The sequence below is a fragment of the Allobosea thiooxidans genome, assembly GCF_900168195.1.
Classification (GTDB): Bacteria; Pseudomonadota; Alphaproteobacteria; order Rhizobiales; family Beijerinckiaceae; genus Allobosea; species Allobosea thiooxidans.
The window spans coordinates 112,604-335,494 of record NZ_FUYX01000005.1 but is presented as its reverse complement, the minus strand read 5'-3'; the positions used below and the strand labels follow the sequence as shown (position 1 = coordinate 335,494).

At 67.4% G+C, this 222,891-nt stretch carries 215 protein-coding genes, 2 tRNA genes and 4 pseudogenes (1 of these 221 running past the window's edge); 110 read left to right on the top strand and 111 right to left on the bottom strand.

The window, feature by feature from the left end; translation table 11 throughout:
• Positions 1-417 precede the first annotated feature (417 nt).
• On the top strand, positions 418-1,143 hold the full coding sequence (locus B5Y19_RS12110; protein ID WP_055727189.1) for a spermidine synthase: 726 nt from the start codon (positions 418-420) through the stop codon (positions 1,141-1,143).
• Positions 1,144-1,418: 275 nt separating this feature from the next.
• Here B5Y19_RS12110 and B5Y19_RS12105 read toward each other — a convergent pair whose 3' ends face one another.
• A complete protein-coding gene (locus tag B5Y19_RS12105; RefSeq protein WP_055727190.1) occupies positions 1,419-2,327 on the bottom strand; it encodes a LysR family transcriptional regulator in 909 nt (302 codons plus the stop codon).
• Positions 2,328-2,547: 220 nt separating this feature from the next.
• Between B5Y19_RS12105 and B5Y19_RS12100 the strand changes: the two genes are divergently transcribed.
• The 13 genes from B5Y19_RS12100 (at position 2,548) to B5Y19_RS12040 (ending at position 17,581) form a co-directional block, all read left to right on the top strand.
• A complete protein-coding gene (locus B5Y19_RS12100; RefSeq protein WP_055727191.1) occupies positions 2,548-3,528 on the top strand; it encodes a dihydrodipicolinate synthase family protein in 981 nt (326 codons plus the stop codon).
• A gap of 33 nt (positions 3,529-3,561) precedes the next feature.
• The gene (locus B5Y19_RS12095; protein WP_055727192.1) at positions 3,562-4,113 is read left to right on the top strand and encodes a 3-hydroxyanthranilate 3,4-dioxygenase; all 552 of its coding nucleotides are present in this window, start codon (positions 3,562-3,564) and stop codon (positions 4,111-4,113) included.
• A 206-nt stretch (positions 4,114-4,319) separates the two neighbouring features.
• Positions 4,320-5,483, top strand: a complete 1,164-nt coding sequence (locus B5Y19_RS12090; RefSeq protein ID WP_055727340.1) for an ABC transporter substrate-binding protein — start codon at positions 4,320-4,322, stop codon at positions 5,481-5,483.
• A gap of 163 nt (positions 5,484-5,646) precedes the next feature.
• The gene (locus B5Y19_RS12085) at positions 5,647-6,561 is read left to right on the top strand and encodes a branched-chain amino acid ABC transporter permease (protein WP_055727193.1); all 915 of its coding nucleotides are present in this window, start codon (positions 5,647-5,649) and stop codon (positions 6,559-6,561) included.
• Entirely contained in the window at positions 6,554-7,576 is a 1,023-nt protein-coding gene (locus B5Y19_RS12080) for a branched-chain amino acid ABC transporter permease (RefSeq protein WP_079591513.1), read from the top strand. Before B5Y19_RS12085 ends, B5Y19_RS12080 begins: the two co-directional genes overlap by 8 nt.
• The gene (locus B5Y19_RS12075) at positions 7,573-8,328 is read left to right on the top strand and encodes an ABC transporter ATP-binding protein (protein ID WP_079591512.1); all 756 of its coding nucleotides are present in this window, start codon (positions 7,573-7,575) and stop codon (positions 8,326-8,328) included. The genes B5Y19_RS12080 and B5Y19_RS12075 overlap by 4 nt, the downstream gene beginning before the upstream one ends.
• On the top strand, positions 8,328-9,029 hold the full coding sequence (locus B5Y19_RS12070; RefSeq protein ID WP_055727196.1) for an ABC transporter ATP-binding protein: 702 nt from the start codon (positions 8,328-8,330) through the stop codon (positions 9,027-9,029). The genes B5Y19_RS12075 and B5Y19_RS12070 overlap by 1 nt, the downstream gene beginning before the upstream one ends.
• Before the next feature lie 153 nt (positions 9,030-9,182).
• The gene (locus B5Y19_RS12065; protein WP_055727197.1) at positions 9,183-10,307 is read left to right on the top strand and encodes an alpha/beta hydrolase; all 1,125 of its coding nucleotides are present in this window, start codon (positions 9,183-9,185) and stop codon (positions 10,305-10,307) included.
• The gene (locus B5Y19_RS12060; RefSeq protein ID WP_079591511.1) at positions 10,304-11,119 is read left to right on the top strand and encodes an aspartate dehydrogenase; all 816 of its coding nucleotides are present in this window, start codon (positions 10,304-10,306) and stop codon (positions 11,117-11,119) included. The genes B5Y19_RS12065 and B5Y19_RS12060 overlap by 4 nt, the downstream gene beginning before the upstream one ends.
• Positions 11,120-11,419: 300 nt before the next feature.
• Positions 11,420-12,853, top strand: coding sequence for an NAD-dependent succinate-semialdehyde dehydrogenase (locus B5Y19_RS12055; RefSeq protein ID WP_055727199.1), 1,434 nt, complete (start codon positions 11,420-11,422; stop codon positions 12,851-12,853).
• A gap of 134 nt (positions 12,854-12,987) precedes the next feature.
• Entirely contained in the window at positions 12,988-14,424 is a 1,437-nt protein-coding gene (locus B5Y19_RS12050; RefSeq protein ID WP_342060153.1) for an efflux transporter outer membrane subunit, read from the top strand.
• The gene (locus tag B5Y19_RS12045; RefSeq protein ID WP_055727200.1) at positions 14,421-15,626 is read left to right on the top strand and encodes an efflux RND transporter periplasmic adaptor subunit; all 1,206 of its coding nucleotides are present in this window, start codon (positions 14,421-14,423) and stop codon (positions 15,624-15,626) included. Before B5Y19_RS12050 ends, B5Y19_RS12045 begins: the two co-directional genes overlap by 4 nt.
• 2 nt (positions 15,627-15,628) lie before the next feature.
• Entirely contained in the window at positions 15,629-17,581 is a 1,953-nt protein-coding gene (locus B5Y19_RS12040; protein WP_079591510.1) for a MacB family efflux pump subunit, read from the top strand.
• Here the strand turns inward: B5Y19_RS12040 and B5Y19_RS12035 are convergent.
• On the bottom strand, positions 17,578-18,477 hold the full coding sequence (locus B5Y19_RS12035) for a LysR family transcriptional regulator (RefSeq protein ID WP_055727202.1): 900 nt from the start codon (positions 18,475-18,477) through the stop codon (positions 17,578-17,580). The genes B5Y19_RS12040 and B5Y19_RS12035 overlap by 4 nt on opposite strands.
• A 97-nt stretch (positions 18,478-18,574) precedes the next feature.
• On the opposite strand from B5Y19_RS12035, the gene B5Y19_RS12030 reads away from it, so the two are divergent.
• Together B5Y19_RS12030 and B5Y19_RS12025 are read left to right on the top strand one after the other, a co-directional pair.
• Entirely contained in the window at positions 18,575-19,606 is a 1,032-nt protein-coding gene (locus tag B5Y19_RS12030) for a bile acid:sodium symporter family protein (RefSeq protein WP_055727203.1), read from the top strand.
• 117 nt (positions 19,607-19,723) lie between these two features.
• A complete protein-coding gene (locus B5Y19_RS12025) occupies positions 19,724-19,966 on the top strand; it encodes a DUF2934 domain-containing protein (RefSeq protein ID WP_055727204.1) in 243 nt (80 codons plus the stop codon).
• Positions 19,967-19,979: 13 nt separating this feature from the next.
• Here B5Y19_RS12025 and B5Y19_RS12020 read toward each other — a convergent pair whose 3' ends face one another.
• The 8 genes from B5Y19_RS12020 to B5Y19_RS11990 all read right to left on the bottom strand — a co-directional run bounded on the left by B5Y19_RS12020 (position 19,980) and on the right by B5Y19_RS11990 (position 25,683).
• Positions 19,980-20,258: a hypothetical protein gene (locus B5Y19_RS12020; RefSeq protein ID WP_055727205.1), complete on the bottom strand. Its 279-nt coding sequence runs from the start codon at positions 20,256-20,258 to the stop codon at positions 19,980-19,982.
• A gap of 107 nt (positions 20,259-20,365) precedes the next feature.
• Positions 20,366-20,641 (bottom strand): hypothetical protein, encoded by a 276-nt coding sequence (locus tag B5Y19_RS25675; protein ID WP_139384362.1) that lies wholly within the window; start codon positions 20,639-20,641, stop codon positions 20,366-20,368.
• Between the two features lie 86 nt (positions 20,642-20,727).
• On the bottom strand, positions 20,728-21,069 hold the full coding sequence (locus B5Y19_RS12015; RefSeq protein WP_055727342.1) for a cupin domain-containing protein: 342 nt from the start codon (positions 21,067-21,069) through the stop codon (positions 20,728-20,730).
• A 10-nt stretch (positions 21,070-21,079) separates the two neighbouring features.
• A complete protein-coding gene (gene kduD / locus B5Y19_RS12010) occupies positions 21,080-21,850 on the bottom strand; it encodes a 2-dehydro-3-deoxy-D-gluconate 5-dehydrogenase KduD (RefSeq protein ID WP_055727206.1) in 771 nt (256 codons plus the stop codon).
• Positions 21,850-22,686, bottom strand: coding sequence for a 5-dehydro-4-deoxy-D-glucuronate isomerase (gene kduI / locus B5Y19_RS12005; protein ID WP_055727207.1), 837 nt, complete (start codon positions 22,684-22,686; stop codon positions 21,850-21,852). Before kduI ends, kduD begins: the two co-directional genes overlap by 1 nt.
• A gap of 10 nt (positions 22,687-22,696) precedes the next feature.
• Entirely contained in the window at positions 22,697-23,977 is a 1,281-nt protein-coding gene (locus B5Y19_RS12000; protein ID WP_055727208.1) for a TRAP transporter large permease, read from the bottom strand.
• 3 nt (positions 23,978-23,980) lie between these two features.
• Entirely contained in the window at positions 23,981-24,541 is a 561-nt protein-coding gene (locus tag B5Y19_RS11995) for a TRAP transporter small permease (RefSeq protein WP_244555570.1), read from the bottom strand.
• 155 nt (positions 24,542-24,696) lie between these two features.
• Positions 24,697-25,683, bottom strand: a complete 987-nt coding sequence (locus B5Y19_RS11990; protein WP_055727210.1) for a TRAP transporter substrate-binding protein — start codon at positions 25,681-25,683, stop codon at positions 24,697-24,699.
• A 162-nt stretch (positions 25,684-25,845) separates the two neighbouring features.
• Between B5Y19_RS11990 and B5Y19_RS11985 the strand changes: the two genes are divergently transcribed.
• Positions 25,846-26,535 carry a GntR family transcriptional regulator gene (locus B5Y19_RS11985; RefSeq protein ID WP_244555569.1) on the top strand — a complete coding sequence of 230 codons (690 nt, stop codon included), beginning with the start codon at positions 25,846-25,848 and terminating at the stop codon, positions 26,533-26,535.
• 113 nt (positions 26,536-26,648) lie between these two features.
• On the top strand, positions 26,649-29,201 hold the full coding sequence (locus B5Y19_RS11980; protein WP_055727212.1) for a bifunctional acetate--CoA ligase family protein/GNAT family N-acetyltransferase: 2,553 nt from the start codon (positions 26,649-26,651) through the stop codon (positions 29,199-29,201).
• 24 nt (positions 29,202-29,225) lie between these two features.
• Here B5Y19_RS11980 and B5Y19_RS11975 read toward each other — a convergent pair whose 3' ends face one another.
• Positions 29,226-29,741, bottom strand: coding sequence for an invasion associated locus B family protein (locus B5Y19_RS11975; protein WP_055727213.1), 516 nt, complete (start codon positions 29,739-29,741; stop codon positions 29,226-29,228).
• A gap of 191 nt (positions 29,742-29,932) precedes the next feature.
• Between B5Y19_RS11975 and B5Y19_RS11970 the strand changes: the two genes are divergently transcribed.
• Complete coding sequence (locus tag B5Y19_RS11970) at positions 29,933-30,490, top strand: L,D-transpeptidase (protein WP_055727214.1); 558 nt, start codon at positions 29,933-29,935, stop codon at positions 30,488-30,490.
• Positions 30,491-30,705: 215 nt separating this feature from the next.
• On the opposite strand, the gene B5Y19_RS11965 is transcribed toward B5Y19_RS11970, so the two are convergent.
• Entirely contained in the window at positions 30,706-32,325 is a 1,620-nt protein-coding gene (locus B5Y19_RS11965) for a DUF1254 domain-containing protein (protein WP_055727215.1), read from the bottom strand.
• Positions 32,326-32,913: 588 nt separating this feature from the next.
• Here B5Y19_RS11965 and B5Y19_RS11960 point away from each other — a divergent pair.
• Positions 32,914-33,434: pseudogene (locus B5Y19_RS11960) on the top strand (tyrosine-type recombinase/integrase).
• Between the two features lie 285 nt (positions 33,435-33,719).
• Here B5Y19_RS11960 and B5Y19_RS11955 read toward each other — a convergent pair.
• Positions 33,720-33,947: pseudogene (locus B5Y19_RS11955) on the bottom strand (IS110 family transposase); the annotation flags it as partial.
• Between the two features lie 87 nt (positions 33,948-34,034).
• Positions 34,035-35,027: a LysR substrate-binding domain-containing protein gene (locus tag B5Y19_RS11950; RefSeq protein WP_079591509.1), complete on the bottom strand. Its 993-nt coding sequence runs from the start codon at positions 35,025-35,027 to the stop codon at positions 34,035-34,037.
• Between the two features lie 99 nt (positions 35,028-35,126).
• Here B5Y19_RS11950 and B5Y19_RS11945 point away from each other — a divergent pair, with 99 nt between their 5' ends.
• From B5Y19_RS11945 to B5Y19_RS11920, 6 genes and pseudogenes are all read left to right on the top strand, one after another.
• Positions 35,127-36,176: an ABC transporter substrate-binding protein gene (locus B5Y19_RS11945; RefSeq protein ID WP_055727219.1), complete on the top strand. Its 1,050-nt coding sequence runs from the start codon at positions 35,127-35,129 to the stop codon at positions 36,174-36,176.
• Positions 36,177-36,236: 60 nt separating this feature from the next.
• Positions 36,237-37,310, top strand: a complete 1,074-nt coding sequence (locus tag B5Y19_RS11940; protein ID WP_055727220.1) for an ABC transporter ATP-binding protein — start codon at positions 36,237-36,239, stop codon at positions 37,308-37,310.
• Complete coding sequence (locus tag B5Y19_RS11935; RefSeq protein WP_055727221.1) at positions 37,303-38,163, top strand: ABC transporter permease; 861 nt, start codon at positions 37,303-37,305, stop codon at positions 38,161-38,163. Before B5Y19_RS11940 ends, B5Y19_RS11935 begins: the two co-directional genes overlap by 8 nt.
• Positions 38,160-38,952, top strand: a pseudogene (locus B5Y19_RS11930) (ABC transporter permease). Before B5Y19_RS11935 ends, B5Y19_RS11930 begins: the two are co-directional and overlap by 4 nt.
• 40 nt (positions 38,953-38,992) lie before the next feature.
• Positions 38,993-40,114 (top strand): NAD(P)/FAD-dependent oxidoreductase, encoded by a 1,122-nt coding sequence (locus tag B5Y19_RS11925; protein WP_055727223.1) that lies wholly within the window; start codon positions 38,993-38,995, stop codon positions 40,112-40,114.
• A gap of 10 nt (positions 40,115-40,124) precedes the next feature.
• Entirely contained in the window at positions 40,125-41,177 is a 1,053-nt protein-coding gene (locus B5Y19_RS11920) for an NAD/NADP-dependent octopine/nopaline dehydrogenase family protein (protein WP_055727224.1), read from the top strand.
• Between the two features lie 132 nt (positions 41,178-41,309).
• Here the strand turns inward: B5Y19_RS11920 and B5Y19_RS11915 are convergent, their stop codons facing one another.
• The 8 genes from B5Y19_RS11915 to msuE are packed head-to-tail and all read right to left on the bottom strand — an operon-like array spanning position 41,310 to position 49,159.
• Positions 41,310-42,893 (bottom strand): copper resistance CopC/CopD family protein, encoded by a 1,584-nt coding sequence (locus B5Y19_RS11915; protein ID WP_055727225.1) that lies wholly within the window; start codon positions 42,891-42,893, stop codon positions 41,310-41,312.
• A gap of 11 nt (positions 42,894-42,904) precedes the next feature.
• Positions 42,905-43,426 (bottom strand): YcnI family protein, encoded by a 522-nt coding sequence (locus B5Y19_RS11910; RefSeq protein ID WP_055727226.1) that lies wholly within the window; start codon positions 43,424-43,426, stop codon positions 42,905-42,907.
• Between the two features lie 27 nt (positions 43,427-43,453).
• Positions 43,454-44,254 carry an ABC transporter ATP-binding protein gene (locus tag B5Y19_RS11905; protein ID WP_055727227.1) on the bottom strand — a complete coding sequence of 267 codons (801 nt, stop codon included), beginning with the start codon at positions 44,252-44,254 and terminating at the stop codon, positions 43,454-43,456.
• Entirely contained in the window at positions 44,248-45,252 is a 1,005-nt protein-coding gene (locus B5Y19_RS11900) for an ABC transporter permease (protein ID WP_055727228.1), read from the bottom strand. Before B5Y19_RS11900 ends, B5Y19_RS11905 begins: the two co-directional genes overlap by 7 nt.
• An 11-nt stretch (positions 45,253-45,263) precedes the next feature.
• Positions 45,264-46,304: an ABC transporter substrate-binding protein gene (locus B5Y19_RS11895; protein ID WP_055727229.1), complete on the bottom strand. Its 1,041-nt coding sequence runs from the start codon at positions 46,302-46,304 to the stop codon at positions 45,264-45,266.
• A gap of 38 nt (positions 46,305-46,342) precedes the next feature.
• Entirely contained in the window at positions 46,343-47,425 is a 1,083-nt protein-coding gene (locus B5Y19_RS11890; protein WP_079591507.1) for an LLM class flavin-dependent oxidoreductase, read from the bottom strand.
• Positions 47,422-48,582: an acyl-CoA dehydrogenase family protein gene (locus tag B5Y19_RS11885; protein ID WP_055727231.1), complete on the bottom strand. Its 1,161-nt coding sequence runs from the start codon at positions 48,580-48,582 to the stop codon at positions 47,422-47,424. Before B5Y19_RS11885 ends, B5Y19_RS11890 begins: the two co-directional genes overlap by 4 nt.
• 10 nt (positions 48,583-48,592) lie before the next feature.
• Entirely contained in the window at positions 48,593-49,159 is a 567-nt protein-coding gene (gene msuE, locus B5Y19_RS11880; RefSeq protein ID WP_055727232.1) for an FMN reductase, read from the bottom strand.
• Between the two features lie 428 nt (positions 49,160-49,587).
• On the opposite strand from msuE, the gene B5Y19_RS11875 reads away from it, so the two are divergent.
• The 8 genes from B5Y19_RS11875 (at position 49,588) to B5Y19_RS11840 (ending at position 56,234) form a co-directional block, all read left to right on the top strand.
• Entirely contained in the window at positions 49,588-50,112 is a 525-nt protein-coding gene (locus B5Y19_RS11875; RefSeq protein ID WP_055727233.1) for a cupin domain-containing protein, read from the top strand.
• A gap of 35 nt (positions 50,113-50,147) precedes the next feature.
• The gene (locus B5Y19_RS11870; RefSeq protein WP_055727234.1) at positions 50,148-50,729 is read left to right on the top strand and encodes a HupE/UreJ family protein; all 582 of its coding nucleotides are present in this window, start codon (positions 50,148-50,150) and stop codon (positions 50,727-50,729) included.
• 210 nt (positions 50,730-50,939) lie between these two features.
• Positions 50,940-51,614: a peroxiredoxin-like family protein gene (locus B5Y19_RS11865; RefSeq protein WP_055727235.1), complete on the top strand. Its 675-nt coding sequence runs from the start codon at positions 50,940-50,942 to the stop codon at positions 51,612-51,614.
• 43 nt (positions 51,615-51,657) lie between these two features.
• Positions 51,658-52,629, top strand: coding sequence for an ABC transporter substrate-binding protein (locus B5Y19_RS11860; RefSeq protein ID WP_079591506.1), 972 nt, complete (start codon positions 51,658-51,660; stop codon positions 52,627-52,629).
• Positions 52,630-52,631: 2 nt separating this feature from the next.
• Complete coding sequence (locus B5Y19_RS11855; RefSeq protein ID WP_079591505.1) at positions 52,632-53,546, top strand: ABC transporter permease subunit; 915 nt, start codon at positions 52,632-52,634, stop codon at positions 53,544-53,546.
• A 2-nt stretch (positions 53,547-53,548) separates the two neighbouring features.
• Positions 53,549-54,286: an ABC transporter ATP-binding protein gene (locus B5Y19_RS11850; RefSeq protein WP_055727238.1), complete on the top strand. Its 738-nt coding sequence runs from the start codon at positions 53,549-53,551 to the stop codon at positions 54,284-54,286.
• A complete protein-coding gene (locus B5Y19_RS11845) occupies positions 54,283-55,893 on the top strand; it encodes an FAD-dependent oxidoreductase (RefSeq protein ID WP_055727239.1) in 1,611 nt (536 codons plus the stop codon). Before B5Y19_RS11850 ends, B5Y19_RS11845 begins: the two co-directional genes overlap by 4 nt.
• Positions 55,890-56,234, top strand: a complete 345-nt coding sequence (locus tag B5Y19_RS11840) for a 4Fe-4S dicluster domain-containing protein (RefSeq protein ID WP_055727240.1) — start codon at positions 55,890-55,892, stop codon at positions 56,232-56,234. Before B5Y19_RS11845 ends, B5Y19_RS11840 begins: the two co-directional genes overlap by 4 nt.
• An 86-nt stretch (positions 56,235-56,320) precedes the next feature.
• Here B5Y19_RS11840 and B5Y19_RS11835 read toward each other — a convergent pair whose 3' ends face one another.
• Genes B5Y19_RS11835 through B5Y19_RS11810 form a run of 6 tightly spaced genes read right to left on the bottom strand, consistent with a single transcriptional unit; the run spans position 56,321 to position 63,024 of the window.
• Positions 56,321-57,187: an ABC transporter permease gene (locus tag B5Y19_RS11835; RefSeq protein WP_055727241.1), complete on the bottom strand. Its 867-nt coding sequence runs from the start codon at positions 57,185-57,187 to the stop codon at positions 56,321-56,323.
• Entirely contained in the window at positions 57,184-58,125 is a 942-nt protein-coding gene (locus tag B5Y19_RS11830; protein WP_079591504.1) for an ABC transporter permease, read from the bottom strand. Before B5Y19_RS11830 ends, B5Y19_RS11835 begins: the two co-directional genes overlap by 4 nt.
• Before the next feature lie 27 nt (positions 58,126-58,152).
• On the bottom strand, positions 58,153-58,821 hold the full coding sequence (locus tag B5Y19_RS11825; RefSeq protein WP_176168616.1) for a DUF1028 domain-containing protein: 669 nt from the start codon (positions 58,819-58,821) through the stop codon (positions 58,153-58,155).
• 41 nt (positions 58,822-58,862) lie between these two features.
• On the bottom strand, positions 58,863-60,170 hold the full coding sequence (locus B5Y19_RS11820) for an NAD(P)/FAD-dependent oxidoreductase (RefSeq protein WP_079591502.1): 1,308 nt from the start codon (positions 60,168-60,170) through the stop codon (positions 58,863-58,865).
• Positions 60,167-61,756: an ABC transporter substrate-binding protein gene (locus B5Y19_RS11815; RefSeq protein ID WP_176168615.1), complete on the bottom strand. Its 1,590-nt coding sequence runs from the start codon at positions 61,754-61,756 to the stop codon at positions 60,167-60,169. The genes B5Y19_RS11820 and B5Y19_RS11815 overlap by 4 nt, the downstream gene beginning before the upstream one ends.
• Positions 61,756-63,024 carry a M20/M25/M40 family metallo-hydrolase gene (locus tag B5Y19_RS11810; protein WP_055727246.1) on the bottom strand — a complete coding sequence of 423 codons (1,269 nt, stop codon included), beginning with the start codon at positions 63,022-63,024 and terminating at the stop codon, positions 61,756-61,758. The genes B5Y19_RS11815 and B5Y19_RS11810 overlap by 1 nt, the downstream gene beginning before the upstream one ends.
• A 141-nt stretch (positions 63,025-63,165) precedes the next feature.
• Between B5Y19_RS11810 and B5Y19_RS11805 the strand changes: the two genes are divergently transcribed.
• On the top strand, positions 63,166-64,206 hold the full coding sequence (locus tag B5Y19_RS11805) for a LacI family DNA-binding transcriptional regulator (protein ID WP_055727247.1): 1,041 nt from the start codon (positions 63,166-63,168) through the stop codon (positions 64,204-64,206).
• A gap of 307 nt (positions 64,207-64,513) precedes the next feature.
• Here the strand turns inward: B5Y19_RS11805 and B5Y19_RS11800 are convergent.
• Positions 64,514-64,603, bottom strand: a tRNA-Ser gene (locus B5Y19_RS11800).
• A gap of 294 nt (positions 64,604-64,897) precedes the next feature.
• On the opposite strand from B5Y19_RS11800, the gene rplU reads away from it, so the two are divergent.
• The 3 genes from rplU (at position 64,898) to B5Y19_RS11785 (ending at position 66,674) form a co-directional block, all read left to right on the top strand.
• Complete coding sequence (gene rplU / locus B5Y19_RS11795) at positions 64,898-65,389, top strand: 50S ribosomal protein L21 (RefSeq protein ID WP_055727343.1); 492 nt, start codon at positions 64,898-64,900, stop codon at positions 65,387-65,389.
• Positions 65,390-65,558: 169 nt separating this feature from the next.
• Positions 65,559-65,825, top strand: a complete 267-nt coding sequence (gene rpmA, locus B5Y19_RS11790) for a 50S ribosomal protein L27 (RefSeq protein ID WP_055727248.1) — start codon at positions 65,559-65,561, stop codon at positions 65,823-65,825.
• Positions 65,826-65,978: 153 nt separating this feature from the next.
• Complete coding sequence (locus B5Y19_RS11785) at positions 65,979-66,674, top strand: GNAT family N-acetyltransferase (protein WP_079591500.1); 696 nt, start codon at positions 65,979-65,981, stop codon at positions 66,672-66,674.
• A gap of 116 nt (positions 66,675-66,790) precedes the next feature.
• On the opposite strand, the gene denD (B5Y19_RS11780) is transcribed toward B5Y19_RS11785, so the two are convergent.
• From denD (B5Y19_RS11780) to B5Y19_RS11750, 8 genes and pseudogenes are all read right to left on the bottom strand, one after another.
• Complete coding sequence (denD, locus tag B5Y19_RS11780; protein WP_055727249.1) at positions 66,791-67,774, bottom strand: D-erythronate dehydrogenase; 984 nt, start codon at positions 67,772-67,774, stop codon at positions 66,791-66,793.
• Positions 67,775-67,810: 36 nt separating this feature from the next.
• Positions 67,811-68,797, bottom strand: coding sequence for a D-erythronate dehydrogenase (gene denD / locus B5Y19_RS11775; RefSeq protein WP_055727250.1), 987 nt, complete (start codon positions 68,795-68,797; stop codon positions 67,811-67,813).
• A 93-nt stretch (positions 68,798-68,890) separates the two neighbouring features.
• Positions 68,891-69,637 (bottom strand): SDR family oxidoreductase, encoded by a 747-nt coding sequence (locus B5Y19_RS11770; RefSeq protein ID WP_055727251.1) that lies wholly within the window; start codon positions 69,635-69,637, stop codon positions 68,891-68,893.
• A 13-nt stretch (positions 69,638-69,650) separates the two neighbouring features.
• Entirely contained in the window at positions 69,651-69,977 is a 327-nt protein-coding gene (locus B5Y19_RS26670) for a GNAT family N-acetyltransferase (protein ID WP_342060154.1), read from the bottom strand.
• Between the two features lie 147 nt (positions 69,978-70,124).
• Positions 70,125-70,781 (bottom strand): annotated as a pseudogene (locus B5Y19_RS26665) (GNAT family N-acetyltransferase); the annotation flags it as partial.
• Positions 70,778-71,104 (bottom strand): immunity protein CdiI family protein, encoded by a 327-nt coding sequence (locus B5Y19_RS11760; RefSeq protein ID WP_055727252.1) that lies wholly within the window; start codon positions 71,102-71,104, stop codon positions 70,778-70,780. The pseudogene B5Y19_RS26665 and the gene B5Y19_RS11760, both read right to left, overlap by 4 nt.
• Positions 71,101-71,940, bottom strand: a complete 840-nt coding sequence (locus B5Y19_RS11755; protein WP_055727253.1) for an isocitrate lyase/PEP mutase family protein — start codon at positions 71,938-71,940, stop codon at positions 71,101-71,103. The genes B5Y19_RS11760 and B5Y19_RS11755 overlap by 4 nt, the downstream gene beginning before the upstream one ends.
• A gap of 226 nt (positions 71,941-72,166) precedes the next feature.
• Positions 72,167-73,999 carry an IlvD/Edd family dehydratase gene (locus B5Y19_RS11750; RefSeq protein ID WP_055727254.1) on the bottom strand — a complete coding sequence of 611 codons (1,833 nt, stop codon included), beginning with the start codon at positions 73,997-73,999 and terminating at the stop codon, positions 72,167-72,169.
• 276 nt (positions 74,000-74,275) lie between these two features.
• Here B5Y19_RS11750 and B5Y19_RS11745 point away from each other — a divergent pair, with 276 nt between their 5' ends.
• Both B5Y19_RS11745 and B5Y19_RS11740 read left to right on the top strand, forming a co-directional pair.
• Positions 74,276-75,460 (top strand): pyridoxal phosphate-dependent aminotransferase, encoded by a 1,185-nt coding sequence (locus B5Y19_RS11745; protein ID WP_055727255.1) that lies wholly within the window; start codon positions 74,276-74,278, stop codon positions 75,458-75,460.
• A gap of 2 nt (positions 75,461-75,462) precedes the next feature.
• Positions 75,463-75,795 carry an NIPSNAP family protein gene (locus B5Y19_RS11740; protein ID WP_055727256.1) on the top strand — a complete coding sequence of 111 codons (333 nt, stop codon included), beginning with the start codon at positions 75,463-75,465 and terminating at the stop codon, positions 75,793-75,795.
• Between the two features lie 31 nt (positions 75,796-75,826).
• Here the strand turns inward: B5Y19_RS11740 and B5Y19_RS11735 are convergent, their stop codons facing one another.
• Complete coding sequence (locus B5Y19_RS11735; protein ID WP_055727257.1) at positions 75,827-76,636, bottom strand: DUF3108 domain-containing protein; 810 nt, start codon at positions 76,634-76,636, stop codon at positions 75,827-75,829.
• A 286-nt stretch (positions 76,637-76,922) separates the two neighbouring features.
• Between B5Y19_RS11735 and rpmB the strand changes: the two genes are divergently transcribed.
• Positions 76,923-77,210: a 50S ribosomal protein L28 gene (rpmB, locus tag B5Y19_RS11730; protein WP_055727258.1), complete on the top strand. Its 288-nt coding sequence runs from the start codon at positions 76,923-76,925 to the stop codon at positions 77,208-77,210.
• A gap of 72 nt (positions 77,211-77,282) precedes the next feature.
• Here rpmB and B5Y19_RS11725 read toward each other — a convergent pair whose 3' ends face one another.
• From B5Y19_RS11725 to B5Y19_RS11675, 11 genes are all read right to left on the bottom strand, one after another.
• Positions 77,283-77,510 (bottom strand): hypothetical protein, encoded by a 228-nt coding sequence (locus B5Y19_RS11725; RefSeq protein WP_055727259.1) that lies wholly within the window; start codon positions 77,508-77,510, stop codon positions 77,283-77,285.
• A 91-nt stretch (positions 77,511-77,601) separates the two neighbouring features.
• Positions 77,602-78,597, bottom strand: a complete 996-nt coding sequence (locus tag B5Y19_RS11720) for an esterase-like activity of phytase family protein (RefSeq protein ID WP_055727260.1) — start codon at positions 78,595-78,597, stop codon at positions 77,602-77,604.
• Positions 78,597-80,489 (bottom strand): cobaltochelatase subunit CobT, encoded by a 1,893-nt coding sequence (cobT, locus tag B5Y19_RS11715; protein WP_055727261.1) that lies wholly within the window; start codon positions 80,487-80,489, stop codon positions 78,597-78,599. The genes B5Y19_RS11720 and cobT overlap by 1 nt, the downstream gene beginning before the upstream one ends.
• A 29-nt stretch (positions 80,490-80,518) precedes the next feature.
• The gene (locus B5Y19_RS11710; RefSeq protein ID WP_055727262.1) at positions 80,519-80,869 is read right to left on the bottom strand and encodes a GFA family protein; all 351 of its coding nucleotides are present in this window, start codon (positions 80,867-80,869) and stop codon (positions 80,519-80,521) included.
• Positions 80,870-80,884: 15 nt separating this feature from the next.
• Positions 80,885-81,871: a cobaltochelatase subunit CobS gene (cobS, locus tag B5Y19_RS11705; RefSeq protein ID WP_055727263.1), complete on the bottom strand. Its 987-nt coding sequence runs from the start codon at positions 81,869-81,871 to the stop codon at positions 80,885-80,887.
• Between the two features lie 167 nt (positions 81,872-82,038).
• Positions 82,039-83,301: a glycosyltransferase family protein gene (locus B5Y19_RS11700; protein WP_055727264.1), complete on the bottom strand. Its 1,263-nt coding sequence runs from the start codon at positions 83,299-83,301 to the stop codon at positions 82,039-82,041.
• Positions 83,298-84,548: a glycosyltransferase family 4 protein gene (locus B5Y19_RS11695; protein WP_055727265.1), complete on the bottom strand. Its 1,251-nt coding sequence runs from the start codon at positions 84,546-84,548 to the stop codon at positions 83,298-83,300. Before B5Y19_RS11695 ends, B5Y19_RS11700 begins: the two co-directional genes overlap by 4 nt.
• Positions 84,545-85,207: a hypothetical protein gene (locus B5Y19_RS11690; RefSeq protein ID WP_055727266.1), complete on the bottom strand. Its 663-nt coding sequence runs from the start codon at positions 85,205-85,207 to the stop codon at positions 84,545-84,547. The genes B5Y19_RS11695 and B5Y19_RS11690 overlap by 4 nt, the downstream gene beginning before the upstream one ends.
• A 77-nt stretch (positions 85,208-85,284) precedes the next feature.
• Positions 85,285-87,102, bottom strand: coding sequence for an adenylate/guanylate cyclase domain-containing protein (locus B5Y19_RS11685; protein WP_079591498.1), 1,818 nt, complete (start codon positions 87,100-87,102; stop codon positions 85,285-85,287).
• Between the two features lie 13 nt (positions 87,103-87,115).
• The gene (locus tag B5Y19_RS11680; protein ID WP_055727268.1) at positions 87,116-87,568 is read right to left on the bottom strand and encodes a cyclic nucleotide-binding domain-containing protein; all 453 of its coding nucleotides are present in this window, start codon (positions 87,566-87,568) and stop codon (positions 87,116-87,118) included.
• Positions 87,565-90,300, bottom strand: a complete 2,736-nt coding sequence (locus tag B5Y19_RS11675) for an ABC transporter ATP-binding protein/permease (RefSeq protein WP_055727269.1) — start codon at positions 90,298-90,300, stop codon at positions 87,565-87,567. Before B5Y19_RS11675 ends, B5Y19_RS11680 begins: the two co-directional genes overlap by 4 nt.
• A gap of 612 nt (positions 90,301-90,912) precedes the next feature.
• Here B5Y19_RS11675 and B5Y19_RS11670 point away from each other — a divergent pair.
• The 14 genes from B5Y19_RS11670 to B5Y19_RS11605 all read left to right on the top strand — a co-directional run bounded on the left by B5Y19_RS11670 (position 90,913) and on the right by B5Y19_RS11605 (position 105,603).
• Positions 90,913-92,796: an ABC transporter ATP-binding protein gene (locus B5Y19_RS11670; RefSeq protein ID WP_055727270.1), complete on the top strand. Its 1,884-nt coding sequence runs from the start codon at positions 90,913-90,915 to the stop codon at positions 92,794-92,796.
• Entirely contained in the window at positions 92,793-94,748 is a 1,956-nt protein-coding gene (locus tag B5Y19_RS11665; RefSeq protein WP_055727271.1) for an ABC transporter substrate-binding protein, read from the top strand. Before B5Y19_RS11670 ends, B5Y19_RS11665 begins: the two co-directional genes overlap by 4 nt.
• Before the next feature lie 6 nt (positions 94,749-94,754).
• A complete protein-coding gene (locus B5Y19_RS11660) occupies positions 94,755-95,753 on the top strand; it encodes an ABC transporter permease (protein ID WP_055727344.1) in 999 nt (332 codons plus the stop codon).
• Positions 95,754-95,809: 56 nt separating this feature from the next.
• Positions 95,810-96,937 carry an ABC transporter permease gene (locus B5Y19_RS11655; RefSeq protein WP_244555567.1) on the top strand — a complete coding sequence of 376 codons (1,128 nt, stop codon included), beginning with the start codon at positions 95,810-95,812 and terminating at the stop codon, positions 96,935-96,937.
• A 32-nt stretch (positions 96,938-96,969) separates the two neighbouring features.
• A complete protein-coding gene (locus B5Y19_RS11650; RefSeq protein ID WP_055727273.1) occupies positions 96,970-98,109 on the top strand; it encodes a glycosyltransferase family 4 protein in 1,140 nt (379 codons plus the stop codon).
• Complete coding sequence (locus B5Y19_RS11645) at positions 98,106-98,867, top strand: polysaccharide deacetylase family protein (protein WP_055727274.1); 762 nt, start codon at positions 98,106-98,108, stop codon at positions 98,865-98,867. Before B5Y19_RS11650 ends, B5Y19_RS11645 begins: the two co-directional genes overlap by 4 nt.
• A gap of 163 nt (positions 98,868-99,030) precedes the next feature.
• Positions 99,031-100,311, top strand: coding sequence for a glycosyltransferase family protein (locus B5Y19_RS11640; protein ID WP_055727275.1), 1,281 nt, complete (start codon positions 99,031-99,033; stop codon positions 100,309-100,311).
• 182 nt (positions 100,312-100,493) lie between these two features.
• On the top strand, positions 100,494-100,682 hold the full coding sequence (locus tag B5Y19_RS11635) for a twin transmembrane helix small protein (protein WP_055727276.1): 189 nt from the start codon (positions 100,494-100,496) through the stop codon (positions 100,680-100,682).
• A gap of 156 nt (positions 100,683-100,838) precedes the next feature.
• Entirely contained in the window at positions 100,839-101,435 is a 597-nt protein-coding gene (locus tag B5Y19_RS11630) for an acyloxyacyl hydrolase (protein WP_055727277.1), read from the top strand.
• Between the two features lie 54 nt (positions 101,436-101,489).
• The gene (locus B5Y19_RS11625; protein WP_055727278.1) at positions 101,490-102,071 is read left to right on the top strand and encodes a cob(I)yrinic acid a,c-diamide adenosyltransferase; all 582 of its coding nucleotides are present in this window, start codon (positions 101,490-101,492) and stop codon (positions 102,069-102,071) included.
• A gap of 9 nt (positions 102,072-102,080) precedes the next feature.
• On the top strand, positions 102,081-102,779 hold the full coding sequence (locus B5Y19_RS11620) for a rhomboid family intramembrane serine protease (RefSeq protein WP_055727279.1): 699 nt from the start codon (positions 102,081-102,083) through the stop codon (positions 102,777-102,779).
• Positions 102,780-102,943: 164 nt separating this feature from the next.
• A complete protein-coding gene (locus tag B5Y19_RS11615; RefSeq protein ID WP_055727280.1) occupies positions 102,944-103,690 on the top strand; it encodes an electron transfer flavoprotein subunit beta/FixA family protein in 747 nt (248 codons plus the stop codon).
• The gene (locus B5Y19_RS11610; RefSeq protein WP_055727281.1) at positions 103,690-104,634 is read left to right on the top strand and encodes an electron transfer flavoprotein subunit alpha/FixB family protein; all 945 of its coding nucleotides are present in this window, start codon (positions 103,690-103,692) and stop codon (positions 104,632-104,634) included. Before B5Y19_RS11615 ends, B5Y19_RS11610 begins: the two co-directional genes overlap by 1 nt.
• 84 nt (positions 104,635-104,718) lie before the next feature.
• Positions 104,719-105,603 carry a 3-hydroxybutyryl-CoA dehydrogenase gene (locus tag B5Y19_RS11605; protein WP_055727282.1) on the top strand — a complete coding sequence of 295 codons (885 nt, stop codon included), beginning with the start codon at positions 104,719-104,721 and terminating at the stop codon, positions 105,601-105,603.
• A 21-nt stretch (positions 105,604-105,624) separates the two neighbouring features.
• On the opposite strand, the gene B5Y19_RS11600 is transcribed toward B5Y19_RS11605, so the two are convergent.
• Complete coding sequence (locus B5Y19_RS11600) at positions 105,625-106,044, bottom strand: DUF3060 domain-containing protein (protein ID WP_055727283.1); 420 nt, start codon at positions 106,042-106,044, stop codon at positions 105,625-105,627.
• A 303-nt stretch (positions 106,045-106,347) separates the two neighbouring features.
• Between B5Y19_RS11600 and B5Y19_RS11595 the strand changes: the two genes are divergently transcribed.
• A complete protein-coding gene (locus B5Y19_RS11595) occupies positions 106,348-106,905 on the top strand; it encodes an HNH endonuclease (RefSeq protein WP_055727345.1) in 558 nt (185 codons plus the stop codon).
• Between the two features lie 3 nt (positions 106,906-106,908).
• Here the strand turns inward: B5Y19_RS11595 and B5Y19_RS11590 are convergent, their stop codons facing one another.
• Both B5Y19_RS11590 and B5Y19_RS11585 read right to left on the bottom strand, forming a co-directional pair.
• Positions 106,909-107,442, bottom strand: coding sequence for a disulfide bond formation protein B (locus B5Y19_RS11590; RefSeq protein WP_055727284.1), 534 nt, complete (start codon positions 107,440-107,442; stop codon positions 106,909-106,911).
• 8 nt (positions 107,443-107,450) lie between these two features.
• Positions 107,451-108,062: a YqaA family protein gene (locus B5Y19_RS11585; protein ID WP_055727285.1), complete on the bottom strand. Its 612-nt coding sequence runs from the start codon at positions 108,060-108,062 to the stop codon at positions 107,451-107,453.
• A gap of 210 nt (positions 108,063-108,272) precedes the next feature.
• On the opposite strand from B5Y19_RS11585, the gene B5Y19_RS11580 reads away from it, so the two are divergent.
• A tRNA-Leu gene (locus B5Y19_RS11580) sits at positions 108,273-108,357 on the top strand.
• A 247-nt stretch (positions 108,358-108,604) separates the two neighbouring features.
• Here the strand turns inward: B5Y19_RS11580 and B5Y19_RS11575 are convergent.
• Positions 108,605-109,687: an NAD/NADP octopine/nopaline dehydrogenase family protein gene (locus B5Y19_RS11575; RefSeq protein WP_079591496.1), complete on the bottom strand. Its 1,083-nt coding sequence runs from the start codon at positions 109,685-109,687 to the stop codon at positions 108,605-108,607.
• A gap of 103 nt (positions 109,688-109,790) precedes the next feature.
• On the opposite strand from B5Y19_RS11575, the gene B5Y19_RS11570 reads away from it, so the two are divergent.
• Genes B5Y19_RS11570 through hydA form a run of 6 tightly spaced genes read left to right on the top strand, consistent with a single transcriptional unit; the run spans position 109,791 to position 114,976 of the window.
• On the top strand, positions 109,791-110,657 hold the full coding sequence (locus B5Y19_RS11570; protein WP_055727287.1) for a substrate-binding periplasmic protein: 867 nt from the start codon (positions 109,791-109,793) through the stop codon (positions 110,655-110,657).
• A complete protein-coding gene (locus B5Y19_RS11565) occupies positions 110,657-111,418 on the top strand; it encodes an amino acid ABC transporter ATP-binding protein (protein ID WP_055727288.1) in 762 nt (253 codons plus the stop codon). The genes B5Y19_RS11570 and B5Y19_RS11565 overlap by 1 nt, the downstream gene beginning before the upstream one ends.
• A 2-nt stretch (positions 111,419-111,420) precedes the next feature.
• Positions 111,421-112,092 (top strand): amino acid ABC transporter permease, encoded by a 672-nt coding sequence (locus tag B5Y19_RS11560; protein WP_055727289.1) that lies wholly within the window; start codon positions 111,421-111,423, stop codon positions 112,090-112,092.
• Between the two features lie 5 nt (positions 112,093-112,097).
• Positions 112,098-112,751 (top strand): amino acid ABC transporter permease, encoded by a 654-nt coding sequence (locus B5Y19_RS11555; RefSeq protein WP_055727290.1) that lies wholly within the window; start codon positions 112,098-112,100, stop codon positions 112,749-112,751.
• A 29-nt stretch (positions 112,752-112,780) separates the two neighbouring features.
• Complete coding sequence (locus B5Y19_RS11550) at positions 112,781-113,527, top strand: GntR family transcriptional regulator (RefSeq protein WP_055727291.1); 747 nt, start codon at positions 112,781-112,783, stop codon at positions 113,525-113,527.
• Positions 113,528-113,533: 6 nt separating this feature from the next.
• A complete protein-coding gene (gene hydA / locus B5Y19_RS11545; RefSeq protein ID WP_055727292.1) occupies positions 113,534-114,976 on the top strand; it encodes a dihydropyrimidinase in 1,443 nt (480 codons plus the stop codon).
• A gap of 197 nt (positions 114,977-115,173) precedes the next feature.
• Here hydA and B5Y19_RS11540 read toward each other — a convergent pair whose 3' ends face one another.
• Entirely contained in the window at positions 115,174-115,815 is a 642-nt protein-coding gene (locus B5Y19_RS11540; RefSeq protein ID WP_055727293.1) for a TetR/AcrR family transcriptional regulator, read from the bottom strand.
• A 133-nt stretch (positions 115,816-115,948) separates the two neighbouring features.
• Between B5Y19_RS11540 and B5Y19_RS11535 the strand changes: the two genes are divergently transcribed.
• The 5 genes from B5Y19_RS11535 to B5Y19_RS11515 all read left to right on the top strand — a co-directional run bounded on the left by B5Y19_RS11535 (position 115,949) and on the right by B5Y19_RS11515 (position 122,630).
• On the top strand, positions 115,949-116,731 hold the full coding sequence (locus tag B5Y19_RS11535) for a cyclase family protein (protein WP_055727294.1): 783 nt from the start codon (positions 115,949-115,951) through the stop codon (positions 116,729-116,731).
• A gap of 23 nt (positions 116,732-116,754) precedes the next feature.
• Positions 116,755-117,681, top strand: a complete 927-nt coding sequence (locus B5Y19_RS11530) for a 3,5-dioxohexanoate:acetyl-CoA acetone transferase (protein ID WP_055727295.1) — start codon at positions 116,755-116,757, stop codon at positions 117,679-117,681.
• Between the two features lie 10 nt (positions 117,682-117,691).
• On the top strand, positions 117,692-118,711 hold the full coding sequence (locus B5Y19_RS11525; RefSeq protein WP_055727296.1) for an SMP-30/gluconolactonase/LRE family protein: 1,020 nt from the start codon (positions 117,692-117,694) through the stop codon (positions 118,709-118,711).
• Between the two features lie 61 nt (positions 118,712-118,772).
• Positions 118,773-119,981, top strand: a complete 1,209-nt coding sequence (locus B5Y19_RS11520; protein WP_055727297.1) for an ABC transporter substrate-binding protein — start codon at positions 118,773-118,775, stop codon at positions 119,979-119,981.
• Positions 119,982-120,326: 345 nt separating this feature from the next.
• Positions 120,327-122,630 carry a xanthine dehydrogenase family protein molybdopterin-binding subunit gene (locus B5Y19_RS11515; RefSeq protein ID WP_176168613.1) on the top strand — a complete coding sequence of 768 codons (2,304 nt, stop codon included), beginning with the start codon at positions 120,327-120,329 and terminating at the stop codon, positions 122,628-122,630.
• Positions 122,631-122,669: 39 nt separating this feature from the next.
• Here the strand turns inward: B5Y19_RS11515 and B5Y19_RS11510 are convergent, their stop codons facing one another.
• On the bottom strand, positions 122,670-122,978 hold the full coding sequence (locus tag B5Y19_RS11510) for a hypothetical protein (RefSeq protein WP_055727299.1): 309 nt from the start codon (positions 122,976-122,978) through the stop codon (positions 122,670-122,672).
• A gap of 190 nt (positions 122,979-123,168) precedes the next feature.
• On the opposite strand from B5Y19_RS11510, the gene B5Y19_RS11505 reads away from it, so the two are divergent.
• Positions 123,169-123,912, top strand: a complete 744-nt coding sequence (locus tag B5Y19_RS11505) for an aspartate/glutamate racemase family protein (protein WP_055727300.1) — start codon at positions 123,169-123,171, stop codon at positions 123,910-123,912.
• A gap of 45 nt (positions 123,913-123,957) precedes the next feature.
• Here B5Y19_RS11505 and B5Y19_RS11500 read toward each other — a convergent pair whose 3' ends face one another.
• A complete protein-coding gene (locus B5Y19_RS11500; protein ID WP_176168612.1) occupies positions 123,958-124,875 on the bottom strand; it encodes an NAD(P)-dependent oxidoreductase in 918 nt (305 codons plus the stop codon).
• Between the two features lie 95 nt (positions 124,876-124,970).
• Here B5Y19_RS11500 and B5Y19_RS11495 point away from each other — a divergent pair, with 95 nt between their 5' ends.
• Complete coding sequence (locus B5Y19_RS11495) at positions 124,971-126,047, top strand: LacI family DNA-binding transcriptional regulator (protein ID WP_244555566.1); 1,077 nt, start codon at positions 124,971-124,973, stop codon at positions 126,045-126,047.
• Between the two features lie 7 nt (positions 126,048-126,054).
• Here B5Y19_RS11495 and B5Y19_RS11490 read toward each other — a convergent pair whose 3' ends face one another.
• The 5 genes from B5Y19_RS11490 to B5Y19_RS11470 form a co-directional block, all read right to left on the bottom strand.
• Entirely contained in the window at positions 126,055-126,960 is a 906-nt protein-coding gene (locus B5Y19_RS11490; protein WP_055727302.1) for an NAD(P)-dependent oxidoreductase, read from the bottom strand.
• 93 nt (positions 126,961-127,053) lie between these two features.
• Entirely contained in the window at positions 127,054-127,956 is a 903-nt protein-coding gene (locus B5Y19_RS11485; protein ID WP_055727303.1) for a carbohydrate ABC transporter permease, read from the bottom strand.
• Positions 127,949-128,905, bottom strand: a complete 957-nt coding sequence (locus B5Y19_RS11480; RefSeq protein WP_055727304.1) for a carbohydrate ABC transporter permease — start codon at positions 128,903-128,905, stop codon at positions 127,949-127,951. Before B5Y19_RS11480 ends, B5Y19_RS11485 begins: the two co-directional genes overlap by 8 nt.
• A gap of 66 nt (positions 128,906-128,971) precedes the next feature.
• Complete coding sequence (locus B5Y19_RS11475; RefSeq protein ID WP_055727305.1) at positions 128,972-130,276, bottom strand: ABC transporter substrate-binding protein; 1,305 nt, start codon at positions 130,274-130,276, stop codon at positions 128,972-128,974.
• Positions 130,277-130,388: 112 nt separating this feature from the next.
• Entirely contained in the window at positions 130,389-131,456 is a 1,068-nt protein-coding gene (locus B5Y19_RS11470; protein ID WP_055727306.1) for an ABC transporter ATP-binding protein, read from the bottom strand.
• A 240-nt stretch (positions 131,457-131,696) separates the two neighbouring features.
• Here B5Y19_RS11470 and B5Y19_RS11465 point away from each other — a divergent pair, with 240 nt between their 5' ends.
• From B5Y19_RS11465 to B5Y19_RS11455, 3 genes are all read left to right on the top strand, one after another.
• Positions 131,697-132,473, top strand: a complete 777-nt coding sequence (locus B5Y19_RS11465; RefSeq protein ID WP_055727307.1) for a FadR/GntR family transcriptional regulator — start codon at positions 131,697-131,699, stop codon at positions 132,471-132,473.
• A gap of 140 nt (positions 132,474-132,613) precedes the next feature.
• A complete protein-coding gene (locus tag B5Y19_RS11460; RefSeq protein WP_055727308.1) occupies positions 132,614-133,588 on the top strand; it encodes a 2-hydroxyacid dehydrogenase in 975 nt (324 codons plus the stop codon).
• Positions 133,573-134,376: an AprI/Inh family metalloprotease inhibitor gene (locus B5Y19_RS11455; protein WP_176168611.1), complete on the top strand. Its 804-nt coding sequence runs from the start codon at positions 133,573-133,575 to the stop codon at positions 134,374-134,376. Before B5Y19_RS11460 ends, B5Y19_RS11455 begins: the two co-directional genes overlap by 16 nt.
• Before the next feature lie 149 nt (positions 134,377-134,525).
• On the opposite strand, the gene hppD is transcribed toward B5Y19_RS11455, so the two are convergent.
• Entirely contained in the window at positions 134,526-135,659 is a 1,134-nt protein-coding gene (hppD, locus tag B5Y19_RS11450; protein ID WP_055727310.1) for a 4-hydroxyphenylpyruvate dioxygenase, read from the bottom strand.
• Between the two features lie 125 nt (positions 135,660-135,784).
• Between hppD and B5Y19_RS11445 the strand changes: the two genes are divergently transcribed.
• From B5Y19_RS11445 to B5Y19_RS11420, 6 genes are all read left to right on the top strand, one after another.
• Positions 135,785-136,255 carry an Lrp/AsnC family transcriptional regulator gene (locus B5Y19_RS11445; RefSeq protein WP_055727311.1) on the top strand — a complete coding sequence of 157 codons (471 nt, stop codon included), beginning with the start codon at positions 135,785-135,787 and terminating at the stop codon, positions 136,253-136,255.
• 102 nt (positions 136,256-136,357) lie between these two features.
• On the top strand, positions 136,358-137,242 hold the full coding sequence (locus B5Y19_RS11440) for a tellurite resistance TerB family protein (protein ID WP_055727312.1): 885 nt from the start codon (positions 136,358-136,360) through the stop codon (positions 137,240-137,242).
• Between the two features lie 219 nt (positions 137,243-137,461).
• Positions 137,462-138,352, top strand: a complete 891-nt coding sequence (locus B5Y19_RS11435) for a UbiA family prenyltransferase (RefSeq protein WP_055727313.1) — start codon at positions 137,462-137,464, stop codon at positions 138,350-138,352.
• Positions 138,349-139,653, top strand: a complete 1,305-nt coding sequence (locus tag B5Y19_RS11430; RefSeq protein ID WP_055727314.1) for an FAD-binding oxidoreductase — start codon at positions 138,349-138,351, stop codon at positions 139,651-139,653. The genes B5Y19_RS11435 and B5Y19_RS11430 overlap by 4 nt, the downstream gene beginning before the upstream one ends.
• An 86-nt stretch (positions 139,654-139,739) precedes the next feature.
• Complete coding sequence (locus B5Y19_RS11425) at positions 139,740-140,363, top strand: TlpA family protein disulfide reductase (protein WP_055727315.1); 624 nt, start codon at positions 139,740-139,742, stop codon at positions 140,361-140,363.
• A gap of 109 nt (positions 140,364-140,472) precedes the next feature.
• Positions 140,473-140,769: a hypothetical protein gene (locus B5Y19_RS11420; protein ID WP_055727316.1), complete on the top strand. Its 297-nt coding sequence runs from the start codon at positions 140,473-140,475 to the stop codon at positions 140,767-140,769.
• Positions 140,770-140,893: 124 nt separating this feature from the next.
• On the opposite strand, the gene B5Y19_RS11415 is transcribed toward B5Y19_RS11420, so the two are convergent.
• The 4 genes from B5Y19_RS11415 to B5Y19_RS11405 are packed head-to-tail and all read right to left on the bottom strand — an operon-like array spanning position 140,894 to position 143,861.
• Positions 140,894-142,342, bottom strand: coding sequence for an aspartate aminotransferase family protein (locus tag B5Y19_RS11415; protein ID WP_079591492.1), 1,449 nt, complete (start codon positions 142,340-142,342; stop codon positions 140,894-140,896).
• Positions 142,339-143,343, bottom strand: a complete 1,005-nt coding sequence (locus B5Y19_RS11410) for an NAD-dependent epimerase/dehydratase family protein (RefSeq protein WP_055727318.1) — start codon at positions 143,341-143,343, stop codon at positions 142,339-142,341. Before B5Y19_RS11410 ends, B5Y19_RS11415 begins: the two co-directional genes overlap by 4 nt.
• Positions 143,344-143,347: 4 nt before the next feature.
• Complete coding sequence (locus tag B5Y19_RS26095) at positions 143,348-143,485, bottom strand: hypothetical protein (protein WP_156367023.1); 138 nt, start codon at positions 143,483-143,485, stop codon at positions 143,348-143,350.
• Between the two features lie 7 nt (positions 143,486-143,492).
• Positions 143,493-143,861 (bottom strand): EamA family transporter, encoded by a 369-nt coding sequence (locus B5Y19_RS11405; RefSeq protein ID WP_055727319.1) that lies wholly within the window; start codon positions 143,859-143,861, stop codon positions 143,493-143,495.
• A 198-nt stretch (positions 143,862-144,059) separates the two neighbouring features.
• On the opposite strand from B5Y19_RS11405, the gene B5Y19_RS11400 reads away from it, so the two are divergent.
• From B5Y19_RS11400 to B5Y19_RS11380, 5 genes are all read left to right on the top strand, one after another.
• Positions 144,060-144,707: a hypothetical protein gene (locus tag B5Y19_RS11400; protein WP_055727320.1), complete on the top strand. Its 648-nt coding sequence runs from the start codon at positions 144,060-144,062 to the stop codon at positions 144,705-144,707.
• 282 nt (positions 144,708-144,989) lie between these two features.
• Positions 144,990-145,931 (top strand): ABC transporter ATP-binding protein, encoded by a 942-nt coding sequence (locus tag B5Y19_RS11395; protein WP_055727347.1) that lies wholly within the window; start codon positions 144,990-144,992, stop codon positions 145,929-145,931.
• A complete protein-coding gene (locus B5Y19_RS11390; protein WP_055727321.1) occupies positions 145,928-146,704 on the top strand; it encodes an ABC transporter permease in 777 nt (258 codons plus the stop codon). The genes B5Y19_RS11395 and B5Y19_RS11390 overlap by 4 nt, the downstream gene beginning before the upstream one ends.
• Before the next feature lie 114 nt (positions 146,705-146,818).
• Positions 146,819-148,441, top strand: coding sequence for a peptide chain release factor 3 (locus B5Y19_RS11385; RefSeq protein ID WP_055727322.1), 1,623 nt, complete (start codon positions 146,819-146,821; stop codon positions 148,439-148,441).
• Between the two features lie 167 nt (positions 148,442-148,608).
• Positions 148,609-149,298 carry an OmpW/AlkL family protein gene (locus B5Y19_RS11380; RefSeq protein ID WP_055727323.1) on the top strand — a complete coding sequence of 230 codons (690 nt, stop codon included), beginning with the start codon at positions 148,609-148,611 and terminating at the stop codon, positions 149,296-149,298.
• A gap of 160 nt (positions 149,299-149,458) precedes the next feature.
• Here the strand turns inward: B5Y19_RS11380 and B5Y19_RS11375 are convergent, their stop codons facing one another.
• Positions 149,459-149,932: an Lrp/AsnC family transcriptional regulator gene (locus tag B5Y19_RS11375; protein ID WP_055727324.1), complete on the bottom strand. Its 474-nt coding sequence runs from the start codon at positions 149,930-149,932 to the stop codon at positions 149,459-149,461.
• Between the two features lie 177 nt (positions 149,933-150,109).
• Between B5Y19_RS11375 and B5Y19_RS11370 the strand changes: the two genes are divergently transcribed.
• Complete coding sequence (locus B5Y19_RS11370; RefSeq protein ID WP_055727325.1) at positions 150,110-150,631, top strand: cysteine dioxygenase; 522 nt, start codon at positions 150,110-150,112, stop codon at positions 150,629-150,631.
• A 104-nt stretch (positions 150,632-150,735) separates the two neighbouring features.
• Positions 150,736-151,326, top strand: coding sequence for a glycoside hydrolase family 19 protein (locus B5Y19_RS11365; protein ID WP_055727326.1), 591 nt, complete (start codon positions 150,736-150,738; stop codon positions 151,324-151,326).
• 25 nt (positions 151,327-151,351) lie between these two features.
• Here the strand turns inward: B5Y19_RS11365 and B5Y19_RS11360 are convergent, their stop codons facing one another.
• Positions 151,352-152,245 carry a DMT family transporter gene (locus tag B5Y19_RS11360; protein WP_079591490.1) on the bottom strand — a complete coding sequence of 298 codons (894 nt, stop codon included), beginning with the start codon at positions 152,243-152,245 and terminating at the stop codon, positions 151,352-151,354.
• 15 nt (positions 152,246-152,260) lie between these two features.
• Complete coding sequence (locus B5Y19_RS11355) at positions 152,261-153,415, bottom strand: trans-sulfuration enzyme family protein (RefSeq protein ID WP_055727328.1); 1,155 nt, start codon at positions 153,413-153,415, stop codon at positions 152,261-152,263.
• An 84-nt stretch (positions 153,416-153,499) separates the two neighbouring features.
• On the opposite strand from B5Y19_RS11355, the gene B5Y19_RS11350 reads away from it, so the two are divergent.
• Positions 153,500-154,045 (top strand): Lrp/AsnC family transcriptional regulator, encoded by a 546-nt coding sequence (locus B5Y19_RS11350; RefSeq protein ID WP_244555565.1) that lies wholly within the window; start codon positions 153,500-153,502, stop codon positions 154,043-154,045.
• On the opposite strand, the gene B5Y19_RS11345 is transcribed toward B5Y19_RS11350, so the two are convergent.
• The 3 genes from B5Y19_RS11345 to B5Y19_RS11335 all read right to left on the bottom strand — a co-directional run bounded on the left by B5Y19_RS11345 (position 154,042) and on the right by B5Y19_RS11335 (position 155,914).
• Positions 154,042-154,416: a response regulator gene (locus B5Y19_RS11345; RefSeq protein WP_055727330.1), complete on the bottom strand. Its 375-nt coding sequence runs from the start codon at positions 154,414-154,416 to the stop codon at positions 154,042-154,044. The genes B5Y19_RS11350 and B5Y19_RS11345 overlap by 4 nt on opposite strands.
• A gap of 9 nt (positions 154,417-154,425) precedes the next feature.
• Entirely contained in the window at positions 154,426-154,983 is a 558-nt protein-coding gene (hpt, locus tag B5Y19_RS11340) for a hypoxanthine phosphoribosyltransferase (protein WP_055727331.1), read from the bottom strand.
• A 133-nt stretch (positions 154,984-155,116) separates the two neighbouring features.
• Positions 155,117-155,914, bottom strand: coding sequence for a zinc-ribbon domain-containing protein (locus tag B5Y19_RS11335; RefSeq protein ID WP_079591540.1), 798 nt, complete (start codon positions 155,912-155,914; stop codon positions 155,117-155,119).
• A 267-nt stretch (positions 155,915-156,181) separates the two neighbouring features.
• On the opposite strand from B5Y19_RS11335, the gene ftsE reads away from it, so the two are divergent.
• From ftsE to B5Y19_RS11310, 5 genes are all read left to right on the top strand, one after another.
• Positions 156,182-156,841, top strand: a complete 660-nt coding sequence (gene ftsE / locus B5Y19_RS11330) for a cell division ATP-binding protein FtsE (protein WP_411914151.1) — start codon at positions 156,182-156,184, stop codon at positions 156,839-156,841.
• A complete protein-coding gene (locus tag B5Y19_RS11325; protein WP_139384360.1) occupies positions 156,828-157,790 on the top strand; it encodes a cell division protein FtsX in 963 nt (320 codons plus the stop codon). The genes ftsE and B5Y19_RS11325 overlap by 14 nt, the downstream gene beginning before the upstream one ends.
• Positions 157,791-157,905: 115 nt before the next feature.
• The gene (locus B5Y19_RS11320; RefSeq protein WP_244555564.1) at positions 157,906-158,706 is read left to right on the top strand and encodes a YdcF family protein; all 801 of its coding nucleotides are present in this window, start codon (positions 157,906-157,908) and stop codon (positions 158,704-158,706) included.
• A gap of 59 nt (positions 158,707-158,765) precedes the next feature.
• Complete coding sequence (locus B5Y19_RS11315; RefSeq protein ID WP_055729143.1) at positions 158,766-159,527, top strand: lysophospholipid acyltransferase family protein; 762 nt, start codon at positions 158,766-158,768, stop codon at positions 159,525-159,527.
• A gap of 106 nt (positions 159,528-159,633) precedes the next feature.
• Positions 159,634-160,029 (top strand): hypothetical protein, encoded by a 396-nt coding sequence (locus B5Y19_RS11310; RefSeq protein ID WP_055729142.1) that lies wholly within the window; start codon positions 159,634-159,636, stop codon positions 160,027-160,029.
• Here B5Y19_RS11310 and B5Y19_RS11305 read toward each other — a convergent pair whose 3' ends face one another.
• Positions 160,030-160,605 carry a gamma-glutamylcyclotransferase gene (locus B5Y19_RS11305; RefSeq protein WP_079591488.1) on the bottom strand — a complete coding sequence of 192 codons (576 nt, stop codon included), beginning with the start codon at positions 160,603-160,605 and terminating at the stop codon, positions 160,030-160,032.
• 222 nt (positions 160,606-160,827) lie between these two features.
• On the opposite strand from B5Y19_RS11305, the gene B5Y19_RS11300 reads away from it, so the two are divergent.
• The gene (locus B5Y19_RS11300; protein ID WP_055729141.1) at positions 160,828-161,868 is read left to right on the top strand and encodes a DUF2125 domain-containing protein; all 1,041 of its coding nucleotides are present in this window, start codon (positions 160,828-160,830) and stop codon (positions 161,866-161,868) included.
• Positions 161,869-161,927: 59 nt separating this feature from the next.
• Here the strand turns inward: B5Y19_RS11300 and rpoH are convergent, their stop codons facing one another.
• The 4 genes from rpoH to B5Y19_RS11280 all read right to left on the bottom strand — a co-directional run bounded on the left by rpoH (position 161,928) and on the right by B5Y19_RS11280 (position 167,707).
• Entirely contained in the window at positions 161,928-162,824 is an 897-nt protein-coding gene (gene rpoH, locus B5Y19_RS11295) for an RNA polymerase sigma factor RpoH (RefSeq protein ID WP_055729140.1), read from the bottom strand.
• 218 nt (positions 162,825-163,042) lie between these two features.
• Positions 163,043-164,071 (bottom strand): RluA family pseudouridine synthase, encoded by a 1,029-nt coding sequence (locus B5Y19_RS11290; protein ID WP_055729144.1) that lies wholly within the window; start codon positions 164,069-164,071, stop codon positions 163,043-163,045.
• 114 nt (positions 164,072-164,185) lie between these two features.
• Positions 164,186-165,826 carry a heme biosynthesis protein HemY gene (locus B5Y19_RS11285; protein ID WP_055729139.1) on the bottom strand — a complete coding sequence of 547 codons (1,641 nt, stop codon included), beginning with the start codon at positions 165,824-165,826 and terminating at the stop codon, positions 164,186-164,188.
• An 18-nt stretch (positions 165,827-165,844) separates the two neighbouring features.
• Complete coding sequence (locus B5Y19_RS11280; RefSeq protein WP_079591487.1) at positions 165,845-167,707, bottom strand: uroporphyrinogen-III synthase; 1,863 nt, start codon at positions 167,705-167,707, stop codon at positions 165,845-165,847.
• A gap of 255 nt (positions 167,708-167,962) precedes the next feature.
• On the opposite strand from B5Y19_RS11280, the gene tsaD reads away from it, so the two are divergent.
• From tsaD to B5Y19_RS11260, 4 genes are read left to right on the top strand one after another with little or no spacing between them, the layout of a single operon-like run.
• Positions 167,963-169,018: a tRNA (adenosine(37)-N6)-threonylcarbamoyltransferase complex transferase subunit TsaD gene (tsaD, locus tag B5Y19_RS11275; protein WP_055729559.1), complete on the top strand. Its 1,056-nt coding sequence runs from the start codon at positions 167,963-167,965 to the stop codon at positions 169,016-169,018.
• The gene (locus tag B5Y19_RS11270; RefSeq protein WP_055729560.1) at positions 169,015-170,013 is read left to right on the top strand and encodes an NAD(P)H-dependent glycerol-3-phosphate dehydrogenase; all 999 of its coding nucleotides are present in this window, start codon (positions 169,015-169,017) and stop codon (positions 170,011-170,013) included. Before tsaD ends, B5Y19_RS11270 begins: the two co-directional genes overlap by 4 nt.
• A gap of 9 nt (positions 170,014-170,022) precedes the next feature.
• Positions 170,023-170,349 (top strand): hypothetical protein, encoded by a 327-nt coding sequence (locus B5Y19_RS11265; RefSeq protein WP_055729561.1) that lies wholly within the window; start codon positions 170,023-170,025, stop codon positions 170,347-170,349.
• Complete coding sequence (locus B5Y19_RS11260) at positions 170,349-170,759, top strand: EVE domain-containing protein (RefSeq protein ID WP_055729562.1); 411 nt, start codon at positions 170,349-170,351, stop codon at positions 170,757-170,759. The genes B5Y19_RS11265 and B5Y19_RS11260 overlap by 1 nt, the downstream gene beginning before the upstream one ends.
• A gap of 4 nt (positions 170,760-170,763) precedes the next feature.
• Here the strand turns inward: B5Y19_RS11260 and B5Y19_RS11255 are convergent, their stop codons facing one another.
• A complete protein-coding gene (locus B5Y19_RS11255; RefSeq protein WP_055729563.1) occupies positions 170,764-171,897 on the bottom strand; it encodes a T6SS phospholipase effector Tle1-like catalytic domain-containing protein in 1,134 nt (377 codons plus the stop codon).
• Between the two features lie 227 nt (positions 171,898-172,124).
• Between B5Y19_RS11255 and acs the strand changes: the two genes are divergently transcribed.
• The gene (gene acs, locus B5Y19_RS11250) at positions 172,125-174,077 is read left to right on the top strand and encodes an acetate--CoA ligase (protein WP_055729564.1); all 1,953 of its coding nucleotides are present in this window, start codon (positions 172,125-172,127) and stop codon (positions 174,075-174,077) included.
• A gap of 144 nt (positions 174,078-174,221) precedes the next feature.
• Here the strand turns inward: acs and B5Y19_RS11245 are convergent, their stop codons facing one another.
• Positions 174,222-174,605 carry a RidA family protein gene (locus B5Y19_RS11245; RefSeq protein WP_055729565.1) on the bottom strand — a complete coding sequence of 128 codons (384 nt, stop codon included), beginning with the start codon at positions 174,603-174,605 and terminating at the stop codon, positions 174,222-174,224.
• A 177-nt stretch (positions 174,606-174,782) separates the two neighbouring features.
• Here B5Y19_RS11245 and B5Y19_RS11240 point away from each other — a divergent pair, with 177 nt between their 5' ends.
• On the top strand, positions 174,783-175,466 hold the full coding sequence (locus tag B5Y19_RS11240; RefSeq protein ID WP_055729566.1) for an AprI/Inh family metalloprotease inhibitor: 684 nt from the start codon (positions 174,783-174,785) through the stop codon (positions 175,464-175,466).
• A gap of 56 nt (positions 175,467-175,522) precedes the next feature.
• On the opposite strand, the gene B5Y19_RS11235 is transcribed toward B5Y19_RS11240, so the two are convergent.
• Positions 175,523-176,137 carry a GNAT family N-acetyltransferase gene (locus B5Y19_RS11235; protein ID WP_079591485.1) on the bottom strand — a complete coding sequence of 205 codons (615 nt, stop codon included), beginning with the start codon at positions 176,135-176,137 and terminating at the stop codon, positions 175,523-175,525.
• A gap of 325 nt (positions 176,138-176,462) precedes the next feature.
• Here B5Y19_RS11235 and B5Y19_RS26600 point away from each other — a divergent pair, with 325 nt between their 5' ends.
• Entirely contained in the window at positions 176,463-177,089 is a 627-nt protein-coding gene (locus B5Y19_RS26600; protein WP_055729568.1) for a cold-shock protein, read from the top strand.
• A gap of 256 nt (positions 177,090-177,345) precedes the next feature.
• Here the strand turns inward: B5Y19_RS26600 and bfr are convergent, their stop codons facing one another.
• From bfr to B5Y19_RS11205, 5 genes are all read right to left on the bottom strand, one after another.
• Positions 177,346-177,840, bottom strand: coding sequence for a bacterioferritin (gene bfr / locus B5Y19_RS11225; RefSeq protein ID WP_055729569.1), 495 nt, complete (start codon positions 177,838-177,840; stop codon positions 177,346-177,348).
• 106 nt (positions 177,841-177,946) lie between these two features.
• Entirely contained in the window at positions 177,947-178,234 is a 288-nt protein-coding gene (locus tag B5Y19_RS11220; RefSeq protein WP_244555562.1) for a (2Fe-2S)-binding protein, read from the bottom strand.
• Positions 178,231-178,764: an iron response transcriptional regulator IrrA gene (gene irrA, locus B5Y19_RS11215; RefSeq protein WP_055729570.1), complete on the bottom strand. Its 534-nt coding sequence runs from the start codon at positions 178,762-178,764 to the stop codon at positions 178,231-178,233. The genes B5Y19_RS11220 and irrA overlap by 4 nt, the downstream gene beginning before the upstream one ends.
• A gap of 207 nt (positions 178,765-178,971) precedes the next feature.
• The gene (locus B5Y19_RS11210) at positions 178,972-180,558 is read right to left on the bottom strand and encodes a DHA2 family efflux MFS transporter permease subunit (RefSeq protein ID WP_055729571.1); all 1,587 of its coding nucleotides are present in this window, start codon (positions 180,556-180,558) and stop codon (positions 178,972-178,974) included.
• 21 nt (positions 180,559-180,579) lie between these two features.
• Positions 180,580-181,779 carry an HlyD family secretion protein gene (locus B5Y19_RS11205; RefSeq protein WP_079591484.1) on the bottom strand — a complete coding sequence of 400 codons (1,200 nt, stop codon included), beginning with the start codon at positions 181,777-181,779 and terminating at the stop codon, positions 180,580-180,582.
• A gap of 144 nt (positions 181,780-181,923) precedes the next feature.
• Between B5Y19_RS11205 and B5Y19_RS11200 the strand changes: the two genes are divergently transcribed.
• On the top strand, positions 181,924-182,592 hold the full coding sequence (locus tag B5Y19_RS11200) for a TetR/AcrR family transcriptional regulator (RefSeq protein WP_055729573.1): 669 nt from the start codon (positions 181,924-181,926) through the stop codon (positions 182,590-182,592).
• 12 nt (positions 182,593-182,604) lie between these two features.
• Here the strand turns inward: B5Y19_RS11200 and B5Y19_RS11195 are convergent, their stop codons facing one another.
• A complete protein-coding gene (locus tag B5Y19_RS11195) occupies positions 182,605-183,462 on the bottom strand; it encodes a DMT family transporter (RefSeq protein WP_280174382.1) in 858 nt (285 codons plus the stop codon).
• A gap of 252 nt (positions 183,463-183,714) precedes the next feature.
• Complete coding sequence (locus B5Y19_RS11190) at positions 183,715-184,749, bottom strand: aspartate-semialdehyde dehydrogenase (protein ID WP_055729575.1); 1,035 nt, start codon at positions 184,747-184,749, stop codon at positions 183,715-183,717.
• 432 nt (positions 184,750-185,181) lie between these two features.
• Between B5Y19_RS11190 and B5Y19_RS11185 the strand changes: the two genes are divergently transcribed.
• Positions 185,182-186,273, top strand: a complete 1,092-nt coding sequence (locus tag B5Y19_RS11185) for a hypothetical protein (protein ID WP_139384359.1) — start codon at positions 185,182-185,184, stop codon at positions 186,271-186,273.
• Positions 186,274-186,437: 164 nt separating this feature from the next.
• Positions 186,438-186,743: a hypothetical protein gene (locus tag B5Y19_RS11180; RefSeq protein WP_055729577.1), complete on the top strand. Its 306-nt coding sequence runs from the start codon at positions 186,438-186,440 to the stop codon at positions 186,741-186,743.
• A 104-nt stretch (positions 186,744-186,847) separates the two neighbouring features.
• Here B5Y19_RS11180 and B5Y19_RS11175 read toward each other — a convergent pair whose 3' ends face one another.
• From B5Y19_RS11175 to kdpF, 9 genes are all read right to left on the bottom strand, one after another.
• Complete coding sequence (locus B5Y19_RS11175) at positions 186,848-189,244, bottom strand: thiamine pyrophosphate-binding protein (RefSeq protein WP_055729578.1); 2,397 nt, start codon at positions 189,242-189,244, stop codon at positions 186,848-186,850.
• 167 nt (positions 189,245-189,411) lie between these two features.
• Positions 189,412-190,083: an invasion associated locus B family protein gene (locus B5Y19_RS11170; protein WP_055729579.1), complete on the bottom strand. Its 672-nt coding sequence runs from the start codon at positions 190,081-190,083 to the stop codon at positions 189,412-189,414.
• Between the two features lie 190 nt (positions 190,084-190,273).
• Positions 190,274-190,720, bottom strand: a complete 447-nt coding sequence (locus B5Y19_RS11165; protein ID WP_055729580.1) for a PTS sugar transporter subunit IIA — start codon at positions 190,718-190,720, stop codon at positions 190,274-190,276.
• 5 nt (positions 190,721-190,725) lie between these two features.
• Entirely contained in the window at positions 190,726-191,418 is a 693-nt protein-coding gene (locus B5Y19_RS11160; protein ID WP_055729581.1) for a response regulator transcription factor, read from the bottom strand.
• Positions 191,415-194,111: a DUF4118 domain-containing protein gene (locus B5Y19_RS11155; protein WP_079591483.1), complete on the bottom strand. Its 2,697-nt coding sequence runs from the start codon at positions 194,109-194,111 to the stop codon at positions 191,415-191,417. Before B5Y19_RS11155 ends, B5Y19_RS11160 begins: the two co-directional genes overlap by 4 nt.
• 65 nt (positions 194,112-194,176) lie before the next feature.
• A complete protein-coding gene (kdpC, locus tag B5Y19_RS11150; protein WP_055729583.1) occupies positions 194,177-194,746 on the bottom strand; it encodes a potassium-transporting ATPase subunit KdpC in 570 nt (189 codons plus the stop codon).
• 13 nt (positions 194,747-194,759) lie between these two features.
• Positions 194,760-196,811 (bottom strand): potassium-transporting ATPase subunit KdpB, encoded by a 2,052-nt coding sequence (gene kdpB, locus B5Y19_RS11145; RefSeq protein WP_079591482.1) that lies wholly within the window; start codon positions 196,809-196,811, stop codon positions 194,760-194,762.
• A gap of 165 nt (positions 196,812-196,976) precedes the next feature.
• Positions 196,977-198,680 carry a potassium-transporting ATPase subunit KdpA gene (kdpA, locus tag B5Y19_RS11140; protein ID WP_055729585.1) on the bottom strand — a complete coding sequence of 568 codons (1,704 nt, stop codon included), beginning with the start codon at positions 198,678-198,680 and terminating at the stop codon, positions 196,977-196,979.
• A 33-nt stretch (positions 198,681-198,713) separates the two neighbouring features.
• Entirely contained in the window at positions 198,714-198,803 is a 90-nt protein-coding gene (gene kdpF / locus B5Y19_RS11135) for a K(+)-transporting ATPase subunit F (protein WP_055729586.1), read from the bottom strand.
• Positions 198,804-199,212: 409 nt separating this feature from the next.
• Here kdpF and B5Y19_RS11130 point away from each other — a divergent pair, with 409 nt between their 5' ends.
• Positions 199,213-200,634 (top strand): amidohydrolase, encoded by a 1,422-nt coding sequence (locus B5Y19_RS11130; protein WP_055729587.1) that lies wholly within the window; start codon positions 199,213-199,215, stop codon positions 200,632-200,634.
• Between the two features lie 77 nt (positions 200,635-200,711).
• Here B5Y19_RS11130 and B5Y19_RS11125 read toward each other — a convergent pair whose 3' ends face one another.
• Positions 200,712-201,095 (bottom strand): hypothetical protein, encoded by a 384-nt coding sequence (locus tag B5Y19_RS11125; RefSeq protein WP_139384357.1) that lies wholly within the window; start codon positions 201,093-201,095, stop codon positions 200,712-200,714.
• A gap of 71 nt (positions 201,096-201,166) precedes the next feature.
• On the opposite strand from B5Y19_RS11125, the gene B5Y19_RS11120 reads away from it, so the two are divergent.
• Both B5Y19_RS11120 and B5Y19_RS11115 read left to right on the top strand, forming a co-directional pair.
• A complete protein-coding gene (locus B5Y19_RS11120; protein WP_055729589.1) occupies positions 201,167-202,411 on the top strand; it encodes a Zn-dependent hydrolase in 1,245 nt (414 codons plus the stop codon).
• Positions 202,412-202,560: 149 nt separating this feature from the next.
• On the top strand, positions 202,561-203,670 hold the full coding sequence (locus B5Y19_RS11115) for an aminotransferase class I/II-fold pyridoxal phosphate-dependent enzyme (RefSeq protein ID WP_055729590.1): 1,110 nt from the start codon (positions 202,561-202,563) through the stop codon (positions 203,668-203,670).
• Positions 203,671-203,899: 229 nt separating this feature from the next.
• Here the strand turns inward: B5Y19_RS11115 and B5Y19_RS11110 are convergent, their stop codons facing one another.
• The 3 genes from B5Y19_RS11110 to B5Y19_RS11100 are packed head-to-tail and all read right to left on the bottom strand — an operon-like array spanning position 203,900 to position 206,592.
• The gene (locus B5Y19_RS11110; RefSeq protein WP_055729591.1) at positions 203,900-204,856 is read right to left on the bottom strand and encodes a Rossmann-fold NAD(P)-binding domain-containing protein; all 957 of its coding nucleotides are present in this window, start codon (positions 204,854-204,856) and stop codon (positions 203,900-203,902) included.
• Entirely contained in the window at positions 204,849-205,466 is a 618-nt protein-coding gene (locus B5Y19_RS11105) for a helix-turn-helix transcriptional regulator (RefSeq protein ID WP_055729592.1), read from the bottom strand. Before B5Y19_RS11105 ends, B5Y19_RS11110 begins: the two co-directional genes overlap by 8 nt.
• A gap of 10 nt (positions 205,467-205,476) precedes the next feature.
• Positions 205,477-206,592, bottom strand: a complete 1,116-nt coding sequence (locus B5Y19_RS11100; protein WP_055729706.1) for an aminotransferase class I/II-fold pyridoxal phosphate-dependent enzyme — start codon at positions 206,590-206,592, stop codon at positions 205,477-205,479.
• Positions 206,593-206,741: 149 nt separating this feature from the next.
• Here B5Y19_RS11100 and argH point away from each other — a divergent pair, with 149 nt between their 5' ends.
• Positions 206,742-208,160, top strand: coding sequence for an argininosuccinate lyase (gene argH / locus B5Y19_RS11095; RefSeq protein WP_055729593.1), 1,419 nt, complete (start codon positions 206,742-206,744; stop codon positions 208,158-208,160).
• 157 nt (positions 208,161-208,317) lie between these two features.
• Entirely contained in the window at positions 208,318-211,326 is a 3,009-nt protein-coding gene (locus B5Y19_RS11090) for an aminotransferase class III-fold pyridoxal phosphate-dependent enzyme (protein WP_079591536.1), read from the top strand.
• Between the two features lie 6 nt (positions 211,327-211,332).
• Here B5Y19_RS11090 and B5Y19_RS11085 read toward each other — a convergent pair whose 3' ends face one another.
• From B5Y19_RS11085 to B5Y19_RS11035, 11 genes are all read right to left on the bottom strand, one after another.
• Entirely contained in the window at positions 211,333-211,860 is a 528-nt protein-coding gene (locus B5Y19_RS11085; RefSeq protein ID WP_055729594.1) for an L-2-amino-thiazoline-4-carboxylic acid hydrolase, read from the bottom strand.
• A 71-nt stretch (positions 211,861-211,931) separates the two neighbouring features.
• Positions 211,932-212,243 (bottom strand): DUF6522 family protein, encoded by a 312-nt coding sequence (locus tag B5Y19_RS11080; protein WP_139384356.1) that lies wholly within the window; start codon positions 212,241-212,243, stop codon positions 211,932-211,934.
• Entirely contained in the window at positions 212,224-213,405 is a 1,182-nt protein-coding gene (locus tag B5Y19_RS11075; RefSeq protein WP_055729596.1) for an AGE family epimerase/isomerase, read from the bottom strand. Before B5Y19_RS11075 ends, B5Y19_RS11080 begins: the two co-directional genes overlap by 20 nt.
• A gap of 7 nt (positions 213,406-213,412) precedes the next feature.
• On the bottom strand, positions 213,413-214,204 hold the full coding sequence (locus B5Y19_RS11070) for an amino acid ABC transporter ATP-binding protein (protein WP_079591479.1): 792 nt from the start codon (positions 214,202-214,204) through the stop codon (positions 213,413-213,415).
• Positions 214,205-214,272: 68 nt separating this feature from the next.
• The gene (locus B5Y19_RS11065) at positions 214,273-215,094 is read right to left on the bottom strand and encodes a transporter substrate-binding domain-containing protein (RefSeq protein ID WP_055729597.1); all 822 of its coding nucleotides are present in this window, start codon (positions 215,092-215,094) and stop codon (positions 214,273-214,275) included.
• A gap of 96 nt (positions 215,095-215,190) precedes the next feature.
• The gene (locus tag B5Y19_RS11060; protein WP_055729598.1) at positions 215,191-215,841 is read right to left on the bottom strand and encodes an amino acid ABC transporter permease; all 651 of its coding nucleotides are present in this window, start codon (positions 215,839-215,841) and stop codon (positions 215,191-215,193) included.
• 9 nt (positions 215,842-215,850) lie between these two features.
• Entirely contained in the window at positions 215,851-216,519 is a 669-nt protein-coding gene (locus tag B5Y19_RS11055; RefSeq protein WP_055729599.1) for an amino acid ABC transporter permease, read from the bottom strand.
• Positions 216,520-216,631: 112 nt separating this feature from the next.
• Positions 216,632-217,393 carry a 3-ketoacyl-ACP reductase gene (locus B5Y19_RS11050; RefSeq protein ID WP_055729600.1) on the bottom strand — a complete coding sequence of 254 codons (762 nt, stop codon included), beginning with the start codon at positions 217,391-217,393 and terminating at the stop codon, positions 216,632-216,634.
• 1 nt (position 217,394) lies between these two features.
• Positions 217,395-218,168 carry an enoyl-CoA hydratase/isomerase family protein gene (locus tag B5Y19_RS11045; protein ID WP_055729601.1) on the bottom strand — a complete coding sequence of 258 codons (774 nt, stop codon included), beginning with the start codon at positions 218,166-218,168 and terminating at the stop codon, positions 217,395-217,397.
• Positions 218,165-219,757 (bottom strand): acyl CoA:acetate/3-ketoacid CoA transferase, encoded by a 1,593-nt coding sequence (locus B5Y19_RS11040; RefSeq protein WP_055729602.1) that lies wholly within the window; start codon positions 219,755-219,757, stop codon positions 218,165-218,167. The genes B5Y19_RS11045 and B5Y19_RS11040 overlap by 4 nt, the downstream gene beginning before the upstream one ends.
• Before the next feature lie 23 nt (positions 219,758-219,780).
• Positions 219,781-220,833, bottom strand: a complete 1,053-nt coding sequence (locus B5Y19_RS11035; RefSeq protein WP_055729603.1) for a LacI family DNA-binding transcriptional regulator — start codon at positions 220,831-220,833, stop codon at positions 219,781-219,783.
• A gap of 166 nt (positions 220,834-220,999) precedes the next feature.
• On the opposite strand from B5Y19_RS11035, the gene B5Y19_RS11030 reads away from it, so the two are divergent.
• Together B5Y19_RS11030 and B5Y19_RS11025 are read left to right on the top strand one after the other, a co-directional pair.
• Entirely contained in the window at positions 221,000-222,163 is a 1,164-nt protein-coding gene (locus B5Y19_RS11030) for a dihydrodipicolinate synthase family protein (RefSeq protein ID WP_055729604.1), read from the top strand.
• Positions 222,164-222,454: 291 nt separating this feature from the next.
• On the top strand, positions 222,455-222,891 hold the 5' end (the start) of the coding sequence (locus B5Y19_RS11025; protein WP_055729605.1) for an acyl-CoA dehydrogenase family protein. 712 nt of this gene lie beyond the right edge of the window; the window shows 437 of its 1,149 coding nt (coding positions 1-437); the start codon lies at positions 222,455-222,457; its stop codon lies beyond the right edge, outside the window.

Genomic DNA, 222,891 nt, shown 5'->3' with positions numbered 1-222,891 from the left:
CCCTGCGCGCGCTCCAGGTCAAGAACGGCATCGAGCCGAGAGGCCGACGCCTCGGCTACAGTGCAGTCTTTCGGCCGCACCGATGAATGACGGCGCCAGTAGCAAGGCGGCCTCGAAGCAACGTCCAGATCAGGCCGGGCCGGCGATGCTTCGCTCGACACGACCATCGCCATCCTGACCTGGGAATGGCTGCAAAACCGCCGCATTGCTCTTGGTGTGCGAACCTGCCAGACTGACGCACATGGTCATGTGCAATGACATTTCCAAGGCAGAGGAACTTTTCCCCCTGCTTATCGGGACCAGGGCAAACAATGCCCCGGGGTTGTCCGGGCGTTGATCGCCGGACAACCCGCAGCTGGTTTTCACCAACATCCCGAACAGAATCGGCCGCCTTGCGCGCGCCGAGCGGAAATCGTCATGACACTCTGGACCGAACTGGCCCGCGCCACCACCGTGGCCGGTGATGAAATCCTGCTGCGACGACGCAGCGACATCTTCGAGATCCGCTTCAACGGACTGGAACTGATGTCCAATCTCAACCACCAGTCGGAAGGCAGCCTCGCGACCCGGGCGCTCTGGCTTTATGGCAACAAGCCCGCGACCGTCTTGATCGGCGGGCTGGGCATGGGCTTCACGCTGCGTGCGGCGCTCGACCTGCTCGATTCGACATCGCGCATCGTCGTCAGCGAACTGATCCCCGAGATCGTCGAATGGAGCCGCGGCCCGCTCGGCCTGCTGGCCGGCCAGCCCTTGCAGGATTCTCGCGTCGAACTGTGTGTTGCCGACGTGATGGAGATCCTCGAAGAAAATCCCGACACCTTCGACGTGATCCTCATGGACACCGACAACGGCCCGGACTTCACCGTCCGGGAGGTGAACGACCGCCTCTATGAGCGGCGCGGTCTCGCGGCGGTCCGCAACGCTCTTCGTCCCGGCGGCATCGCCGCGTTCTGGTCGGCCACGATCTCCGAGCCGTTTCAGCGCAACCTCGCCGCGGAGTCCTGGCGCTGCCACCGCGAGGATATCCAGCTGATCGGAGGCCGGTCCGACGCGTTTCACCACATCTACTTTGCCCGCGCCGACACGGACGCGCAGCATCCGCGATCGGAACAGAGTGCCTCGCTGGAGCTCGTCGCCGGATAGGCCGCCGCCTTCTGACAAGCGCAACGTCGACGGGCTGGGTGCATGGGAAGCCGTTCCGCGGCTGCCGGCCCATCTGCCTGGCCTGCCGACGGCGGAAAGGCGGCCGCCAGCAGCCCATGAATGGCCCGCGGGAATCCGATCGATCACGGACGCGTATTTCGGCGTCTCGCAATCGACGACCTGCCCGCCCATGTCCTCGGCGATCCGCCGGCTCGCATGGCTGGCCTCGGTGACGGGATAGCAGAATACGGCCTGGCCGAAGGCTGCCGTCGCCCTCAGCTCTCCTCGCTCGGCGCGAGCTGGCGCACGAAGCGGCGCAGCAGCGTCTCGAAGGCCGACAGCCCCGGCGAGACCGAGCGCCCGCTCGGCCGGATCATGACGATGTCGCGCGCAATCGAGGGCTCGGCCAGGGGCCGGGCCACCACGCTCGCCGGCGCGACCGCCCGCGCATAGGTCGGCAGCACGGCGATGCCGAGCCCGGCCTCGACCAGGGCCAGCGCCGTCGTGATCTGCGTCACCTCATAGGCCGGCTTCAGCGTGATCTCGGCGCTCTCATAGCCGACTTCGACCAGCAGGCGGATGCCGCTGTCGCGCGTCAGCGTGATCAGCGGCTCCTCCGCGAGATCGCGCCAGAGCACCGCCTCGCGCGCCGCGAAACGGCTGGCGGGCCCGCAGAACAGCATCAGGCTGTCGCGGGTCAGCGGGCTGCGCTCGATATTGTCCTCCAGCGCCGAGAAGGTGCCGACGCCGCAATCCGCCCGGCCGAAGCGCACCGCCTCGACGACGAGATCGCTGCGCGCATCGACGATCGCAACCTGCAGGCCGGGGTATTTCTCCTGCAGAGCCACGATCGTCGGCGGCATGATCACCGCCGCGAGCAGGGGCGGGACGGCGACCACGATGCGCCCGCGCCGGCGCTCCGCCAGCCCGTTGGCGTTCTGCACCGCCGTGTCGAGATCCTGCACGACCTTCAGGGCGGCGCCGTGGAACTCGCGCCCCCCCTCGGTCAGCTCGACACGGCGCGTCGTGCGGTCGAGCACGCGGATGCCGAGCTCGCGCTCGAGCTCGCGCACCAGCTGCGAGAGCGCCGGCTGCGCCATGTGCAGCCGTTCGGCCGCCTTGGTGAAGGTGCCCTGCTCGGCGACGGCGAGAAAGGCCTGGATCTGGCGCAGCGTGACCGCCATCGGGGGGACTCGATTTATAAGGACAGCTTCCGAATTCATACGAATGTTGCGAGTTGCCGTATAGCCCGCCCATGCCATCATTCCGCATCGCCCCCATTCGGAGGGGTGGTGCCGGGCGAGAAGCGGCAAGGCGGCATCGCGGAGGAGCGGCGGGAAGGCCGATCCGATCCGTCGCCGGCCACGCGGCCCGGAGCGTGCCGGAATGCGAGGGTATGGGTTCATGAAATACGCCAGGAAGGACGCCAAGGCCTATGCCCGCGCCCATATGAAGGGCATCTGGGCGGCCGCGCTCACCCCCTTCACCAATTCCCTCGCCGTCGACGAGGACGGCTTCCGGCAGAATATCCGCCACTGGCTCGAGGATCTGAAGATCGACGGCCTGTTCATCGCCGGCAAGCAGGGCGAGTTCTTCTCGATGTCGATCGAGGAGCGCAAGAAGAGCTTCGAGCTCGCGGTCGAGGCCTCGGCAAGCCGCGGCCAGACCATCATGTCCTGCTCCGACCAGAACATGGACGTGGTGATCGATCTCGCCCGCCACGCCCAGAAGGTCGGCGCCGACTATATCGTCGTGCACGCACCGATCCTGCATTTCTTCAAGGCACAGGACGAGACGCTCTACGAATACTACCGGACCATCGCCGAGAAGGTCGATATCGGCATTGCGCTCTGGAGCCACCCGGATTCGGGCTATCTGATGAGCCCGCAGCTCTGCAACCGGCTCGCCGACATCGAGAATGTCGTGGCGATCAAGTACAGCGTGCCGCGGCCGATGTATGCCGAGCTCACCCGCCTTGCCAGCGATCGCATCCTGGTCAGCACCGCCTCCGAGGAGGAATGGCTCGACAACATCCTCGAGCTCGGCTGGCAGCTCTATCTCTGCTCCTCGCCGCCCTATCTGATCCAGACCGCCAACGACCTGCGCATGCGCGAATACACCGACCTCGCCTTCCGCGGCGAGGCCGAGAAGGCCCGCGCAGTGCGCGACAGCCTGAACCCGGTGCGCGAGGCGCTGCGCGGCACGCGGCCCGCCGAGAAGCCGCATGCCCATCAGAAATACTGGCAGGAGCTGCTCGGCCAGGTCGGCGGCCGCGTCCGGCCGCCGATGCTGGAGCTGACCGAGGCCGAAAAGGCCGCGACGCGCGCCGCCTTCGAAAGCTGCGGGCTGAAGCCCGGCAAGGCGCCGCTCGCCAAGGTCGGCTGAACGACATCACAAGCGACGAAGGGAGAGGGAAAGATGGCGACCGAAGGACGGCTCAAGGCCTTCAACTTCAAGAAGTGGATCGAGGAGCACGAACACCTGCTCAAGCCGCCGGTCGGCAACAAGAAGGTGTTCGACGACGGCCAGATGACGGTGATGGTGGTGGGAGGCCCGAACCAGCGCGCCGACTATCACGACGACCCGGTGGAGGAGTTCTTCTACCAGCTCAAGGGCGACATGATGCTGAAGCTGGTCGACGACGGGAAGCATTACGACGTCACGATCCGCGAGGGCGAGGTCTTCCTGCTGCCGCCGCATGTGCGCCATTCCCCGCAGCGCCCGCAGGAAGGCTCGATCGGGCTCGTGGTCGAGCCCGCACGTAGCCCGGAGCAGCGCGACGGCTTCGAATGGTACTGCTTCGAGTGCCAGGGCCTCGTCCATCGCATCGAGCTGCAAGTGAAGGACCTCGTGAAGGACCTGCCGCCGCTCTACGAGGCTTTCTTCTCCGACGAGAAAGCCCGCACCTGCAAGCATTGCGGCGCGCTGCATCCCGGCCGGAAGCCGCCGGCGGGCTGGGTCGCGCTCTGATGGCGCCGCGCCGAAAGGCTGACTCCCCTTTTCAGCGGGCGCGGTGCTGAAATAGTAAGCGGGTCACCTTGCGTCCGCGGCGAGGCGCGGCAATCCTGCTGCCTCGCCGCAACGGCGCCCGGAACGAGAACACGCCTAAAGCGCGGCGGCGCAGAAACGCCGCGTCGAACCATTTCAGAGGCAGAACGGAACGACTGGAGTCCATGATGAAACTGCGCGGATTGCTTTTCGGCATCGCGGCCACGCTGGCGGCCTCCACCGCCCTCGCCCAGCAGCCGGTCAAGATCGGCATGATCACCACCCTGTCCGGCCCCGGCGGCTATCTCGGCCAGGACATCCGCGACGCCTTCAAGCTCGCCATCGACATGGAAGGCGGCAAGCTCGGCGGCGTGCCGGTCGAGCTCGTCGTCGAGGATGACGGCCTCAAGCCCGGCCAGGGCAAGCAGATCGCCGAGAAGATGCTGAAGACCGACGGCATCAAGATCATGACCGGCATCGTCTTCTCGAACGTCGCCGGCGCCACCGTGCCCGACATCGTCGATTCCGGCGCGCTCTATGTCAGCCCCAACGCCGCGCCGTCGAACTTCGCCGGCAAGGAGTGCAACGAGAACTATTTCGTCGTCGCCTGGCAGAACGACAGCCTGCATGAGAGCGCCGGCCAGTACGCCACCAATCTCGGCTACAAGAAGGCCTTCATCCTCGCCCCGAACTACCAGGCCGGCAAGGACGCTCTGACCGGCTTCAAGCGCCTGTTCAAGGGCGAGATCGCCGGCGAGGTCTATACCCGCCTCGACCAGACCGACTTCGCCCCCGAGATGGCGCAGATCCGCTCGGCCAATCCCGACGTGGTCTTCCAGTTCCACCCGGGCGGCCTCGGCATCGCCTTCCTGCGCCAGTACCAGCAGGCCGGCCTGCTCGGGAAGATCCCGATGGTGCTGGCCGAGCCCTCGCTCGACGCCACCACGCTGAAGGCTGTCGGCGACGCCGCCGTCGGCCTCAGCGTCACCGCCCACTGGAACACCGACTTCGACAACGCGGCCAACAAGAAGTTCATGGAGGCCTGGACCAAGGCCTACAACCGCGTGCCGACCTATTATGCCAGCCAGGGCTACGACACCGCGCTCGCCATCGCCTCGGCGCTGAAGGCGACCGGCGGCAAGACCGACGTGCCGGCGCTGCGGACCGCGCTCGCCAAGGCCGATTTCCAGTCGGTGCGCGGCGCCTTCAAGTTCGGCAAGAACCAGCACCCGGTCCAGGACTGGTATGCGCTGAAGTCCGAGAAGGGCGCGGATGGCACGCCGGTCCTGAAGACCGTCGGCAAGGTGCTGAGCAACCACACCGACGTCTACGCCAAGGACTGCAAGCTCTGAGGCGAGCGGTTACGCTTCCAGCCAGCCGGCAACGCCTCCGTCATGGTCGGGCCTGTCCCGACCATCCACGCCTTCGCGGGGCGAAGATCGTGTTCGAGACGTGGATGCTCGCCACAAGGGCGAGCATGACGGTGGTGTTTCCGTCCCAACCCGGCATGCAACGATGACGCTCGTTTTCGAACAATTGCTCAATGGCCTGCAGTTCGGCGTGATGCTGTTCCTGCTCGCCGCCGGGCTGACGCTGATCTTCGGCATCATGGGCGTGATCAACCTCGCCCATGGCTCGCTCTACATGGTCGGCGCCTATGCCGCCGCCTTCGCCGCCGCGCAGACCGGCTCCTTCCTGCTCGCGGTCCTCGCCGGGCTGACGGCCGCGGCGCTGATCGGCATGGCGATGGAGCTCCTCGTGCTGCGCCGGCTCTATGCGCGGGACCATCTCGACCAAGTGCTGGCGACCTTCGCGCTGATCCTGATCTTCAACCAGAGCGTGACCATCCTGTTCGGGCGCCAGCCGCTCTTCGTCTCGGTGCCGCCGGCGCTGAACGGCTCGGTCCAGCTCCTGCCCGGCCTCTCCTACCCGGTCTACCGGCTCGCCATCATCGCCGTCGGCCTCCTCGTCGCGCTCGGACTCTACCTGCTGATCAACCGCACCCGCATCGGCATGCTGGTGCGCGCCGGCGCGACGCATCGCGAGATGGTGCGCGCGCTCGGCGTCGACATCCGCCTGCTCTACACCGCCGTCTTCGGGCTCGGCGCCCTGCTCGCCGGCCTCGCCGGGCTGATGGCCGGGCCGATCCTCGCCGTCCAGGTCGGCATGGGCGAGCAGATCCTGATCATGACCTTCGTCGTGGTGGTGATCGGCGGCGTCGGCTCGATCCGCGGCGCCTTCTTCGGCGCCCTGATCGTCGGCCTGGTCGACACCTGTCTGCGCGCCTTCATGCCCGGCCTGCTGCGCCATGTCATGACCGGCTCGGAAGCCGATGCGCTCGGCGCCGGCATCGCCTCGATGGGCATCTACCTGCTCATGGCGATCGTGCTGCTGGTGCGGCCCAAGGGACTGTTCCCCGCCCATGTCTGACGACGCCATCACCCGGACGCATCCCGCCGGCCCGGCGCTGGGCCGCATGATCGCGCTGCTCGCCCTCGCCGTGGCGCTGATCGCCCTGCCCTTCGTCGTCCAGGCGCTGGGCCAGCCCGCGCTGGTGCCGCTGGCGACGCGCGTGCTGATCTACGCCATCGCCGCCGCCAGCCTCAATCTCGCGCTCGGCTTCGGCGGCATGGTCAGCTTCGGCCACGCCGCCTTCTTCGGCATCGGCGGCTATGTCGTCGGCATCCTCTACCGGACCTATGTCGACGACGCCCTCTTCCTCGGCTTCATCCTCGGCACGGACCAGCTGCTGATCACCCTGCCGGCCGCAATCCTCGTCGGTGGCCTCGCCGCCTACATCATCGGCGCGTTGTCGCTGCGGACCAGCGGCGTGCAGTTCATCATGATCACGCTCGCCTTCGCGCAGATGCTGTTCTTCCTCTTCGTTTCGCTGAAGGCCTATGGCGGCGATGACGGCCTGACGATCCGCCGCCGCAACGCTCTCTTCGAGCTCAACACCCGCGACGACACCACCTTCTACTTCATCTGCCTCGTCATCGCGGCGCTGGTCTTCCTGGTGCTCTGGCGCATCGTCGGCTCGCGCTTCGGCATGGTGCTGGCCGGCATCCGCCAGAACGAGCGGCGCATGGCGGCGATCGGCATCGCGCCCTATCGCTACAAGCTCGCCGCCTTCGTCATCTCAGGCATGGGTGCCGGCCTCGCCGGCGCGCTGATGGCGAACTATCTGCGCTTCGTCAGCCCGGACATGCTGCACTGGACCAAGTCCGGCGAGCTGATGATCATGGTCATCCTCGGCGGCGTCGGCACGCTGCTCGGCCCGCTCCTGGGCGCGGCCGCCCTCGTCATCCTCGAGACCGTGCTGACCGGCTGGACCGAGCACTGGCAGCTCGTGCTCGGGCCGGTCCTGCTCATCGTCGTGCTCTTCACCCATGGCGGGCTCAACGGGCTGATCAGCCGCCTCGGCCCCGGCAGGAGCGCGTCATGACCGGGCAACCGCTGCTTTCCGTGCGCGGTCTGCGCAAGCGCTTCGGCGGGCTCATCGCCACCGACGGCGTCGATCTCGACGTCCGCACCGGCGAGATCCATGCGCTGATCGGCCCGAACGGCGCCGGCAAGACCACGCTGATCACCCAGCTCTTCGGCGAGCTCAGCCATGACGAGGGTGCGATCCTGCTGGAGGGCGAGGAGATCGGCGCCCTGCCGACGCCGCAACGCGTCGCACGCGGCCTCGCCCGCACCTTCCAGATCAACCAGTTGCTGCCCGATTTCACTATGCTCGACAATGTCGCGCTCGCCGTGCAGGCGCATCAGGGCCACAGCTTCCGCTTCTTCGCGGCCGCGCGCCGGGACGAGGCTCTGCGCGGCCGCGCCCGCCAGCATCTCGCGACCGCGGGCCTGAGCCACCGCGCCGAGGTCAGGGTCGCCGACCTCTCCCATGGCGAGCAGAAGCAGCTCGAATTCGCCATCGCGCTCGCCTGCGAGCCGCGCCTGCTGCTGCTCGACGAACCGATGGCCGGCCTCGGCCATGCCGAGAGCGAGCAGATGGTCGCGATGCTCTCCGCGCTGAAGGGCCGCGTCACCATGCTCCTGGTCGAGCACGACATGGACGCCGTCTTCGCGCTGGCCGACCGCATCTCCGTGCTGGTCTATGGCCGCGTCATCGCCACCGGCACGGCCGATGAGATCCGCGACAACCCGGAGGTTCGCACCGCCTATCTCGGCGAGGGAGACGCCTGATGCTGAGCGTGCGCAACCTGCAATCGGCCTATGGCGCGAGCCAGGTGCTGTTCGACATCGGCCTCGACATCGCCGAGGGCGAGGTCGTGACCCTGCTCGGCCGCAACGGCATGGGCAAGACCACCACCGTCCGCTCGATCATGGGCCTGCTCGCGCCCAAGGGCGGCGACATCAGCTTCGACGGCCGCCCCGTGCGCGGCATCGCGCCGGAGAAGATCGCCCGCTGCGGCATCGGCCTCGTGCCGGAAGGCCGCCAGGTCTTCCCGACGCTCTCCGTGCGCGAAAACCTCGTCGCCACCGCCGCAAACCGGCTGAAGCGTTCCTCGCCCTGGACGCTGGAGCGGGTCTACGCCCTGTTTCCGCGCCTGCAGGAACGTGCCGGCCAGTCCGCCCGCACGCTCTCGGGCGGCGAGCAGCAGATGCTCGCGGTCGGCCGGGCGCTGATGACCAACCCCAAGCTGCTGATCCTCGACGAGGCGACCGAGGGGCTGGCGCCGGTGATCCGCGCCGAGATCTGGGGCTGCATCGAGGCGCTGAAGGCTCAAGGGCAATCGATCCTGCTGATCGACAAGAACATCAATGTGCTCAAGCGCATCGCCGACCGGCACTACATCATCGAGAAGGGCCGCACGGTCTGGTCGGGCTCGAGCGCCGACCTCGCGGCCAATGCGGAGCTGGTGCATCGCTATGTCGGCGTCTGACGGCTCAATCAGAGAATGCAGCCCTCATCCTGAGGAGCCGCGAAGCGGCGTCTCGAAGGATGCTCCAATGGGCTTCCGAATCTCCTGGAACATCCTTCGAGACGCCATTCCCGAGGGAATGGCTCCTCAGGATGAGGGCTCGGGGATTGTTGAATGAACCCCGAAAACGATGTGACAGAGATCGTCGCGCACAGCGCCGAGGCCGACCCGGTCGAGGCCCTGCGCGACGCGCTGGGCGATATCCTCGCCGGGCTGATCGCCGCCGGCTGCGGCCCGCACCATCTGCGGGAAATGGTCTGGGAGAGCGATCGCTCCGAAGCCTTCCACCTCTCCCGCCATACAGTCGAATTGGCCTATCGCGAGGTCTTCGCCGGCTTCCGCCCGCCGATCCGCCTTTTGCCGGGTGCCAAGCCCGGATTGACCATCCGTGCCCGGCACGTCGCCGCGCAGCCGCTGCCCGACATGCTGGTCGAAGGCTACACGCTGCGCGAGTTCGGCCGGCAATACAGCCCGCGCCTGCAGGCCGACATGAAGGCGCTGTTCCGGCAATGGAGTCGTGACGGCGCGGCCTTCCGCGCCCGCCACGGCGGCGTCGATCTCGCCTATGGTCCGGGCCGCTTCGAGACGCTCGATCTCTATCGCCCGGCCGGCGCGGAGCGCACGCCGGTCTTCGTCTTCATCCATGGCGGCTACTGGCAGGCTTCGGACAAGGTCCAGCATGCCCAGTTCGCGCAGAGCCTGCTCGACGCCGGCTATGCCGTGGCCATGCCCAATTATGGGCTCGCCCCGGATGCGCCACTCGAAACCAGCATCGCCCAGAGCGTCGCGGCGCTGAACTTCCTCGTCGATGAAGCCGATGCGCTCGGCCTCGATGCGGCGCGCCTGCACGTTTCCGGTCATTCCGCCGGCGCCCATCTCGCCGCCATGGCGCTCTGTGCCTCCGACGCTCCGCCCATCGCCTCGGCCCTGCTGCTCTCCGGCCTCTACGACCTCAAGCCGCTCGGCCATCTGCCGCTCGGCCGCCTGCTCGGCCTCGACGATGCCGCGCGCGCGGCCCGCCTGAGCCCTCTCTCCCAGCCACAACCGCAATCTACGCGGATCGTTTTCGCAGTCGGCGAAGGCGAGAGCGATGCCTTCAAGGCGCAGTCCGCCGCCCTCGCGACGGCCTGGCGGGCACCGGCGCCCCTGATCTGCTCCGGCCACCATTTCGGCATGCTGGAAGGGCTGAACGGCGGCGCCCTGCTCGATCTCGCCTTGCGAACGGCAGAAGGCCCATGACGCAATCTCGCAAGAAGCTGCGCCTTGCCCTGATCGGTTGGGGCGCGATCAACCGCCGCATCGCGGAGCTGCTGGCGGAGCGAAGCAAGGGCGACATCGCCATCGCCGCTGTCGCCGTCCGCAACGCCGCCGCAGCGATCAATATCCCAGCCGGCGCCGAGTTGATCACGGGTCCCGGCGAATTGGCCGGCCTGAACCTCGATCTCGTCGTCGAAGCCGCGGGGCGCGAAGCCGTCGGCATCTGGGGCGAAGCGGCGCTCGCACATGCGTCGGCCTTTGCCGTCGCCTCGACCAGCGCCTTCTGCGACGACGCCCTGCTCGATCGCTTGATCGCTGCCGCCGAAAGCCGGGGCAGCCAGATCCTGATCCCGCCCGGCGCACTCGCCGGCATCGACGGCATCGCCGCCGCCTCCCTGCTCCCTCTCGACGAGGTCGTCCACCGCATCGTCAAGCCGCCCGCGGCCTGGCGCGGTACGCCGGCCGAGAGCCTGATCGCACTCGACACGCTCACCGAGGCGACGGCCTTCTTCTCCGGCAGCGCCCGCGAGGCCGCCTCGCGCTTTCCCCAGAACGCCAATGTCGCGGTGATCTCGGCGCTCGCCGGCATCGGCCTCGACCGTACCCGGGTCGAGCTCGTCGCCGATCCGGCCGCCGCCGGCAACGGCCATCAGCTCAGCGCGCGGGGCGCCTTCGGCAAGCTCGACCTCGCCATCGAGAACCGCCCGCTGGCCACGAATCCGAAATCCTCGGAGATGACGGCGCTCGGGCTGGTCAGGCTGATCGAGAACCGCATGCGCACGCTGGTGCGCTGAAGCCGTTCTCGCCCGACCTAGTCGTCATTGCGAGCGTAGCGAAGCAATCCAGGGGGCTGGGCTGAACGTCTCACCCAGTCCCCCCTGGATTGCTTCGTCGCTTCGCTCCTCGCAATGACGGGGGGAGACTCGGCCCGGGAATGACGTACGCAACAAGCGCTCGTCATTCATAATCAAATCGATCTGAATTTATCTGATTTAGGCGACTGGATCGCACAATGAACCGCCACCTATGGTCCGTTTGAGAAGGGCGCAACCGGCCCGACCAGACCGCTGAACGCACCGCCAGCCGAGGCTTTCATGACGACCTATCCCGATCTGAAACTCTATATCGGCGGCGCCTGGCGCAAGACGTCCGAAGAGCAGCCCGTACTGAACCCCGCCGACGAGAGCGTCATCGGCTCAGTCCCCCTTGCCTCCCATGCCGATCTCGACGACGCGCTCACCGCCGCCGCCGAAGGTTTCAAGCTCTGGAGCCGCACGGCGCCGCGGACCCGCGCCGAGATCATGCTGAAGGCCGCGGCGCTGATGCGCGAGCGCGTCGAGGAGATCGCCCATGCGATCACGCTGGAGCACGGCAAGCCGCTGGCGCAGGCCCGGCTCGAGGTGGTGCGCGGCTGCGAGTTCTTCGAATGGGATGCGGCCGAGGGACAGCGCGCCTATGGCCGCGTCGTGCCGAGCGAGCCCGGCATCCGTTATGTCGTGTTCCACCAGCCGGTCGGTACGGTCGCAGCCTTCTCGCCCTGGAACTTCCCGATGAGCCAGCCCTGCCGCAAGATCGCGGGTGCGCTCGCGGCCGGCTGCTCGATCATCATCAAGGCGGCGGAGGAAACGCCGGCCGGCGCCCTCCATATCGCGCGGGCCCTGCACGATGCCGGCGTGCCGCCCGGCGTGTTCAACCTCGTCTTCGGCGTGCCCGCCAGGATATCGAGCTATCTCATCCCGCAGGCGCAGACGCGCCTCGTCGCCTTCACCGGCTCGACCGCCGTCGGCAAGCATCTCTCGGAGCTGGCGGCGCGGCACATGACGCCGGTGCTGATGGAGCTCGGCGGCCACGCCCCGGTCATCGTCTGCGACGATGTCGACCCCGTCGCCGCCGCGCATCTTTCCGCCATCCGCAAGGTCCGCAATGCCGGGCAGGTCTGCACCTCGCCGACCCGCTTCTTCGTGCAGGAGGACATCTACGAACGCTTCACCAAGGCCTTCGTCGAGAAGGCGCAGGCCGTGACGGTCGGCAACGGGCTCGACGCGAAGACCGAGATGGGCCCCGTCGCCAACCATCGCCGCATCGAGGCGATGGAAGCGCTCGTCGCCGATGCCCGCGCCCGCGGCGCGCGCGTGCTGACCGGCGGCGAACGCCTCGGCAATCGCGGCTACTTCTTCCCACCGACGGTCATCGCCGAGCTGCCCGACGATGCGCGGGCCATGCGCGAGGAGCCCTTCGGGCCGATGGCGCTGATCAACCCGGTGCGCTCTGTCGAGGAGGCGATCGAGAAGGCGAATTCCCTGCCCTTCGGCCTTGCCGCCTATGGCTTCACCCATTCGGCGGCGCGGGCCGACCAGCTCGCGGACGGCATCGAGGCCGGCAATGTCTCGATCAACACGCTCGAGGCCTCGGTCGCCGAAGTGCCCTTCGGCGGCGTCAAGGACAGCGGCTACGGACGCGAGGGCGGCGCGGAGGGCCTGGCGCACTACATGACCGTGAAGACCCTGTCTCACAGGATGGTCATCTAGCCGCAGTGCAGCGGATATCCGGGCCGGCTATCCTTCTGGCAGGATTGCCATAAGGACGAAATATTGCGCATGGGCGGGGTGAAAGGGTGGCGGCCTCGGGTTTTCCCGGCATTCTGGCCGCGATGATTCGCCCCGTGACCCTGTTGATCTCGGCGCTGAGCCTCGGCGCCTGTGCCGTGGGGCCGGACTATGCGCCGCCTGCGCTCGACTTGCCGCAGCGCTGGAGCGCGGCGACGAGCGGGCCGAGGGCGCCCAGGCCAAGCGAGTGGTGGCGCAGCCTGCGCGACCCGACGCTGAATGCACTGATCGAGCAAGCCATTGCCGGGAACCTCGACGTCGCGCAGGCGAAGGCCCGCATCCGCGAGGCGCGCGCCACGCGCGAGCAGGCGGTCGGCGCGCTCTTCCCGCAGGTCGACGCCGGCGCCGTGGCGACGCGCTCGCGCTCCGCGCTGGTGACCCGCAACAGCTTCCGCGCCGGCTTCGACGCCTCCTGGGAGATCGACCTGTTCGGCGCACGCGACCGCGCCGTCGAGGCCGCGACCTATGGCACCGACGCCGCTTTCGACGATCTCGACACGGTGATGCTGACGCTGATCGGCGACGTCGCCTCGACCTATGTCGAGACGCGCGGCCTGCAGGCGCGCATCGCGCTCGCCCGCAGCACGGCCAGGACGCAGCGCGAGACCGAGGCGTTGACGCGCACGCGCTTCAGGGCCGGCGACATCTCGGCCATCGATACCGCCCGCGCCACCGCCCAGGCCGCGGGCACGGAATCGCAGATCCCCCTGCTGGAAGCCTCGCTCGCCCAGAACCAGCATCGCCTGGCCGTGCTGACCGGCCGCCCGCCGGCGGCGATGGCGCCCTATTTCGCCCGCCCCGCCGCCGTGCCGGCGACCCCGGCTCCGCCGCGCGCCGGCATCCCCGCCGATGTGCTGCGCCGCCGCCCGGATGTCCGCTCGGCCGAGCGCCTGCTCGCCCAGGCGACGGCGCGGATCGGCCAGGCGGAAGCGAACCGCTACCCTTCGGTCTCCCTGACCGGCAGCATCTCGACCTCGGCGCTCAAGCTCGGCGACCTCGCCAAGAACAGCGCCATCGGCTGGTCGATCGGCCCGAGCCTCAGCGTGCCGATCTTCAATGGCGGCGAACTGGCAGCGGCGGTCGATGCCGCCCGCGCGCAACGCGACCGGCAGGATGCGGCGCTCCGGCTCGCCGTGCTGACCGCGCTGCAGGATGTCGAGGACAGCCTGGTCGGCCTGCGGCAGGAAAGGCGCAGGCTCGGCAGCCTCTCGGAGGCGGCCACCGCCTCGACCGAGGCGGCCCGGCTCTCGCGCGCGCTCTACACATCCGGAACCGCGAGCTTCCTCGACGTGCTCGAGGCGCAGCGCTCGCAATATGCCGCCGAGGAATCGCTGATCCAGAGCCGCGTCGCCCTCGCAACCCAGTTCATCGCGCTCAACAAGGCGCTGGGCGGCGGCTGGCTCAGGCCGGTCGATGTCTCGACGCCGGCCGTCATCGACGAGCGGACCGGGCCGCGCCTGCGCATCCTGCCGATCGAGGAGCCGCAACCATGAGGCTGCGCCGCCTTCTTCTGCCCGCCCTGATCCTCGGCCTCGCCGGCGGCTATTACCTCTGGCAGTCGCGGCTGCCGGCCCAGACGGAAGCCGTCAGCCTGCCCAGCGTCGCGGCGGTGACCGGCAATGTCGAGGAGGCCGTGCTCGCCTCCGGTGCGCTCGAACCGGTCCGCCAGGTCAGCGTCGGCGCGCAGGTCTCCGGCCGCGTCGTCTCGCTCAAGGTCAAGCTCGGCGACAGCGTCAAGGCGGGCGACCTGATCGCCGAGATCGACAGCGTCACCCAGCAGAACGCGCTGCGCTCGGCCGAGGCCGATCTCGCGGCGCTCAAGGCCCAGCGCGCCGAGCGCATCGCCAGCCTCGCCTATGCCGAGGCCGTGCTCGCGCGCCAGAAGCAGATGGTCGGGCAGAACGCCGTCTCGCGCGACGCCTATGAGAACGCGCAGATGACCGTCTCGACGACGCAGGCCCAGATCGAAGCGCTCGATGCGCAGATCATGTCGAGCCAGGTCAAGGTCGAGACCGCCCGCGCCAATCTCGGCTACACCCGCATCACCGCGCCCAGCGCGGGGACCGTGCTGGCCGTCGTCGCGCAGGAAGGCCAGACGGTGAACGCCGTCCAGTCGGCGCCGACCATCGTCGTGCTCGGCGATGTCTCGACCATGACGGTCAAGGCCAGGATTTCGGAAGCCGACGTCCTCCGGGTCAAGACCGGCCAGGAGGTCTATTTCAGCGTGCTCGGCGCGCCGGAGCAGCGCTTCCCCGGCAAGATCTCCTTCGTCGAGCCCGCCCCTGACACGCTGAAGACGCAGAACATGACGAGCTCCAGCACGACGAGCAGCAGTTCCTCGTCCTCCAGCACGAGCGCGGTCTACTACAATGCCTGGTTCGAGGTGCCGAACCCCGAGGGCCGCCTGCTGACCTCGATGACCGCGCAGGTCACCGTCATCGTCGGGCGGGCCCAGAACGTCGTCACCGTGCCCTCGACCGCGATCCGCCGCCGCGGCCCCAACGCCTTCGTCGATGTCGTCAGCGAGGACGGCAAGCCGGAGCAACGCAAGATCGCGGTCGGGCTCGACAACAAGATCGTCGCCGAGGTCACCTCCGGCCTGAAGGCGGGCGAGCGCGTCGTCACCGCCCGCAGCGGCGGCGGCCCGGACGCGACACGGCCGACGCGCCGCTCCCGCTCGCCCTTCGGATTCTGAGGATGGGCGTGCCGCTCATCCGTCTCGCGGGCGTCCGGCGCGACTTCGGCACGGGCGAGGCGACCGTCGCCGCGCTCGACGGCGCCGACCTCGTGATCGAGGCCGGCGAGATGGTCGCGATCGTCGGCCAGTCCGGCTCCGGCAAGTCGACGCTGATGAACATCATCGGCTGCCTCGACCGGCCGACCGGCGGCAGCTACGAGATCGACGGCCGCCCGACGCGGGAACTCGATCCCGACGAGCTCGCCCGGCTCCGGCGCGAATATTTCGGCTTCGTCTTCCAGCGCTATCATCTGCTCTCCGAACTGACGGCGCTCGCCAATGTCGAGGTGCCGGCGATCTATGCCGGCATCCCGCCCGGCCCGCGCCAGAGCCGCGCCGCCATGCTGCTCGACCGGCTTGGCCTCGGCAGCCGCATGACGCACCGGCCTTCCGAGCTCTCCGGCGGCCAGCAGCAGCGCGTCTCGGTGGCGCGCGCGCTGATGAACGGTGCCCGCGTCCTCCTCGCCGACGAGCCGACCGGCGCGCTCGACCGCAAGAGCGGCGAGGAGATGCTCGCCCTGATCGAGGAGCTCAACCGCGAGGGCCACACGGTCATCCTCGTCACCCACGACATGAACGTCGCCAACCGGGCCCACCGGATCATCGAGCTGAGCGACGGCCGGATCGTCGCCGACCGGCGCACCGCGCCGGGCTCGGAGAAGATGCCGCCGCCCTCCCCGGTGCCGCCGCCGGCCGGGCGCCTGCGCGCCGGGCTCGGCCGGCTCCGGGAGGCGTTCGGCATGGCGGTGCGGGCCATGACCGCCCACAAGCTGCGCACGACGCTGACCATGCTCGGCATCGTCATCGGCATCGCCGCCGTGGTCAGCGTCGTCGCGCTCGGCGAAGGCGCGCGGCAGCGCGTGCTCCAGAACATCTCCGGCCTCGGCACCAACACCCTCGAGATCTTCCCCGGCGCCGGCTTCGGCGATCTGCGCTCCGGCCGGGTGAAGACGCTGACCGTGCTCGACGCCCAGGTGCTCGCCGGCCAGCCCTACGCGGCGAGCGTGACACCGACGGTGACGACCAGCGCCACGGTCCGCTTCGGCAATGTCGAGGCGACGGCGCAGGTCAACGGCGTCAGCGAGCGCTATTTCGACGTGCGCGGCAGCGTGCTGACGCATGGTTCCTTCTTCGACACGGCCGATGTCCGCACCCTCGCGCAGGACGTCGTGATCGACGAGAACGCGCGCAGCGTGCTGTTCCCGCAGGGCCCCGCCGACCCCGTCGGCACCGTGATCCTGATCGGCTCCGTGCCGAGCCGGATCGTCGGCGTCATCCGCCAGCAGCAGGGCGGCTTCGGCGGCAGCCAGAACCCGCAGGTCTTCCTGCCCTACACCACCGTGCAGGGCCGCTTCCTCGGCGATCTCTCGCTGCGCAGCATCACCCTGCGCGTCGACGACGAGACGCCGATGGCCGCTGCGCAGGAGGCCGTGACGGAACTCCTGACCCACCGCCACCGCGCCAAGGACTTCTTCATCCTGAACCAGGACGAGATCCGCAACACCATCACCAGCACCACACAGACGATGACGCTGATGATCTCCTCGATCGCGGTGATCTCGCTGCTCGTCGGCGGCATCGGGGTGATGAACATCATGCTGGTCTCGGTGATCGAGCGCACCAGCGAGATCGGCCTGCGCATGGCCGTCGGCGCGCGCCGCAGCGACATCCTGCAGCAATTCCTGATCGAGGCCTCGCTGGTCTGCTTCATCGGTGGCGCACTCGGCATCGCGCTGGCGCTCGCGGTCGGCTTCCTTTTCGAGGCTTCGGGCTCGCAGCTGAGCTTCATCTATTCCGGCGAGGCCTTCGCCGCGGCCATCGCCTGTTCGACGCTGATCGGCCTGACCTTCGGCTTCCTGCCGGCCCGCAATGCCGCGAGGCTCGACCCGGTCGCCGCGCTGGCGCGGGACTAGCCCTTTCGGCCGCGCCGCAAGGGCGCCTCCGGCAGGAGGCGGCCCGCTCCCGACAGGATGGTGGCAGCCAGCGCCCGCGCCGCCTCCTGATGCGACTGGCCGCCGATGACGACGAATTCGATCGTCCCGAGCTCCGGCAGCACCTCGGGCGGCTCGACCTCGGCGAGGCCGGGCGGGATCAGCCGGGCCGAATGCGCGGTAATGCCGAGCCCGGCCACCGTCGCCGCGCGCAGGCCGGCGAGACTGCCGCTGGTGCAGGCGACGCGCCAGGCCCGCCCGGCCTGCTCCAGCGTCTCGATCGCATGGATGCGCGTGATGCTCGGCGGCGGGTAGAGCACCAGCGGCACCTCGCGCTGCTCCGCCAGCCGCATGCCGGGACGTCCAACCCAGACCAGACGCTCCTGCCAGGCGACCTCGCCACGCGCATCACCCTTGCGGCGCTTGGCGAAGATCAGGTCGAGATCGCCGGCATCGTATTGCTCGTAGAGCAGGCCGCTCAGGCCCACCGTCAGCTCCAGATCCACCGCATGGTGCTGCATGGCGAATTCGGCGAGGATCTCCGGCAACGCCGTATAGGCGAAATCCTCGGACACCCCGAGCCTGAGCCGCCCGCGCAGCGTCGAGCCCCTGAGGTAACGCTCGATCCGCCGCCCCGCCTCGAGCGCCTCCCGCGCGAAGGGCAGGATGGCGTCGCCATCCGGCGTCGGGCGCACCTCATGCGTGTCGCGCTCCAGCAGCCTTCGCCCAACCCGCCGCTCCAGCCGGGCGACATGCTGGCTGACCGAGGATTGGCGCAGCCCGAGCTGGCGCGCGGCCTCCGTGAAGCTCAGCGTCTCGCAGACCTTGAGGAAGCTCAGCAGCAGGACCGGGTCGAGCGGCTTGATGTCCGAATTCATGATTATCACAATTCATGATGAGCGATATCATGTCCAGTCCGGATCAAAATGATCCGGAAACGGATTAGAAGGCGGCGCTTCACTGGAAGGACCGCAGATGATCCGCCGCACCCTCGCCCGCTTCGGCATCGACGCCTATCTCATCGCGCTCATGGCGACGGTCGCGGTCGCCGCGGTGCTGCCGGCCCATGGCGTCGGCGCCACGGTCGCCAATGGCGCCGTGTCGGTGGCCGTCGCCCTGCTGTTCTTCCTCTACGGCGCGCGGCTGTCGCCGCTGGCAGTGTGGGAGGGGCTGCTGCACTGGCGCCTGCAGTCGCTGGTCTTCGCCAGCACCTATGTGCTCTTCCCGCTGCTCGGGCTCGTCCTGGCCCGCACCTTCGGCGGCTGGCTGCCGCGCGAGCTCGTCGCCGGGCTGATCTTCCTCTGCATCCTGCCCTCGACCGTGCAGTCCTCGATCGCCTTCACCGGGATCGCGCGCGGCAATGTCGCCGCCGCCTTGTGCAGCGCCTCGGTCTCCAACCTCTTCGGCATGGTGCTGACGCCGCTGCTCGTCGTGCTGCTGCTCGATTCCAAGGGCGGCGGCTTCAGCACCCAGGCGATCGAGAACATCGCCCTGCAGCTCCTGCTGCCCTTCGTCGCCGGCCAGCTGCTGCGCCGCTGGATCGGCCCCTTTCTGCAGCGCCACAAGGCGCCGCTCTCGCTGGTCGATCGCGGCTCGATCCTGCTCGTCGTCTATGCCGCCTTCAGCGAAGGCATGGTGGCCGGCATCTGGTCCCAGGTCACGCTCGGCGACCTCGCCCTCGTCAGCCTGCTCGGCCTCGCCCTGCTCGCGGCCGTACTGGTGACCACCACCCTCGCCAGCCGCCGCCTCGGCTTCTCGAAGGAGGACGAGATAGCCATCGTCTTCTGCGGCTCGAAGAAGAGCATGGCGAGCGGCATCCCGATGGCGAACATCCTGTTCCCCGGGCAGGCGCTCGGCCTGATCGTGCTGCCGCTGATGCTGTTCCATCAGGCTCAGCTCGTCGCTTGCGCCGTGCTGGCACAGCGTTACGCCCGGCGCTCCGAGCCGGAAGGCACCGCCGCGTCCATCCCGGCCGTCGCCAGTCCTTCAGCCGCGGGCGCGCGATAGACATCCGCGCCTGGAACCCATGCCGCGCCTGGCGGTTGATCTCCTGCACGGCCATCCGTGCATGGGCTGAAACCAGGATTCCCCGCCGCGGACGGGGAGCGATCATGGAGACCAGGCATGCAGGACGAGAAATCCCAGCGCGAGATCAGGAAGATCGCCTACGCCCTGTGGCTGAAGGACGGCCAGCCGGAAGGCCGCGACCGCGAGCATTGGGAAGCGGCCAAGGAAATCTGGGCCTTCCGCAGCCATAACCATGTGTTGACGGATGACGAGGGGGAATCCCCCCGTCAGCAGCGGGCCGACAAATCGGCTTCCGCCGGCCGGAGCGCGGGCGGCGGGACGCGCCGGCAGATGGCCTGAGGATCAGCGTCCGTCAGGGGCAGACATAGCCGCCGGCATTGGGAGCGCAGCGCGCCCCGGTCGGCAGCACCAGCGCGCCGGAACGATCGCGCTTCACATAGTCGCCATTGGGCAGGAGGAAGCCGCCGGTCGAATCCGGGGTGACGCGCGTGCCATCCGGCAGGGCGAGTTGTGCGCCGTCGCGCATGATCTGCTTGCCGGCCGCGGCTTGCGGAACGGGCGGGCGGCCCTGCGAGACGCAGCCGGCCATGAGGATGGCGAGCCCGCCGACGACGAGAGTAGTCCTGATCATGATCTCCGTTCCTGGTCCTGGCGGCGAGGCGCTTCGCCTCGCCGGAGAAGTGACGCGGATTGGTCTTGAGGAAGGTCCGCTGAAATCCGCCTTGGGCGGCGGTAACGTCAGTACCAGACCCAGCGGCAGACACGCACCCGGCGGCCGTACCGACCGCGGCGAATGGTGCAGACCTGGCGCCTGCGTCGCGGACGCCGCCGCCAATACTGGGCCTGCTCCACCGGCGTCCCGTCGGGAAGGCTCAGTGCAGGTGCAGCGGGAGCCGCTCCACGAACCGGTTCTGCTGCCTGCGCGGCGGGTGCCGCCTGCGCCTCGCCGGTGCCGGCAATGGCAGCTCCGGCCGACAGCGCGAAGATGCCGAGAATGAACCTACGTCGCTCCATGAGTTTCTCTCCGGATTGATTCGGGCTCGCAAGGCTACCTCCCTCCCGACGCAAGGGGCAAACCACAGCTACCGCGCCTGAAGCCTTCAGGAGACGAAATCCGCCCTCATCGGCGTGAACACATCGACCAGAACCCCGGCTTCGAGCGCCTTCGCGCCATGCACGGCGCCGGGCGGCACGGTGAAGCTGTCGCCGGCCCGCAGCCGCTCGGTCCGCCCGGAGATCGTGATCTCGAAGACGCCGCTTTCGACCAGCGAGCACTGGATATGCGGATGGCTGTGCGCCGGGCCGACGGCACCGGCTTCGAACCGCACCCGCACCATCATCACCTCGTCGCGATAGGTCAGGATCTTGCGCGTCACGCCTTCGCCGGCCGGCTCCCAGCCAAGGTCGGCGTCGCGGGCGAAGGGTTCGTTCCTGCGGTCCATCTCGGCCTCCTCAGCGCGCGAGCCAGCCGCCATCGACCGGCAGGACGACGCCATGGACATAGGCGGCGGCATCGGAAGCGAGGAACACCGCCGCCCCGCCCAGCTCCTGCGGCTGCCCCCAATGCCCCGCCGGGATGCGGCCCAGGATCGCAGCATTGCGCTCCGGATCGGCGCGCAGGGCTTCCGTGTTGTTGGTCACGAAATAGCCAGGCGCGATGGCGTTGACGTTGATGCCCTTCCCCGCCCATTCGCAGGCGAGCAACCGCGTCAGCCCGGCAAGCCCGCTCTTAGAGGCGGTGTAGGAGGGGATGCGGATGCCGCCCTGGAAGGCGAGCAGCGAGGCGATGTTGACGACCTTGCCGCCCTTGCCGTCGGCGAGCATGCGCCTGGCCACGGCCTGGGTCAGGAAGAAGGTCGACTTCAGGTTGACGTCCATCACCGCGTCCCAGTCGGCCTCGGTGAAGTCGATCGCATCGGCCCGGCGGATGATGCCGGCATTGTTGACCAGAATGTCGAGCCGGGATCCGTCGGCCTGCGCGGCGGCCTCCGCCTCCGCGACGATCCGCGCGATCGGCTCCAGCGTCGCGAGGTCGGCGCTGATCTCATGGAAGGGCCTGGCCGTCTCCGCGACCAGCGCCTTCGTCTCGGCCATGCTGGAACGGCCAACCGCGACGATGCCGGCGCCGGCCCGGGCGAGCGCGACCGCGATCGCCTGACCGAGGCCCGTATTGGCCCCGGTGACGATCGCGGTCCGGCCGCACAAGTCGAAAAGCGAGGACATCAGCGCAGGTCCCCGGTCGCGACCATGTCCATGTCGGTGTAGTCGACATTGTCGCCGCCCATGCCCCAGATGAAGGAATAGGCCTTCGTCCCGACACCGGAATGGATCGACCAGCCCGGCGAGAGGATCGCCTGCTCATTGGCGACGACGAGGTGCCGGGTCTCCTGCGGCTCGCCCATCAGATGGAAGACGCGGGCGTCAGTGGGGACGTCGAAATAGAGATAGACCTCGCAGCGCCGGTCATGGACATGCGCAGGCATGGTGTTCCAGATGCTGCCCTCCTCCAGCGTGGTCACGCCCATCACGAGCTGGCAGGTCTCGCAGACACCCGGGATGATGTACTGGCGGATGACGCGCTTGTTGGCAGTCGCCTGCTCGCCGAGCGCGATCGTCTTGGCGTCGGCCTCCTTGATCACCTTGGTCGGATGCACGGCATGGGCCGGCGTCGAGAGCAGGTAGAACTTGGCGGGGTTGCCGGCATCGTCGCTGGCGAAGGAGACCTCGCCCGCCTCCTTGCCGACATAGAGCGCATCGCGCTTGGCGAGAGCATAGTCCTCGCCGCCGACAGAAACCCGGCCCGGCCCGCCGACATTGACGATGCCGAGCTCGCGCCGCTTGAGGAAGGCATCGGTGCCGACGGCCTTCGGCGTCGGCAGCACGACCGCCTTGCCGGTCGGCATGGCGCCGCCGACGACGACGCGGTCGAGATGGCTGTAGGTCAGCTTCACCTCGCCGGGCGCGAACAGCGTCTCGATCAGGAAATGGCGCCTGAGCTCCGCCGTGTCGAAGCCCTTGACGGCCTCGGGATGGGAAACCTGGCGAATTTCGATGGTCATGATCGGTCCTTCAGTGGAACAGGCGCGGCAGCCAGAGCGACAGGCCGGGCACATAGGTGACGAGCAGGAGCACGGCGACGCTGGCGCCGTAGAAGGGCCAGATCGTACGCATCGACTCGCCGATGGAAATGCGGCCGATGGCGCAGGCGACGAACTGCACCGAGCCGACCGGCGGCGTGTTCAGCCCGATGCCGGCATTGAGGATCAGGATGACGCCGAAATGGATCGGGTCGACGCCGAAGGCCTTCACCACCGGCAGGAAGATCGGCGTGCAGATGATGATCATCGGCGCCATGTCCATGAAGGTGCCGAGCACCAGCAGGATCAGGTTGATCATCAGCAGGATCACGATCGGGTTGTCGGAGACGGCCTTCATCGCCGCGATCATCGTCAGCGGCACCTGCAGGAAGGCCATCAGCCAGCCGAAGGCGCCGGCCGTGCCGATCACCAGCAGCACCATCGCGGTCGTCCGCACGGCCCCGAGCGTCGCTTCGACGAACGCCGTCCAGCTGAGCTGGCGATAGACGAAGATGGTGACGAGGATGGCGTAGACGACCGCGACGCAGGAGGACTCGGTCGCGGTGAAGACGCCGGAGCGGACGCCGCCGAAGATGATGCCGATCAGCAGGATGCCGGGCAGCGCCAGCACCACGTAGCGACCGACGGTGGCGAAGCCCGGAAAGGCCTCGCGTGGATAGCCGCGCTTCACCGCGACCGCCCAGGCGGCTACCATCAGCGCAGCGCAGAGCAGCAGGCCCGGCAGGATACCGGCCGTGAACAGGTCCGCGATCGAGAGATTGCCGCCCGCCGAAAGCGAATAGATGATCATGTTGTGCGAGGGCGGGATCAAGAGCGCGATGATCGCCGCATTCGCGGTGACGTTCACCGCATAGTCGGCGTCGTAGCCGCGCTTCTTCATCTGCGGGATCATCAGCCCGCCGACCGCCGAGGCGTCGGCAACCGCCGAGCCGGAGATGCCGCCGAACAGCGTGCAGGTGACCACGTTCACCTGCCCCAGCCCGCCGCGCAGATGGCCGACGAGGCTCGCCGCCATCTGGATCAGCCGCTCGGCGATGCCGCCGCGGATCATCAGGTCGCCGGCATAGATGAAGAACGGGATCGCCATCATGGCGAAGGCGTTCATGCCGGAATTCATCTGTTGGAAGACGACGACGGGTGGCAGGCCCATATAGGCCACGGTCGCGATCGAGGCGATGCCGAGGCAGAAGGCGACGGGCACGCCGATCAGCAGCAGGAGCGCGAAGACGCCGAAGAGAACCCAGAGTTCCATCGCTCAGACTTCCTGCGCCGAGCCGAAATGGGTGAAGCCGAGCGGCGCCTGCTGCGATCCCGTGACGAAGAGCAGGATCTTCTCCAGCGCGAACAGCGCGATCAGCGCCCCGCCGGCCGCGATCGGGACATAGTCCCAGCCGCGCGAGATGCCGATGATCGGCATCCGGTCGCTCCAGGTGCCGATCGCGAGCTCGGCGCCATAGACGAGCATGGCGAGGCCGAAGAGGCAGACCAGCCCCTCGCCCAGCACGATCAGGACGGCGCGCAGCGGCGGCGGCGACAGCACCAGCCCCACTTCGAAGCCGAGATGGTCGCTCTCGCGCACGCCGACGGCGGCACCGAGCAGGATGAACCAGGACATCAGGAACAGCGATCCGGCCTCGACCCAGATCGGCGTGTCGTTCAGCACATAGCGGCCGAAGACGCCCCAGGCCACCATCGCCGTCATCAGGACGAGGCCTGTCCCGGCGGCGACCAGGGCGAACAGGCTGAGCTTGGCATCGAGGCGGGTCAGGAAAGCGGTGAAGGCGCGCATGGGGCGTCCGTGGATACGGGGTTTCATCCTGAGCCCTCATCCTGAGGAGCCGCGAAGCGGCGTCTCGAAGGATGGTTCCAGTGGTTTCTGGATCATCCTTCGAGACGCGATCTGCGATCGCTCCTCAGGATGAGGGCTTTGGAAATCGGGGCGGCCCGAAAGCCGCCCCGCCTCAGCGAGGCTCAGTTCACCGCCTGGATGGCGGCGACCATCTCCTTGAGCTTCGGATCGGTGACGAACTTGTCGTAGACCGGCTTCATCGCGTCGACGAAGGGCTGCTTCTCGACCGCGTTGATCTGCGCCCCGCCGGCCTTGACCTTGGCCTCGGACTCCTTCTCGCGCGCGTCCCAGAGCTCGCGCATCTTGGCGACGGATTCCTTCGCGGCGGCCTTGATCAGCGCCTGGTCGGCGGCGTTGAACCTGGCGAAGCTCTTCTTCGACATCACCAGCGCCTCCGGCGACAGCGAGTGCTCGGTCTGCGAATAGTACTTCGAAACCTCGAAGTGGCGCGTCGATTCATAGGACGGCCAGTTGTTCTCGGCGCCGTCGATCACGCCGGTCTGGAGCGCCGAATAGACCTCGCCGAACGGCATCGGCGTGGCGTTGGCGCCGAGCGCCGAGACCAGCGCGACGAACATGTCCGACTGCTGGACGCGGATCTTCAGCCCCTTCATGTCGGCCGGGCTCTTGATGGCGCGCTTGGAGTTGTAGAACGAGCGCGAGCCGGAATCGTAGAAGGCGAGGCCGACGAGGTCGTGCTTCTCGAACTCCTTCAGCAGATTGTCGCCGATCGGTCCGTCCATGACCTTCCGCATGTGCTCGACCGAGCGGAAGATGAAGGGCAGCGAAGGGATGTTGGTCGCCGGGATCAGGTTGTTGAACGGCGCCATGTTGATGCGGTTCATGTCGATGACGCCGAAGCGCGTCTGGTCGATCGTATCCTTCTCCTGGCCGAGTTGGGCCGAGTGAAAGACGTTGATCTTGATGCGGCCCTGGCTGCGCTCCTCGAGCAGCTTGCCCATGTGGCGGACCGCCTCGACGGTCGGGTAGTCGGTCGGGTGGATGTCTGCCGATCGCAGCGTCACGTTCTGCGCGAGAGCGGCGCCCGCCGTCGCGGCCGAAAGGGCCAGGGCGGCGGTCAGGGAAAAGAAAATGCGGCGTGCGGTCATCGATGCGTTCTCCCCAAATGGTTTCGAGCGCCTCGCCGTTTGCCGGCTTGTCCGATGGCGCTTCCGACGTAAGCTCTGCCGCAGCGCCGTGCTTGGCTGCGGCATTGATTGTATGGTAGTATGTTGCTGTATGGTACGCAACAGACCATGGAGGGGTTTGACTTGAGTCTTTCGTTGGCGGCGCCCGCCGCCTTCCCCGGCATCTCGGCGGCCGGGCGCGTCGAGGCTGAACTGCGCCGGGCGATCATCGCGCTCGAGCTGCCGCCCGGCACGCGCCTGTCCGAACAGGAGATCGCGCTGAAATACGGCGTCTCGCGCCAGCCGGTGCGCGAGGCGCTGATCGCGCTCGCCAAGACCCGCCTCGTCGACGTGCAGCCGCAGCGCGGCACGGTCGTGGTCAAGTTCTCCGTCCGCAAGATGATGGAGGCGCGCTTCGTTCGGGAGGCGGTCGAGGTCGCGATCGTCCGCCAGGCCTGCCTGTCCTTCGCCGCCCAGAGCCGGCAGCGGATCGCCGACCTGCTCGAGATGCAGGAGAAGGCGGCCCAGCGCGACGACCACGCCGCCTTCCAGCGCTATGACGAGCTGTTCCACATCGAGCTGACCGAAGGCGTCGGCATGCCGCTCGCCTGGGAGGCGATCCGGGACATCAAGGCGCATATGGACCGGGTCTGCCAGCTCACCCTGCCGGGACCGGAGGCGATGCAGCCGCTGGTGCTGCAGCATCGCAGGATCATGGCCGCGATCGACGACGGCGACGCCACCGGAGCCGAAGCCGCGATGCGGCATCACCTGACCGAGATCCTGCGCGCCCTGCCCCGGACCGAGGCGGCGCATCCGGATCTGTTCGAGTAGCGGGCAGGCCTGGCAGCGCAGGGCGGGCGCGACGACGAGGACCGGCCGGAAAGGATGGCCGAATCCGGCTCTTTCCTGTTTCATGCGTCGCGCCGCGGACGAATGGACGGCCGATGACCCTCGCACTGCTCAAGCGCCTGCTGGAACCCCGCTCGATCGTGGCGATCGCCGGATCGCCCGAAGCGGCCCTGCTGGCCGACCAGCTCCGTGCCGGCTCCTATCGCGGCCCCCTCGCCGTCTTCGACAGCCTCGACACCGCCGCCTTTCCGCCAGGGGTCGATCTCGTCATCGCCCCGGCCGCGGTCGCAGCCGAAGCCGCCGTCGCCGCGAGGCCTTCCGGCGCGGCCGGGCTCCTGGTGCCGGACGGCGGCGGCAAAGACGTCGCGGTCCTGCGGGCGGCCGCACGCGAAGCCGGCCTGAGGCTGGTCGGTCCCGATTCGCTCGGGATCGCCGCGCCGCGGCTCAGCCTGAACGCGACCGCCGTCGCCGTTCACCCGCAGCCCGGCTCGCTGGCACTGGTGGCTCAGTCGAACTCCATCGCCGCCGGCATCCTGGCCTGGGCAGCGAGCCGCGAGATCGGCCTGTCGGGAGCCGTGGTGCTCGGCGAAGGCGCCGATGTCGACGTGGCCGACTGCCTCGATCACTTCGCCACGGACGTCTTCACCCGCTCGATCCTGCTCGCCATCGACGACGTCTCGGACGCGGCGCGCTTCCTGTCCTCCGGACGGGCGGCCGCGCGCCTCAAGCCGGTCCTCGTCCTGAAGCCGCCGAAGCCCGTATCGCCACGATCGGCGCTGACCCATGCGGCGCTGATCGTGACGAGCGATGCGGCGCATGACGCGGCCTTCCACCGCGCCGGGCTGCTACGCGTCAACGATCTCGACGAGCTCTTCGCGGCCGCCGAGACGCTCGGCCGGGCGCGCGCGGCCGAGGCTGGGCGGCTCGCCATCGTCAGCAATGGCGAGGGGCTGGCGGCCCTCGCTGCCGGGCGCCTGCGCCAGATCCCCGGCGCAGCGGCAGTGCCGGCACCCCGGCTGGTGCGGACGGCTGCGGAATACCATGCCGCGACGGCGGAACTCCTCGCCGAGCCACAGGTCGACGCTGTGCTGGCGCTCAACGCCCCGCTCGCGCCGGTCGACCCCGCCGACTGCGCCCGCGAGATCATCCGGGCGCGCGACGCAGCGCCGCTGCGCAAGCCGGTCCTCGCCGCCTGGGTCGGCGCCGGCGCCGAGACCGTGGCGCTGTTCGCGGCGGCCGGCATCCCTTCCTTCGCGACGGAGACCGAGGCCATCATCGGCTTCCAGCACCTGACGCGCCACGCCCGGCTGCTGGCGGAACTGATGGCGACGCCGCCCTCGCACGGCGAGGACGACCTGCCCGATCTCGCCGCGGCACGGGCGATCGTCGAGCGCGCGCTCGGCGAGGGCCGGCACTGGCTCGACCCGGAGGAAGTCGCCGACCTGCTGGCGCTGTTCCGGATCCCCATGCTCAGGCCCGTGGTGGTCGCCGACGCTGCCGCCGCAGCCGCCGCGGCCCGCCCGCATTTCGCCGCCGGGCGAACCGTGGCGCTCAAGATCGTTTCGCCGGACGTCCCGCATAAATCGGATGTCGGCGGCGTCGAACTCGACCTTGCGAGCGAGGCGGCGGTCATCGCCGCCGCCGGGCAGATGGCCGAGCGGCTGCGCCAGCTGCGGCCGCAGGCGCGCCTGAGCGGCTTCTCCGTCCAGCCCATGGCCCATCGCGCCAAGGCGCGCGAGCTGATCGCCGGCTTCGCCACCGATGCCTGTTTCGGCCCCGTCGTCGTCTTCGGCCGCGGCGGCACCGCGGCGGAGCTGATCGCCGACATCCATGCCGCGCTGCCGCCGCTCGACATGGCCTCGGCCGAAGGCTTGATCTCGCGCACCCGCGTCTCGCGTATCCTGGCGGCCTATCGCGACGTTCCCGCAGCCGACCGGCAGGCGGTCGCGGCGGTTCTGGTCGCGCTCGGCCAGATGGCTTCGGACCTGCCCGAGATCCGCGAAATCGACCTCAACCCGATCCTGGCCGATGCGACCGGGGCTGTCGCGGTCGATGCGCGCATCGTGCTCGAGCCCGATCCGCAGCGCCGCCGGCGCCCGGCAATCCGCCCCTATCCGGCGAGCTGGACGCGCCAGCTGGCCCTGGGCGAGCGCCGCTTCGCCGTACGGCCGATCAAGCCGGAGGACGAAGTCGCAATCGGGGAGATGCTGAAGCGGGTCACGCCCGAGGATCTGCGGCTACGCTTCTTCGCGCCGCTGAAGAGCTTCAGCCACGCTTTCCTCGCCCATCTCACCCAGCTCGACTATGCGCGCGAGATGGCCTTCATCGCCTTCGAGGAAGCGACGGGGGACGCCGCCGGCGCAGTCCGGCTCCACGCCGATCACGGCCATGTCGCGGCGGAATACGCCATCCTGCTGCGCTCCGACCTCAAGGGCATGGGGCTCGGCCGCGAGCTGATGATCCTGATCATCGAATGGGGCCGAGCCGAGAAGCTGCAGCGCATCCATTCCCAGGTCCTCGCCGAGAACGGGCCGATGCTTGCGCTCTGCCGCAGCCTCGGCTTCGAGGTCACGCTCGATCCCGACGACACCTCCCTGCGCCGCGTCAGCCTCGACCTCACGGCGCCGGGCCGCCCACCGACCGGCTGATCGGCGGGCGCGTCCATGTCGGCCCTAGCTCTGCGTCGCGTCCGAATTGCAGCGCGCGAGCATGCGCGAGGCGGCGGTCACGCCCGTGAGCGAGAAGGTGTAGGTCGTGGTGTTGCCGCGCGCGGACTGCGCCTCCAGCACCATGTCCTGCCCTGCCCGCATGGCGGCGAGCAGCGCCGGCTCCCGCGCCAGGTTCTCGAGCCAGGCATTGCTGCCCTGCGTCAGCATGCGGAAATTATTGTCGCCGATGGTGATCGTGACAGTCGAGTCCTTGGCGAAGTTGTAGCCGGTCTGGAAGCTCGATTCGGTTTCGCTGCCGCTCTGGCCGGTCTGGACGAAGAAGACCACCTCGCCATGACGCAAGCTCGATGGTTCCTCGGCGGACGGCCTGCTCATGATGAAGCAATATTGTGTATCGCCCTTGGCGAAAGTGGCTGCATTCCAGGCGCTGAACTGTCCCAGCGAGGTGGGATTCGCGGCATGAGCTGCTGACACGGCGAAGAACGACAGGCAGGCTGCCGAAAACGCGGTTCTGATCATCAGTGTCTCCTTTCGCGATCAGGCTTGAAAGGAGAGCCTTACCGAGGCGTAAACATGGCGACATGATTCCTGCGGCGATCCGGCGCATCGGCTGTGCGCCGGGCGGCGGACGAGGCCGCCCAGCAAGGCCGGCTTGACCAGTTCAGCTGTCATTCCGTTAGATGGCAGCGGGGGGCGCAGCAGGAGCATTCATGCTACGCGCCATTGTTCTCGTCGTTGCGCTTCTCGCGCTTTCGCCACCTGCCAGCGCTTACGACAACGCCCTCAGCCGCGGGCTTGCGGATTTTCTCAATATCTTCAGCGAGCAACCGATTCCGCGCCGGACCGTGGCATGGAACGGCAGGCAAGCTCCGGGCACGATCGTGATTTCGACGAGCCAGCGGCGGCTCTACTACATCCTCGGAAACGGACAGGCGCTTCGCTACGGCGTCGGCGTCGGACGGCAAGGCTTCAGCTGGTCGGGCACCAAAACCGTCACCATGAAACGCGAATGGCCGAGCTGGAGGCCTCCCGCGCAGATGCTCAAGCGCCGTCCGGACTTGCCACGCTACATGCCCGGAGGGATGGACAATCCGTTGGGCGCGCGAGCGATCTACCTCGGATCGAGCCTCTATCGCATCCACGGCTCCAACGAGCCCGCCACGATCGGCGCGGCCGTCTCGTCGGGCTGCATCCGAATGACCAACCGCGACGTGGTGGATCTGTACGACCGGGTCAGGCTTGGCGGCAAAGTCGTCGTGCTGCGGTGACGGCGAAAATCGGCCCTCGGCAACATGACACCCGCCGAGTCCGCCCTCAAATCCTCGCTGGAAAAGCCGGTCTCTGAGGCCGGAAATGAAACCCATGGTTCCCCCTCAGACCGAAGGAGAAAAGGGTCTCGGGCCAAGCTGTAACCCCACATGCGCCAGCTGATGGCGGTATCGCCCGCCCAGTCGGCGCATGTGCTTCATTTCGGCGTATCGACTTATCTGGCGGCCTCGACCTGCTCGATCTCGCTTGGGCGCCAGCTCTTGTCGAAGAAGGACGGGAGCGGGCTGTAGAGGCGCAGGATCGTGAACCAGCCCTTCTTGGGATCGGTCTGAATCCAGTTGCCACGAGCGACGCCCTTAGGCTGCGTCGGGCTGAAATAAACCGTGGTGGTACCGTCGGCAGCCGCCTCGGCCGCGGGCGACGGGTAGCTCTGGCTGCCGGCACGCGGATATTTCTGCGGCGTTTGCAGCATCGAGCGCGTCTGGTTGTCATAGAGCGTGAAGGACCAGAACGCCGCCGCCGGAACATCCTTGGGCAGGGTCACCTTGTAGGTCTTCGCGCCATCGAAAGGCTTGCCGTCGGAGGCGAGGAAACCCATCAGGTACTGCGAGCCGACGCCGGGGATGCGCATGATCATGCCCGGTGAATCGAGCGTGTAGCCGTAGTAGAAGGCCGTGCGCGAATCCAGGGTGCGGGCGCCGGTCGGCGGCAAGGGCTTGAACATTCCCTTCTCGAACAGGGGCGGCGGCGTTTCGAAGAAGGCGCCGCCTTCCCACAGCATGCTGCCCCAGTGGGAATCCTTGTAATAGGCCCATTCGGGGTGCTTCATCGCATACCGCCAGTTGAGCGCCCGGCCCGTCGCCTGCCCCACCGCGGCCGCTTCGGACAGGATTCTCTTCATCCGCTCGTCCGGCTTGAACGCCTTGCCGTGCACGATCCCGATCGCGGCGAGCTGGCCCGCCAGCTCGATGTCATAGCTGGTGGCGGGCTGGCTCTGGACGTTCTCGTTGATCATCTCGAAGAAGCCGAAGTCGCTGGGCGGGATCGTGTTGAACGAGCGCCCGGAAGCTTCGATGAACTTCATCTCGGGAATCCTCGGCTCCGCGGCGATGCGTACGGACCCGTCGAGCGCCTGGGCGATGCTGGAGCCGAAAGCGCCGGGTTGGTAGGGATAGATCTTCAAGTTGCGCTTGATGTTGTCGACGGCCGGCTTCGGATTGTTGTCGATCAGGTTGGCGCGCGCGGCATAGAGCGCGAAGTTGGTCTTCGCACGGGCGACGAAGTAGCCGCCTTCCGGCAGCGCCCCCTGATAGTCCGGGCCGACGACCAGATATTTTCCGCCGAGCCCGCGATCCGGCCCGGGCGCCCCGATATCGATGATCCAGGAAAACCACATGTCGTTGATCGTGCCGATGCCGCCTGACGGCTGCTCGATCACGACCGGGCCTTTGCTCAGGTCGAGCCCGGCCATGTAGTAGATCGTGTCCGCATTGGCCGTCAGGAACAGCGAGCTCGAATCCATCAGCTCGGGGAAGATGATGACATCGCCGGGTTTGGCGCCGATCCCTTCCATCCCCTTGACGATGGCGAGCGCGGACGCGCCCCGGAAGCTGTTGTTGTAGACGTTGAGCGCGCGGGTGAAGTCCAGGGTGTCGTAGATCTTCCGCGCGGTTTCTTCGGTGGGTGCTCCGTCCCGGAACTCTAGCTTGCCCGCTCGCGTCTCGATCGCATCGGGCGCCGACAGCGATTCCACCGTTTTGGTCGATACGTCGGAGAATGCGGGGCCTGCCGCGAGAGCACAGGCAAGGCCGCTGATCAAAGCTCGGCGGATCATTCGAAATCCCTTCCATAGGCACGCGGAGTAAAGCCGTCGTCCGCTGATGCGGCTTCGGCGAACCCCATCAGCGCTACCGCGGCCCGAGGTTAGCGCCAGCGACATGCCGTCTGCTTGCCATTTCGCGCCATACTGAGAGACGTCGAGCCTCTTCGCCTGGTCATTTTTCCAGCGCTTATTCCGACGGCCTGGCAGGGACGAGGCTGTGGCGGCCGGCGTGGGCAATTCGCATTCGCCATCGAGGACATAGAAAGTCTCCTCCTGAACGCGCTGGACGTGCAGGTCGGTGGCGAATCCCACCGGGATCGTCCAGTCGAACATGCTCGTGTGCCTCGTATCCTCGCCGGTGACGAGGAAGGCCATGGGACGGCCGCGCAGCATGACTCCGTTCTTCTGTCCGGGCATGCGGATGACGGGAGCGGCGCTCATGTGATCCTCCACCGGCTGCGGATATCCAAGCGCAGAACCAGCTGATTCATCAGGCGTGGAACCGGGCGCATCATCGGACCGAAACCACGTCTGAAGCCGAAGCATATCTGGGCAATACGAGCCCGCTTACAGCATGACGGGCGTGCTCGTGATCTCGCCATGTTCAATCTCGCGATCGACAGCAAGCTTCGGGGATGCGACCTGGTTCGCCTACGTGTTGGCGATGTCGTCCTTGGAGGCACGGTTCGCTTACGAACGGCGATCGTTCAACAGAAGACCGGACGGCCGGTCCCATTTGAGCTAACCGAACCCGCCCGCGAGGCACTCACGGCGTGGCTCAGAACGAGAGGCCCTCGTGAAGAGAGTTGGCTCTTCCCGAGCTGCAGTCGGCCTGGCGATCACATCACAACGCGCCAGTACGGCCGCCTCCTCGACACCTGGGTGGCTTTGATTGGATTGGATCCAGAGCACTCCACGGAACTCGCAGCCTCCGCCGAACGAAGGTCGCATTGATCTACAAGCGCACCGGTAACCTGCGCGCCTGTCAGCTCCTTCTCGGCCATACAAAGCTGGAAAGCACCCTGCGCTACCTTGGCATCGAGGTTGACGACGCGCTGCTCCTTTCCGAGCAAACGGACCTATGGCACTTGGCACGGCGGTCACCCGCCGTGCCATCCTGAACATTGGCCAACGGCGACAGAGGGTCGTCCGATCCCCAAAAGCTCTCGCAGCGGAGGTCTGCTTTCCGGCAGGCAAGGCCGTCGTGACAGGAGGACTCCAACGGGTCGTGAGCCGTCTCAAGGTATGGCCCCAGGAGCGGGCGCTGACCACCGACATAAAACGACCCCGAATGGCTGTTCTGACCTCGCGGTATCAGTGTTTTGAGAGCGCTGGTCGTTCCTTATCGTGAATGGCGAGGCGCTCGACGATCGTCGCGTCGCCTGGTTCATGCCCACGATCTCCACGGGAATGAGCCGGGTCTCGTGCCCTAGTGTGGAGATCTCCCGAGCCCAATAATGAGCACTCACGCAGGCTTCCATCGCAACCAGGCAGCGTGGCTGGGCGGAGAAGAACTCTAGCACCAGAACCCGCCGGAGCCTCTTGCGGAACATGACCGAGCCGCTCGCGTCAGCCCCATGCGCCTGGAAGACAGCCTTCGCCAGATCGAGGCCAATGGTGGTGACTTCACTCACGGACGCCTCCTTTGCAGTGGTGCGCTCAAACACCACCACTTTGGCACTTCGATGCCGTCAGGGGCGTCCACCCCATCGCTTCTGGCGCTACGAAGGCCTGCAGTTCAGGCTCTGGCCTCGGAGAAAGTGCATGAACGCCTCGACAAGCTCGGTCCGTTGGCTGTGGGAGGGAAAGAGCACGCCGAAATTATAGGGCACGTCCGGCTCGAAACGGCGCCAAATCAGGCCTCGGGAGGTGAAGGCGCTGGCCGTATACCGATCGGTGATCGTGACTCCGACGCCATTGGCGACAAGCTCGCAAGCCACGGCGGCGATGGGCGTGTCGACGCGAATGTCCGGTATCGAGCCGGCATCATCGAGAGCGCGCTGCAGCGGCAGATGGGCAAAGCTGTCCCGCCCCTTTCCGACGAAGGCCAGCCCGTGCAGATCTCTCGGAGTAATGATGTCGCGCGCCGCAAGCGGATGGTCGGGCAGCATGACGCAAACCCCGATCGCAGGATCGAAAAGCTCGATATCGACCCCCGGCTTTTCCATCGGCAGCATCGCGAAGCCGATGTCGAACTGGCGGGTCGAGACCCAAGATGCGATCGTCTCTGAGCGCTGGACCTGGAGAGCGGCCGCGACACCGCGATGCTCCTCCAGGAAGCGCGCGAGCGCGGCCGGCAGGAACTGGTGAGCGAGTGCGGGCATGCTGACGATCCTGAGTTGCTCGACGCGCTGCTCCTTGATCTGGGCGGCTCGCTCGGCGATGCGCTCCAGACCGACGAAGCTGCGCTCGACTTCATCGTGAAGGGCCAGTGCCTCAGCCGTCGGCCAGTTGCGTCCATCCGCCCGCGTGAAAAGGGCAAAGCCCAGGCGTTCCTGCAGTTCCTTCAGCAACCTGGAGATGGATGGCTGCGAGGTGCGCAGCAGGCGCGCCGCCTGCGTGAAGCTGCCGACATGCAGCACGGCGTTGAAGGCCTCCCAGTGCTTGTGGCCAATTTGCGTCAAATCAAAACTCCCCGGGATCGAACGCCTCATACTCCGGTCAAACTCTGCTCGGCGAGCGGCAGCGCCCGCCGAACGAAGAGTTGCGCCCATATCAAATCCGGATCGAGCGATCCATACTTCGTCAATTGACAGATACCCCTCCGACCGAAACCCTGATGGCAATCAGGACAAGAAAGAGGGGTTGCTGGCATGAAGTCTCTGCATCACGGAATCTGTTCGATCGCGCTCGGATTGGCGCTTTCGGCCACGGGCTGGATGGCGCCCGGCGCCCTGGCGCAAGACACCATGTATGTCGCCGGCTATGGCGGTTCGTTCGAGCGCCTGATGCGGGACTCTGTGATTCCGCCCTTCGAGAAGGCCAACAACGTCAAGATCGAGTACGTCGCGGGTCAGTCGACTGCGACGCTAGCGAAGTTGCAGGCTCAGCGCAGCAAGCAGGAGATCGACGTCGCGATCGTCGATGACGGACCGATGTACCAGGCCGTGCAGTTCGGTTTCTGCGCGCCGATCCAGAAGGCGCCGGTCCTGGACGACATCTATCCGATCGCGAAACTCGCCGATCAGGCGATCGCTTTCGGCATCGGCGTCACGGCGCCGGTCTACAACACCAAGATTTTCAAGGAGAAGGGACTTCCCATCCCGACATCCTGGGGCGACCTCGGCAACAGCGCCTATAAGGGCCAGCTTGCTCTCCTGGGGGCTGCGAGCACGACCGGTCTGCACGGACTGATCATGGTTGCGCGCGCCAAGGGCGGCGGGGAGGCCAGCATCGACCCTGGCTTCAAGGCCTTCAAGGATGAGATTCGCCCGAACATCGTGACCTTCGCCCCCTCCGCACCGAAGCTGGAGGAACTCCTGCAGAGCGGCGAGATCGCGATGACGGTGGTCGCGCGCTCGCGCGCCGTTGCGCTGAAGAAGGAGGGGCTGCCGCTGCAGGCCGTCGAGCCCAAGGAAGGTGCGGCGGCGCTGATGGTGTCGATGTGCCCGGTTGTCGACAGCGACGTGTCCACGCAGGCGCAGAAATTCATCCAGCACATGCTGTCGCCCGAGATCCAGAAGATCTTCGCCAAGGCGGGCTATGGTCCGGTCAATCGAAAGACCGAGCTGAGCGAAGCGGAGAAGGAAGGGCTCGCCGTCGGCGACGATGCGGTGGGCAAGCTTGCCAGGATCGACTGGCCGACCGTCAACCAGAACCGCGCCGCCTGGACGCAGCGTTGGAATCGCGAAGTCGAACGCTGAGCAATCCTGAACCGGCCGGCCTCGCCCGGCCGGACACGTCCCGAACGGGTTTTCCAATCAATGGCCAAAATCGTGATCGAGGCGCTGACCAAGCGCTTCGCAAGCTTCACGGCGCTATCCGGCATCGACCTGGCGATCGAGCCCGGCGAATTCGTCGGGCTTCTCGGGCCCTCGGGCTGCGGCAAGACCACGACGCTGAACATCGTTGCGGGCTTCGAGGAGCCCTCCAGCGGCCGAGTACTCCTCGATGGCCGCGATCTGGCCGGCGTGCCGGCAAATCGGCGCGGAATGGGCATCGTCTTCCAGAGCTATGCGCTCTTCCCGCACATGACCGTGGCGGAAAATATCGCCTTCGGGTTGGAAATGCGCGGGATCGGCCGTTCCGAGCGGGATCAAACGATCCGCCAGGCGCTCGACCTGGTGCATCTCTCGGCGATGAGCGAACGCTATCCACGCCAACTCTCCGGCGGCCAGCAGCAGCGCGTTGCACTGGCGCGGGCGCTCGCCATCGAACCTGCTCTGCTCCTGCTCGACGAACCCTTGTCGAACCTCGACGCCAAGCTGCGCGAGGAGATGCAGGTCGAGATTCGTGCGATCCAGCGTCGCGTCGGCACCACGACGATCATGGTCACCCATGACCAGGCTGAAGCGCTCGCGACCTGCGACAAGATTGCCGTGATGGATGCCGGCCGCATCGTCCAGCTCGCGGATCCGCTGACGCTTTACGATGCCCCGGCGAGCCGGTTTGCCGCGGCTTTCGTCGGGCGCTCCTCGCAATTGCCGGCCACGGTCACCGCGGTGGACGGCTCGATTGCGCGCATGCGTATCGACGGCCTCGCGGGCGAGGTTGGCGGGCGGCTTTACCGTTCCGTGCCGGTGGGCGAGACCGTGCTGATCGCGCTGCGCCCGGAGAAGGTTCAGCTCGGAGCTCCGGGGGCCGGCGCGGTCGACGGCCGTCTGCAATCGCGTGTCTTCCAGGGCAACTCCTGGCTGTTCTCGATCCAGACCGAGCTCGGTAGCGTACTGGTCTCCGAGCCGCATCGCGGCGTGCCCCGCTTCCGGGAAGGCGACACCGTCTCGATCGCCTGGACGCCCGAGGATGCTGCGGTGGTTCCGGAGGCGCCCCATGGCTAGCCCGAAGCGTCGCGCTCCCTATCTGCTGAGCCTGCCGGCGCTGCTGTTCTTCGCAGCGCTACTGGTGACGCCGCTCGCCATGATCGCGGGCCTGAGTTTCCAGGCCTTCGACCTGAACACCGGACAGATCGGCGGCCTGACGCTCGGCAACTACGCCGACACACTGGGCGATCCCTATTACCATACGATCTTCCTGCGCACGGTTGGCATCGGGCTGGCGACAACGGCAATCTGCATCCTGATCGGCGCGCCGGAAGCCTATTTCCTGTCGCGCATGCGCGCACCGTGGCGCTCGATCTTCCTTATCGTCACCTTGAGCCCACTGCTGATCTCGGTGGTGGTTCGCACGCTGGGCTGGGCCCTGCTGTTCGGCCGCAACGGCGTGATCAACCAGGTCCTAGCGGCGCTCGGCCTCGCCTCGGGCCCGATACCGATGCTGTATACGGTCCAGGGCGTCGTCATCGCGCTGGTCCATGTTGCGGTCCCCTTCATGGTGATCTCGGTCTGGGCCGCGCTCCAGCGCCTCGACCCCAAGGTCATCCGCGCGGCGAGCTCGCTCGGAGCGAGCGAGCTCACGATCTTCCGCCGCATTGTGCTGCCGCAGATCGTCCCCGGCATCCTCTCGGGCTCGCTGATCGTCTTCGCTCTTGCCGCCAGCGCCTTCGCGACGCCGGCGATCATCGGCGGGCGCCAGCTCAAGGTGGTCGCGACCGCGACCTATGACGAGTTCCTGGGCACACTGAACTGGCCGCTGGGCGCCGCCATCGCCATCGTCCTGCTGATCGTCAACGCCGCGATCATGCTGACCTACAACCGTATCGTCGAGCGGCGCTATGCGAGGTTCGCGCAATGAGCCGGAATGGAACCTTCGCGATCGCGTTCCACACGCTGTTCGTCGCCTTCATGCTGGCGCCGCTAGTGGTGGTGATGTGGATGTCGCTGACGCCGTCGAACCTGCTGTCGCTGCCGACGACCTCGTTCTCGCTGCGCTGGTTCTGGGCTATCCTACGCCACAGCCAGTTCATCGACGCCTTCTGGTTCAGTATCCTGCTCGGCGTCCTCTCGGCGAGCCTGGCGATGATGCTGGCCGTGCCGGCGGCGCTCGCCTTGGCGCGCTATCGCTTTCCGGGCCGGGACGCCTTCGTCGCGCTCTTCCTGTCGCCGCTGATCATCCCGCATGTCGTGCTCGGCGTCGCGTTTCTACGCTTCTTCACGCAAATCGGCATGACCGGAACCTTCATCGGGCTGCTCGGCGCCCATGTGCTCGTCATCTTCCCCTATGGGCTACGGCTGGTGCTGGCGGCATTGACGACCAGTGATCCGGCGATCGAGCGGGCGGCGATCTCGCTCGGCGCCTCGCAATGGACAGTGTTCCGGCGGGTTCTCTTCCCGCTGATGATCCCCGGCGTCGCCGGCGGCTGGGTGATCTCCTTCATCCAGAGCTTCGACGAGGTGACGATGACCGTGTTCGTCGACTCCGTCCTCGATGACGCTGCCGGTGCGCATGTACCACTACATCGAGGAATCGATCGATCCGCTGGTGGCCTCGGTCTCGACCGTCGTCATTCTCCTCACCTTCCTGCTCATGGCCATCGTGGACCGCATCTACGGGCTGGACCGTATCCTGGTCGGCAAGGGCTGAACGCCCGGCCGGCACATCCTGACCTTCCGAGGATTGGACAATGCAAGCGATCGTTGTAGGAGCCGGAGTCATCGGCTCATCGGTAGCCTATCGCCTGGCGCAGGCCGGGGCTGAGGTCACCATCGTCGAGGAAAGGCGGCCGGGCGGCGGCACCTCCAGCGTGACCTATGCCTGGGTCAACGCCTGCGAGAAGCTGACCTCGGAGGCCTATTTCCGGCTGAACTTCGCCGGCCGCCAGGCGCATGAGGACATGCTCGCCGAATTTCCGGGCGCGGACTGGTACCATCGACCCGGCGTGCTGCAATGGCAGGATGCGGAAGCCGAGGCCGGCGGCCGCGACGGCACCGACCCGCTCGCCAAGCTGCAGCAACTGATCGCCTGGGGCTATCCGGCCGAGGTCCTCAGCCTCGACGACGTCCGCAAGCTCGAACCCGAGATCAATCCCGACGCGATCGGCAACGTCCCGGTCATCCACTATCCCCGCGACGGCTGGCTCGACCCGGTCCCCTATTCCGGCGCCCTGATCACTGCCGCCCTGGAGCGGCATGGCGCGACATTCGTCGAAGGCCGCGTCGACCGACTCGTGCTGGCGGGCGAGCGCTGCACCGGCATCGAGCTGGCCGATGGCCGGACGATCGAAGCCGATGTCGTCGTGAATTGCGCGGGCCGCTGGCTCAACGACATCGTCCAGGCGTCCGAGCATCGCATTCCGCTGGCGCCGACGCTCGGTATCGTCGCCTACACCCCGCCTGTCGGCGCGCCGCTCCGGAGCGCGCTGCGCACGCCCCTGGTCAACATGCGCCCTGACGGCGGCGGGCGCTTCCTGCTGCGCTCGAACGAGCTCGACCGCCTGCTGGCGAGCGACGAAGGCGCGCTGCCCTCGCATCCGCAGGCGCAGGAGCTGATGCGCCGCGCCATCAAGACCGTTCCGGCGCTGAGGAACGTCGACGTCGAGGCGGTCCGGATCGCGACGCGGCCGATTCCGAAGGATTCCTATTCGGCCGTCGGCCCGGTGCCCGGCCTGTCCGGCTACTATGCCGTGGTCAGCCATAGCGGCGTGACGCTCGGCGCCTTCCTCGGCGAGGTCGTCGCCGACGAGCTCGTCCATGGGCGCGAACGCAACGAGCTCGCCGAATTCCGCCCGAGCCGCTTCTTCAACTGAGGGTCAGCCGATGCGTGTCGCCATCATGGGAGCAGGCGCCGCCGCCTTCGCCGCCGCCGCCTTTCTCGCCGAGAACGGGCACGAGGCCGTGCTCTGGTCGCCTTCGGGCAAGAGCACGCAAGAGCTCGCCGCCGGCGCTCCGCTCGTCAGCGAGGGCAAGATCGCCGGGGAGTTCCGGCCCGGCGTGGCGCCGAGCTGCGAGGTCGCCCTCGACGGCGCCGATGCCGTCCTGATCGCCCTGCCGGCAAACGGGCACAGGCTCGTCATGGACGCGATGGCGCCGCTACTGTCGCGGGGGCAGCCGGTCATCATCTCCTCGCACGCTTCGCTTGGCGCCTTCTACCTGTCGCGGCTGCTGTCCGAGCGCGGCGTGGAGGTGCCGATCATCGCGCTCAGCACTACGATCCTGCGCTCGCGGCGCACGGGGCCGAACATGGTCAAGATCGCGACCATCCGCAGCAAGGTCGACATCGCCACCTTGCCGCGACGGCTCGCCGACGAGGGCCTCGACCTTTGCCACACGTTGTTCGGCGACCGTTTCCGTGCCGTCGATGGCTTGCTTGCCGTCTCGCTGAGCAACGTCAACCCGCAAAGCCATATGGCTCTGGCGCTTGCCAACTTCACCCGGATGGAGAAGGGCGAGGCCTGGGGGCAGAGCGAAAATCTGACCCTGGGGGTCGGTCGGTTGCTCGAAGCTATCGACGCTGAGCGGCTGGCCCTGGCCGCCGCGTTCGGCCTAACGGTCAGGACGATGCGCGAGCACTACTCCCTGACGTATGGGGTGCCGGACGCTCCGCTGGGCGAGACCTCGCGGATGCTGGCGGAGACCCAGCCGACGACGCTGGGCCCGGCCACCATCGAAACACGCTACACGTTGGAAGATGTCCCGTTCGGGCTGCTGCCGCTCGCCGAACTCGGACGGCTGGCTGGCGTGCCGATGCCGCTGCATGAGGCGGGGCTTGCCATCTTTTCCGCCCTCTATGGGCGCGATCTCACGCAGGACAACGATATTCTGCCCGAACTTACAAAGAACGGGCTTTCGCGCGACCAGTTGCTGGCATGAGTTTTACGGCGCTCGAAACCCGGATCAAGGTCGAGGCCGGCAAGATTCACTTTCGGTGAGCGTCCACTTCCGAGCGATCGACGATCGTCCGCTCCTGGCGCTGCTCTGACTCATGGGCTGAACCGAAATTGGTCATGCCGCATCGAGTGTCAGAATGTCGCGCAAGCTCACTTGGCGGTAATCATCGAGCAGCACGTCCAGTCGGACGACCCAGATGCCGTCCATGGGCAGGAACAAGTCAATAGGGGCGAACTCGCCGGAACCGTTTCTCGCGACGATCTTGCGGAAGGGGCCCAAGGCGAACGAGGGCTTCTCCACCGTGACGACCAATTCCTTCGGGTCGATCCGCCCCGGCCCGTTGCGGATCTCCTCGATCAACACCCGAACCTTGCCGGCCCGCGGCGGCCTCACGCGAAGCCGGGCGCTGAACTCCCCCTCGGCGAGCGACAGAGTTGCGTCGGGCACGGGCGTCGGCAATGAGCGCGGTGGCACGGTAAAGCGCCAGAGGCCAACTGCGCCGAGCACAGAGAATGACAGCAGCGTCTCTGCTGCGGCGGATGTCGCCAAGCGTCGGCGTGCTCCCGGATCGCCGGCAAGGGCTGGCGGCGTCAGCCGCCGATTGAAGAAGGCAAAGGCCAGCACGGCGGCGAGAAGGCCGAGTTTGACCAGGAAGACCTGACCATAGGTGTTCTGCCAGAGCGCCGGGACCGAGCCCAGCTGGACGAGCGCGAGCGCAAGGCCCGATCCGAACAGGATGACGAGGCCATAGGGGATGAGCTCGCTGAAGCGCCGTAGCGGGATGTCGAGAGCATCCTGGCCCCTGCGCGCGAGCGCAGCTAGCGGGAGGAGCGCGCCAAGCCAGAGTGTCATCGCGGTAGCGTGCAGGAAGACGGCCGGCTGCATGAGCCAGCGCGGCGAAGCGAGCGCCGCGTGACCGCTCGCCGCGAAAGCTACGCCGGAGAGGCTGAGTGCGGCGAGCGCGGAGGCTCTCGAACGATTGCGAACGCCGAAACCGGCCGCCACAAAGGCAAGCGCGACGACAACGCCACTCGTTCCCTGCGGCGTGCGCGACAGCCCGGCCCACCAGAGCGCCGGATCGCCCAGGCGGACGAGGCCTGCCCCGATGAGATCCAGGCCCTGCAGTCCGATGCTCGCAAACGCGCCGAGAACTCCAGCGACGAGGAAACCGGTCACGATCACGCGCAACCTGCCCGGCCACCGCCCGGCCGCGAGCAGCAGCACGAAGGCGACGCTGCCAATCCCGAAGGCGGTTCCAGCAGCCACCGCGAGCCGCGCGAGCCAGAGCGCCCAGGCGACGGGCCGCCAAGTTTCGGCCTCCATGCCGGGTTCTGCTGAAACATGGCCTACCGAGAAGACAACCGCTCCGCCGATCGGATGGCCATCCTCCGAGACTGCGCGCCAGGACAGCACATGCGTGCCTTGCAGCGTACTTCGCGGCAGTGCGAGCCGGTGCGAGACGAGACGGTCCGGCTCGGGCCCAGCGTCCTTGTAGCTCCCGTCCGGAGCGGTCAGGCGCAGCGCCGTGAGCTCCGTCGCCTCATCGAAGGTCAGGACGATCGCGTCGGGCGCCGCGTCCAATAGCAGCCCGTCGGCCGGTTCGGATGAGATGAGCGAACCGTGCGCGTCTGCTTCGCACGGTGGCAGCAATGCGAGGAGCAGCGCCAGCAGGGCGATGCCGGCGCTCCGGAGCGACATGGCGCCGGCAATCAGGACGGTTGGCCGATCAGGCGCAACGAAGGAGCCGGCGATTTGAGCGAGGCCGGCGCGTTACCGTCGGACGGGATCTCAATCCAGCGCTGGACCTTGTCACCACACTCCTGGACGATCGGCACATAGACCGGGCCGAGGGGCGCGGTCTTCGCCGTCGAGACCCAGAGCACGAACTCGTCGTAGCTGGAATCCTCGAGCACGCCCGTCCAGGAAACCTCCTGCGGGCCCGTCGCATCGTCATGTCCGTGCCCGCCGCCTGTGGCCGCGCCCTTAGCCGCCACCGCATCAAGGGTCCAGCCGGGTTTCGGCTGCGGCTTGGCCGAACGGAAGGCTTCCGGAATGCGTACGCGGAGCTTTGTCGTGGCGGCGCCGGAGCAGCCATGGGGCACCCGCAGCACGAGCTTGAAGGAGGCGCCGGCGACCGCCTCCTTGTTTTCGAGGGTGACATGGGCGCTGGCGGCCGAGAGCGACAGCAGCAGCGCGGCAGGGAGCAGGGAAAGGCGCGCAAGCGCGGTCATGAGGATATCTCCTTTGGATCGGTTCGATCACCAGCTCTCGGCGAGGCCGAGATGGCCGAGCGCCTCGCGGCGAAGCTCTGCCAGGCGCGGATCGCCGCGATGGCGGGGATAAGGCAGGTCGACCTCGATCGTCGCGACGATACGGGCCGGGCGCGGGCCGAACACGATCACACGCTGGCTCAGGAACAGGGCTTCCTCGACATCGTGGGTGACGAGCAATGCGGTGAGCCCTGTGCGGCGCCAGATCGCGACCAGTTCCTCCTGCATGGCGAGGCGCGTCAGCGAGTCGAGCTTGCCGAGCGGTTCGTCGAGCAGGAGCAGTCGTGGATCGTTGACGAGCGCCCGCGCCAGCGAGACGCGCTGCGCCATGCCGCCGGAGAGCTGATGCGGATAGGCCGACGAGAAGCCGTCCAGCCCGACGGTGTGGATGACCTCGTCGATCCGCGCACCGTCTGTCCTCGCCGTGCCGCGTGCCTGTGGTCCGAGCGCGACGTTGTCGCGCACGCTGCGCCAGGGAAACAGCGTCGGGTCCTGGAAGACGAGGATACGCGACGGGTCCGGGCGACCGACCGGGACGCTATCAACGAGTACCTGTCCTTCGGAGGGATGGTCGAGCCCGGCGAGAAGCCGCAGCAGCGTCGACTTCCCGCAACCGGAGGGGCCGATCAGCGCCGTGAACGAACCGGGCTCAACCGAGAAACCGACCTGATCGAGAACGGGCAACGGCTTTCCGTCCAGGACAAAGCGATGCGAGACATTCTGGATGTCGACGCCGAAGCCGGACGCGACCTCGACGTCCGCAAGGCGCAGGGCGGCCGCGGCTACCATCTGACCATCCCCTTCTGCCAGGAGAGCAGCCGGTCGCGGAGCCGGAACAGCACCGTGATCAGCGTCGAGCAGGCGAGCGCCATCACCAGCAGCGCGGCGTAGAGATTGGCATAGGCGCCCCAACCTTGAGCCCAGCTGAGATACCAGCCGAGCCCGGACTTCACGCCCAACATCTCTGCGACGACCAGCACGGCGAAGGAGGAACCAAGGCCCATGAACAGGCCGACGAAGAGATGCGGCAGCGCCGCCGGCACCGCGACCCTCAGGATCAGGAAGCGCTCGCTGGCGCCGAGCGTGCGGGCAATGTCGTAATAGTCGCGGTTGACGCTGGCGATGCCCGACCAGGTCAGCACGGCGACGGGGAAGGCGCTGGCGAGCGCTATCACGAAAACGCTGGCGCTGGCGCTGGTCGGGAAGACGAAGAAGATGATTGGCAGCCAGGCCGTTGCCGGGACAGGGCCGATGAGCCGCAGCACCGGATGAATCCAGTAGCCGGCGCGGCGCCACCAGCCCATGGCCAGTCCGATCGAGAAGCCGGCGAGCGCACCGAACAGGAAGCCGCGGATCAGAAGCCAGCCCGACGCGGCGACGCTATCGAGCAGGCGCGGCCACTCGTCGACATAGACCTCGACGAGTGCCTGCGGCGAAGGAAAGAAGGGCAGCGGCAGGCGGCCCGTCTTGGCGGTGACGATCTCCCAGAGACCGAGGAAAAGCCCGAGCGCGATCGCCCAAGGACCGGCATTGCGCAGCCTCTGTCCGATCCGGCCAGGCGCCCCTGTGACCGCGCCTAGGAACAGGACCGCGGCGACGGCCGCGCAGATCCAGGCGAAGGCGTCGCCATAAGGCAGGGGGATCACCTCCCGCCACAACACCGTCACCGCCGCAACGCCCAGCCAGACGGCCGAGCCGGCGAGGCCCGTTCCCCACCAGGCGGCGAACGGCCAGCGGATTCCCCTGGTCGCCCCCTCCCGTTCGAATGCGATTCCGGCGCCGCTCATGTGCTCCTCCCTCAGGCCGAGAACACGTCGGCGTAGACCTTCTCGGCGAAGGTCTTCGGATCGGTGGATGCCTTGAAGACGCGCACTGAGCGCAGCTCTTCGGCGTAGAGCGCGAGTTCGCGCTTCAGCTCGGTACCGACGGGGCGGTGGTTGTGGGTCTGGCCCTTCAGGATGCCGATGATGTCCTCGGGCGTGACATGCTTCGGCGCGAAGCGGGCGAAGGAGTGCCCGGCATCCTCGGGCTTGGCCACCGTCCAGTCATGGGCTTCCAGCACGGCGCGGTTCAGTGCCGTCGCAACCTTCGGATCGTCGCGCACAAGGCTGCCGCGCACGCCGATGATGCAGCAGACGCGGTTCTCGAAGCCGTGGTCGAGATTGGAGGCGATCTGCACCCAGCCGCCGCGCTTCAGCCAGAGATAGGCGTTGGGGTCGCCGTCGGCGACGGCATGGACCTCACCCTTCTCGGCCGCGATCGGCAGAGCGGCGATCGGATATTGCCGCCATTCGACGTCGCGGACCGGGTCGAGCCCTTCCTTGTGGAGCAGGATCGAGAAGAAGTGCTTGCCCGGGCTGTTGAGGTCGGTGATGCCGATCGTCTTGCCCTTGAGATCGGCCAGGTTGCGGATATTGGCCGTTTCCAGCGCGACGAGGCGGGTGCAGCCGCCATGCGAGCCGGCAGTGATCTTGACGTCGAAGCCCGCCTCCAGCGCCTTGAGCCAGCGCAGTGCCATGCCGACTCCGGCATCCGCCTTGCCGGTGGCGAGCGCTTCGAGCAGGTTCTCGGTCGGGCCGCCGAAATCGATCAGCTCGACGTCGAGTCCGTATTTCTCGTAGAGCCCCTTGTCCTTGGCGAGATAGACCGGGGACAGGCAAGGCGCGACGGAATTGGTCGCGAACTTGATTTTGGTGAGCTTGCCCGCTGCGGGCTGGGCGCGGCTCTGGCCGGCGGCCAGGGCGCCGAGCGGAAGGGCCAGCCCGCCAAGGGCAGCCCCACGCAGCAGCGTGCGCCTGTCGAGCCCGTGACGATCCGTTTCGGTGGCTGCTTCGGTCATGGCTTGTCGCTCCGGTCTATGATCGTTCGGGAAAGGCTTCAGGCGACGGCGCGCTGGGCTTCGCGCGCAGCGACGAGGGCGCGCACGCGCGGGATCAGTTCCTGGCCGTACTGGACGGCGTCCGTAATGGGGTCGAAGCCACGGATCAGGATGCTGGTGACGCCGAGGTCGTAATAGTCGAGGATCGCGTCGGCGACCTGATCCGGCGTGCCGACGAGCGAGGTCGAGTTGCCCCGGGCTCCTGTCAGCGCCGCAAGCCCCGTCCAGAGCCTTTTGTCGAGGCGCGTGCCCTTGGCGGCCGCTTCCAGCAGTCGGCGCGAGCCCTCGTTCTCCGGTCCCTGCTTGCGTGCGAAGCCGGTCTTCTCGATCCGCGCCTTCGCGGTGTCGAGGATGGCGGCCGCCTTGGCCCAGGCCTGCTCCTCAGTGTCGGCGAGGATCGGCCGCAGCGACAGGCTGAAGCGCGGCTTGCGGCCATGGGCAGCCGCGGCATTCCGCACCCGGGCGATCAGCTCGCGCACCTGGTCGTGGGTCTCACCCCAGAGCGCATAGATGTCGGCATGCCGGCCGGCGACCTTGATCGCGGCCTCGGAGGCGCCACCGAAATAGATCGGGATCGAGCCCGAGAGCGGCTTAACCTCGGAGAAGGCGCGGCGCAGCTTGTAGTAGGTGCCGTCATGGTCGAAGGGGGCGGGGCTCGTCCATTCTTGCCGGACGATGTCGAGATACTCCCTCGTGCGGGCATAGCGCTCGTCCTTGGTGAGATGGTCGCCGTCCTGCGCAAGCTCGGCATCGTCACCGCCGGTGATGATATGGACCGCGACGCGCCCCCCTGTGATGTGGTCGAGGGTGGCGAGCTGACGGGCGGCGATCGTCGGCGCCGTGAAGCCGGGGCGATGCGCGATCATCAGTTTCAGGTCGCGGGTCACCGAGGCAACGTGCTGGCCGACCAGGATGCTTTCGGGCGAGGTCGAGTGGAAGGCGAGCAGCACGCGGTCGAAGCCGCCGTACTCCTGTGCCTTGGCGAGCGCCTCGATATAGTTCAGATCGACGACGGGGCCCGAGCGGACCACCGTTTCCGAGGCGCGGAAATTACCGACGAAGCCGATGAATTCGATGCTCATTGTGCTGCACCTTTCGTGTCGAGGGTGAGGGCGAGGCGGCCGGCCTGCTGGCGGGCGCTGTCTTCCTGGGGGGAATGGATGCGTCCGCAGAGGACGTTGCGATAATGCCGTTCCAGCGGATTGGAGCGGCTGACGCCGTGATTGCCACTGAGCCTCAGGGCGATTTCTGTGGCCGCGATGGCGTTCTCTGTGACGGTGAGCTTGAGCAGCGCGGCTTCGCTGGCGGAGAGGTATTCGCCGGCGTCCGCCTCGACCGCCACAGAGCGTAGCAGCCGGCGGTTCGCCGCGAGCTTTTCCTCGATCTCGCCGACCGCCTGCTGGATGCGCGGCACGCTGGCGAGCGAGTCGCCTAGATTGCTCGGCCGGCGCGCGTTCAGGAAGCCGGCGAGCCAGTTGCGGGCCGCGCGCGCCACCCCGTCATAGATCGCCGGCACCAGCAGCGCATGGAGCGCAGCCTGCGCGCCCTCTGGCGGCCCCCATTGCTGCGGCAGCCGGATATCCGCAGCATGATCGGCCGGTACCTCGACCTTGTCGAAGACGACGTCGTCGCTCGCCGAAGCGCGCATGCCGAGCTGGTCCCAGCTCCGTTCGACGTGGATGCCCGGGGCAGCCATCGGCACAAGAAAACCACCGACACGCGGCTCGTCCTCGTCGGTGCGTGCCCAGACCCAGGCCCAGCTCAATCCTGCCGCACCGGTCGAATAGATCTTCCGGCCGGAGATGCGCCAGCCAGCCGCCGTCCGTTCGGCGGTCGTGGCCGGAAGCCCGCCGCGCAACGGTGTGCCGAGGTCGGGCTCGACCCGCAGCGCATTGATCAGCGCGCCATCCTCGACGGCGCTTGTGACGACATTTTCGATCAGATGCGCCGGGGCCCGGCTGCGCAGCAGCGTCCTGAGATGGATGTACTGCATCGACAGGATCAGGGCCGTGGACGGCTCCGCCTCGGCGATCGCCCCGATGACCTCATAAACCTCGAGGAAACTCGCATCTCGCCCGCCGAGCGCCTTCGGCGCTGTCAGCGCGCTCAGGCCAGCGCGATGCACCCGCGCGATCGCCTCGGCCGGGAAGGTGCCCGAGCGGTCGAGCGCGGCTGCATTCTCCGCGATCTCGGCAGCCACCAGCTGGGCGCGTTCTAGCAGGGTCGGAACGGGATTCACCGCCGCCGCCTCATTCCGCCGCTAAGAGCAGTGTGGAATTTCCTGCATCCGGCAGCAGGCGACCGGCCTCGACAATGCTCTGGTCGATGCGCTGCCGGACCTGTGCGGATGTGATGCGTCCATCCTGGAAGTCTCGATCGGTGGCGTAGATGCCGGTCGGGGCGGTATGCGCGGCGAAGAATCCGAACAGCGGCCGCAGCTGATGCTCAATGATCAGCGCGTGGCGGTCGCTGCCGCCCGTAGCTGTCAGGATGATCGGCTTGCCCGCCAGCGTGGCCGGATCGAGCAGGTCGATGAGGTGCTTGAAGAGCCCGGTATAGCTGCCCTTGTAGGTCGGCGAGCCGATGACGAGCAGGTCTGCCGCCAAGATCGCGTCAACGACGGCGCGAGCACCGGCGTCCAGATCGCCGAGCCGGCGGGCCGAACCCAGCGAGGGACCGAGATCCTCGAGATCAAGTACGGTCGGCTCCAGCACGAGCTTGTCGGAGGCCGCCGCTGTCACAGTCTCGACGAGGGTCCGCGTCCGCGAGGGACGCGCGAGGTTTCCTGAAAATCCGACGATCGTTCGCAGAGCCATTCCGCCATCTCCAGCACGGGCGCGCCAACTGCGGCACGCCGTCGAAATGCGGCCTGATCGACGCCATTTTCGACCCTTTCATGCGACGCCGGATCGTTCGTTATGTCAAACGAAATGTTCTTTTAAAGATATAGCGTGGAGAAGGAGGCCTTGCTGTTCCAAGGCGCGTTGATGGCATGGGCATCTAGATGGGCCGAGCTATGGGAAGTCATAGGATGAGTCGCTTTAGAATTTTGACTGCTCATGAATGCCGTTTCGGAGAAATTAAATTCCAGAAACTTCAAATTAATAGTTATAGATGGTCGTTCTTGGTTGATTATCATCTTAAGAGGGTTTGCAGATCTATCTAGAAGCAGGCATTATTTTCAAATCTCTGTGTCGTGTTATGAAGAAAACTACAGGCTAAGCCTTCACGACAGGAGAGCGGCATGAGCGCCGAGGACCACCACCATCATCACGGCGAACCGCACGCTCATGACCGGGAGCCGACCGCACCACGCTGGAAACATGACGGTGTGCGTGTGATCAAGGGCGACCAACTCGATCCCAATACCGCGCAGACTCCCGGCATGTTCCGGCAGGCCGCGATCAATCACGCTCGCGTCGGCGCGCAGAAGATCTGGGCCGGTACCGTGGCGATCGAGCCTGATGCCAAGACCGGCGTGCATCATCATGGCCCGCTTGAAAGCGTGATCTATGTCGTGCGGGGCCGTGCAAGGCTGCGCTGGGGCGAACGCCTCGAATATGTCGCCGAGGCCGGGCCGGGCGACTTCATTTATGTCCCGCCCTATGTCCCGCACCAGGAGATCAACGCCAAGCCGGACGAGACGCTGGAGTGCGTTCTGGTCCGTTCGGACAACGAGGCGGTCGTCGTGAACATCACCGATGTCGATCCGATCGAGAAGCCTGAATCGGTCTACTGGATCGACCCGATCCATCGTCATCCCGGCTGAGCCGGTCCCGTGAATTTCCGAATGTAGAGGCTGCCATGAAGAGACTGTGCATCGCCCTGATCCTGAGCGTTGCGGCCGCGAGCCCGGCCTTCGCCCATCTCAACCCGGCCGAGCACGGCTCCTTTGCTGCCGGTCTCTCACATCCGCTCTTCGGAGCAGACCATATCCTGGCCATGATCGGCGTTGGGCTCTGGACTTTCGTCGTCGGCGGCCATGCCATCTGGGCTATTCCGGCGGCTTTCGTTGTCACGATGATGGTTGGCTTCGTGACGGCGCTCGCCGGCATCGGACTGCCCTTCGTCGAGCCGGCTATCGCGGCCTCGGTCGTGGTGCTCGGCCTGCTCGCGCTCACCGCCCTGCGGCTGCCGGTGGCTGTCGGCATGGCGGTGGTCGGCTTCTTCGCCCTGTTCCATGGCTATGCCCACGGCGGCGAACTGGGCTCCGCGACGAGCCTGCCCTTCATGGCCGGCTTTGCGCTTGCGACGGCCCTGCTGCATGCCGCCGGCCTCGGCATCGGGCTTGCCGGCAGGCAGCTTTCTCGCAACGGGCTCATCGCCGCGCGCATCTTCGGCGGACTGACCACGCTCGGCGGGCTCTGGCTCTTCACTGGAGCTTGATCCGGACGAACGTGTCGGATGCCGCATCCGCGGAAAGGTGAATGTGATTTTTGTAACATTATCTGATTGTAGTGCGGCGTAATAAATACTCTATATATCAAAATATATGGATCATAATTCTATGATTCCTAGAGAATAAATAATTCAGTTTCGTTGACTTATTGTCGAATATTATCTGATCATGATCTTCGAAATCTGGAGTTTCTTGTAGTGTCTTCCCTCATTGAAAAGTTCCAGTCGCTCGAGGCGGAGCGGGAAAAAAGCTGGTCGCCCGATGCGCTGCGGGTCAATCGCGAGCAGCGCCAGCGACTGGTGGCGGAACTCGGCGACAGGCGCCGGGTGCAGGTCGGCGATGCGATCGGCCAGGCGACGCTGATCGATGCAGCTGACGGGCCCGTTGCGCTCGACCGGCTGCACGCCGAAGGGCCGCTGGTTCTGATTTTCTTCCGCTTCGCCGGTTGCCCCGCCTGCAACATCGCCCTGCCGCACTACGATAGGGAGCTGGCACCGGGCGTGCATGCCCGCGGGGCGCGGCTGGTCGCGGTCAGCCCGCAGGTCCCGGACCGGCTGGTTGAGATCCGGGAGCGGCATGGGCTGTCCTTCGCGGTGGCCTCCGATCCGGGCAACGCGCTCGCGGCGCGCCTCGGCGTCACCTACGAATATGACGAGGCCTCGCGCGCAGCCGCCATCGCAGCGGGTAGGCCGATCAGCGACGTCACCGGGACGGGCACCTGGGAGCTGCCCATGCCGTCCGTGCTGGTCGTCGACCGCGAAGGCATCGTCCGCTTCGCCGACATCAGCCCCGACTGGATGGACCGCACGGAAGCCGGACCGATCCTGGCGACGCTCGATGCGCTCGCGACTGGGGACCGCAAGGTCGCCTGACAGAGCGCCATAGCCCCGGCAGAGATTTTCAGGAGCACGAGACATGCCACTTGTCACCCGCCGATCCTTCACTCTGGCCCTCGCGGCCGCTGGCGTCGTCGCTCCGGCCGTGGCGCGCGGCGCCTCGCCCGACCTTTCCAAGGTCACGCTGCGCATTGGCGATCAGGTCGGTCAGCACCGCAGCAAGCTGCAGGCGGCCGGCCTGCTCGCCGACGTGCCCTACAAGATCGAATGGTCGGCCTATCCGGCAGCCTTCCACCTTCACGAGGCTCTCAAGGCGGAAGCGATCGATATCGGCGCCGCCAATGATTCACCGACCGTCAGCGCCATCGCCGGCGGCTCGAAGATTGCCGTCGTCGCGGCCTGGGGCAATGGCGGCAAGGGTACGCGGCTCTATGTCCCGAAGGGAAGCACGGCCCAATCGGTCGCCGATCTCAAGGGCAAGACCATCTCGCCGACCACGCGCGGCAGCGTCGCGCATTTCCTCGTCGTCGGGGAACTGCGCAAGGCCGGGCTGACCGAAAGTGATGTGAAGCTGGCCTTTCTGAACCCGGTCGATGCCGGTGCAGCCTTCGCTGCCGGCAGCATCGACGCCTGGGCCACCTGGGGCATCTACGGCGCCCGCATCCGCAGCACGCTCGGCGCGCGCGTTCTGTCGAACGGCGAGGATGTGAATTCCGGACTCTTCGTCTTCAGTGCGGCCCGCAGCGCCCTGCAGGATCCGGCGAAGGTCGCGGCCATCGCCGATTATGCCGACCGGATCGAGCGCAGCTATCGCTGGAGCCGGGAAAAGAAGGCGGACCACATCGCCTGGTACAAGACCTATGCGAAGCAGGACGAGGAGACGGCGCTGGCCGTCTATGACGACGACGTGCCCTACCGCCGGCTGAAGATCGACGAAGAATTTGCCGGCCGGCTGAAGAAGACCTTCGACACCTGGACCTCGGTCGGCGTGCTGAACGGCGCGTTCGACTTCCGCGACTACCTCTACCGCGATCTGGCAGTCGGGGCCTGATCGTGACGAGCGGAGTCGCCACCCTTTCCCGTGAGGCACCGTCGCCGACGCGCGGCCGGGCCGTGCCGAAGCTACGGGCCGAGACGCACCAGCCCGTCTCGGTCGCAGACGCGCCGGAGCTCGTCCTGGTCCAGCCCGAGGCGGAGAGACGACGCGGCCTGCCACGGCCGCTGCGCCGGGCGATCGGGCCTGTCCTGCTGGTCGCGCTCTGGCATGTGCTGTCAGTCACCGGCGTGCTGCCGCCGACGGTGCTCGCCGGCCCGGCCACCGTGCTGTCGAGCGCGGCTTCGCTCTGGGCCACGGGTGAGCTGCAAGCCGCGATCCTGGCCTCGCTCGGCCGGGCCGCTTCGGGCCTCGCGATCGGCGGCACCATCGGTATCTCGCTTGCCGTGATTTCGGGCTTGTTCCGGCTTGGCGAGGACCTGGTCGATTCCACCATGCAGATGCTGCGCACGGTGCCGAACATCGCCCTGATCCCGCTCTTCATCATCTGGTTCGGCATCGGCGAGGCGCCGAAAGTCGCGCACATTGCGCTTGCGACGGCCTTCCCGCTGTATCTCAACGTCTATGCCGGCATCCGCAATGTCGACCAGACGCTGGTCGAGGCGGCGCGCACACTCGGCCTTTCCCGCCCGGCGATGATCCGCCATGTCATCCTGCCGGGCGCCTTGCCCAATGCGCTGGTCGGCCTGCGTTATTCGCTTGGCGTCGCCTGGCTGGCACTGGTCTTCGGCGAACAGGTCAACGCGACGGCCGGTGTCGGCTACCTGATGAACAATGCCCGCGAGTTCTTCCAGACGGACGTCATCGTCGTTTGCCTCGTGGTCTACGCGCTGCTCGGCCTGATCGTCGACTTCATCGTCCGGCTGCTGGAGCGGCTGTTGCTCGCCTGGCGCCCGGCCTTTTCCGGAGCCTGACCATGAGCGGCCGCGACAATCATGACCTCGCCGTCCGCGTGCGCGGACTGACCCGCCGCTTCGGCGAGCGGGCAGTCATCGACACACTCGATCTCGATATCCGAAAAGGCGAGTTCGTCGCGCTCATCGGCGCGAGCGGCTGCGGCAAGAGCACGCTGCTCAGGATCCTCGCCGATCTCGACCATGGCATCACGGGCGAGGTCCGCGTGCCGCGGCGGCGCGCCGTCGCCTTCCAGGCACCGCGCCTGATGCCGTGGAAGTCCGTCTGGCGCAATGTCACGCTCGGCCTGCCGGGCGGCGATCACCGAGGCCGGGCGGAAGCGGCACTGGCCGAGGTCGGTCTCTCGCATCGTTCCGACGTCTGGCCGAAGGTCCTCTCCGGCGGCGAGGCGCAGCGCACCTCGCTCGCCCGCGCCCTCGTCCGCGATCCGGACCTGCTCCTGCTGGACGAGCCCTTTGGTGCGCTCGACGCGCTGACGCGGATCAAGGCACAGCACCTCGTCGCGGAGCTCTGGCAGCGCCGACGCTGTGCCGTGTTGCTCGTCACCCATGACGTCGAGGAGGCGCTGCTGCTCGCCGACCGCGTGCTGGTGATGCGGGAGGGCGTCATCGCCCGCAGCATCCCCGTCACGCTGGACCGGCCGCGACGCCTGGACAATCCAGTCTTCGCGGCGCTGCGGGGCGAGTTGCTCGACCTGCTCGGCGTCAGCGAGGACGTCGCCGGCCGGAGGGCGGCATGAGCCGCATCGGAAACGGCGAAGAAGAAGGGCTCGTCGCCGACGTACTGGTCATCGGCGGCGGCATGGCGGGCGCCTGGGCGGCAACCGCTGCGGCGCGCGAGGGCGCTCATGTCGTCCTCGTCGAGAAGGGCTATTGCGGCACCAGCGGCGCCACAGCGGCCGCTGGCCCCGGCCATTGGTGGGCTCCGCCAGATCCGCCCGAGGCACGCGCCAATGCGATCGCCCAGCGCCAGCGCATCGCCTTCGGGCTCGGCGAGCCCCACTGGATGCGGCGCGTTCTCGACGAGACCTGGCGGCTCCTGCCGACGCTGGCGCCCTATTACGATTTCCCGAAGGACGACCAGGGTAAGGTGCGGAACTACCGCGCCCTGCGCGGGCCCGAATACATGCGCGCGCTGCGCGAGCAGATCGTGGATCTCGGCGTCGTGGTCCTCGACCATTCTCCCGCGCTGGAACTGCTCGCCCATGCCGATGGCGCGATTGGCGGCGCCGCCGGCATCCGCACCCAGCGAGGCGGCTCACCATGGCGTATCGCGGCCGGGGCCGTGGTTTTGGCAGCGGGCGGCACGAGCTTCCGTTCCCATCTGCTCGGCTCGCGCAACAACACCGGCGACGGCTACCTGATGGCGGCCGAGGCCGGCGCCGAACTCTCGGGCATGGAGTTCACAGCTGCCTACACGGTCGCGCCGCAACACTCGACCATGACCCGAACGATGTCCTACGCCTTCGCCGACTATTTCGACGCCGATGGCCGTCAAATCGACGCGCCATTCGGGCCCGACCAGACCGAACGGCTGGCGCAGGCCTTGCTCGCAGGTCCGATCTACTGCTCGCTGGCACGGCTTCCGGAGGATGTGCAGCGCCATCTGCCGACCATCTCCCCGAACGTCATGCTGCCCTTCGCACGTTGGGGAATCGACCCGTTTCGAGAGCGCTTCGAGGTCACCCTCCACACGGACGGCACGATCCGCGGCATCGGCGGCGTCAGGGTCCGCAGCGAGGATTGCGGCACGGGAGTACCGGGCCTCTATGTCGCCGGCGATACGGCGAGCCGCGAGCTCGTGGCCGGGGCGAGCTCGGGCGGCGGCAACGTCAACTCCGCCTGGGCTCTTTCTTCCGGCAGCTGGGCCGGGCGCGCCGCGGCCCGCAGGGCCCGTCGTGTTCCAGCCGGTTTCGGCGGGCTCTCGGCGCTTGGCCGTACCGGGCTGAGAGCCTCCGGGCGCCCCCGTCCCGTCAGCGCTGCCGAGGCAGTCGACGCCGTGCGCGCCGAAATGCACCCCTACGACAAGAACCTGTTCCGGACCGGCAAGGGCCTGGCGGCCTCGCGCCGAACGCTGGACGCCGTGTGGTCCGATCTCGCAACACATGCCGCAAGCAACGGGATGGCCGCACTCGCCCTGCGCGAGGCCACCGCTCTGGTCGCTTCGGCCCGCTGGTCGGTGGCCTCGGCGGAAGCACGCACCGAGACGCGCGGGATGCATCGGCGCCTGGACCATCCCACGCTCGACCCCGATCTCGCTGTGCGGCTGATCGCCGGCGGGTTCGACACGGTCACGGTTCGACCGCAAGCCACCGCCGCCACGAGCCCCTTCGAAAGCGTCGCATGATCGAGTTCATTGTCTCCGAGCGTTGCACGGCCTGTGACCGTTGCGTCGAGGTCTGCCCGTCGAACGTCTTCGAGCCGATGGAGGCCGGACCGCCCGTGATCGCAAGGCAGGACGATTGCCAGACCTGCTTCATGTGCGAGCTCTATTGCACCGCCGACGCGCTCTATGTCGGCCCCAACGCCTATCATGCTGAGCCCGCGGATCCGGCTGCCGTCATTGCATCGGGCCTGCTCGGCCAATATCGGCGCGATTCCGGCTGGGACGAGTGGCAGGACCACTATCCGAACGAGCAGTGGCTCATGGAGACGGTCTTCCGGAGAGCGGCGGAGGCTGCTCGATAGGCTGTTTGGAATGTCCGCTTCCCGGTCACTAGCCAATGTCTGCAACTGGCGCTGACCTTACCGGCTGTAGCTAGCCTGAGGTTGGTCTACCCGCGAAGCCTTGGATCAAGGATGTCGCGCAGGAAATCACCCAGCACGTTGGTGGCGAGAACGAGAGCGAAGATCACAAGGCTCGGAATGATCGCGACATGGGGCGCGAAGAAGAAGAAATTGATGCCTTGAGCCGCCATTGTCCCAAGCTCAGGAGTCGGTGGCTGGGTGCCGAGCCCAAGGAATCCGAGTGAGGCCGCAAGGAGGATGGCCTGGCCGAGCCGAAGGGTCAGGAAGACGACAATGGTCGAGAGGCAATTCGGCAGGATGTAGCGAACCAGCAGACCCGTGTCCGTGAGACCGATGACCCGTCCGGCGGCTATATAGTCCTGTGCGATCACCGTCAGCGCCGCGCCGCGAGCAATGCGCGCCGTGAGCGGGATGGTGGAAATCGCCAACGCGATGATCACGGACAGCGTACCGGCGCCAATGATCGCGGCTATCGCCAGCCCGAACAGAATGGCCGGGAATGAGAGCAGCACGTCCATAAGGCGCATGATCAGCCCGTCGAGCCGGGGATAGAATGCCGCCAGCATTCCCGCAGCGGTGCCCAGTGCGCCGCCGATGGCGATCGCGCAAAAGCCCATCAGGCCGGTGAGCCGGAGGCCGAACAGCACGCGGCTGAAGATGTCTCGCCCCTGACCATCGGTGCCGAACCAGTGGGCCGCGCTCGGGGGCTGCATTACCCGCGTCATCTCGATCCGAAGCGGATCGTAGGGCGCCAGGACAGATGCGAACACCGCCCCGGCTGCCAGCATGACGAGCGTGCCGAGGGCGGCGGCGGCGAGCGGATCGGCCGCGAGACGTCGCAGCAGCCGCGCATGGTTGCTCTGCGGAAGAGCGGAGCCCGGTACCAGCGTCATCGGGCCTGAATCCTCGGATCGAGCACGGCATAGAGCAGATCGACAATGATGTTGATCGCGATGAAACCGAGGGCCAGGGCGATGATCGCGCCCTGGGCCACGGGAAGGTCGTTGGCAACGATCGCGCCCACGGCAAGGCGGCCGACGCCCGGCCACGAGAAGATTGTCTCCGTGACGATGGCGCCGCCCATGAGATAGCCGATCTGGAGGCCGATCAGCGTCGTCACCGGGATCATGGCGTTGCGCAACGCATGGCGTCCAACGATCAGGCGCTCCTCCAATCCCTTGGCGCGCGCCGTCCGGATATGGTCCGCACCCAGCACCTCGAGCATGGAGGTGCGCGTGATCCGCGCGACCGGCCCGACGAAGATCAGGCCCAGGCACAGCGATGGCAGAACGGCATGGCGAAAGCCGTCGAGAGTCCAGAGCGGGCCGCCGCGCCCGGTGAAGGGCAGCCACTGCAGCTGGAAGCCGAATATCCACAGCAGGACCATGCCGATCAGGAAGACGGGGAGGGAAATGCCGGCGACGGCCCCGCTGATGATCAGCCGATCGAGGAAGCCGCCTCTTGATACGGCAGCGGCAACGCCGAGCAGTATCGCCAGCGGCACGGCCCAGACCAGGCAGAGGGCGATCAGTTCCAGCGTCGCCAGGAACGAACGGGACAGTTCTTCCGCCACCGACATGTTGTTGACCAACGATGTGCCGAGATCACCTTGCATGATGCTGCCGACATAGCGCAGGAACTGCTCCCAGAGCGGGCGGTCCAGCCCCATTTCACTTCGGATTTGGGTGATGACCGCGGCGCTGGCGGTCGGCCCGGCGCGCACGGTCGCCGGATCCGACGGAACGAGGTTGAGCAGGGCGAACCCGATCAGCAGGACGCCGAAAATTACCGGTACCGCAAACAGCAGGCGCTGCGCCGTGTATCTCAGCATGGGGCTGCCTTTCGGTCTCGCTTGCGATCAGGCCTGAACCGGCTCGGGAGCCTTGCGAGGCTTGACGTCGTTCGGGCGCAGGACCTGCACGATGAAGTGTTCGAGCTGCGGCTCATAGGCCTCCCAAAGTTGACGCAGTTTGGCTTGCGGCTCCGGCTCGAGGTCCACGCGCAGATCGACCAGCGGCCAGTCCTGCTCGTCGACGACGAGGAGAGCAGCCGACATGATCGGCTGGGTCTCGCCACCGGCGGCAAGGCCGGCATCGATCGCGCCCAGCAGCTTCTCCACGAACGGTACCCCAGCGGCGCCCTCGAAAAATTCGACCATCGCTTTGGGCACGTCAGGGTTTGCGATGACGTTGCCGGTCGAGACGCAATTGACACCCTGGTAGCCCGAATTGATCGAGGGGATCTTCGGGCCGGTATAGAACGCCGTCCCGCCGTTCCGGTCGATCGCTGCGACCTGCCGCTGATCAGGAAATTCGCTCTCGTCGATGAGGCGGCGCACGGTCTCCTCGGCGCTGAGCCCGGCGGAAAGGAAGTCGAGCCCCTTCGGACCAAGCCGGATGTCGCTACGGTGCTGCGACGTCACGGCACCGACCCTGGCGCGGGCCCAAGGGCAGCGGTTTCCGACGGCGATGCTGGAAGTGGCGATGCCGATGCCGAACATGCCCGTCTTTTCGTCACGGGCGATCAAAGAAAATGTCATCTCGTTCTCCTGAGTTGAACTCGGTGCGATCAGCCGAACCAGGACCTCGCCCTGTCCTGCAGCGACAGGGCCATGGTCATCGGGGCCATGAACCAGGGGACGCCGTTGTAGTAGGGACGGCTCGGCAGTTCCTGCTGGGCGAACTGGCTCGTCGATTGACCGGAGAGCAGCAGCTCCGCCGTGCGGCGGCCGAGATAGCTGCCCATCACGATGCCCGAGCCGTTGCAACCGAGCACATGATGGATGTTCCCCCGCCGGCCGATGTGCGGGATGCGGTCGAAAGTGAAGCCGACACGGCCTTCCCAGGCATGGCTGATGCGAGTCTCGGCAAGCGAGGGAAAGGACTGCGCCATCACCTGCTTAAGGCGTCGCGCGATAGCGACCGGGTCGACGCGGTCTACCTGCAGCGCCCTTCCGCCGACGAGCAGGCGCCGCCGATCGGGGCTGGCGCGAAACGCGAATGCGAGCTTGCGCGTATCGTTGACGAGTTGCCCCCCGGGTAAAAGGCCCTCGACAATGCCCGCCGCCAGCGGTTCGGTCGCGATCATGTGGCTCCCGACGGCGATGACGCGGCGACGATACCAGGGCAGCTCGCGTCCGGTATAGGCATTGGTCGCCAGGATGACGTCGCGGGCGCGGGTGGTGCCCGCGGCCGTCACGACCGACGTCGCCTTGCCGCTCTCGACAAGTTCGGTCACCGGAGTCTGTTCAATGACCTGGACGCCGTGTGCGCGCGCAAGGCGCAGCAAACCACGATGATACTTCGCAGGGTCGATACCCCCATCCTCGGGCAGCATCATCGCGCCGTGATAGAGATCGGTCACCACATGCGCGGGCAACCAGTCCTTGTCGATGGTATGGGCCGGAATGCCGAACGTCGCGGTCAGGAAAGCTGCCTGGCGCTTGAGCATCTCCATGTCCCTAGCGGTCCAGGCGCAGATCAGCCTGCCGGACAGCGCTAGGTCACAATCGATGTTCTCATCGCTGACAAAGCGGCGGAACCAGCCATAGGCGTCCCAGGTCTCGCTGAGCAGCGCATGGGCCTTTTCGGCCCCGAAGTCCTTGGCCAGCGCGACGTAGCTTTGCCGCAACCGGCCGCCGATCATGCCCACGCTGCGCGTGCTGGCCCCGTGGCCAGCGCTGTGGGCTTCGATGACAACGACCCCGCGGCCGGCGCGCGCCAGCGGGATCGCCGCCGAGAGGCCGGCATAGCCGGAGCCTACGATCACTACGTCGGCTTCGGCTGGGATAGCCTGGCGAGCGGCCGTGCCCCGGGGGACGGCCTCCCACCAATACGGCTCGGCCTTGAAGCCGTCGGCCAGCACAGTGTCGCTCACTTGGCGATCTCGATGTCCAGGCCCTTGTAGACGGCGCTGTTGTAGATCCCGTGCACGTCGACGCCCTTGACCCGCTTGGTCGAGAACAGGAACAGGCGCTCATGCACGAGGGGGATCAGAAGAGCCTGGTCCGCCACGATCTTCTGGACGGCGGCATAGGCCTCGGCCTTCTTGGCTGCATCCAGGCTGGTCTGGCCGGCCGCGAGCAGGTCGTCGGTGGTCTTGTCCTTCCAGTTGAAGCGGTTCGGCGCCGGCACGTTCGCGGAATGGAACATCATCAGCACCTCGCCGGCCGTGGCGTAGGGCGAGAACAGCGCATAGCCATCGAAGTCCGGCGAGGTGTTGATCTGCGCCATCGCGGCGGCGGGCTCGACCAAGAGCAGTTTCAGGTCGATGCCTACCTGCTTCATGTAGCCCTGGATCGCCTCGAGACGGGAACGCCACCCGGCCGTGCCGGCGGCGAGGATCGAAGGCGAGAGCCGCTCGCCATCCTTGTAGCGGAAGCCGTCATTGCCGAGCTTCCAGCCGGCCTCGTCGAGCAGCGCCTTGGCCTTGGCCGGGTCGTAGCTCGCCTCGGTCGCGCCCGAGTAGTCGATGGTGCCGGGGCTGACCAGCGTCTTGGCCGGCCGAGCCTGGCCGAACCACATGCTCTTGGCGAGAGCCTCGCGGTCGACCGCCAGGTTCATCGCCTGACGAACGCGCAGGTCGCTCGTCATCTTGCGGTTCGGACGCAGGCCGAGATAGGCGGAATAGTTCGAGATGCGCGGCTCGGCCTTGGTCAGCATCGGCAGCTTGCTGAGCTGATCGATCGACCATTCCGGCAACACGTAGGAGATGTCTCCCGCCCCCGTCTGCATCGCGGCCAGGATCGCGCTTTCCTCGGGAACGACGCGCCAGACGATAGCCTCGACCTTGGCCGGTCCCTTGTTGTCGTAGATCGCCGGCCCCCATTTGTAGGCATCATGGCGCGTCACGACGAACTGGTCGCGCGGACGCCACTCGCCCCAGCAGAACGGCCCGGTGCCGTTCAGGCCCTTGACGCCGAAATCGGCGCCCAGTTTCCCGACATTGGCTCGGTCGATGATCGAGCCGAAGCTCTGCGCGAGGTGCAGCAGGAGCTCGTTATGCGGCTCCTTCAGCATATAAATGACGGTCGTGTCGTCCTTGGCGGTGATGTCGGCGACCTTGCCGAGGCGCCAGGCCGCTGGGGAGCGTGTCTCGGGGGCGATTAGGCGCTTCAGCGAATAGACAACGTCGCCGGCGGTGAGCGGCTTGCCGTCGCAGAACTTGACGTCGTCGCGTAGATTGAACGTGTAGGTCAGGCCATCATCGGATACTGACCACGACTTCGCCAGCAGCGGACGCAGTGTTTTCTGGTCGTCTTCGACCGAGACCAGCGTATCCGCCATCATGAACAGGATTTCGGCTGCGCCTCGACCGGTCGACTTGTGCGGGTCGAAGCCGACGGAATCGTTCCTGACCAGAATGGTCGCCGTCCGCTCCTTCGCCGGCAGGTTGGCCGCCGCCGCAGGGACGGCGCCGGCGAGCAGCGCCGCTGCGATGAGATATGCCCGAGCCATAGCCATCATTCCCCTCCATTATCGTTTGCCAGATAGTCGATTGCCGACAGCGCGTGGACGCGCAGAACGGCGAACAGCTCGTCGATCGTGACATGCTCTTCGCGGTGGCCCATCGTCTTGGGGGAAGGGCCGTAGAGATAGGCCGGCACCCCGCGCCAGCGCCAGTAACGGGCGTCCGAGCCGCCGAGACTGACGATCGGCACCGCTTCTCGCCCCGTCACTTGCCGCGTGTTGGCCCGCAGGATTCCGGCCATGTCCCCCTCGGGGTCGCACCAGCTCGACGGGTAGCTGTGGTCGGGCCGCGTCTCGCGCGTCACCATCGGATAGCGGACGAGAATACCGGCGAGTTCGCTCTCGACCCGCTCAATGCTCAGGCCGGGCGGCATCCTGACCTCGACTTCGAGCAGGCACTCGTCCGGCAGCATGTTGACCTTGAGCCCGCCACGGATCACCCCGATGTTCACCGTCGCACGGTCCGCGATGTCGGCCGCGCCGTCGCCGAGGCTGATGTTCATCGCCGCCCGTGCCGACGCGGAGGCGATCACCGCGCTGACCGTTTCAGGCAGTTCGGGCTGAAGCTCCGCCAGCGCCTCCAGATCTGTGGCCAGGCGGCAGGCGATCTTGATCGCGCTCTCGCTGAGATGCGGGTAGGCGCCATGGGCTCCCCGGGTGCGGACGGTCAGAGCCATTCGCAGCGCGCCCTTTTCCCCGAAGCGCAGCGTGGCCAGCCCGCTTGGCTCGCCGTTGAGGCAACAATCGCCGATCACCTCCTCGGGAATCGTCTCCATCAGATGGCGCGTGCCGTAGCGGCCGCCGGTCTCCTCGTCGGACACCACCGTCAGCGTCAGGCGCCCACGCAGCTCCGGCATCAGCTCGGCCAGGTAGCGATAGGTGAAGATCGAGGCCGTCGTGCCGCATTTCATGTCCGCCGCGCCGCGCCCGTAGATCCGGTCGTCGATGACCTCACCGCTCCACTGGCTGCGGTGCCCCGGCAACTCGTCGATTGCCGGGAACACGTCCATGTGCCCGTTCAGGACCAGGTGTCGCCCAGGTTGCGCCGCCGAGACCGAGCCGACGATGTTGGGCAAGTGTTCTTGAGCACTCAGCACGCGGAAAGGCAGCCCATGTTCGGCGAGGAAGCGCTCGACATGGGTGCTCGCAAGGCGCGTATCGCCGGGAGGGTTCGGGGACTTCGCCTGCAGGAAAGCCGAAAGGAAGGCGATGATCTCCTCGCGATCGCGCTCGATCCAGTCGAGCACACGCTGCTTCAGCATATCCGGTTCGGTCACCGCAAATCCACATGTTAGCGCTAACGTTACCGCTAACATCCAGGTTTATGTTTTGCGTCCTGTCAAGTAGGGTGCGGATGAAGCGAGCCTCGACGATGCTCAAAAGGCGTGCAGCAGAGCCCACCTATGAACCATGATCCCGTGAAGCGATTGCCGGGCTGGGCCACCATGTCCGATGTCGCACACGCCGCCGGCGTTTCGCTCATGACGGTCTCGCGCGTTTACAAGAACCCGTCCGCCGTGAGCGCCGCGACGCGCGAGCGCGTGCTGAACGAAGGCGATCGGCTGGGCTTCGTTCCGAACATGCTTGCGGGTAATCTCGCCTCCGGTCGCAGCGCCATGATCGGGATCGTCGTTCCGTCCCTGCGCAACTCGAACAATGCCAACAGTATCCAGGGTATGGCCGATCGACTTCGGCAGGCCTCCTATCAGTTCATGATCACCAACACCGGCTATTCACTGGATGCCGAAGCCTTGGCGGTAGAGGCCTTCATCCGCAGGCGTCCCGACGGCCTTGTCCTGACAGGCACCCGCCACAGCGACGAGACCTACGCACTACTGCGCGGCTCGGGTCTCCCCGTGGTCGAGGTCTGGGAGACCGAAGGCCCGATCATCGACATGGCGACGGGTTTTCGAAATCGCGAGGCGGGAGGCGAGATCGCGCGCTACCTGATTGCCCAAGGCTATGACCGAATCGGCTATGTCGACTATCCCGTGCCCGGTCTGCGTCGCTACGAGGCCCGCCGCGACGGAGCGCTGGACGCGCTGCGTCAGGCAGGGCTGCGCGCCGATATCGTGGTGTCGCCCCTCTCGACGGACGTGACGGAGGACACCTCGAGTTTTCGCGGGGGAACGAGCGGGCTTCAGCAGTTGCTGGATGCCGGCGGCGTGCGAGCCGTGCTCTGCGCCTCGGATCTTCTGGCCGTCGGCGTCATGTTCGAGGCGCAGCGCCGCGGCATGCGGGTGCCAGAGGATCTCGCCGTTGCAGGCTTTGGCGACTTCGAGATCGCGGCCGAAATCCCCCCTGGTCTGACGACCATCAGGACCCAAGGCTATCAGATGGGTTGGGCGGCCGCCGATATGTTGATCTCCCGTATCGAGGGCTTGCCCATCGATACGGAGATCAAGAACGTCGACTACGCTCTGGTGAAGCGAGGTAGCGCCTGAGCGAACAGGATCGCGAAAACAGGTTCGCCACGCACTCCGCGAGACGGCCACCGGTGAATGTTTGAAAACCGCCGTCACGTTCACCGGCGCGAATTCGAGCTCTCTCAATCTGCCGGATGTCTGTTCTTGGGCAGTGGCTCAATGTCTGCTTGTGGCGCGAATCGGAAGCGCATTGCTCAGTAAGTAACCGAAGCTTCATCACCCAAAACGTTTGCGGGCGGAAACGAGTGTTGGGGTGAACGTTGGGGCGCCACTTGTCTGGGAGACCCGATTCGGCAACCAATACATACGGTTAGCGCCAAAAAACTGGCGGACAGGGAGGGATTTGAACCCCCGATACCCTTGCAGGTATGCCGCATTTCGAGTGCGGTGCATTCAACCACTCTGCCACCTGTCCGCGGTCGCCTTCGGTCGAAGCGAGGCGCTTGTTACACAAGCCGCGCCCGAGGGGCAAGCCTCTCGACCGTGAGAAATCCACTGTTCCCCGCGGCTTTCGCTTGACCTGTCGCGCCGGCCCGACTATCGAGCACCGTCCGGCGTGGGGAAACCCGCGCCCGATCTCTTTTGGCCTGCGTGATGCGTCGCGGGCCGGCAAGAGCAACCAGACCACGCAACCGACTGCCAAAAAGCCGTCCCGCATGCGCTCCGTTCCGGAAGCCATGACAGGGCGGGGCCGAACATGGAGGACAAAATGTTCGCAGTCATCAAGACCGGCGGGAAGCAGTTCCGCGTCGCCGCCAACGACAAGATCACCGTTGCCAAGATCGAGGGCAACCCGGGCGACACCGTCGCTTTCGGCTCCGTGCTGATGCTCACCGAAGGCGAGAAGACCACGCTCGACGCCAAGGCCCTCTCCGAGATCACCGTCGCCGGTGAGATCGTCGAGCAGGCCCGTGGCGAGAAGGTCATCGCCTTCAAGAAGCGCCGCCGCCAGAACTCGAAGCGCAAGCGCGGCTTCCGCGCCGAGCTGACCATCATCCGCATCACCGACATTCTCACCGGCGGCAAGAAGCCGGAGATGAAGAAGGGCGATGCCGCCGCCGCGCCGGCCGCCGTGAAGGCCAAGGCCGCTCCGAAGGCTGCCAAGGCCGAGGCCGGCGAGGAAGCTGCGGCGCCGAAGAAGGCCGCCGCCAAGAAGGCCCCGGCCAAGAAGGCGGCCAAGGACGAAGCGTCCGAGGCCTGAGGTCGGGTCTTCCCGGCGTCGATATCTGCGCCGGATCATCATCGCCGAGGCTTCGGTCTCGATCTGTCGCTCCTGACAGAATGGTGCTCCGGCATTTCGTATCCGAGACGGGTGGTCTTTGCCCTCGATTCGGGTTAGAGAGACACCACAAGTTTTGAGGTAGGGCGTTATGGCTCACAAAAAGGCAGGCGGCTCGTCGCGTAACGGCCGCGATTCCGAAAGCAAGCGACTCGGCGTGAAGCGCTTCGGCGACCAGGCCGTCGTTGCCGGCAACATCATTATTCGTCAGCGCGGCACGAAGTGGCATGCCGGCGCCAATGTCGGCATGGGTAAAGACCATACCCTTTTTGCCACGACGAACGGCCGCGTCCGATTCTCGACGAAACTCGGCCGAGCTTTCGTGAACGTAGTCCCGGCCCAAGAGGCCGCAGAGTAAAAGGCGGATAGGGAAGTCTCTCGATCCGCCGGTTCCATCGAACCGAACGGATCAAGGGCAAGGCCCGAATAGGGTTTCCCGAAGGTCAGCGAGAGGGGAGATGGGACCAAAGTCCCAGCTCCCTTTTTTCGTTTGCGCCGACGGAGAGACACAATGTTCCCCGAACTGACCCGCGACGATGTCTTCCGGCTCGAGACCCGGCGTCTCTGGCTGCGTTGGCCCCGCATGGCCGATGCCGCCGCCATCCTTCGCCAGGCCGGCGAAAAGGCAGTGGCGGAGATGACGGCATCGATTCCACATCCCTACCCGCCGGAGGCGGTGGAGCCCTTCATCTTCGCGATGCGCAAGGGCAATGCGCTGGGCGATCATCTCGCGCTGGCGATCACCCCGCGTTCGAAGCCGAACGAGCTGATCGGCATGATCAGCGCGCACAGACAGGCGGCGGACGCGCCCTCCGTCGGCTACTGGCTCGGCACCCCGCATTGGGGGAAAGGCTATGCGACCGAAGCGATGCAGGGCCTGATCGACAGCCTGTTCTCGCTCGTCGACATTCCGGCGATCGAGACCAATGTGCGCGTCATCAACCCGGCCTCCCGGCGGGTGCTGGAGAAGTCCGGCTTTCGGTCCGAGGGTTCGTTCCTGAGGTCGCTGCCGGCGCGCGGCGGGCTGTTCCCCTGCGAGCAGTTCCGGCTCGACCGCTCGACCTGGGCGGCGCTGAAGAGCTGGAGTGCGAGCGGCTGGGCGCATGCCCCGGAATTGGAGCCGGAGCCGGAACCCGCGCGCGGCGCCCCTAGCCTCACCATGCCGCCGCGCCGGCAGCAGGAACAGGGCGAGCCCTGCCCTGCTTAGAAACTGTGGCCGTCATGCTCGCCCTTGTGGCGAGCATCCACGCCTTGAACGCCATCCTCGATGGCGGAAGGCGTGGATGGTCGGGACAAGCCCGACCATGACGGACGCGTAGCCCCTTACTTCACGAAAGTCCCGTGCAGTTCGTCGTCGATATGCACGCGGATGATCTCCTCGAAGCTCGACTCCGCCTTGAAGCCGAGCGCCACGGAGCGCTGCGGGTTGAAGTTGCGCGGCCAGCCCGCGACGATCCCGTCGATCACCGGATCCGTCACGCGCTTAATCCGCTTCACCACGTTCTCGCCCGCGACCTTGCGCAGCGCTTCGATCTGCTCGGCCACCGTGCAGGAATAGCCCGGCATGGTCAGGGCGCGACGCGGGCCGATCTTAGCGGTGTCCATCGTCGCGGCATGGATCAGGAAGCCGACCGCCGAACGTGGGCTGGCATGCCAGTGGCGCACCTGGTCGGAGACCGGCAGCACCGCCTCCTCGCCGTTCAGCGGCTCGCGGATGATGTTGGAGAAGAAGCCGGAGGCCGCCTTGTTCGGCTTGCCGGGGCGCACGCAGATCGTCGGCAGGCGGATGCCGACACCATCGAAGAAGCCGCGCCGCGAATAGTCGCAGAGCAGGAGCTCGCCGATCGCCTTCTGCGTACCGTAGCTGGTCAGCGGCGTGGTGAAGAACTCGTCCTCGATCTTGTCGTGGAACGGCGCGCCGAACACGGCGATCGAGGAGGTGAAGACCAGGCGCGGCTTGTAGCCGTCGCCGGCCTTGCGGATCGCCTCGAAGAGATAGCGCGTGCCGTCGAGATTGATCCGGTAGCCCTTGTCGAAATCGGCCTCGGCCTCGCCGGAGACGATCGCGGCGAGATGGACGATCAGCTCCGGCCGCGTCGCGAGCAGCTTCTCGGCCTCGCCCTCGATCGAGAGATCCGAGACCACCGTCTCGAAGTCGAAGGGCGCGGCCGGCGGCGGCGAGGCAACGACCACGTCCTGTGCCGTCACGCGGGTCACCGGCTTGCCGCCGAGCCCGCCATCGCGCGCCAGCCGCTCGATGAACTTGCGCCCGACCATGCCGGCGCCGCCAAGAACGAGAATATGCATCGGATCTGTCCTGAGAGTTCGGTCTGAAGTTTCGTATCAGTTCGGAAGATGGCCGCCGAGATCGTCCGCGATATGGACGCGGATGATCTCGTCGAAGTCGCGTTCGGCGGTGAAGCCCAGCGCCAGAGCCCGCTTCGCGTCGAAGCGGGTCGGCCAGCCGGCGACGATGGCCGAGGAGGCCGGGTCGGGCGCGCGCCGGATCAGCTTCACCGCCTTGTCGCCGGCGATGCGCCGGAGCGCCTCGATCTGATCGCCAACGGTGACGCAGACGCCCGGCATGGTCAGATTGACGCGCGTACCGAGCTCTTCGCGCGACAAGCCCGCGGCATGGATCAGGAAACCGACGGCCGAACGCGGGCTGGCATGGGTGAAGAGCACCTCGTCGCCGACCGGCAAGAGCGCTTCCACGCCCTGCAGCGGCTCGCGGATGATGCCGGAGAAGAAGCCGCCGGCCGAGGCGTTGGGCTTGCCCGGCCTGACCACGATCGAAGGGAAGCGGATGCCGACGCCATCGACGAAGCCGCGCCGCGAGTAGTCGGCCAGCAGCAATTCGCCGATCGCCTTCTGCGTGCCGTAGCTGGTCAGCGGCGTGACGTGGAACTCATCGGAAATCGACGGCGGAAACGGCGCGCCGAAGATGCCGCTCGAGCTGGTGAAGACGAACTTCGGTGCATAGGCCGCACCGCCCTCGTGCCGGATCGCCTCCAGCAGGTTGCGCATGCCGTCGAGATTGACGCGATAGCCCTTGTCGAAATCGCGCTCGGCCTCTCCGGAGATGATCGCGGCGAGGTGGAAGATCAGGTCCGGGCGCAGCGCGGCGAGCGCCTTCGCCACAGCCGCATCACCCGAATCCTCGACACGGATCGTCGCGCGGTTCGCGAGCTCGGCCGGCAGCGAGGCCGGCACGACATCGGAGAGCGTGAGCTTGCTGATCGCCCTGCCGGCGCAGCTGCCCTCGCGCGCCAGGCGCTCCGCCAGCTTGCGGCCGACCATGCCGGCCGCCCCCGTGATCAGGACATGCATGCCGCTCTCCCTATCCGTTCTGGTGCCGGGTCGCTGTCGGGCGCGACCTTGAACGATGGCGGACGGAGAACCGCCCGCCATCCCTGGGCGCGCTCAGAGCGCGAAGCCGCCATCCGCCAGATGGATCTGGCCGGTGGTGTAGCTCGACTCGTCGGCGGCGAGATAAACCGCGAGCCAGGCGATCTCCTCGGCCGTGCCGAGCCGGCCCATCGGCTGGCGATCGACGAAGGCCTGGCGCGCGGCCGCCTCGGTCGTGCCGGTCGAGGCGGCGAGATCCTTGATGCGCTGATCGAGCGAGGGCGACTGGATCGTGCCCGGGCAGATCGCGTTGGCGCGCACGCCCTTCTTGATGTAGTCGGCCGCAACCGCCTTGGTCAGGCCGATCACCGCCGCCTTGGTCGCGCCATAGGCATAGCGGTTCGGTAGGCCGCGCACCGAGCCGGCGCCCGAGGCGATGTTGATGATCGAGCCGGCGCCCTTCTCCAGCATGCCAGGAACGAAGGCCTGGATCGTGCGGTGCATCGACTTGACGTTGAGGTCGAAGGAGAAGTCCCAGGCCTTGTCGTCGGTGCTCAGCACGGTGCCGTGATGGACGAAGCCGGCGGCGTTCACGAGGATGTCGATCGGCCCGACCTTCTCGGCGAAGGCGTTGACCGCCTTGGTCGAGAGCACGTCGAGCTTGCGCTTCTTGGCCTTCGGGATGCCGTCCAGCAGCGCGACGTCCTTGTCGGTAGCCCAGACGGTCGCGCCTTCCGCGACGAAAGCCTCGGCAATGGCCCGGCCGATCCCCTGCCCCGCGGCGGTGACGACCGCAACCTTGCCCTTCAAACGTCCTGCCATGCTCGGTTCCTTCTTAGCCGGCTTTTGCAAAGGTCTTGCGCATATGGGTCAGCCGCCGGTCGGCCATGTCCTCATGATGCGTGATGGTGAAGCCCAGGCGCTCATACCAGCCGATGCGCTGGGTGAGCTTGGCGTGGGTGTAGAGATGCACGGAGCCGTAGCCCAGCGCCTGCGCCCGCTCGTCCGCGAAGGCCATCAGCGCAGCGCCCAGCTTGCGGCCACCCGCCTCCGGCGCGACGGCAACGCTCCAGACCGTGAAATCTCCCGGCTCGATATCGAGCACGAGCGCGGCCTCCAGGCCGTTCTCGCCCTCCGCCAGCCAGACCTCATGCTCGGCCACGACCTGCCTGTAATCGGCGATGCGCGGCAGGGAAGGCACGCCGATGATGCTCTCGTTCGGCGTATAGGCGGCGTTCTTGAGCGCCAGGATCGCAGGGATGTCGGCATAGCCGGCACGGCGCAGCGTGATGGCACCGGCCTGTCCCGCGATCTGGTTGAAGACGCCGAGTGAGTTCCTCTGTTGCCCCTGTGCGTCGAAATTCTCTGGCGCCAGCCAGCGCCGAAAGGCCTGGGCGCGCGCCGGCCACTCGCCGTCGAGAATGGAGAACCAGGCGGTATCGCGGTTCCTGCCCTTCACCACCATATGCTGGCGGAACAGCCCCTCGTAATGGAAGCCGAAACGCAGGGCCGCACGCTTGGAAGGTAGATTGAGGTCGTTGCACTTCCACTCGTAGCGGCGATAGCCGAGCGAGAAGCCGTAATCGCCGACGAGATAGATCGCTTCGGTCGCCGCACGCGTGCGCTGCAGCGCCGGCGAATAGGTGATCCAGCCCACCTCGAAGACGCCGTGCTCGGGCCGGATCTCCATGATCCAGAGATGGCCCTTGGCCTTTCCGTCGGCCTTGTCGATCACCGCGAGCGGGACGATGCCCACCTTCGCCACCATGGAGTCGAGCAGGGCGCGATACTCGTCCTTGCTCTTCGGCGAAGTGGCGGGCAACCAGTCCCAGACCCGGTCATGGCCGGCATTGGCGGCCCAGATATCATCGAGATGCCTGCCGACGTCGAGCGGCTCAAGACGGCAATACTGCCCTTCGAGAACCTTGGCCGGCGGGAATGGCGGCGCCTTCCAGTCGAGCGTCATGATGGTCCCTTCCCCCGCCAGCCCGTCAGATCCTGCTGAACGCTCCAGCCGGCACCGAGCTCGGCTGCGATGGCATGGGCAAGGGCGTGGCCCTCGGCTTCCCAGGCCATACGCTCGACCTGGTCGGCGAAATCCGATGTCTCGGGAGCGTCCTCGTCATAGATCGCGTCGAAGGCGTCCATCCAGGCTTCGAGCCTGTCGCCGAGCGCGTCCGAAAGTCCGACATCCTCGGCGTCGACCGCCTTGCGCTTGCCCTTCGCATCGACCTGCCAGAGACCGCTGCGCCCGAGCCATTCCGGCGCGATCAGCAGCGTCCCGGTCATGAACGCGCCTCGAGATCCTTGGTGAAGAACGGGTTGAGCGGCGCCGAGGGGCCGTTGCCGGCGAAGCCCTTGAAACTGCCCTCCTCCGCGATCAGGCGGGTCGCCTCCATGAAGGCGGCCCAGGCCGCCCGCGCCAGCGCACCACCGATCGAGATGCGTCGCGCGCCCGCCGTCGCGATGTCGGCGACCGAGAGCCCGAAATCGCCATAGACCAGTGCGTTCACCGGCTTGCCGCCGGCGGCCGACACGATGGTCCCGATATCCGCCGCCGTCTTCGGGCCCGGTGCATAGAGGACGTCCGCGCCCGCGGCGGCATAGGCCTCGATCCGGCGCGCCGCTTCCTTCAGCGGCTCGGGATGGCCGGTCAGGAAACATTCAGCGCGCGCCGTCAGCAGCACGCCGGAGCCGGTGTCGTCGATCGCCTTGCGCGCCGCCTTGACGCGCTCGACCGCGAGCTCGAACGGGTAGAGCGGATCGGCTTCCCGGCCCGTCGCGTCCTCGATCGAGAGGCCGGCGACGCCGGTCGCCACGCAGAGCTTGACGTTCGCCGCGACGCCGTCGGGCGTATCGGCATAGCCGTTCTCGAAATCGGCGTTGACCGGCAGGTCCGGCACCGCCTTCACCATCTCGGCGATATGGGCGAGCATCATGTCGCGTGGCACGTCCTGGTCGGCGCGCGCCTGCGTAAAGGCGAAGCCGGCGCTCGTCGTCGCCAGCGCCTTGAAGCCCTGCCCGCGCAGCCAGCGAGCCGAACCGAGATCCCAGGGATTGGGCATCACGAAGCAGCCGGCCTCGTGCAGCTTGCGGAAGGCTTCGACCTGCGGGCTGTGTGCCATTTTAAATCGTTTCAAATGATGGCGGATACGAGGCTGGCATAGTGTCCAGCCCGCAGGCATTTGTCAGCCCCGCAACTGCGCGCGCATCGACGGGCGCCGATGCGCTTTGGGAATGATACGCGCCGTCATGCTCGCCCTTGTGGCGAGCACCCACGTCTTGAACGCCACGCTCGACGAGAGAAGACGTGGATGGTCGGGACAAGCCCGAGCATGACGGCAAGCAGCCTCAGTGGTTGTCGCGCGGAACGCCGAACTTCTTGTGGATCTTCTGGTACTTGACCGCTGGCTTGAGGACCATGCCCTCGGAGAGCTCGTCGACGATCTTGCGCTGGATCTCCTGCCAGGGCGTCTGGCTCTTCGGATACTTGTAGCCGCCCGAAGCCTTGAACGCCGACTTGCGCTCGGCCAGCTCATCATCCGAGATCAGGATGTTGGCGGTACGCTTCTTGAGGTCGATGCGGACCTTGTCGCCGGTCTTCAGCAGCGCGAGCCCGCCGCCCGTCGCCGCTTCCGGCGAGGCGTTGAGGATCGAGGGCGAGCCGGAAGTGCCGGACTGGCGGCCGTCGCCGACGCAGGCGAGCGCCGTGACGCCCTTCTTGATCAGGTAATCCGGCGGCCGCATGTTCACGACCTCGGCCGCGCCGGGATACCCGATCGGCCCGACGCCGCGGATGAACAGGATGCAGTGCTCGTCGATGGCGAGCGCCGGATCGTCGATGCGGTCGTGGTAATCCTCCGGCCCGTCGAAGACGATGGCGCGGCCCTCGAAGGCCATCGGGTCCTTCGGGTTCTCCAGATAGCGCTTGCGGAATTCCGGCGTGATCACGCTGGTCTTCATGATCGCGGAATCGAACAGGTTGCCGGAGAGGTTGAGGAAGCCCGACTGGGCCTTCATCGGCTGGTCGTAGCTCTTGATCACCTCGCGGGCGATCGAGAAGGCACCCTTGCAGTTCTCTTCCAGCGTCTTGCCATTGGCGGTGATCGCGGGCTTGAGCTTGCCCTTCTCGATCAGCTCCGCGATCACGGCGGGCAGGCCGCCGGCACGGTAATAGTCCTCGCCGAGATATTCGCCGGCCGGCTGCAGGTTCACCAGCAGCGGGATCTCGTAACCGATCTTGGTCCAATCCTCGTTGTCGAGCTTGACGCCGATATGCTTGGCGATGGCGTTGACATGGACGGGCGCATTGGTCGAGCCGCCAATCGCCGAGTTGATGACGATGGTGTTCTCGAACGCCTCGCGCGTCAGGATCTTCGAGGGGATCAGGTTCTCCCAGACCATCTCGACGATGCGCTTGCCGGTGAGATAGGCCATCTCGTAGCGGTCGCGATAAGGCGCAGGGATCGCGGCGGCGCCGGGCAGCGTCATGCCCATGGCCTCGGCCAGCGAGTTCATCGTCGAGGCCGTGCCCATGGTGTTGCAGTGTCCCGCGGATGGCGCGGACGATGCTACCAGCTCGACGAAGCCCTTATAGTCGATCTCGCCCGCAGCCATCATCTGGCGGGCCTTCCAGACGATCGTTCCGGAGCCGGTGCGCTCGCCGCGGAAGGAGCCGTTCAGCATCGGCCCGCCCGGCAGCGCGATCGCCGGGATGTCGACCGTCGCGGCCGCCATGATCTGGGCCGGCGTGGTCTTGTCGCAGCCCGTGGTCAGCACCACGCCGTCGAGCGGATAGCCGTAGAGGATCTCGACGAGCGAGAGATATTGCAGGTTGCGGTCGAGCGCCGCGGTCGGGCGCTTGCAGGTTTCCTGGATCGGATGGATCGGGAACTCGAAGGGCACGCCGCCCATCTCGCGGATGCCGTCGCGCACGCGCGCCGCGAGTTCGATATGGTGGCGGTTGCAGGGGGCGATGTCGGAGCCGGTCTGGGCGATGCCGATGATCGGCCGGCCCGACTGCAGCTCTTCGCGCGACAGGCCGAAATTCATGGTGCGCTCGATATAGAGCGCCGTCATGTCGGCATTGGCGGGATTGTCGAACCACGCCTTGGAGCGCAGCTGCTCGGGCTTGATGCGCCGAACCGGCTTCTTGCCGGGGGTCTTGCCAGGTGCCTTGGCCATCCTCGTTTCCTCTCGCGCGGCTCGGCGCTGGCGGCCGCTTGCCGATCTCTCATTCAAACGATTTGAGAGAAGCCATCATGCCCATCGCCTGCGGCTCGGCAAGGTCGATTCTGGCTGATAGTCATACTATTTATTCATGCTGTATGCAGTATGCAACAACGCGCCCAACCCGGCCCCGGCTTGCCAGCCGCGCCGGTTTGACGCCAAGTCACGGGCGGGCGCCGGTCGCGGCCGGTCCATCGCCCTCATCGAAAAGCGCCGCCGAGGAAACGCGCCATGACCCTTCACGTCGTCCCATCCTTCGCCCGCATCGGCGAGGAGAACGCCTTCGCGGTGCTGGCGCGGGCCACGGAACTGCAGCGCCAGGGCAAGGACATCATCAATCTCGGCATCGGCCAGCCCGATTTCGCCACGCCGGAGCACATCGTCGAGGCGGCGGTGAAGGCGCTGCGCGACGGCCATCACGGCTACACCCCGGCGAACGGCATCCTGCCACTGCGCGAGGCGGTCGCCGCCGATCTGCACAAGCGCTATTCCGTCGAGGTCTCGCCGGAGAGCGTGATGATCGTGCCGGGCGGCAAGGTCACCATGTTCATGGCGATCCTGATGTTCGGCGAGCCCGGCGCCGAGATCATGTATCCGGATCCGGGCTTCCCGATCTATCGCTCGATGATCGAATACACCGGCGCGACGCCGATCCCGGTGCCGATCCGCGAGGAGAACGGCTTCGCCTTCTCCGCCGAGGAGACGCTGGCCCTGATCACGCCGAAGACCCGGCTGCTGATCGTCAACTCGCCGGCGAATCCGACCGGCGGCGTCACGCCCAAGAGCGAGGTCGACAAGCTCGTCGCCGGCTTGGCGAACTTCCCCGACGTCGCGGTGATGTCGGACGAGATCTACGACCAGATGGTCTATGACGGCGAAAGCCATGTCTGCCTGCTGAGCTATCCCGAGATCCGCGACCGTCTGATCCTGCTCAATGGCTGGTCCAAGACCTATGCGATGACCGGCTGGCGGCTGGGCTATTCGGTCTGGCCGAAGCCGCTCTACGACAACGCCCGCAAGCTCGCGGTGAATTCGCATTCCTGCGTCAACGCCCCCGCCCAATGGGCCGGCCTCGCCGCGCTCACCGGCCCGCAGGACGCGGTCCCCGCCATGGTCGCCGAATTCGACCGGCGCCGGCAGGCGGTGGTGAAGGGGCTGAACGGCCTGCCCAACGTCTCCTGCGCCGTGCCGAAGGGCGCCTTCTACGCCTTCCCGAACGTCTCCAGGACCGGCTGGAAAGCCAAGAAACTCGCCTCGGCGCTGCTGGAGGATGCCGGCATCGCCACCATCGGCGGCCCCGATTTCGGCGTCCATGGCGAGGGCTATATCCGCCTCTCCTATGCCAATTCGCTGGAGAACATCGAGAAGGCGCTGGAGCGGATGCAGGCGTTCCTCGCCGATGCGAAGGCCGCCTGACCATGGTCACTTGCTATCTGCGCTATGTCGTCGATCCGCATAAGCTCGATGCCTTCGAAGCCTATGGCAGGCTCTGGATTCGGCTCGTCGAGAAGTTCGGCGGCAAGCACCACGGCTACTTCATGCCGTCGGAAGGAGCTTCCAACATCGCGTTGGCCCTCTTCAGCTTCCCGTCGCTGACCGCCTATGAAGACTACCGCAAGCGCTCGTTCGAAGACCCCGAATGTCAGGCTGCGATCGCGATGAACGAGAAAGACCGCTTCATCATCAGCTATGAACGGTCCTTCTTCCGGCCCGTATTCGAGGATGATCTGGGCGTTAAGCGCGCACCTTGATCCTCAACCGGGATAGCGCGTGGAGCCCGGTTTAGTTCCGCGCGCTCGCGGTCACGCCGGGGTCGACCTTGAAGCGCGAGGCCTCGATCACGGCGGTGCCGATCATCGTCTTCACCGAGATGCGCACCGGCACCATCATGTCCGTGCCGGCGACCGGCGCGAGCCAGGTGGTGATGTCCCGGTTCTCGGCCATGAACTTCGTGCTCGGCCGCAAGGCGCGGTGCCCAGCGATCGGCACATAGCGCGCCTGGCAGATCGAGACCGGCCCGCTATAGCCCTCGAGCTTGACGTTGCGCGTGCCCGCGCTGGAGAGCTTGATGTCGTAGCGCGCCGCCCCGTCGAAGATCGGCAGGGTGCGGTTGCAGGCCCCGTCCCTGCCCTTGCCGTTGATCGGCATCAGGAAGGCGCTGAGCGGGTCGACGATGTTGCGCTTGTGGCCGTCATTGAGCGGCACGCGGTCAGGCTTCTCGTCGATCGGCGGCTCGATGTCGATGCCGGCGACGCTGCCATCCGCCAGCGCCATGCGCACCGTGCGGCTCTCGCTGGAATTGGCGGAGCTGACGGCGAAGGTCTTCGGCGCGAGCTTGCCGCCCACCAGCGTGCCCGTCGCCGCGCCCGAGCCGCGCCCGCCCGTGACGCCGCCGACGATTCCCGTCAGCTTGGCCGCGATGTCGAGCTTGTAGCCTGATCCGTCGATGCCGCCGGTCAGGCTCGCCGTGCCCAGCGTGATGCCGAGGAGCGAGACGTCATAGCGCGCGTCGAGCGAGGCCGCACCGGCAGCCTCGGCCAGACAGGCTGCGAGAACCAGCCCTGCGAGGGACGATGCGACGGCGGATTTCATCCATAGCCTCCGGAACGGCGCGATCCTGCGCGACATGCACTGTGAATCGGTCCGAATCGTGACCGGTTTCCATCGCCGGTGGCGATGGCCGAGCCCAGCATCGGATGCCGGTCTTTACACCTCGTTAACGCTGAAGGTGATGTGAACAGCCTGCAGGAGTTTTCCTTGACGGGGCCGGCCGCCTTGGCTATGGAACCCCGACTTCAATTTGACTTCCGGTGCTCGCCGGCACGTCGCGTGTCGGTTTTTTTGTTTGAGCGACCCGGGGATGCAAGGAACGATTGCCATGGCCCGCCGTTGCGAACTGACCGGGAAAGCCACCCAGACCGGCCACCTCGTCAGCCACTCGAACCGCAAGACGAAGACCGTCTTCCGCCCGAACCTCGTGAACGTCACGCTGCAGTCGGACGCGCTCGGCCGTTCGGTGCGCCTGCGCGTTTCGGCCAACGCCCTGCGTTCGGTCGAGCATCGCGGCGGCCTCGACGCCTTCCTGCTCAAGGCTGCGGCCGCTGACCTCTCGGTCGGCGCGCTCTCCCTGAAGCGCGACCTCGAGAAGAAGCTCGCCGCCAACTGAGCTTCTTCGGGTCACGACCTGATGACGGAAAAGCGGCCTTGCGGCCGCTTTTTTATTGCGCGTCGATTCGGCTCAGCCGCACACCACCTCGCATTCGAGCTTGGGCGGAAAGCCGACCAGCTTGCATTTGAGTTCGCAGCCCGGCAGAAGCCCGCTGACCGTTTTATCGGCCTTGGGTTTCAGAGCGATGCTCTCCAGTTCGTAGGTCTGGAGCCCCACCCGCTGCAGCGCGGCCAGAATCTCCTTCTCAAGCGTTTTCTGGACGGCGGCGACGTTTCCCGCCGTTACTTCTTGCGCCATGACACACTCCCTGATTGCGAGACCCCTTCCTTAAGGGAACTCAAGACTACAACCTGATCGCATATTTTTGCAATCTAAGGTTGCAGAACTTTCAGGTGAGTTCGAACTCCAGCAGCACCGTCCGTTGCAGGAAGGAGAAATTGTCGTCCGAGATCAGGGTCAGCACCGTACGCCCGTTCTCCAGATGGACCGACAAGCCTTCCATATTATCGATCTCGTAGCCGAGATCGGCCTCGATCAAACGCGGCCCGTCGAGCAGCGCCGCCGGCCTGACGTCGCGCCCGGCGATTCGGCGGATGCGCATGCCGACGCCGCGCAGCGGCTGGTACCAGCGCTCAAGCAGCAGCATGTCGCCCGAAGGCAGGAAGGCGAGGTCGGTGATATCGTAGCCGTCGTGCCGCGCCACCCGAAACAGGCCCGGCTGCGGGCCGCCGAGGATGGCGCCGAGCGTCGGCTCGTCCTCCTTGCCCGATCGCTCGGCAATCGCGACCAGCGCGCCCCTGAGCGAGCCTGACGGCACCACTCCGATCGCCTCCAGTCCGCGATTGCGCGGCAGCCGCTTGAGCTCGCGCGGCAGTGGCACAGGGCGCGCCCGCGCCTCGACGCCCTGCCCTGCCCAGTCGAAGCGCGCGACCTCGTGCTTGCGCTCGATGCCGACATAGGCGACGCCGTCGGCGATGCACAGGCTTTCGGTGTCGAAGAGGCCCGAGCGGGTCAGCGGCCTTCCGGAAGCGCCGAGAATCGCCGCCATCTCGGCATCCTCGAGGCCGGCCGGCCGGCCATCATGGGAGACCACGCGCGCCGTCAGCCAGTAGCCCCGATCGGTCACCGCGACGAGGTCGCGCCCGCCATTCAGCCGCGCGAGGCCCGAAAAGCCGCCGAAGCGCGGATGACCGGAGGAGAGCACGAGTCCGCCACGGAACTGCAGGGCGCCGAATCGCCGCCGCTCCGGGTTGCGCGGCTCGAAGGCCACGATCGGCCGCGCCGAAACCGGGATCGGGAAGCGCGTCTGCTCGACGGCCCCGGCCGCGCGCGGCAGCGCAAGCGCACCGAGGCCCGCGAGCGCGGCACGACGCGTCAGACGCATCAGTGCAGGCGGCGTGACGTAGAGCCCGCGGCCGGGCCGTCTTCCTCGAACAGCTCGGCGAGCTTTTCGGTCATCACCCCGCCCAGCTCCTCGGCATCGACGATGGTGACGGCGCGGCGATAATAGCGCGTCACGTCGTGGCCGATGCCGATGGCGATCAGCTCGACCGGCGAGCGCGTCTCGATCTCGGCAATGATGTGGCGCAGATGCCGTTCCAGATAGTTGCCGGCATTGACCGAGAGGGTGGAATCGTCGACCGGAGCACCATCCGAGATCACCATCAGGATCTTGCGCTGCTCGGACCGGCCCAGCAGGCGCTTATGCGCCCAGTCCAGCGCCTCGCCGTCGATATTCTCCTTGAGCAGCCCCTCGCGCATCATCAGCCCGAGATTTTTCCGCGCCCGGCGCCACGGAGCATCCGCCGCCTTGTAGATGATGTGGCGCAGATCGTTGAGGCGGCCCGGATTGGCCGGCTTGCCCGATTGCAGCCAGGCCTCGCGCGAGAGCCCGCCCTTCCAGGCACGCGTCGTGAAGCCGAGCAGCTCGACCTTGACGCCGCAGCGCTCCAGCGTCCGCGCCAGGATGTCGGCGCAGGTCGCCGCGACCGTGATCGGCCGGCCGCGCATCGAGCCGGAATTGTCGATCAGCAGCGTCACCACCGTGTCGCGGAAATTGACGTCCGATTCCTGCCGGAAGGAGAGCGGCTGGAACGGATCGATGATGATGCGCGGCAGGCGCGCCGGGTCGAGCGCGCCCTCCTCGAGGTCGAACTCCCAGGAGCGGTTCTGCTGCGCCATCAGGCGCCGCTGCAGCCGGTTGGCGAGGCGCGCGACGACGCCCTGGAGATGGGCGAGCTGCTTGTCGAGATAGGCGCGAAGCCGCGTCAACTCCTCGGCGTCGCAGAGCTCCTCGGCCGTGACGACCTCGTCGAACTTGGTCGTATAGGCCTTGTAGTCGGTCTGCGGGCGCTCGTTGCCGCGGCTCTCGCGCGGCCGCGGCGCCTCGCCGGCCTCCTCGGACTCGGAGCTGTCGTCTTCCTCGTCCCAGTCGCCGGCCGGCGCGTCGGTCGCCTCGGAGGCGCCCTCCTGCAGTTCCTCGGTCGCGTCCTCGCTGACCTCGACTTCGGAGCGGTCGGCGCCGCTCTCCTGCTCGGACTCGCCTTCCTGCTGCTGCTGGTCCTCGGAGGACTGGTCCTGATTGTCCTCGTCCTCCTCGGATTCGTCGCCCTGCGCCGTCTGGTCGGCCATGTCGAGGGCGGCCAGCATGTCGCGGACGGTGCGGGCGAAGCCGCGCTGATCCTCGATCGACTTCGCCAGCCGGTCGAGATCGGAGCCGGCCTTGGCCTCGATCTGCTCGCGCCAGAGCTCGACGATCTTCTCCGCCGCCTTCGGCGGCTTCAGGCCTGTCAGGCGCTCGCGCACCATCAGCGCCAGCGCATCCTCCAGCGGCGCATCAGCCCTGTCGGTGATCTCCTCGTAGCGCCCGCCGCGATGATAGCGGTCCTCCAGCATCGCGGTGATGTTGCCGGCCATGCCCGACATCCGCCGCGAGCCGATGCTCTCCACCCGCGCCTGCTCCATCGCGTCGAAGACGGCGCGCGCCGCATCGCCTTCCGGCGCGGCGCGGCGATGGATCGCCGCGTCATGGCAGGCGAGACGCAGCGCCATCGAATCGGCATGGCCGCGCAGGATCGCGACGTCGCCGGAGCTGAGCTTGCGCGGCGGTTCGGGCAGGCGCGCGCGCTCGCCGACCAGCGACGGCTTGTCGGCGGCGAAGACGATCTCCATCTCCGGCTTGCGCGCGATCGCCTTCATCGCGCCGGAAATCGCCCGCTTCAGCGGCTCGGCCGGGGCCTCCTTCGGCGTTCCGGGCTTGCGGTTCGAGATGGACAAGACTCAGGCCGTCCTCTGACTTCGAATGATTAGCGCGACCGTCCGTCGTATTGCGTCGGCGAGAGTTCGCCCGGCTCGACGCCGGCGAGGCAGCGCACATTGACCGCGACCATCGGCGTACCATCCGGCATCGCCCCTCTCGCGAAGGACTCGATGCCGCAGGTCTCGCAGAACAGATGCTGGATCTTCTGCGTATGGAAGCGGTACTCGGTCAGCGCATCCTCGCCCTTGGTGAGGGTAAAGGCGCTGGCCGGCGAGAACGTCAGGATCGAGCCACGACGCTGGCAGTAGGAGCAGTTGCAGGCGATGGTCTGCCCGAGATCGGCTTCGACCTCATAGGCAACCCGTCCGCAATGGCAGCTGCCCTGATACTGCGCCATGGCTCTCTCCCGCCGTTAGCTCAACACCACGTTCGCCGCGCTCTCCGGCAGTTCCTTGCCGAAGGAGCGCTGGAAGAACTCGGCCACCAGCGTGCGCTCCATCTCGTCGCACTTGTTCAGGAAGGTGACGCGGAAGGCGAAGCCGATATCGCCGAAGATCGCCGCGTTCTCGGCCCAGGTGATGACCGTACGCGGGCTCATCACGGTCGAGAGATCGCCGTTCATGAAGGCGTTGCGGGTGAGATCGGCGACACGGACCATCTTGTTGACGATGTCCTTGCCCTCCGGGCTCTTCTGGTAGTGCTTCGACTTCGCCAGCACGATCGCGACCTCGTTGTCATGAGGCAGGTAGTTCAGCGTCGTCACGATCGACCAGCGGTCCATCTGGCCCTGGTTGATCTGCTGCGTACCGTGATAGAGGCCCGAGGTGTCGCCGAGGCCGACCGTGTTGGCCGTGGCGAAGAGCCGGAAGGCGGGGTGCGGGCGGATGACGCGCTTCTGGTCGAGCAGCGTCAGCTTGCCGGATTGCTCCAGGACGCGCTGGATCACGAACATCACGTCGGGGCGGCCGGCATCGTATTCGTCGAAGACGAGCGCGATGTTGTTCTGCAGCGCCCAGGGCAGGATGCCGTCCTGGAACTCGGTGATCTGCTTGCCTTCCTTCAGCACGATCGCGTCCTTGCCGACGAGGTCGAGGCGCGAGACGTGGCTGTCGAGGTTGACGCGGACGCAGGGCCAGTTGAGGCGCGCCGCGACCTGCTCGATATGGGTCGACTTGCCGGTCCCGTGATAGCCCGAGATCATGACGCGTCGGTTATGCGCGAAGCCGGCGAGGATCGCGATCGTGGTGTCGCGGTCGAAGCGGTAATCCGGGTCCAGATCCGGCACATGCGGATCGGCTGCCGAATAGGCCGGCACTTCGAGGTCCGAATCGATCCCGAAAGTCTGCCGAACCGACAGCTTCATGTCGGGCAATCCGGGCGCGGTCGTCGTCGTCATCATCTTGTCTCCAGGCGCAGGGCCGTGGCCGGCTACATGCCGGTTTGCCCAGAGCCGACCGAGGAGGGAGGCGGATCATCCCTCATTAGAGCGAAAGACCGGAAGCGGCAATTCGCAAAGCTGCACCCCGGCCCCCGCAAAGGGCATGCCGGCTCACGGCTCCGCAGCTTTCAGACGCGCTCGGCGAGAAGCTGTTTCACGATTGCGGCCGCATTGCGCGCGCCGTCGAGCGCGAGCCGGAACGCCGGCGGCCGCCGTCCGATTTCGGCCTCGACGGCCGCCGCGAGCCCGGCGGGCGTCAGGGCCCCTTCCCCCGAAATCCGCAGGCAGCGCGCCAGCCCCGCACGCTGCATCGCCTCTGCCCGGACGGCCTGCTCCGTCTCCCCGCCGGCATCGAAGGGGACGACGATGGCCGGGCGGCGCGCGGCGACGAGGTCGAGCACGGTGTTATAGCCCGCCTGGCTGATCGAGATCGCGCAGCCGGCGAGCAGGGCCGGAAAATCGGGCCGCGCGCGTTCGACCGTGACATGGGCGGGCGCCACGGCCCGCAGCCTGCCGAACGCCTCCTCCGGCACCCCGCGTCCGACGAGGATCCGCCAGCGCCGCTCGGACGGGCCGAGTCGTGCGGCTTCAAGCGCCAGCGCAAACAACGGCAGCGCCGCAGCCGAGCCACCGCCGGAGACGATGATCTCAGCCGTTCCCTCCGAGCCCTCATCCTGAGGAGCGCCGTCAGGCGCGTCTCGAAACATGCTCCAGGAGGCTCCGGAACCTTCTGGAACATCCTTCGAGACGCCGCTGCGCGGCTCCTCGGGATGAGGGCTGGGCTGGGAAGGCTTCCGTGCATCGGCCAGGTAACCGGTATAGCGCAGCTTGGCGGCAAGCCCGCCATCGACCGGCCATGACCGGTCGAGCGGCAGGAAATCCGCGTCGCCATGGACCAGCACGGCATCGAACAGGCTGGCGAGACGCTCCTGTGCCTCGGCGATCCGTTCGGGGCGCGGCGTCACCAGCACGTCCCGCACGGAGGAGAGCACGAGCGCCTTCGGATTGGCGGCCTGCGCCGCCTCGATCAAGGCCAGGAACTCGGCGGCGAGCTGCCGGCGCCCGAATGGGAAATGCTCGACGATCACGACATCCGGCCCCAGCCTCGCCGCCAGCGCCTGCAGAAGCCCGATGCGCTCCTTCTTGCGTTCCAGCACGATCGGGCGCCCCGCCTCGTCGAGCAGCGTCCGGAAGTCGACGCCCTCCGTCCTGACCGGAGGCAGCTGGACGAAGGCGAAGGGTTCCTCCGCCATCGCCCTGAGCGGCATGCCGCCACTCGCCAGCGTGACCGCGAAACCGGCCTGCGCCAGAGCTCGCGCGAGATTGGCGGCGCGCACCAGATGGCCCGAGCCGAGCAGATGCGTCACCGCGATGAGCGCCGTCGCCTTCATGCCCGCTCGTCGGCGGAAGCGCGCAGCCGCTCGGCCATTCCGTCGAGCCCGGCGGCGGCGGAGAAGGCACCGGTCAGCCTTGCCAGGGCAGCATCGCCCAGCTGCTCCCGTAGATTCGGCGAACGGGCGAGCTTCGTCAGCGCGGCGGCGAGCCCGTCGACATCGCCCGGCGGCACCAGGAGCCCTTCGACGCCGGGCCGAACGAATTCCGGAATGCCGGCGAAATCGGTGGCGACGATCGGCAGCGCCTGGCTCGCCGCCTCCATCACGACATTGGGCAGCCCGTCGCGGTCGCCGTCGCCGGCCTGTTTCGAGGGCAGGACGAAGAGATCGGCGGCCCTGAGCGCCGCCACGACCTCGTCCTGCGCCTTCGGTCCCGCCCAGAGAACCCTGTCGCCGAGGCCGAGCGAACGGGCCTTCTCCTGCAGCGCCTTCAGCATCTCGCCGCCGCCGATATGCGTCAGCCGCCAGTGCAGCTCGCCGGGCAGCCGGGCGAGCGCCTCCAGCAGATCGTCGAAGCCCTTCTTCGCCACCGCCCGCCCGATCGTGACGAAGCGCACCGGATCGCCCGGGTCGGCCCCGTCGCGGCCGGAGCGCGGCGCCGGCGGCGGGAAGCGGGCAAGGTCGAGCCCGTGATAGACGAGCGCCACCTTGTCGGGCCGGTCGGCAAGCCGCTCGAGCTCGCGGAAGCCGTCCTGGGTGCAGGTCACGCCCCAGGCGGCATCGGCGATCTTCTCGCGCTTCTCCCAGGCGGGCGTCGTCCAGATGTCCTTGGCATGGGCGGAGAACGACCAGCTCAGGCCGCGCAGCAGGGCGGCATAGCGGATGACCGAGGCCGGCGTGTGCAGGTAGTGCACGTGCAGATGCCGGATCTCGGCCGGCAGCTCGCGCGCCATCACGCAGGCCTGGCCCAGCCGGCGCAGGCGGTTGCGCGTCCTGTCGCGGGCGAGATCGCGCAGGAAGACCGCAACCAGCTTCGCGAAGCCGGGCCGCACCACCGCGCTCATGAGGCCGCGCGCCACGCGCCCCGGCTCGTCATGCAGGTACTCCGGCAGATAGCGCAGCGGCGCCGTGATCTGGCGGTGCATCAGATGCTTCGCCGCATCGGTCGGATGCCGCAGCGACCAGATCTCGAAGGCGATGCCGCGCTGCTGCAGCCCCAGCAGCTCCTGCGCGATGAAGGTTTCCGACAGGCGCGGATAGCCCTTCATCGCCACCGCGACACGCGGCGCCGTACCCGCCGTCATCGCCGGCCGATCAGCATGAAGCGCGTATAGTTCTTCGCCGGCCGCTCTCCGGCGAACCAGACCTCGCCGAGCCCCGCCTGCGCACGAAAGGCATCGAGCGTGGGCACGCAGCTGCGGTGGTCGGGCTCGCGATAGTAGTCGTTCGACTGCAGCACCAGCGGCAGGCCGGCCGGCAGGGTCGCGATCCAGCCGGGAACGTCGTCGAGATGCTCGCAGCTCGTATTGATCACGAGCCCCGGCGCCGGCGATTGTGCCGCGAAATCGAGCGCCGTCATATCGGCCGTCACCGCCCGGAACCGACCTGTCGCGACATGGCGGTGGTTCAGCGTCTCGGCTACCGGCGCGCAGCCCGGATCGATGTCGAGGCTCACCACTTCCGGGACCGCGAGGCGCGGATCCTGGAGCAGCAGCGCGCCGAGCACGCCGTACCAGGCGCCGAGCACCCAGACCGGCCCGTCCGGCCGCGGCAGCGTCGCGGCCAACGCCTCGACGAGCCATTGCTTCGAGGCGAACTGCTTGTGGTTGCAGGCGATCGAGAGATCGGCCGGCGCGCCCTTGCCGTAAAGGCGCGCCACATCGGCGACGATGGGGTTGGCCGACAGCGCGGCCATGCCGCGCAGCAGGTCGTGAAAGGCCTCGCAGGGCGGTTCAGGCGTCATGATTCCGTCGCGGTGGAAAAACTGGCGGACCATAGGCAGGCGCGCGCGCAAAAACCAGCCCGCCCGCGCACGCGCGCTCAGGCGGGCCCGTTCGCTCCGCCGCGCTCCTCCGCCTTGCCCTTGGCGGCCTCGGCGGGCGGACCGGCCTCCGCCTCGCCGACGGTTACCGGCGCGGGCATCGCAGACATGGAGGCATCCTCGCGCTTGCGCCGGGCGATCTCGGGCGCGCTGGCGAAGCCATAGGCCGTCAATGGCCGCTCCCGGCCCCTGATCGCGATCTTGAGCGCGGTCGTGCCGGCATAGCTGCGCCCCGAGGCCCGGATCGTGTCCTCCGACACCACGACATCGGCCAGCACCCGCCGCGTCGCCGCCTCGAGCTGGCTTGCGACCATGACGGTCTCGCCGACCGTGATCTCGCGCCGGCCGAGATTGTCGTTCTCGACCGCCCCGGTGATCGCGTCGCCGGTGTGGACGCCGATCCCGATCCGCAGCGGCAGCGGCAGCGCCGCGCCGTATTCGCGATTGAGGGCGTCGACGGCGCGCACGATGTCGGCGGCAGCGCTGATCGCCGCCTGCGCGCCCCGCGTCGGCGAGCCGTCCAACCCGAACACCGCCATGAAGCCGTCGCCATAGAAGGCGTCGATACGGCCCTCATGGGCGGTGATGGCCTGGCTCATCTCGTCGAAGAACCGGTTGAGCAGGCCGATCAGCTCCCGGGGCAGCTGCCGCTCGGAAAGGGCCGAGAACGCCCTGAGATCGGCGACGACGACGGTCAGCCCGCGCTTGCCGGCGGCATCGTCCGGCTCGAGGACCCGCGCCGCCCCCGCATTCAGCCGCGAGGCCAGCAGGATCTGGACCTGGAGATCCTCGCGCGGCCTGATCTGGCAGGCCAGCCGCACGCCGTCCGGCGCCGAGATCCGCCGCAGCAGCTTGGCCTCGTTCATGCCGGGTGCCGGCAGCTTGTCGTTGCCGTCCATGACCAGCACGCGGCAGGTGGCGCAGCGCGCCCGGCCGCCGCAGAGCGCCGCATGGGGAATGCCGAAGCGCCGGAACATTTCGAGCACCGTCGGCCCGGGCGCCAGCCGGCGCGTGCCATGCCCGACGAAGCGCACGGTGATCTGGCGGGTCGTCCGCACCCGGATCTCCCGGATGCCGACGAACAGCACGAAGGCGCCGACCAGCCCGTAGAAGGCGCCCTTCGCCCAGATCACGTCCCGGTCGAACATCAGCCGCTGCGCCTCGCTGACCAGTTCCGGCGGCAGCGCCATCTGCTCGGCCTCGCGCGCAGCGACCATGAAGCCGATCAGCGCCAGCAGCGGGATCAGGATCGAAACCAGCAGGAACGGATCGCGCCAGTAGCGATAGGCGTCGCGCGAGCGCAGCATGAAATGGAGGCCGATCATGCCATGCGTCCAGACCAGCAGCAGCAGCAGCGATTGCAGCAACGCCCGCCCCGGCCAGAGCCTCCGCAGCACGGCGCGATAGGTCTCGTCGACGTTGAAGTAATGGGCCATCACCCGCGTGCTGATGATGTGGTCGACCAGCAAAAGCGGGATCGCGAGCCCGAGCGCGATCTGCAGCATCTCGCGCAGCGGCATCTTGAAGGTACGCCGCTGCACCACCCGCAGCAGGGCGAAGACCGGATGGATGATGAGCGCTCCGTAGAGCAGCGTCGCTCCGACCCGGCTGTGCCAGAAGCCGTAGCGCCAATTCTGGACGGCCTCCATCGTCTCGAGCCCGAAGATGCCGAGGGCATGGTTCAGGAAATGCGTCGTCGCGAAGGTGAGCAGGATCAACCCGGAGACGAGCCGGATGTCCCGGCTCCAGGAGGAAACCTGATCCATGCCCGCACTCATGCCGGTGCGTCTGGCGGTGGTGGTCGGAGGCAGGCTCATGCGATCCGTCGCTTCACGAAACGGCCTCGCTCTCGCGCAACAGCACGCTGGCGAGGCGATGGACGCGGGCCGCGAGATCGCGGCAAACCGCGAGGCTGAACTCGGGAACGGTCTGGAGCAGCTCGAAGAACAGGTCCTTGGGGATGCGCAGCGCCGAGACCGCCGTCCGCGCACTGACCGTGCCGAGGAAGCGCTGGCCGCTGAGCAGCGAGACGTCGCCGATAATGCTGCCGGTGTCCTTCTGGAACCGGCGCCCCTCGCCGCTGCCGTGCTGCTGCGAGAATTCGACCTCCCCTTCCAGCACGACATAGACGCCTTCGGATTGGTTCGCCCCGTCGATGATGATCGCCCCCGGCTCGAAATGGAGCCGCTCGCCCATCAGGGCGACGAGCTTGAGACGGGAGGCCGGCATGTTCTGGAACAGCGACAGGCCCCGCAGGCAGCCGATATCATTTTCCAGTGTCATGGTCGCGCCTCCATTCTCCGGACATCCGCTGGGCGCGGCGGCACGCCGCCTGCATCGTTGGCGGCTTCCGGTGCGTCGCCGGCCTCGACGGTCCCGGTGGGGCCGTGGAAGACGACCCGCAGCGGAACGTCGTCGACGAGATTAGCATCTCCCATCAGAAGAAACAGCGTCATATCAGAACAATAGCCGCGCAGGCGCGTGACGATCCGCTCCGGCTCGTCGGAGATCGCGAGCAATGCCGAGAGATCGAGCACCGCGACCTGCGGCGCCTTGACCAGCGCCTGCACCAACGGGACGGCATGGCGCAGCCGCGCCGGCAGATAGCGCCCGCGAATGCCGCTCTCCGTGTCCAGCCCCAGCCGATAGAGCGCCTCGCCCAGCCCCGAGCGCTCCAGGGCCTGCAGGACGATCTCGGCGACCTTCCGGCCGGCCTCCGGGATGCCGTAGCCGATGCGGCCGAACATCAGATTGTCGCGCACGCTCGCCCCGAGCATGACCTTGTCGGGATCGTAGAAGTCGACATCGGCCGCGGCATCGGCCGGCAGATGCTTGTGGAAGCTCGCGCGCGCCCGCAGGATGCGCCGCTCCAACCGCTCGTCGATCAGGTTGAGGCGGTGCTTCGGCTCGATATAGCCAAGGGCCAGCGCGACGAGATCCCGCTCCGTCTCCAGGTCGAGGGGGACGCGCATGTCGTGCTTGGCGAGGATGCCTGCAAGCTCGTTCAGCCGCTCGAAATCGAGGCCCGCACCGAAGGAGTAGCGCTCGAACAGCGCGTGTCCCTGCGGCAGCCCGGCGAAGATCTCAACCACGGTCGCGACGATCCGCCCGCCCATCTCGGCCAGCGGCTCGATCAGGGCCTCGGCCTTGAGGATGGAATGGGCATAGGGCTCGAACAGCAGCGTCGCGCTGTCGAAGCGCATGCTGGTGCGCGTGCCGAAAATCATGTTCTCGACGATGGACGCGTTACGGTTGTAGCGGTCGAGCACGAAGGGCTCGATCAGGTCGCCGAGCTTCACCCGGGCGAGCTCGGCGGCGACGACGCGCCGGGCAGTGATGATGCGCTCGGTCGCCTGTGCGCTGACCGGCGGCATCACCCGCCCGCCCAGGCCGAGTTCGTAGATGTCCTGCGTGCAGCCGAACACGTCCAGCAGCTCGTGCACCCGCAGGCCGAGCTCGGCCGCGTCGCTCACCCCGACGCCCTCATAGTCCGTCCAGTCCGCCTCGAACGGGAAAGGCGAGTTGCCGGAGCGGAGCGCTTCGACGAAGCGGCCATGCTCCTGAGGCGAGATCGACCGGTCCTTGCCGAGGCTGGGGCGCCGGCGCCGGAGCGGCAGCAGGATGTTGTCCCGGATCGTGCCCCCGATGATCTCGGCCTCGTCGCCGGAATAGCCGATGATGTGGCTCGCCCGCTCGACCGTCATCTCCGCCAGCGGTTCGCCGTCGATCAGCACCCGGCCGGCATAGCTCGTCGCCTGGCGGCCGAGGATGCGCCCGAGCACGTCCTTGCCTCCGCCGGGCGGCCCGACCATGACGGCGATTCCGGGGCGGGGCACGGTGAAGGAGATCGGCGTCAGCAGCGGCAGCCCTCGGTTGTCGAGCAACTGCACCGCCTCCAGCCTGACCGAGCCCGTTTCGGGCAGCCGGGCGCAGCCATTGGCCTCGTCGAGCACGAGCGTGTCGTCGCTGTTGAACTGCGAGATGACCTGGTCGTACTTGATCATCACGTCGTTGCGCTGCTGGTCCCAGTCGATCAGCTCCTTGATCGGCGGTGGCAGGTCGCGATAGGCGCTGATCACCGCCACGAGCTGGCCGATGTCGAGCCTGCCCTGCAGCGCGAAGAAGCCGCCGATCGCGTAGAAGAAGAACGGCGTGATCTGGGCGAGCAGGTTGTTGAGGAACTTGACCGCGAATTTCCGCTTGTAGAGCGCATAGCGGATGTCGAAGAGCCGCCCGAGCCGCCCGGCGATGTCGGACTGCACATAGGCCGTCGCCCCATGCCCCTGGATCATCGGCCCGGCATCGACGATCTCGCCGATCCGGCCGGCGAGCTGGCGCGAAGCGATCTGGCGCTCGCGGCCGAGCCTGAGCTGCTCGCGCCGCAGGATCGGGATGATGATCGCCTGCGCCAGCACGATCAGCAGCGCGATCGAGCCGAGCCAGAAGCTCTGGGCCATGATGAAGACGAGCGCGGTCAGGGCCTGGCTGAGCAGGAAGACCGGCTGGATGAAGGCGTCGCCGACGAAGCCGCCGATCGGCTCGACCTCGTCCTTGATCATGCTCGCGATCTCGGCCGGCTTGACCGAGCGGATCTCCTCGGGCCGGAAGCGCATCAGCTGACTGAACAGGTCGTAGCGCATGCGGCGCAGCATCCGCTCGCCGAGAATCCCCTTGCGCACGTTGATGACGTATTTGAAGCCGCCATTGATCAGCACCAGCAGCAGGAAATAGGCGCTGAGGCCGAGCAGCAGCCCGTATTGCCCGACCTGGAAGCCATCGAACAGCCTGTGGCTTCCCCCGCCCAGCCAGGACGGCATGTGCAGGGTGAGCTCCATCAGCGTGGTGGTGGTGCGCCCGTCCCTGAAGGCGCCGCCCTGGATCGCATCGTTCACGATCCGCTTCGGCACGTCGAAGGACGCCCAGTTGAACGGGATCGAGACAAGGATGATCAGCAGGACGATGATCTGCTCGCCGCGGCTCTTCTGCCAGACGTAACGGAAGAGATTGGGCTCCAAAGGGCGATCCTGTTCCGATGCGCCGCCACGCGGCCTCGCCGACGCCGCGGCCCGAAGCGCCCATATGTGGTGAGGTTGTGCCTGAGTGCAATGCACGCCGGCCGCGGCCGCGCCTGCGCCGTCGCGCGAAGGCAATCGAAGCGGATCGGCTGATCGGATTGCGCCGGGGCGCGGAGGCGTTGCGGGCGGCCGGGCGTGCCGGTGTCCGATCCCGGCGCGTTCGGCACGGTTTCACGCTCCGCCGCGCCGGTCCCGCTTCCGCATCACGATCGCCGATATGTGATCGCAGGATGGACGTGGGGCGATCCTGCCGGACGCAGCCGGGCGGTTCGCCGCTTGCTCGTCTTGCCTCTGTCGCTGCCCGTGGGCCGTGGCGATCCGGGGCCGGACTCGACGGTATTTCAAGCGCGGACCCATCGTTCCCCGCGCCGCCGCCCGGGGCGCGCGCCACAACGATGTCCACCGCGGCCGCGTTGCAGCGATGTCATCCGGAGCGACGAATGTCCCACCGAAATGGCGGGGCCATCGAATCCCATTGGCAAGGCGGAACTTTCGACGTCTAGTGACGTCAGGAAAGGAGCGGACCTCGCGGGTTCGGCGTCGATTTAGATTATGGATATCCTGCGCATCAGCGATCTGCGTATCGGCTTCACCGTCCACGGCTTCAGCCGGGATGTGGTGAAGGGCGTGAGCCTGCGCGTCCCAGCCGGCAAGACGGTTGCGCTCGTCGGCGAGTCGGGCTCCGGCAAATCGGTGATCTCGCAGGCGATCATGGGGCTGCTGCCGCGCGCCGGCGCCATCACCGGCGGCGAGATCCTGTTCCGCGATCCGCTCGCGCCCGACACGGTCGTCGACATCGCCGCGCTGCCGCCGGAGGGACCGGGGATCCGGCAGCTCCGCGGCGGCCGCATCGGCATGATCTTCCAGGAGCCGATGTCCTCGCTCTCGCCGATCCACACCATCGGCAACCAGATCGAGGAGGCGCTGCTCCTGCACCGGCCGATGCCCAAGCCGGAGGCGCGCGGCCTGATCGAAGCGATGCTGAAGCGTGTCGGCTTCAAGAATCCGCAGCGCGCCTTCGGGCTCTACCCCTTCGAGCTGTCCGGCGGCCTGCGCCAGCGCGCCATGCTCGCCATGGCGCTGATCTGCCAGCCGGCGCTGCTGATCGCCGACGAGCCGACGACCGCGCTCGACGTCACGATCCAGGCCCAGGTCCTCGATCTGATGCGCGATCTCCAGGCGGAGATGGGCATGGCCATCCTGCTCATCACCCATGATCTCGGCGTCGTCGCCAACATGGCCGACGAGGTGGTGGTGATCTTCCACGGCGAGATCATGGAGCGCGGGCCGGTCGAGGGCATCTTCCGGCACCCACGCCATCCCTATCTCAAGGCGCTGCTGAAGGCCTCGCCGCATTTCGACATGCAGGAGGGCGAGCGCCTCGTCGCCCTGCGCGAGGCCCGGCCCCGCCCGGCCGTTGCGCGGGCCGCCCCTGCTCCCGCACCGCGCGCGGACGACACACCGCTGCTGCGGGTGCGCCATCTTCGCAAGACCTATGTCACCGGCTCGCGCAGCTTCTTCGGCAAGGGCACGCTCACCACGGTCAAGGCCGTCGACGACGTCAGCTTCGACATCCGCCGCGGCGAATGCCTCGGGCTGGTCGGCGAGAGCGGCTGCGGCAAGACCACGGTCAGCAAGATCGTCATGCGGGCGATCACCGCCAATTCCGGCGAGGTCGTCTTCGACGACGGGCGCGAGCGCTGCGACGTCCTTACTCTGCAGGGCGAGGCGCTGCGCAGCTTCCGGCAGCGCGTGCAGATGATCTTCCAGGATCCGGTCTCCTCGCTCTCGCCGCGCATGACCGTGATGAACATCCTGCGCGAACCGCTGGTCATCCACGACCGGGGCGGGCCGGCCGAGCAGCGCGAGCGGGTCAAGGCGCTGATGCAGGATGTCGGGCTCGACGTCCGTTACCTGAATCGCTACCCGCATTCCTTCTCGGGCGGGCAGCGCCAGCGCATCGGCATCGCCCGCGCGCTGGCGCTCGATCCGGAGCTGATCATCTGCGACGAGCCGGTTTCCGCGCTGGACGTCTCGGTCCAGGCCCAGATCCTCAACCTGCTCAAGGACCTGCAGGCCGAGCGCGGCCTCACCTTCCTGTTCATCTCCCATAACCTGGCGGTGGTGAACTACATGGCCGACCGGATCGCGGTGATGGCGAATGGCCGGATCGTCGAGCTGGCGCCCCGCCATGTGCTCTTCAACAACCCCGTCCACCCCTATACCAAGGCCTTGCTGCGTTCGGTGCCCTTCGCCGATCTGGACCGGAAGCTGGACTTCAAGCTCGCCGCGCCGACCGGCGCATCGGATGACCGCCAGTGGGGTGACGCCTTCCGCTCCGGCCCGGACGATGCCGCATTGACGCAACTGCCCCTCGGCGACGGCCATTACGTCCTGGCCCGGCCGAACGCCGATGCCCGGGAGCTGGTCCCGTGACGAAGCGCAACCGCCATCCGAGCCGCCGCGCCGCCCTGCTGCTCGGCACCGCCGCACTCTCCAGCCCGCTGCTGCCGCGGGGATCCCGCGCCCAGCCGCAGGCAGCGGGCCCGATCGACAGCCCCTTCTTCGCCGAGCGCGTCGCGGCGGGCACCCTGCCGCCGGTCGCGGAACGCCTGCCCTTGCGTCCACGCGTCATCGATCTCGCCGACATAGGCCGCACGCCCGGCCGCCATGGCGGCACGATGCGCATGCTGATGGGCGATCAGCGCGACATCCGCATGATGACGCTCTACGGCTATACGCGTCTCCTGGTCTACGACAACAACCTCGAGCTCGTGCCCGACCTGCTCGAGAGCTTCGAGGTTCGGGAAGGCCGGATCTTCACCCTGCGCCTGCGCCCCGGGCATCGCTGGTCCGACGGCTCGCCCTTCACCAGCGAGGATTTCCGCTATTGGTGGGAGGACATCGCCAACAACGAGCGGCTCTCCCCCGGCGGTCCGCCGCTGGCCATGCTCTCGGCCGGCGAGCCGCCTCTCTTCGAGGTGCTGAGCGAGACCGAAATCCGCTACAGCTGGAAGACGCCGAACCCGGTATTCCTCCCCGCCCTTGCGGGGGCGCAGCCGACCTACCTCTTCATGGCGTCGCGCTATCTCAAGCAGTACCACGAACGCCACGCCGACAAGAAGGAGCTGGCGGCGGCAGTGAAGGCCCATCGCGTGCGCGACTGGGGCGCGCTGCACGAGCGCCTGTCCCGCATGTACCGCCCGGAGAACCCGAAGCTCCCGACGCTCGAGCCCTGGCGCAACACCACACCGCTGCCGGCCGAGCAGTTCATCTTCGAGCGCAACCCCTTCTTCCACCGCATCGACATGGAGGGGCGCCAGCTTCCCTATATCGACCGGGTCTCGCTGACGATCGGAACCGCTGCGCTCATTCCCGCCAAGACGGCCGCCGGCGAAGCCGATCTGCAGGCCCGCTATCTGCGCTTCGACAACTATACCTTCCTCAAGGAAGCCTCGGCGCGGATGAACTTCGAGGTCAAGCTGTGGAAGCGGGCCGAGGGCGCCTATTTCGCCCTGCTGCCGAACCTCAACGTCATCGACCCGGTCTGGCGCACCCTCAACCGCGATATCCGCTATCGCCGGGCGGTGTCCGTCGCCATCAACCGCCAGGACGTCAACAAGGTCATCTTCTTCGGACTGGCGCGCGAGAGCGGCAACACCGCCTTGCCCGAAAGCCCGCTCTACGATCCGCGGCTCGCCGCACTCTGGACACAGCACGACCCGGCGCTGGCGAACCGACTGCTCGACGAGATCGGCCTCACCAGGCGCGACGATGACGGGGTCCGGCTGCTCTCCGACGGGCGCCGGCTCGAATTCACCGTGGAGACCGCGGGCGAGAGCACCGAGGAGACGGACATCCTCGACCTGCTGAAGCAGGACCTGCTCGATGTCGGCATCAAGATCTATCCGCGCTCGACCCAGCGCGACGTCTTCCGCCGCCGCATCCTCGCCGGCCAGACCATAATGTCGGCCTGGGCCGGCATGGACAACGCCCTGGTCACGCCGGAGATGGAGCCGGACGCGCTCGCGCCGACCTCCTCGGCCCAGTTCCAGTGGCCGCGCTGGGGGCAATATGTCGAGAGCAGCGGCCATGAGGGCGAGAAGCCCGATCTGCCCGCAGTGCAAGAACTGATCCAGCTCTACCGGGCCTGGCGCGTCAGCGCGACGCGCGAGGAGCAGCGCCGGATCTGGCACCGCATGCTGACGCTCAACGCCGAGGAGCTGTTCACCATCGGCGTGATCAACAGCACGCTGCAGCCGATCGTGGTCTCCCGCGACCTGCGCAACGTCCCCGACAAGGGCCTCTATAGCTTCGAGCCCGGCGCGTTCATCGGCCGCTACATGCCGGACACCTTGTGGTTCGACCGGGACGAGACCAAGAGCTGACCCGTGCTGCTGCGATACATCCTCAAACGCATCCTGATCATGATCCCGACGCTGATCGTCACCAGCGCGCTGATCTTCACCGTGATCAACCTGCCCGAAGGCGACTACTTCGAGACGCTCGCGGCCGAGATGCAGGCCCAGGGCGAGAAGGCCGATATGAGCCGCATCGAGTTCCTGAAGAAGGAATACGGCTTCGACCGGCCGCCGCTCGAGCGCTATGTCCGCTGGGTCGCCGGCCTCCTCCAGGGCGATATGGGCTATTCCTTCGAGTATCAGCGGCCCGTGCGGGAGATCGTCGGCGACCGCCTGCTGCTGACCATGATCGTCTCCTTCGCCACGATCCTCTTCACCTGGATCGTCGCCTTCCCGATCGGGATCTACTCCGCCACCCACCAGTACAGCTGGGGCGATTACGGGCTGACCTTCCTCGGGCTGATCGGGCTCGCCGTGCCGCATTTCCTGCTGGCGCTCGTCTTCATGTACTTCGCCAATATCTGGTTCGGCACATCGATCGGCGGCCTCGTCGATCCGCAATATCTCAACCAGCCGATGAGCTGGGCAAAGCTTCGATCCGTGCTCGAGCACCTCTGGATCCCGGTCATCATCATCGGGGCCGGCGGCACCGCCGGCATGATCCGGGCGCTGCGCGCCAACCTCCTCGACGAGCTGCAGAAGCAGTATTACGTCACCGCCCGCGCCAAGGGCCTGCCGCCCGGCAGGGCGTTGCGGAAATACCCCCTGCGCATGTCGCTCAACTTCTTCATCTCGGATATCGGCGACATCCTGCCCTCGATCGTCTCGGGCGCCGAGATCGTCGCGATCGTGCTCTCCCTGCAGACGACCGGGCCGCTGCTGATCCGCGCGCTCCAGAGCCAGGACATGTATCTTGCCGGGTCCTTCCTGATGTTCCTCTCCTTCCTGACCGTGATCGGCGTACTGATCTCGGACATCGCGCTCGCCTTCCTGGATCCGCGCATCCGCCTGCAGGGGACCGCGACCAAGTGAAGGCGAACCCGCTCCACACGCTTCCCCCGGACGGCGCGCCCCTGCCGCATGCGGCCTTGACCGCGCCGTTCGAGCCCTACGCCACCGAGGTGATGACGCCGGAGCAGGAGCGGGTCTACCTCGCCTCGCAATGGCAGCTGATGTGGTGGAAGTTCCGCCGCCACAAGCTCGCGGTCGTCTCGGCCGTGGTGATCTTCGTGATCTACGCCATGGCGGCCTTCGCCGAATTCCTGGCGCCCTATCACTACACGACGCGCAATACCGACTTCATCCGCGCGCCGGGCCAGAGCGTCCATCTCTTCCACGAGGGCAGCTTCATCGGCCCCTTCGTCTATCCCTACACGATGCGCCTCAACATGGAGAACCTGAAGCGCGAATACGAAGTCGACCGGTCGCGGCCGCAGCGGCTGCGCTTCTTCTGCGAGGGCGACGGCTACACCTTCTGGGGCCTGATCCCCGGCAACCGGCACCTCGTCTGCCCGCCCAAGGACGGCACCTTCTTCTGGCTCGGCTCGGACCGGCTCGGCCGGGACATGCTCTCGCGCATCCTCTATGGCGGGCGCATCTCGCTCTCGATCGGCCTGATCGGCGTCTCGATCTCCTTCGTGCTCGGCGTCATCATCGGCGGCATCGCCGGCTATTATGGTGGCCGCGTCGACCTCGTCATCCAGCGCGTCATCGAGATCGTGCAGTCGCTGCCGCATATCCCGCTCTGGCTGGCGCTCGCCTCGATCATGCCGCCGTCCTGGAGCCCGCTGCTCGTCTATTTCGGCATCACCGTGATCCTCGGGCTGATGGACTGGACCGGGCTCGCGCGCGCCGTCCGCTCCAAGCTGCTCTCACTGCGCGAGGAGGACTATGTCGTCGCCGCCCAGCTCATGGGGGCGAAGCCCGCCCGCATCATCGGGCTGCATCTGGTGCCCGGCTTCATGAGCCACCTGATCGCCTCGGCCACCATCACCATCCCCAAGACCATTCTGGGCGAAACGGCGCTCTCCTTCCTCGGCCTCGGCCTGAGGCCGCCGATCACCAGCTGGGGCGTGATGCTCAACGAGGCGCAGAACATCAATGTGGTGGCGCTTTATCCCTGGCTGCTCTATCCGGTCGTGCCCGTGATCGTGATCATCCTGGCCTTCAACTTCCTGGGCGACGGCCTGCGCGACGCGGCCGATCCCTATCGCTGAACCCGAAACGCCGCCGCCATCACGAAACCAGCTTGCGCATCGCCTTCCATACCCCGTTGAACGCGCTCGACGACGGCGGCGTCTCCGGCGACCGGCGCATGGCGCGCCAGCTCGCTACGGCGCTCGAGACGCTCGGCCACATCGTCGAGCCCGTCGCTGCCGAGCGCACCTATCTGCGCCAGGCGAACGCCGATTCCTTCGCCGCCCAGCAGCGGGATGCAGCGATACGCCGCGAGCACCTGCTCGCGGCGTATCGCGCGGGGCGGCCGCGCCCCGACCTCTGGTTCACCTATCACAACTATTATCGGGCGCCGGACCTTCTCGGCCCGGACATCGCCGAGGCGCTCGGCATCCCCTATGTCACCGCCGAATCGAGCGATGCCGCGCGTCGCTGCCAGGATGAATGGGCCGTTCAGAGCGCCGCGGCCAGGCGCGCCCTCGCCGCCGGCGATGTCCATTTCTACTTCACCGACCGCGACCGGCAGGGTCTCGAGCCCTGGCGCCGGCCGGGCACCGACCTCGTCGCCCTGCCGCCCTTCGTCGACCTTCCCGCCATCCCGGCCGGGCGCGCCGGCACTACGGGCGCGACGAGACTGATCACCGTCGCGATGATGCGCGACGGCGCCAAGCGCAGCAGCTATCTCGCCCTCGCCCGCATCCTCGGCCGCCTCCGCGACGACAACTGGCAGCTGAGCATCGTCGGCGACGGCCCCCTGCGGGCCGAGGTCGAGGCCGCCTTCGCCGGGCTGCCTGCCGAACGACTCACCTGGCACGGCCGGCTCGACCATGCCGCCGCCCTGGAAGAACTCGCCGCCCATGACGTCTTCGTCTGGCCGGGCGTGGGCGAGGCCTATGGCCTGGTCTATCTCGAGGCTCAGGCGGCAGGGCTGCCGGTCGTCGCCTTCGACAGTGGCGGCGTCGCCGCCACCGTGCGCGCCGGCGAGACCGCCCTTCTGGTGCCGGAACATGACGAGGAGGCCTTTGCAGCGGCGCTGGCGAGCCTGCTGCGCGACCCGCAGCTTCGCGCCCGGATGGGAGCCGCCGCCCGCCGCTTCATCCTTGCCGAGCGCACGATCGCGCGCGCAGCCGAGCGATTGGCGGACGGGCTTGCCCGCGCCTGCCGCAATCGCGCCGGCAAGCTGCAGCCGGCCGTGACGGAGACGGCGCGATGAGCCTCTCGCCCTGGCAATCCCTGGCGGAGGAGCTCGATCGCTGGAGCGCCACCGGCCGCCGCCTCGCGCTCTGGCTGCGCGACGACGACGCCATCGCACCAAGCCCCGCGCTCGGCCACCTCTCCGCGCTGGCCGAGGATTTCGACGTGCCGGTCCTGCTCGCCGTCATCCCGATGCAGGCGCAGCCTGACCTTGTCCCGGCGCTGCGCGCCATGCCGCGGCTGCTGCCCTGCCAGCACGGCGTGATCCATCATAATCACGCGCCTGCCGGCGCCAAGAAATCGGAATTCGGCCTCGACCGGCCCGCAGCCGAGGTCGACGCCGAGATCGCACAGGGCCGGGACCGGCTGCGCGACCTCCTCGGCGACGCCGCCCTGCCCGTCTTCGTGCCGCCCTGGAACCGCATCGACCCACATCACGCCGCCCGCCTGGGCGCGCTTGGCTTCCAGGCCCTGTCCTGCTTCCGCAGCTATCGGCACGGCCCGAATGGCGGCCCCCGGCTCATCAACACCGATCTCGACGTCATGGACTGGCAGGGCGGGCGCATCGGCCGCCGGGCGCATGATCTGCTGGCGGAACTCCTGCCCATGCTGGCGCGGAGGCGGCTGGAGACGGCGCAGCCGGAGAGCGCGCTCGGCCTGCTCTTGCACCATCGCGACCATGACGAGACCGCTTGGAGCGCCCTGCGCGAGCTGCTATCGGCAGCTGCCGCCCACCCTGCGGTGCGTCTGGCCGATCCGCGCAGCCTGCCGGCCTGAACGGCATGTCGGAAACGGCTACAGCTTTTGGTAGAATCGGCCGGCCGTTTCGCGACGCCGGGCTTGGATCGATCCGGTTGCCACGCTATAGTTCCTTCCCATATTGCTGTAGCGCTCGTCCTCGCTAAGAGGTCGTCTGGCCTTTCCGGAGGGCGACGTTCCGATGTTTTCAAACGTCGTCGATCTGGCCGGCGCCGAGAGGCCGCCGCGCAGCCCCCATGCTCCCCGGGTCCTGATCTACAGCCACGACACCTTCGGGCTCGGCCATATCCGCCGCTGCCGGGCGATCGCCAACGCGCTGATCGCGAGCTTTCCGCACATCTCGGTGATCATCATCTCGGGCTCGTCGGTGATCTCGAGCTTCCAGTTCGGCGACGGCGTCGACTATGTCCGCATTCCCGGCGTCGAGAAGCGCGGCGACGGCGGCTACGAGCCGCACCATCTCAATCTCGATCTCGGCGGCACCATCCGTCTGCGCTCGGACATCATCAAGCAGACCGTGCTGTCCTTCGACCCCGATGTGGTCATCGTCGACAAGGAGCCTGTCGGGCTGCGCGGCGAGCTGAAGCCGGCGCTCGACATCCTGCGCCGGCGCGGCGCACGCATCGTGCTCGGCCTGCGCGACGTGCTCGACGAGCCGGCCAAGCTGCTGGAGGAATGGCACCACGGCGGCGCGCTCGAAGCGCTCGACAGCTACTATGACGACATCTTCGTCTACGGGCTGGAGAACGTCTACCAGCCCCTGGCCGGGCTGCCCGGGCAGCACCGCTTCGCCGACAAGGTCCGCTATATGGGCTATCTCAAGCGGGCCGTGCCCAGCCCGATGCCGCCGAACCGCTATCCGCGCATCACCAAGCAGCCCTTCATCCTCGTCACGCCCGGAGGCGGCGGCGACGGCGCCGGGGTGATCGACTGGGTGATCTCCGCCTACGAGACCGACCCGACGATCCCGCTGCCCGCGCTCATCGTCTTCGGCCCCTTCATGTCACGCGAGAAGCGCAAGGACTTCGCCGAGCGGATCGCGCGCAACCCGAAGCTGGAGGGGCTTGGCTTCGAGCCGCGCCTCGAGCTGCTGATGAACCGCGCCCACTGTGTCGTCGCCATGGGCGGCTACAACACCTTCTGCGAGGTCCTCTCCTTCGACAAGCCGGCCCTGATCGTGCCGCGCGTCAAACCCCGGCTCGAGCAGGCCATCCGCGCCCAGCGCGCGGAGGAGCTCAAGCTGATCGACATGCTCTACGATCCCTCGCAGACCGGGGAAGGCGAGCGCGATCCCGCAGTGATGGCCGCCGCGCTCCATGCGCTGCCGCGCCGCCCGCCTCCGTCGCAGGCCTTCATGCCCGACCTGCTCGATGGCCTGCCGGCGATCAGCCGCGCGCTGGCGGACGATCTCTCCTCGCCCGTGCGCAGCCGCATGCTGGCGCAGGCAGCCATTCCGAGTTGACGGCCCCCGCCCATCGGCTGCGGCATGACCGCACTGGCCAAGCTCCGTGCGCCGTTCTAGAGCACGGTCCCGTCGGTTTGCACCGCAGGCCGGACGCTCGGACGTTTTCCATCTCAACGCGGGAGGCGGTTCACCGTCAGGCCGATTCGGCCTGACCGGCACCGGCTCCAGAGGTTCTCCGCATGACGTTCTCGAACACGCTCGTATCCGTCGCGGTCGGCGCCGTCGCCGTCGTGCTGGTGCTCGGCCTCGTCAACATGCTGCGCGGCGGCAGCGCCAATACCTCGCAGAGGCTGATGCGGCTGCGCGTCGTGCTGCAGTTCCTGGCCATCATCTGCATCGTCGTCGTCCTGTGGTGGCGTAACGGTTGACCCCGCTGCGACACTGCGCGCAACCCACTGAATTGCCTTTGCTATCCGGAAAGCAAGATGACGGGCGACGCCGCGGTTATCCGGTTCTCGCCACATTCCGAACACGAGTATGTGCGCTTCACTAACACCGTCCTGCCGCCCAACCGTTGAAGGCTCATGTTTCGCGTCGCGTCGCTGTTCCTGGCCGTTTGCCTGGCCGCTTCCTCCGCTTCGGCGCAGACGCGGTCCCTCTCCGGCAGTGTCTCCAGCTACGCCCCTGCGACCGAGCCCCCCGCCCCGGCCTGGGAAGCGCGAATCGGTGCCGGCCTCGCCAATCCCGGCGGCCGCGAGAGCGGCCTGCTCAACATGGGCGCGGAGCTGCTCTCCCCGCGCCTCGTCCCGCTCAGCGACCGCATCGCCGCCGCCTTCATCCCGCGCTTCAACCTCGGCACCAGCCTGAACTTCAACGGCACGCGCTACGCCTATGCCGGCGCGACCTGGACCTTCGACATCACCCGCGACGTCTTCGTCGAGGCGAGCCTGGGCGCGGCCGTCAATGACGGCAAGACCGGTGCCGTCGTGCCGGAACACCGGCTCAATCTCGGCTGCAACACCGGCACGCGCGAGGCGGCCGCCCTCGGCTTCCGGCTCTCGGATCGCTGGAACCTCGTCACCACCCTCGAGCATTTCAGCACGCAGGGCTGCTCCGACCAGGTCGGCGGCACCACTCGCGGCCCCGCCAATATCGGCGCGCGGCTGGGCTACACTTTTTAGCAGGCGCTCCGAAACCGCGCTTCCGCAACGGCCGCGCCGCGCTATAAGCGTGGCATGGTCAAGCTCAATCGCATCTATACCCGCACCGGCGACAACGGCACGACCGGGCTGACGAGCGGGCCGCGCCGCCCGAAATTCGACCTGCGTGTCTCAGCCTACGGCACCGTCGACGAGACCAACGCCTGCGTCGGCCTGGCAAGGCTGCACGCGGCCGCCGAGGATGCCGAGGTCGACGCCATGCTCGGCCGCATCAGCAACGACCTCTTCGATCTGGGGGCCGACCTGTCGACGCCCGAGACCGGCAAGCCGCTCGCCTTCGAGCCGCTGCGCATCGTCCAGGCCCAGGTCGACCGCCTCGAGGCCGAGATCGACCGCCTGAACGAAAGCCTTGCGCCCTTGCGCTCCTTCGTTCTGCCGGGCGGGACCCCGGCTGCCACCCATCTGCATCTCGCCCGCACCGTCAGCCGCAGGGCCGAGCGGCTGATGGCCGAGCTCGCCGCGACCGAGGGCGAAGCGGTCGGACCGGCGGCGCTGAAATACATCAACCGCCTCTCGGACTTCCTGTTCGTCGCCTCCCGCTTCCTGAACGCGAAAGCCGGTGGCGACGTGCTCTGGGTGCCGGGCCAGAATCGCTGAGGCGCGCCGATGTTCGTCCCTCTGCATGACGGCGTGCCGCTGCGCTTCATGCGAACCCCTTACGTGACCTACGGGCTGATCGGCGTCTGCATCGCCGCGCAGCTCGTGTTGCGCTTCTGGCCGGGGGAAGAGGGCGCTCTCGCCATCATGGCCGGGTTCGGGATGATTCCCTCCGTGCTGTTCGGCACCGCGCAGCTGCCGGAGGGCCTGGCCCATCTGCCGGCGTGGCTGACCTTGTTCAGCAACGTGCTGCTCCACGCCAACATCGCCCATCTCGTCGGCAACATGCTGTTCCTCTGGGTCTTCGGCGACAATGTCGAGGATGCGATGGGCCATGCCCGTTTCCTGATATTCTTCTTCCTCTGCGGCTTCGGCGGCTCGGTCATCCACGCCGGCATGTATCCGGATTCGGAACAGCCGCTGATCGGCGCCTCCGGCGCCATCTCAGGCGTCATCGCCTCCTATCTCATGCTCTATCCGCAGGTCCGCATCTGGGGCGTCGCCTTCAACTGGATCCCGATCCACATCCCGGCGATGTACGCGCTCGGCGGCTGGATCCTGGTGCAGGCGGGCCAGGCCTGGCTCGGCGCGGACGGCAATATCGGCTGGTGGGCCCATCTCGGCGGCCTCGCGACGGGAGCGGCTCTCACGCCGCTCTTCGTGCGCCGCAGCGTCGCTCTTTTCGGCCGCCGCCATGCGAGCTGGTAAGCCGTGCGCTTTTGCCCCTAGGTCCAGACCTCCGACGGCGTTGACAAGCGCAAACGGGCGTCGTTACGGTCCCCCCGCATTCCAGCCGAGGGCCGCGATGCCGCCATCTTGTCGTCTTCGACGGCGCGGCGCGAGGCGCATCTCTTCTGAACGGTGATCTGACGATGAAGATCTTGGTGCCCGTGAAGCGGGTTGTCGATTACAACGTGAAGATCCGCGTCAAGGCGGACGGGTCCGGCGTCGAGCTGGCGAACGTGAAGATGTCGATGAACCCGTTCGACGAGATCGCGGTGGAAGAGGCGCTGCGCCTGAAGGAAGCTGGCAAGGCGACCGAAGTGGTCGTTGTCTCGATCGGCCCGGCGCAGGCCGCCGAGACGATCCGTACGGGTCTTGCGATGGGCGCCGACCGCGGCATCCTGGTCAAGGTCGACGGCGTGGTCGAGCCGCTCGCCGTCGCCAAGCTCCTCAAGAAGGTCGTCGAGCAGGAGGCCCCCGGCCTCGTCGTGCTCGGCAAGCAGGCGATCGACGACGACTGCAACCAGACCGGCCAGATGCTGGCCGCCCTGCTGGGCTGGCCCCAGGGCACCTTTGCCTCCAAGGTCGAGCTGGCTTCGGACGGCGTCGACGTCACCCGCGAGGTCGATGGCGGCCTGCAGACGGTGTCGCTGAAGCTGCCAGCGATCGTCACCACGGATCTGCGCCTCAACGAGCCGCGCTATGCCTCGCTGCCCAACATCATGAAGGCGAAGAAGAAGCCGCTCGACGAGACCTCGGCCGAAGCGCTCGGCGTCGATGTCGCGCCCCGCCTCAAGGTTCTGAAGACGGCCGAGCCCGCCGGCCGCTCCGCCGGCGTCAAGGTGGCCAACGCCGCCGAACTCGTCTCCAAGCTCAAGACCGCCGGGGTGATCTGATGACCACGCTGCTGATCGCCGAACACGACAACGCCTCGCTCAAGGACGCCACCGCCAAGGCGCTGAGCGCCGCCTCCCAGCTCGGCGGCCCCGTCCACATCCTGGTCGCCGGCCAGGGCGCCAAGGCTGCGGCCGACGCCGCCGCCAAGCTCGCCGGCGTCGAGAAGGTGCTGCTCGCCGATGACGCCGCTTACGGCCATGCGCTGGCCGAGCCGCTCGCCGCGCTGATCGTCAAGCTGGCGGACGGCTATGACGCGATCGTCGCGCCCTCGACCACCACCGGCAAGAACGTGCTGCCGCGCGTCGCCGCCCTGCTCGATGTGATGCAGGTCTCGGATGTGATGAAGGTCGTCTCGCCGGACACCTTCGAGCGCCCGGTCTATGCCGGCAACGCCATCCAGACGGTGCAGTCGGCCGACGCCAAGAAGCTGCTCACCATCCGCACCGCCTCCTTCCAGGCGGCGGGCGAAGGCGGCTCGGCCGCCGTCGAGGCCATCTCGGCCGCCGAGAACCCCGGCAACTCGTCCTTCAAGGGTGAGGAGGTCGCCAAGTCCGACCGTCCGGAGCTGGCTTCCGCCAAGATCATCATCTCGGGCGGCCGCGCACTCGGCTCCGCCGAGAACTTCGGCAAGGTGATCGAGCCGGTGGCCGACAAGCTCGGCGCCGCGATGGGCGCCTCGCGCGCCGCCGTCGATGCCGGCTACGCCCCGAACGACTGGCAGGTCGGCCAGACCGGCAAGGTGGTCGCGCCCGAGCTCTACATCGCGGTCGGCATTTCCGGCGCGATCCAGCATCTCGCCGGCATGAAGGACTCGAAGGTCATCGTCGCCATCAACAAGGACGAGGAGGCCCCGATCTTCCAGATCGCCGATTACGGCCTCGTCGGCGACCTCTTCACCCTGTTGCCGGAGCTCGACGCCGAGCTCGCAAAAGCCGGCAAGTAAGGCTCGAACCACCATTCCCGGGTCGCCTCAGGGCGGCCCGTTCCGCTCCTGCGGGAGCATGAGAAGAGTATCCAGGAACAGACCATGTCGGACCATGCGATCAAGACGATCGGCATCATCGGGGCAGGCCAGATGGGCAATGGCATCGCCCATGTCGCGGCCGTCGCCGGCTTCGACATCAAGCTGCACGACGTCGCCGAGGACCGGATCAAGGCGGCGCTTGCCACGATCGACGGCAACATGGCCCGCCAGGTCTCGAAGGGCGCCCTCGCCGACGAGGAGCGCCGCGCCGCCGTCGGCCGGATCGCCCCCGCCCTCGGCCTTGCCGATCTCGGCGACTGCGACCTCGTCATCGAGGCAGCGACCGAGAACGAGGAGGTCAAGCGCAAGATCTTCACGGCGGTCTGCCCGCATCTGAAGCCGGACGCGATCCTGGCTTCCAACACCTCTTCGATCTCAATCACCCGGCTCGCGGCCGCGACCGATCGCCCCGAGCACTTCATCGGCATCCATTTCATGAATCCCGTGCCGTTGATGCAGCTCGTCGAGCTGATCCGCGGCATCGCCACCGATGACGGCACCTTCGAGCGTGCCAAGCAACTCGTCGGCAGCCTGCACAAGACCGTTTCGGTCTCCGAGGATTTCCCGGCCTTCATCGTCAACCGCATCCTGCTGCCGATGATCAACGAGGCGGTCTACACGCTCTATGAGGGCGTCGGCTCGGTCGATGCGATCGACACCGCGATGCGGCTCGGCGCCAATCACCCGATGGGCCCGCTTCAGCTCGCCGACTTCATCGGCCTCGATACCTGCCTCTCGGTGATGCAGGTGCTCCATGACGGGCTGGCCGACTCCAAGTATCGGCCCTGCCCGCTGCTGGTGAAATATGTCGAGGCCGGCTGGCTCGGCCGCAAGACCAAGCGCGGCTTCTACGATTATCGCGGCGAGAAGCCCGTCCCCACCCGCTGATTCCCGAATACAGCCGCCGCATCAGCGGCGGCTGACCTTGTTGTCGATGCCGGAAGCCGAGACCGATGGCGCCTTGACGCCTTCCTCCGCCCGCCATTCCACGACGTTCTTGGCGCCCTGCACCTCGATCTGAGCCGGACCGGCGAGCGTCAGCTCCAGCCTGTGTTCGGCGCCCGAGACGTCGATCTTGCCGGTCTCGGCTCCCGTCACCGTCGCCTTGACCCGATTCTTCACGGATTCGACGACAAGGCTCCCGGCCGAGCCGCCTTCCACGGTGTTCGAGATGCCGCTCACCGCAAGCGCCTTCGCCGCTTCGAAGGAGAGGCTGTGGCCGGCCCCGTGAACGCTCACCGCGCCGCATCGGCCGGTCAGCACGACCTTGTGTTCGGCGCCGGCGATCATGACATCCTGCCCGTCCTCGCAGGCGAAATCGCGGGACATCCCCGCGCCCTCGACCCGGATCTCGGCAGCGGAAGCCGGAGCGGAAAAGGCAATCGGAACAAGGATAACGGCAAACCAGGCTTTCACGGGCGTCCTCCGCTGCATCGCGAATCGCGATGGGATCCTGCGCTTTGGACTAATGCCTGACTCGGGCGATCCTGTGCCCTGCCGGGATGAAAAGCTCTCTATCGCAGCCGCAATAAGTTCCTTCACATTCCTGTCGTATCGCGCTTACATTGATCGTTACGCGGGATTCGTCCCGCTAGACGAAGCGGAGGTGCGACGGGTTTGACGGCGCATGTGATGCATCCGATGGCGTCGCCGGACGGCTGCCCGGCCCTCGTCCTGAACGCCGATTTTCGGCCGCTCAGTTACTATCCTTTGTCTCTTTGGAGTTGGCAGGACGCGATCAAGGCGGTCTTCATGGACCGCGTCAACATCGTCTCCGAATACGACACCGTGGTGCGCAGCCCCAGCTTCGACATGCGGCTGCCCTCGGTGGTCTCGCTGAAGAGCTACATCAAGCCCTCGCGGACGCCGGCCTTCACCCGCTTCAACGTCTTCCTGCGCGACCGCTTCGCCTGTCAGTATTGCGGCGAGCGCGAGGAACTGACCTTCGACCATGTCGTCCCGCGCTCGAAGGGCGGGCTGACCACCTGGGAGAACGTCGTCGCCGCCTGCTCCCCCTGCAATCTGCGCAAGGGCGACAAGATGCCGGCGACCGTCGAGATGTTCCCGGCGCAGAAGCCTTTCGCGCCGACGATCAACGACCTCCACCGCAACGGCAAGCTCTTCCCGCCCAACTATCTGCACGAGAGCTGGCTCGACTATCTCTACTGGGATTCCGAGCTGGAGCCGTGAGGCTCAGGCCCGCCCGGGCCGCTGCAGCAGGCCCAACAGCGCGAGCAGGAACAGACCGGCCGAGGCCAGCGCGTTCCAGCCGGCCAGCGACAGGCCGAGGAAGCGCCATGCTGCTTCCGAGCAGGCGACGATGCGCGTGGTCTGCAACTGCTTCATGAAGTCCTGCATGCCGGCTGCCGCAGGCTCTGCCGCACCGCCGCAATCGTTCGGGCCGATGAACCAGCCCCATTCGACGCCGGCATGATAGATGCCGAGCCCCGTGCTCCAGGCCATCAGGCCCGCCAGCCCGAGCAGGACGAGCCGTTGCAGCTGCGGCGAGCGCGCCAGCACCAGCGCCGCCAGCGCCAGGCCGATGGCGGCGTAATGCGGCACGCGCTGCTCCAGGCAGAGCTTGCAGGGTCGCAGATGGATGACGAGCTCGAAGAACCAGGCGCCCGCGACCAGCGCGAAGCTCGCGAATCCGATCAGCGCGATCAGCCTTGGCGGCGAGAGCAGCCGGTTCGAGGCGTGGGAGGAGATGGCGGGAGAAGCGGTCATGGCAAGGCTCAGCAGGACAGGAGCTGGCCCGACCCTGCGACGAGCTTGAGGCCGAAATAAAGCACAATCAGCAGGCCGGCGCCCAGGATGGCGATCACTTTCAGGCGACGTTCGATGAAGTGCCGGATCGTGTTGCCGTAGCGGCGCAGCAGCAATGCCAGCGCGAAGAAGCGCGCCCCGCGCGCCAGCACGCAGGAGATGACGAAGAACAGGAGCCCGATATGGACGGCGCCGGCCAGGATCGTCACCACCTTGATCGGCGGCAGATGCGCGAGGCCCGAGGTCGTCAGCAGGATCAGCGTGGTGTCGGGGCCGGCGCAGGCCCTCAGCGTCTCGAAGGCGCCGAGCTTGCCGTAGAAGGCCAGGACCGGCTTCGCCAGCGCCTCGAAGGCGTAGTAGCCCAGCGCATAGCCGGCGATTCCGCCGAGCACCGAGAACAGCGTGGCGATGAAGGCGAGCCGATAGGCCCGCTGCGGCCGGGCCAGTGCCATCGGCACGAACAGCACGTCGGCCGGGATCAGGAAGAAGGAGCTCTCGACGAAGGCGACGATCGCCAGCCAGAGCTCCGCCCGCGGCTTGGCGGCGAGCGACATCGTCCATGCATAGAGGCGCTTCAACATCGCGCGCTCTAGAGCATGCGGCGGCCGGGCGCGCAACGGCTTCGGAGAGCGGCTTTCCCTGCCGCCGCGATGCCCCGACCAGCGGCGAGCTTCGCCCTGCCGGGCTCCTCCGGCAGCAAGGACGTCACAGGGCTGCCAAAACCCGCCGGAAGCGCCCTTGCGCCGATTGACCGGCATCGGCCGATCGCTATAGTCCGCCCGCCTGCATGGGCCCCTGTGGCGGAATTGGTAGACGCGCTCGACTCAAAATCGAGTTCCGCAAGGAGTGCTGGTTCGATCCCGGCCAGGGGCACCATTCCCGAACCTTCTTCGGCCTGAGTCGCCCGTTAGCGGTAGCCTCAAGGTTATCGGTGGCCCCAGAGATGCGGGTTCGATCCTCCGTGACGATGGTCGCTTCGACAATGGCTGCGAGCTAGGCCTACAGGCCGCGCTCGACGATGATCGCAATGTCTTCGTGAGCCTTCTGCTGCGCAGCCGCAATGCGCGATCGAGGCGGCGAGGGCGCGAGCCTTCTCAAGGCTCGCTCCAAACCAGATCCTCTTTCAAACGGCCGCTTTCTGTTGGTGGGCCGCGGCGCCATAGGAGCGCATCCAATTCGCCGGCAGAACCTGCTCGTTCCGGCCGATCGCCCGAAAATCGACAGCCTCCAGGGTGTTCGCAATCGCGATAAGGGCGGCAGTCAGGGGAGTGGCCGCCCCGACCTGCCGGCCGAGAGCTTCCAGCGGCACGAGCGAGCACGGCACGTCCTCATGCAGGAAGCGCTTCTGCAGCTTAGGCCCGAAGCGGGGAATGGCGCCGAACAGGCGCGTGCCTGCCGGATAGCATCTCCGCGAGAACTCTGCCGTCGGCATTGGCGTCAATCCGGCCGCCCGCATCACCCGATCCCGCTCCTGCTCCAACGCGGCGGCGATCACGTTGACCCGGCCCATGCGCGCCTCGTCGAAATGCAGGATACCGGTCGTCAGATCGCCCATGTCGCGGTCCAGCGTTATCGCCCCGCCGATATAGGCGGGCACATGGCCGATGCAGTTCGGATTGTTCAGGCCGCTTTCGAGAACATTCGCGGAGTAAGTGAATTCCGGGAACTGCTCGAGGAAGGCGGCGTAGTGCGGGTTTTCCTTCGCTTCAGGCAGGCCGGCGAGTTCGAGCCAGCGCTTCTGCCCCTTGATCACGACGGTCGAGGGATTGAGCTTCCCGGCCAGGTGCAGTGTGTTGTTGAGTTCGAAGACCGCGACGCCTTGAGGCCCCCCGACTGAGGCCAGCGCGTCGGCGAAGACCTTGGAACCGCCGACATAGCCGCAATGGAGCACGACCATCTGGCCGGATGCGAGGCCGGGCGCGATCTCGCGCGCCACGGCCGCATGCCGGTCAGCCGTGGTCGAGACGACGACGATATCCGCTCCAGCGACGGCCGCTGCGCCATCCACCGCACTTTTCGGCAGCGCAACCGCTCCCTGGCCACCCAGCCCCTCGAAGGAAAGCCCCCCGGCCACATCGGTCGATGAACGCACCGCATCATCGCAGTCATACCAGCCGCAGATGCGCGCGCCCCGCGCCGCGGCGGCAACGGCAAAGCCCGCACCTGCCCCGCCAAACCCGATCAATGCGTAGTTCAAAGCCGTCATGCCCTGCCTCCCCCTTGCGCGTTGCGCATGATCATGTTGTCATCCGGTCGTCCGTACGTTTAATGTTCGTGAAAATAATGTCAATCAAACGAGGGGAACTGCAATGACTCTAAACTTCACTGGCCTACTACGAAGGAAGATCAGTTTCGCGGCCGGCGCCGCCTGCCTCCTGGTCGCAAGCCTGTCCGGCGCGGCTGCGGAGCCGCTGAAGATCGCTGCCGATATCGGCTATGCTCCGTGGGCGATGCGTCAGCCCTCCGGCGAGATCGAAGGCTTCTCGATCGAGGTCGCGAAGGAGATCGCGCGGCGCATCGGCCGCACCGGCGTCGAAGTCGTCGACGTCAATTTCTCCGCGATCTTCGCGGGCCTCTTCGCCGGCCGTTACGATATGATCGTCGCCCCGATGTCGATGAACAAGGAGCGAGCCGCGCAGCTTCTGTTCACCGAGGGCTATATGACCGGCGGCATCGGCCTGGTCACGCGCTCCGAAGACGACAGCATCACCAAGCCGGAGGATCTGCGCGGCAAGGTGCTCGCGACCAATAGCGGCAGCTTCACCGATACCTGGGCCACGGAGAACGAGGCCAAGTACGGCTACAAGGTCCAGCGCTACGACAAGGACAGCGATGCGCTGCAGGCCGTGATCGCCAAGCGGGCCGATGCCGATGTGGTCAATCTCAATGTCGGCCAGTACGCAGCCTCGAAGAACCGCCGTCTCAAGGTCGTTCACCGGATTTTCGTGAACTACGACCTCGGCTATGGCTTCCGGAAGGACGCCAAGGAACTGCGCAACCAGGTCGAGAACGCTCTGGAATGCATGAAGCTCGACGGTTCGCTGCAGGGGTTGCACGAAAAATGGTTCGGCGAGCAGCCCGACCCCGCCGATTCCAGCATGAAGGTCTTCGCTGGCTATGGCCCGATCGGGCTTGAAGGCTACGAGCGCAGCTATCACAAGCCGGATTGCAAGTGATGGCTGCAAACGCGCCTGCCCAGGCCCTGCTGAGGATGCGGGGGATCGAGAAGAGCTTCGGCGTCGTCCCGATCCTCAAGGGCATCGACCTCGATGTCGCCGCCGGTGAATTGGTCGCGATCATCGGCCCGTCGGGCTCCGGCAAGTCGACGCTGCTGCGCTGCATTAACCGACTGGAGGAGCCGCAAGCCGGCTCCATCCACCTGGACGATGTCGAGATCACCGGAAAACGCGTCAATCTGAGCACGATCCGGCGCGATATCGGCATGGTCTTCCAAGCCTTCAACCTCTACCCGCATTTCACGGCCGAGCGGAATGTCAGCCTCGCCCTGTCCAAGGTGCGCAAGCTGCCGGCGGCGGAAGCCTCGGAGCGGGCGCTGGCGGCGCTCGAGCAGGTCGGCCTGCGCCACAAGGCCAAGGCCTTTCCCGCGGAGCTTTCCGGCGGCCAGCAGCAGCGCGTCGCCATCGCGCGCTCCATGGCGATGACGCCAAAACTCTATCTCTTCGACGAGCCGACCTCGGCGCTCGACCCCGAGCTCGTCGGCGAGGTTCTCGCGGTCATGCAGGAGATGAAGGCTAAGGGGCAGACCATGGTGGTCGTGACCCATGAGATGGCCTTCGCCCGCCAGGCCGCCGACCGGGTGATCTTCATGGACGAGGGCGTGGTGGTCGAGCAGGGCACGCCGGACGAGATCTTCCGCTATTCGGTCAATCCGCGCCTCAGCAGCTTCCTGCGCAATTATCGCGGCAAGGAGGCTTGAGCGTGGACGAGATCGGCAAGTTCTTCTTCGACGGCACCATCGCAGCCGCCGTACTGCCCTTCCTGTTCGAAGGCTTCCTCGTCACGTTGCAGCTTTCCGTCCTGACGATCCTGTTCGGGCTGGCGCTCGGGCTCGCGCTCGCCTGCGCACGCGCCTATGGCATCATGCCGCTGAACCTGCTGATCGTCGCCTTCGTCGACATCCTGCGCTCGCTGCCGGCGCTCGTGATCCTGATCTGCATCTATTTCGTGCTGCCGGAATACGAGATCCGGATCGACGCCTATTGGGCGACGGTGCTGACGCTCGGCCTCGTGCTCGCGGCCTTCTCCGAGGAGATCTTCTGGGCCGGCATCACCTCGGTCCCGAAGGGGCAGTGGGAGGGCGGCCTCTCGACGGGCCTGACCTTCACCCAGACGCTGTTCTACATCGTGCTCTACCAGGCCGTGCAGATGGTCATCCCGCCGCTGACCAACAAGACGATCAGCATCACCAAGAACACGGCCCTCGCCTCCGTCGTCTCGGTCTCGGAACTGCTGAACCAGGCGTCGAGCCAGCAGGCGCTCTATGCCAACCCGACGCCGCTCACCGTCGCGGCCCTGTTCTACCTGGCCGTGTTCGCGCCGCTGGTCGTGCTCAGCCGGCACATCGAGAGCCGCTACGCGGTGAAGAGGTAGGCGCCATGTTTCATCCCGACACCGTCGCGCTGACCATTCCCTACCTGCTCTCGGGGCTGAAGGTCACGCTGCTGCTCGCCATCCTGATCGTGCCGCTGGCCTTCGGCGTGGGCACGCTGGTCGCCATCGTCGCGAATTCGAAGTCGCGGCCAGCGCGGATCATCGCCTATCTCTACATCGATTTCTTCCGCGCCTTCCCGCCGCTCGTCCTGATCATCTTCGTGTTCTACGCCCTGCCCTTCCTGGGCCTGCGCCTGCCGGAGATACCGGCCTTCGTCCTGGCGATGACGCTGAACGGCTCTGCCTATTTCGCCGAGATCGTCCGGGCCGGGCTCGCGGCGGTGCCAAAGGGCCAGTACGAAGCTGCGCAGGCGACCGGCCTCAACGGCTTTCAGGTACTCACTTACGTGGTCCTGCCGCAGGCGCTGAAGAAGGTCCGCCCGCCGCTGCTCAGCAACGTCCTCGAACTCGCCAAGGCGACCTCGCTTGCATCGGTCGTCGCGATCGCCGAACTGCTGCGCACCGCGCGAATCGCCCAGGGAGCCGTCTATGATCCGACGCCTCTGCTCATGGCGGCTCTGGTCTATCTCGTGATGTTCTGGCCCTTCGTGCGTTTGCTTTCGCTGATCGAGAAACGCCAATCCTTCAAGCCGGCATGAAGGCCGGGCCTCGCAACACTGGAAACGCCATGCCCGTGCCGCTTCATCTGCAGATCCAGGCCGACATCATGGGAGCGATCGAGCGCGGCGACTTCCCGGTCGGCGAGCAACTCCCCTCGGAGACCGAGTTGCAGGCCCGCTACGGCGTCAGCCGGGCGACCATCCGCAAGGCGATGGAGGAGCTCTCGGCCGGCGGCGTCGTGATGAAGCTCCAGGGGCTCGGCACCTATGTCAACGACCGCGTCAAGGTCGGCCAGAGCGTGCGGCTGCGCGGCTATCTCGACGATATCCTGATCTCCGATGAGCGCCTGAGCTTTCGGACGCTGGCGATCGACGACGTCCAGCCGGCGCCCGACATCGCCGCCCTGTTCGCCCCGGCCGACCGGGGCGCCGCGACCCGGTATCGCTCGCTCATCCTGCAGACTGGCAAGCCTCTGATGATCGGCACGTCCCATATTCCCGTCTCGGTCTCGCCCCGCGTCGACGACGCGGAACTGCCGCCGGGCGAACAGCAGACCGTGGTACGGCTGCGCCGGGCCGGGCTCGCAATCCAGCGCGGGCAGCAGACGCTGGGGGCGATCGTTGCCGATGCCGAGCAGGCCTCCCATCTCGGCGTGCCGGCAGGCACGGCCCTGATCGCTTCACGGCGCCTCTATTACGACCGCTCCGACAGGCCGCTCATCGTCATCGACGGCATCTTCCACCCGACCAATTACAGCCTCGTCGTCGATCTCGTGCCCAGACCGGGCGGTCGCTTCGTCAGCCCAAGCCGGTAGAATCCCATGTTCGATCTCGTCATCCGCAATGCCCGCTGCGCGAGCTCCAGCGACGTCTTCAACGCCGATATCGGCATCCGCGACGGCCGGATCGCCGAACTCGGCGCGATCGGCGACAAGGCGCCGGAGATCATCGACGCGGCCGGCAGGCTGGTCACGCCGGGCGGCGTCGACAGCCACCTCCATATCGACCAGCGCAAGGCCCATGACCGGATCAATGCGGACGACTTCTATTCGGGAACGGTCTCGGCCGCCTGCGGCGGTACGACGACGGTGCTTCCCTTCGCCCCGCAGCATCGCGGGGAAGGGATCGCCTGGGCCGTCGGCGATTATCATGAGCGCGCGCGCAAGACGGTGCTCGACTATAATTTCCACATCGTCGTCACCGACCCCTCCCATCCCGATTTCGATCGCGACCTCGCCCGGGCCGCGGCCGGTGGTTTGCGCTCGCTGAAGATCTTCACGACCTACGCCGCTGTCGGGATCGCCGATCGAGACATCGTCACGGTCTTCGCCGCCGCCCGCCGGCACGGCTTCATGGTCATGGTCCATTGCGAGAACACCGACATCATCGACCATGTGACGCGGCAATTGCTGGTGCAGGGCCATGTCGCGCCGAAATTCCATCTGGCCTCGCGGCCGACCATCGCCGAGGCCGAAGCCGTCTTCCGGATCTGCGCCTATGCCGAATTGTTCAACGTGCCGACCATGATCGTGCATGTCTCGACCGGCCGGTCGCTCGACGTGATCGCGCTTTCCCGCGCAAAGGGCACGACGCTCTTCGTCGAGACCTGCACCCAGTATTTGACCCTCGATGGCAGTCTGCTCGACAAGCCCGGCCATGAGGGAGCCAAGGGCATCTTCAGCCCGCCGATCCGCGACGACGCCAATCGCGCCGAGCTCTGGCGCGCCGTCGCCGATGGCCGCATCGACGTGCTCTCCTCGGACCACTCGCCCTATCGGTTCGACGAGATCGAGAAATTCCCGAACGGCTTCGGCGCAAGCTTCGACAAGATCGCCAGCGGCGTGCCGGGCGTCGAGATCCGCATGCCGCTCCTGTTCACGCAATGCGTCAAGGAAGGCCGCATCAGCCTGCCGGAATTCGTCAGGCTGACTGCAACCAATGCCGCGCGGATCTACGGGCTTGCGCCGCGCAAGGGCGACCTCGCCATCGGGGCCGACGCCGACCTCTGCATCTGGGACGAGAACTACGACCGCGTCATCGACAACACGATCATGCACCACAATGTCGACTTCACCCCCTATGAGGGCCTGAAGGTCACGGCCTGGCCGGCCATCACGCTGAGCCGCGGCGAGGTGATCAGCCGCTATCACGAATTCTGCGGCACCCGCGGGCGGGGCCAATTCGTACCGGCTACGACGACGGCGCCTCATCATGCCCAGACGGAGGCCGAGAAGGAGTTGGCGGCCTTTGGTCTCGCGTGGTGAACGCAACTGATCGAGACCTGCGCAAACTCCTGCTTGGTTGGCGAATGCCCCAGGGGCCATTGCACCGCATGAGGGCGGTTTCGGCGGAACGCTAGCCGGGACGCGCGCCCAAGGCCTTACGGCCATTGATATGCCCGCAGCGCAGCGTCGTGGCCGCTGGTCGACTTCTGCTGATGGTGCGTCTTGGACGCGCGCCCCTATTCGCCCAGCAACCGATCGATACCAGCCGCGCAGAAGCTGGTCAGGCGCTGCAGCAGAAGTTCGGCAAGGCCGGCTGCGGACAGCGCGCAGCGCTCGTCGTCGAGGCGCGCCGCGCGGTCGCCCGCGGCCATGGTCATCACCAGCGCCCCAACCATGAACAGATAGGCGTCGACCATCGCGCCCCGCGACGCCCGCGGGTAGAGCTTCGCGAAGGCTGCGAGGAACTCCGTCGCGGTCGGGTCGAAATGCTCGGCGAGCACGCCGCGCGCGGATTCGCGCGGATCAACCGCCTCCCGCGCTGTCATCATCGCGAAGGCCGCGCCCTGCACGCCTTCCGCGAAGCGTTGGCGCACCGAAGGACCGATGAACGCCTCGACCACGGCTCCGATATCGGGGGCCGATGCGGCCATCGCCTCGGCGAGCGCCGTGCCGCGCGCCAGCGCCAGTGCATCCGCCCGGCGGGCGAAGACGGCCCGGTAGAGCGCTTCCTTCGAGCCGAAATAATAGCTGAGTTGCGACAGCCGCACCCCCGCCGCAGCGGCGAGATCGCGCATCGAGGCGCCGTCGGCACCGCCCCGCTCGGCGAATGTCCGCTCGGCTGCGTCGAGAATGCGCTCGCGCGTCGGCGCTCCGGCCATCGAATCCCTCCTTCGCAGCGCCCCTGCCCTGCGTGATTTGGCTCTTACCAGAAAGCGCATTCTACGCTATTGGTCGGACGTTCGTCCAAATTTATGCCGATTGAGCATGACGGGGCGTCAGGAGGAAACCAGCATGATGCCCACCGGGCGCCTCGTCGATCTCTCGATTCCGCTCGAAAACGACGTGCCCGCGGACCCGCCCTTCCAGAAGGTCAGGATCGACTACCGCACCCATGAGGGGACCGCGAAGGACATCGCCGCCGCCTTCCCCGGCCTGAAGCCCGAGCAACTCCCCGATGGCATGGGCTGGGCCGTCGAGCTCGCGACGATCTCGACCCATAACGGCACCCATGTCGACGCGCCCTGGCATTATCACCCGACGCAGGATGGCGGGGCGCCAGCTCTCAAGATCGACGAGTGCCCGCTCGAATGGTTCCTGCAGCCGGGCGTGAAGCTCGACTTCCGCCATCTGTCCGACGGCCATGTCGTCACGCCGGCCGAGATCGATGCCGAGCTTGAGCGCATCGGCCATCGCCTGAGCCCGCTCGAGATCATCGTCGTCAACACCCGCGCAGGCCAGCGCTATGGCGAGGCCGACTACATCGATTCAGGCTGCGGCTTCGGCCGCGAGGCGACGCTGCATCTCGTCCGCCAGGGCATCAAGGTCGTCGGCACCGATGGCTGGAGCTGGGACGCCCCGTTCAGCCATACCGCGCGCCGCTTCGCCGAGACCGGCGACGCCTCGCTGATCTGGGAGGGCCACAAGGCCGGGCGCGAGGCCGGTTACTGCCAGATCGAGAAGCTGCACAATCTCGAAGCCCTGCCGGCCACCGGCTTCATGATCAGTTGCCTGCCGGTGAAGGTGCGCAACGGCTCTGCCGGCTGGACGCGGGCCGTCGCCATCCTGCCGGCGTGAACCGACAATCAAGGGAGAAGCGCATGAGCAAGGTCATCATCACCTGCGCGGTCACCGGCGGCATCCATACGCCGACCATGTCCGACCATCTGCCGATCACCCCTGACCAGATCGCGGAACAGGCGATCGCCGCCGCCGAAGCCGGGGCTGCCATCCTGCATCTGCATGCACGCGATCCGAGGGACGGCCGCCCGACGCCGGACCCTGCCGTGTTCATGGAGTTCCTGCCGCGCATCAAGCAGGCGACCGACGCGGTGGTGAACATCACCACCGGCGGCGGCCTCAACATGAGCGTCGAGGACCGTCTCGCCGCCCCGCTCAAGGCCGCGCCCGAGATGTGCTCGCTCAACATGGGCTCGATGAACTTCGCGCTGCATCCGCTAGCGGAGAAGTACAGCGGCTGGAAGCACCCCTGGGAGCAGCCCTATCTCGCCGGCACCAAGGACTTCATCTTCCGCAACACCTTCGGCGACATCGAACGCATCTACAAGCTGCTCGGCGAGGGCCACGGCACCAGGTTCGAGCACGAATGCTACGATGTCGGCCATCTCTACAATCTCGCGCATTGCCTCGATCGCGGCTGGTTCAAGCCGCCGGTCTTCCTGCAGCTGATCTTCGGCATTCTCGGCGGCATCGGCGCCGATCCCGAGAACCTGATGTTCATGAAGCGCACCGCCGACAAGCTCTTCGGCAAGGACTATCACTGGTCGGTGCTCGCCGCCGGGCGCCACCAGATGGCCTTCTGCACCCAGGCCGCGATGATGGGCGGCAATGTCCGCGTCGGGCTGGAGGACAGCCTGTTCATCGGCAAGGGCAAGCTCGCCACCTCCAATGCCGAGCAGGTCGCCAAGATCCGCCGCATCGTCGAGGAACTCGGCTACGAGATCGCCACCCCGGACGAGGCCCGCGCCACGCTCGGCCTCAAGGGCGGCGACCGGGTGAATTTCTGAGACGCCCGGCATGGTGCCTCGCCCCAACCCGCTCGACGGCTTCACCGTCGACCCTGCCGCGATCCGCTACATCGGCGAAGGCCTGCAGCGGCCGGAATGCATCCTGGCCGAGCGCGATGGCTCGCTCTGGAGCGCGGATGCGCGCGGCGGCGTCGTCCATATCCGGCCGGACGGCACGCAACGCCTGATCACCCAGACGGCGAGCCGCGGCTTTGCCGAGGCGGCCGACGAGGAAGCGCGCTTCGTCTCGGGCACGCTGCCGAACGGCCTCGCCTTCGCAGGCAATGGCGACATCCTGATCTCCAATTTCGGCACCGACCGGCTGGAGATCATGACGCGGGACGGCGAGACCCGCATGCTGGTCGACAGCATCAACGGCGCGCCGATCGGCAAGGTCAATTTCGTCCTGCGCGACAGCAAGGATCGCATCTGGCTGACGATCTCGACCCGTACGAAGAACTGGATGAAGGCGATCAGCCCGCATGTCCGCGATGGCTATGTCGCGCTTTATGACGGCGGGCGCCTGCGCATCGTCGCGGATGGCTTCGCCTTCACCAACGAGATCAGGCTCGATGCCGCGGAAGAATGGCTCTACGTCGCCGAGACCTGCGCGCGGAAGGTGACGCGGCTGCGCGTGCTTCCCGACGGCAGCCTGACCGACCGCGAGACCTTCGGGCCCGAGGACCACGGCGCCTGCATCGACGGCATCGCCTTCGACGCCCACGGCAATCTCTGGGGCACCCATGTCTTCACCGACAGGATCTTCGCGATCACGCCGGAAGGAGAATTGCGCATCCTGCTCGACGACGACCACGGCAGCGCCGCCGGCCAAGCCTTTCTCGCCGCCTTCGCGCGCGACGAGGCGACGCCGGAGCTGATGCTCGCCTGCGGCGGCACGATCGCGCCCTGGTGCGCCAGCATCACCTTTGGCGGCGCCGACCTGAGGACCGTCTATGTCGGCAGCCTGAAGGGCTCGCGCATTCCCTATTTCCGTTCACCCGTCGCCGGCTTGCCGATGGTGCATTGGTAGGTCCGGCGCAGCTTCACAAGACCACGCTTCAATCAGAACAGAATTCGCATCGGGAGGAACCATGAAACGCATCGTCTCCGCGCTCGCCGGCGTCTCGGCGCTCTGTCTCGCGACCGCAGCCCAGGCCGAAATCTCGGGCGGCACGGTCAAGATCGGCGTGTTGACCGACATGTCCGGCGTCTATTCCGACATCACCGGCAAGGGCTCGATCGCCGCCACGCGGATGGCCGTCGACGACTGCCTCAAAGCGGAATGCGCCGGCATGAAGATCGAGGTCGTCTCGGCCGACCATCAGAACAAGCCCGATATCGGCTCGACCATCGCGCGCGAATGGATCGACCGGCAAGGTGTCGATGTTCTCGCCGACATGTCGAACGCCTCGCTGCAGCTCGCCATTCCGCCCCTGCTCAAGGACAAGAACCGGGTCGGCCTGTTTCCCGGCGGAACAGCGCGCCTGACTGGCGATGCCTGCCAGCCTGACCACATCGTCCAGTGGATGTGGGACACCTATGTCCAGGTCGCCGGCATCGCCAATTACCTGACCAAGCCCGGCACGAAATGGTACCTCGTCACCGCCGATTATGCGCTCGGCCACCAGCTCGAGGCCGACGCCAAGACGCTGGTCACCGCCAAGGGCGGCCGCTATGTCGGCTCCGTCCGCCACGCCTTCCCGGCTGTCGACCTCTCGTCGCAGCTGCTGACGGCGCAAGGCTCCGGCGCCGATTACATCGCGCTCGCCAATGCCGGCGGCGATACGGTTGCCGGCATCAAGACCGCGCGCGATTTCGGCATCGGCCAGGACAAGCAGAAGCTCGTCGCCTTCTTCCTCACCGCCATGGACGTGAAGAGCGTCGGCCTCGCCGCGGCGCAGGGCACGGTGCTGACGGAAGGCTTCTACTGGAACCTCGACGATCGCACCCGCGCCTTCTCGGAGCGCTTCAAGGCCACGCATGGTGCCGTGCCCTCGGCGATCCAGGCCGGTATTTACTCCTCCGTGCGGCACTATCTGAAGGCAGTGGCCGCAGCGAAATCGGACGAAGCCAAGACGGTCATCGCCAAGATGCGCGAATTGCCGATCGAGGATGACGTGGTCCGCAACGCCAAGCTGCGCGAGGATGGCCGCATGGTCCATGACTTCTACGTCTTCCGCGCCAAGCAGCCTTCCGAGTCGAAGAGCGAATGGGACCTCTACGACCTCGTCGCCACGATCCCCGGCGATCAGGCGTTCCGCCCGTTGGGCGAAAGCGCCTGCCCGGCGATCAAGCGTTAAGACGAAGACCGACACCGTCGCCGGATTTGCAATTTTCCCATTGCGTTTCCGGTGACGCACGGTGTCGCGGTTCGAACTGCGACGTCGCAAGACGAAGTCCATGTCTCGCCGGCCTTGTCGTGATGCTCGCTCCCTGCGAGCGAAACGGAGCAGCGGTTTTCGCAGGCCCCCGAAGCGCAAGCGGGCTTCCTTCGGACAGATCGCTGCAACTACTGTCTGACGTTGGAAGCAAGGCCCTCGCTGACGGCGGCGGCTGGAAGGCAAGCTTGTCGGCGCAGGCCCGCTCTCCGATGCTTCAGCGCACGGGAAGCAGGGAATTGGCGAAACGATATGAATCGGTCCGGCATGACGGCGACATCTGCAGACCCGCGCTCGATGCGCCGCTTCGAGGATGAGCGCTTCCTCACCGGCCGCGGCAACTATCAGGATGACGGGGAAGTGTCCGCCGCGTTGCATGCCGTCGTGCTGCGTTCGCCTCACGCTCACGCAGCAATACGCGCCATCGATGCGAAGGCCGCCAGGAACCTGCCCGGCGTCCGCGCCGTCTATACCGCTGCGGAGATTGAAGACCTCGGCCCCCTGCCCTGCTCGCTGGCAGTCAAGGCCGAGCCCCCGCTGATCGTGCCGCCGCGGCCGCCCCTGGCGCGCGAACGCGTCCGCCATGTCGGTGATCCCGTCGCATTTGTCGTGGCCGAAAGCCCGGATGCGGCACGCCAGGCCTGCGAGTTGATCGCGGTGGACTACGACATCCTCCCCGCGGTGACGGAGCTCGCCGCCGCAGCCGGGCCGGACGCGCCCCGGATCTGGGCGGAAGCTCCCGGCAATCTCGCCCTGCACTACCGTCGCGGCGACGACGATGCCGTCGCAGCCGCATTCCGCCGCGCAGCACATGTCGTGACATGCCGGCTCGTGAACAACCGGATCGCTGCCGCGGCCCTGGAGCCGCGGGCGGCGCTCGGGCGGTTCGACGCGAAGAGCGGCCGTTACCGGCTGTCGCTCAGCGGCGCCTCCGTTCACGACATCCGCCGCGAGCTCGCGGCCGTTCTCAAGGTGGAGCCGGGGCGTATCGACGTCGCCTGCCCCGATGTCGGCGGCGGCTTCGGCATGAAGAACGTCACCTATCCCGAATATGCGCTCCTGCTGGCGGCAGCGGAGCGCCTCGGCCGGCCCGTGCGCTGGCTCGCCGACAGGATCGAGGATTTCGCGGGCGGCGCCCATGCCCGCGACAACCTGACGACCGGCCGGCTGGCGCTCGATGCGCGGGGTCGCTTCCTGGCCCTTGCCGTGGAAACCGTCGCCAATCTCGGCGCCTATGTCTCCTCGCTCGGACCGGGCAGCGCCACCACTGCGCCGACGCCCGCGATGGGAGGGCTCTACGACATCCCGGCCATGACCATGGATGTCCGCTGCGTCTTCACCAACACCGCCCCGATCGACGCCTATCGCGGCGCCGGAAAGCCCGAAGCCAACTATCTGATCGAGCGGCTGGTCGACGAGGCTGCGCACCGGCTGCGGATCGACCCGGCCCTCCTGCGCAAGCGCAACTTCATCCGCCGCTTCCCCTATCGGAAGCCTTTCGGCGCCGTTCTCGACGATGGCGCTTTCGCCGGAAATCTCGACCGCGCTCTCGCCGCCGCCGACCGCGCCGGCTTTTCACGCCGGCGCTCCGAAGCGCGCCGACGCGGCAAGTTGCGCGGCTTCGGAATCGGCTGTTTTCTCGAAACCGCGCGCGGCGGCCCCGACGAGGATGCGTGGCTGACGTTCCGCCACGATGGCAGCATCGACATGGCGGTCGGCACCCAGTCGAACGGCCAGGGCCATGAAACGAGCTTTGCGCAGGTCTTGTCCCGCCAGCTCGGCCTGCCGACGGAACAGTTCAACCTCGTGCAGGGTGACACCGCACGGGTCCCGACCGGCGGCGGCCATGGCGGCGCGCGCTCGCTCCATATGGGTGGAGGCGCCCTGGTTCTGGCGGCCCGGGCCCTGATTGAAGCCGGAAAGCCCGCGGCCGCGCAGCTGCTCCAGGCTCCCCTCGAAGCCGTCATCTTCCATGACGGGCGGTTCCGTGCCCCCGGCGCCGGCGAAGCCGATCTCGCCACGGTCGCGCGCCATGCCATGGAAACGACCGGAGAGCCGCTGTCGAGCCACGGAGCCCATCGGAACGCGCCGCTCACCTTCCCGAACGGTGCTCAGGTGGCGGAGGTCGAGGTCGATCCCGATACCGGCGCGGTGACGCTGCTGCGCTATGTCGCCGTCGACGACTACGGCACCCTGATCAACCCGCTTCTCACGGAAGCGCAGGTCCATGGCGGCCTGGCGCAGGGCATCGGGCAGGCGCTGATGGAGCAGGTCCGCTACGATCCGGCGGGAGGGCAGCTCCTCAGCGCGACATTCATGGACTATGCGCTGCCGCGGGCAGCGGACCTGCCAGACTTCGAGCTCGCGATGGTGGAGCTGCCGACGCAGGCCAACCCGCTCGGCGTCAAGGGCGCGGGACAAGCCGGCTGCATCGGCGCTCCGCAGACCGTGATCCATGCGATCCTCGATGCGCTGCGTCCCCTGGGCGTCGCGCATATCGACATGCCGGCGACACCGGACCGCATCTGGCATGCGATCCGGAATGCCAGGGCAGCGCAACCCGGCAGCTGACGACGCTCTCCAGCCATGTGTCCGGGGCCCTGCCTTGCGCTATTCCCCACGCCTGAAACGCCGCCGCAGGCCGGCCCATAGCGCCGCGGAGCGGATCGTGAAGCGCGCCACCGGCCGACGCAGGATCGGCACATCGCCGGCGAGCAGCAGCAATCCGAGCGGCAGCATCCAGATGCCCAGCCCCGGCAGGATCGAGAACACCCCGCCCAGGACGAACAGCGCCCCGACCGGCAGCCTGATACCGCGCGAGCGCGGGTGACGGAGCCAGCGCAGGGCCCCTCCGAACCAGGGCGGAACCTCCTGTTCGAAGCGCTTGAAGGCCCGCCTGAGTTCCTGCTTGCCGTCCATCGTGCAAATCCATGCGTGCCGCCGTCCCGCAGCGCGAAGCCGCTCGCACCGCTTCCGCGCCTTCTCGCGACAGAAGGCTCTTGCACCAGAAACCGCGCTCATTCATGGCATGGGTGAGGCGCCGCTCGAGAGTTTTGCCCATCGCCGGGGCGAACGCGCCTTCACCTCGGCAAACCGGGACCGGAAACGCTTGCGCATTCTCGTCATCAACCCCAACACCATGCCGGAAATGACGGCTCTGGTCGCGCGCGTGATCGAGCCCTATCTGCCGCCGGATGCGACGATGGTGCCCGTGACCGGGCGCTTCGGCGCCCATTACATCGCCAGCCGCAGCGCCAGCGTCGTCGCCGCCCATGCCGCGCTCGAAGCCTTCGCCGAGCATGGCCAGGGCTGCGATGGCGTCTATCTCGCCTGCTTCGGCGATCCGGGCCTGCTGGCCCTCAAGGAGATGGCGCGCATCCCCGTCATCGGCATGGCCGAGGCGAGCAGCCGCCTCGCGGCGCAGAAGGCCGCGCGCTTCGCCATCGTCACCGGCGGCGAGCGCTGGGGGCCGATGCTGCGCGAATTCGTCGGCTCGATCGGCCTCGGCGAGCGCCTCGCAGCCGTCGAGACCGTCGCCCCCACCGGCGCCGACATCGCCCGCGACCCCGACGGCTCGATCGCCATGCTGGCCGAGGCCTGCCGCCTCGTGGCGCGGCGCGACGGCGCCGGCGCGGTGATCCTCGGCGGTGCCGGCCTCGCCGGGCTCGCCGCCAGGGTGCAACCCCATGTCGACGTGCCCGTGATCTGCTCGGCCGAAGCGGGCATCCGGATGCTGCTCGAAGCGCTCGACCAGCCCCTGCACAAGCCGCGCAGCGGTGACCTCGCCCTGCCAGCCCCGGTCACCAGCACCGGCCTCTCCGACGGACTGACGCGCCTGTTGGCACGGCCCTGACGCAGTGCGGCGCGCACCGGCTCACGGGGCCGGTCGCGCGCCGGCTCAGCCCTTGTCGGTGAGCGAGACGCCGTTCAGCCCGGCGACCCAGTCCGACAGCATCGGCACATAGTCCTCGCCATGCCCGCTCGCGACCGCGGTCGCGAAGCTGTTCTTCACGGCATTGCCGATCGGATTGGCGACGCCCGCCTCGTTGGCGACGCTCTCGAGATAGCGCACATCCTTCAGCGCGTTGCTGAGGGTGAATTTGTGCGCATTCCGGTCGCGCTCGAGCACGTATTTCATGAAGGTCTGGTAGAAGCCGCAATCCATGCGGCTGCCGCGGATGACGCTGTCGAAGGTCTGCGGCGTGATGCCGATCTTCTCGCCGAGCGTCAGTGCCTCGGCATAGATCGCGGCATAGCCGAGCGACAGGAAGTTGTTGATCAGCTTCATCTTGTGCCCGTCGCCGACCGGCCCGAGATGCACGATCTTCTGCGCCCAGGCCTCGCAGGCGGGCTTGATCCGGGCGAAGACCTCGGGCGCAGCGCCGATCATCGCCGAAAGCTGGCCGAGCGCCGCCTGGGCCGGCGTGCCACCGAGCGGCGCATCGGCCAGATGCAGCCCCTTCGCCTCCAGCTCGGCGGCGAGCCTGACCGTCACGGTCGGATCCGAGGTCGAGCAATCGACGATCACCGTGCCGGGCTTTGCTCCGGCGATGATGCCGTTCTCGCCCTTCACCACCGCCTCGACCTGGGCCGAGCCGGTGACGCACAGGAAGATGATGCCGGAGCGGGCGGCAAGCTCCTTCGGCGTCTTCGCCTCCGTCGCGCCGGCTGCGACCAGCTCCTCGACCGGCTTGCGATTGCGATGCGCCATCACGGTGAGCGGAAAGCCCTTGTCGACGAGGTTGCGGGCCATGCCCTGCCCCATGAAGCCGACGCCGATGAAGCCAACGGACTCTTTGGTTGCAGTCATCTTCAAATTCTCCCGCTGATATGGTTGATGTGGAACTGGACGTGGATGAAACGGCCGGACGCGCCGCAGATCGCGGGGTCCGCGCTCATTGTGGACGATACATGACTGCCGACGGCCCGACCGAGACCAGCCGGACCAGAAGCGCGACCGCGATGGGAACCTCCGGTCGCAGCCGCGTCACCTTGCAGATCATCGCCGACCATCTCTCAGTCTCGACCGCGACCGTCTCGCTGGCGCTGCGCGGCTCCCCGCTGGTGGCGGAGGCGACGCGCGAGCGCGTCCGGACCATCGCCCGCAGCATGGGCTACAGCTACAACCGCAGCGCCGCCTCCCTGCGCACCGACCGGACGAACATCATCGGCGTCGTCTTCCACGACATCACCAATCCCTATTTCGCCGAATTGCTGGCCGCGATCGAGGAGACCGCCGGCCGCCATGGCCGCTCGATCCTGCTCGGCACCTATGCCGAGGACATCGAGAAGCAGGCCCGCGTGCTCGGCAGCCTCGCCGAATACCGGCCCGACGGCATGATCCTCTGTTCGGCCGGCGGCAGCACGGCCGAGAGCCTCAGCCCCCTGACCGATGCCGGCGTGCCGATCGTCCAGCTCTCGCGCGAGGTCGCCGGCGTCGATCTCGACTTCGTCGGCTCGGATGACCGCCACGGCACCACCCTGGCGATGGAGCACCTCATCGAGCTCGGCCACCGTCGGATCGCCTTTCTCTGCGCCAATGAGAGCATCTCCACCGGGCACAACCGCTATGCCGGTTACCGCGAGTCGCTCGCCCGCGCCGGCCTGCCCTTCGACCCCGCCCTGGTGCATTTCGATTTCGGCACGCGCGAGACCGGCCTGAAGGGCATCCAGAAGGTGCTCGACGCCACCGAGCCGCCGACCGCGGCCGTCTGCATGAACGACCTCGCCGCCTTCGGCGCCATGCTCGGCCTGCGCCATCGCGGGCTCGAAGCCGGGCGCGACTTCTCGATCGTCGGCTGCGACGACGTGAAGGAGGCGGCGCAGTGGTTCCCCGCGCTCACCACCGTCTACAATTTCCAGAACGAGATGGGCGCCAAATCGGCCGAGTTCCTGCTGAACCGGATCGCCGATCCCACCGCACCGACGCAGCGCCTGCTGCTGACGCCTGCGCTCATCGTCCGGGGCACGACCTGCCCGCCGCGCTGAGCGATGCTCAGGCATCGTCGGCAGGCTTCGCATTCAGCGCGCGATAGGCCCTGACCACCTGCGAATCGTCGCGCCCGCCATGGCCGAGCCCCGACGATGCGAGGAACATCTGATGCGCCGCCGCCGCCAGCGGCAGGGCCGCCTTCGCCGCCCGGCCGGCGTCGAGCACGATGCCGAGATCCTTGACGAAGATGTCGACCGCGCTGGCCACCGCCGGATCGGGCTCATGCATGCGCGGCCCGCGATCCCGGAGCATCCAGGACGAGGCGGCCGAGCCGCCCATGATCTCGAACAGCAACCGCCCGTCGATGCCAGCCTTCTCGGCGAGCGAGAGCGCCTCGGCCGCGACCGCGATATGGACGCCGCAGAGCAGCTGGTTGACGGTCTTCACCGTCGCGCCCTGCCCGGCCTTCTCGCCGACATGGAAGACCTTGTCGCCGAGCGCATCGAGCACGGGCTTGGCCCGCGCGAAGCTGTCATTGGGCGCACCGACCATGATGGTCAGCGTCGCGTTGCGAGCACCGTTGACGCCGCCCGAGACTGGCGCATCGATGAAGTGACGGCCGGTCTTCGTGACCTCGGCCGCGATCGCCTCAGCCTCGCCCGGCGGGCAGGTCGCCATCAGGATCACGGTCGCGCCCGGTGCCAAAGCGTCCAACGCCCCGGCGTCGAACAGCACGGAGCGCGCCTGCGCGGCGTTGACGACCATCAGCACCAGCGCCTCGGCGCCCGCCGCCGCCTCCTTTGCACTCGCAGCCGCGTGTCCGCCGGCTGCAACGAGTGCGTCGCGCGCCGCCGCGCGCATGTCGAAACCCGTGACGCGGAACTGCTTGCGGACCAGGTTCTCGGCCATCGGCGCGCCCATGGCGCCGAGCCCGACGAAGGCGATGGTGGAGATCGGTCTGGCGGACATCGGAATGGCACTCTCGGAACGCAAGCGGGCACGGCTCGCGCCATGCCCGCGATGGAAGGGAGCCGGCCGCGCGCGGGCCGGCGCCGAAGCCGGCTATTCCTTCACCGCGCCGGTCAGCGAGGCGACGTAGTAGTCGACGAAGAAGGAATAGAGGATCGCCACGGGAATCGAACCGAGCAGCGCACCCGCCATCAGCGAGCCCCAGTGATAGACGTCGCCCTCGACGAGCTGCGTCAGCACCGCCACCGGCACCGTCTTCTTCTCGGCCGACTGGATGAAGGCGAGCGCGTAGATGAACTCGTTCCAGGACAGGGTGAAGGCGAAGATGCCGGCAGAGATCAGCCCGGGCATCGCCAGCGGCAGCGTGATCTTCCAGAGCGTCTGCAGCCTGGTCGCGCCGTCGATCATGGCGCATTCCTCGAGCTCGTAGGGAATCGACTTGAAATAGCCGATCAGGAGCCAGGTGCAGAACGGGATCAGGAAGGTCGGGTAGGTCAGGATCAGCGACATCGGCGAGTCGAACAGGCCGAGCTGGAAGATGAGCGTCGCCATCGGGATGAACAGGATCGAGGGCGGCACCAGATAGGCGAGATAGATCGCCAGGCCCACATATTGCGAGCCCCTGAACTTCAGCCGCTGGATCGCATAGGCGGCGAGCACGCTGGCGAAGAGCGAGAGCGCCGTCGCCACCACCGCGACCATCATCGTGGTCCAGAGCCACTGCGGATAATCGGTGTGGAACAGCAGCTTGTTGATGTTCTCGAGCGTCGGCGACTTCACCCAGAACGGGTTGTTGTTCTTGTAGTCGAGCAGTTCCGCGTTCGGTTTGATGGCGGTGATCGCCATCCAGTAGAACGGGAACAGCAGGATGAAGACGAAGATCGACAACGGCAGGTAGAGCATGATGAAGCGGCGCGGTCCCGAGGACCAGTCGATGACGCCGGTGCTTTCCTTGTCCGTCAGATGCGGCCGCTGGCTGAGGGTCTGATCAGTCATTGTCTTCCCCCTGCTGCCACTTGCGCCGGGCGAGCCCGAAATAGCTGAACAGCGTCGCCATCACGAGGAACGGGATCATCGCCACCGCGATCGCCGCGCCCTCGCCGAGCTGCCCGCCGGGAATGCCGCGCTGGAAGGCGAGCGTCGCCATCAGATGCGTGGCGTTGACCGGCCCGCCGCGGGTGATGGCGTAGACCAGCTGGAAGTCTGTGAAGGTGAACAGCACCGAAAAGGTCAGCACCACCGCCAGGATCGGCATCAGCATCGGCAGCGTGACATGCTTGAAGCGCTGCCAGGCATTGGCGCCGTCGAGCATCGCGGCCTCGTAGAGCGAGGGCGAGATCGTCTGCAGGCCCGCGAGCAGGCTGATCGCGACGAAGGGGATGCCGCGCCAGATATTGGCGGCGATCAGCGACCAGCGCGCCGGCCAGGGCTGACCGAGGAAGTCGATATAGGTGTCGCGCCAACCGAGCACGTCGACCAGCACATAGGAGATGATCGAGAACTGCGGGTCGTAGATCCACCAGAACGCGATCGCCGACAGCACCGTCGGCACGATCCACGGCACCAGGATCAGCGCGCGCAGCAGCGACTTGAACGGCAGGTTGTTGTTGAGCAGCAGCGCCAGCCACAGGCCGAGCGCGAACTTCCCGACAGTCGCGACGCTCGTATAGAGCAGCGTGTTCCAGACCGAGGTGATGAAGACCTTGTCGTGCCAGAGCGACACGAAGTTCTCGAAGCCGATGAAATAGCCGGACCGCCCGATGCGCGTATCGGTGAAGGCGAGCCAGATTCCCAAGCCCAGCGGATAGCTGAGGAAGACGATCAGAAGGGCAGCCGCGGGAAACAGGCAGATGCAGATGAGGAAGGTCTTGTTGTCGAACAGCCGCACCAGCCAGCTCTGATCCAGCTTGTAAGCGGTTCGCGATTCGGCAGCGGCAAGGGCCATGGCGCGCTCGCATTTTGGACCGGCACTCCCGGCCGCCGACCATGGACGGCGGCCGGGAAAAGCGGGTCAGGTCCGATAGTAGCGCTTGGCGCGGCGTTCGGCTTCCGCCGCGGCCTCTTCAGGCGTCGCCTGGCCGGCGCAGACCGAGGCGACCATCTGGACGACGACGTATTCGGCATTGACCGTGCCGGCGGCCTCGTTGATCGCACCCTTGTAGCCGCTCCAGAGCGCCCGCTCCCAGGTGTCGCGATAGACCACGATCTTCGGATCGCTCGACCAGACCTTGCTCTCGGCGAAGCCCTTCAGCGGCTGGGTCCAGTACCCGTAGCAGCCGGTCAGCCACTTGTCGTACTGCTCCTTCTCCATCATGAAGCGGAGATATTCCTTCGCGGCGTTCGGGAACTTCGTGTGCTTGAACGCCATGGCGTTGATGATCAGCGCCGGCTCCGACGGGCGCCCGAACGGGCCGACCGGCATGGTGGCGTGGTTCAGGTCCTTGCCGATCGCGGCCGTCTTCTCGTCCTTCGAATTCTTGATCGAGAAATAGAGCGAGACGCCGTTCTGCGTGACGCCGATTTCACCAGCCGTCAGCGCCTTGTTGTTGCTGATGTCGAGCCAGGAGAGCGTGCCGGGGATGAAGGTCTCGTAGAGCGCCTTGGCGTATTTCAGCGCCTCGATCGTCTCCTTCGAGTTGATCGCGACCTTGTTGTTCTCGTCGACCATGTAGCCGCCATGGGTCCAGACGAGCCAGTTGCAGAAGGCGTTGCCATCGCCGACCGCATTGCCGAGCGCGAAGCCGGCGGGATGGCCCTGTTCCTTGAGCTTGCGGCAGAGCTTGAGGAAGCCGTCGAGATCCTTCGGGAAGGTGTCGAAACCCGCCTCCTTGACCCAGGATTCGCGATAGACCGCCGGCGCGCCGGAGGCGCCCATCGGGATCGAGATCCACTGGTTGGTCTTGTCCTTCTTGCCGTATTTCTCGGCGATCGGGTACCAGCCGCCGTATTTCTTGCCGAGTTCCTCGGCGATCGGCGTGAGATCGATCAGCTTGTCGGAGAAGATGTGCGGGTCATCGGCCCAGCCGACGACGATGTCGGGGCCCGCGCCGGTATTGGCCGTGACCGCCGTCTGCGGGCGCAGATCCTCCCAGCCGGCATAGTCGACACGGACCGGCACGCCCGTCGCCTTGGTGAAGGCCTCGGTGTTCTCGTTGAAGATGGCTTGGTCGGGATCGACGAATTTCGTCGGGCGCAGCACGCGCAGCGTCGCGCCCTTCTCGATATTGGCCTGCGCGACGGCCGGTGCGAGCGGCAGGGCGGCCCCCGCAGCGAGCCCTGCGCCGCCGATCAGCACGTCTCTTCTGGAAATGCTCATGAACCGTCTCCTCCGTTGGCGCGGCGGAAGCCTGCATGGGACTTCCGTCCTGCGTGGATTATGGGCGTTGAACAGCCGCCATCCGCCACCCGTCCTGCGGGCGGCGAATTCCTTAGAGACGCTTGCCGGTGGCCGCGTCGAAGAGGTGCGTCACGCCGGTGTCGGGCGAAATCCCGATCGTCTCGCCCGGCAGGGCGGTGATGCGCTCGCGGAACACGCAGGTCAGGTCCTGCCCGCCGCAGCGGACGACGACCTGGGTCTCCGAGCCGGTCGGCTCGATCACCACCACCTCGGCCTTGATGCCTTCCGGGTCGAGCCGGACGTGCTCGGGGCGGATGCCGTAGATCGCCGCCTTCCCGTCGCTGTCGGCCGGCAGCTTGCCGATCGGCCAAACCAGGCCGGCGCCGCCCTTGGGATTCTCGGCCGCGAAGCCCGCCGCCGTGATCTTGCCCTTGAGCATGTTCATCGCGGGCGAGCCGATGAAGCCGGCGACGAAGAGGTTGTTCGGCCGGTCGTAGAGCTCGAGCGGCGCGCCCATCTGCTCGACGATGCCGTCATGCATGACGACGATCTTGTCGGCCATGGTCATGGCCTCGATCTGGTCGTGCGTGACGTAGACCGTCGTGGTCTTCAGCCGCTGGTGCAGCTCCTTGATCTCGGTACGCATCTGCACGCGCAGCTTGGCGTCGAGGTTGGAGAGCGGCTCGTCGAACAGGAAGACCTGCGGATCGCGCACGATGGCGCGGCCCATGGCGACGCGCTGGCGCTGACCGCCCGAAAGCTGGCGGGGATAGCGCTCCAGCAGGTTGTTGAGGCCGAGGATCTGCGCCGCCTTGCTGACGCGCTCGTCGATCTCGCTCTTCGGCGCCTTCCTGAGCTTCATCGAGAAGGCCATGTTGTCGGCCACCGTCATATGCGGGTAGAGCGCATAGTTCTGGAAGACCATGGCGATGTCGCGCTCCTTCGGGGGCACGTCGTTCACCACCTTCGGGCCGATCCGGATCTCGCCGCCCGAGATGTTCTCGAGCCCCGCGATCATGCGCAGCAGCGTCGACTTCCCGCAGCCCGAAGGGCCGACCAGGATGACGAATTCGCCGTCATTGATGTCGATGTCGACGCCGTGGATGACCTGTGTGGACCCGTACGCCTTGCGTACATCGGCGATCTGGACTGAGGCCATGCCGTCTTCCCTGCTTTCCGTTCCCCATCGCCCCGCCCCTCCGGGCAGGCCGTCTGCGACCCAAATCGGTTTCTTGTGACCGAATGATGAAAACGGGCCATCCCCGGCTGCGGGCGATTGTGTCCGTTCCAGTCTGCGATAAAGTCATACGATAGAAGCGGGTGTGTCAAGCGCCGCCATGGTCCGCGTCCGGCCGCCGCCCGGCACCGGTGCGGAGCGCCCGAGGGAGGGACACAAGCGATGCGGGTGCGCGACTTCTCGCGGCCGACGACGCTCAATCCGGACCGGCTCTTCGGCCAGGTCGCGCAGAAGCTCGCGGTCGCGATCATCACCGGCCGCGTCAAGGCCGGCGAGCTGCTGCCGAACGAGGACGATCTGCGCTCGGAGATTTCGGTCTCGCGCACCGCCTATCGCGAGGCGGTCAAGATTCTGACGGCCAAGGGGCTCGTCGAAGCCCGCCCCAAGAGCGGCACCCGCGCCGCCTCGCGGGAACGCTGGAACCTGCTCGATCCCGACGTCCTGTCCTGGCATTTCGAAGCGGACCCGAACGAGCGATTCATCCGCGATCTCTTCGAGTTGCGCCGCTTCGTCGAGCCCAGCGCGGCGCGCCTGGCGGCGCAGCGCCGAACCTCCGCCGACATTGCCCGGATCGAGGCCGCCTATCGCGGCATGGCCGACGGCGCGCCCTATGCCGAGGCGACGATTCGCGCCGACATGGCCTTCCACGAGGCGATCTTCAGCGCTGCGCAGAACGCCGCGCTGCAATGCCTCGCCAGCGCGGTCATCGCCACGCTGCAATGGTCGCTGCTGCTGAAGACCGGCGACGAAGTCGCCTATATCGAGTCACTGCCCGATCACGAGCACGTGCTGCTCGCCATCATCGACCGCGACGGCGATCTCGCCTCGGCACGAATGGCGGGGCTCGTCATCGACAGCCTGAACACCACCCTCGCCTCGCTCGGCACCCATTACGCTACCGAGACAGGGAAAATCATGCGAATAAAGCATACTAAATAAGCGCCCCACACCTCGGTGCGGGGCGTCATACCGCTCATGCAAAGGCGTGGCTTCAAGGCCGTGCCAAGCAGGTCGTTTCATTTTAATCGATTCAGAAGCCGCGAATCAACATTCCTCCCAGACCGACGGACAGCGCCACGATGACAGCCTCGACCAAGCCCGAAATCATCATGACCGGCCCGCTGATGGCCTATGCCGCGGACCAGCTCAAGGCCCGCTTCACCGTCCACGAGCTGTGGAACGCGCCCGATCGCGCCGCCCTGCTGCGTGAGGTCTCCGGCCGCGTCCGCGGCGTCGCCGCCGGCGGCGGCCATAACCGGGTCGACGGAGCGCTGTTCGACGCGCTGCCCAAGATCGAGGTCGTCTCGAGCTTCGGCGTCGGCTACGACCATGTCGATGCCGCCGAGGCCGGCCGGCGCGGCCTCGTCGTCACCAATACGCCCGACGTCCTGACCGACGAGGTCGCCGACCTCGCCCTAGGCCTGCTGATCTCCACCGTGCGCCAGCTGCCGCAGGTCGATCGCTATCTGCGCGAAGGCAAGTGGCTGAAGGGCAATTACCCGCTCACCACCTCGCTGCGCGGGCGCAAGGTCGGCATCGTCGGTCTCGGCCGCATCGGCAAGGCCGTGGCGCAACGTATCGAAGCCTTCGGCCTGCCGGTCGTCTATCACGGCCGCACGCGCCAGCCGGACGTGGCCTATCGCTACTATCCCTCGCTGGTGGAGATGGCCGCCGATGTCGACACGCTGATCTCGGTCGCTCCGGGCGGCGCCTCGACCCACCACATCATCAACGCCGAGGTGCTGAAGGCGCTCGGGCCGAACGGCATCGTCGTCAATGTCGGCCGCGGCACCGTCATCGACGAGCAGGCGCTGATCAAGGCGCTGCAGGACAAGACCATCCTCTCCGCCGGCCTCGACGTCTTCGAGGATGAGCCGCGCGTCCCGGCCGAGCTGATCGCAATCGAGCACGCCGTCCTGCTGCCCCATGTCGGCTCGGCCTCGGTCCATACCCGCGAGGCGATGGGCCAGCTCCTGGTCGACAATCTGGTTTCATGGTTCGATGGCAAGGGGCCGCTGACGCCCGTGTCGGAGACCCCATGGAAAAAGGCCTGATCCGCCGGCTGCTGCCGCTCATCCTCCTCGGCGCCGGCACCCTGCCGGCCGCCGGCCAGACGGCGCCGCTCCCGCGCGGCGCCGACAAGGCCCCGGACGCGATCCGCCGCTGGCTCGGCGCCTGGGATCTCGAACTGGCGGGCGCGGCGCGCAGCTGCACCGTCACCCTCGGCGCCGAGGCTGCCGGCAATGTCCGTCAGCTCCGCTTTCCCGCCACCTGCCGGCGCGCCCTGCCGATCATCGATACGGCGACCGGATGGACGCTGGCCGCCAATGGCCAGCCGCAATTGCTCGACGCCGGCGGCAAGGAAGTGGTCGGCTTCCAGAAGGGGTCGCCCGAAACCGGGCTGGACGGAAAAGGCAGCGACGGCAAGGCCTATCGGCTCGTCTCGAAGGATCATCCGCGCGTCGCCGCGACACGGTCTCCAAGCGCCGCCGCAGCCGCGGCCACCGCTGCGCAGCGGCCGACTCCGGTCGATCCCGCGACGGCGCCGGCGGCCGCGACGCTACCGGGGCGCTACGTCCTGATGCGCCAGCAGGACCGCGAGGCCTGCCGCCTCGTGCTGTCGCCGCCGCCTGCCGGCGGAGAGGCGACGGCCGCTTTCGAGGGCGCCTGCCGCGATACCGGCCTGACCATTTTCGACCCGGCCGGCTGGCGCTATGCCGGTGGCCGGTTGACCTTGGTCGCCCGCCGCGGCCACGGCGTCGAGCTGATCTTCGAGAACGGCCAGTGGCGCAAGGACCCGGCGGTCGGCGCGCCGCTGCTGATGCGCAAGCTCACGCCCTGAGCGATCGCCCTTCGACGCGCCCGATCAACGCTCTCCGTCATTGCGAGGAGCGCAGCGACGAAGCAATCCAGGAGCGGCAGAGCTCTGCGTTCCCCTGGATTGCTTCGCTTCGCTCGCCATGACGTCTGATGCGGACGGTGTCTGGCCGCCTATTCGGCAGCAGCCGGGCTCAGCACGCCGCGCCGGATCTGATCCTCCTCGATCGACTCGAACAGCGCCCGGAAATTGCCCTCGCCGAAGCCGTCATCGCCCTTGCGCTCGATGAATTCGAAGAAGATCGGGCCGAGCACGGTGCCCGAGAAGATCTGCAGCAGCACCTTGCTCATCCGCCCCTGCTTCTCGCCGAGCGCCACCGCGCCTTCGCCGTCGATCAGGATGCCGTCGGCCTTGAGCCGCTCAACCGGTTCGCCGTGATTCGGTACGCGGGCATTGACCTTCTCGTAGTAGGTGTCCGGCGGCGACGGCATGAAGGGCAGGCCGTTGCGGCGCAGCTGCTCGACGCTGGCATAGATGTCGCGCGAGCCCATCGCCACATGCTGGATGCCCTCGCCCTTGTACAGACGCAGGTATTCCTCGATCTGGCTCTTGTCGTCGAGCGACTCGTTGATCGGGATGCGGATCTTGCCGCAGGGCGAGGTCAGCGCCCGCGAGATCAGGCCGGTCAGCTTCCCCTCGATGTTGAAGAAGCGGATCTCGCGGAAATTGAACAGCTTGCCGTACCAGTCCGCCCAATGATCCATGCGTCCGCGATGGACGTTGTGGGTCAGGTGGTCGAGATAATAGAGCCCGGCCTGCTCGGGATGCGGGTCTCGCTCGCCGAGCCATTCGAAATCGACATCCCAGATCGAACCCTTCTCGCCATAGCGGTCGACGAAATAGAGCAGCGATCCGCCGATGCCCTTCACGGCCGGGATCGCGAGCTCGCCTGGCCCGATCGCGCTCTCATAGGGCTCGGCGCCGAGCGACACGGCCCGCTCGAAAGCATGCTTTGCGTCGACAACGCGGAAGGCCATCGCACAGGCGCAGGGGCCGTGCTCGGCCGCGAAGGCCTGAGCGAAGGAAGTCGGCTCGGCATTGACGACGAAATTGACGTCGCCCTGGCGGTAGAGCGTCACCTGCTTCGAGCGATGGCGGGCGACCTTGGTGAAGCCCATCGTCTCGAACAGGGCACCGAGCTTCTCGGGCTCGGGATGGGCATATTCGACGAACTCGAAGCCATCCGTGCCCATCGGATTGGCCTCCGAAATCTCAGGCGGGGCAGTGTCATGCGGAAACGGGCCCATGGACGATCCTCCTTTTATGTATTGCGTCATCGTCACGCAGGCGGGCGGCACATGGCGTGCAAACTTGCCTCGGATAGCCAGGGAGATGCATGATCCGTGCGGATATGGGCTGAATCGCGCATGACATGACGCAACTCGACACGCTCGACTGGCGCCTCCTCGACGCCCTGCAGCGCGATGCCTCGCTGACCAATGCCGCGCTCGCCGATCAGGTCGGGCTGTCGGCAAGCCAGGTTTCCCGCCGCCGGCAGAGGTTGGAGCAGGAAGGCGTCATCCGCGGCTACCGCGCCGCCCTCGATCCCGCCGCCGTCGGGCTCGGCGTGATCGTCTTCATCCATGTCGCGCTCAATACGCATTCGCGCGACAATGCCCGCCGCTTCCGCGATCTCGTGCGGCTGACGCCGGCGATCCTCGAGGCCCACGCCCTGACCGGCGAGGCGGACTATCTGCTGAAGGTCGCCGTCGGCGATCTCAAGGCGCTTGCCCGCCTCGTCAACGAGATCCTGATGCCCCATGAGAGCGTGGCGCGCGTCCGTTCCGAGATCGCGCTCGAGACGCTGAAGGAGCCCGGCCAGCTGCCGCTGCCGATGACTTGAGGCGCCGCCTGTGCAAACTGCGCCTTCGTCACGCCGTTTTCATGCGGCTGATCGAATCCGGCCAGAGGGAACGGCCGAACCGCCGCAACAGGAGAAACCGACATGTTCAATGCCAAATCGCTGCTCGACGCCCTGATCAGCGCCGGCAGCCAGGCGGGAACACAGGCCGGCCAGCAGGGCGGATTGGGCGGCATGCTCGGTGGACTGGCCGACCAGGTGCAGCGCTCGGGCGGCCTCGGCGGGCTCGCCGGCCAGATCCTGACCCAGGCGACGCAGGGCGTCGGCGACGCCGCTCGGCAGACCGGCGTGCAGCAGGGCGCGAACGAAGCCCTCGGCAAGGTCACCGGCGGCCGGACGCCTGACCAATTGATCGAGCAGGCGAAAGGCATCTTCAACAGCAATCCGGCGCTGGCGACCGCGGTGCTCGGCGGCCTCGGCGCGCTGGTCTTCGGCACCAAGACCGGCCGCTCCGTCGCGGGTTCGGCCGCCAAGCTCGGCGGCCTCGCCCTGATCGGCGGCCTCGCCTACAAGGCCTATCAGAACTACCAGGCCGGAAAGCCGCTGCTCGACAGCCGCCAGCAGCAGGTCCTGCCCGCTCCGGCCGGAACCGGCTTCGAGCCGCAGGCCGCGAGCGAAGCCACCGCCCTCGTCTTCATCCGCGCCATGATCGCCGCCGCCGCCGCCGACGGCCATATCGACGCAGAGGAACGCGCCGCCATCCTCGGCGGCCTGCAGGAGGCGGGGCTCGACACGGAAGCCCATGAATGGCTGGCCAAGGAGCTGGCGCAGCCCGCCTCGATCGACGCCCTCGTCGAAGCGGCCGAAAGCCCCGAGCTCGCCACGCAGATCTATACGGCGGCGCGCATCGCCATCAATCCGGACACCGCCCCGGAGAAGGACTTCCTGGCCGGTCTCGCCGGCTCGCTCGGGCTCGACGCCGAGCTCGTCGCCAATATCGACGCCGCCGCCAGCGCCGCGAAGGTCTGAGCGGTACAACCACCGGGCGGCCCTTTGCCGGCAAGTGCCGCCCGCCCTCGTTTCGCGCAACGCGGAAGCCGCCTGTTAAGCATGGCGCTGGAATCGTTACCCTTTCCGCCGATGCATCCACCCTCGCTTAGGAGTTCCGGCCGGATAACGCCCGCGCCGGAGCAGCCGGCCGTCGCGCCGTAGCCGGCCGACGCATGCCGCAGGAGCGTCAGGCCGGGGATGTCTGTGACCGCGATCATCAAGGCGATGCGGCCACATCACTGGCTGAAGAACGGCCTCGTCTTCGTCCCGATCCTGCTCAATCACGACGTCTTCGATCCGGAGGCGCTCTGGCACGGCCTCATCGCCTTCGTCGCCTTCAGCCTGATCGCTTCGGCGGTCTACCTGCTCAACGACATCAAGGATGTCGAGGCCGACCGGCGCCACCCGACGAAACGGCGGCGCCCGCTCGCCGCCGGCGAGATCACCGCCGCACAGGCCTACGCCGCCGTGCCGGTGCTGCTCGTCGCCGCCTTCTCGACCGCGCTGCTCGTGCCCCAGCCGCGAAACTTCCTGCTCGTGCTGCTGGCCTATCTCTTCCTGGCCATCGCCTATCTGCTGGTGCTGAAGCGCAAGCTCCTGGTCGATGTGCTCGGCCTTGCCGCGATGCACACGCTGCGCATCCTGGCAGGCAGCGCCGCAGCCGCGATCCCGGCCTCCTCCTGGCTGCTCGCCTTCTCGATGTTCCTGTTCCTGAGCCTGGCGCTGGTGAAGCGCTATGCCGAGCTGCGCCTGACCCAGGATCAGTCCGGCCTGAAGAATGCGGGGCGCGGGTACCATGCCGAGGACCTGGAGGCCCTGTCCCAGCTCGGCATGGCCTCGGGTTGCACCTGCGCCCTCATCATGGCGCTCTATGTCGACAGCGCCAATGTGAAGCAGCTCTACCGCCATCCCGAGCTGATCTGGCTGATCTGCCCCATCATCCTCTACCAGATGGCCCGCATCTGGTTCCTGGCGCGCCGCGGCCAAATGCCGGACGATCCGCTCGTCTTCATGATCCGCGACTGGCGCAGCCAGTTCATGGGCCTGCTGGTGGCCACGATCATGGTCGCCGCGACGGTTCTTCCATGACCCCGGACTTCCGATCCTGGGGCGGTCTCCGGGCCCGGGACAGCGAGATCGTCGACGCGCGCGACTGGATCGAGGCGCCCTCGCGCCATCGCCGCCCCGCCCTGGCCTATGGCAACGGCCGCTCCTATGGCGATTCCTGCCTCAACGACGGTGGCGCGCTGATCGACATGCGCGGCCTCGACGAGATCCTGTTCTTCGATCGCGAGACCGGGCTGTTGACCTGCGGCGCCGGGCTGAGGCTCGACCGGCTGCTCGATCTCACGGTGCCGGCCGGCTGGTTCCCCGCGGTCACGCCCGGCACCAGCCTCGTCACCATCGGCGGCGCTCTCGCCAACGACGTCCATGGCAAGAACCATCACCGCGCCGGCACCTTCGGCCGCCATGTCCGCGCCTTCGAGCTGATGCGCTCGGACGGCCAGCGCCAGATCTGCGCGCCCGACCTCAACCCCGAGCTCTTCGCCGCGACCATCGGCGGCTTCGGCCTGACCGGCCTCGTCACCCAGGTGACCCTGCAGCTGATGCCGATCGCCTCGGCCGAGATGGAGCAGGAGGTGCTGCATTTCGACGGCCTCGACCGCTTCTTCGCCATCGCCGCCGAATCCGACGCGACCCATGACTACACCGTCGCCTGGGTCGACGCGCTCGCCGGCGGCCGGGACTTCGGCCGCGGCGTCTTCTTCCGCGCCAATCACGCCCCGGCCACCAACGCGCCGCCGCCGCGCGCCGGGCGCGGCCTGCCCTTCCCGCTGAAGCCGCCCGTCCCGCTCATCAACCGCACGACCTTGCGGGCCTTCAACTGGCTCTATCGAAGCGGCCAGCCGCGCGACCCCGAGGCACGGCGCGTTCCCTATCAGCCCTTCTTCTATCCGCTCGACCGCATCCACGACTGGAACCGCGCCTATGGGCCGAAGGGCCTGCGGCAGTTCCAATGCGTGGTTCCGATGGCGCATGCGCGCGACGCCGTGACCGAGATGCTGGAGCGCACGCTCGCGGCGGGAGAGGCTTCCTTCCTGACCGTGCTGAAGCTCTTCGGCGACAAGCCTTCCCCGGGGCTGATGTCCTTCCCCATACCCGGGGCGACACTGACGCTCGACTTCCCCAATCGCGGCGCGCGCACCGAAAGCCTGCTCGCCGCGCTCGATCGCGTCGCCATCGCCGCCGGCGGACGGGTGAACCCCTACAAGGACGCGCGCATGCCGGCCGCGACCTTCGAAGCCTCCTTCCCGCATTGGCGCGACTTCGCCCGCCATGTCGACCAAGGCTTCTGCTCGAATTTCTGGCGGCGCGTGACGGCGGGGTGAGGCTTCGCGCCGCAGGTCATCACAGCCCTGTGAGCCGTGCGGGTCCGCGGCTCCACATCACCGAGCCCCGCTGCTAGGTGCCGGCCATGACCCGTTTCAGGAATCACGCACCGCGACCGCAATCGAACGACGCCCACCAGCCGACGCGCCGCGAGGCGCTTGCGCTTGGCCTGCTTTCGCCGCTCGCCGCCACCCCGGCAGCGGCAGCGCAGCCGCCGCTCTTCTCCGGGCCGAGCTCGCAATTCATCCAGATCGACCCGCCGGAGCCGGCCGGCACGCTCCAGCTCACCGACCTTGCCGGTAGGCGCAAGCCGCTCTCGGCCTATCGCGGCAAGGCGGTTCTCCTGAACTTCTGGGCGAGCTGGTGCCCGCCCTGCCGGCGCGAATTGCCGATCCTGCAACGCCTCCAGGCGAGAGCGGCACGCGAGCCCTTCGTCGTCCTGCCGGTCTCGCTCGACAAGTCCGTGTCGACCGTGACGGGTTATCTCAGGCGGCTGGGCCTTGCCGACCTCACGAGCTTCATCGATGCCGAGGGAGCCGTCGCCTCCGGGCCGAAATCGGCCGTACCCACCCCCTTCCCGCTCTATGGCATGCCGATGACCTATGTCCTCGACCGCGAGGCGCGCAGCGTCGGCTACCTCGTCGGAGAGGCGGATTGGAACAGCCCTGCGGGGCTGGAGCTGCTGCGTTTCTACGCGAAAGCGGGCTGAGCCCCCGCATCCGAAAAAAAATCTCCGCCTTTGAACCTGCGGGCCGCAGCCTGCGACCAATGGGCATGGAGGGCGGACCGTTCGCTCTCGCAACAGTCGGGAGACGAGCATGACGACGTTCCGCAAGACCGTGACCGCGACCCTCGCGGCCCTGACCCTGGCCACCACCTTCATCGCTTCCGGCGCCGAGGCGCGGCCGCGCTGGCGTCATGGTTACGGCTGGGGCGTCGGGGCCGGCGTGGTCGGCGCGATCGCTGCGGGCGCCATCATCGCCGGCGCCACCCGCCCCGCCTATGGCTACGGCTACTACGACGCCCCTGCCCCCGTCCGCTCCTGCGACCTGGTCGAGCGCTTCGACCGCTGGGGCAACGTCATCGGCTACCGCCGGGTCTGCGGCTACTACTGAGCCGTCCCGTCTGCAGAGTTTCGAGACCAGACTGAAAAGGGCCGGCAGATGCCGGCCCTCTTTTCGTTTTCACCCCGATCCTGTCCGTCATTGCGAGCTACGTTCCTCGCAATGACGGCTGCAATCAGCCCTTGGCGGCGGCGACCTTGCGCAGATAGCCGGTGACGATACCCGTCACGCCGCGCGACAGCACCTCGTCCAGCGCCGAAATGAATTCGTCGCACTGCTCGCGCGTGACGATCAGCGGCGGCTCCAGCCGGATGACGTTGCGGTTGTATTCGGTGAAGGCGACGAGCACGTCGTGCTCCTTCAGCAGGAGCGCGCCGACGAAGCCGCAGAGCGAGCCCTTCAGCTTGTCGTCGAGCAGCGCGACCATGTGCTTGAGCCCGAAAGGCATGGTCTCGCTGATGTCCTGGAACTCGACGCCGATCATCAGGCCGCGCCCGCGGATCTCCTTCAGCAGGGTCGGATACTTCGCGCGCAATCCGTTCAGCCGCTCGATCAGGTAGTCACCCTGGCGCCGGGCATTACCCATCAGGTCCTCGTCATAGAGGACGTTGAGCGCCTCGATCGCCGAGACGCAGGCCTCGCCCATGCCGCCGAAGGTCGCCTGCGCATGGATCAGCGCCGTCTTCGGCTTGCCATAGGCTTTCATGTAGACCTCGCGCCGAGCGATCATCGCGCCCATCGCCGCCTTGGAGCCGCCGAGCGCCTTGGCGAGCGCCGTCACATCCGGCACGACGCCGTCACGCTCGAAGGCGAAGAACTGGCCGGTGCGGCCGAGCCCGCACTGCACCTCGTCGGCAATCCAGAGCACGCCGTGCTTGTCGCAGAGTGCGCGCAGCTCGCGCCAGAAGCCTTCCGGCGCCTCGACGATGCCGCCGCCGCCCTGGATCGTCTCCATCACCACGATGCCGATCGCCGGATCGCTCTCCAGCGCGAGGCGAACCGCCTCGATATTGCCGAAGGGCACCTTGATCCGGTTCTCGACCAGCTTGAACTGCGACTGGTAGAGCGTCGAATCCGTGACCGAGAGCACGCCCTTGGTCTTGCCGTGGAACGAGTTCGCGGCATGCAGGATCTTCGACTTCGCCGGCCCCTGCGCCTGCTCGGCCACCTTCAGCGCCGCCTCCATCGCCTCCGAGCCGGTGGAGCCGAGGAAGACCATGTCGAGATCGCCCGGCGCGATGGTGGCGAGGTTCTTCGCCAGCGCCGCCGCATATTGCGACATGAACGCCATGCAGATCTCGTGGCGGTTCTCGTCCTGGAACTTCTGCCGCGCGGCGATGATGCGCGGATGGTTGTGCCCGAAGGCGACCGAGCAGAAGCCGCCGAAGAAATCGAGGATCCTGCGGCCGTCCCTGGTGATGTAGTGCATGCCCTCGGCGCGATCGACGAGGATCCTGTCGAAGCCGAGCAGCTTCAGGAAATGCAGCTGGCCGGGGTTGAGATGCGCGGCGAAGAGCTCCTTCACCTGGCCGGCGTCGAGCTGCTTGGCGGCCTCGACGCTGATGAGCTGCGGGCGGGCGCCGGTCATGGCGGTATCCTCGGGCTTGAAGGCGGGCATGCTCATGCTGCGAGGCTCCTCGGCGCCGGCTTCTGGCCATCCTTGGCCTTGCGGTATTCGGTATAGGCGGCGAGCAGCATGTCCTCGTCGCGGTATCGCGGCCGCCAGCCCAGTTCGCGCTTGGCCTTGGAGGTGTCGAGGATGCAGACCTCGTCGGCGATCTTGTACTGCTCCGGGTCCATGATCGGCATGTTGATCGCGTCGAGCGCATCGAGGGTGAGCTTCACCAGCGGCGCGGGCGTCGGCAGCAGGATCGATTTCGAGCCGGCATGCCTGATCAGGTCACCGAGCAGCTTCTTCACCGGCGGCGGATCGTCCGAACCGAGATTATAGGCTTCGTTCGGGAAACCCGCCTTCCAGGCCGCGACGCAGGCGCTGGCGCAGTCGAAAACCGAGATGAACTGGTAGGGGTTGTTGCCGCCGCCGATCATCGGCACCGGCAGGTTCATGTCGATCAGCCTGAACAGCTTGACCAGGATGCCGAGCCGCCCCGGCCCGATGATCAGCCGCGGCCGGAAGATCGGGATCCTGAAGCCCTTCGCCCGGTATTCCTCGGCGAGGCGCTCGGTGGCGAGCTTGCTCTCGCCATATTCGCCGAGCGGCTTGGCCGGGTGCGTCTCGTCCTGCGGCACCGTGACCGAATGGCCGTAGATCATGTCGGTGGTGAAGTGGACGAGCCGGTCGGCGCCGTTCTTCTCCATCCAGTGCAGGATGTTCTGGGTGCCATGATAGTTCACCGGCCAGAAGAAATCGCGCCGCTCGGCGCGCGTCACGATCGGCGAGAGCATCTTGGCCGAGAGGTTGTAGACCACGTCCTGCGGCGCAAGCGGGGTGCTCTCCACGCTCTCCGCCCGGGTCACGTCGGCCTTCAGGAACGGCACCGTGGCGTAATGCGCGTGATCGCTCTTGTGGATGTCGACGACCAGGACCGCCTCGCCCATCGCCGCGAGGTCTGCGGCGAGATGCGAGCCGACGAAGCCGTCGCCGCCGATGATGATGTGCCTCATCGCTTCAGCCCTGGGGGTCGGCGGGCAGGCGCGGACGTTGCCTGCGCACCGGCACGGGGACCGGCCGCAAGGCGGCCTGCGGCGCGAACAGGGCGCCGAGGCGCAGGAACAGGCGCAAGAACAAGCTCATGATCAGGTCCATGTTTCCCTCAGCTTTGTGCGATGAAGACGGTGCCGAGCACGATCAGGCCGATGCCGGCGACGCGCGTCGGGCTCAGATCCTCGTGGAAGACGAAATAGGCGTAGGCCGCGACGACGACATAGGCGAGACTCAGGAACGGGTAGGCGTAGCTGATCTGCACCTTGGACAGCACGATCAGGTGCGAGGCCATGCTGACCACGAAAGTGCACAGTCCCGCGAAGACGAAGGGGTTGAAGACGACGCGGAAGACCGTGCCGATCAACCCGTCATGGGCGAGGTCGAAGGCGCCGAGCCCGCTCATGCCGCGCTTCAGCATCAGCTGGGCCGCCGCATTGGTCAGCACCGTGAACAGGATCAGGGGAACATAGGCGTTCATCGTGGCGCTGGCGGTTCCGCGTGGCGTTCTTGCCGGTCGGAATGCCGCGGAAAACCCTTCAAATGCCTTAGGGTCAGGTGCCGACTTGTCCGTAGCGTTAAGGGGAAGCTGCCGCGATCGACGAAACACGGCATGACCGCCGTCGCTGACGCGATCTGACGCGCGCCGACCTATCCTGCCGCCGAACGGAGACCGACCATGCCCCTCCCCAATCGCGTCAGGCCCGACGGAACGCTCTTCGCGAACCCGGCCCGCGGCACGTTCTTCGGCAATCGCGGCGGGCGTTTCCACGATCCCGAAAACCGCACCGTCCCCACCCGCATCCAGGCGACGCAGCACTGGCTCTGCTGCGTGCTCTCCTTCAAGGAGCGGCGCCGCAAGGTCTGGGGCCGCGGCTATACCGAGCTCTTCTTCTGCGACGAGGTGACGGCGCTGGCGGCCGGCCACCGCCCCTGCATGGAATGCCGCCGCCGCGACGCCCTCGCCTATCGCGACGCGCTGGTGAAGGGGCTCGGCCTCGCACAGACCCCGCTCTTCCCCGAGATCGACCGCATCCTCGATGCCGATCGGCGGATCGGCCGCGCCAAGCGCACGCATCCCCTGCCGGCCGAGACGCTGCCGGATGGAACGATGCTGCTCTCCGGCGATGGAGCCTTCCTGGCATTGTGCGGCGCTTCCGCCCTGCTCTGGTCGCCGGCGGGCTATGTCGCGCTTCGCTCCCGCCCGGAAGGGTTAGCGACCGTCCTCACCCCGCCGGCCACGCTGGCGGCACTGGCCAATGGCTACCGGCCGCTCTGGCACCCCAGCGCGCAGGCGCTGGCTGCAGCTCCCGGCGCAGACCGATAGGAACTTTCCCCCAGACGGGAGCGTTGCCACAGCATCTTCCTTTCAATGAGGGGCTGTTCGATGCGCTCGATCATTCTGTGGCTTGTGGGTGTTCCGATCCCGATCATCATCCTGTTGTGGTTCTTCATGAAATAGGCGGATGGCGCTTTCGTCGACGAGGCCGGGCCCGCGCCCGGCCTCGCTGCTTTTGGGCATGCTGCCGCCACGGGCTGACAGGCGATCATGCTTCTCCGGCATGGTCCCGCCGTCGCAACCCCGGCCAACCTGACCTATATGCGGTCCATGCACGCACCATCGACACCGCCGATCATCTCGGTCTCGGGCCTGTCCAAGACCTATGCCACCGGCTTCAGCGCGCTGAAATCGGTCGATCTCGCCATCAAACGCGGCGAGATCTTCGCTCTGCTCGGCCCCAACGGCGCCGGCAAGACCACGCTGATCAGCATCATCTGCGGGCTGGTGCGGCCGAGCACGGGCACCGTCACGGCCGATGGCCACGACATCCAGCGGGACTACCGCGCCGCGCGCTCCGCCATCGGCCTCGTCCCGCAGGAGCTGACCACCGACGCCTTCGAGACGGTCTGGGCGACCGTCAGCTTCAGCCGCGGCCTGTTCGGCAGGCCGAAGGACCCCGCTTTGATCGAGCGCATCCTCAAGGACCTCTCGCTCTGGGACAAGAAGGACACGCAGATCCGCCGCCTCTCCGGCGGCATGAAGCGGCGCGTCATGATCGCCAAGGCGCTCTCGCACGAGCCGCGCATCCTCTTCCTGGACGAGCCGACCGCCGGCGTCGACGTCGAGCTCCGCCAGGACATGTGGCAGATGGTGCGCCGGCTCAGGGATGACGGCGTCACCATCATCCTGACCACCCATTATATCGAGGAGGCCGAGGAGATGGCCGATCGCGTCGGCGTCATCTCCAAGGGCGAGATCATCCTGGTCGAGGAGAAGGCCGAGCTGATGCGCAAGCTCGGCAAGAAGCAGCTCACCCTGCAGCTGCAGCAGCCGATCACCGGCGTTCCCGCCGCGCTCGCCGATTTCGACCTCAGGCTCTCGGCCGATGGCGAGGAGATCGTCTACACTTACGATACCCAGGCCGACCGCACCGGCATCACCACGCTGCTTCAGACCCTGTCGGAAGCCGGCATCCGCTTCCGCGACCTCAGCACCAGCCAGAGCTCGCTGGAGGAGATCTTCGTCAATCTGGTGAGGGAGCGGGCATGAGCGCCGCGAGCTTCAACCCGCGCGCGATCGCCGCGATCTACCGCTTCGAGATGGCGCGCACCTGGCGCACGCCGCTGCAGAGCATCGTCTCGCCGGTGCTCTCGACCTCGCTCTATTTCATCGTCTTCGGCGGCGCGATCGGCTCGCGCATGCAGGAAATCGACGGCGTGCCCTATGGCGCCTTCATCGTGCCCGGCCTGATCATGCTCTCGCTCTTGACGCAGAGCATCGCCAACGCCTCCTTCGCGATCTATTTCCCGAAATTCACCGGCACGATCTACGAATTGCTCTCGGCGCCAGTGGCCTGGTGGGAGGCCGTGATCGCCTATGTCGGCGCGGCCGCGTCGAAATCGATCCTGCTCGGCCTCATCATCCTGCTGACCGCCACCTTCTTCGTGCCACTCAGGATCGAGCATCCGGGCATGATGCTGCTGTTCCTGGTGCTGACGGCCACGACCTTCAGCCTGTTCGGCTTCATCATCGGCATCTGGGCCGACGGCTTCGAGAAGCTCCAGGTCATCCCGCTGCTGATCGTGACGCCGCTGGCCTTCCTCGGCGGCTCCTTCTACTCGATCAGCATGCTGCCGCCCTTCTGGCAGACGGTGACGCTGTTCAATCCCGTGGTCTACCTGATCAGCGGCTTCCGCTGGAGCTTCTTCGGCCTCGCCGATGTCAGCCTCGGCGTAAGCCTGGGCATGACGCTGCTCTTCCTTGCCGCCTGCATCGCCATCGTCGGCTGGATCTTCAAGACGGGCTACCGGCTGAAGAACTGAGCCGCAATCCTTCACCTCCGGCGTCATTGCTTCGTCGCTTCGCTCCTCGCAATGACGGCAGCGTAACGCACAAGCGCCGTTGACTTCCGCCCCGCATCCGTCTTGAAGCGGCCCATGACCGATCTTTCGACCCTCGAAGCGCCTGCGGCCGCCGCCGCGCCGCATGCGCGCCGGCGCACCTTCGCCATCATCTCGCACCCGGACGCGGGCAAGACGACGCTGACCGAGAAGCTGCTCTATTTCGGCGGCGCCATTCAGCTCGCCGGCGAGGTGCGCGCCAAGCAGGGCCGCCGCCAGACCTCCTCGGACTGGATGAAGATCGAGCGCCAGCGCGGCATCTCGGTCGTCACCTCGGTGATGACCTTCGAATATGGCGGCCATGTCTTCAACCTGCTCGACACGCCCGGCCACGAGGACTTCTCGGAAGACACCTATCGCACGCTGACCGCGGTCGACTCGGCGGTGATGGTGATCGACGCCGCCAAGGGCATCGAGGACCGCACCAAGAAGCTTTTCGAGGTTTGCCGGCTGCGCGACATCCCGATCGTCACCTTCATCAACAAGGTCGATCGCGAGACCCGCGATCCCTTCGACCTGATCAACGAGATCGAGACGACGCTGGCGCTCGACGTCGCGCCGATGACCTGGCCGGTCGGCCGCGGCCGCGAATTCGTCGGCACCTACGACCTCAAGGCCAACACCTTCCGCCGCAACCAGAAGGGCGACGAGAGCGCGCAGGACCAGAGTGTCTCCGGCTGGGACGATCCGCTTTTCGACGAGCTGCTGCCGAACGGCGCCGCCGAAACCTGGCGCGAGGAGGTCTTCCTCGCCAGCGAGGGCCTGAAGCCCTTCGATCTGCAGGCTTTCCGCGAGGGGCACCTGACCCCGCTCTATTTCGGCGCCGCCTTGCGCGACTACGGCGTGCGCGACCTGATCGACGCTCTCGGCGCCCATGCGCCGAGCCCGCGCGCCCAGCTGGCGGACAAGCGCCCGATCGAGGCTTCCGAGCCGAAGATGACCGGCTTCGTCTTCAAGATCCAGGCGAACATGGACCCGAACCATCGCGACCGCATCGCCTTCATGCGCGTCTGCTCGGGCAAGCTGACCCGCGGCATGAAGGCGAAGCTGGTTCGCACCGGCAAGCCGATGCCGCTCAACGCCCCGCAATTCTTCTTCGCGCGCGACCGCTCGATCGCGGAAGAGGCCTTCGCCGGCGACATCGTCGGCCTGCCCAACCATGGCACGCTGCGCATCGGCGACACCCTGACCGAGGGCGAGGACATCGTCTTCAAGGGCGTGCCGAGCTTCGCGCCGGAAATCCTGCGCCGCGTCAAGCTCAAGGATGCGATGAAGGCCAAGAAGCTGCGCGAGGCGCTGCAGCAGATGGCCGAGGAAGGCGTCGTCCAGCTCTTTCTGCCGCATGACGGCGCCCCCGCCATCGTCGGTGTCGTCGGCGCCCTCCAGCTCGACGTGCTGAAGGAGCGCATGGAGGTCGAGTATTCGCTGCCGATCGATTTCGAGCCCTGCCAGTTCGCGATCGCGCGCTGGATCTCCTCGGACGACAAGCTGGCGCTGCAGAAATTCGTCGGGGCCAAGCCCTCGGTCATGGCCGACGACCTCGACGGCGACCCGGTCTTCATGGCCTCGAGCCAGTTCACGCTGAAATACGACGCCGAGCGCGCGCCCGACATCCGCTTCTCGGACGTGAAGGACTACCAGAAGGTCACGAAGGGCTGAGCCGGAAACGGCCCCGATCGCCACTGTGGCCTGAACGCGACAGGCCGCGGCGCGCGCCTGTCGGGTTGATCCGGATCAATACGCATCGCGCGAAACCGGCGCTGATGGAGGCATGAGACTCGCGGCGCGTTCGGCGCCCGGGCCTCGCCACTCCTGGGGCTGCCGCCATGACTTCTCGCTCGATCCGTCTTTCCCTTGCCGCCACGCTGCTCGGCGCCACGGCGCTGACAAGCGCTCATGCGGCCGACCTGCCTTCGACCAAGGCGGCACCCCTGGCGCCGATCATGACCAGCTGGAGCCCGTGGATGATCCGCGGCCGCGCGCTTTTCGTCGTGCCGCAGGAGGAGGCCAATCTCAGGCTGGGCGGCGCACCGGTCGTCGGCGGCAAGGTCGACATCTCCAACTCGGTCGTGCCCGAGCTCGACATCACCTACTTCTTCACGAAGAACTTCGCCGCCGAGCTCATCCTCGGCGTCACCCCGCATAATGTGAAGGGCGCGGGCAGCCTCGCCGGCGCGCGCATCGGCTCGGCCTGGCTGCTGCCGCCGACCCTGATGCTGCAGTACCACTTCACCGATCTCGGGCCGTTCAAGCCCTATCTCGGCGTCGGCGTGAACTACACCGTCTTCTTCAACGAGAAGGCGAAGGGCGGCTTCACCGACTTCGACCTGAAGGATTCCTTCGGCTTCGCCCTCCAGGCCGGCTTCGACTACATGATCGACGAGCATTGGGGCCTGAACTTCGACGTGAAGAAGCTCTTCCTGGAGCCCAAGGTGAAGGTGAACAACGGGCTCGTCGCCGGCAAGGTCAAGATCGACCCCTGGCTAATCGGCGCCGGCGTCACCTATCGCTTCTGAAGCTTTCCATCAGGCAGGATCGCCTGACGAGCCGGAACCGTCATTGCGAGGAGCATGGCGACGAAGCAATCCAGAGGCCGCAGGGCGAAAGGCTCGGCCCAGCCCACCTGGATTGCTTCGCTGCGCTCGCAATGACGTCCTGCCTCGCTTCAGCCGCGCCTTACATGTCCACGAAGCCCAGCGGAATCGCCGAAGTGGATTTGAGCTCCTCCATCGCGAACATCGAGGTCACGTCGCTGAGATCGATGCGCGAGATCAGCTTCTTGTAGAGCGCGTCATAGGCGGCGATGTCGGCAACATAGGCCTTGAGCAGGTAGTCGATCTCGCCGCTCATCCGGTAGAAATCGACGATCTCCGGCAGGTCGTGCACGGCCTGGTGGAAGCGCTCCAGCCACTCCATCGAATGGCGCGCCGTCTTGATCGCGATGAAGACGGTCACACCGGCCTTGAGCTTCTCCCGGTCAAGCAGCGCGACGCGGCGCTTGATGTAGCCGCCCTCTTCGAGCTTCTGCACCCGCCGCCAGCAGGGCGAGGACGACAGCCCCACCGCCTCCGCAAGCTCCGCCAGCGGCAGGCTCGCATCCTCCTGAAGTCGCGCCAGAATACGCAGGTCGAAAGCATCGAGCTTGGCCATGACACCTCGGCGGCTTCGGAATCCGTTTCCTTCCGGATGAAGGAAGCGGGGTGAATTTTCCACGCATCATCCTACATCGGGCATCAGATTCCAATCGAGGAAGAAAATTCTCCATCTCCGCAAACCGCTGCCCGCACGCATCCCGTATCATTTTCCTCACAATCGAGAGGGAACGGCATGCAGGGATTTCTGAGCGAGGAGCGGCGCGGGGCAGTGCTGCGCAGCCTGCGGACGGACGCCGGCACGCTGTCGCGCGACTACCTTGCCGCGGCGCGCGAGGTCCTGCAGGAGCTCGTCGCCATGCCGGACCTGGTCCGGCGCCTGCCGCTGGAGCGCAAGGCCGGCGGCTACAGCCGCAACCTGCTCGCCGGCAACGAGGCCGTCAGCGTCTGGGCGATCGTCTGGGACGAAGGCTCGTCGACCTGCATCCACGACCATCATTGCTCCTGCTGTTTCGGCGTCGTCTCCGGCTCCGTCACCGAGACCTGGTATCGCGCCATCGACGCCAGCCGCGCCGTGCCCACCGAGGAGCAGGAGCGCGAGCCGGGCTATGTCGCCTGCATGCTGCCCTCCGGGCCGAACATCCACCGCATGCGCAATTTCGGCCCGGGCGAGGCGATCTCGATCCATATCTACGGCTTCGACCATGAGGTCCGGGCCTCCTCGATCGAGACCGTGTACACCGCGGTCGACGGCTGAAGCCGCACGACGCCGTCCCGCCCTCGTACCGGGGATAACCCGGCCTCCTTGTCCCCGGCATCGCGATCGCGGCGATCATGCCCTCCTTTTCGGGAGGGCAGTCCATGTCCATGCGAGCCATCGGCGCCTGGATCGGCGTCGGAATTGCCGTCGATCCGGCCCTGGCGGTCACCCGCGAGCGGCTCCTGCACCTCGCCCCCTCGGCGGAGCCTGCGATCGTCGCCGGCATCGCCGGATCGTTCGGCCGGCTGGCGCACGAGCACGCCGTCACGACGCGGCTGCGCGTCTGCCATTTCCTCGCGCAGACCGCCCACGAGACCGACGGCTTCCGGACGCTCGCCGAATATGGCGGCCCGGCCTGGTTCGCCCGCTATGAAGGCCGCCGCGACCTCGGCAACATCCAGCCCGGCGACGGCGCGCGCTATCACGGCCGCGGCATCTTCCAGCTCACCGGCCGCGCGAACTACCGCCGCTTCGGCCAGATTCTCGGCATCGACCTCGAAGCCGAGCCGGACCGCGCGAGGGAGCCCGCGACTTCGCTGCAGATCGCCTTCGCCTATTGGAGCGCCCGCGCCATCAACGAAGCCGCCGACGCCGACGACATCGAGCGCGTGACGAAGCTCGTCAACGGTGGCCGCACCGGGCTGGCCGCGCGGCTGCGCTACCTCGCCAAAGCGAAGGCGATCTGGCGCTAGCCGCCATCCATCGCAGTGGCAACTGTCAGGACGACCTTCGCAAGGCCAGCCCGACGCCGCTGAGGGTGAGAACCATGGCACCCAGCTCCCGGGCGCCCAGCGTGTCGCCCAGCAGCGGGACGGCTGCAAGCGTCCCAACGATCGGAACGAGCAACATGCCCGTCGCCGCGACGGAGCCCGGCAGCCGCCTGAGCGCTCCGAACCAGGTCAGGTAGCACAGGGCCATCGGGCCGACCGCCATATAGACGAGACCGCTGAGGCCCGGAGCCGAAAGTGCGGAGACCTGCGGCCGTTCCAGGAACAGGCCCAGCATCACCATCGGCAGGCAGCCGAGAGCCACCTGCCAGGCCGTCAGCGCCGTGGGGCTCATCGCGATCGGTTCGCGCGCGGTGACCGTGCCGAAGGCGAAGAGGATCGCGGCGCCAGCCGCGAACAGGACGCCCGGCAACTTGCCGCCGGCGAGATCCGGACCGCCCATCAGCACCACGATGCCGGCGATGCCCAATATCAGTGCCAGCAGGCTCCGGCGGTTCGGTCGCTCGCCGTGCAGCGGCCATGCGATCAGCATCGCCCATATCGGCATGGAATAGGCGATAAGCGCGCCTTCCGAGACCTTGAGCCAGTTCAGCGACAGGGCCGTGAAGCCCATCCAGGCGAAGACATTGACCACGGCCGCCACGGCAAGGCGCAGGCGGGCATGGCGTGGAACGGCGAAGGCCTCGCCGCGCAGCCCGGCAACCAGGGCCAGCCCGACCGCTCCCAGGAGGCCGGCGACCCCGCGCGCGAACAGGGGCGGCCAGTCCTGGAGAACGAATTTGAGGACAGCCCAGTTCAGCCCCCACCCCACGGCCGTGATCATGAGGAGAACCTGGCCGGACCGCAGATGGGCCTCGACCGACACCGCTGTCCCGCTGCTCATCGACAATCAGCCGCCTCAGCGATGCCCGGCTCTCAGGGCCTGGTCGAGGTCGGCATAGAGGTCCTCGAGATCCTCGATGCCGGTCGAGAGGCGCAGCAGGTCGGTCGGACAGGGCGAGCCGGCGCCCTCGATCGAGGCGCGGTGCTCGATCAGGCTCTCGACGCCGCCCAGCGAGGTCGCGCGCTTGTAGAGCTCGACATGGGCCGCCGTCTTCACCGCGGCCGTCTCCCCGCCCGTGACCTGGACCGAGAGCATGTAGCCGAAGCCGTTCTCCATCTGCCGCGCCGCGATGTCGTGGCCGGGATGCTGCGGCAGGCCGGGATAGAGCACGCGTGCCACCAGCGGATGGGCGGAAAGGCGCTCGGCCAGCGCCATCGCCGAAGCCGACTGGCGCTCCTGCCGCAAATGCAGCGTGCGCATGCCGCGCATCAGCAGATAGGCTTCGAACGGGCCGAGGATGCCGCCCTGCCCCTTGCGCACGGTTTTGATCCGGTTCCAGAACGCGTCGTCCTCACGGGCGCAGAGCGCTCCCGCCACCACGTCGGAATGGCCGTTCAGCACCTTGGTCGCCGCATGCATGACGATGTCGGCGCCGAGCGTCAGCGGCCGGGTATGCACCGGCGAGGCGCAGGTCGAATCGACCGCGAGCCGGGCACCGGCCTTGTGCGCGATCTCGGCTGCGGCCGCGATGTCGGTGATGGTCCAGAGCGGGTTCGACGGCGTCTCGACCCAGACGAGCTTGGTCACGCCCGGCTTCACCGCCGCCTTGAGCGCGGCAAGATCGTCGGTCTCGACGAAATCGATCGTCAGGCCCCAGCGCGTCGCCTCGTTGAGCAGCCAGGCGCGCAGCGCCCAGTACATCACCTTGGAGGCAACGACATGGTCTCCGGGCGCGAGAGCCTGGAACACCGAAGTCGCCGCGGCCATGCCGGAGCCGAAGAGCAGCGCGCCGGCCTTCGCCTCCTCGAGCATCGCGAGCACGGCCTGCGCTTCGTGCACCGTCTCGTTGTCCGGGCGGCCATAGATGAAGCCCGAGGAATAGCCATTGTCCTCGTCGCGGATATAGGTCGTCGCGACATGGATCGGCGGCACCACGGCCTTGGTCAGCGGGTCGATCTTGCCCATGGCCTGGGCGGCGAGGCTTCGCGGGCTCCAGCTCTTGCTGCTCATCTTCGCTCCCAACCATCATGCCGCCCGGGCCGAACGATCTCGGCGGCGGATCGGGAGCAGATTAGCGAACCGCAAAAATCATAATTGGCGTTTTCCGCCATTGACGCGCCTATTTTCACCGCAGAAAAACGATTGATGACGAAAACCGCCGAGCTTGACTCGTTCGACCAGGCGCTGCTCGACGAGATGCAGCGCGACAACCAAACGCCGGCCCGCATCCTCGCGGAACGCGTCGGGCTGTCGCAGAGCGCGGTGCTGCGCCGCCTGCGCCGGCTGCGGGCGGAGAAGATCATCACCGCCGATGTCTCGATCGTGAATCCCGCTGTGCTGGGCCTGCCCGTCACCATCCATGTGCTGGTTTCGCTCGTCCGCGGCTCGCAGCTCGCCGACGCCTTCGCCCGCAAGCTGGGCGCGCGGCCGGAAATCCGGCAGGCCTCCTATGTCACCGGAGGCGCCGATTTCGTCCTCCACCTTCAGGTGGAAAGCATGGAGGCCTATGCCGCCTTCGCGCGCGAGGTCTTCCACGACGATCCCAACGTCTCGTCGTTCTATACCTACGTCGCCATGCGCGAGGTGGTGGGCCCCAACCGGAAGGATCCGCCGGAGCGCCGGCCGGTACGGTCGGCCTAGCCGATCGAGCGCTCGATCACCTTCATGACGGTGGCACGCAGCTCGGCGATGGTGAACGGCTTCGCCATCACCTCGGCGACGATCGTCTCCAGGCTCTTGGCCCGCTCGCGCTGCTCGGCATAGCCGGTCATCAGCATGATCGTGAGTTCGGGAAAGCGCTGCTTGGCGGCGAGCGCCAGCGCGATGCCGTCCATCAGCGGCATGCGGATATCGGTCAGCAGAAGGTCGAAGCGTCCTTCCTCCGCGAGGAGGATGTCGAGCGCCTCGGCACCGTCGGCGGCGGTGAGGCAGCTATGGCCGTCCAGGCCGAGGCCGCGCGCCACCAGAACGCGCAACGGCTCCTCGTCGTCGACGACCAGAATGCGTGACATCGCGGCTCCTCAGATGCCCGGCAGCCCGGCCTGATCCTCGGTCTCGATCACCCCGACGAAAGGCAGCTGCCTATAGGAATGCGCCACGTCCATGCCGTAGCCGACCACGAAATAATCCGGGCACTCGAAGCCGACATAGTCCGCCTTGACGTTGACCGCGCGCTTGCCCGGCTTTTCGAGCAGCACGGCGGTCGAGACCTTCGCCGCGCCGCGCGCGGTGAGCAGGTCCTTGGCGAAGGCCAGCGTGCGGCCGGATTCGAGGATGTCGTCGACCAGCAGCACGTCGCGCCCGCGCACATCGCTCTGCACGTCGCGCAGGATCTCGACCTGGCCGGCCGAGACCGTCCCCGTCCGGTAGCTCGACAGATGGACGAATTCGACCTGCGGTGCGAGGCCGATGCGGTGCATCGCCCGGATCAGGTCGGCGGCGAACATGAAGCTGCCCTTCAGCACCGCGACGACGAGCAGATCCTTCGGATCGCTGGCGGCGATCGCCGCAGCCATCTCCTCGTTGCGCCGCGCGATCGCGGCCTCGTCGTATAGAACCCTGATCCGCCGTTCCGGCATGATGTCTCCGTTCTCAGTGTCCGCCCGCACGCGCCCCACGCAGCCGATGCGCCGTGGAGCCGAAGCGAACGATGATCCGTGAAGGCTGCCCGGCCGGGTGTCGCGCCCGGCCCTTGAACCTGTCCTAGCAGCCCTAATGCATGCTGGCGATATTGGCCGCAGTCGCGCTCGAAGTGAAGCGCACGCGCACGGACTGCCCCTTCTCCGGTGGAGAAGCCAGCCGCGCGCGGAAGCGGACCAGCTCCGCCGGCTCGAGGCTGCTCCGTGGCGGCTCCGTCGTCCAGGTGTACAGCGTGGCGCCTGCGGCATCCTTCACCGCGACCTCGATGAGCGGCACGGTCGCCTTGCTGCGCGTGATGTTGGTGACGTCGCCTTCGACCACCAGGAAGCGGTTGGCGCCGTCTTCCACGAGCCCGCTCTCGACCGCGCTCAGCCGCAGGCCCCGGACATTGACCGGCAGGCCGACCGTCTCGAAGACGCCGGCGAGCTGCGGCGCGGTGCGGACGACGGCATTGCGCTGCCAGGCGGCGAGGCCGAGCAGGGCGAGGCCCACGACGGCCGCCGCCGCCGGCAGGGCGACGCCGCGCTTGCGCGCGGGGCGATCCTTGATGGCGCGTGCCTTGCCGGCCCCGCGCCTGCGACGCGCCGGCGGCGCGGCTTCGGCGACCACCTCGGGCGCCTCGATAGCGGCCTTCGCCTCGGCCTCGGCAGCGAGCGCGGTGATCTCGGCGTCGATCGCGGCGGCGCGCTCCAGCTCCTCCGCCAGCAGGGCCTGTGTCTCTTCCTCGCTGGGCGGCTCGGGGAAAACGGCTTCCGGCGCGACATGCCAGGCGGTCTTGCAGCCCGCGCAGCGCACCTTCCGGCCCTCGGGCCCGAGCTTGGCCGCGTCGAGCTCATACTGGCTGGCACAGGACGGGCAGACGATCAGCATAGCTGCCTGGCAATTCCTCGCAATGTGGCGGGGCACCGGCCCTCGCCTTCCGCGGATGGTTTCGTCCGGTTTCCGTCGCTCCGGCGAGCACCGCAAGGCGCGCCGACGGATCAGCCGAACCGTCCCCCGCTATTGGCGCGATTTATGGTTAACGGCCCGTGAAGAATCTCTGCGGCAAGTTGCCCGGATCGCGCCCTTTCCGCGCTCGCCCGCTTGCGGTGTAGGATTGGTGCGCGGATTCGCAACGAGGTGAACGGGGAAAACCGCTTGGTTCGGTTCGAGAATGTCGGCTTGCGCTATGGCATGGGCCCGGAGGTGCTGAAGGACATCAACTTCAGCATCGCGCCGCGTTCGTTCCAGTATCTGACGGGGCCCTCGGGCGCCGGCAAGACGACGCTGATGCGGCTCATCCTGATGGCGCTCAAGCCGACGCGCGGGCTGGTCAACCTGTTCGGGCAGGATGTCTCGCGCCTCGACGCGCCGACGCTGACCGCCTTTCGCCGCCGCATGGGCGTGGTCTTCCAGGATTTCCGCCTGCTCGATCACCTCACCGTCTACGAGAACGTCGCCCTGCCGCTGCGCGTGCTCGGCAAGGAGGAGGCGAGCTATCGCGCCGAGGTGGTCGAGCTCTTGCGCTGGGTCGGCCTCGGCGAGCGCATGCATGCCGTCCCGCCCGTGCTCTCGGGCGGCGAGAAGCAGCGCGCCGCGATCGCGCGCGCGCTGATCGGCCGGCCCGAGCTGCTGCTCGCCGACGAGCCGACCGGCAATGTCGATCCCAGCCTCGGCAAGCGCCTGTTGCGGCTGTTCATGGAGCTGCAATCGCTCGGCACCGCCGTGATCATCGCCACGCACGACCTGAACCTGATGGACATCTACGACGCGCCGCGCCTCGTGCTGGCGGACGGGCACCTGCATGTCGATGCCTGATTCCAACCCGAACGAGCCGGAGCGGGCGGCGCGGGCACTGCCCGCCAATCTGAGGCGCGACCAGCCGCTCGTGCCGATCGACAGCGTCGCCGGCCGGGCGCTCATGGCGGTCATCGCGATCCTGACCTTCCTCGCCGCGCTCAGCGCCGGCGCCGCCGTGCTCGCCTCGCGCGCCTCCGACCAGTGGCGCGGCGCCGTCTCCAACGAGATGACGATCCAGATCCGCCCCGATTCGCACCGCAACATCGAGGAGGACGTCTCCCGCGCCGTCGCGCTGGCGCAGGCTCTGGACGGCATCGAGAGCGCCCGCGCCGTGCCCAAGGCCGAATCGGACAAGCTGCTCGAACCATGGCTCGGCACCGGGCTCGATCTCGTCGAGCTGCCGATCCCGCGGCTGATCGTGCTCAGGATCGCGTCCGGCGCCAATCCCGATATCGCCAGCTTCGGTCCGGCGCTCCGCCGCGAGGTGCCGACGGCGATCCTCGACGACCACCGCCTCTGGGTCCGGCGCCTCTCCGCCATGGCCGGGACCATCGTCGCCTCCGGCTTCGCCATCGTGCTGCTCGTCCTGACGGCGGCGGCGCTTGCCGTCGCCTTTGCCACGCGCGGCGCGATGGCTGGCAGCCGTGACAGCGTCGAGGTGCTGCATTTCGTCGGCGCCGACGACGATTTCATCGCCCGAGAGTTCCAGAGCCGTTTCATCCGGCTCGGGCTGAAGGGCGGCGCCTTCGGCGGGCTGGCGGCCATCGTCGCCATCGTGCTGCTCGGCTTCGTCGCCTCGCGCTGGAGCGCGACGCCGGAGGCGGAGCAGCTCCAGGCCCTGTTCGGAGCCTTCGAGATCGGATGGTCCGGCTATGCCGCGGTCGCACTGGTCGCGGTCGTGGTGGCGGCGATCGCCGGGCTGGTCTCCCGCTTCACCGTCCGGCATTATCTGAGGATGCTGGCATGAGCGCGAACGGCGACGCGCCCGGCCGGCAAGAAAGGCTTTACCTTTGCGGCGGTGGCCGGCGCGAGCTTGCCGCCGTTACGCCCGATTGCCGCGTTAAGTCAACGATATCATGGCCATGATCGGCAGCACAGACGACCATCTCGCGATGGAGCCGCCGGCATCCGCGCCCGGAGGCGCCCGGTCCGGCCGGCGCCTATGCATCTGGCGCGCGCTTGCGCTCGCCGCGGCGGCGCTCGCCTGCATCGGCACGCTCCTGTTCGGCATCGGCTATGCGCGCTTCGCCGCGATCATCGACGCGCAGGAACCGGCCTCGCCGCCCCGCACCGACGCGATCGTCGTGGTCACCGGCGGCGCGCAACGTATCGGCGACGCCATCGGCCTGCTCGGCGCCGAACGTGGCGCCCGGCTGCTGATCAGCGGCGTCAACGAAAGGACCGGGCGCGAGGAGCTGGCCAAGCTCAACCCGGCCTATCGGGACCTGCTCGCCTGCTGCGTCGATCTCGATTATCGCGCCCGCAACACCATCGGCAACGCCATCGAGGCGCGGCGCTGGGTCCGTCAGCACGGCTTCGGCTCGCTGCTGGTCGTGACCTCGAATTATCACATGCCGCGAACGCTTGCGGAATTCGCCCACGCCATGCCGGCCGTGAAGCTCATCGCCCACCCGGTGGTGACCGAGCATATCGACACGTCCGGCTGGTGGAATCGCTGGGCCAGCATCAAGATCCTGCTGCCGGAATATGCCAAGTACCTCGCCGCCCGCCTGCGCAGCCTGGTCGAGAGCGATCCGGAAACCTCCCGTCTGTCGATCATCATCGGCGGGCGCAAGCCGGTCTCGTCGAAGCCGGCCGAGGTTCTCGGCCCGGCCGCCGAGAAGCGCTCGCGCCTGCACGGCCATCCGCAGCGCGAAGGCTGAACCTCGAAACCGCCCCCGCCCCGCTTGACCGGCGCCGCGTCTCGGGCTCATTGCGCAGCATGCTCGTCCTGCGCTCCCTCGTCTTCAACACCCTGTTCTATGCCAATCTGGTCCTCTGGTTGCTCATCGCCGTGCTGCCGGCCATGCTGCTGCCCAAGCGGGCGCTGCTCATCGTCGCGATCGCCTGGTCGCGCTCCTCGCTCTGGCTGCTGCGGGTCGTCGCCGGGACGCGCTGCGAGATCAGCGGCATCGAGCACATCCCGCAGGGCGGCCTGATGGTCGCCGCCAAGCACCAGTCCTTCCTCGAAACTTTCGCGCTCGTCACCGTCTTCCGGAATCCCGTCTTCATCCTGAAGCGCGAGCTGACCTGGATCCCGGTCTTCGGCTGGGCGCTGAACAAGCTGCGCATGATCCCGGTCAATCGCGGCGCCCGCGCTCGCGCGCTCTCGGATGTCACGCGCCGCGCCAAGGTCGAGCTGGGGCAGAACGGCCGCCAGCTCCTGATCTTCCCGGAGGGGACCCGCCGCGCCCCCGGCGCGCCGCCGGCCTACAAATTCGGCGTCGCCCATCTCTATGCCGAGCTCGGCGTTCCCTGCGTGCCGGTCGCGGTCAATACCGGCCTGTTCTGGCCGCGCCGCAAGTTCCTGCGCCGGCCGGGCACGGTCCGCATCGAGATCCTGCCTCCGATCGCCCCCGGCCTCGACAAACTCTCCTTCCAGCATCTGCTGCAGGAGCGGATAGAGGTCGCCAGCGACCGGCTGCTGGCGGAAGGACGGGCCGAACTCGGCGCCCGCGGGCTCGATCCGCTCGCCGCCTCCTGACACTCCCTGACAGCAGAAGGCGCCGCAGCAGCCTGGGGAGGCGCGCCGGGCGCTTGACTTATCCCCAGAGCGTTCCCATTTTGTTCCTATCACTGGAGGAACGGACATGGCCGCTCTCGCCTATCGCATCCCCGATCTCTTCGACGAGCCGCCGGCGGCGCGCGAGATGCCGCTGCGCAGCGCGGCCAGCCTCGGCGAGCGCCGCTTCACAGCCTGGCGCGGCCGCTCGGGCCGACGCTATGTCGCCTCGGTCTTCGCGGTGGAGGACAGCCACGCTCTCGGCTTCACCGATGCGGTGCTGCTCGCGGTCTCGCCGGAGCGGCGTATCATCGCCGCGCGCGATTCCGGCCCCTTCGGCGTCGAGGCGGCGCTGGGCCGCTGGCAGCGCGCCGTCATGGCCGCCGGTGCGGCCGAGATCCATGTCCATCTCCTGGCGGAAGACGGCCTCACCCGCCGCGCCGCCCTGCTCGACCTGATGCCGCAGGCCGATTCGGAAGGCTGATCAGCCGGCGAGCGACGGGTGCGGCGCCCCCAGGCCCGGCGCTAGTTCCTGCGCCAGCGCCGCCAGGACCGGATCGTAGATCCCCATCTTGCGCAGATGCGCATGCGTCTGCAGCACATAGTCCGGGTTCTCGCCCGAGCTGCCCCGCCCCTGCCGGACAAGCTTGAGCAACTCAGTCGGCGGCAGCTTGCCGGCATATTGGAGATGCCGGCGGTCGGCGACATAGACGAGCGCGCGCACCTGCCGGCCGTCCTCCAGCTTGAGCGGGACATGGCGCTCGATATAGACCGCCGTCGCCTGCTCGCGGGCCCGCAGATACTCCACCGTCTCCCCTGCCGACCCGGCCGCGACCCGGAAGGCGAGCCCGCGGCAGACGCCGCCACGGTCGAGCCCCAGCACCAGCCCCGGCTGCTCCGGCGTGCCGCGATGGACGTGGGAGAACACGCAGAGAGAGCGGTGATAGCCGTGCAGGCGCGCCTGCACGCTCTCGACGAAGCTGAAGCCCGGCCGCCAGATCAGCGAGCCGTAGCCGAAGACCCAGAGATCCGTCCCGTCGCGCTCGCCCGTCATCGTCATCCCATAATTTGGCCGCGCCGAGCTGCTTGCTGGAGCGTTCCGCCCGGCGCAAGGGCTTTCCCGCTCTGGCGCCGTACCTTTCGGCGAGCTAAGGCATCGGACAGAGAAGTGAAACCCGGCTTTCGGTCGAAGCCGATGTCACATTGAAGAGCGATATCGCCAGCCCTCCCGGCCCCGGCGATATCGTGCGCCGCCCGCCTTCGCGCAAGGAATGCCTGCCGCATGACCGATACCCTCCCGACGCGTCGCCAGAGCCGGTTCTGGCTCTATGGCCCCACCCTCCTGCTCGTCATCCTGGCCGCCGCCTGGTCCGCCTTCTGGTTCTACGCCCGCGGGCGCGTCACGGCCGAGATCGACACGGCCCTCGCGCGCGAAGTCGAGCGCGGCCGCACCTGGACCTGCACGGATCGCTCCGTCGGCGGCTACCCCTTCCGCATCGAGCTGCGCTGCAGCGCCCTTTCCCTGACCTCGACACGCTGGGGCGACGCCGTGCGCGTCGAGACCGGCCCGGCCGTCGCCGTCGGCCAGATCTATTCGCCCGGCCTGGTGATCTTCGAGCTGACGGGACCCGCCAAGGCGACCCTGCCAGAGGGCCGCATGCTGGACCTCACATGGAAGAGCCTCGACGCCAGCCTCGCCTGGCGCAACCCCGAACGCTTCGCCCTCGTCGCGGGCGACCTGACGGCCGTCCTGACCGCCCCCGGGCTGACCCCGGAAACCTGGGGCAGCAAGACGCTGGAGGCGCATCTGCGCCGCAACCCGACGCTGCCAGCCGCCGACCAGGCGGTGGACATCGCCGTCACGGCCAAGGGCACGCGGCTGCCGCCGATCGATGCGCTGCTCGGCAACAACGACACCGGCGAGATCGATTTGCAGGCGACGCTGACCCAGGCCGAGAGCTTCCGCAAGGGCTTCAACCCCGATGCGCTCGAGAGCTGGCGCGGCGCCAACGGGGCCATCGACCTGACCCGCCTCGTCTCCACCAAAGGCAAGGCGCGCGTCGACGGCAGCGGCCGGTTGATGCTCGACCCGGCACATCGCGTCGCCGGCGATCTCCGCCTGGCGGCGGCCGGGATCGAACAGATCGGCGGCATCCGCATCGGCAACCTGCTCGGCGGCCTCGGCGGCCTGCTCGGCGGTCGCGGCACCGATGCCGCGGCGGCACCCGGCCTCACGCCGCTGCCGCCCGTCTCGCTGCGCGGCGGGCGTGTCTTCATCGGCCCGTTCCGCCTGCCGCTGCAGCCGCTGCCGCCGCTCTACTGAGGCAACGAAAAAGGGGCGCCGAGGCGCCCCTTTCAGATTCTGCGATCTGCGGCCGCCGCTCAGGCGGCCGGCAGGGCGGCGCGCGGCGCCTCTATCCGCGTGATCGCCTTCTTGACGGCTTCCTGCACCTTCTCGAAGGCGCGCACCTCGATCTGGCGGACGCGCTCGCGCGAGACGCCGAACTCCTCGGAAAGCTGCTCGAGCGTGATCGGATCCTCGGCGAGCCGGCGCGCCTCGAAGATGCGCCGCTCGCGCGGATTCAGCACCTCGAGCGCCTCGCGCAGCGCCGTATGGCGGTTGCTGGCCTCCTCCGAGTCGGCGAGGCGGCGCTCCTGGCTCTCGGAATCGTCCACGAGCCAGTCCTGCCACTCACCCTCGCCATCCTCGCGCAGCGGCGTATTGAGCGAGGCGTCGCCGCCGAGGCGGCGATTCATGTCGACCACGTCCTGCTCGTTGACGCCGAGCTTGGTCGCGATCTGCTTGACCTGGTCGGGACGCAGATCGCCGTCGCCCAGCGCCGAAATCTTGCTCTTGGCCTTGCGCAGGTTGAAGAACAGCTTCTTCTGGTTGGCCGTGGTGCCCATCTTCACCAGCGACCAGGAGCGCAGGATGTATTCCTGGATCGAAGCCTTGATCCACCACATCGCATAGGTCGCGAGCCGGAAGCCCTTCTCGGGCTCGAAGCGCTTGACCGCCTGCATGAGGCCGACATTGCCCTCCGAAACGACCTCGCCGATCGGCAGGCCGTAACCGCGATAACCCATGGCGATCTTGGCGACGAGCCGCAGATGCGAGGTGACGAGCTTGTGCGCCGCGTCGCGGTCGCCATGCTCGCGCCAGCGCTTGGCCAGCATGTATTCCTCGCTCGGTTCCAGCATCGGGAACTTGCGGATCTCGTCGAGATAACGTGACAGTCCGCCCTCGGCGGACAGGACGGGCAGCGAAGCACTCGCCATGCTCGTTCTCCTCATCGAGGCCCCCGCTCAGCGGCAGGCCCTCCGCGCGATGAACCTTCGCGCAGGCTTCGGACGGTGCAAGCTAATCCAACGCGGGAACCTGATATCGGTTCAGTGGGATTGCCCGCTTGCGGCGCCCCCTTGGCCATCCGCATCCGAACAACCCCAGTATATGCAAACTCAGTCTGGCGGAAAGGTGGCAGCGCTGCCGGATTCGCTCACAGCCTCGCGAGCGCAGCTTGCAAATTCGCAAAATCAGCAGGGGGATCGGACTCGAACAGCATCTCCTCGCCGGTGGCGGGATGGGCAAAACCGAGCACCGCCGCATGCAGGGCCTGCCGCCCGAGCGCGGCGAGCGCGGTCTGCGCGTCCGCCGGCAGGCGGACGGCCTTGGTCACGAAACCGGAGCCGTAGAGCTGGTCGCCGAGCAGCGGATGGCCGATATGGCTCATATGCACGCGAATCTGGTGCGTGCGCCCGGTTTCCAGCCGGCACTCGATCAGGCTGGCCAGCGGCTCGGTCTCGTCGAGCCCCTTCAGCAGCGGCGGATAGCGTTCGATCAGCTCGATATGGGTGATCGCCTCGCGGCCGCGCCCCTCCTTCACCACGGTCATCTTCTCGCGGTTGCGGGTCGAACGCTCGATCGGCGCATCGATCGTGCCTTCGCGCAAGCGCGGCGCGCCCCAGACAATGGCGAGATAAGCGCGCTGCAGCGGGCCGGTGCGGCCATGGTCGGCGAACTGCTTGGCGAGCTTCTGATGCGCCCGGTCGTTCTTGGCGACGACGAGCAGCCCGCTCGTATCCTTGTCGAGCCGGTGCACGATGCCCGGGCGCCGGACGCCGCCGATGCCGGAGAGGCTCTCGCCGCAATGCGCGATCAGCGCATTGACCAGCGTGCCGTCCTCATGCCCGCCAGCCGGATGGACGACGAGCCCAGCCGGCTTGTCGATGACGATGAGGTGATCATCCTCGTAGACGACGTCGAGCGGGATATCCTGTGCGATGGGCTCGGCCGGCCTGGCGGCGGGCATGACGAGCGCGATCTCGTCGCCCTCGGCCACCTTGCGGCTGGCGTCGGCGGTCACCGCGCCGTTGAGGCGCACCCCGCCTTCCTTGATGACCTGCTGCAGGCGCGCGCGCGAAATCTCGCCCGCGAGCAGGGCGAGCGCCTTGTCGAGGCGCTGGCCGGCCTGATCGGGGCCAACCTGCAGGGTCACGCCGGCCTGGGGTTCGGAAACGGATGTCATCGCGCCGCTATAAGGCGCAAGCGCCATTTCAGCTAGTTCCCGCGATCAGCGTCATTGCGAGCGCGGCAAGGCGCTCCTCGCGATGACGCCGATGGCGCAGGCGGAAGGCCGCCCTCAACCGAACAGGCGGAAGCCGCTCTTCTTCGGCTCCGGCGGCTTCTCGTCGTCCGGACCGGGATCATCCGGCGCATGCGAAACCGGGAAGACCACGGGCTTCGGCGGCGCGGAATCATGTCCTGGAGCCGCAGCCACGGCCTGTTTGACCGGCTCTGCCACCATCTCCGCGGGCTTCGGCTCGTCCTTGGGCGGTGAGGCGACGGCCGCCTCGGGCTTCGGCTCAGCCTTCGGCACCGGCGGCGGAGCGACGGCCGCGGGCTCGACCGTCGTCACGGAATCGGGCTTGATCTCGATGAGCTTGGTCGAGTCGTCGAGATCGGCCAGCACGTCGTCGAGCGCCTGGGCCTGGCTGCCGAGCGTCGCCGGCGGCACGGTCCAGACAAAGGCGTCGAGCCGCCCCGTGAGCGGCGAGACCGGCATCCAGTGGTCCGACACCAGCCCGTCCGCGACCCAGGCCGCGTCGCGCGGCGCCCGCGTCGCCCGGGCCAGCCATTCGCGCACGCGCCCGGCCGCGCCATGCTCGGCCTCCTCCAGCTCCGCCATCAGCAGGCAGGCGCGCACCGAGGCGCCGCCCGCCAGCAGCGGCTTCAGCGTCTCGCGCGCCTTCTGGAACTCGCGGGCCTGGATCGCCGCGCCCGCGAGCGCGAGCACGCTTTCAGGGTCGGCCGGCCGCAGCTTCGTCAGGGTCGTCGCGCGGGTCAGCCGGTCGAGCGCGCTGTCGCCCGGCCGGGCATCGAGATAGGCGGCGGCGATGTCGGGATGCGGCGCCTCCCGCCACGCCGCCTCGAGCAGCTTGGAAGACTTGCGGACATCGCCGCGCTCCGACAGCATCCGCCCTGCCAGTGCCGCAGCCGGCGTGAGCGAGGGCGCGAGCTTGACCGCTTCGAGCGCGGCGGCGAGCGCCTTCTCCGGCTCGCCATCGCGCGCCTGCAGCGCCTCGGCCGCCAACAGCACGGCCCGCTGGCGGCGGGCCTCGGCCTTGTCGGCGAGGCGGAGCGCCGCGCGGCGTTCGACCGCGGTGCGCGCCGCCTGCCAATCCCCGGCCTGGACATGGAAATCGAGCAGCGCGTCATTGGCCCAGGCGAGCGAGGGCGAGCGGCGCACCGCATCGTCGGCGAAGGCGCGTGCGGCGGCCATGTCGCCACGTCGCTTCGCCTCGACGAAAAGGCCGCGCAGGCCGAGCACCCGCGTCTCCGGCTTGTCGAGCATGGCCTTGAAGGCGGCCTCGGCCTGGCCGCGATCGCCGGTGAGCTGGGCCGTCTGCGCCTCGAGCAGCAGGGTCAGCGGTTCGCTCGGCACGAAGCGGCGCGCCTCGCCCGTATAGCGCCCGGCGGCGACCGGATCGCCCGCACCGATCGCGACCATGCCGCGCGATACTGCCTCGAAACCGCGCGCGCGGCGCCGGGCCCGCGAAGACAGGCTGAAGGCCGAAGGCAGGCCGAAGACGAAGCGCAGGATGGCCCAGACCAGCAGCACGAGGAAAGCGAGAGCGACCACGCCCACCGCGGCGATCGCGACGCTGGTTTCGATCCGGTAGCCCTGCCAGAGCACCGAGACCTCGCCGGGCCGATCGGCGAGCCAGACCGCTCCGAAGGCGAGGCAGGCGAAGACGGCGAGATAGATGAGAACGCGAACCATGGACCCCTCTACCCTCCGTCAGCCGGCGGCGCCAAGCGCCGCGACCGCATCCTGCGCGATCTTGGCGATGGCCGCATCCGCCGCCGCCCGCTTCTGCAGGTCGGCGCCGAAATCCGCACTGGCACGCCGCGCCGGCTCGGGCAACTGCCCCCACAGGGCCGCGGCCTTGACCATCTCGCCATTGGCGATCGCGCCCTCGAGCCGGATCGGCAGCGTCGCCGGATCGTTCGAGCCGCTGTCCCCGACCGGCCGCACCGTGACGATGCGGCTCGCCAAGCCGAGGAGCTTGTCGGACCAGCTCTCCGAGGCCGGCATCACCTCGCGCTGGAACACCGCACCGTGCTTGCGGAAGCCGGCGAGCAGCGCCTGCTGCGTGGCTGCGCCCACTCCGGCGACCGCCGCCAGGGCGGCGGTGTCGGCCTGCGCCACGCCGCTTTTCGTCAGGGCGGCGACCTCGTCCGCGAAAGGCCGGCCGCCGCCGAGCGCGCGCTGGACCCGCTCGGCCAGGACGACGCGAGCCGCCGCCGTCGCCTCGGGGCCGGAAGCGGCCGCGGTCTTCGCCTGAGCCTCGACCGCGCCGACGCGGCCGGCGAGCTGGTCGAAACGCTGGCCAAGCGTGGCGGTCGCGGCCTCGGCCCGCTGGACCTGGGCCGCGAAGGCGCTGGTATCGGGGGCCTGTGGATTGGCGAGCGCGCCGAGCTTGCCGGAGAGCGCCTGAACCTCGGAACCCGCCTTCGCCACCGCCTCGGAAGCGGCCGTCGCCTTGCGGTCGGCCAGCGCGGCGCTGGTCTGCACCGCGTCGAGGCGGCTGCGCAGCTCGGCGACCTGCTCGCCGCTGATCGGCGCTTCCGCCCGCTTCAGGGCGAGGAAGACGCCGCCGGCGCCGATCGCGCCGCCGATCAGCCCGGCAAGGGCCAGAGCGAACCAGGGCGTTCGGGCCGGTGCCGCGGGTTCGCTGCCGGTCCGCGACGGCTCGACGGGCGGCGGCGTGAATTCCTGCGGCAGTGCTTCGGTGGGCGCGACCGCCTCCGGCGACGGGGTCTCGCCTTCGGCTTTCACCTCCTCCGAGGCTGCCGGCGGCTCGGGATCGGCCACCAGCTCCAGGGTCGGCGGCGTGCGCTTGAGGCTGCCGCGCGGCTCCGGCCGAGCCTTGCCGGGCGAAGCGGTGCGCGCCGAAACCTGCTCCAGCGCCGCGAGCATGCCGGCTTCCTCGGGATGCTCCGAGACCAGGACGGTGCTGGCGCCGGCCGCGATCAGCGGCGCCGCGGTGGCGGCGGAGATCACGACATGGGTCAATTCGAGCGCCTCGTCGGCCACGCCGGCCGCCTGCGCCAGGGCGATGAAGACTTTCGCCCCCCGCGCCGAATAATGCAGGGCCGCGTCGCCGCTCCTCGCCTGTCGCAGCGCGGCTTGCGTATCCTCGGGCAGGACCGAGACCGGCTCCGCCGCATAGGCGGTCCAGAGCGAAACCTCGTAGCCGGCTTCCTCCAGCCGACCCGGCACGTCCTCCTTGCGGTCGCGCGCGGCGATCATCAGCAGCTTCGCCGGCGCCGGCAGCGTCCGCTTGATCAGCTCGATCAGGTCGTTGCGGTCGCCATCGGCACTGCGCGCATCTTCCAGCCCCGCCTCACGAACCTTGGCCGCCGTGCGCGCGCCGACCGCGAAGATCGGCAGGTCACGCCATGCCGCCGGTCCTTCCGCCAGGGGTCCCACTGCATTGCCGCTGGTCACGACGATCGCGTCGAACGCCCCGGCAGGAGCCTCACCGGGCAGGCGCACCACTTCGAACAGCGGCGCGACGATCGGCTCGAAGCCGTGATCGGCGATCGTGCGCGCCGTCCTTTCGGCATCGAGGCGGGGACGAAAGACGAAAACGCGCATTCACAGCTCCTGACAAGACCGGCAGCGACCACAGGGCGATCCGCGAACGATGCAGGATTCCGCGATCGGGCCGCATTGAGGCGGAACAATGATACTGCGCATGCCGTCTCCTTTTCGTCCTCGGCATTGCCGGGGGCCGGAGCCCCCTTGGCCTTCCGCCTCTCCGCGCACTATACGGAGGAATTGCCCGCGCGGAACTGCCGGGCTCGACCATTCACCCGGTTCTACCGGTTTCACGAGGCTCGCCAACCAACCATGCGTGTTCTGGGCATCGAGACGACCTGCGACGAAACAGCCGCCGCGATCGTCAGCGTCGAGCGCTCGGGCGAGAGCAAGATCCTGTCGAACGAGGTGCTGAGCCAGATCGCCGCACATGCCGCCTATGGCGGCGTCGTGCCGGAGATCGCGGCGCGCGCCCATGTCGAGGCGATCGACCGCATCATCGCGCGCGCCTTCGCCAGCGCCGGGCTGAAGCCGGGCGATATCGACGCCGTCGCGGCCGCGGCCGGGCCCGGCCTCGTCGGCGGCGTCATGGTCGGCCTCACGGCTGGCAAGGCCATCGCGCTCGCGACCGGCAAGCCCTTCATCGCGGTCAACCATCTCGAGGCGCATGCGCTGACCGCGCGCCTCACCGACGACCTCGCCTTCCCCTATCTGCTGCTGCTGGTCTCGGGCGGCCACACCCAGCTTCTCGCGGTGCGCGGCGTCGGCGACTATCTCAAACTCGGCGGCACCATCGACGACGCGGTCGGCGAGGCCTTCGACAAGATCGCCAAGATGCTCGCCCTGCCCTATCCGGGCGGCCCTTCGGTCGAGCGCGAGGCGGCCAAGGGCGACCCCGAGCGCTTCGACTTCCCCCGCCCGCTGCAGGGGCGCGCCAATCCGGACTTCTCGCTTTCCGGCCTCAAGACCGCCGTGCGCCTCGTCGCGGAGCGGATCGCGCCGCTTTCCGACAATGATGTCGCCGATCTCTGCGCGTCCTTCCAGGCGGCGATCGTCGACGTGATGGTCGACCGGACGCGCGCCGGGCTGCGCGCCTGCCGCGATGCCGGCATCACTCCCTCGACACTGGTCGTAGCCGGCGGCGTCGCAGCCAACCAGGCGATCCGCGGCGGCCTGATGCGGCTCGCCACCGAGGCCGGCCTGCCGATGGTCGCCCCGCCGCTGGAGCTCTGCGGCGACAATGGCGCGATGATCGCCTGGGCGGGTCTCGAGCGCCTGCGCCTCGGCCTCGTCGACGACATGGCGGCGGTCGCCCGGCCGCGCTGGCCGCTCGACGCCCTCTCCCCCAAGCCCGCGACCGCGGCATGAGCGGCACCGCAGATTATGCGACGATCGGCGTCGTCGGCGCCGGCTCCTACGGGGCGGCGCTGGCGCTCGCTGCGACGCGGGCCGGACACGCCGTCCGGTTCTGGGCACGCGATCCGGAAACCGTCGCGGCCATTGCGCGCGACCGCCGGGCGCCGCGCCTGCCCGAGATCGAGCTGCCCGAAACCATCGTCGCCACGGCGGTGCTTGCCGAGCTTGCCGATTGCGACGCACTCATCGTCGCGGTGCCGACCCAGAATTTGCGCTCGGCCTGCCTGGACCTGGCCGCGCAGCTGCCGGCCGGCATCCCGATCGTCTCCGCCGCCAAGGGCATCGAGCAGGCGCGCGGATTGTTTCCGACGCAGATCATCGAAAGCGCCTTGCCCGGCGCGCGCACCGCGATCCTGTCGGGACCGAGTTTCGCCATCGATATCGGGCGCGGCCTGCCGACCGCCGTGACGCTCGCCGCTCGCGAGCCGCAACTGGCCCAGGCCCTCGCGGAGGCGCTGAGCTCGCCGGCTTTCCGCATCTACCATTCGGACGATCCGCGCGGCGTCGAAATCGGCGGCGCCGCCAAGAACGTGCTCGCCATCGCCGCCGGCATCGCCATAGGCCTCGGGCTCGGCGAAAGCGCCCGCGCCGCGCTCGTCGCCCGCGGCTTCGCCGAGCTGCGCCGCTTCGGCGAGGCCTATGGCGGCGAAGCCGAGACCCTGATGGGGCTGTCGGGCCTCGGCGACGTCGTGCTGAGCTGCGCCTCGCCGCAATCGCGCAATTTCGCCTATGGGCTGGCGCTCGGGCAGGGCCGCAAGCCCGCGGAGGCGGCCGGCGGCAAGCTCGCCGAGGGCGCCTTCACGGCGCCCATCCTGGTCGAGATGGCGCGGTCCCGGCAGGTCGAGACGCCGATCGCGGAAGCGGTGGCGGATATCATCGCCGGGCATATCGGCGTCGCGGAGGCGGTTGCGGCTCTGCTGGCGCGCCCGATCCGGGCCGAGCGATAGGAGGACGACATGGCGGGAGACTGGTCCGACCTCACCAAGCGCGTCGCGCGCGGCATCGCCGAGGTGAAGAAGACGACGGGCTCGGAGCTCGTCGCCGAGAGCCAGCCCGTGCCGCTCGCCGGCCGCATCGCCGGCCCGGTGATCCAGCATCGCCGGCGGCGCGCCGAGGGCACGCATCGCTTCGTGCTGATCCTGCCCTTCGGCGAGGCCGAGGTCCGCGTCGAGCTCGATCCCAAGGATTACGCCGCACTGACGCGCGAGATGGTGCGCTTCTGGAACGAACAGGGCGAAGCGGCCTCGCAGCCGCCGACGCCGCTCAAGGAGGACGAGGCCTGATGGCTCACTGGCTGATCAAATCCGAACCCTCGGTCTGGTCCTGGGAGGACCAGGTCAAGGCCGGCGCCAAGGGCACGCATTGGGACGGGGTCAAGAACCACACCGCCAAGCTCAACCTGATGGCGATGAAGAAGGGCGACCAGGTCTTCTTCTACCACTCCAACGAAGGGCTCGAGGTCGTCGGCATCGTCGAGGTCATCAAGGAAGCCTATCCTTGGGAACAGGCCGGCCCGCCCTGGGTTCTGGTCGACTTCAAGGCGGTGAAGCCGCTGCCGAAGCCGGTGTCGCTCGCCGCCGTCAAGGCCGAGCCGAAGCTCGCCAAGATGTCGCTGGTCACCTCCTTCCGCCTCTCGGTCCAGCCGGTGACGGATGAGGAGTGGGACATCGTCTGCAAGATGGGCGGCCTCTGAGCCGTCAGCGGCGGTAGTAGCGCGCGAAAGGCGGATAGCTCGCCAGCGCGCGTGGCCGATAGGACAGCATCGCTTCGAGGATCGGCACGGCCGGCGCCTGCAGCCGCGGCTCGACGGACGGCGCCATGCGCGCCGGCTGCGGCTGAAAGCCGTGCAGGACGAAGCCCTCGCGCGTGCCCTCGCTCCAGGGCAACAACGAGGTCCGCCGCTCGTCATGCTGCAGGCCGAGCGCATCGGGCCTGAGCTCCGAGATCAGCCCCGGCTCGACGACGAGGGCGGGCCTGGCTGCCCGTGCCTCATCGATCATCCAGCCGAGCGCAAGGTCGGACAGCCCCATCTGCAGGCCGTAGCCCCCGCCGATGTCGGTATGTACGCCGGCGAACCAGAGCTGCCGGATCTGCCCCGGCGGCGCCCCGGTCTCATCCCAGAGCTCCGGCGCGAAGACCTGCCGGTTCTCGTCGATGGCCAATGCCTGGCGGCCATGCGCGACCTGCCGGTTGAGGATCGCATCGTGGAATTTGTGCCGCCCCGGCAGGCTGCCGATGGCCGGCAGCCCGAGCGCCCGCACAGTGTCCCAGACGCCGACGAAGAAGGGTGGGGCCGGCTCCGTGCGATGGCGCTGCCGAAACGCCGCCGCGGCCTCGGCGCGGGCTGCACCATCCTTGACCATGTAGACGTCCTTGACCGCGCTCGCCGCGAGCCCGCGCACCTCCTGCGCCCGGATCACGTCGGTGAAGCCGTCCCAGCGCAGGATATTGGCGAAGCCCGCCGGCACGCCGCATAGCGCCAAGACCCCGCCGAGGCTGCGCACGGTGTAGGCGCCACGGCTGAAGCCGAACAGGAAGATGCGATCGCCCGGCCGGAAGGCGCAGAGCAGCGCCGCATAACAGTCGATGATGTTGTCGGTGATGCCGTAGCCGGTCGCCTGAGCGAGCAGGTCCTTGAAGCGCCGGAACAGCCCGCGGACCTCGCCCTCGTCGGGGTTGGAGCCGAGGCCGGGATCGTAAAAGCAGATCTGCCCGGCAGGGTCGGCCTCCCGCGTCGCCATGAACAGGCGATAGATGCTGGTCCAGTTGATCGGGTTGGCGCCACCCGCCTGCCCCGTCCCATCGGAAAAGATGCAGATATTGCGCGCCATGGCCCCTCGCCCGGCCGCCATCCTACCATGGGATGGGGCGCCCCGGGGACAAGCGGGCGGCAAGCCATGCTCCGCGCGCCTGCCCCTGCCACGAAAGTGCGACGCACAATGGCTTGCCGCGCCGCGCATGCATCCTATGATGCGGCGAATTCAAAGGAAGCGCTGTCCGGCCCGCGTCGGGACGGACCAACGCAACACAGACGATCCAAGTCTGGGGAGACGCCCGAATGTCCGAGACGATCTACGACGTGCCCTCCGCCTGGTCCGACAAGGCCTGGGCGAACGATGCCCGCTACCAGGAAATGTACGCGGCCTCGATCAAGGACCCCGAGAAATTCTGGGGGGAGCACGGCAAGCGGATCGACTGGTTCAAGCCCTACACCCGGGTGAAGAACACCAGCTTCGAGCCCGGCAAGGTCTCGATCAAATGGTATGAGGACGGCACCACTAACGTCGCCCATAACTGCGTCGACCGGCATCTCGCCAAGCGCGGCGATCAGACCGCGATCATCTGGGAAGGCGACAACCCGGCCGAGTCGAAGGTGATCACCTATCGCGAGCTCCACGCAGAGGTCTGCAAGTTCGCGAACGTGCTCAAGGCCCACGGCGTCGAGAAGGGCGACCGCGTCACCATCTACCTGCCGATGATCCCCGAGGCGGCCTATGCCATGCTCGCCTGCGCGCGCATCGGCGCGGTCCATTCGGTGGTGTTCGGCGGCTTCTCGCCCGATTCGCTGGCGAGCCGCATCGAGGATTCCGATTCCAAGATCGTTGTCACGGCTGATGAAGGCCTGCGCGGCGGCCGCACCGTCCCGCTCAAGAAGAACGTCGACAGCGCCAACGACAAGGTGAAGGGCGGCATCGGCACCGTCATCGTGGTCAGGCGCACCGGCGGCAACGTCGCGATGCAGGCCGGCCGCGACGTCTGGTATCACGACGAAGCCGCCAAGGTTTCCGCCGATTGCCCGGCCGTCGAGATGAATGCGGAGGATCCGCTCTTCCTGCTCTACACCTCGGGCTCGACCGGCAAGCCGAAGGGCGTGCTGCACACCACCGCGGGCTATCTGGTCTATACCGCGATCACCCATCAATACGTCTTCGACTATCACGACGGCGACATCTACTGGTGCACCGCCGATGTCGGCTGGGTCACCGGCCACAGCTACATCCTCTACGGCCCGCTCGCGAACGGCGCGACGACGCTGATGTTCGAGGGTATCCCGACCTATCCGTCGATCTCCCGCTTCTGGGAGGTGATCGACAAGCACAAGGTCAACACCTTCTACACCGCGCCGACCGCCATCCGCTCGCTGATGGGCGCCGGCGAGGAGCCGGTGAAGAAGACCAGCCGCGCCTCGCTGCGCCTGCTCGGCTCGGTCGGCGAGCCGATCAATCCGGAGGCCTGGGAGTGGTATCACCGCGTCGTCGGCGACCGCCGCTGCCCGATCGTCGACACCTGGTGGCAGACCGAGACCGGCGGCATCCTGATCACCCCGCTGCCCGGCGCGACCCGGCTCAAGCCCGGCTCGGCCACCCGCCCCTTCTTCGGCATCAGGCCGGAGATCCTCGACGCCGAGGGCAAGGTCCTGGAGGGCGCCTGCGAGGGCAACCTCGTCATCGCCGATAGCTGGCCCGGCCAGATGCGGACCGTCTATGGCGACCATCAGCGCTTCATGGACACCTATTTCGCCACCTACGCCAACAAGTACTTCACCGGCGACGGCTCCCGGCGCGATGCCGACGGCTATTACTGGATCACCGGCCGCGTCGACGACGTCATCAACGTCTCCGGCCACCGCATGGGCACGGCCGAGGTCGAATCGGCGCTCGTCGCGCACCCCTCGGTCTCGGAGGCCGCGGTCGTCGGCTATCCGCACGACATCAAGGGCCAGGGCATCTACGCCTATGTCACGTTGATGACCGGCGAGAGCCCGAGCGAGGACCTGCGCAAGGAGCTCGTCGCCTATGTCCGCAACGAGATCGGGCCGATCGCCTCGCCGGACCTGATCCAGTTCGCGCCCGGCCTGCCCAAGACGCGCTCCGGCAAGATCATGCGCCGCATCCTGCGCAAGATCGCCGAGGACGAATTCGGCGCGCTCGGCGACACCTCGACGCTGGCCGATCCGGCTGTCGTCGACGATCTCATCGAGAACCGCCAGAACAAGCGCAAGGCGGGCTGAGCCCCCTTTTCATCGCTCGACGTCATGCTCGCCCTTGTGGCGAGCATCCACGTCTTGAACACCGCGCTCGACGAAGGAAGGCGTGGATGGTCGGGACAAGCCCGACCATGACGGGCAGACTGAAACCGTGCTCTGCCCTTGCCCTCACGGCGCGGCCGCCACCACCTCGATCTCGACCTTGAACTCCGGCCGAGTGAAGCCCGAGACGATCATCAGGGTCGAGGCCGGCGGCGGCGTGCCGACATGGGCGTCGCGCGATTCCATGTAGCCCTTCATGTAAGCGCGGTCGGTGACATAGGCGTTGACCCGCACGATGTCGGCCAGCGTCATCCCGGCTTCGGCCAGGATCGCAGCGATGTTCGCGAAGCACAGATCCGCCTGGGCCCGGACATCGTCCGGCACCGTGCCGTCGGCCGCGATCCCCAATTGCCCGGAACAGAAGGCGAGCCGCCGGCCGGCCGGCAGCTCCATGCCGTGGCTGTAGCGGGCGAAAGGCGGCGCGATGGCGGCGGGGTTGAGCGGCTTCATGGGCGATATCTCCGGGAATCGCCTGGGACTATGCCCGCGCGCCTGCGCAGGGGCCAGAGCGCCCGCGTGGCTTCGCAATGTGCCCGGCCTGCGCTAGACCACGCTCATGCCGCGTTCATTTGCGTTCCTGTGATAATGACGCAAAGCTCGGCTGACCGAGATCGGAACCTGCGCCGCATGACGATGATGAAGACCGCCACGCCCGCCCTGAGCCGGGTTGCCGCCCTGCTGCCCCTCCTGGCCCTGACGGCCTGCGCCGGCTCGCAGCGTTTCAGCGGCCCGACGATGAATCCGCCCTCCTACAATCAGCCCGTCCTGCCTTCGGCCCCGCCAGTGGCCTCGGCGCCGGTGACCTCCGAGCCGCTGCCTCCCCCCGGCGGCTATCCGGCCGCTTCCGCCCCCCCCGCCGCGGGCGGCATGCCGGGATCGCAGGATCCGTTCTTCGATCCCTCGGCCGGGGTCCCGCAGGGCCAGGGCGTTTCCCCGGGCGGCCAGCCCGAGCAGGCACCCGGCCTGCGCGGCAGCAACAACCAGGTCGCCGGCCTGGGAGCGAGCCCGAGCGCGCCCCGCCCGGCCGCGAGCCGCGACAGCATGGTCGGCGGCTGGACCGCCCGCGAGGCGACGGGCGGCACTTGCCGGATCCAGCTCTCCAGCTCGCCGACGCTCGACCTCTATCGCGCCAGCTCCTCCGGCTGCGCCAACCGCGATCTGCAGAAGATCACCGCCTGGGATTATCGCGACGGCGAGGTCTATCTCTACCAGCAGGGCGGCACGGTCGCTGCGCGGCTGCGCTCCGGCGGATCGGGCTCGCTCGATGGCGCCGTCACGAAATCGGGCGCGGGCCTCTCGCTCAATCGCTGAGGCCGAATCGGCCCGGGTCGAATCGATCCGGGCTGAGAACAGCGAGGTCTGACGGCTCAGGCCCCGAAAGCCCGCGCGAGGAGGCTCGTCGGCCAGAGGCTGCGCTGGATCGAGAGAGCCAGCGTGGCGAAGCCGCGCGCATTGTCGAGCGCCTCGTCGAGAATGGTGAAGGGGGTCGGCCCGCCGGTCGCGATCACGCCCTCGACATCCGCATGCCCGCCGACAAGCACGGCCTCGAACTTTGCCGCCAGACGGCGCATCGCGGCATTCTCGGGCAGGCAGGTCATGTAGAGGGTCCGGATGCCGCGATTGCGCGCCGCCGTGACCAGGCGCCCGAACAGATCCCCGCCAATGCCGCGGCGTCGCCAGCCCTGCTCGACGCTGAACGCCGCTTCTCCGGTCTCCACGAGGATGTCGTCGAGGCCGCGCAGCTCTGCCGCCCCGCGGACGACCCCGTCCTCGACATAGGCGTAGACGAGGCCGCCGACGCCGAAAGTCGTCGCGGCATAGTTCTCGAGGAACGCGTCGTTGACCACGGTCCCGAAGCGCTGGTGCCGGGTCACCGGATCGAGTCGGAGCAGATGCTCCCTGAAGAGGTCGCGCTCCGTCGGCCACAGCCGCCTGACCACGCCAATGCCGGTCCTTGCCCCGGCAGGTTTCGAACGAGCCAAATCTCATCTCCTGTACAGCGCATCTGTCGCGCTACCGACCAGGAGGCGTGTCTTCCCTAACTTGCTGCGCAGATTGTGCCCGAACTTGGCATTTGCAAGGCGCGAACCTGCGGCATTTTCGCCGTGCCCGGCGCCAAAACAGCCAATCAACGCCAGGTTGCATGCAAAATTGACATGACGAGCGGCTTCATCAGCTTGGGGATGGCGCAGAAAAAAGCACTATAATGACGAAAAACGTCGTGCGATAATTTCGCACGGACCCCGATGACGGCGCGCCCGGCATGAGCTAAGTTGCGAGCTCCCGGTCACTCAGACTTGAAGCTCCATGTTCGATCGTCGCAAGCCTCCTGCTGCCCAACCTTTCGTCACGCACGAAAATATCGAAGCCAAGATCAAGTGGTTCGACCCCGAGAAGGGGTTCGGTTTCGCTTCGCCCGCCGACGGTTCGGGCGATGTGTTCCTGCATGTCTCGGCGATCGGCCCGCTCGATCAGCAGGATCTGCTGCCCGGCGCCACCATCGTCGTCGACCTCGGCGAAGGCCGCCGCGGCCTTCAGGTCGTCGCGGTCCATGAGATCGACGCCTCCACCGCAACCGAAACCGCGCCTGCTCCGCGCGGCTTCTCCCCGCGCCCGCCCCGCGATGATTTCGGCGGCGGCTATGGCGACCGGGATCGCGGTGGCTTCGGCGGCGACCGCGGTCCTCGCGGCGGCGGCTTCCAGGATCGCGACAGCGGCCCGGTCGAAGGGCCTTTCGACGGCGCCGTGAAGTTCTTCAACTCGGATCGCGGCTTCGGCTTCATCGCGCCGGACAAGGGCGGCCCGGACGTGTTCCTGCACGTCTCCTCGCTCAGCCGCAGCGGCCTGCAGCCGCCGATCGACGGGCAGCGCGTGCGCTTCTCGATCCGCGCCGGCCGCAAGGGCCCGGAAGCCGCGAACGTCAGCTTCATCTGAAGCGGCTTCAGGCTCTATCCAAACACCAAAGGCCCGCCATTGGCGGGCCTTTTTGTTTGTCGTGCTGAACGCGGCTGAACTCCGGAGGTCGTCATACTCGGCCCTTGTGGCGGGCATCCACGCCTTGAAGACGGCTCCCGATCAGCGAAGGTCTGGATGGCCGGGACAAGCCCGGCCATGACGGAGCAGCTGCAACCTCAGGTTCCTGGCTCGTCCTTGAGGCGAAGCACCGAAACGACAGCCGGCTTCCCGCCGATCAATGGTCGTGATCGTCGCCTTCGAGGCCGCCGATATGCTTCTGGGTGTAGAGTTCGAGGCCGACGCGGGCGATCAGGTCGAGCTGGGTCTCGAGGAAGTCGATATGGCCTTCCTCGTCCTTCATCAGCGCCTTGAACAGGTCCTCGGATGGGAAGTCACCGACGTCGCGGCAATATTTCGCCGCCTCCTGGTAGAGCGCGCGCGCCTCGATCTCGGCCTTGAGGTCGCACTCGATCACTTCCTTGACGTTCTCGCCGATGCGAAGCTGGTCGAGCGTCTGCAGGTTGGGGAAGCCTTCGAGGAAGAGGATGCGGTCGACGAAACGGTCGGCATGGACCATCTCCTCGATCGATTCCTTCTTCCAGGTCTTGGCCATCTCCTTCAGCCCCCAATTGTCGAGCATCCGGTAGTGCAGCCAGTACTGATTGATGGCGGTGAGCTCGGAGCGCAGCCCCTTGTTGAGATATTCGATGACCTTCTTGTCGCCCTTCATGGCAGCTCTCCGCAATCCACATTAGAATGATCCTAATGTAGGATGCGTCACCGCAGAAGGAAAGAGGGAAAAAGGCGCAGCCCGTGACACCCGGCGCCGCAGTCACTCAGGCGGCGGCGGCGTCCTCGACGAGCTCGATGCCTTCCAGCATGCGGCCGACAGTGACATGCACCGCGCATTCGATCTCGCGGCTGGCGCAGCTGCCGCACTGCGTCGCGCAGGCCGCCCGCGCTTCCGCCAGAATCGCCCTCACCTCGCGCGCGCAACGACCGCAATCCGGGCTGCAGCCGAGGCAGTCATAGGCCTCGCCCGCCGTCCGGGGGCCGCTGCCGTCAGCGGCGACCGTGCCCTTGATCTGGCGGCAGGACAGAACGTTGCAGGAGCAGACGATCACGCGTGATGGCCCACCACGCGCTTGGTTTCGATCTCTTCGCCATCGGCGCGGCGCAGCCGCACGATGACCTCGACGGACGAGATCACCATGCCCTCCGGAGCCTCCGGCAGGCCGGAGACGTGGATCGTCGAGCCGGGGATGTCGGTGACCGTCTCGTCGTCCTCGTTGTAGAAATGGTGGTGCTCGGAGACGTTGGTGTCGAAGAAGGTCTTCGGGCCGGAGACTGAGACCTGGCGCAGCAGGCCGGCTTCCGAGAACTGCCGCAGCGTGTTGTAGACGGTCGCGAGCGAGAGCGGCTCGCGAGCCCGCAGCGCCTCCTCATAGAGCATCTCGGCGCTGACATGCCGGTCTCCCTTGGCGAAGAGCAGCCAGCCCAGCGCCATGCGCTGGCGCGTTGGCCTGAGACCCGCCGTCCGCAGCCGGGCTTTCACCGCGCTGATCGGGCATGAGCCCGGGCTTTTCTGCGGCCAAGGGATATGGTCGCCCGCCACCGGCTTGTGATCCTGATCCTTGTTCGCGAGAACGCTCATCGACAACGCCTTTTACCACGCCGGCTACCCGGCCATGCAGTTTAGAAAACATCTAAACTACTGATATTATTGCCATATTTGCCAAGTTCGACATCGATTGTCAATCATTCCGGCTGCGACATCCCGCTGCGGCCCGGCGCGATCCACCGATCTGTCAACCGTCCGCGGCGGCCGAGGCACGTCGCCCGATGGACGCCGCAGACGACCTCAATGGCCGCCGCCGCCTCCGGCGGCCGCCTTTGGAGGCTTGCTCAGGAACAGCGACAGCACCACGAGCCCGCCGAAGATCACGGTCAGGCCGAGGAAGACGTCGCCGAAGGCCATGACCAGCGCCTGCTTGTGGACGCGCTGGTTGATCAGCGCGAGCGCCATGTTCTGCGCCGCGTCGCCATAGTCGCCGAAACGCTGCGCCGTGCTGGCGAGAGCGTCCTCGGCGACCTGCCGGCCGGCCGCGACCATCTCGTGCAGCCGGGTGATGTGCAGGTCGGTGCGCGTGTTCAGCATGGTGTTGATGACGGCGAGCCCGACGGCCCCGCCGAGATTGCGCGTCAGGTTGTAGAGCCCCGAGGCGTTCTTGAGCTGCTGCGGCGGCAGCGTCCCCAGCGCGATGTTGTTGATCGGCACCATGCACAGCATCAGCGAACAGCCGCGCAGGATCTGCGGCCAGAGCAGCTCGTTGAAATCCCAGTCCGAGGTGACATGCGAGGCGAGCCAGGTGCCGAGCGCGAAGCCGGAGAAGCCGATGATCATCATCACCCGCGGGTCGAGCTTGGCCGAGAGCCGGCCGGCGATCGGCGCGGTCAGGAACATGGCGAGGCCGGTGACGAACATGGTCTCGCCGATCATCAGCGCGTCATAACCGCGGATACGCCCGAGATAGACCGGGTAGAGATAGGTCAGCCCGTAGAGGCCGATGCCCATGGTGAAGGAGAACAGCGAGCCGAAGGCGAAGTTGCGGTTTCGGAACGCATAGAGATCGACCAGCGGGTCCTCGCGCGTCAACGCCCGCCAGAAGAACAGCACTGCGCCCGCGACCATGACGACCGAGAAGAACACGATCTCGTGGCTCTGGAACCAATCGAGCCGCGTTCCCTCCTCCAGCACATATTCGAGGCTGCCGAGGAAGGCGGCCATCGCGGCAAGCCCCAGCCAATCGAAGCGCTTGATCAGGCTGTGGTCGGGCTTGTCGAAATCGATCAGCGTCCAGGCCGCGATCGTCACCGCGATGCCGGGAACGACATTGACGAGGAAGAGCCAGTGCCAGGAGAAGGCATGGCTCAGATAGCCGCCGACGGTCGGGCCGATCGTCGGCGCCAGCGTCGCGACGAGGCCGATCAAGGGCGAGACGATCGGCCGCTTGGCCGGCGGGAAGATGGTGAAGGCCGCGGCAAAGACGCCGGGAATCATGCCGCCGCCGATGAAGCCCTGCACGGCGCGCCACAGGATCATCTCGTTGATCGAGTTGGCCTGGGCGCAGAGCACGCTCGCGATCGTGAAGCCCGCCGCCGCGATCGAGAAGAAGACCCGCGTCGACAGCGCCCGGCTGAGATAGCCGGATAGCGGGATCATGATCACTTCGGCGATCAGATAGGCGGTCTGGACCCAGGCGATCTCGTCCGAGGAGGCGGAGAGGCCGGCCTGGATCTCGGCCAGCGAGGCCGAGACGATCTGGATGTCCAAGATCGCCATGAACATGCCGAAGACCATCGCCATGAAGGCGAGGATCCGCCGCATCGGAATGGCGTCGGGGGCCGGCGGAGCACCCGCCGGCGCATTCAGGGTCGCGGTGGCCATGACGGCCTCCTCGGGATGGGATCAGCTCTGGCTGCCGGGGCGGGGATCGATCGAGACCACCACCGACATGCCCGGCCTGAGCACGTGCCTGCCGGCCGATTCCCGGTCGAGCGCAATGCGCACCGGTACGCGCTGCACGATCTTGGTGAAATTGCCGGTCGCGTTGTCGGGCGGCAGCAGGGTGAAGACCGAGCCGGTGCCGCCGGCGATGCCGCTCACTGTGCCGTGGAAGACCTGGCCGGGCAGCGCGTCGACGGTGACCGTCGCCTTGTCGCCGATCTTCAACGGCCCGATCTGGGTCTCCTTGAAGTTGGCGTCGACATAGACCTGGTCGAGCGGGACGATCGACATCAGCCGCTTGCCGGTACCGACGAGATCGCCGAGCTGGACATTGGTGTTGGCGACGAGGCCGTCGATCGGCGCCGCGATCCTCGTGAAGGAAAGATCGCGTTCGGCCTTCTGCTCGGCGACCTTGAGCTCGTCGATCTGGCGGGCCGCCTCGACGCGCTGCGCCTTCAGCACCTCGATATTGGCCTGCGCCTGCACGACGCCGGCCTTCGCGCTCGCCAGCGAGGCTACCGCCTGGTCGCGCGCGGCGGTGGCCGCGTCGAGCGCCGCCTGCGAGCCATAGGACTTTGCCGCAAGGCTGCTGGCGCGGTCGAAATCGGCGGCGGTGCGGGTGACGGCCGCCTCGGCGGAGATCTGCTGGGCCTTGGACTGGGCGAGCGCGGCGCCCGCAGCATCGATCTGGCTGTCGATCCGCGCCAGCGTCGCGCGGGCCGTCGCCGTCTTGGCGCGGGCGCTGTCGAGCGCGATCTGCCAGTCGCCATCATCAAGCGCGACGAGCGGCTGCCCGGCCTTGATCTCCTGGTTCTGGACCACGGAGACGGAGGTGATGTGGGAGGCGAGCTTCGCCGAGATCGTCGCCATCTCGGCGCCGACATAGGCGTCGTCGGTCGAGACGATGAAGCGGCCATTGCGCCACCAGTCGACGCCATACCAGAGGCCGATGCCGACGGCCGCGGCCGCCACGACCGTCAGGATGCCGCGCTTCAGCGGCGCCCGGCCGGCCCCGGCCTTGGCGGCGGCAGGCGCCTCCTGGCCTTGCGGTCCATGGGCCTTGCGGGCGGTAGCGGGCTCGGCCGGCTGTGCGGTTTCGGCCGTGGCGTCGACGAGCTTCAATCGATCGCGTCGGGTCTCGGAAGCGGTGTCTGCAGACATCGTGCGTCCTGCCTGTCAATTCGAACCAGTCGGTTCGATTGCGCTTGAAATAAACCGGGTGATGAGGCATATCAAGTCAAATCGAACCGGTTGGTTCGATTATTTTTACGAGGACATGACGGGACGAACTCCCGCCTGGAAGCGATGTCAGACGTTCCTGAAGCCACCGAGAGCACCCGCGCCCGCAATCGCCGCGTGGCCGGCGCCGATCCCGACAAACGCCGCCAGATTCTCGACGGGGCTCATCAGGTCTTCACCGCGCGCGGCTTCGACGCCGCCAGCATGAACGATATCGCCGCGGCGGCGGGCGTGTCGAAGGGCACGCTCTACGTCTATTTCCAGGACAAGGAACATCTCTTCGTCGCCCTGATCGAGCGCGAGCGCGAAGCGCAGAAGCGCGGAGCCTTCGAGGCCCTGAACGATGATTCCGATCCCGTCCGGGCGCTCGGCAATTTCGGCCTGTGCCTGGTGCGCATGATCAATGGCGAGTTCGCCGTCAGCGCCCATCGCGTGGTCATCGGCGTGGCCGAGCGCATGCCGGATCTGGGGCGCGGCTTCTACGAGAATGGCCCGATGCTGGGCGCCGGCCTCATCTCCCGCTATCTCGACCGGATGGTGGCCGAGGGCAAGCTCGTGATCGCGGACACCAACCTCGCCGCGGTCCAGTTCATCGATTTGTGCCAGTCCACGCTGACGCGCCCGCGCCTGTTCAACGCGGTCCGCACGCCCCCGAGCGAGGCGGAGATCCGGCATGTCGTCGGCGAGGCGATCGCGATGTTCATGGCGCGCTACGGCGTCAGGCCGCGCGACTGAAGCCTCCCAGCCTCAGCCCAGCACCTGCTTGGCGCGGATGCGCTCGCGATGCGCGGTATAGAGGCCCGACGCCGCGATGATCACCGCGCCGACCAGTGTCCAGAGATCCGGCAGCGCCGCGAACAGCAGGAAGCCGAACAGCGAGGCCCAGAACAGCTGGACGTAGGAGAACGGCGCCAGCAGCGAGGCGCCGGCATAGCGGAACGCCAGGATCACCAGCCAATGGCCCGCGGTCGAAACCGCGCCGATGAACAGGCCGACCCAGGCGATCTCCCAGGTCGGCGTCACCCAGTGCAGCGGCAGCAGCAACGTCATCACCAGCGCGCCGAAGACGGTCGAATAGGTCACGGTCGCGATCGCGTTCTCGCTGCCGCTCATCATACGCGTCACGATCAGGGAAAAGGCCCAGCAGAGCGCCGAGATGGCTGGTAGCAGCGATGCGGGCTGGAAGCCTGCCCCGCCCGGCCTGACCACGATCAACACGCCGATCAGGCCCGCAAGCGTCGCCAGCCAGCGCCGCCAGCCGACGCGCTCGCCGAGCATCGGAATGGACAGCGCGGTGACGAACAGCGGTGCGACGAAGCTCGTCGCCGTCGCATCGGCGATCGGCAACTGCTTCAACGACGAGACGAACAGCATCGACGAGCCGATCACCCCGCAGCCGCGCAGCAGGTGCATGCCGGGCCGCCGCGTCCGGAACAGACCCCAGTCGTTCCTGACGGCGACGATCGCCAGCAGGATCAGCCCGGAGATCGCATAGCGCAGGAAGACGATGTGCAGCGCCGGCACGCTCGTCGCCAGATATTTCGACGCCGCATCGCCGGCAGAAAGGAAGATCGTCGCGAGCAGCATGAGGCCGATGCCGAGCAAACCGTTGTCGCGTCGCAGCGAGGCAGCGGGAGCGGCCGGCCTGGGCTTGGAATCGGGTGGGAGGGGTTGCGGCAAGGACTTGATGGGATTGGTGTTCGCGGCAGCACTCTAGCCGGGTCGGCTAGCACCGCGCTGCGCAAAGAAGGCAAGCTCTCCATGCGCCGGAAGCCCTGCGGGCGAAGCGCCGGAGGCCTCCGACGAAAAAGGCGGGCTCAAAAGCCCGCCTTCATGGAACTGATGACCGAAGCCGGTTCAGGCCGCCTGCTTGCGCGGCTGGATCAGCTTGCGGTTGACCAGCACCTCGGCGATCTGGATCGCGTTGAGGGCCGCGCCCTTGCGCAGATTGTCGGAGACGCACCAGAAGGCGAGGCCGTTCTCGACCGTCGCATCCTCGCGGATGCGCGAGATATAGGTCGCGTCCTCGCCGGCCGCCTCGTGCGGAGTGATGTAGCCACCGGGTTCGTGCTTGTCGATCACGAGGATGCCGGGCGCGGTGCGCAGCACCTCGCGCGCCTCCTCGGCGGTGACTGGCTTCTCGCACTCGATGTTCACCGACTCGGAATGGCCGATGAAGACCGGCACGCGCACGCAGGTCGCGGTCAGCTTGATCTTGGGATCGAGGATCTTCTTGGTCTCCACCACCATCTTCCATTCCTCCTTGGTGAAGCCGTCCTCCATGAAGACGTCGATATGGGGAATGAGGTTGAAGGAGATGCGCTTCGGGAACTTCTTGTTGGTCACCTCCCCGGCCGAGAACACCGCACGGGTCTGGTTGAAGAGCTCGTCCATGCCTTCCTTGCCCGCGCCGGAGACGGACTGGTAGGTCGAGACGACGACGCGCTTGATGCCGAAGCGGTCATGCAGCGGCTTCAGCGCCACGACGAGCTGCGCGGTCGAGCAGTTCGGGTTCGCGATGATGTTCATCTTGGAGAAGCCGGCGGTCGCCGCGGCGTTGACCTCCGGCACGATCAGCGGCACGTCCGGGTGCATGCGCCAAGCCGAGGAATTGTCGATCACGACGGCGCCCTGGGCGCCGATCTTGGGCGACCACTCCTTCGAGACCTCGCCGCCGGCCGACATCAGGCAGATGTCGGTGTCGGAAAAGTCGTAATGCTCGAGCGCCTTCACCTTCAGCGTCCTGTCGCCGAAGGAAACCTCCGTCCCCACCGAACGGGACGAGGCGAGCGCCACGACCTCGCTGACCGGGAAAGCGCGTTCGGCGAGAATGTCCAGCATCTCGCGGCCCACATTGCCGGTAGCGCCGGCCACAGCGACCTTGAAGCTCATGATCTGATCCTTTGCGGATTAAGCGGTTCGGATCTCCCTTTGGGGCCGCCCCGCCCGGTCTGCGGGCAGGTTCGGCGATCTGCCCCCGCCGGGGGGAGATGGACCCGGAACCGAGGCGAAGCGTCAGCGCGACGTACCGGCTTTCCCGGTCGTCGTTTTGGTCGTGAGTTTCGTCGTCGTCAGACGGACAGTCACAGAGCCAATCCCGAAGGGCTGAAAACTTCGCGCGCGGCGCAACCTTGCACCGCACCATGTCAGAACACCCGCGGCGCCGAAAAGTCAATCTCCCCCGCCGTTAACCCTGCTCGTTGACCGCCCGTTCACGCTATCGACCGATCGGTCGCCGGCAGTAACCGGCGGGCGACTCTTCGCCGCCAGCCTGCCGACGGGTGGACGACGAGTGCCGTCGGGGCACGGCGCGGGAGTTACGGGTTGCGGTTGCGTTCGATCGATGCAGTCTCGATGGTGCAGGCGGGGCTCCGGCGGTTCGGCCCCGGCCTCGCGCGGGCGGCCGCCTTCGGCCGGATCATCGGCGCAAGGCTGGCCGCGATCGACCTCGTCCCGTTCCTCATCACATCCGCCGACCGAATCGAGACCGGCGCGCGCTGGTGCATGCGGACCGGCCGCCACCTTCCGGCACGCCTCGGCATCACCGGTGCATTCGCCTGGCGTTGCGCCGCAGCGCTGGCCGGCATCGGCCTGACCGCCGCGCTGGTCACCGGCCTCGCAGCGAAGGACGAGGACCAGCTGCAGCTGGCCAGCCTGACCCTGCCGGCGACGAACGTCACGGAGCAGCCGGGGACGTCCCCGCGCCGGGTACGCACGGCCGCGATGGCCGAGGACTGGGTCGCGATCCCTCGTCCGACGGCGGTGTTCAACTTGGAGGCCCCGGAGCTGGGACGCGAGGCGCCGCTCCTCGAAGCACGCCGCAGCCAGGACGGCGATCGGCGCGAAGACCTGTTGAGCTTCGGCAGCTTCGCGGAACCGAAACCGCACCTTGCTCTACGCCTGGCGACCGGGGAAGGCGCGGCTGCCGGCGCCCGCTCCTTCATGGTCGCCCTGGCCACCGAGGCTGCCTTGCGCGGCCTCGCCGTCGAGCGCAGCAGCGCGCCCGCCCCGATCGAAACCCGTTTCGGCCCGCTGGAAACGGCCGACATCGTTCTTGCCGCAGGAGCGGAGAGCCGTGCCTGCGTGGCGTTCCGCACGCCGCCCGGCGAAGCCCGTTTCGCCATGAGCGGCTGGTGGTGCGCCGCGCCGCGGCCGGGCGACCGCCGGCAGCTGAGCTGCCTGATCGACCGGCTGGACCTCGCCGGCGGCGCCGATCAGGAGCTGCGCGGCCTCTTCGCCCGCAGCGAGCTCAAGCGCCAGGCCGGCTGCGCGCCGTCACGTCCCTCCAGGACATCATCGCTCGACATGGACGCCAGCGCGCCTGCCCTGAGGATGAAGACGGCAGGCACCGAGCCCGCGCGCATCGCGGCCGAGTTGCCCAAGCCCCGCCCCAGGCCGGCTCGCCGCCAGCCCTGAGGTCGGTGCGAACCAACCCATGCGGAACACGCATCCAGCGGCCGAATCGACTCGGGCGGATCGAATCGGCTCTAACAAAGTTGTTAACGACAGGGTGCTAGTCTTTTCGCCGGTTTTAGGATGCCTACATCAAGTGGAGCGTCCACTCCCCGGAGATCGCCGCCATGATGTCGTTCAAGCGTGTTGCCACCGTCCTCACCATCGCTCTGGCGGCGTCGACCGTCATGGCCACGATCGCCGAAGCGCAGAATCGCCGCGGCCCGTTGCGCGTCATCATCCAGAAGCGCAGCTATCTCGATCCCGGCAATGTCGTGCCGGTCGGCTCGCTGAACCGCTACGCCAGCCAGCACATGTCGGCGACACCGATCTACGCCAACACCGGCGAATTCTACGGCGAAGGCACCCTGCCCGGCCGCATCGGCGCCGGCACCAATCCCTTCGCCAACACCTTCGCGACGCCGCGCTTCTGAGCCAGAGCAACACCGTCATGCTCGGGCTTGCCCCGAGCATCTCCTGACCAGAGCCCTCTGGTTTCCAGGATGGTCGGGTAAAGCCCAACCATGACGTCGCTATCTCAGGGCAGCGCCTTGAGATAGCGCACCGGCCGGCCGGGCGAGGCGGCGTTGGCGGCGTGGACGATCGCGTTCGCGTCGATGCCGAAATGCCGGTAGAGATCCGCGACCGTGCCGGTCTGGCCGAAATGCTCGACGCCGAGCGCCTTCTGCTTGTGGCCATGCACGCTGCCGAGCCAGGCCAGCGTCGCCGGATGCCCGTCCAGCACCGAGACGATCCCGCAATCGCGCGAGAGAGCGCCAAGCAGCCGCTCGATATGGCTCGTTGCGGCGTGGTTGCCGCGCTGGCGCGCCCGCTCCGCCGCCTGCCAGCCGGCATTGAGCCGGTCGGCCGAGGTGATGGCGAGCAGGCCGACATCGCGGCGGTCCTCGGACAACAATCCGACGGCCTCGATCGCCTCGGGCGCGACGGCCCCCGTATAGGCCACGACCACAGAGGCGTTCGGCCCCGGCTTCCGGAGCCAATAGGCGCCGTCGATGATCTCGCGCTCCAGTTCCGGCGTCATCGTCCGGCTCGGCTGCTCGACCTGCCGCGTCGAAAGACGCAGATAGACCGAGCCGCCGGTCTCGTCGCGCAGCCAGGTGCGCTCGTCGGGGTCGCCCTCGCCGTCGCGCTGCAGATAGTCGAAGGACCAGCGCATCATCACCGCGAGCTCGTCGACGAAACCCGGCTCGAAGGCACAGAGACCGTCCTGGCTCATGCCGATCAGCGGCGTCGCGATCGACTGATGCGCCCCGCCTTCCGGCGCCAGCGTCACGCCCGACGGCGTCGCCACCACCATGAAGCGGGCATCCTGATAGCAGGCATAGTTCAGCGCATCGAGGCCGCGCGAGATGAAGGGATCGTAGAGCGTGCCGATCGGGATCAGCCGCTCGCCGAAGATCGAGTGCGACAGACCGAGCGCCGAGAGGTTGATGAACAGGTTCATCTCGGCGATGCCGAGTTCGATATGCTGCCCCTGCGGCGAGAACTCCCATTTCTGCATCGAGGGAATGCGCTCGTCCTTGAAGGTGTCGGCCATCGAGGCACGCGCGAACAGGCCGCGCCGGTTCACCCAGGGACCGAGATTGGTCGAGACGGTGACGTCCGGCGCCGTCGTCACGATGCGGTCGGCCAGCGGACCACCGGCCTTGGCCAGCTCGTCCAGCACCTTGCCGAAGCCCATCTGCGTCGACATCGTCGCCTGGATGCCGGCCGGCAGCGTTTCCGGAACCGGCAACTTGGCGGCGCTGAGGCGCCGGCGCCCTTCCGAGAAGAACGGCACCTTGTCGAGGAAGCCGCGGAGCTCGCTCTCGGGCAGGCCGAGCCCCTCGAACAGGTCCCACTCATGGCCCGGCCGGATGTCGTTGGCCTTGCGGAAGCCGTCGAGCTGCTCCTTGGTCATCAGCCCGGCATGATTGTCCTTGTGCCCGGCGAGCGGCAGGCCGAAGCCCTTCACCGTATAGGCGAGGAAGCAGACCGGCCGGTCGTGGTCGATGCTCTCGAAGGCCTCGAGCAGCGACGGCAGGTCGTGGCCGCCGAGATTGCACATCAGCTTCGAGAGCTCGGCGTCCGAGCGCTTCTCGATCAGCTTCGTCACCGGGCCCTGGTCGCCGAGATCGTCCATCAGGCGCTTGCGCCAGGCAGCGCCGCCCTGGAAGGTCAGCGCCGAATAGAGCTGGTTCGGGCAGGAATCGATCCAGGCCTTCAGCCGCTCGCCGCCCTTTTCCTTGAACGCCGCCTGCTGCAGCGAGCCGTATTTCAGCGTCACGACATCCCAGCCGAAATTGCGGAACATCGTCTCGAAGCGGTCGTAGAGTCCCTCGCGGATGACCGCATCGAGCGACTGGCGGTTGTAGTCGATCACCCACCAGGTGTTGCGGACGCCGTGCTTCCAGCCCTCCATCAGGGCCTCGAAGATATTGCCCTCGTCGAGCTCGGCGTCGCCGATCAGCGAGACCATGCGGCCTTCCGGACGATCCTTCGCCCAGCCATGCGCCTTCACATAGTCCTGCGTCAGCGAGGAGAAGAGCGTCTGCGCGACGCCCAGGCCCACCGAGCCGGTCGAGAAGTCGACATCGTCGATGTCCTTGGTGCGGGAAGGATAGCTCTGCGCGCCCTTGTAGCCGCGGAAATTCTCAAGCTTCTCGCGCGTCTGCAGCCCCATCAGATAGTTGATGGCGTGGAAGATCGGCGAGGCGTGGGGCTTCACCGCCACCCGGTCCTGCGGCTTCAGCGCCGCCATGTAGAGGGCGGTCACGATCGTGGCGAGCGAGGCGGAGGAAGCCTGATGTCCGCCGACCTTCATGCCGTCCTCGTTCGGCCGGATGTGGTTGGCGTTATGGATCGTCCACGAGGCGAGCCAGAGGATCTTCCTCTCCAGCTCGGCGAGAAACGGCAGGCGCGGATCTTGTGTCATCGTTTTGGCCCGAACTCCCAGTACTTCCGATCATGCACGGAAGCACTGGCAGAACGAGCCAAATTTCTGTGTCCCGCCGAGCCACTTTAGCGAGTTTCACTACTGCGTCCCGCCACGCCAGCGGAAATCGCCAAAACAGGCGGCCGCAGCCCGGGCGGGATTGCCGGCTATTTGTCGATCTGCGCGATGCGCTCGAAGGCGGCGGCGAAGCCGTTCAGCGACACGTTGAAGGAAACCGCCTCGTTGTTCGACAGGTTGAGCGCCGCCACCGTCAGCGCCTTGCCCGTCTTCAAGGCGTCGGTCGCGACCGTCGGGAAGGAGACCGGCAGCAGGCAACCCTGCGCCAGGCAGGTCGAGAAGCGCAGCCCCTGCCCAAGGTCCTTGTCGTCGAGGCGCAGCACGGCGCCGTTCTCCAGCTTCATGCCGAACGGCATCAGGATCGTGCCCTCGGTGCGCCCGTCCTTCGGCGAGCGCAGCTCGATGGCGAAGACACGCTGTCCGGTCTGGCTGTTGCCCTGCGACTGGATCAGGACGCAAAGCCGCTGGCCGTTGTTGATCCGGCAATCGACCGTCCAGTCCCCATAGGTCTCGTTGATCGCGCTGGCGCCGTTGGGCAGTGTCGCATTCTGAGCCGCAGGCTGGCCGACGCTCGGAGCGGCCTGGTTTTGCGCGATCGGCTGGGTCGGCTTCGCCGCCGGCTTGGCAGCCGGGCGGGAAACCGGGCGTTGCTGGGGCGCGGCAGGCGCTTCCTGCGCCATCAGCGCGGGCGCGGCGGCAAGGGCCCCGGCCACGAGGGCAAGGACAGCGAAAGAGACATTGCGGAAATGATGGCGAGGCATGGCGCTATGGTCTGGTGAAGATATCACCAGCGATATTGCAGAAAGCTCAATCGAGAGAAAGGGTGAAACCACCGATTTCTGCCCTTAATCTCACAACGAGCTCAGTCAATCGAACAAAGACTTAAACCGGAATGAATGAAATCAGGCACACCTCGTGCCTTCCACGACTCGCCTCGACAATCGTCGGGCCTCAACTTCGGCACAGCGCCCCGTGAATCTCCTGCGGATGGCGCGCGCGGCGGATCGCCTCGCGGACCTCCTGTCGCTGCAGGCGCCGGGCGACGCAGGCGAGCGCGTTGAGATGCTGCCCCTGCCCGCCTTCGGGGGTCAGGATCAGGCAGACGATATCGACCGGTTCGCCATCGACGGCGTCGAACGGGACCGGCCTCGCCAGGCAGGCCACCAGCCCGAAAGGTGCGGAGAAGCCGGCGATCGGCGCATGCGGCATGGCGATGCCACCGCCGATCCCGGTCGAGCCCAGTGCTTCCCGGCGCTTCAGCGCAGCCGCGATGATGTCGCTCGCCACGCCCGTGGCGGAAGCCGCATGCCGGGCGAGGAGATCGAGGCATTGTTCCTTCGACGCCGCCTTGAGCCCGGTCAGCACGGAGCCGGGCCCGATCAGTTCGGAGATGTCCATCGTTCTCAGTCGCTCTCGCGCAGCCTGTAGCCGACGCCCGGCTCGGTGGTGATGTAGAAGGGCTGCTCGGGGGTCGGCTCGATCTTCTGGCGCAGCTGCCGGATGTAGACGCGCAGATACTGCACATCCTCGTTGCCACCCCAGACCTCCTTCAGCAGGTGCCGGTGCGTAAGCACCTTGCCGGCGTGCTGCACCAGGGCGCGCAGGATGTCGTATTCCTTGGGCGACAGCTTCACCTCGGCACCGCCGACCTGCACGATGCGGCGGACGAGATCGACCGAAAGCGCGCCGGTGCGGAAGACCGGCTTCTCGCCCTGTTGCTGCAGCTTGTGGCGCAGCGCGACGCGCAGCCGCGCGGCGAGCTCCCGCATCCCGAACGGCTTGGTGACGTAGTCGTCCGCGCCGGCCTCCAGCGCCTGGACGATGCCGGTCTCGTCGGTGCGGCTCGACAGGATGACGACCGGCAGCGTGCGCCCTTCGCTGCGCCACAGGCGCAGCAGCTCCTGCCCGGTCATGTCGGGGAGACCAAGATCGAGCAGCACGAGGTCGGGCTCCTCCGCCTCGATCCGGGCGATCGCGTCCTTCGCATTGCCGGCCTCGCTGATCGTGTAGCCCTCGGTCCCGAGCCCGACGCGCAGCAGCTTGCGGATCGGCGGTTCGTCGTCGACGACGAGCACACGGACGGCCATCGTGGTCATGGCAATACCTTCATCTGGCGGGCCTCGGCCGGGATCGGCATGCGGATCGTGAACACCGCGCCCTGCCGGCCGTCGCGATTGGCGGCGGTGATCGTGCCGCCCATCGCCTCGACGAAACCGCGGCAGATCGCGAGGCCGAGCCCGGTGCCGGCGCGGACCTGATCGCCCTTCCCGACCCGGTAGAAGCTGTCGAAGATCCGTTCGAGATCGGCCGGAGGCAGGCCGGGCCCTTCGTCGAGGATGTCCAGGACCACGATATCGCCTGCCGCACGGGCATGGACGCCGATCGCCGTCCCTGCCGGGGCGTATTTCGCGGCGTTGTCGACGAGGTTGAACAGCACCTGGTCGAACAGCACCGGATCCAGCCGCAGCATCGGCAGGTTGGGCTCCAGCGACAGCTCTATCGCGTGGCCGCGGGTGATGCCTTCGGCGCGCCGCAACGCCGCGCCGACGACGTCGCCGACATCGAGCAGGGCATAGTTGGGCTCCATCGCGCCGGCCTCGATCCGCGTCATGTCGAGCAGGTTGGCGATGAAGCGGTTGAGCCGTTCCGATTCCTCGACGACCGTTCCCAGCAGCTCGGAACGATCCGCTTCGGGGATCGCCTTGCCATAGTCGCGCAGCGTTCCGGCCGCGCCCATGATGCCGGCCAGCGGCGTCTTGAGATCATGCGAGATCGAGGTCAGCAGCGCCGAGCGCAGCCGGTCCGCCTCGGCGGCGAGCTTCGCCTTGTCGACATCGGCGGCGAGCTGGACGCGCTCGATCGCGATCGCCGCCTGGTCGGCCAGCGCATCGAACAGGCGCTGCTGCTCGGGCGTCAGCAGCGCGCCCGGTCGGTCGGAATCGAGCCCGATAACGCCGATGGCGCCCCGCCCAGTCCGCAACGGCAGATAGAATCGCTTCGCGCCCGGCAGCGTGTCGGCGCCGCGCCCGGCCGGGCGGTCATGCTCCCAGGCCCAATGCGCCGCGGCGATATCGGCCTCGTCGAGCGTATCGTCGGGCGGATAGCCGGCCTGGACCGCGATGCGCCCGTCCTCCGGCAGCAGGATGACGACGCGCACGCGCAGCATCGCCGCGATCTGGTAGGCGCTCGCCCAGAGCACGTCGTCGAGCGTGCCGGTCCCGGCGAGCTTGCGCGAGAACAGGTAGAGATCCTCGGTCGTCCGCGCCCGCTGGCGCGCCGCCGCCGCCTGCCGTTGCACGCGGGCGGTGAGGTTGCTGGCGATGAGAGCGACCACCAGGAAGAAGACGAAGGCGAGCACGCTCTCCGGGTCGCCGATGACGAGCGTGTAGAGCGGCGGCAGGAAGAAGAAATTGAAGGCCAGCGCACCGATCACCGAGGTGAACAGCGCCGGCCACAAGCCTGCCGTCACGGCGGAGGCAAGCACCGCCATGAGGAAGACGAGCGCGATGTTGCGCACGTCGAGGAACAGATGCAGCAGCATGCCGATGCCGACCGCCACGGCGACGAAGGCCAGGCCTGCGAGATAGTCCCCTGGCTCGAAGCGCTGCCCGCCACCGCCGGCGCGCCCTTCGCCGGAGCCGGCTTCCTGGGCCGGAATCACATGGATGCTGATGTCGCCGGCGTCGCGGATCAGCGCCTGCGCCACCGAGCCGAAGAGCAGCTCGCGCCAGCGCGCGGCGCCCGACGCGCCGATGACGATATGGCTGACATTCTTGGCGGCCGCATAGCGCAGGACCTCTTCCGGCACGCTTTCGCCCGGCAGGATCACCGCCTCGCCACCGAGCTGTTCAGCGAGCCGCATGGCCGCTGAGAGCCGGTCCTTCTCCGCTTCCGAAGGCCGCGCGCGACCCGGCGCCTCGATATGCAGCGCCGTCCAGGAAGCTCTCAACTTTTCGGCGAGGCGGCGCGCATGGCGCACCAGCGAGGCTGCGCGCGGGCTGCCGTCGATGCAGACGATCAGCCGGTCGCCGGCGGCCCATGGCCCGGAGATCGCATGGGCCTGCATATGGCTGAGCAATTGATCGTCGACGCGCTGCGCCGTGCGCCGCAATGCGAGCTCGCGCAGCGCGGTGAGGTTGCCGGGCGAAAAATAGTTGGAGACGGCGCGCTTGGCCGTCTCCGGCAGATAGACCTTGCCCTCGTTCAGCCGCTTGATCAGGTCCTCGGGCGTGAGGTCGATGATCTCGATCGCGTCGGCCCGGTCGATGACGGAATCGGGCACCGTCTCGCGGACGCGGATGCGGGTGATCTGGGCGACGACGTCGTTCAGGCTCTCGACATGCTGGATGTTGAGCGTGGTGTAGACGTCGATGCCGCGCTCGATCAGCTCCAGCACATCGAGATAGCGCTTGGGATGGCGGCTGCCCGGCGCGTTGGTATGGGCGAGCTCATCGACCAGGACGAGCTGCGGCCGCCGTGCCAGCACCGCGTCGAGGTCCATCTCCTCGACGCTCTGGCCGCGATAGGCGACCTGCGCCCGCGGCACCGTCTCGTAACCTTCGATCAGCGCCTGCGTTTCGCGCCTGCCATGCGTCTCGACGACGCCGATGACGACGTCGACGCCTTCGGCCCGGCGTGCCCGGCCGGCGAGCAGCATCTCGTAGGTCTTGCCGACGCCGGGCGCGGCGCCGAGGAAGATCTTCAGCCGGCCGCGCGTCTCGCCGCGGACCTGCTCCAGCAGCGCATCCGGCGACGGCCTTGGCGGCTCGGTGCGAAGCTCGTCCGGCATGGCGGGAGATCGGTCCTCAACGGCACGACGGCGGGATCGCTCCGGCCGTCGCGCTCTTCTTAGCGTTATTTCGCGGTCGCCGCATCGAGCGCGAGGTTGAGCTTCAGCACATTGACGACGGGCTCACCGAGGATGCCGAACTGGCGCTCCTCGACATGGCCCGCAACCAGGCTGCGCAGGTCGGCCTCGCCGAGGCCGCGCGCCTTGGCGACGCGCGGCACCTGGAAATAGGCTGCCTCCGGCGAGACATGGGGGTCGAGCCCGCTGCCCGAGGCGGTGACCAGGTCCATCGGCACGGCGGCCTGCGGATTCTCCGCCTTCAGCGCCGTCACCTCGGCCTTGATGCGCTCGATCAGCTTCGGATTGGTCGGGCCGAGATTGGAGCCGCCGGAGCTGGCGGCGTTGTAGCCGTCGCCGGCGGCCGAGGGCCGGCCGTGGAAATAGCGTGCCTCGGTGAAGGCCTGGCCGATCAGCTCGGAGCCGATCACCTTGCCATCCTTCTCGATCAGGCTGCCGGCCGCCTGGCGCGGGAACAGCGCCTGGGCGACCCCGGTCATCGCCAGCGGATAGGCGAGGCCGGTGATGGCGGTGAGCGCGACGATCATCACGATCGCGGGGCGAATTTGCTTCAGCATGGCTGGAAATCCTTCAGATCAGGCCGACGGCCGTGACGGCCATATCGATCGCCTTGATGCCGATGAACGGGACGATGATGCCGCCGAGGCCATAGACAAGCAGGTTGCGCGAGAGCAGCGCGCCGGCACCGACCGGCCGATATTTCACGCCGCGCAGCGCGAGCGGGATCAGCGCGACGATGATCAGCGCGTTGAAGATGATGGCGGAGAGGATCGCGCTCTGTGGCGTGGCGAGCTGCATGAAGTTCAGCCCGCCGAGCTGCGGATAGAAGGCGATGAACATCGCCGGGATGATCGCGAAATACTTCGCGATGTCGTTGGCGATCGAGAAGGTCGTCAGCGCGCCGCGCGTCATCAGGAGCTGCTTGCCGATCTCGACGATCTCGATGAGCTTGGTCGGATCGCTGTCGAGATCGACCATGTTGCCGGCCTCGCGCGCCGCCACCGTGCCTGTGTTCATGGCGACGCCGACATCGGCCTGGGCGAGCGCCGGGGCGTCGTTGGTGCCATCGCCGCACATCGCGACGAGCTTGCCCTTGCCCTGCTCCTCGCGGATCAGCGCGAGCTTGTTCTCGGGCGTGGCCTGGGCGAGGAAGTCGTCGACGCCGGCCTCGGCCGCAATGGCGGCGGCGGTCATCGGATTGTCGCCGGTGATCATCACCGTGCGGATGCCCATCCGGCGCAGCTCCGCGAAGCGCTCGCGGATGCCACCCTTGACGATGTCCTTGAGCTGGATGACGCCGAGCAGCTTGCCGTCGCGCGCCACGGCGAGCGGCGTGCCGCCGGCCTTGGCGATCTCCTCGGCGATGCCCTGCACCTCGCGCGCCGCTTCGGCCTCGCCGCCGCTGGCGCGGACATGGGCGAGCACCGCATCGACCGCGCCCTTGCGGATGCTGGAGCCGTCATGATCGACGCCGCTCATCCGGCTCTGCGCGGTGAAGGGTACGAAATGGGCGTTGAGCCCGACGAGGTCGCGCGCCCGGATGCCGTGCTGCTCCTTGGCGAGCACGACGATCGAGCGGCCTTCCGGCGTCTCGTCGGCGAGCGAGGCGAGCTGGGCTGCATCGGCGAGATCGTGCTCGCTGACGCCGCGGACCGGCTTGAAGGCCGTCGCCTGGCGGTTGCCGAGCGTGATCGTGCCGGTCTTGTCGAGCAGCAGCGTGTCGACGTCGCCGGCGGCCTCGACGGCACGGCCGGACATGGCGAGCACGTTGAAGCGCACGAGACGGTCCATGCCGGCGATGCCGATGGCTGAAAGCAACGCGCCGATCGTGGTCGGGATCAGCGTCACGAACAGCGCGACGAGGACGATGACCGGGATCGCACCGCCAGCATAGCTGGCGAAGCTCGGGATCGTCGCCGTCGCCAGCACGAAGATCAGCGTCATGCCGGCGAGCAGGATGTTGAGCGCGATCTCGTTGGGCGTCTTCTGCCGCTCGGCGCCCTCGACCAGCGCGATCATGCGGTCGATGAAGGTCGAGCCCGCCGTCGCGGTGATGCGCACCCGGATCCAGTCCGACAGCACCTGCGTGCCGCCGGTGACGGCCGAGCGGTCGCCGCCGGATTCGCGGATCACCGGTGCGGATTCGCCCGTGATCGCCGCCTCGTTGACCGAGGCGATGCCTTCGATCACCTCGCCGTCGGAGGGGATGATGTCGCCGGCCTCGACCAGCACGACGTCATTGAGCTTCAGGCTCGGACCGGGCACCAGCGTGTAGCTGCTGCGATCGGCGCCGTTGAGCAGCTTCGCCTGTGTTTCCGCACGGGTCTTGCGCAGCGAATCCGCCTGCGCCTTGCCTCGCCCTTCGGCGACCGCTTCGGCGAAATTGGCGAACAGCACGGTGAACCAGAGCCAGAGCACGATCTGGAAGGAGAAGCCGAGATGGGCGGCCCCGGCGAGCCAGTCGCGCAGCAGCAGGATCGTGGTCAGCGCCGTGACGACGGCGACGACGAACATCACCGGGTTCCTGGCGAGACTGCGCGGATCGAGCTTGCGGAAGGCGCCATCGAGCGCCGGGACGAGGATGCGGGCATCGAGGATGCTGCCGGATCTTGGATGACTCATGACGAAGGCTCCGTCGGGCCTGCGCGGGACCCCTTGGGGGTCAGACCGCGGCAAGCAGGAAAGAAAGGGCGTGGAAGACGATGGCGATCAGCAGGACCGCGATCGTCGCTCCGCAGATGAGGGTGGAAGGGCGAGGTCCGGTTTGGCTGCGCATGGCCTTGGCTCTCAGAAGCTCTGGCCGGCCAGCATCGCGAGATGCTCGACGATCGGGCCGAGCGCGAGCGCCGGGAAGAAGGTCAGGCCGCCGACGATGAGGATCACGCCGATCAGCAGGCCGATGAAGAGCGGGCCATGCGTGGGGAAGGTGCCGGCCGATTCCGGCACCACCTTCTTGGCCGCGACCGAACCGGCCAGCGCCAGCGCCGGGATGATGACCAGGAAGCGCCCCATCAGCATGGCGAGGCCGAGCGTCAGATTGTACCAGACCGTGTTGCCGGAGAGCCCGCCGAAGGCCGAGCCGTTATTCGCCGTTGCCGATGTGTAGGCATAGAGCACCTCGGAGAAACCGTGCGGGCCGGGATTGGCGATCGAGGCCACGGCATCGGGCAGCACGACGGCGACGGCGGTGAAGCCGAGCATGGAAAGCGGCAGGCAGAGCACGGCGAGCATCGCCATCTTGACCTCCTTCGCCTCGATCTTCTTGCCGAGATATTCAGGCGTGCGCCCGACCATCAGGCCGGCGACGAAGACCGCAATGACGACGAAGAGGATGATGCCGTAGAAGCCGGCGCCGACGCCGCCGATGATGATCTCACCGAGCATCATGTTGATCAGCGGGATCAGCCCGCCGAGCGGCATCAGGCTGTCATGCATGGCGTTGACCGCACCGCAGGATGCCGCCGTCGTGACCACCGCGAACAGCGCCGAGAGCGTGGTGCCGAAGCGCGCCTCCTTGCCTTCCAGGTTGCCGCCCTGCAGGCCGAGCGCCTGGACGAGCGGATTGCCAGTGGCTTCCGCCCAGTAGCAGACGGCGACGCCGGCGACGAACAGCAGGCCCATCGCCGTGAAGATCGCCCAGCCCTGTTTCTCGTTGCCGACCATGCGGCCGAAGACATTGGTCAGGGCGGCGCCGATCGCGAAGATCGCGACCATGTGGATCAGGTTGGTGAGCGCCGTCGGGTTCTCGAAGGGATGCGCCGCATTGGCGTTGAAGAAGCCGCCGCCATTGGTACCGAGATGCTTGATCATCATCTGCGAGGCGACAGGGCCCTGCGCGATCGTCTGCTGCACGCCTTCGAGCGTCGTCGCCACCGTGTAGGAGCCGAGGTTCTGCGGCACGCCCTGCCAGACGAGGACGAGCGTCCCGATCACGCAGATCGGCAGCAGGACGTAGAGGGCCGAACGGACGAGATCGGCCCAGAAATTGCCGAGCGTGCGGGCCGAGCGGCGCGCGAAGGCGCGGATCACCGCGACCGCGATGGCGATACCCGTCGCCGCCGAAACGAAGTTCTGCACCGCCAGCCCCGCCATCTGGGTGAGGTAGGACATGGTGCTTTCGCCGCCATAGTTCTGCCAGTTGGTGTTGGCGACGAAGCTCGCCGCCGTATTGAAGGCGAGGTCCGCCGGCACCGCGCCCATACCGGCCGGGTTGAAGGGCAGGATGCCCTGCAGCCGCTGCAGCGCATAGAGGGCGAGGAAGCCCGCGAGGTTGAACAGCAGCATCGCGGCGACATAGGCCGTCCAGTGCTGCTCCTCCTTCTCATGAGTGCCGGCGGCGCCATAGAGCAGGCGCTCGACCGGGTGCAGCACCGGCGAAAGCAAGGTCCGCTCGCCCGCGAAGACGCGCGTCATGTAGCCGCCGAGCGGCCTCGCCAGGGCAACGATGATCCCGCAGAAGAGCAGGATCTGGATCCATCCGTTGAGGGTCATGGATGTGGTTCCGAATCTGAGGAGCCGCCGCCGTCAGAACCGCTCGGGGCGGATCAGCGCGTAGGCGAGGTAGGCGAGCAGGAACAGCGTCACCGCTCCGCCGAGGACGAAATCCAGAAACATGCCGGCCTCCCCTAGAGCGCGTCGCAGGCGGCGACATAGGCGAAGGAGAGCCCGAAGAAGACGAGCCCGATGGCGAGTACGATGGTGTCCATCACCGAAAACCCCGATGGTCGAGGCTGCCGGTCTCTTGTCCGGCAGCGAGCACCGCTCCCAGAGGATGGGACCGGTGGTTCGGGGCGAATATCGCGCCGCCGCCATAGCCATTCGAGACGAGGCCGGGGGAGAGGAAATAAAGAACTTATAGGAATTTTACCGATGCCGGCGCCGATCGATGCCACGCTCCGCAGGGACACCCGCCCTGCCGAAAACGCAGGCAAACCCCATCACCGCACGGCTTGTGGCCCGCCCTCGCACCATGCCAGAACCGGGCGCGAATGCGGGGGATGAGCCCCTGCGGGAGGAGCTTCCAATGAGCAACAGCAAGGATGTCTGGCGTCTGGTCGAGGACAAGGCCCCGGCCTATTTCGCGCTGTCCGACCGCATCTGGCACATGCCCGAGCTGAACTATCAGGAGGTCCGCTCGGCGGCCGAGCACGGCGCCATGCTGGAGCGCGAGGGTTTTCGCGTCACCACCGGCGTCGCCGGCCTGCCCACCGCCGTGATCGGCGAAGCGGGCGAGGACGGCCCGGTCATCGCCATCATGGGCGAATACGACGCACTGCCGGGCTTGAGCCAGGAGGCCGGCAATGCGACCGAAACCCCGATCGAGAAGGGCGGCAACGGCCATGGCTGCGGCCACAACATGCTCGGCTCGGCCTCGCTGCTCGCCGCCGCCGCGGTGAAGGACTATCTCGCCGCCAACGGCCTCAAGGGTCGCGTGCGCTATTATGGCTGCCCGGCGGAGGAAGGCGGCTCGGCCAAGGGCTTCATGGTCCGGGCCGGCGCCTTCGACGATGTCGACATCGCACTGTGCTGGCACCCGGCCTCGTTCAACGGCGTCAACCGCCCCTTCTCGCTCGCCTGCGTCGAGATCGAATACACCTTTAGCGGCCGCGCCTCGCACGCCGCCGCCGCGCCGCATCTCGGCCGTTCGGCACTCGACGCGGTCGAGCTGATGCATATCGGCGTCAACTACATGCGCGAGCACATGCCTTCGACGGCGCGCGTCCACTACGCCATCATCAACGCCGGCGGCATCGCCCCCAACGTCGTCCAGGCCACGGCGACGACGCGCCAGCTGATCCGCGCCGCCACGCTCGGCGAGATGTGGGAGCTGGTCGCCCGCGTGAAGAAGATCGCCGAGGGCGCCGCGCTGATGAGCGAGACCACCGTCTCGATCAGGCAGCTCTCGGGCGACGCCAACCTGATCGGCAACCGGCCGCTCGAGGAAGCCATGCAGGCCAATCTCGAGGCGCTCGGCGGCCCCGGCTTCGACGCCGCCGACCGTGCTTTCGCCGCCAGGTTCCAGAAGACGCTGAGCGCCGCGGACATCGCTGCGTCCTATGCCCGCATCGGCATGCAGCCGAAGGAAGGCGAGACGCTGAGCGACACGATCTATCCGCTCGGCGCCGGCAACGACACCTCAGTCGGCTCGACCGATGTCGGTACTGTGAGCTGGATCGTTCCGACCGTGCAGTGCCGCACCGCCTGCTACGCCATCGGCACGCCCGGCCATTCCTGGCAGCTCGTGGCGCAGGGTCTCGCCCCCGCGGCGCATAAGGGCCTGGCGCTCGCCGCCAAGGCCATGGCCGGCGTCGCCGCCGACGTGCTGAACGATCCCGCTCTGCTCAAGGCGGCGAAGGACGAGTTCGCGGCGTTCCGTGCCAAGAACCCCTTCGCCAACCCGATCACCGACGATGTCGAGCCGCCGCTCGACATGGCGGCGCACTGAGCCGCAGGGTCGGACGCGTCATCGCCTCATGACCGATCGGGCTAACCGCCTGGTCGGCGAGCGATTGCGGCCGGGCTTCAGCCCTGCTGCGAAGGGGTAAGGTCGCCGGGCAGCGCCGGGCGCGTCGCCATGAACTCGGCAACGGCCGCCGCAGCGAGATCGGAAATCGAATCGGTCCCGCGCGACATCAATTGCAGGATAATGCGCCCGAGACGGTCCCGCGCTTCGGCCTCCAGCTCCGTATCCGTGCGTGCGTCATAGTCCAACGCGGCCCAGGCTCTGGCCTGGGCGGCTTCCGCGACGAGCAGCTCCTGCGAGTTCAGGACACCGGGAAAACGGAAATTCGGGGTAGGCATCATCGATTCGAACATGGTTGCGCCACGGATATAGGGAGGGCGTCCTTCCCGGCAAGGCGGGCGGAATTGCGGCCATGACCTGCGCAACTGCGGCGATTGCGTCACCGGCTCTTGCCTGCGATGACCTGCGCCGGCCAGATTTCGGCCCCGTGCTTGCCGATCCGAGGACCGATCCGATGTCCCTTCCCGCCTCCGCCCGCATCGACATCGAACGCTTCTGGGCGACGATCGAACGCTCCGCCGAAATCGGCACCGGCCGGCCCGGCGGCCTCTCGCGCCTGGCGCTCAGCGATTCAGACAAGGAGATGCGGGACGTCTTCGTCGGCTGGTGCCGCGAGGCCGGCCTGTCCGTGCGGATCGACGCGATCGGCAACATCTTTGCCCGCCGGCCCGGCCTCGACGACAGCCTGCCGCCGGTAGTGATGGGCAGCCATCTCGACACCCAGGTCAATGGTGGCCGCTTCGACGGCATCGCCGGCGTGCTCGGCGGCCTCGAGGTCATCCGCGCGCTCGATGCCGCCGGCCACCGCACGCGCCGCCCGTTGGAGCTGGTCAACTGGACGAACGAGGAAGGCAGCCGCTTCTCGCCGCCCATGGTCGGCTCGGGCTGCTTCACCGGCGTCTACACGCTCGACTGGGCGCGCGAGCGCCGCGACGATGACGGCAAGTCGATGGGCGAGGAGCTGGATCGCATCGGCTATACCGGCGAGACCCAAACCGCACCGCCCCCGCTCGATTCCTATTTCGAGTTCCACATCGAGCAGGGCCCGATCCTCGACCGCGAGGGCTTCCAGGTCGGCGTCGTCACCGGCGGCTTCGCCAGCACCGGCATGATCGTCGAATTCCGCGGCGAGACCGCCCATACCGGCCCCTGGCCGATGGAGAAGCGCCGCAACGCGCTCGCCGCCGGCGCGCGCCTGCTCACCGCCGTGGACGATCTCGGCTGGGAATTCGCCGGCAGCGGCGGCAAGGCGACGGCCGCCCGCCTCGTCGCCTGGCCGAACAAGGCCGGCATCATCTCGGACTGGGCACAGGTGACCTGCGACGTCCGCCATGCCGACCCGGAAGCCGGCGCCGTCATGGCCGAGCGCATGCTGCGCGCCGCCCATGAGGCCGGCGCCCGCGCCAATTGCGAGGTCGCGATCCTCGACAGCTGGCGCTGGGGCGGCAAGGTCTTCGCCGAGGAGATGATCGGTCTCGTCCGCGAGACCGCGCTCGGCCGGGGTTACAGCACGCGCGACATCCTCAGCCAGGCCGGACACGACGCCTATTTCCTCGCCCGGCACACACCGTCGGCGATGATCTTCGCCCCCTGCAAGAACGGCATCACGCACAACAACAACGAATTGTGCACGCGCGAGGATCTTGCACCCGGCCTCGACGTGCTGCTGCGGGCCGTGGTGGCGCGGGCCGACCGCTGACGAGCGTCGGGCCGCAAAAATAAACAATCAGTCCAAATTGGACTGATTGTCCAAATTTCACTTGACCCGCCTGCCGCCCGGCCGCACAGATCGGGCGACTGCCTGCCGCCCGCGCGGCGGGGATCGACGCCGCATCGCCGGAGGCTCTCGTGAAGTTCGACATTTTCCAGATGGAGCGGAACCAGACGCTCTTCGAGAACGACGTCGAGATCAACCTGACCGAAAGCGGCGTGCATCCCTGGTCGATCGAGGATATCCTTGGCGAAGAGGCCGCGTGCGACCTGCTGAAGCAGCCGCTCGGTTATGGCTGGACCGACGGCCGGCCGAGCTTACGCGCCAACATCGCCTCCTGGTATCCCGGCGCGACCGCAGCCAACGTGCTCGTCACCAACGGCTCCTCGGAGGCGACGATGATCGCGCTGATGGCGCTGTTCGAGCCCGGCGACTCACTGGTCTTCGCCCTGCCGAACTTCATGCAGATCGATGGCCTCGGTCGCGCGCTCGGCTTCGACATCCGCCGGCTCGAATTGTCGGGCGACACCGACTGGCAGATCGATCCCGCGCATCTCGCGAAAGTCGCAGCCGGCGCCAAGGCGATCGCCGTGACCAACCCGGCCAACCCGACCGGCAGCGTGCTCTCGGCCGCCAGCCGCGCCGCCCTCGTCGAAGCCGCGAAGCGCAATGACGCCTGGCTGATGGTCGACGAAATCTATCGCGGCGGCGAGATCGACGGCGCCGAGACCGAGACGCTCTGGGGCAGTTATCCCAAGGTCGTCGTCACTTCCAGCCTGTCGAAATCCTTCGCTTGCCCCGGCCTGCGTCTCGGCTGGGTCGTCGCGCCGGCGGAGGTCGTAGCGAGCGCCGCCGAGCGGCAGGACTACACCACGATCGGCAGCGGCATCCTCAGCCAGATCCTCGCGGAGGAGGTGATGCGCCCGGAAACGCGCGGCCGCCTGCTTGCGCGCGGGCGGGATTTGCTGCGCAGCAATGCCGATCTCGTGGCGCAATGGATGGCGCAGCATAACGACTGGTCGTGGCGCCGCCCGCAGGCCGGCGGCATGGCCTTCCTGCGCTATCCGCTCGACATGCCCTCGGAGGTCTTCTCGCAGAAGCTGCGCGAGGAGGAGAGCGTCTTCGTCGTCGCCGGCAGCTGGTTCGGCATCGAGAACCACATCCGCATCGGCATCGGTGTGCCGACCGAGGTGCTGCGCGACGGGCTGGCGCGGATGGACCGCTTCCTGGCGCGGCACAAGAGCTGACGGCAGCTTTCGCCGTCATTCCCGGGCGCCCCATAGGGCCGAGCCCGGCCCCCATGAAGAAGACGCTTGCCGTCATGGTCGGGCTTGTCCCGACCACCCACGCCTTCCCTTATCGAGGGCGGAGTTCAAGACGTGGATGCTCGCCACAAGGGCGAGCATGACGAACTGGAATCGCCCCGTGTTAGTGGGTTCCGGGCTCAGGCCTTCGGCCTGCCCCGGAATGACCCGGCTACTGACGCCCGACCCCGTCCAGCACCACCCGCGCGATCGCGATGTCCTGCACCGCGATCCCGGTGAGGTCGGCGATGGTGATGTCATCGTCCGAACGGCGCGCCGGCACGTCGCCGGCCAGCACGGCGCCCAACTCGACGCAATCGCCCGCATCGATCAGCCCGACGGCGGCGGCCGCGGCGAACTCGCCATGATCGAGGCTCTGTTCCAGCGAATCCGCGATCCGCGTATCGGCGAGCGCCACCAGCGCGCTGTCCAGTTCCTGCTTGCCCGGGGCATCGGCCCCGAGCGCGGTGATGTGCGTGCCCGGCCTGATCCAGTCGCCGTGGATGATCGGCACGGCGGCAGGCGTCACCGTGATCAGCGCTTCAGACTGCGCGCAGAGCGCCTCCAGCTCCACCACCGACTCGATGGCGATGCCTTCCCCTTCGAGATCGCGCCGCAGCGCCTCCAGCTTCTCCGGCGAGCGCGCCCAGACCGCGAAGCAAGGCTCCCGTTCGCGCAACAGATGTGCGGCGGCGCGGATCTGGAAACGCGCCTGCGTACCGGCGCCGACGATCCCGATCCGGCGCGCATCGGCCCGCATCCCGGCCCGCGTCGCGATGGCGCCGGCCAGCGCGGTCCGGAGATCGGTCAGCCAGCCCTCGTCGCGCAGGATCGCGACGACCGCCCCGGTCTCCGCCGAAAGCGCGATCATCATCCCGCTCGTCGTCGGCAAACCCTTGGCGGGATTGTCGTAGAACCCGGTCGCGATCTTCACGACGAAGATCGGATCGCCGGCGATATGGCCGAACTTGATATGGCAATCGCCGTTATGGGCGGGAAAGCCGAGATAGCCGACCGGCGGCATCTGCACCTGGCCGGCGGCAGCCGCCTTGAACCCCTCCTCCAGCGCGATGAAGGCCCGGTCGAGATCGACGGCGGCCTCGATCTCCGCACGCGACAGGTCAAGCATCCGGGGTCTCGTTGGCCTGGTTGAGGTAGTTATAGACGGTCGCGCGGGCGAGCCCGAGGATGCGCGAGATATAGGCGGCGGCATTGCGCCCGCCGAAGGCGCCGTTCGCGGCAAGATCCGCCACCAATTCGCGCTTCTCTGCGCGGCTGAGGCTGGTCACAGCGAGCCCGCGGCTTTGCGTCCATTGCTGCACGAACTCGTTGATGCGCTCGTGCCAGTCTTCCTTGAACAGAGCCTGCGGCTTCTCGACACCGGCCGGCACGGTTGCAAGAGCTGAAAGCGTCTGCATCAGCGCATGGAACTGCGAGACGTCGACATTGATGCAGAGCACGCCGATCGCCTTGGCTCCCGCCGACAGCACGATGCTGATCGATTTCAGCCGCCGCCCGTCCCAGTTCACCTTCTCATAGGGGCCGATGATCGTCTCGTTCGGGTCGAAGCCGATCTCATCGAGCAGGGAGGGCTCGCCGAGCACGCGCTGCGAGAAATTCCCGGCGATATGCACGACGCTCTGCGAGCCGAGATCGTGCAGCACGACCTCGGCATGCGGCCGGAACAGCAGCGCCACCGCATCGCAGACCGGCAGGTAGGGAGCGAGTTCCGGCGTCATGCCCGCCCCGTCAGCGCGGCTGCGACTTGAGATAATCGCTCAAGCGTTCCAGCCCCGCCGAGAGATGCTCGGCCGGCGCGCCGATGCCGATGCGGATATAGCCGTCCATCCCGTAGACATCGCCCGGCAGCAGCATGATACCGCGCTCCTCGCGCAGACGGTGGACGAGCTCGGTCGAGTTCATCGAGTGGCTGTACTTGATGAAGGCCATGCCGCCGGCCTTGGGCGGCACGAAGGAGAAGAACTCGTCATTCGCCTTCACCCAGCTCGTCAGCAGTGCGAGGTTCTCCCGCAGGATGGTCTTGCTGCGCTGCAGGATTTCGGCGCGCTTGGCGGGCTGGATGACGACGCGGGCGATGTGCTCGCTCAGCGCGCTCGTCGTGATCGAGGTGTAGTCCTTGTTCTGCCAGGCGGTGTAGATGTCCTTGGCCGGCCCGACCAACCAGCCGATGCGCAGGCCGGGCAGCGCCATCGCCTTCGAGAGACCGCTGGTGATGATCGCCTTCTCGTAGAGATCGGCGAAGCTGGGCGGCTCGTCGGTTTCGAGCTCGGCGCCCTTGTAGACCTCGTCGGCATGCAGGTAGCAGCCCTGCGTCTGGGCGATCGCGACCAGCGCGTCCATCGTCTCGCGCGAGAGCAGGCTGCCGGTCGGGTTGTTCGGGTTGCAGATCGTCATCAGCTTGGTGCGCGGCGTGATCGCCCGGCGGACCTCGTCGAGATCGGGCGTCCAGCCCAGTTCCTCGCGCAGCTTCACTTCCTTGACATTGGCGCCGATCGCCCGCGCCCAGCCCCAGATCTGCAGGTAGTTCGGCACGAAGACGACGATCTCGTCGCCCGGCTCGATCAGCGACATCACCATCAGGAAATTGGCTTCGGCCGAGCCGTTGGTGACGATCACCTCGTCCGAGGTCCGGTTGCGGTAGAGCTTGGCGATATCCTCGCGCAATTCGACCGCGCCATTGGTCCAGCCATAGCCGAGCTCGACCTCCATCAGCTTGGCGCGCTGCTCCGCGCTGAGCAATTCGTTCAGCGAATAGGGATGGACGCCGCTATCGGAGAGATTGAACTCGACGGTGTTCTCGTAGAGCGACTGGATGCGCTCCAGTGTGAATTCTTCGATCTTCATGCTGCCCATCCCGCGCCGGCCGTTCCGCCGCATCTGCCTGCGAGTATGATGGGCATCATTTGGACGTCAAGGTCGATTTTGGAATTTACAGTCCAAGAGACGGTTGCTATCCGTTCCCGCCTCGTCACAGCCGCTCGCGGAGAGCCATCATGTCCGATCAGACCACCGGCGCCAACAAGATGTGGGGCGGCCGCTTCACCACCGCGCCGGCCGATGTGATGCGCAAGATCAATCCCTCGATCGGCTTCGACTATAGGCTCTACCGGCAGGACATCGCGGCGTCCAAGACCCATGCCGCGATGCTCGCCCGCCAGGGCGTCATCGCCGGCGCCGACAACGAGCGCATCCAGGCCGGGCTCGACCAGATCCGCGGCGAGATCGACCGCGGCGAACTCAAGTTCAGCATCGACCTCGAGGACATCCACATGAACGTGGAAGCGCGCCTCAAGGAGATCATCGGCGAGCCGGCCGGGCGCCTGCACACCGCCCGCAGCCGCAACGACCAGGCCGTCACCGATGTCCGCCTCTGGATGCGCGACGCGATCGATGCTCTCGACGGCACCATCCGCGGCTTGCAGCAGGCCCTGATCGAACGCGCCAGCGAGCATGCCGGGACGATCATGCCGGGCTTCACCCATATGCAGGTCGCCCAGCCCGTGACCTTCGGCCACCATCTCATGGCCTATGTCGAGATGTTCGGCCGCGACCGGGAACGTCTGGCCGGCGCCCGCCAGCGCACCAATGTCTCGCCGCTCGGCGCAGCCGCGCTCGCCGGTACCGCCTTCCCGATCGACCGGCAGTTCACGGCGGCGGAGCTGGGCTTCGCCCGGCCGACCGAGAACTCGATGGATTCGGTCGGCGCGCGCGACCATATCTGCGAATTGCTGTTCTGCTGCTCGATGCTGGCCGTGCATCTCTCGCGCCTCAACGAGGAGATCACGCTCTGGTGCAGCGACGGCTTCCGCTTCATCGCGCTGTCGGACGCCTTCACCACCGGCTCCTCGATCATGCCGCAGAAGCGCAATCCCGACGCGGCCGAACTGGTTCGCGGCAAGACCGGCCGCGTCGTCGGCTCGCTCACCGCCATGCTGGTGATGGTGAAGGGCCTGCCGATGACCTTCATGAAGGACATGCAGGAGGACAAGGAGCCGATGTTCGACGCGCTGGAGACCGTCGGGCTCTGCGTCGCCGCCACCACCGGCATGATCCGCGACCTCACCGTGCGGCCCGAGGGCATGCGCGCCTTCCTCGATCGCGGCTTCCCGACCGCGACCGATCTCGCCGACTGGCTGGTGCGCGAGGCCGGCATCCCCTTCCGCGATGCCCATCACATCACCGCCCGCATCGTCGCGCTGGCCGAGGCCAAGGGCTGCACTTTGCAGGCGCTCGACCTCGACGCCATGCGCTCGGTCGATCCGCGGATCGGCGAAACGGTGTTCGAGGTGCTGGCGCCTGAGCATTCCGTCCGCAGCCGACGCAGCTATGGCGGCACTGCACCTGATACGGTGCGCGAGGCGATCGAGCGGGCAAGGCAGCGCTGGCTGGCCGACAAGCCGATCCAAAGCTGATTTCCACCCTCACCCAGCGCAACCCGGCAGCAGCCGTCCCGCAAACTTTGCGGGAGCAAACCGGCGGCCTTTCTGGCTATGGAAGACGGCTCGGTCGATTCGACCGAGCCTAAAGAACGAGTGCGGAGCCATATAGCTCCGCGGCGGGGGAGAGATGATGGAACACGTCTGGTTGCGTGGGGTGGCCGAGCAGTTCGGCATCGCTGGCGGGCTGCGGCAGCTCGGCGGCGAATACGACCTCAACTTCCGCGGCCGGACGCCCGAAGGCGACGTCATCGTCAAGGCGATGCGCCCGCAGGGCGAGCCCGCCCTCGTCGACCAGCAATGCGCCGCGATCAGTCACGCGCTCGCCGCCGATCCGACGCTGCCGCTGCCGCGCCTCCTCCCCGCCGAAGGCAAGCGCTTCTGGCAAAGCGTGGCCGATGCCCAGGGCCAGCAGCGCATGGTCTGGGTCCAACGCGCTTTCACGGGCATCCCGATGGGCGAAGCCGGGCCGCAGCCGCCCGCCGTCCTGGCCGAACTCGGTGCACTGACCGCCCGGCTCGACCTCGCCTTGCGCGATTTCAAGGTCACCGCCGCTCCGGATGCCGCAAAATGGGATCTGACCGAGGCCGGCTGGATCAAGCCGCATCTCGACGTGCTGGAGGGCTCGCGCCGCGCGCTGGTAGCGGGGATCGTTGCCGGGTTCGAGGCTCTCAAGCCGGCGCTCGACAAACTGCCGCGCCAGACCATCCATAACGACCTCAACGACTTCAACATCCTGGTCCAACCGCGCCTCGGCGAGCCCGCCCACATCAGCGGCCTGATCGATTTCGGCGACATGACCCATGGCCCGCGCGTCTGCGAGATCGCCATCGCCGCCGCCTATGCCATCCTCGACCATGAGACGCCGGAAGCGGCGCTCGCCGCCTTCGTCGCCGGCTATCACGGCGTATCGGCGCTCAGCGCCGAGGAGATCGGGCTGATCTGGCCGCTCGTCCGCATGCGCCTCGCGGTCAGCGTCGTGAATTCGACGATCGAGGCCAAGGGCCGCCCGAACGACCCCTACGTCACCATCTCGCAGGCTCCGGCCTGGCGCCTGCTCGAAAACCCCGCCATCGACGGCGAATTGATGGGAGCGCGCCTGCGCAATGCCTGCGGCCTGCCGGTCACCGATGCGGCCGGTCGCATCGCGAGCTGGATCGCCGGGCAGCGCGGCAGCTTCGCGCCCGTGCTCGGCCGTGCGCTCGACGGCTTGCCAGTCGGCTCGCTCGGCATCGCCGAGGCGACGATCCCGCAGAACCCGTTCGAACTGCGCGCCGACGAGGCCCGCAATCTCGGCACCGGGCTCGGTATCACCCAGCAATGGTGGCTTGGCCAATATGGCGAGCCCCGGCTGGTCTATACCGACAAGGCCTTCCGCAAGGGGCGCTGGCTCGCCTCGAACCGTCGCACCATCCACATGGCCGTCGACGTCTTCGCCCCGGCCGGCGAACCGGTCCGCGCGCCTCTCGCCGGCAAGGTCGCGCTGGCGGAGAACCGCAAGGGCCATCTCGATTATGGCGGCGTCGTCATCCTCGAGCACCGCACGCCCGCTGGCGATGTCTTCCATACACTCTACGGCCATCTCGCCGCCGATGGCGCAGCGAAACTGAAGCAGGGTCAGGAGATCGGAGCGGGCGAGGCTTTCGCCAAGCTCGGCCCGGCCGAAGAGAATGGCGGCTGGGAACCGCATCTTCATTTCCAACTCGCGCTGACGCTCGACGGCATGGGCCATGACTGGCCGGGCGTCGCCGACCCCGACGACTGGGCGCTCTGGCAGGCGATCTGCCCGAACCCCGCCGCCCTGCTCAACCTGCCCGACGAGACCGTCGCCTATCAGGCGATCGACGAGGTCGCGCTGCTGGCCGAACGCAAGGCCCGCTTCGGCGCCAATCTCAAGCTCAGCTACAAACGCCCGGTCACCTTCCTGCGCGGCTGGCGCCACCATCTCTTCGACGCAATGGGCCGGCCCTATCTCGACGCCTATAACAACGTGCCGCATGTCGGACACGCCCATCCGCGCATCCGCAAGGTGGCGATGGACCAGCTCGCGCGGATGAACTCCAACACGCGCTACCTCCACCCGGCGCCGATGGCTCTGGCCGAGCGGCTGACGGCGAAGCTCCCCAAGGAGCTGGAGGTCTGCTTCTTCGTCAATTCCGGCTCGGAAGCGAACGAGCTGGCGCTGCGCCTCGCCCGTGCGGCGAGCGGCGGCTACGACATCGTTACGCCCGATCACGGCTATCACGGCAACACCACCGGCGCGATCGACATCTCCGCCTACAAGTTCAACAAGCCGAACATGGGCGGCCGCAAGCCCTGGGTGCAGCTCGTCGACGTCGCCGACGACTATCGCGGCCGCTTCCGTCGCGACGACGCCGACCGGGCGCTACACTACGCTCAGCAGGTCGATGGCGCGCTCGCGGCCATCGCGGAACGCGGCGGCAAGGTCGCCGGCTTCATCGCCGAGACCTTTCCGAGCGTCGGCGGCCAGATCATCCCGCCGCCCGGCTATCTTGCCGCGGTCTATGAGCGCATCCGCGCCGCGGGAGGCATCTGCATCGCCGACGAAGTGCAAACGGGACTCGGGCGCCTCGGTGATTACTATTTCGGCTTCGAGCAGCAGAATGTGCGGCCGGACATCGTCGTGCTCGGCAAACCACTCGGCAACGGCCACCCGATAGGCGCGCTCATCACCACCCGCGCCATCGCCGAGCGCTTCGCTGAGGGACCCGAGTATTTCTCGACCTTCGGCGGCTCGAACCTGTCCTGCCGGATCGCCTCGGAAGTGCTCGACATCGTCGAGCAGGAAGGGCTTTCGGCCAATGCCAAGGCGATGGGCGAGAAGCTGCTCGCCGGCATGCGCGCGCTGATGGCGGACTATCCTTGTGTCGGCGACGTCCGCGGTATCGGCCTCTTCCTCGGGCTGGAGCTGGTCACGGATCGCGAGACGCTGGAGCCCGCGACCGATGCGGCGGCCCATGTCATGAACCGCCTGCGCGACATGCGCATCCTCGTCGGGCGCGAGGGACCGGCCGACAACATCCTCAAGATCCGCCCGCCGCTCACGGTCGGCGCCGATGACGTCGAGATGATCCTCGACCGCTTGCGGATCTGCCTGCGGGAGGTCGAGGCGGCGCGCTGAGCCGCCTCAGCCCGCCTTCGGCTCTTCCTGCAGCGTGTAGCGGAAGTTGCAGTGGCTCGCGCCGCCCATGATCGTCTGCGGGCGCTCAAGCGTGATGCGCGGGTCGTAGCCCGTGCAGAACACGCCATCGCGATTGCAGGAGAGCAGATGGCCGATCTTGCCGAGCCCCATCTCGCGATAGGTCTCGGCATAGCGGCAGCGATGGACGTTGTAGTCGAACTCGGTGTCCGTTGCTTTGACGACCTCGATGACGAGCGCGTCGTCCTGCGTCCACAGCGCCTGCAGTTCCTGGAAGCTGCGCAGGCTGGTGCCGCCCGGCGTCTTGGCGGCGAAGGCTTGTCCCGCCGCGATCGCAGCCTTCCGGATCGCCTGATCGAGGATTGATTGCGCCATCTCCTCACCGAGGCGCTCGCGCATCTCCTCATAGATCGGAGCGATGATGCCGGCCTCGATCCGCCTGCGGGCGAGGATGCCGATCTCACCGTCGAAGACCGGGTTGTCGCCTTGCGCGGCCGTCTTGTCCGCTTCGCTCATCGCCCGCCTCCATTTCTCTGCATGCGGCACCGCAAGACTAGAGCATGCGGAGCTTCGCGAAAAACACGTCGTCAGCTTGGCTGAGACCCGCGGCGCGGCGGCGAGGGCCTGAAATCGAGCTGCTCCTCGATCACCGCGCCGTCGTCGGAGACGATCGCGAACCAGCGCCGGTTGCCGCAATGCACAGCGAGCCGCCAGCGGCCCTGATCAGCGCCTTCGCCGCGCTCGACGCGGCTCGTCACCAGGCCGCGGCGCTGCATCTCGCGCCACTCTTCTTCCGACCAGCCGAAACGGGCCGCGATGCGCCCGGCATCGACCACGAAGGCACCGCTGGCATCGCGACGAATTGGGAACCCGACGAGATTAGGCTGTTCCTGCTCCATCATTCCCACCCGGGGCCGTGATCGGCAGCGGCGGCATGATCCGCAGCGTCTCGGCCAGACACAGGAAGAGATGATAGAGGACGCGCGAGGGCAGCGATACCGGCAGCGGTACGCCGGCCCTGTCGAGCTGGTTGTGCCAGATCCCGGTCCGGGCATCGACGAAATGGCGGAACATCAGCTCGATATGGCCAGGCAATCGCGCACCGGCCTCGGCGTCATCGGCGAACTCGAAGCGCGCGCCGAGCGCCTTGATGAATTCCGTCTGCGGCCAGAGCAGCTTCGTCGGCGCGACGATGTTGCCCTCGGGATCCACCCCGTCGAGCACCAGTGCCGGATACCCCGGATCACGGTCCAACCCCTGCGCGAGGCCGAAGCGATAGAGGCCGTCGGCGAGCGGGCGGGCCCTGTCCCAGCCGGTCAGGCGCTGATGATGATGCAGCAGCCAGACCCATTCGAACTGATGGCCGGGCTCGCGCAGCCGGCCCGCCTCGCCGGCGACGGGCTGCCAGTTCAGATCGAAGAACTCGCCGAGCGTGCCCTTCGCATCGATGAAGCGCTCCTCCGCCAGCCGCACGATCCCGCCGGCGGCATCGAGCCAGCGCTGGCTGCCGGTCGCTTCCGCCAGCGCGTGGAAAGCCTCCAGCAGATGCATATGCGGGTTCTGGCGCCGCGGCAGCGTGCCCAGATCGTCTTCGGCATAGCCGCCGAGCGAAGCCGCTAGCTCGGTCTCGATCAGGTCCATCGTCGCCCCGGCCAGGCGGATCGCGGACGCCTCCCCGGTCAGCCGGTGATAATGGGCGCTGGCGAACAGCACGAAGGCGAGATCGTAGAGGTCGCGGCGCGGGAGGCTCGCAACCCCGTCGGGCCGGAAGCGCTTCGGCACATAGCCATTGGCCTCATAGGCCTTGAGCAGCAGTGCAAAGCCGTGATGGGCCGCCGCCATCGCTTCCGGGCTTCCGCTGAGCCTCGCGGCGTGGCTGAAGGTGTAGGTCAGGCGCGCCGTCGTCAGCGCGCTGCGATCGGGCGCGGCGACGGCCTCGCCATCCGGCCGGAACTCCTCGACGAAGCCGCCGGCCTCGCGATCGACGGCGCGTGCGATCCAGCTCGGGATCAGCGTCCCGTAGGTCCAGCGCTGCAGTCGGACGAGCGACAGGTCGTGCATGGCCGGCTCAATGCGCCTGGGTCTGCGCGTGCAGGATCTGGCCGAGGAATTTGCGGGTGCGCTCGTTCTGCGGCGACGTGAAGAACTGGTCGGGCGGCGCCACCTCGACGATCTCGCCGGCATCCATGAAGATCACCCGGTCGGCGACCTTGCGGGCGAAACCCATCTCATGGGTGACGCAGAGCATGGTCATCCCGCTCTCGGCGAGCTCGACCATCACATCCAGCACTTCGCTGACCATTTCGGGATCAAGCGCCGAGGTCGGTTCGTCGAACAGCATGATCTTCGGATTCATGCAGAGCGAGCGGGCGATCGCGACGCGCTGCTGCTGGCCGCCGGAAAGCTGGATCGGGAACTTGTTCGCCTGCTCCGGGATATGGACGCGCTCCAGGATCCTGCGGGCGTTGGCCTCGGCCTCGGGCCGCGGAATGCCGCGCACCTTCATCGGCGCGAGCGTGCAGTTCTCGAGCGCCGTCAGATGCGGGAACAGGTTAAAGCTCTGGAACACCATGCCGATCTCGCGGCGGACGGTCTCGATGCCCTTGAGCCCGGCATGGACGGTGGTGCCGTCGATGACGATCTCGCCCTTCTGGTGCTCCTCGAGCTGGTTCAGGCAGCGGATCAGCGTCGACTTGCCGGAACCCGACGGACCGCAGATGACGATGCGCTCACCGCGCGAGACGGTCAGGTCGATATCGCGCAGGACGTGGAAGTCGCCATAGAACTTGTCGACCTTGCGCATCTCGATGATCACGTCGCCGATCTCATGGCCGGCAGCGGAAGGGGCGGTCGCGGACATCTGCAAAAACCGTTCTGGTAACTGTCGGAGGGTGCGCCCGGCAAAGGCCGGGCGCACGTCTTGCGCAATCAGAACTGCGGCATCGGCGGCAGCTTGGAGAGCGGGATGCCGAACCACTTCTGGTTGATCTTCGAGAGCTCGCCATTGCCCTCGATCTCGGCGATGAACTTGTTGGCGTACTCGGCCAGCGCCGTGTCGGCCTTGCGGAAGGCCATGCCGTTGGCCTGCTCGCGCAGCGTGATCTTGGGCTCGATGTTGAGCTGCGGATAGTCCTTGTTCAGCTGGGCGAGGATGGTGTTGCTCGCGCCCATCGCCTGGACCTGGCCGGAGATCAGCGCCTGCAGAGCGGTGGCGTCGTCGTCATAGCGCTTCAGCGGCGTGCCCTGCGGAGCGACGGCGCTGATCGCGGTGTCCTGCGTCGAGGCGCGGGCAACGCTGATCGTCACCGGCTTCAGGTCTTCCGGCGTCTTGATGTTCAGGCTCTTGGGAGCGAGCACATAGATCGTCAGCGTGCTGTAGGGGTTGGAGAACAGCACCTGCTTCGTGCGCTCGGCGGTGATGCCGAAGGTGGCGATCAGCACGTCGACCTTGTTGGTCAGCAGGTAGGGGATGCGGTTCGGGCCGGTGACCGGAACGAGCTCGAGCTTCACGCCGAGCGACTTGGCCATCAGCGCCGCGACATCGGCATCGTAGCCGGCCGGCTGCTGGTTGGCGTCGGTGCCGCCGAAGGGCGGATAGTCGGTCAGCACGCCGACCATCAACTTGCCGCGGGCCTTGATCTCGTCGGGCGTGGCGGCCTGGGCCGACGCGGCGCCGAACGAGGCCGCGGCGAGGCCGGCGAGGACCAGCGCGCCGAGGCCGCGGCGACAAATCGATTTAAACAGGGACATGGGTCGTTCTCCTCTGAGGGTAGGCTGGTGTTGCGTCGACGCGTGCGGAGCAGGTTCTTGTCGCAAAAGTGGTTCCCACTTTTTTGCGGAACATGCCTAGCGCGCGGCGACGAGGAGCTTTTGCTCCATCCTCTTGCTGTAGGCCGAGAGCGGCCGGCAGATGACGTAATAGACCAGCGCGACGAGCGCGAAGATCGTGAAGGGCCGGAAGGTGGCGTTGTTGATGATCTGCGCCGCGCGCGTCAGCTCGACGAAGCCGATGATCGAGGCGAGCGAGGTGCCCTTGATCAGCTGCACCAGGAATCCGATCGTCGGCGGGATCGCGATGCGGATCGCCTGCGGGGCGATGATCAGCGCCATCTTCGGCGCATAGCGCAGGCCGAGCGAGGTCGCTGCCTCCCACTGCCCGCGCGGCACCACCTCGATCGCGCCGCGCCAGATCTCGCCGAGGAAGGCGCTGGCATGGAGCGACAGGCCGAGCGCCGCCGCCGTCCAGGGATCGACCGACCAGCCGAACAGCCCCGGAACGAAGAAGGCGAGGAAGAGCTGCATCAGAAGCGGCGTGCCCTGGAAGACCTTGATGTAGCCGGCCGAGGCGATCCGCAGCCACTTGTATTCGCCGGTCCGGGCGAGCGCCACGAGCGCACCGCCCAGCGCGCCGCCGAGGAAGGCGACGAGCGAGAGCAGCAGCGTCCAGCGCACCGCCATGATGATGTAGATGATGTCGCCCGATGAGAGTGCGCGCATGTCTCGTCCTCAGCGGGTTGGCTTGCGCAGGAACGCGCGCTCGATCCCGGCGAACACCGTCCAGAAGAAGACGGAGAGACCGAGATACATGCAGGTGACGATGAAATAGACCTCGAAGCTGCGGAAGGTCCGCGACTGGATGTCGCCGGCCACCGCCGTCAGCTCGCTCGCCGCGATCGCCGAGCAGACGCTGGTGTTCAGCATCAGCAGGATGAACTGGCTGGTCAGCGAGGGATAGATCGCCTGGATCGCCGGCTTCAGGATGATGTAGCGGAAGATCTGGAGCGGGCGCATGCCGAGCGACTTGCCCGCCTCGATCTGCCCCTTCTGGATGCTCTCGATGCCGGCCCGGATGATCTCGATGCCATAGGCGCCAACATTCACCACCAGCGCCAGCAGCGCCGCCGTGTTCGAGGACATCTTCAGGCCCATCGACGGCAAGCCGAAATAGATCACGAAGATCTGGATCAGGAACGGTGTATTGCGGATCAGCTCGATATATTCGTCGATGATCCAGACCAGCCATTTCGGCCCCGAGGTCTTGCCGAGTGCCCCGGCAACCGAGGCCACCATGCCGATCGCCATCGCCAGTGCCGAGAGCACGAGCGAATTGACCAGCCCCTGCAGCAGCTCCGGCCACGCCGCGAAGACGTCGGCGAAATCGAACTCATAGCTCATGCGAGCTGCCCATTCCGAGCTGCGAAAGCAGAACCGCCTTCATGCGTCTTCCTCATCCAGTCCTCCCGGCCGGCCTTGTTTCACCAGCTGGGTCGATGCCGCTGCACCATCCCTACAATCGCGGAATCAGCAAGCCACCATCGACGTTGATCACAGTTCCTGTCGCATAGGCGAACTGCCCGCTGGTCAGGGCGGCGACACAGGCGGCGACATCCTCGCCTTCACCCCAACGCCCAGCGGGAATCAAGCCCTCGGCGATCCGGGCGTCGTATTTCGCCGCGACTTTCGCCGTCATGTCCGTGCGGATCACGCCCGGCCTGACCTCGAAGACCGGCACGCCTTCCGGCGCCAGCCTGACCGCCAGCGCCTTCGCCCACATCGAGAGGCCGAGCTTCGAGACGCAATACTGCGCCCGGTCGATCGAGACGAGTTCGGTCGAGGCCGAGGTAATGAAGACGATGGCCGGACGCTCCGGCCTGTCCGCCAGCATCGTCTTCGCAACCTCCTGGCTCAGGAAGGCGGCACCGCGCAGGTTGATGCCCATGACGAGATCGTAGCTCTCCGGCGTGATCTCCAGCATGTCGCCACGCACCGGCGCGCCGATGCCGGCATTCGAGACGAAGAGATCGAGCCGACCGAAGGCCTGCTTCACATCAGCAACGAGGCCGGCATGGCTTTCGATGGCCGCCACGTCGTGCTTGAAGAAGCGGGCCGTTGCGCCGGCTTCCTCGAACAGCTTCCTGGCCTCGGCAACGGCCTCGTCCTCAGCGATGTCGGTGAAGGCGATGTCGTGGCCAGCCTTCGCGAGCGCGACGCCGATAGCGCGGCCGATGCCGCGCCTCGCGCCGGTGATCAGGGCGACGGGACGCGCCATCTCACTCTCCCCGATAGGTTGGCGTGCGCTTCTGCTGGAAGGCGGCGACGCCCTCCTTCACGTCCTCGGTATAGGAGACGAGCGAGCTCGCCAGCGCCTCCATGATCGCGCCGCTATCCTCATCCTCGGCCGCGTTGATCAGCTGCTTGACCACGAGGTTCGCCACGGGACCGCGCTGCGTGACGCGCTCGGCCATGGCCTGTGCTGCGGCAAGCGCCCCACCCTTCTCGACGACCTGGTCGACGATGCCCAGCGTCAGCGCCGTCTCGGCGGTGACGATCTCTCCGGTCAGCGCGAGGCGCCGCGCGACCTGCCCGCCGAGGCGCTTCACAAGACGCTGCGTGCCGGACCAGCCGGGGATCATGCCGAGCCCGGTCTCGGGCAGGCCGATCTTGGCCTGGACCTCGCAGATGCGGATATCGGCGGTGACGGCGAGTTCGAGCCCGCCGCCGAGCGCGTGGCCGTTCATCGCGGCGATGACGGGCGGCTTCATCCGCGCCAGCTTGTCGAAGGCGCGATGGCCAGAGCGGACCCAGCCCTGCCCCATCTCCAGCGGAGAGAGCCCGCCCCAGGCGACGATGTCGCCGCCAGCACAGAAGGCCTTGCCCTCGGCCGTCAGGATGACGGCGCGGACCGAGCGGTCGGCGTCGATGGCGTCCGCGAAGCGGCCGAGCAGCCCGACCATGACGTCGTCGAGCGCATTGAGCTTTTCCGGGCGGGCGAGCGTGATCGTCGCGATGCCGGAGGCGATATCGAGGCGGACGGGATCGCTCATGCCGCCCTCGCGGGGAGTTCGAGGCCGATCAGCGCCTCATTGAATAGGGCCGCATCCATCAGCTTCGGCGGCTTGGGCACGAGCAACGGGAATTCGCTCTGGGCGAGAATGTCGCGCTCCAGATCGACGCCGGGCGCGATCTCGGTGACGACGATACCGTCCCGCGTCAGCTTCATGACGCAGCGCTCGGTGACATAGGTGATGTCTTGCCCCTGGGCGATGGCGCGCGGGCCGGAGAAGGAGATGTGTTCGACCGCCTCGACCAGCTTCTTCACCTTGCCTTCCTTCTCGATGACGAGCTTGCCGTCAGCGATGGCGAGCTTGGCGGCGGCGCTGAAATAGCCGGAGAAGACGATGCGCTTGGCCCGCGCCGTGATGTCGATGAAGCCGCCGGCGCCGGCCGTGACGTGGGGCCTGACGCCGAGCTTGGAGACGTTGACGCAACCCTGCCGGTCGATCTGCAGGAAGGAGAGCAGCGACATGTCGAAGCCCGCCCCCTGGAAGTAGGTGAACTGGTAGGGCGAAGGCACGATCGCCTCGGCATTGGAGGCGCAGCCGAACTGGAATTCGAGCAGCGGCACGCCGCCGACGGCGCCCTGCTCGATCACCCAGGTCACGGCGCCGTGCTGCCCCTCCTCGATCAGGATGCGCGGGACATTGGCCGAGATGCCGAAGCCGATATTGACGGCATCGCCATGGCGCAGCTCCTGCGCCACGCGCCGCGCGATCACCTTGGCGACGTCGAAGGCGGGCGTCTCGAAGCTGGACATTGGCCGGCGCACCTCGCCGGAGATGGCCGGGTCGTAGACCGTCTGTGTCGTCTGCATCTGGTCGGGCGCGACCACGATCGCATCGACGAGGATGCCGGGGACGAAGACCGACTGCGTCTTGAGGCTGCCGGCCTCGACCACGCGCTTCACCTGCGCGATGACGATGCCACCATTGTTGCGGACCGCCAGCGCCTGGTCGAGCGGGCCGAGATAGCCGCCCTCATGCTCATAGGAGAGGTTGCCGCGCTCATCGGCCGTGGTGGCGCGGATGATCGCGACCTTCGGCACGATGCTGCGGAAATAGAGCCAGTCCTCGCCATCGAACTCCACCCGGGAAACGATCGGCTCGGCCATGGCGCGCGCATTCATGGCGCAGCCCTGGTGTTTCGGATCGACGAAGGTATCCATGCCGATCTTGGTCAGCACGCCCGGCCGCTTGGCCGCGGCTTCGCGATGCATGTCGAACAGGATGCCGCTGGGGATGTTGTAGGCCGGGATCTGGTCGCCGGTGACCATCTTCCAAATTTCCGGCGGCTCGGCCGAGGACGGGCCGGACGGGTAGGATCCGCCCATGATCCGGGCCAGCAGGCCGGACTTGGCAATGTGGTCGACGCCCTTGACGCCCCACATGTCGCCGGCCGCGATCGGGTGCAGCGTCGTCAGATTGCGCGGATGGCCGGAAGCGTCGAAGCGCCGGCCGATCGCCGCCAGCACCTCATCGGGGCAGCCGAGGCCGGAGGAGGAGGAGACGGTGACGATCGCATCGTCCGGGATCAGGGCGGCGGCTTCGTCGGCGGAAAGGATGCGTGGAAAGGCCATGGGTCTGTCTCTGGAGGAAGGGTTCAGCCGGCGGCGGCGAGCGCGCGCTGATAGGCGCCGCAGGATTCGCGGATGACGAGGTTGGCGGGGCCGATGAAGCTTTCCGGCTCAATCGCGGGATCGTTGATCTGCTTGAGCAGCAGGGCCGCGGCGCGCTCACCGAGGCCGACGGGATCGACCGCGACGGTGGTTAGCGCCGGCGAGACATGGCGCGCCTCGCTGGTATCGTCGAAGCCGACGACGGCGATGTCGCGTCCGACGACGAGCCCGTGCCGCGCCGCCGCCAGCATCGCGCCGATGGCGACGACGTCGTTGTAGCAGACCACGGCGGTCGGCCGGTCGGCGAGCGAGAGCACGGCGCTCATCGCACCGAAGCCACCGTCACGCGTCGGCATGCTTTCGAGGTTGAGCGCCGGATCGACGGCGCGGCCCGCCGCTTCCATGGCGGCCAGGAAGCCGCCATGGCGCTCCTGCCGGACGACCATCGAATGCATGCCGCCGAGAAAGGCGATGCGTTCATGGCCGAGATTGACGAGGTGGCGGGTGACGCGGCTCGCGCCCGCCAGATTCTCCGGTACGACATGGCTGACATTGACGCCCGGCAGCCGGCGGATCGCCACCAGCAGCGCCGTATCGGCGACCCTGACCCAGTCGAGATGCTCCGGCCGCGTATCCAGCGCCGGGCAGAGGATGATGCCGCCGGCGCCGTGCTCGCGCATCATTCGCATCACCTGTTCCTGCCGCACCACGCTCTCGGCGGTATTGGCCATGAAGGCGACATAGCCTGCCATCTGCAGCACCTTCTCCACGCCGATCGCGAATTCGGCGAAGAACGGATTGGAGAGGTCGTTGAGGACGAGGCCGACGATGCGGGACTGCGCGTTGCGCAGATTGGCGGCACCGCGATTATAGACATAGCCGAGCCGGTCCATGACCTGCAGGACCTGCTGGCGCGTCTCGGGCTTGACGCTGCCGCGCCCGGTCAGGACGAGCGAGACCGTCGATTTCGAGACGCCGGCGGCGTCCGCGATCTCGATGATCGTCACCCTTCCCTTGCTGCCTTTCGGCTGCGGCATCGTTTCGTCCCTGCGGTGGCATGCGCCATTCTTGTCTTGGAACGTTCCATTATCAGCCTTTCGGAAACTGCGCAATCTGCCTCTTTCAAACGATTTTATCGCCTTGTATAAGAGTGAAAGCACGTTTCTGAATTGGAACGTTCCAATAATCGTATCGGAGGAAGCGATGGCCGAGATCACCCTGCCCCGCCTGGACGGCAGCAGCGAACGCTACAGGCTGTCTCCACCGTCGCCTTATCCTCGCACCGCCCCGGCCAATGGCGTCCGCACCGTGTACGCGGCCGCCCATGTCGTCGCCGACCCGCTGAAGCTGCAGGAGCCCTGGCGCGTCCCGGCCGTGGACTGGGATGCCACGCTCGCCTTCCGCCATCATCTCTGGGGCCTCGGCTTCAAGATCGCCGAGGCGATGGACACCTCCCAGCGCGGCATGGGGCTGGATTGGCCGAACGCCGCCGAGCTGATCGCCCGCGTTCTCGCCGAGGCCAAGGCGACGCCGGGCGCCGATCTCGCCTGCGGCGCCGGCACCGACCAACTCGACCCGCAAGCCGCCCACAGCCTAGACGACGTGATCCGCGCCTATGAGGAGCAGATCGGTCATGTCGAGAAGCATGGCGGCAAGATTATCCTGATGGCGAGCCGTGCGCTCTGCCGTGTCGCCAGGGGAGCGGACGACTATCTTGCCGTCTATGGCCGCCTGATCCGCCAGTGCCGCGGCAAGGTGATCCTGCACTGGCTCGGCGAGATGTTCGATCCCGCGCTTGCCGGCTATTGGGGCAGCCGCGACTTCAAGCCGGCCATGGAGACGGTGCTCACCCTGATCCGCGAGCACGCCGACAAGATCGACGGCATCAAGATCTCGCTGCTCGATGCCGGCAAGGAGATCGAGATGCGCCGCCTCCTGCCGGAAGGCGTCGTCATGTACACCGGCGACGACTTCAACTATGCCGAGCTGATCGCCGGTGACGAACAGGGCTTCTCGCACGGGCTGCTCGGCATCTTCGACCCGATCGCTCCGGCCGCTGCGGCCGCCTTCGCGAAGCTGGAGGCGGGCGACCGCGCCGGCTTCCACGCCATCCTCGACCCGACCGTCGCGCTGTCGCGCCGGCTCTTCGAGGCCCCGACCCAGCATTACAAATGCGGCGTCGTCTTCCTCGCCTGGCTCAACGGCTTCCAAAGCCATTTCCGCATGGTCGGCGGCGCCGAATCCGCCCGCGGCATCCTGCACTACGCCGATCTCTTCCGCCTCGCCGACCAGGCCGGTCTCTTCGTCGATCCCGAGCGTGCGGCGCGCCGCATGGCGCATCTCTGCGCCCTCAACGGCATCGCCTAGGCATACCGGGTTTCACGGAACCTCACCGTCATTCCGGGGCAGGCCGCGGGCCTGCCTCGGAACCCAGAGCACACCATTTCCGTCATGGTCGGGCTTGTCCCGACCATCCACGTCTTCATCGATGCCGTGCAGCGTTCAAGACGTGGATGCTCGCCACAAGGGCGAGCATGACGACCGGAGCTGCGTACTGATCATGGGATTCCGGCTTGCCGCTGTGCGGCGCCCCGGAATGACGGCGAGATTTACCGGCCTAGACGCCAACCGACAAGATCGCTTCGGAGGAAGCAAGCCATGCACGCACCCCTGCTCGACGCCGAAATCTACGACCAGATCCGCGAGACCGCCCGGCGCTTCGCCGAGGATGTCGTCAAGCCCGTCGCCGCCGACCTCGACCGCGACGAGACCTATCCCGCCGAGATCTACGCCCGGATGGGCGAGCTCGGCCTGTTCGGCATCACCGTTCCGGAAGAGCATGGCGGCGCCGGCCTCGACGCCTTCGCCTATGCGATCGTGATGGAGGAGCTTTCGCGCGGTTATTCCTCCGTCGCCGATCAGTGCGGCGTCGTCGAGCTGATCGGCACCCTGCTCACCCGCTACGGCACGCCGGAACAGTTGAAGCGCCTGCCCGACATCCTCGCGGCCAGGACCCGCATCGCCTATTGCCTGACCGAGGCCGAGGCTGGCTCCGACCTCTCGAATGTCCGCACCACGGCCCGCGAGACCGCAGA

Excerpts from the sequence above, each read along its gene's own strand:
- B5Y19_RS12110 (WP_055727189.1), top strand. The coding sequence starts at position 418 with ATGACACTCTGGACCGAACTGGCCCGCGCCACCACCGTGGCCGGTGAT.
- B5Y19_RS12105 (WP_055727190.1), bottom strand. The coding sequence starts at position 2,327 with ATGGCGGTCACGCTGCGCCAGATCCAGGCCTTTCTCGCCGTCGCCGAG.
- B5Y19_RS12100 (WP_055727191.1), top strand. The coding sequence starts at position 2,548 with ATGAAATACGCCAGGAAGGACGCCAAGGCCTATGCCCGCGCCCATATG.
- B5Y19_RS12095 (WP_055727192.1), top strand. The coding sequence starts at position 3,562 with ATGGCGACCGAAGGACGGCTCAAGGCCTTCAACTTCAAGAAGTGGATC.
- B5Y19_RS12090 (WP_055727340.1), top strand. The coding sequence starts at position 4,320 with ATGAAACTGCGCGGATTGCTTTTCGGCATCGCGGCCACGCTGGCGGCC.
- B5Y19_RS12085 (WP_055727193.1), top strand. The coding sequence starts at position 5,647 with ATGACGCTCGTTTTCGAACAATTGCTCAATGGCCTGCAGTTCGGCGTG.
- B5Y19_RS12080 (WP_079591513.1), top strand. The coding sequence starts at position 6,554 with ATGTCTGACGACGCCATCACCCGGACGCATCCCGCCGGCCCGGCGCTG.
- B5Y19_RS12075 (WP_079591512.1), top strand. The coding sequence starts at position 7,573 with ATGACCGGGCAACCGCTGCTTTCCGTGCGCGGTCTGCGCAAGCGCTTC.
- B5Y19_RS12070 (WP_055727196.1), top strand. The coding sequence starts at position 8,328 with ATGCTGAGCGTGCGCAACCTGCAATCGGCCTATGGCGCGAGCCAGGTG.
- B5Y19_RS12065 (WP_055727197.1), top strand. The coding sequence starts at position 9,183 with ATGAACCCCGAAAACGATGTGACAGAGATCGTCGCGCACAGCGCCGAG.
- B5Y19_RS12060 (WP_079591511.1), top strand. The coding sequence starts at position 10,304 with ATGACGCAATCTCGCAAGAAGCTGCGCCTTGCCCTGATCGGTTGGGGC.
- B5Y19_RS12055 (WP_055727199.1), top strand. The coding sequence starts at position 11,420 with ATGACGACCTATCCCGATCTGAAACTCTATATCGGCGGCGCCTGGCGC.
- B5Y19_RS12045 (WP_055727200.1), top strand. The coding sequence starts at position 14,421 with ATGAGGCTGCGCCGCCTTCTTCTGCCCGCCCTGATCCTCGGCCTCGCC.
- B5Y19_RS12040 (WP_079591510.1), top strand. The coding sequence starts at position 15,629 with ATGGGCGTGCCGCTCATCCGTCTCGCGGGCGTCCGGCGCGACTTCGGC.
- B5Y19_RS12035 (WP_055727202.1), bottom strand. The coding sequence starts at position 18,477 with ATGAATTCGGACATCAAGCCGCTCGACCCGGTCCTGCTGCTGAGCTTC.
- B5Y19_RS12030 (WP_055727203.1), top strand. The coding sequence starts at position 18,575 with ATGATCCGCCGCACCCTCGCCCGCTTCGGCATCGACGCCTATCTCATC.
- B5Y19_RS12025 (WP_055727204.1), top strand. The coding sequence starts at position 19,724 with ATGCAGGACGAGAAATCCCAGCGCGAGATCAGGAAGATCGCCTACGCC.
- B5Y19_RS12020 (WP_055727205.1), bottom strand. The coding sequence starts at position 20,258 with ATGATCAGGACTACTCTCGTCGTCGGCGGGCTCGCCATCCTCATGGCC.
- B5Y19_RS25675 (WP_139384362.1), bottom strand. The coding sequence starts at position 20,641 with ATGGAGCGACGTAGGTTCATTCTCGGCATCTTCGCGCTGTCGGCCGGA.
- B5Y19_RS12015 (WP_055727342.1), bottom strand. The coding sequence starts at position 21,069 with ATGGACCGCAGGAACGAACCCTTCGCCCGCGACGCCGACCTTGGCTGG.
- kduD (WP_055727206.1), bottom strand. The coding sequence starts at position 21,850 with ATGTCCTCGCTTTTCGACTTGTGCGGCCGGACCGCGATCGTCACCGGG.
- kduI (WP_055727207.1), bottom strand. The coding sequence starts at position 22,686 with ATGACCATCGAAATTCGCCAGGTTTCCCATCCCGAGGCCGTCAAGGGC.
- B5Y19_RS12000 (WP_055727208.1), bottom strand. The coding sequence starts at position 23,977 with ATGGAACTCTGGGTTCTCTTCGGCGTCTTCGCGCTCCTGCTGCTGATC.
- B5Y19_RS11995 (WP_244555570.1), bottom strand. The coding sequence starts at position 24,541 with ATGAAACCCCGTATCCACGGACGCCCCATGCGCGCCTTCACCGCTTTC.
- B5Y19_RS11990 (WP_055727210.1), bottom strand. The coding sequence starts at position 25,683 with ATGACCGCACGCCGCATTTTCTTTTCCCTGACCGCCGCCCTGGCCCTT.
- B5Y19_RS11980 (WP_055727212.1), top strand. The coding sequence starts at position 26,649 with ATGACCCTCGCACTGCTCAAGCGCCTGCTGGAACCCCGCTCGATCGTG.
- B5Y19_RS11975 (WP_055727213.1), bottom strand. The coding sequence starts at position 29,741 with ATGATCAGAACCGCGTTTTCGGCAGCCTGCCTGTCGTTCTTCGCCGTG.
- B5Y19_RS11970 (WP_055727214.1), top strand. The coding sequence starts at position 29,933 with ATGCTACGCGCCATTGTTCTCGTCGTTGCGCTTCTCGCGCTTTCGCCA.
- B5Y19_RS11965 (WP_055727215.1), bottom strand. The coding sequence starts at position 32,325 with ATGATCCGCCGAGCTTTGATCAGCGGCCTTGCCTGTGCTCTCGCGGCA.
- B5Y19_RS11950 (WP_079591509.1), bottom strand. The coding sequence starts at position 35,027 with ATGGGCGCAACTCTTCGTTCGGCGGGCGCTGCCGCTCGCCGAGCAGAG.
- B5Y19_RS11945 (WP_055727219.1), top strand. The coding sequence starts at position 35,127 with ATGAAGTCTCTGCATCACGGAATCTGTTCGATCGCGCTCGGATTGGCG.
- B5Y19_RS11940 (WP_055727220.1), top strand. The coding sequence starts at position 36,237 with ATGGCCAAAATCGTGATCGAGGCGCTGACCAAGCGCTTCGCAAGCTTC.
- B5Y19_RS11935 (WP_055727221.1), top strand. The coding sequence starts at position 37,303 with ATGGCTAGCCCGAAGCGTCGCGCTCCCTATCTGCTGAGCCTGCCGGCG.
- B5Y19_RS11925 (WP_055727223.1), top strand. The coding sequence starts at position 38,993 with ATGCAAGCGATCGTTGTAGGAGCCGGAGTCATCGGCTCATCGGTAGCC.
- B5Y19_RS11920 (WP_055727224.1), top strand. The coding sequence starts at position 40,125 with ATGCGTGTCGCCATCATGGGAGCAGGCGCCGCCGCCTTCGCCGCCGCC.
- B5Y19_RS11915 (WP_055727225.1), bottom strand. The coding sequence starts at position 42,893 with ATGTCGCTCCGGAGCGCCGGCATCGCCCTGCTGGCGCTGCTCCTCGCA.
- B5Y19_RS11910 (WP_055727226.1), bottom strand. The coding sequence starts at position 43,426 with ATGACCGCGCTTGCGCGCCTTTCCCTGCTCCCTGCCGCGCTGCTGCTG.
- B5Y19_RS11905 (WP_055727227.1), bottom strand. The coding sequence starts at position 44,254 with ATGGTAGCCGCGGCCGCCCTGCGCCTTGCGGACGTCGAGGTCGCGTCC.
- B5Y19_RS11900 (WP_055727228.1), bottom strand. The coding sequence starts at position 45,252 with ATGAGCGGCGCCGGAATCGCATTCGAACGGGAGGGGGCGACCAGGGGA.
- B5Y19_RS11895 (WP_055727229.1), bottom strand. The coding sequence starts at position 46,304 with ATGACCGAAGCAGCCACCGAAACGGATCGTCACGGGCTCGACAGGCGC.
- B5Y19_RS11890 (WP_079591507.1), bottom strand. The coding sequence starts at position 47,425 with ATGAGCATCGAATTCATCGGCTTCGTCGGTAATTTCCGCGCCTCGGAA.
- msuE (WP_055727232.1), bottom strand. The coding sequence starts at position 49,159 with ATGGCTCTGCGAACGATCGTCGGATTTTCAGGAAACCTCGCGCGTCCC.
- B5Y19_RS11875 (WP_055727233.1), top strand. The coding sequence starts at position 49,588 with ATGAGCGCCGAGGACCACCACCATCATCACGGCGAACCGCACGCTCAT.
- B5Y19_RS11870 (WP_055727234.1), top strand. The coding sequence starts at position 50,148 with ATGAAGAGACTGTGCATCGCCCTGATCCTGAGCGTTGCGGCCGCGAGC.
- B5Y19_RS11860 (WP_079591506.1), top strand. The coding sequence starts at position 51,658 with ATGCCACTTGTCACCCGCCGATCCTTCACTCTGGCCCTCGCGGCCGCT.
- B5Y19_RS11850 (WP_055727238.1), top strand. The coding sequence starts at position 53,549 with ATGAGCGGCCGCGACAATCATGACCTCGCCGTCCGCGTGCGCGGACTG.
- B5Y19_RS11845 (WP_055727239.1), top strand. The coding sequence starts at position 54,283 with ATGAGCCGCATCGGAAACGGCGAAGAAGAAGGGCTCGTCGCCGACGTA.
- B5Y19_RS11840 (WP_055727240.1), top strand. The coding sequence starts at position 55,890 with ATGATCGAGTTCATTGTCTCCGAGCGTTGCACGGCCTGTGACCGTTGC.
- B5Y19_RS11835 (WP_055727241.1), bottom strand. The coding sequence starts at position 57,187 with ATGACGCTGGTACCGGGCTCCGCTCTTCCGCAGAGCAACCATGCGCGG.
- B5Y19_RS11830 (WP_079591504.1), bottom strand. The coding sequence starts at position 58,125 with ATGCTGAGATACACGGCGCAGCGCCTGCTGTTTGCGGTACCGGTAATT.
- B5Y19_RS11815 (WP_176168615.1), bottom strand. The coding sequence starts at position 61,756 with ATGGCTATGGCTCGGGCATATCTCATCGCAGCGGCGCTGCTCGCCGGC.
- B5Y19_RS11810 (WP_055727246.1), bottom strand. The coding sequence starts at position 63,024 with ATGCTGAAGCAGCGTGTGCTCGACTGGATCGAGCGCGATCGCGAGGAG.
- B5Y19_RS11805 (WP_055727247.1), top strand. The coding sequence starts at position 63,166 with ATGAACCATGATCCCGTGAAGCGATTGCCGGGCTGGGCCACCATGTCC.
- rplU (WP_055727343.1), top strand. The coding sequence starts at position 64,898 with ATGTTCGCAGTCATCAAGACCGGCGGGAAGCAGTTCCGCGTCGCCGCC.
- rpmA (WP_055727248.1), top strand. The coding sequence starts at position 65,559 with ATGGCTCACAAAAAGGCAGGCGGCTCGTCGCGTAACGGCCGCGATTCC.
- B5Y19_RS11785 (WP_079591500.1), top strand. The coding sequence starts at position 65,979 with ATGTTCCCCGAACTGACCCGCGACGATGTCTTCCGGCTCGAGACCCGG.
- denD (WP_055727249.1), bottom strand. The coding sequence starts at position 67,774 with ATGCATATTCTCGTTCTTGGCGGCGCCGGCATGGTCGGGCGCAAGTTC.
- denD (WP_055727250.1), bottom strand. The coding sequence starts at position 68,797 with ATGCATGTCCTGATCACGGGGGCGGCCGGCATGGTCGGCCGCAAGCTG.
- B5Y19_RS11770 (WP_055727251.1), bottom strand. The coding sequence starts at position 69,637 with ATGGCAGGACGTTTGAAGGGCAAGGTTGCGGTCGTCACCGCCGCGGGG.
- B5Y19_RS11760 (WP_055727252.1), bottom strand. The coding sequence starts at position 71,104 with ATGACCGGGACGCTGCTGATCGCGCCGGAATGGCTCGGGCGCAGCGGT.
- B5Y19_RS11755 (WP_055727253.1), bottom strand. The coding sequence starts at position 71,940 with ATGGCACACAGCCCGCAGGTCGAAGCCTTCCGCAAGCTGCACGAGGCC.
- B5Y19_RS11750 (WP_055727254.1), bottom strand. The coding sequence starts at position 73,999 with ATGGCCAAGGCACCTGGCAAGACCCCCGGCAAGAAGCCGGTTCGGCGC.
- B5Y19_RS11745 (WP_055727255.1), top strand. The coding sequence starts at position 74,276 with ATGACCCTTCACGTCGTCCCATCCTTCGCCCGCATCGGCGAGGAGAAC.
- B5Y19_RS11740 (WP_055727256.1), top strand. The coding sequence starts at position 75,463 with ATGGTCACTTGCTATCTGCGCTATGTCGTCGATCCGCATAAGCTCGAT.
- B5Y19_RS11735 (WP_055727257.1), bottom strand. The coding sequence starts at position 76,636 with ATGAAATCCGCCGTCGCATCGTCCCTCGCAGGGCTGGTTCTCGCAGCC.
- rpmB (WP_055727258.1), top strand. The coding sequence starts at position 76,923 with ATGGCCCGCCGTTGCGAACTGACCGGGAAAGCCACCCAGACCGGCCAC.
- B5Y19_RS11725 (WP_055727259.1), bottom strand. The coding sequence starts at position 77,510 with ATGGCGCAAGAAGTAACGGCGGGAAACGTCGCCGCCGTCCAGAAAACG.
- B5Y19_RS11720 (WP_055727260.1), bottom strand. The coding sequence starts at position 78,597 with ATGCGTCTGACGCGTCGTGCCGCGCTCGCGGGCCTCGGTGCGCTTGCG.
- B5Y19_RS11710 (WP_055727262.1), bottom strand. The coding sequence starts at position 80,869 with ATGGCGCAGTATCAGGGCAGCTGCCATTGCGGACGGGTTGCCTATGAG.
- cobS (WP_055727263.1), bottom strand. The coding sequence starts at position 81,871 with ATGATGACGACGACGACCGCGCCCGGATTGCCCGACATGAAGCTGTCG.
- B5Y19_RS11700 (WP_055727264.1), bottom strand. The coding sequence starts at position 83,301 with ATGAAGGCGACGGCGCTCATCGCGGTGACGCATCTGCTCGGCTCGGGC.
- B5Y19_RS11695 (WP_055727265.1), bottom strand. The coding sequence starts at position 84,548 with ATGACGGCGGGTACGGCGCCGCGTGTCGCGGTGGCGATGAAGGGCTAT.
- B5Y19_RS11690 (WP_055727266.1), bottom strand. The coding sequence starts at position 85,207 with ATGACGCCTGAACCGCCCTGCGAGGCCTTTCACGACCTGCTGCGCGGC.
- B5Y19_RS11685 (WP_079591498.1), bottom strand. The coding sequence starts at position 87,102 with ATGAGCCTGCCTCCGACCACCACCGCCAGACGCACCGGCATGAGTGCG.
- B5Y19_RS11680 (WP_055727268.1), bottom strand. The coding sequence starts at position 87,568 with ATGACACTGGAAAATGATATCGGCTGCCTGCGGGGCCTGTCGCTGTTC.
- B5Y19_RS11670 (WP_055727270.1), top strand. The coding sequence starts at position 90,913 with ATGGATATCCTGCGCATCAGCGATCTGCGTATCGGCTTCACCGTCCAC.
- B5Y19_RS11645 (WP_055727274.1), top strand. The coding sequence starts at position 98,106 with ATGAGCCTCTCGCCCTGGCAATCCCTGGCGGAGGAGCTCGATCGCTGG.
- B5Y19_RS11640 (WP_055727275.1), top strand. The coding sequence starts at position 99,031 with ATGTTTTCAAACGTCGTCGATCTGGCCGGCGCCGAGAGGCCGCCGCGC.
- B5Y19_RS11635 (WP_055727276.1), top strand. The coding sequence starts at position 100,494 with ATGACGTTCTCGAACACGCTCGTATCCGTCGCGGTCGGCGCCGTCGCC.
- B5Y19_RS11630 (WP_055727277.1), top strand. The coding sequence starts at position 100,839 with ATGTTTCGCGTCGCGTCGCTGTTCCTGGCCGTTTGCCTGGCCGCTTCC.
- B5Y19_RS11625 (WP_055727278.1), top strand. The coding sequence starts at position 101,490 with ATGGTCAAGCTCAATCGCATCTATACCCGCACCGGCGACAACGGCACG.
- B5Y19_RS11620 (WP_055727279.1), top strand. The coding sequence starts at position 102,081 with ATGTTCGTCCCTCTGCATGACGGCGTGCCGCTGCGCTTCATGCGAACC.
- B5Y19_RS11615 (WP_055727280.1), top strand. The coding sequence starts at position 102,944 with ATGAAGATCTTGGTGCCCGTGAAGCGGGTTGTCGATTACAACGTGAAG.
- B5Y19_RS11610 (WP_055727281.1), top strand. The coding sequence starts at position 103,690 with ATGACCACGCTGCTGATCGCCGAACACGACAACGCCTCGCTCAAGGAC.
- B5Y19_RS11605 (WP_055727282.1), top strand. The coding sequence starts at position 104,719 with ATGTCGGACCATGCGATCAAGACGATCGGCATCATCGGGGCAGGCCAG.
- B5Y19_RS11600 (WP_055727283.1), bottom strand. The coding sequence starts at position 106,044 with ATGTCCCGCGATTTCGCCTGCGAGGACGGGCAGGATGTCATGATCGCC.
- B5Y19_RS11595 (WP_055727345.1), top strand. The coding sequence starts at position 106,348 with ATGCATCCGATGGCGTCGCCGGACGGCTGCCCGGCCCTCGTCCTGAAC.
- B5Y19_RS11590 (WP_055727284.1), bottom strand. The coding sequence starts at position 107,442 with ATGACCGCTTCTCCCGCCATCTCCTCCCACGCCTCGAACCGGCTGCTC.
- B5Y19_RS11585 (WP_055727285.1), bottom strand. The coding sequence starts at position 108,062 with ATGTTGAAGCGCCTCTATGCATGGACGATGTCGCTCGCCGCCAAGCCG.
- B5Y19_RS11575 (WP_079591496.1), bottom strand. The coding sequence starts at position 109,687 with ATGACGGCTTTGAACTACGCATTGATCGGGTTTGGCGGGGCAGGTGCG.
- B5Y19_RS11570 (WP_055727287.1), top strand. The coding sequence starts at position 109,791 with ATGACTCTAAACTTCACTGGCCTACTACGAAGGAAGATCAGTTTCGCG.
- B5Y19_RS11565 (WP_055727288.1), top strand. The coding sequence starts at position 110,657 with ATGGCTGCAAACGCGCCTGCCCAGGCCCTGCTGAGGATGCGGGGGATC.
- B5Y19_RS11555 (WP_055727290.1), top strand. The coding sequence starts at position 112,098 with ATGTTTCATCCCGACACCGTCGCGCTGACCATTCCCTACCTGCTCTCG.
- B5Y19_RS11550 (WP_055727291.1), top strand. The coding sequence starts at position 112,781 with ATGCCCGTGCCGCTTCATCTGCAGATCCAGGCCGACATCATGGGAGCG.
- hydA (WP_055727292.1), top strand. The coding sequence starts at position 113,534 with ATGTTCGATCTCGTCATCCGCAATGCCCGCTGCGCGAGCTCCAGCGAC.
- B5Y19_RS11540 (WP_055727293.1), bottom strand. The coding sequence starts at position 115,815 with ATGGCCGGAGCGCCGACGCGCGAGCGCATTCTCGACGCAGCCGAGCGG.
- B5Y19_RS11535 (WP_055727294.1), top strand. The coding sequence starts at position 115,949 with ATGATGCCCACCGGGCGCCTCGTCGATCTCTCGATTCCGCTCGAAAAC.
- B5Y19_RS11530 (WP_055727295.1), top strand. The coding sequence starts at position 116,755 with ATGAGCAAGGTCATCATCACCTGCGCGGTCACCGGCGGCATCCATACG.
- B5Y19_RS11525 (WP_055727296.1), top strand. The coding sequence starts at position 117,692 with ATGGTGCCTCGCCCCAACCCGCTCGACGGCTTCACCGTCGACCCTGCC.
- B5Y19_RS11520 (WP_055727297.1), top strand. The coding sequence starts at position 118,773 with ATGAAACGCATCGTCTCCGCGCTCGCCGGCGTCTCGGCGCTCTGTCTC.
- B5Y19_RS11515 (WP_176168613.1), top strand. The coding sequence starts at position 120,327 with ATGACGGCGACATCTGCAGACCCGCGCTCGATGCGCCGCTTCGAGGAT.
- B5Y19_RS11510 (WP_055727299.1), bottom strand. The coding sequence starts at position 122,978 with ATGGACGGCAAGCAGGAACTCAGGCGGGCCTTCAAGCGCTTCGAACAG.
- B5Y19_RS11495 (WP_244555566.1), top strand. The coding sequence starts at position 124,971 with ATGACTGCCGACGGCCCGACCGAGACCAGCCGGACCAGAAGCGCGACC.
- B5Y19_RS11490 (WP_055727302.1), bottom strand. The coding sequence starts at position 126,960 with ATGTCCGCCAGACCGATCTCCACCATCGCCTTCGTCGGGCTCGGCGCC.
- B5Y19_RS11485 (WP_055727303.1), bottom strand. The coding sequence starts at position 127,956 with ATGACTGATCAGACCCTCAGCCAGCGGCCGCATCTGACGGACAAGGAA.
- B5Y19_RS11480 (WP_055727304.1), bottom strand. The coding sequence starts at position 128,905 with ATGGCCCTTGCCGCTGCCGAATCGCGAACCGCTTACAAGCTGGATCAG.
- B5Y19_RS11475 (WP_055727305.1), bottom strand. The coding sequence starts at position 130,276 with ATGAGCATTTCCAGAAGAGACGTGCTGATCGGCGGCGCAGGGCTCGCT.
- B5Y19_RS11470 (WP_055727306.1), bottom strand. The coding sequence starts at position 131,456 with ATGGCCTCAGTCCAGATCGCCGATGTACGCAAGGCGTACGGGTCCACA.
- B5Y19_RS11465 (WP_055727307.1), top strand. The coding sequence starts at position 131,697 with ATGCGGGTGCGCGACTTCTCGCGGCCGACGACGCTCAATCCGGACCGG.
- B5Y19_RS11460 (WP_055727308.1), top strand. The coding sequence starts at position 132,614 with ATGACAGCCTCGACCAAGCCCGAAATCATCATGACCGGCCCGCTGATG.
- B5Y19_RS11455 (WP_176168611.1), top strand. The coding sequence starts at position 133,573 with ATGGAAAAAGGCCTGATCCGCCGGCTGCTGCCGCTCATCCTCCTCGGC.
- hppD (WP_055727310.1), bottom strand. The coding sequence starts at position 135,659 with ATGGGCCCGTTTCCGCATGACACTGCCCCGCCTGAGATTTCGGAGGCC.
- B5Y19_RS11445 (WP_055727311.1), top strand. The coding sequence starts at position 135,785 with ATGACGCAACTCGACACGCTCGACTGGCGCCTCCTCGACGCCCTGCAG.
- B5Y19_RS11440 (WP_055727312.1), top strand. The coding sequence starts at position 136,358 with ATGTTCAATGCCAAATCGCTGCTCGACGCCCTGATCAGCGCCGGCAGC.
- B5Y19_RS11435 (WP_055727313.1), top strand. The coding sequence starts at position 137,462 with ATGTCTGTGACCGCGATCATCAAGGCGATGCGGCCACATCACTGGCTG.
- B5Y19_RS11430 (WP_055727314.1), top strand. The coding sequence starts at position 138,349 with ATGACCCCGGACTTCCGATCCTGGGGCGGTCTCCGGGCCCGGGACAGC.
- B5Y19_RS11425 (WP_055727315.1), top strand. The coding sequence starts at position 139,740 with ATGACCCGTTTCAGGAATCACGCACCGCGACCGCAATCGAACGACGCC.
- B5Y19_RS11420 (WP_055727316.1), top strand. The coding sequence starts at position 140,473 with ATGACGACGTTCCGCAAGACCGTGACCGCGACCCTCGCGGCCCTGACC.
- B5Y19_RS11415 (WP_079591492.1), bottom strand. The coding sequence starts at position 142,342 with ATGAGCATGCCCGCCTTCAAGCCCGAGGATACCGCCATGACCGGCGCC.
- B5Y19_RS11410 (WP_055727318.1), bottom strand. The coding sequence starts at position 143,343 with ATGAGGCACATCATCATCGGCGGCGACGGCTTCGTCGGCTCGCATCTC.
- B5Y19_RS26095 (WP_156367023.1), bottom strand. The coding sequence starts at position 143,485 with ATGGACCTGATCATGAGCTTGTTCTTGCGCCTGTTCCTGCGCCTCGGC.
- B5Y19_RS11405 (WP_055727319.1), bottom strand. The coding sequence starts at position 143,861 with ATGAACGCCTATGTTCCCCTGATCCTGTTCACGGTGCTGACCAATGCG.
- B5Y19_RS11400 (WP_055727320.1), top strand. The coding sequence starts at position 144,060 with ATGCCCCTCCCCAATCGCGTCAGGCCCGACGGAACGCTCTTCGCGAAC.
- B5Y19_RS11395 (WP_055727347.1), top strand. The coding sequence starts at position 144,990 with ATGCACGCACCATCGACACCGCCGATCATCTCGGTCTCGGGCCTGTCC.
- B5Y19_RS11390 (WP_055727321.1), top strand. The coding sequence starts at position 145,928 with ATGAGCGCCGCGAGCTTCAACCCGCGCGCGATCGCCGCGATCTACCGC.
- B5Y19_RS11385 (WP_055727322.1), top strand. The coding sequence starts at position 146,819 with ATGACCGATCTTTCGACCCTCGAAGCGCCTGCGGCCGCCGCCGCGCCG.
- B5Y19_RS11380 (WP_055727323.1), top strand. The coding sequence starts at position 148,609 with ATGACTTCTCGCTCGATCCGTCTTTCCCTTGCCGCCACGCTGCTCGGC.
- B5Y19_RS11375 (WP_055727324.1), bottom strand. The coding sequence starts at position 149,932 with ATGGCCAAGCTCGATGCTTTCGACCTGCGTATTCTGGCGCGACTTCAG.
- B5Y19_RS11370 (WP_055727325.1), top strand. The coding sequence starts at position 150,110 with ATGCAGGGATTTCTGAGCGAGGAGCGGCGCGGGGCAGTGCTGCGCAGC.
- B5Y19_RS11365 (WP_055727326.1), top strand. The coding sequence starts at position 150,736 with ATGTCCATGCGAGCCATCGGCGCCTGGATCGGCGTCGGAATTGCCGTC.
- B5Y19_RS11360 (WP_079591490.1), bottom strand. The coding sequence starts at position 152,245 with ATGAGCAGCGGGACAGCGGTGTCGGTCGAGGCCCATCTGCGGTCCGGC.
- B5Y19_RS11355 (WP_055727328.1), bottom strand. The coding sequence starts at position 153,415 with ATGAGCAGCAAGAGCTGGAGCCCGCGAAGCCTCGCCGCCCAGGCCATG.
- B5Y19_RS11345 (WP_055727330.1), bottom strand. The coding sequence starts at position 154,416 with ATGTCACGCATTCTGGTCGTCGACGACGAGGAGCCGTTGCGCGTTCTG.
- hpt (WP_055727331.1), bottom strand. The coding sequence starts at position 154,983 with ATGCCGGAACGGCGGATCAGGGTTCTATACGACGAGGCCGCGATCGCG.
- B5Y19_RS11335 (WP_079591540.1), bottom strand. The coding sequence starts at position 155,914 with ATGCTGATCGTCTGCCCGTCCTGTGCCAGCCAGTATGAGCTCGACGCG.
- B5Y19_RS11325 (WP_139384360.1), top strand. The coding sequence starts at position 156,828 with ATGTCGATGCCTGATTCCAACCCGAACGAGCCGGAGCGGGCGGCGCGG.
- B5Y19_RS11320 (WP_244555564.1), top strand. The coding sequence starts at position 157,906 with ATGATCGGCAGCACAGACGACCATCTCGCGATGGAGCCGCCGGCATCC.
- B5Y19_RS11315 (WP_055729143.1), top strand. The coding sequence starts at position 158,766 with ATGCTCGTCCTGCGCTCCCTCGTCTTCAACACCCTGTTCTATGCCAAT.
- B5Y19_RS11310 (WP_055729142.1), top strand. The coding sequence starts at position 159,634 with ATGGCCGCTCTCGCCTATCGCATCCCCGATCTCTTCGACGAGCCGCCG.
- B5Y19_RS11305 (WP_079591488.1), bottom strand. The coding sequence starts at position 160,605 with ATGACGATGACGGGCGAGCGCGACGGGACGGATCTCTGGGTCTTCGGC.
- B5Y19_RS11300 (WP_055729141.1), top strand. The coding sequence starts at position 160,828 with ATGACCGATACCCTCCCGACGCGTCGCCAGAGCCGGTTCTGGCTCTAT.
- rpoH (WP_055729140.1), bottom strand. The coding sequence starts at position 162,824 with ATGGCGAGTGCTTCGCTGCCCGTCCTGTCCGCCGAGGGCGGACTGTCA.
- B5Y19_RS11290 (WP_055729144.1), bottom strand. The coding sequence starts at position 164,071 with ATGACATCCGTTTCCGAACCCCAGGCCGGCGTGACCCTGCAGGTTGGC.
- B5Y19_RS11285 (WP_055729139.1), bottom strand. The coding sequence starts at position 165,826 with ATGGTTCGCGTTCTCATCTATCTCGCCGTCTTCGCCTGCCTCGCCTTC.
- B5Y19_RS11280 (WP_079591487.1), bottom strand. The coding sequence starts at position 167,707 with ATGCGCGTTTTCGTCTTTCGTCCCCGCCTCGATGCCGAAAGGACGGCG.
- tsaD (WP_055729559.1), top strand. The coding sequence starts at position 167,963 with ATGCGTGTTCTGGGCATCGAGACGACCTGCGACGAAACAGCCGCCGCG.
- B5Y19_RS11270 (WP_055729560.1), top strand. The coding sequence starts at position 169,015 with ATGAGCGGCACCGCAGATTATGCGACGATCGGCGTCGTCGGCGCCGGC.
- B5Y19_RS11265 (WP_055729561.1), top strand. The coding sequence starts at position 170,023 with ATGGCGGGAGACTGGTCCGACCTCACCAAGCGCGTCGCGCGCGGCATC.
- B5Y19_RS11260 (WP_055729562.1), top strand. The coding sequence starts at position 170,349 with ATGGCTCACTGGCTGATCAAATCCGAACCCTCGGTCTGGTCCTGGGAG.
- B5Y19_RS11255 (WP_055729563.1), bottom strand. The coding sequence starts at position 171,897 with ATGGCGCGCAATATCTGCATCTTTTCCGATGGGACGGGGCAGGCGGGT.
- acs (WP_055729564.1), top strand. The coding sequence starts at position 172,125 with ATGTCCGAGACGATCTACGACGTGCCCTCCGCCTGGTCCGACAAGGCC.
- B5Y19_RS11245 (WP_055729565.1), bottom strand. The coding sequence starts at position 174,605 with ATGAAGCCGCTCAACCCCGCCGCCATCGCGCCGCCTTTCGCCCGCTAC.
- B5Y19_RS11240 (WP_055729566.1), top strand. The coding sequence starts at position 174,783 with ATGACGATGATGAAGACCGCCACGCCCGCCCTGAGCCGGGTTGCCGCC.
- B5Y19_RS26600 (WP_055729568.1), top strand. The coding sequence starts at position 176,463 with ATGTTCGATCGTCGCAAGCCTCCTGCTGCCCAACCTTTCGTCACGCAC.
- bfr (WP_055729569.1), bottom strand. The coding sequence starts at position 177,840 with ATGAAGGGCGACAAGAAGGTCATCGAATATCTCAACAAGGGGCTGCGC.
- irrA (WP_055729570.1), bottom strand. The coding sequence starts at position 178,764 with ATGAGCGTTCTCGCGAACAAGGATCAGGATCACAAGCCGGTGGCGGGC.
- B5Y19_RS11210 (WP_055729571.1), bottom strand. The coding sequence starts at position 180,558 with ATGGCCACCGCGACCCTGAATGCGCCGGCGGGTGCTCCGCCGGCCCCC.
- B5Y19_RS11205 (WP_079591484.1), bottom strand. The coding sequence starts at position 181,779 with ATGTCTGCAGACACCGCTTCCGAGACCCGACGCGATCGATTGAAGCTC.
- B5Y19_RS11200 (WP_055729573.1), top strand. The coding sequence starts at position 181,924 with ATGTCAGACGTTCCTGAAGCCACCGAGAGCACCCGCGCCCGCAATCGC.
- B5Y19_RS11190 (WP_055729575.1), bottom strand. The coding sequence starts at position 184,749 with ATGAGCTTCAAGGTCGCTGTGGCCGGCGCTACCGGCAATGTGGGCCGC.
- B5Y19_RS11180 (WP_055729577.1), top strand. The coding sequence starts at position 186,438 with ATGATGTCGTTCAAGCGTGTTGCCACCGTCCTCACCATCGCTCTGGCG.
- B5Y19_RS11175 (WP_055729578.1), bottom strand. The coding sequence starts at position 189,244 with ATGACACAAGATCCGCGCCTGCCGTTTCTCGCCGAGCTGGAGAGGAAG.
- B5Y19_RS11170 (WP_055729579.1), bottom strand. The coding sequence starts at position 190,083 with ATGCCTCGCCATCATTTCCGCAATGTCTCTTTCGCTGTCCTTGCCCTC.
- B5Y19_RS11165 (WP_055729580.1), bottom strand. The coding sequence starts at position 190,720 with ATGGACATCTCCGAACTGATCGGGCCCGGCTCCGTGCTGACCGGGCTC.
- B5Y19_RS11160 (WP_055729581.1), bottom strand. The coding sequence starts at position 191,418 with ATGACCACGATGGCCGTCCGTGTGCTCGTCGTCGACGACGAACCGCCG.
- B5Y19_RS11155 (WP_079591483.1), bottom strand. The coding sequence starts at position 194,111 with ATGCCGGACGAGCTTCGCACCGAGCCGCCAAGGCCGTCGCCGGATGCG.
- kdpC (WP_055729583.1), bottom strand. The coding sequence starts at position 194,746 with ATGCTGAAGCAAATTCGCCCCGCGATCGTGATGATCGTCGCGCTCACC.
- kdpB (WP_079591482.1), bottom strand. The coding sequence starts at position 196,811 with ATGAGTCATCCAAGATCCGGCAGCATCCTCGATGCCCGCATCCTCGTC.
- kdpA (WP_055729585.1), bottom strand. The coding sequence starts at position 198,680 with ATGACCCTCAACGGATGGATCCAGATCCTGCTCTTCTGCGGGATCATC.
- kdpF (WP_055729586.1), bottom strand. The coding sequence starts at position 198,803 with ATGTTTCTGGATTTCGTCCTCGGCGGAGCGGTGACGCTGTTCCTGCTC.
- B5Y19_RS11130 (WP_055729587.1), top strand. The coding sequence starts at position 199,213 with ATGAGCAACAGCAAGGATGTCTGGCGTCTGGTCGAGGACAAGGCCCCG.
- B5Y19_RS11120 (WP_055729589.1), top strand. The coding sequence starts at position 201,167 with ATGTCCCTTCCCGCCTCCGCCCGCATCGACATCGAACGCTTCTGGGCG.
- B5Y19_RS11110 (WP_055729591.1), bottom strand. The coding sequence starts at position 204,856 with ATGCTTGACCTGTCGCGTGCGGAGATCGAGGCCGCCGTCGATCTCGAC.
- B5Y19_RS11105 (WP_055729592.1), bottom strand. The coding sequence starts at position 205,466 with ATGACGCCGGAACTCGCTCCCTACCTGCCGGTCTGCGATGCGGTGGCG.
- B5Y19_RS11100 (WP_055729706.1), bottom strand. The coding sequence starts at position 206,592 with ATGAAGATCGAAGAATTCACACTGGAGCGCATCCAGTCGCTCTACGAG.
- argH (WP_055729593.1), top strand. The coding sequence starts at position 206,742 with ATGTCCGATCAGACCACCGGCGCCAACAAGATGTGGGGCGGCCGCTTC.
- B5Y19_RS11090 (WP_079591536.1), top strand. The coding sequence starts at position 208,318 with ATGGAACACGTCTGGTTGCGTGGGGTGGCCGAGCAGTTCGGCATCGCT.
- B5Y19_RS11085 (WP_055729594.1), bottom strand. The coding sequence starts at position 211,860 with ATGAGCGAAGCGGACAAGACGGCCGCGCAAGGCGACAACCCGGTCTTC.
- B5Y19_RS11080 (WP_139384356.1), bottom strand. The coding sequence starts at position 212,243 with ATGGAGCAGGAACAGCCTAATCTCGTCGGGTTCCCAATTCGTCGCGAT.
- B5Y19_RS11075 (WP_055729596.1), bottom strand. The coding sequence starts at position 213,405 with ATGCACGACCTGTCGCTCGTCCGACTGCAGCGCTGGACCTACGGGACG.
- B5Y19_RS11070 (WP_079591479.1), bottom strand. The coding sequence starts at position 214,204 with ATGTCCGCGACCGCCCCTTCCGCTGCCGGCCATGAGATCGGCGACGTG.
- B5Y19_RS11065 (WP_055729597.1), bottom strand. The coding sequence starts at position 215,094 with ATGTCCCTGTTTAAATCGATTTGTCGCCGCGGCCTCGGCGCGCTGGTC.
- B5Y19_RS11060 (WP_055729598.1), bottom strand. The coding sequence starts at position 215,841 with ATGCGCGCACTCTCATCGGGCGACATCATCTACATCATCATGGCGGTG.
- B5Y19_RS11055 (WP_055729599.1), bottom strand. The coding sequence starts at position 216,519 with ATGAGCTATGAGTTCGATTTCGCCGACGTCTTCGCGGCGTGGCCGGAG.
- B5Y19_RS11050 (WP_055729600.1), bottom strand. The coding sequence starts at position 217,393 with ATGGCGCGTCCCGTCGCCCTGATCACCGGCGCGAGGCGCGGCATCGGC.
- B5Y19_RS11045 (WP_055729601.1), bottom strand. The coding sequence starts at position 218,168 with ATGAGCGATCCCGTCCGCCTCGATATCGCCTCCGGCATCGCGACGATC.
- B5Y19_RS11040 (WP_055729602.1), bottom strand. The coding sequence starts at position 219,757 with ATGGCCTTTCCACGCATCCTTTCCGCCGACGAAGCCGCCGCCCTGATC.
- B5Y19_RS11035 (WP_055729603.1), bottom strand. The coding sequence starts at position 220,833 with ATGCCGCAGCCGAAAGGCAGCAAGGGAAGGGTGACGATCATCGAGATC.
- B5Y19_RS11030 (WP_055729604.1), top strand. The coding sequence starts at position 221,000 with ATGGCCGAGATCACCCTGCCCCGCCTGGACGGCAGCAGCGAACGCTAC.